Here is a 211,983-nt window from a genome sequence, read left to right as displayed (position 1 = left end):
ACCCCGAGACCGGTGAGCCCATTCCTGGTGAGTGGACTGACAACGGCGACGGTAACTGGACGTTTGTTCCGGAGACCCCGCTGACCGAGGGTGACAAGGCTGAGGTCGTTGTCACCGACCCGGCCGGGAACGAGTCCGACCCGGTGGGCGTGGTGGTGGATACCACTGCTCCGGACGCTCCGGTGGTTCCGCCGACGCAGGGTGAGAAGGTCGAGGTTGAGGGTGTTGAGGAGGGCGCGACGCCGTCCATCGTTGACCCCGAGACCGGTGAGCCCATTCCTGGTGAGTGGACTGACAACGGTGGTGGTTCCTGGACGTTCACTCCGGAGACCCCGCTGACCGAGGGTGACAAGGCTGAGGTCGTTGTCACCGACCCGGCCGGGAACGAGTCCGACCCGGTGGGCGTGGAGATTGACACCACCGCTCCGGACGCACCGGTCCTCAACCCGTCCAACGGGTCGAGTGTCAGTGGTACTGCCGAGCCGGGCTCGACGGTCACCCTGACCGACCCGACGGGGACGGTGCTCTGCACCGTGACCGCGGATCGGATCTCGGGTGTGTTCGGTTGCGAGTTCGAGCCCGCCCTGGCGGACGGTCTCGTCGTGACCGGCGTGGCCACCGACGCGGCCGGGAACGTCTCCGACCCTGCCTCCGTCGTCGTGGACACCTCCCGTCCGGCCCCGCCGGCACTGAACCCGTCCAACGGGTCGACCATCTCCGGCACCACGGTGCCGGGTGCCACGGTCGAACTCACCCGGGTCGTCACCGGCGAGAAGCTGGGCACTGTGGTTGCCGATGAGAAGGGTGCGTTCAGTGTGCCGTTCGATCCGGCGCTGGTGGATGGCACCGTGGTCGGCGCGATCGCGATCGTGGCGACCGGCAACATGAGTGACCAGTCGATGGTGGTGGTGGACCGGGTTGCCCCGGACGCCCCGGTGCTCAAGCCGAGCAACGGCACCCATGTGTCGGGTTCGGCCGAGCCGGCCTCGACGGTGACCCTCACCGGACCGGACGGTGCGGTGCTCGGGACGGTCGTGGCGGACGCGACGACCGGTGAGTTCCGGGTGCCGTTCGACCCGGCGCTGCCGGACGGTCTGGTGGTCACCGCGGTGGCGACCGACGCTGCGGGCAATGTGTCCGACCCGGCTTCGGTGACGGTGGACGCGGTGGCTCCCGAGCCGCCCGTGGTCGATGAGACCGAGGGCGACAAGGTCACCGGGTGTGCCGAGCCGGGCTCCACGGTCAACGTGTACGACTCCGAGGGCAACCTGATCGGCACGGGTACCGCTGGTGAGGATTGCCGGTTCGAGATCGTGCTGGACCCGCCCCAGGGTCCGGGCTCGGAGATCGAGGTCGAGGTGGTCGACGAGTCCGGCAATGTCTCCGAGCGGGTCCGGGTGACGGTCAAGCGCCAGGTCGTGGTGACGCTGTCCAAGGACGAGGTCACCGCCGGCGACGACCTGGTCGTCACCGCGACCGGCCTGGCCGGGAACGAGGCCGCCGAGATCTGGCTGCACTCCACCCCGGTCCGGGTCGCTGAGGTGACCACGAGCGCCGACGGCACGGTTCAGGCCACGATCACCATTCCGGTGAACGCGGCGGCCGGTGACCACCAGGTCGTGGTCAACGGGTTGGAGTCGAAGGCCGAAGGATCAGCTCCGCTCCGGGTCGTCGCGCCGGTGGTTCCGCCGGTCGTGGTCGGTTCGCTCGCCATCACCGGTAGCGAGCTGGTCATGGGCCTTGCCGGGGTGACGGCACTGCTGCTGACCGGTGGACTCCTGCTCGCGCTCCGCCGGCGCCAGCAGAAGGAGGAGCAGGCATGACCGAGGTTCACTCGGTGGGGGCGTCGGCTGAGGCCGGCGCCCCCGGGGCGGGGGACGTGACGCGCCCCCGGGCCGACTCCCCCGAGACAACAGCGCGACGTCGCGGTTCGGGCGCCGACACACCCGGAACGGGCAGCACGTCCCGTCGGCCCCGCTGGGTGCTCTGGCTGGTCGGCGTCGTGGTGCTCATCGCCGCGGGTGTCCTGGCTTGGCTCGTCTTCGGTGGGGCGGATACCGCGACCGAGGAGCGGGATACCGTCTCCGTGGCATCCGGGTTCCCGACCGAGATCCCACTGGCAGAGGGGACACTCGTCGAGTCCCGGCAGTTGGGTGACCGGGCGTACACCGCGATGGTCGAGGTCTCCGGATCCGACCAGCAGGAAGCCGCCCTGACCATCCTGGAGGAAGCCGGGTTCGTCCGGTCGGGAGAGGTGCAGCGGGATGGGGTGCGTTCCTACTCGCTCATCTCGGGCCAGTACGGCGTCACCCTGGTGATGAAGGAGTCGGGAGGCAAGCCGGTGGTGGCCTACACCATCGCTCCGCGCTGACCGATCTCACACGCGAGACCCCCGGGCCGTCAGGGTCCGGGGGTCTTGTGTCCGCCCGGCGGTCGTCCGCTGCCCTGAGTAGTCCACCCAGGCGGGCGCGCCTGGTCACCGGTGGCTGGCCGGGCGCGCCTACTGTCGGGAGACGTGAGTACGCTGCAGCGCCTGACCGTCTTCACCGGTGCCGCCCCGGGCCTCGACCCCCGGTACGTGGCGGTCGCCGCCGAACTGGGTGGCTGGCTGGCCGAGTCCGGGATCGAGCTGGTGTACGGCGGTGGCACGGTGGGCATGATGGGCGCGCTCGCCGACGCCGTGCTCGCTGGCGGCGGGCGGGTGACCGGGGTGATGCCGGAGGCCCTGATGGAACGGGAGCTCGCGCACCGCGGGATCACCACCCTGGAGGTGGTGCCGGACATGCACGCCCGCAAGTCGCGGATGGCGGAGCTCGCCGACGGCTTCGTGGCACTCCCCGGCGGTGCGGGCACCCTGGAGGAGTTCTTCGAGGTGTGGACGTGGCAGCGGCTCGGCTTCCACGACAAGCCGGTCGCGCTCTACGACGTGGCGGGCTTCTGGCAGCCGCTGCTCGGTGCCGTCGAGTCGATGGCGACCGCCGGGTTCCTGTCGCCGGGCTACCAGGAATCGTTGGTGGTGGCGCAGGGCCCGGCGGAGTTGACCTCGGTGCTGGCGTCCTGGCGGACGCCGGCCACGACCTGGCGCGCCTGAGCGTTCCGGGCCGCCCCGGCTCAGACCCCCGCCAGCTCGCGCGCCCGGTCCAGCACCGCGCCGATCATCGCCGGGGTCAGCCGTCCGGTGAAGGTGTTCTGCTGGCTCACGTGGAAGCAGCCCAGCAGGGTGAGCGACGCCTCGCCCCGCCGGAGCGTGACCTCCGCCCCGTGCCCGAACCGGGGGCGAGGCCGGGGGACCGCCCAGCCCTGCTCCGCCAGCGTGCGCAGCAGGGCGTCCCAGCCGAACCCGCCCAGCACCACTGCGACCCGCGGCCGGACCAGCTCCAGCTCGCGCGACAGCCACGGCCCGCAGCGCCGGCGCTCGTCCGGGGTGGGCTTGTTCTCCGGCGGGGCGCAGTGCACCGGGGCGGTGATCCGCACCCCGGTCAGCCGCAGCCCGTCGTCGATGTGCGTGCTGGTCGGCTGGTTGGCCAGGCCCGCGGCGTGCAGCGCGGCGAACAGGAAGTCGCCGGACCGGTCGCCGGTGAACATCCGGCCGGTGCGGTTGGCACCGTGCGCGGCCGGGGCCAGACCGACGATCAGGATCCCGGCGGTGGGGTCGCCGAAGCCGGGCGCCGGGCGGCCCCAGTAGGTCTGGTCCCGGAACGCGGCGCGCTTGTCGGTGGCGACCTGTTCGCGCCAGGCGACCAGCCGCGGGCAGGCCCGGCACTCCGCGATCGAGCCGTCCAGCTCCAGCAGGTCGAGGGCGGCGGGGGCGGTGACGGCGGGCCAGTCCGGGTCGTCGGGGGAGCGCTCGGCGGTCATCGCCCGGCTCAGGCGAAGCGGTCGGGATCGCCGGCGCCGACCCGGACCACCTCGGGGAAGCCCTCCGACCAATCGATCACCGTGGTCGGCTCGGTGCCGCACTCGCCGGTGTCGATCACCACGTCCACCTGGTGGTCCAGCTCCTCCTTGACCGTCCAGCCGTCGGTCATCGGGGCGTCCTCGCCGGGCAGGATCAGGGTGCTGGACAGCAGGGGTTCGCCGAGCTCGCGCAGCAGCGCCTGCACCAGCCGGTCGTCCGGGATGCGCACGCCGACGGTCTTCTTCTTCGGGTGCGCCAGCCGCCGGGGCACCTCCTTGGTGGCCGGCAGGATGAAGGTGTACGGACCGGGGGTCGCGGCCTTGATCGCACGGAACGGCCCGTTGTCCAGGTGCACCAGCTGGCCGAGCTGGGCGAAGTCGCTGCAGATCAACGTGAAGTGGTGCCGGTCGCCCAGGTGCCGCAGGGTGCGGATCCGGTCCGGGCCGGTGCGGGAGTCGATCCGGCAGCCCAGCGCGTACCCGGAGTCGGTCGGGTAGGCGATCAGGGCGTCGTCGTCCCGCAGGGCGGCCACCGTCTGGGCCAGCGCGCGGGGCTGCGGGTTCTGCGGGTGCACGTCCAGGTAGCGGGCCATCCCCCGAGCGTAGGCCGGACCGCCGGCCCGGGCACGGCACTCAGGCCCGGGACAGCACCGCCACCAGGAAGTCCGACTCCGGTCCGAACGGCCGCAGGTCCCAGGTGCCGAACCGGTGATCGATCAGCAGTCCGGCCGCCTCGGCGTCCACGGTGAGCTGCTCGAAGGCGTAACCGCGCCCGGCGCCGAAGCCGGTCACCAGCCGCCCGTCCGGCTCCAGGTGCTGCCCGATCCGGCGCAACACCTCGACCTCGGTGCCCTCCGCGATAAAGGTCAGCACGTTCCCGGCCATCACCGCGATGTCGAACCTCTGGTCCAGCTCCAGCTCGGCGAGGTCGCCGACCAGCCAGGTCGAGCCGGGCTCGTCCGCCCGGGCGGTCTCGATCAGCAGCGGGTCCACGTCGACGCCGACCACGGTGTGCCCGCGCCGGGCCAGCTCGCCACCGACCCGGCCCGGGCCGCAACCGGCGTCCAGGATCCGCGAGCCGCGCGGCACCATCGCGTCGATCATCCGGGCCTCACCGGCCAGGTCGGCACCCTCGGCCGCCATCGCGCGGAACCGTTCGACGTACCAGACCGAACGGTCCGGGTTGCTGAGTCCGATCTGCTCCCAGCGGGTGGGCCGGCGCATGGGTGTCCTCCGAGGGTCGGGTGGGGTGAGGCCGAGCGTAGCCCCGCCCCACCGGCCCTCAGTGGTGCAGGACCTTGCCGGTCTGCTTCGACACCTTCTTGGAGGCCTTCTTGCCGGCCTTCTTGGCCTTCGAGCCCAGGGTGTCCAGCAGGAAGCCGGCGGCGGCCCCGAGCATGATCACGTCCTTGGCCACCCCGATGCCGTCCGGGTTCGGCCGGATGTCACCCGGACCGCGGTGCAGCGCCGGGGTGCGCAGGTACAGGCCGACCAGCCCGGCCGAGAACGCGGTGAATCCCGCGGCGACCCAGGTCTTGGGCAGCACCGGGACCAGCAGTGCGGCGCCCAGCGTCACCTCGGTGCCGGCGAGCACCGTGGTGAAGGTCTTGGGGTCGACGTTCTTGAGCACCGGATAGGCGTTCGCCGCCATGCCGTGATAGTTCGCGGCGGCGTCGTCGGAGGCGGACAGCTTGTCCAGGCCGGAGTTGAGGATGTAGGCGCCGGCTCCCAGTCGGAGCGGCAGATGGCGGAGCTTCACGTGCTCTCCCTCGTCGGAGCGGATGGGGTACGAGGAGGTCGTCCCCGTACCCCGACGCTACGGCGATCGCCGCGTCCGCGCCCGTCAGCTACCGGCCAGGATGTCGACCACGAAGATCAGCGTCGACCCGCCCGGGATCGAGTCCTGGTCCTCGTCGCCGTAGCCCAGGTCCGGCGGGATGATCAGCAGCACCTGGCTGCCGACGGTCTGCCCGGCCAGGCCCTGGGTCCAGCCCGCGATCACCTGGTTCAGGCCGAAGGCGGTCGGGGCGCCGCGCGACCAGGAGGAGTCGAAGGAGGTGCCGTCCCACAGCCAGCCGCTGTAGTTGGCCACCACGGTGCCGGTGGAGGTGACCTCCGGGCCGGTGCCCTTGATCAGCGGCTGCACGATCAGCTCGGTCGGGGCGTCGCCGTCCACCGGGGTGATCGACGGCTCGCCGTCCTCGGCCAGGGTCACGGTCGGCAGGCCCTCGGCCGGGGCGACCGCCTCACCCTCGGGGGCGTCCAGCACGTCCTGGGTGGCCGTCACGTCCACGACCCAGATCAGCGCGCTCTCCTCGCCGGAGTCCAGGGTGCGCGGGCCGGCGTACAGCACCCGGACCCCGACCTGCTGGCCGGTCAGCGCGTCGCTCAGGACCTCGGGCAGGCCGCTGGTGCCGGCCTCGGCGCTCATCCAGTAGCTCTGCGGGGTGCCGGAGTAGGTGCCGCCCTGGTCCGAGCCGTCCTGGCCGCTGACCGCGCGCAGGTGCAGGCTGACCAGCTGACCGTCGGCGATCTCCGCTCCGTCGCCCTCGTCCAGCACCGTGGCGGCGTCGGTGTCGATGGTGAACGGCCAGTCGGCGGTGATCTCCGGCTCGGTGCCCGGATCGCCGGTGACGGTCACCTCGTCCAGCGCGGCCAGGGCGTCGGCCGAGGCGGACGGGTCCGCGGTGCTGGTGCTGCTGGTCGGGTCCGGCTCGTCACCGCCGGAGGCGCATCCGGCGAGCAACAGGGTGGCGGCGATGATGGCGGCAGCCGTACGGCGCACGAGAGGTCCTCACGTCGGGGGCAGGGCGGTCGGCGGATGGCACCGAGGCCCGGGCGGGATCGATGGTAGACCGGGTGTCTGTGACGAACGGGCCGGGCGGGACGGGGCGCGGTCGCCGGCCCAGACAGAGTTGATCGGTGGCCCAGGGGACCGTTCCGGTCGTCAGCCCAGGCGGGCCAGGCCCAGCGAGGCCAGCACGCAGGCCAGCTCCTGGGAGATCTCGCCACCACGGGCGGCGATCATCTCGACCATCAGCAGCGCGGCCTGGGTCCGGCACTCCTGGTCGACGTCCACCGGGGCGCCGTCCCGGGCACTGGCCCGTTGCCACTGGTCGAGCTGGCGCAGGGCCTGGTAGAGCTGGGCGGCCTGGTCAGCGGACAGCGGGACCACGCCACGGTGCGCGGCAGGCAGGTCGACCCGGATCGTGGTCTGGGGACCCCTGGGCATCGTCCACCTCCGCGGCTCGGGACGCGGCCGGGTGCCGCGACAACCCCCAGTCTTCGGGCCGTGGCGGCCGGCGATGCGGGACAGGCGGCGACTTGGGTGGTGATCGGAGCGCACTCCTGGCGATCTGCGTAGACCTGAGTGGTGCGTCACCGCGGACTGAGTACCACCCTCAGCCGGCCACGATCCGCGGCGCGTTCCGGGCCACCCAGCCGACCAGGGGCAGCAGGACCCCGGCCAGCTCCTCGCCCAGCGGGGTCAGCGAGTAGTCCACCCGCGGCGGGATCGTCGGCTGCGCCTCCCGGTGCACCAGGCCGTCCTGTTCCAGGGTGCGCAGCGTGGAGGCGAGCATCTTCTCGCTGATCCCCTCCACCGTGCGGCGCAGCTCGCCCCAGCGCTGACCCCGCTCGGCCAGGGCGACCAGCACCAGCACCCCCCACCGGCTGGAGATGTGGTCCAGCACCACCCGGCTCGGACAGCTCGCCGGCAGCACGCCGTCCACCATCAGTTCGGCCAGCAGGGTCCGCGGGGAGTCGGTCACGGTCATGTCCGCGACTCTACGCCGCGCTGGCCTCGATGCTTACCGGTGGGGCAGTACCTGACCGCAAAGTGGGTACCGGCGATTCGGAAGGGAACGGGTGCGGGCGCGCGTTGTCGCTGGTCGCCGGGATCGACCGGCCCGATCACCAGGAGGAACACCCATGTCCATCGTCGTCACCGGGGCCACCGGCCAGCTCGGCCGCCTCATCGTCCAGCACCTGATCGCCGACGGGGTGCCCGCCGGGCAGATCACCGCCACCGGCCGCCGGGTCGAGCGGATCGCGGACCTCGCCGAGCAGGGCGTCCGGGTGGTCGAGTCGGACTACACCCGCCCCGAGACCCTGGTCGCCGCGTTCGCCGGGGCCGACACCCTGATGCTGGTCTCCGGCTCCGAGGTCGGCCGGCGCACCGCCCAGCACCGCAACGCCATCGACGCCGCGGTCACCGCCGGGGTGCGCCGGATCGTCTACACCTCCGTGCTGCACGCCGACCGCACCACCCTCCCGGTCGCCCCCGAGCACGTCGAGACCGAACAGCTGCTGCGCGACTCCGGTCTGGCGATCACCCTGCTCCGCAACGGCTGGTACACCGAGAACTACCTCGGCGACCTGGCCCAGGCCGCCGAGACCGGCACCATCGTCGCCGCGGTCGGGGACGGCCGGGTCGCCTCCGCCACCCGGGACGACTACGCCGCAGCGGCCGCCGTCGTGCTGCGCACCGAGGGTCACGAGGGTGCGGTCTACGAGCTCTCCGGCGACCAGGCCTGGACCTTCGACGACCTGGCCGCCGCCGCCACCGAGGTGCTCGGCCGCCCGGTCGAGTACCGCCGGGTCACCGTCGACGAGCACCGCGAGCTGCTGGCCGCCGCCGGACTCGACGAGGGCACGATCGGGTTCCTGCTCGCGATGGACCAGAACACCGCCGCCGGGGAGCTGGCCGACACCACGGGGCAGCTGGCGGCGCTGATCGGGCGGCCCACGACGCCCCTGGCCGACGCCCTGCGTGCGGCGCGAGCCGAGGGCTGACCGGCTGCGGGTGGCCGGCGCCACGGCCTGACCGGCTGCGCGCACCCCGCGCCTCGGCCTGACTGGCTGCGCGGCGCGGCGCTGGGCGGGCCCTGGACTCGCCCGGCGCGGGCTGGCCTGGACTCGCCCGGCGCGGGCTGGCCTGGACTCGCCCCGCGCGGGCTGGCCTGCACCCGGGTGCCCGGGGCACGCGGGCTCCCGGCCGCCCGGGCGTCGGCCCGACCCGCTACGCACCGAGGGCGCAGTTCCCGTCGCCCGAATCGCTCCGGGCCCAACGCGAACTGCGCCCTCGGCGCGACGAGTGCGGAGAAGCTGCGGGACATATCGCCCGAAGGGCCGCAGGTTCTCCGCATTCGTGGCCGCGCGAGGGTCGCGCGCGTGTGGCCTTGCCCGCACTGGGACCCGCGCGTCTGTGCGCGTGCCACCTGGTCGAGGGCGCAGTTCGCGTCGCCCGAATCGCCCCGGGCCCAACGCGAACTGCGCCCTCGGCGCGACGAGTGCGGAGAAGCTGCGGGGCAAACCGCCCGAAGGGTCGCAGTTTCTCCGCATTCGTGGCCGCGCTCGGCCGCGCAGAGCCGCGCTGGGCCGCGCTGGGCCGGTGGGCCGGTGGGCCGCGCAGAGCCGCGCGGGCGTGAGGCGGTCGGCCTCCGTGGCCGCGCAAGGGCCGTGCAGCCCGGCCGGGCCTGGGCTGACCGGCTGCGCATCGTCGAGGGCGCAGTTCGCGTTGCCCGAAGCGTCCCGGCGCCACCGCGTACTGCGCCCTCGGCACAGGCCGCCCCCGGGCAAAACGCCCGAACCGCCAGAACCAGCCCGTGCCGAGGTGCGGGAGTCGGGGTGCGGCGTGAGGCTCGGGGTATGACGCGATTCGGGTACACGCTGATGACCGAGCAGTCCGGGCCGAAGGAGCTGGTGGGCTACGCCGCCGCGGCCGAGCGGGTGGGATTCGACTTCGAGGTGAGCTCCGACCACTACTTCCCGTGGATCGACGAGCAGGGGCACGCGCCCTACGCCTGGTCGCTGCTGGGCGCGGTGACCCAGGTGACCTCCCGGGTCGACCTGATGACCTACGTGACCTGCCCGATCATGCGGTACCACCCGGCGGTGGTGGCCCAGAAGGCGGCGACCCTCGGCGTGCTGTCCGACGGGCGGTTCACCCTGGGACTCGGGGCGGGGGAGAACCTGAACGAGCACGTGGTGGGCGAGCGCTGGCCGGCGGTCGGAGAGCGGCACGACATGCTGGCGGAGGCGATCGAGATCATCCGGTCGCTGCTGGACGGGGAGCGGCTGACCTTCGACGGGGTGCACTTCCGCACCGACTCGGCGAAGCTCTGGGACCTCCCGGACGGTGGCGTCCCGCTGGCGGTCGCGGTGTCCGGTGCGCAGTCGATCTCCCGGTTCGCCCCGCTGGCCGATCACCTGGTGGCCACGGACCCGGAGGCCGGGATCATCCAGAAGTGGGACGAGGTGCACCCCGGCCCGTCGCGGAAGATCGGCCAGATCCCGATCTCCTGGGACCCGGATGCCGAGGTCGCTCGGCAGCGGGCGCACGAGCAGTTCCGCTGGTTCGCCGGCGGCTGGCACGTGAACGCCGACCTGCCGACCACCGAGGCCTTCGACGCGGCGACCCAGTTCGTCCGGCCCGAGGACGTGGCGCAGACCATCCCGTGCGGCCCGGATCTGGACGCGATCGTCGAGGCGGTGTCCGCGTACTGGCAGGCCGGGTTCACCGACATCGCCCTGGTGCAGATCGGGGATGCCGCGCAGCAGCGGTTCCTGGACGAGGCCGCCGGGCCGCTGCTGGACAAGTTGCGCTCCGCCGCGCCGTCGAACTGATCACCCGAGGAGGACGAGATCATGGCCGTCACCGCATTCCAGGACCTGCCGCTCGCCGACCGCGACTGCGACTGGGACGGTGCCGCCGCCGAGGAGCGGGTCCGGCGCTGGGCGAAGGCCGAGGACGGGCCGAACCAGCGGTACCGGGACGCGCACGTCTGGTATGACGCCGACGCCAAGGACAACTTCACCGGGTACAAGCTGCTGATCGCGGACGTGATCGACGGCCGGCTGTACGCGGTGCCGCGCGGGGTGTTCGCCGCCGCCGCGGTGATGCAGGGCTCGCGTGGTGGCGTGAAGCTGCCGGAGAAGGACCGCGACCGGGTGCGCAGCCACCTGGCGAAGTACTACGCGAAACTCGACGAGGCGCCGCCCTGGGAAGATTGACCCATGACGCCGACCGCCCCCACTGCCCGACAGGTCCGCCGGTGGCGGCGGTACCTGGCCGACGAGCGCGCCGAGGCCGCCGTCTACCGCGACCTGGCCTCCCGCCGGACCGGTGAGGAGCGGGACATCCTGCTGGCGCTCGCGGAGGCCGAGGGCCGGCACGAGGCGCACTGGGAGGCGCTGCTCGGCGACCGGGCCGGGCGGCCGCTGGCCGGCGACATCCGCTCGCGGGTGCTGGCCTGGCTGGCGCGGCGGTTCGGCGGGGTGTTCGTGCTGGCGCTGGCGCAGCGGGCCGAGGCGCGCAGCGAGTACGAGCAGGATGCCGACGCCACCGCCTCGATGGCTGCGGACGAGCGGATCCACGGCGAGGTGGTCCGGGCGCTGGCGATCCGCGGTCGCAGCCGGATCTCCGGCACGTTCCGCGCGGCGGTCTTCGGCGCCAACGACGGTCTGGTGTCGAACCTGGCGCTGGTGCTCGGCATCGGCGCGTCCGGGGTGGGCGCCTCGACCGTCCTGTTCACCGGACTGGCCGGGCTGCTGGCCGGTGCGCTGTCGATGGGTGCCGGTGAGTACGTGTCGGTCCGGTCGCAGCGCGAACTGCTGGACGCCGCCCGCCCCAGCCCGGAGGCCCGCGCCGCCCTCGGCCGGCTGGACATCGACGCCAACGAGCTCGCCCTGGTCTACCGCGCCCGCGGGATGGAGCCGGAGGCGGCCAGTGCCCGGGCGGCCGTGGTGCTGAACGACATCGCGCACGAGCTCCCGGCCGAGCGCGCGCTCACCACCGCGGAGACCGACCTCCCCGAGCCGGACCAGCACGAGACGGTCGGCAGCGCGGTCGCCGCCGCGGTGTCCAGCTTCTGCTTCTTCGCCTCCGGCGCGCTGATCCCGGTGCTGCCCTACCTGTTCGGCATGTCCGGCCTGCCCGCGGTCGCGCTCGCCAGCGGCCTGGTCGGCGTGGCCCTGCTCGGCACCGGCGCGACCGTCGGGGTGCTGTCCGGCGCCTCACCCGGCAAGCGGGCGCTGCGTCAGCTCGCGATCGGCTTCGGCGCCGCCGCGGCGACCTACCTGCTCGGCCTGGCATTCGGCACCACCGTCGCGTGATCTGGGTCACACTGCTTCCAGATAGGTATGCCTGCCCTTACCGTTGAGCCCATGACCGCAGTTGCCGCCGAGGTCACCCAGTCGACCGCCCTGCCGTTCCGGACCTTCGACGTCCGGGTCTCGCGCATCCAGGACATGTGCCCGTCGTTCCGCCGGATCACCTTCACCGGGGACGACCTGCACCTGTTCGCCGACAACGGCTTCGACCAGCGGATCAAACTCTTCCTCCCGCTACCCTGCGGCTACGACACCCTGCCAAGCGGTGCCGACTGGTACACCGAGTGGCGCGAGCTGCCCGAGGAGGTCCGGCACCCGATCCGGACCTACACCGTGCGCGCCGTCCGCCAGCACCTCGGTGAGATCGACGTCGACCTGGTGCTGCACGGCTCCACCGGCCCCGCCTCGCGCTGGGCCACCGAGGCCCGGGTCGGCGACCCGCTCGCCATCCTCGGGCCGAACGCCGAGCACGACGGCACCGCCGGTGGCATCGACTTCGTCCCGCCCGCGCACACCGATCGGCTGCTGCTGGCCGGTGACGAGACCGCGGTCCCGGCGATCGCCGCGATCCTGGAGCGCCTGCCCGCCGACGCCCGCGGCGAGGTTGTGCTCGAGGTCCCGCTGTCCGGCGACTTCCTCGACCTGCGGACGCCCGAGGGCATCGCGGTGACCTGGCTGCCCCGCGACGGCGCACCGCACGGCTCCCGCCTGGTGCCCGCCGTCCAGGCCGCCTGCGTCCGCCTGATGCCGCTGGAGGCCCCGCGCCCCGAGGGCATCGAGCTGGAGGACGTCGACATCGAGAACGGACTGCTCTGGGAGCTCCCGGTCGACGCCGAGGGTCGCCCGCTGCGCCAGAACGCCGCGCTGTACGCCTGGCTGGCCGGCGAGGCCGGGGCGATCAAGGCGCTGCGCCGGCACCTGGTCAGCGAGTGCGGCGTCGACCGCAAGGCGGTCGCGTTCATGGGGTACTGGCGCGAGGGGCGCGCGGAGAACTGAGCCGCGGCCACACCACCACAACGACATGACGAGGGGCCTCACCGGATCACGGTGGGGCCCCTCGCCGTGTGCGCGTGCAGCCGGTCGGCGGCACCGCGACCCGGTGGGTGGGTGTGTGTGCCCACCCACCGGGATGTTCAGCCGCGTCGCCGTCGTGCGGCGACCGCTGCGGTGCCGGCGCCGATCAGCAGCACCGCGCCCAGGGCGATCCCGGCCACCGCGGCCGGACCGGTAACGGCCAGTCCGGGCTTGATCACCGTGGTGCTGGGCGGGTCCGGCGTGACCGGGGTCGGCGGGACGGTCGGGTCCGGGGTCGGATCGGGAGTCGGTTCCGGGTCGGGTTCCGGCTCCGGGTCGACCGGCGGCACCGGGGTCCAGGACGCCACCAGCGTGAAGTCCTGCGTCACCGGGCTGCTGAAGTCGTAGGGCGCCCCGTCGAGCAGCCACCCGTTGAAGGTGTGGCCCGGGTAGGTCGGGTCGGCGGGCTCGGTGACCGGGTCGCCGGGGGTGATGCCGGTGACCGGGTCGACCGCGCTGCCACCGGCGGAGTCGAAGGTGACGGTGTAGGTCAGCGGGGCGAACTGGGCGTAGAGCGTCTGGCCCGCGGCGGTGGCGTCGGTGACCTGGGTGCCGCCGGTGGGCTCGGTGAACCAGCCGGTGAAGGAGTGCAGCGCCGGCGGGGTGGGGTCGGGCGGGAAGGTGACCGTGGTGCCGGGGTTGGCGACCTCGTACCACCCGGTGGCCGCGTCGGTGCCGGTGAAGTAGCTGTCACCCTGCGGGAAGGTCGGCGTCTGGCCGGACCAGCTGCCGCCGTTCGTCGCCTGGTCGAACTTCACGTACTCCATCTCCAGGCTGCCGGAGTCGGGGAGGGCCTTGAAGCCGACGCCGCGACCGTCCGAGACCAGGCTGGTCGCGGTGGTGCCGGCCTGGTACGCGGTCAGGGCCGTCGAGGTCAGCGGCGGGGCGATCCGGACCGTGGTCACCGGGTGCGTGGTGCGCCCCGGCCGTGCATCGCCGGCGATCGCGGTGGTGCCGTTCGCGGTGGCGGTCGGGGTGGCGGTGCCGAAGACGTCCAGCAGCAGCTGGGCCTCATCCGCCGCGGCGATGGTGACCGCGTTGTTCGTGCAGCCGACGTTGGTGGTGCAGGAGACGTAGGTGGTGTGCACCGACGTGGCCCGGGTGAAGATGTTGTTGGTCGCGGTGAGCTTCGGCGACTGGATGCCGCCGCTGTCGAACCCGAGGTGACCGCCGACGTCGACGCCGGAGTTGATGGCCTTGGTGTTCCCGACGAAGGTGTTGTGCTCCAGGGTGACCTGGGACCGCAGCGACGCCTGGATGACGCCACCGGAGTCCGAGGTGTAGTTCCCGGAGCGGTTGTTGATGAAGGTCGAGTTCTGCACCACGATCTGGCTGGCGTAGGGGCCGGCCGAGGTGGCGGAGCGGCCCTCGATGAACAGCGCGGCGCCGTCGTCCTCTGCCTCGTTCTCCTCGAAGGTGCTGCTGTCGACGAAGATCGACCCGTTGGTGTACGCCGACGAGTTGAAGGCGGAGACCGCGCCGCCGTCGGCGTTGGCCGGCGTGCTCGTCGAGGCGGTGGTGTTGCGCGCGAAGTAGTCGTTGATCAGGTGCAGCTGCACGCTGGAGTTGTGCATCGCGATCGCGCCGCCGCGGGGCTGGGTGCCGCCCTCGGTGAACTGGTTGCCGATGAAGGCGGAGTCCTCGAACACCAGCGTCCCGAGGGTGTTGGCGTTCACCCGGACCGCGCCACCGGAGTAGCCCGACCCGCTGGTGCCGGTGTTGTCCTCGAAGGTGGTCCGCTGGAACAGGCTGGTCGCCGTGGCGGAGTAGCGGCCGAACAGCAGGGCGGCCGCGCTGGAGGCGGTGTTGCCGGTGAACGAGGAGTCGGTGACGGTCAGGTCGCCGCTGCTGCCCCCGCTGACCACCAGGGCGGTGGTGCGCAGCCCGGTCAGGTCCAGGCCGGACAGCGTGACCTCGGCGGAGTCGTTCTGGGTGATCTGCACCCCGCCGTTGCCCGCGGAGGACCCGCCCGGCAGGGTGAAAACGAGGTTCCTCAGCGTGAAGGATCCGGTGCCGGAGACCGTGGCGGTCAGGTGCGGGCCGCTGGCGGCGGGGTAGAGCGTGCGCCCGCCGCCGTCGATCTCGATGGCGACACCCGACGCGGCGGTCAGCGTGATGGTGGACGGCAGCGTCTCCGGGAACGTGGCGGCCAGGGTGATGGTGGTGTCCACCGCGGCCGAGGCGACCACGGTCTGGAGTTCCGCCACCGTTGCGACCGTGACCGGGTCGGCGGCGTGCGCGGTCTGGGGGACCGCGGCGACACCGCCGAGTCCCAGGGTGACGGCGCCGATGACAGCGCCCAGGGTGGTGAGTCGACGTCCCACGGTGCAGCTCCTGCTCGGTGGTCTGAGGCCGGGGCAGACGGCTGTTCGCCCCGGAATGCCAGTAACGCCCGGCCGCGCGGGGCACTCATGGGGACAGGCCTGAGGGGCGAGGGTGTCGTAGGTGGCACTCCCCGGTTTCCTGGGTGGCCGCAGCGGCGTGAGTGGGTGTCGACCGCCACCCACGAGCTCGCCGGGGTGCGCCATGCTGTCCGGTGAACCCACCCGTGGAGGTCCGCCGTGCCCGCTCTGACCGTGACCGTGCCCGATGCCGATCTGCTGGACCGCCTGGGTCCGCCGCCGTCCGGGATCCGCTACGCCGTCTGGGACCTGGCCGAGCGGTCCGGCGCACCGGCGGGCCCGCTCGACCTGGTGGTGATGCCGTACATGGCCCCGGCACCGGTGCTGGACGCGCTGGCCGGGCTGGAGGTGCGTGCGGTCCAGAGCCTGGCGCTGGGCTACGACCGGGTCGCCGACCACCTGGTGCCGGAGGTGGTGTTCTGCAACGCCGCCGGGGTGCACGAGGGGGCGACCGCGGAGCACGCGGTGGCGCTGGTGCTGGCGGCGCAGCGGGAGCTCCCGGCGTTCGGCGACCAGCAGCGGGCCGGGCAGTGGCGGCAGGACCTGGCGCCCGGGCTGATCGGCCGCCGGGTGCTGATCGTCGGCACCGGCGGCGTGGGCGAGGCGGTCCGCAGCCGGCTGGCGCCGTTCGAGGTGGAGATCGTGCGCTGTGCCACCCGGGCCCGGGAGGACGAGCACGGCCGGGTGCACGCGGCGGCTGAGCTGCCGGAGCTGCTGCCGGCCGCGGACGTCGTGGTGCTGGCGGTGCCGTTGACCCCGGCGACCCGGCACCTGGTGGACGCCCGATTCCTGGCGGCACTACCCGCCGGGGCGCTGGTGGTGAACGTCGCCCGGGGACCGGTGGTGGACACCGAGGCGCTGCTGGCGGCGCTGACCGCGGGCCGGGTGCGGGCGGCGCTGGACGTCACCGACCCGGAGCCGCTGCCCGCCGACCACCCGCTGCGCACCGCGCCCGGGCTGATCCTCACCCCGCACGTGGCGGGACGGACGACGACGATGGCCGGCCGGCTGGCCCGGTTGGTGCGCGACCAGGCGACCCGGCTGGCCGAGGGGCGTCCCCTGGCGAACCGGGTGACCCTGCACTGACCGGTATCCGGGCCCACCACCCGATCGCCGCGGCGGCCAGCCCGACGACCCCGGCGGCGGCGAACGCGGGCCCACCCCCGGACAGCGCCCCGGCCGCGGCCGCCCCGATCGCCTGGCCGAGCACCAGGGTCACGAACAGCGCGGCGGTCCCGGTCGCCGCCCGGCCCGGGTCGATCCGCGCGGTCCAGCTGATCAGCACGCCGGTGGCTGCGGTGTATCCCCAGCCGAACAGGGCGCAGACGCCCACCGCCACCACCAGGCGGTCCGCCGCGCCGGGCAGGGCGAGGGTGGCGATCGCGACCGCGCCGCCGGTCAGCCACCAGGCGGTCCGCACCGGCAACCGCACCGTCCACCGGCTGGTGAGCAGCACCGCCGCACCGCCGGCGCCGAGCGCGATCCAGGCCACGGTGGACCCGTTGCCCGGCGACCCGGCACCCGCCAGCAGGCTGCGCCCGTAGGACCAGACCGCGGCCGACCCGGCGCCGAGCAGCAGCGCAGCGGCCAGCGGGGCGCGGTGGCCGGCGAACCAGCCGGCCGGCGGGAGGGCGCGCGCGGGCGCCCCGGTGCCGCGCCGCCGGTCCCCGGCCAGCACCAGGACGGCGGCCACGGCGGTGACGATCCCGGCGACCAGCCACCCGGCCCGCCACAGCGGGAGCAGCGCCAGGGCCAGCAGCCCGGCGACCACCAGCCCCGGTCCGGTGCCCGCGTTCGCCGTGTTCTGGGCCCGGTCCCGGGCCGTCGCCGGAGTGTTGCGCTCCACCAGGGCGACCACGGCCGGGGAGGCGAACCCGGCAGCCGCCGAGCTGAGCACGGCACCGGCGGCCAGCATCCCGGGCCCGGGCGCCAGCGCCATCGCGGCGCAGCCGACCGCGGCGGTGATCCCGGCGGCGACCACCAGGGCGCGCGGGTGCCGGGCGCCGGCCAGGAACCCGATCGCTGCGGCCAGGCAGTAGACCAGGGACGCCCCGGCGGAGATCAGCCCGGCCGTCCCGGCGTCGAAGCCCAGCTCACGCTGCATGTCGGGCAGGTAGAGGCCATACGCCAGCCGGACCAGGCCATAGCTGGCGGCGATCAGGGCGGTGGCGGAGGCGATCAAGAACGACAACGAGCGTTTCACTTCTCGACCTTAGGATGACGTCATGCCTATCCGCATCCGCACCGAGGCGAAGCTGCTCGACGCCGCCGAGGAGCTGTTCTTCACCCGGGGCATCGCCGCCACTCCGGTGGACCAGGTGCTGGCCCGGGCCGGGGTGTCCACCGCCACCCTGTACCGGGGCTTCGGGTCCAAGGAGGCGCTGGTGGCGGCCGCCCTGGACCGGCGGCATCAGGACTGGCAGGCGAGCTGGGACCGGGCGATCGCGGCGCAGGACACCGACCGCGGGCGGCTGCTCGCGGTCTTCGACGCGCTGGACGAGTTCCGGAGCCGGACCGGTGCCGCCCGGTGGTGCGCGTTCCTGGGCTCGGCCGCCGAGTACGCCGACGCCCCGCCCGAGGTCGCCGCCGCCGTCCGGCTGGACACCGACACCCTGCGCGACCGGCTGACCGAGCTGGCCGCACCCCTGACCGGCGACCCGGCCGTCCTGGCCGAACGGCTGCTGCTGGTGGTGACCGGCGCGCTGGCGATGCGGCTGCGCGAACCCGGCACCGGGACCGCCACCGCCCGGGCGGTCGCCGCGGCCGTGATCGACGCCGCGCGCCCGTAGCATCGGCCCGTGCCGCCCCGCTCCCCGCTCCCGCCCCGTCACGGCCTGAGCGCCGCCTGGCTGCGCACCCCCGACCGCGACCGCTCCCGCCCGGAGGCCACGCCCTGGCCGACGATGGCGGACTGGTTGCACCACCGGCTGCCGGAGCACGTGGAGGTCGACGCGATGCTGGCCGAGGGCCGGTTCGTCGCCGAGGACGGCCGGGTGGTCCGGGCCGGCGACCCGTTCCGGCCGCACGTCTTCGTGTTCTTCCACCGCGACCTGCGCGAGGAACCCGAGGTGCCCGGGACGATCCACGTCGTGCACCGGGACGAGCGCCTGGTGGTGGTGGACAAGCCGCCGTTCCTGTCCACCATCCCGCGCGGGCGGCACGTCACCCAGAGCGTGGTGGTCAGGCTGCGCGCCGAGCTCGGGCTGCCGGAGCTGTCCCCACTGCACCGGTTGGACCGGGTCACCTCAGGGCTGGTGATGCTGGCCACCGAGCGGCGCTGGCGGGGCGCCTACCAGTCGGCCTTCGAGCACCGGGCGATGACCAAGACCTACTGGGCACTGGCGCCGATCCGGCCGGAGCTGGCGTTCCCGCTGATCGTCCGCGACCACCTGGACAAGGAGCGCGGCCGGCTGCAGGCCCGGGTGGTGCCCGGCGCGCCGGTGAACGCCGAGACGCTGATCGAGTGGGAGGGCGAGGTGGACGGGGCCGGGCTGTACCGGCTCTCGCCCCGCACCGGGCGGACCCACCAGCTCCGGATGCACCTGAACGGGCTGGGCATCCCGATCCTCGGCGACCCGCTGTACCCGGTGGTGCAGGACGTTCCGGTGGACGACTTCAGCCGGCCGCTGCAGCTGCTCGCCGGGCGGCTGCGGTTCACCGACCCGGTGGACGGTGCGGAGCGGGAGTTCCGCAGCGCGCGGCGATTGCCGATCGCGCCGCAGGGGTGATCCGTCTCAGGGCGTAGCCGGAGATACGCCCGTGGGCCGATGTGGCCGGGCCGCCAGGCGCGCGAGCATGGGGGACAGTAGCCAACAACGGAGGAGTCGTCGTGTCCTGGCAGGTGCTGATCGTGCTGGCGGAGTTCGCCGTGGTGTGCGCCGTGATCGGTGCGGGCACCCTGGTGCAGCGGGTGCGCCGGCGCGGGAAGCTGCCGGCGGTCCGGCGCTGAGTCAGCGCCCCTCGGAGGTCTCCAGCCGTTTGCGCTGCATCGGCCGGGCGGGTTGGTCCGGGCCGTTCCACACCTGCACCGCACCCCACAGCGACGCCGCCACCGGCACGGCCAGCACGGCGCCGGTGATCCCGGCCAGCACGGTGCCGACGGTGACCGCGACCAGGATGACCAGCGGGTGCAGGGCCAGCGACCGTGCCATCACCACCGGCTGCAGCAGGTTCCCCTCCAACTGGTTCACCGCGATCACGATCGCCACCACGATCAGCGCGTCCACCCAGCCGTTGGCCACCAGGGTCACCAGCGCGGCCAGCACCCCGGCCAGCGTGGCGCCGACCAGCGGGATGAACGCCAGCAGGAAGACCAGCACCGCCAGCGGGATCGCGAGCGGCACGCCCATGATCACCAGGCCGACCCCGATCCCGATTGCGTCCACCGCGGCGACGATGGCGGTGCCGCGCACGTAACCGCCCATCGTGCTGACCGTGCGGCCCCCGATCCGCTTGCCGCGGGCGTAGGCCTCACCCTCGAACGGCCGGAGCAGGAACTCCCAGATCCGCGGCCCGTCCTTGAGGAAGAAGAACAGCACCACGAAGGTCAGCACCGCGCCGGTGACGAAGTTCGCCCCGGCCGAGAACCCGGCGATCGCCCCCGCGCCGAAGCTGCTGGAGGTCAAGAAGCCGGTGACCGTGTCCTGGGCGTCCTGGATCTGCTGCTCGGAGATCTCGAACGGCAGGTGGCGCAGCGACTCCTGGAGTTCGCCGAGCCCGGCGACCGCCTGGTCGGCGAGGTCCTGCCACTGGTCCACCACCGCGTAGACCACGGCGGTCATCACCCCGGCGAACACCGCGACGATCGCGAGCAGCGCCGCCCAGGTGGCCAGGATCGACGGGAAGCGGTGCCGGCGCAGCCAGGACACCAGCGGGTGGATCGCACTGGCCAGCACCAGGGCGATCAGCACCGGGATCACCACCAGCGTGAGCCGGGTCAGGGCGAACACCGCCACGGTGACCAGTGCGATCAGGGCCAGCGCCTGCACCGACCGGGTGGCGATCCGGCCGAAGTCGTCCGCCCACAGCGCGCCCGCGCGGGGTGCGGCAGGGTCGACCGGTCCGCCGCTCGGTCGCTCCGGTTCGGTCCTGGGTCGTCTCGCCCACCACATCCGCGCGCTCACTCTCCTCGCCTCGGGCCCGTGAGCAGCGAGATTACGGGGACGGGACCGAGCTCGCCCGGTGGGCAGCCGGATCGGGGAGTTCGGCGATCCGATGAATGACGGCCGGACAGCCGTTCCAGAAAATGCGGGGATCGGGATTGTTGCTCATTTCTGGAAATGCCCTCTAGTGTGGCGCCCGCGAAGGGGAGTAGCCCGGCCGGTCAGGCGCTGACCGGCAGCGATGGTCGACACACTGGTGCCGCAGCACCCGGTCATCGCGCCGATCCGGTGGGCGAGACCTTCGGCCGAACCGTCATTGTTCGCGGTCGGCCGGAGCCCCGGTGCTTCGGCTGGTTGCCGCCAGTCCGGAAGGTCCCGACACCACCATGTCCGCCAGGTCCCTCGCCGTCCCGCCGCTGCGGGTACTGGTCAGATCGCTGACCATCGCCGTGCTGATCGCCGCCCCGGCGCTCGTGCTGCGGCTGTCCGGCAGCCACCCCGACCCGCTGATCCAGCTCGTCCTGTACGGCGCCGCCGTGGTGGCCGCCTCCTTCGTGCTGGCCTGGGCCGCGGAGGCCGCCCAGGTCGACGTCTCCGGCGGCTTCGCGATCGCGGTGCTCGCCCTGATCGCCGTGCTGCCCGAGTACGCCGTCGACCTGTTCTACGCCTACACCGCCGGCCACGACCCGGCCTACGTGCAGTACGCCGCTGCGAACATGACCGGCTCGAACCGGTTGCTGCTCGGCCTGGGCTGGCCGCTGGTGGTGCTGGTCTCGCTGTACGTCGCGGGCCGGGTCAGCCGCAAGCCCACCCGGCAGCTGGCGCTGGAACCGGGCAACCGGCTGGAGCTCGGCTTCCTGCTGATCGCCGGGGTCGCCGCCTTCGTCATCCCGGCCACCGGGCACATCCACCTGGTGTTCGGCCTGGCGATGATCGGCTGGTTCGGCTTCTACCTGTACCGGCTGACCCGCGGCGAGGCGGAGGAGCCGGACCTGATCGGCACCGCCGCGGTGATCGGCGCGCTGCCCCGCAATCGGCGCCGGCCGCTGGTGGTCGCGCTGTTCGTGCTCGCCGCACTGGTGATCCTGGCCAGCGCGGAGCCGTTCGCCGAGTCGCTGGTGGCCTCGGGCACCCAGCTGGGCATCGACGAGTTCCTGCTGGTGCAGTGGCTGGCCCCGCTCGCCTCCGAGGCGCCGGAGTTCATCGTCGCGATCCTGTTCGCCTGGCGCGGCAAGGGCACCGCGGCGATCGCCACCCTGATCTCCTCCAAGATCAACCAGTGGACCCTGCTGGTCGGCTCGCTGCCGATCGCCTACCTGGCCGGTGGCGGGTCGGCGAGCCTGGTGCTGGACACCCGGCAGACCGAGGAGATGCTGCTGACCGCGGCCCAGACCCTGATGGGCGTGGCGATCCTGATCTCGCTGCGGTTCGCCCGCTGGTCGGCCTGGACGCTGCTCGGATTGTTCGCGGTGCAGTTCGTGGTCACCGGCACCACCGGGCGGTTCGTGCTCTCCGTGGTGTACCTGGTGATCGCGGCGGTGGTGCTGGCCCGGCACCGGCGGCAGATCCTGCCCACCCTGACCGCCCCGTTCCGGCGAGCCGGGGCCGAGCGGGCCGAGCCGGAGTTGCTCGGCGTCTGACCTGCGGGCCGTGCCGCCCCGTGCTCTGATGGGCCCTCGGATCGACGGGGAGGACCCACCACGATGGCCCAGACACGAGGCGACCAGTGACGGTGCGCGCGGCGGCCGGCCGCGCCGGCGACCACCCGCTGCTGGAACGCGGCGCCCGGCTCGGCTATGCGGCCAGCGGTGTGCTGCACCTGCTGCTGGCCTGGGTGACCGTCCGGCTGGCCTTCGGGTCCGGCGGGCAGGAGGCCGATCAGCAGGGTGCGCTGGCCCAGCTCGGCTCCGAGGGCGCCGGCCGGGTACTGCTGGTGGTGCTGCTGGCCGGCTTCGTGCTGCTCGCGCTGTGGCAGGCGGTGGACGCGATCGCGCACGGTGACGCGGCGGACCGGGCCAAGGCCGGCGGCAAGGCCGTGGTCTACGCCGTGCTGGCCGCCACCACGGTGCAGGTGCTCGCCGGCGCCGGTTCGGGTGGCACGCCGACCGCCGGGCTGCTCGGCTCGGTGCCCGGTCGGGTGCTGGTCGGGCTGGTCGGCGCCGGCATCGTCGGGGTCGGCGGATACCACGTGGTCAAGGGCTGGCGGCGGACGTTCCTGGACGACCTGCGCCGGCACCCGGGTACCGCGGTGGAGCGCGCCGGGCAGGCCGGGTACATCGGCAAGGGGGTCGCCCTGGTCGTGGTCGGGGTGCTGGTGATCGTCGCGGCGATCCAGGCCGACCCGGAGCGGGCCCAGGGGATGGACGTGGCGCTGCACACGCTGGCCGGGCTGCCGTTCGGGGCGGTGCTGCTGTGCCTGATCGCGCTCGGCTTCGCCTGCTACGGGGTGTACGCCTTCGCCCGGGCCCGGTTCGCGGAGGTCTGAGCCGCCGCGTCCGGGTCAGCCGCCGGCCACCCGGGCGGCGTGATCGGGCACGGTGGTGAACTGCTCGCGCGGCGGTCGCCGGTAGGTGCCGGTCCGCACCGGGCGCGACGGCAGCTCCACCGGGGGGTGCGGCACGTCGGAGTACGGGATGCTGGCCAGCAGGTGGTGGATCATGTTCAGCCGCGCGGCCTTCTTGGAGTCCGACTCCACCACGAACCACGGGCTGTCCGCGGTGTCGGTGTGCGCGAACATCTCGTCCTTGGCCCGGGAGTAGTCCTCCCACCGGCGGATCGACTCCAGGTCCATCGGGCTCAGCTTCCACTGCCGCAGCGGGTCGTCCAGCCGGGACCGGAACCGCTTGAGCTGCACCTTGTCCGACACCGAGAACCAGTACTTGCGCAGCAGGATGCCGTCCTCGATCAGCATCTGCTCGAAGCCGGGCGCCTGGTGCAGGAACCGGGCGTGCTCCTCGTCGGTGCAGAAGCCCATCACCTTCTCCACCCCGGCGCGGTTGTACCACGACCGGTCGAAGAGCACGACCTCCCCGGCCGACGGCAGGTGCGCGACGTAGCGCTGGAAGTACCACTGCCCGCGCTCGCGGCCGGTGGGGGCGGGCAGTGCCGCGATCCGGACCACCCGGGGGCTGAGGTACTCGGTGATCCGCTTGATCGTGCCGCCCTTGCCCGCGGCGTCCCGGCCCTCGAAGATCACCACCACCCGCGCGCCGGTGGCCTGCACCCAGCGTTGCAGCGTGACCAGCTCCGACTGCAGCCGGTACAACTCGGCCTCGTACTCCTGCCGGGACAGCTTCGTCATGTCCGGACCGTAGCCCGGCGGCGCGGCGAGGTCGAGGGCAGCGGCGGGAGTCTGCGACCCTGGACCGGACGCGCGTGCCGTTCCCGCCGACCACCCGGTCGTCAGCCGTCGGGCCGGCCGCCGGAGCTGGAAGGCGTTCGCCATGACGACCACCCCCGTCCTGTCCCCGCCGGTGAATCTGCGTGACCTGGCCGGTACCCCGGTCGCCGGCGGCACCGTCCGTCCCGGGATGCTGTGGCGGGCCGACGACATGTCCTGTGTCACCGAGGAATGGGCCACCCAGGCGGTGTCGGACGGCCTGAGCCACGTGGTGGACCTGCGCTCGGCCGCCGAGGCGGAGGCCACCGGGCGCGGGCCGCTGGGTCGGCTGCCGGTCAGCTACCACCACGTGCCGATCTTCGACACGGTCGGGGGCGGCGGTGGCGCGGACCAGGACGTCCTGGCGCAGCTGGCCCGGGTGGACGTGACCGCGGTCGGCCGGGCCTACCTGACCATGCTGCGGGAGAACGCCCCGGCGATCGTCGCCCTGCTCGGGATGATCGCGGCGGCCTCCGGGGTGACCGTGGTGCACTGCGCGGCCGGCAAGGACCGGACCGGGGTGCTGGTCGCCTCGGTGCTGACCGCCCTCGGCGCCGAGCAGGACACCATCGTGGCCGACTACGGCCGCACCGCCGACAACCTGCACGCGATCTACAGCCGGATCATGTCGGTGCACGGGATGTCCGCGGAGATGCTGGACGGACCGCAGGCGGCCGCCCTCGCCGCGCTGAGCCGGGTCCCGGTGACCGATCTGCCGCCGATGATGGGTGCCGACCCGCGCTCGATGGCCGCCATGCTCGACCTCGCCCGGGAGGAGGACGGTGGTCTGGAGCAGGTGCTGCGCGCCGGTGGGCTGACCGACGGCCTGGTCACGGCCCTGCGGCACCGCCTGGTCGACCCCCGCGGCTGAGCGGGCGGGACCGGCCGGGCTCGCCTAGCGTGGAACCCCAGCAACGAGGGAGGAATCCGCGATGAAGGCGAAGAGCGCGTTCGTGGTCGGTGCCGCACTGGGCTACGTGCTCGGCACCCGCGCCGGCCGGGCCCGGTACGAGCAGATCAAGGGCTGGACCTCCAGCCTGTGGCACGACCCCCGGGTGCAGTCCAGGGTCGACGACCTGGAGACCGGCGCCGCGCAGTTCGCCAAGGAGCAGGCCGGTGCGCTGAAGGACAAGGCGGTCGACGCGGTCAAGAGCACCCTCTCCCGCACGCCCGAGCCGGAGGTGCGCAGCACGCCGCCGGATGGCACGACGCGGTCCGGGTCGCTCGGCGGCTGACCGCCACTCCCGTCAGCGGCCCGCCACGGCGGGACTCACCGGCCGGCCATTCCGCTCAGCGGAGTTGGTCGGCCGGTGCCGCGTAGTGCATCGGCCGCGGGTGCGCCCGGGCGACCTGGGCCACGCAGTCGGACAGGTGGTCGTAGACGTCGTCGTGGACGTAGGCGGGCAGGCCCTGCGCCAGGTCTTCGGTCAACGGCTCCGGCACCGCGGGGTCCGGGTAGTCCTCGTCCCGGGCCCAGTCCGGCTTCATCGCATAGGCGACCCGGCCGTAGCGGCGCAGCACGTCCAGGTCACGATCGGCGGCGGCCCACTCCTCGGCGGGCAGTGCCGCGTCGTGCAGGTGGGTGTGCAGCAGGTCGCAGAACCGCTCGAAGTCGCGGTCCCAGTTGATGTTGCCGTTGTGCTGCGCCTCCTCCGCCAGGGACTGCACCGCACGGAGCAGTTCGCCCTGCAGGACGGTGCAGCGGCCGTGCTCCGGCACCAGCTCGGTCCAGATGCTCTGGCACTCGGTGCTGAACCGGGGGCGGTAGCCGGGGTGGACCTGGTCGCCGGGGGCGGGGAGCGGCTGCGGTTCCTGACGACGCAGACGATCGAGGAAGGACATGCGGGCCAGCGTGCCTCACCGATGGGCCCGGACGCGAGTCCGGGCGGCTCCGGCGGGTCGGGTCGAGTACCCCGCCGGTGCCGCCCGGGTGGTCTAGATGACCAGACTGAGCAACAGGATCACGATCAGTGCGGTCACCGACAGCACACACTCCATCAGCGACCAGGTCTTGAACGTCTGGCCGACGGTCATCTTGAAGTACTCCTTGACCAGCCAGAATCCCGCGTCGTTCACGTGGCTGAGGAACACCGACCCGGCGCCGATCGCCAGCACCATCAGGGCGACGTGGCTCGGGGACAGGCCCTCGGCGAGCGGCGCCACGATCCCGGCGGCGGTGACGGTCGCCACGGTTGCCGACCCGGTGGCGACCCGGATCAGCACCGCGACCAGCCAGGCGGCCAGCAGCGGGGAGATCGGCGCGTCGGCCAGGCCGTTGGCGATCACGTCGCCGACGCCGGTGTCCACCAGGGTCTGCTTGAAGCCACCACCGGCACCGACGATCAGCAGGATCCCGGCGATCGGCGCGAAGGAGGAGTCGACCAGCTTGCTGACCTGGCTACGGGTCCGGCCCTGCAGCGTGCCGAACAGCACCAGCGCGACCAGCGAGGTGATCAGCAGCGCCTCGAGCGGGGTGCCGATGAAGTCCAGCACCTGACCCACGGCGGTGTCCTCAAAGCCGATCGTCTCCGCCAGGGTCTTGGCGAGCATCAGCACCACCGGCAGCAGCACCACGGTGATCGCGATGCCGAACGAGGGGCGCTTGGCGTCCTCGTCCCGGTCGCCGGCGCCGAGGATCTCGGTCGGCGGGTCCAGTGGCACCCAGCGGCTCATCGGCTTGGCCAGGAGCGGGCCGGCCACCGCGACGGTCGGCACGGCGACCAGCAGGCCGAGGCCCAGGGTCAGGCCCAGATTGGCCTGCAGCGCGTCGATGGCGATCAGCGGTCCGGGGTGCGGCGGCACCAGGCCGTGCAGCGCGGACAGACCGGCCAGCGCCGGGATGCCGACCGCGATCATCGACAGCTTGGACCGCCGGGCGACCAGCATCACCACCGGGATCAGCAGCACCACGCCGACCTCGAAGAACAGCGGGATGCCGATGATGAACGCGGCGAAGGCCAGCGCCCACGGCAGTCGCTTGGCCGGAGTCTTGGCCAGGATGGTGTCGACGATCTGGTCGGCACCGCCGGAGTCGATCAGGAGTTTGCCGATGATCGCGCCCAGGGCGATCAGGATGCCGACCCCGGCGACTGTCGTGCCGAGCCCGGTGGTGAAGGAGGTGAAGGCGTCGGTGTAGGGCAGGCCGGCGATCACGGCCAGCACCGCGGCGCCGATCATCAGCGACAGGAACGGGTGCAGCTTCAGCCAGACGATCAGCGCCACCAGCACGGCGATGCCGATCACGGCGGCGGTGACCAGGCGGCCGGTGGAGGCGACCGGGCCGGCCTCGACGGCGGCGACCAGGAGTGCGGTGCTCATCAGGCGGTCCTCCGGGCCTCGATGCCGAGCTCACGCAGGGCGGCGTCCGCCACGGACTGCGGGGAGATCGCGATCGGGATCACCACGCCGTCCTCGTCGTCGCCGAGTCGCTGCAGGGTCTCGAACTGGGAGGGCAGCAGCGAGGGCGGCATGAAGTGGCCCTTGCGACCGGACATCCGCTCGCCGATCTGCTCGATCGTGCCGTCCAGGTGCACGAACCGCACCCGGCCCTCGGCCTCGCGCAGCACGTCCCGGTAGGCGACCTTGAGCGCGGAGCAGGTGACGATCGCGCTACGGCCGGCCCGGGTCTGCTCGGTCAGCCAGTCCCGGATGGCCTGCAACCAGGGCCAGCGGTCATCGTCGGTCAGCGGGGTGCCCGCCGACATCTTGTCGATGTTCGCCTGCGGGTGGAACTCGTCGGCCTCGGCGTACGGCCAGCCGAGCCGGTCGGCGAGGATCTGCGCGACGGTGGTCTTGCCTGACCCCGCGACCCCCATCACCACCAGGTGTTGGACGTCGGACATGGGTGACCTCCTCAGAACGTCATTGTCCGGGCGCTGTGTCCGGTGCCGGCCACTGTGGCACAAAAATACGATCTTTGGAACCCCATGGTCATACCAGAACCGAGGCCCGGTTGGTCGGCACCGAGGTGACCCTGGCATGCTCGGCGGAGCCCCGCGCGGCGGGGTGCGACCGTGCAGGTGGGCCCGCAGGCCCGGAACAGGAGTCAGCCGTGCCTGAGGTGTTGCACAGCCGTGTGACCGACACTCTCGGTGCCGAGATCGCCTCCGGGCAGCCGGCCGCGGGCCAGGTGCTCACCCTGGAGGGCATCCAGCAGCGGTTCGGCATCTCGCGCACCGTCGCGCGGGAGGCGATGCGCTCGCTGGAGCACCTGGGACTGGTCACCTCCCGGCGCCGGGTCGGCCTGGTGGTCCGGCCCGCGCGGGACTGGGCGGTCTTCGACCCGCAGGTGATCCGGTGGCGGCTGGCCGGCCCGCACCGGGTGGCGCAGCTCCGCTCGCTGACCGAACTGCGCGCCGCGATCGAACCGGTCGCCGCCGCCTCGGCCGCCTGGAACGCCGACGGTGCACAGGCCGACCGCCTGGTGGACCTGGCCGCCCGGCTCCGGCACCTCGGTGAGGCCGGCGTGACGGAAGAGTTCCTGGAGGCGGACATCATGTTCCACCACCTCGTGCTCGCCGCCAGCGGGAACGAGATGTTCCAGGCGCTCACCGAGGTGGTCGCCGAGGTGCTGGCCGGCCGCACCCGGCACGGCCTGATGCCGCACCACCCCCGCGAGGAGGCGCTGGCCGCACACGAGGCGGTGGCGGCGGCGATCCGGGCCCGCGACCCGGAGGCCGCGGAGCAGGCGATGGGCCGGATCACCCGGGAGATCCGCGCGGCACTGAACGAACTCGCCTGACCGCGCCCGGCGCCGCGGGGCCCGCGCCCGCGGCTGAACCCGACCTCCCTGGCCGTCGCCGGCCGGGGCTCCGGAACCGGCGCCGGACCTGACCTCGCCGCGCCCTGACCTGCCGGGCCGGCCCCTGCCGGACCTTGTGGCGCTCGTCCGCCGCGCCGAACTCGCCCGAATACTCGAAACCGACCCCGCTCCCCGTCCCCGTCTCACCGAGGTTGCACGAATGCACGCCTCCCGGCCCCGGAAGCGTGCATTCGTGCAACCTCGATGAGGAAGCCGGGCCCGAGGGAGGGTCGGGGAGCAGGGAGCGAGGGCTGGGCGGGCGGTGCGCGTCAGGGGCGCGGCACGTTGCGCAGGTTCGACCGGGCCATCGACATCACCTCGGCCATGCCGCCGCCCAGGATCTCCTTGCTCATCGCGGCGGTGAAACCGGTGACCTGCTGGCGGGTGATCTTCGGCGGCAGGGACAGCGCCCGCGGGTCGGTGACCAGGTCGACCAGCGCCGGGCCGTCGTGGCTGAACGCCTGGCGCAGCGCGGACCGGATCTGGGTCGGGTCCTCGACCCGCACCGCCGGGATGCCGACCGCCTGGGCAACCGCCGCGTAGTCGATCGCGGGTGAATCGGTGCCGAAGCTCGGCAGCCCGTCCACCAGCATCTCCAGCCGGACCATCCCGAGCGTCGCGTTGTCGAACAGGATGATCTTCACCGGCAGGTTGTAGTGCACCAGGGTGATCAGCTCGCCGAGCAGCATCGACAGGCCACCGTCGCCGGCGATCGCCACCACGTGCTTCTGCGGTGCGTCCCGGTCGTCCCGGGCGGCGAAGGCGGCGCCGATCGCGTGCGGCACCGCATTGGCCATCGACCCGTGCAGGAAGGAGCCGATCACCCGGCGCTTACCGTTGGGGGTCAGGTAGCGGGCCGCCCAGACGTTGCCCATCCCGGTGTCGACGGTGAACACCGCGTCCTCGGCGGCCTCCTCGTCCAGCAGCACCGCGGCGTACTCCGGGTGGATCGGGGTGTGGTGCTCGACGTCCTTGGTGTACGCGCCGACCACACCGGACATCGCCTTGTGGTGCTTCTTCAGCATCGAGTCCAGGAACCGGCGCGAGGTCTTGCGCTGCACCTGGGGCAACAGCAGCCGCAGCGTCTCCGCCACGTCGCCGACCACCGCCAGGTCCATCCGGGTGCGGCGGCCCAGCCGGGTCGGCTCGATGTCGACCTGGGCGGTGCGGACGTCGGCGGGCAGGAACTGGTCGTAGGGGAAGTCGGTGCCGAGCAGCAGCAGCAGATCCGCCTCGTCCATCGACGACTGCAGTGCGCCGTAGCCCAGCAGCCCGGTCATCCCGACGTCGTAGGGGTTGTCGTACTGGATGTGCTCCTTGCCGCGCAGGCTGTGGCCGACCGGCGCGCCGATCAGCTCGGCCAGCGCGATCACCTCGTCGTGCGCGTCCCTCACCCCGGCGCCGGCCAGGATCGTGACCTTCTTCGCCCCGTCGATCGCCTCGGCCAGCGCGGCGACCTCGGCGGCGTCCGGCACCACCCGCGGCGGCACCGGGCGGGTCAGCACGTCGGTGGCCGGCACCGGCGACTCCATGTCGGCGACGTCACCGGGCAGGGTGAGCACTGCAACCCCGGGCGCCCCGTAAGCGTGGTGGATCGCCGAGCGGATCACCCGGCCGGCCTGCACCGGGCTGGAGATCATCTCGGAGTACACCGAGCACTCCACGAACAGCCGGTCTGGGTGCGTCTCCTGGAAGAACTGGGTGCCGATCTGGGCGCTCGGGATGTGCGAGGCGATCGCCAGCACCGGGACCCGGTTGCGGTTCGCGTCGTAGAGGCCGTTGATCAGGTGCAGGTTGCCCGGCCCGCAGGAGCCCGCACACACCGCGAGCGTCCCGGTCAGCTCGGCCTCCGCGGCGGCGGCGAAGGCGGCGGCCTCCTCGTGCCGGACATGGACCCAGCTGATGTCCACCCCGTCCTTCTGCGCGCGGCGGACCGCGTCCACCACCGGGTTCAGGCTGTCGCCCACGATGCCGTAGATGTGCCGGGCTCCCGCCGCGACGATCTGCGCCACGAGTTGGTCGGCGATGCTGATGGTCCGTGCCACGGTCTGCTCCCTCGGTCTGCGGATGGTGGGCCCTGTTCCGATAGTCATCCCATGTTTGGCGCGCTGCCAGTCGGCTGGGTGTCTGGTCGGTCACGCCGAGGTGCCTCCACCCTGCCCCGCCCGGACGACCCCCGCCCGGCGAGCCGGTCCCGGACGGCGGAAACCATGGAGAAGAACGCCCGAACCGTCCGACCCTGAGCAGAAACTGTGTGCAGCGCCACATCGCGGGTTCGATAGTGGGACGCTCCGGGACGTGCGTGAGAACTCCTGGCAGAACGCCCTGCGCCACCGGCTGCTCGACTACACCCGGTGCCCCGACTGCGCCGCGCCCCTGACCGGCCCCGCCTGCACCCGGTGCGGCCTGCGACTCGACGGCGACGACGGCATCCAGCTCGCCGAGGTCGCCGACGCGGTCGCCGCCGCCCTCGGCCGGCACGACCACACGGTGGTCGAGGTGCGCGAGCGGCAGGGCCTGGTCCGGGCCGGCGAGGACGGGTCGGGCTGGCGGGTGGCGGATCTGCTGCCGGCCGCGGGGGAGCGCGGGGCGGAGCGGTCCGATGCGGGCACGGGCGGGCGGGGAGACGCGGTGCCGGATGGGCAGGGGCGCCCGGACGGCTGGGTCAGGTATCCGGGTGCGGGGGTCGCGCCGGGCGCGGGGGGCACCGGAACCCCGGGTGCGACTGGCGGGCCGGATCGCGCGCCCGGGGTGTCCGGCGGGCCGAGTGCGGAGGGTGCACCCGCTCACCCGGGCGGTGCGTCGGGAGGGTACGGCCACCCGGGCGCGGCTCCGGGTGCGGCGGGAGGTCCGGGGGCGGGTTCTGACCCGGGTGCGGCGGGAGGTCCAGGTGCTGCCGCGTCCTATCCGGGCGCGACGGCTGGTCCCGGTGCGGCGGCTGGTCCGAGCGCGGCCGCGTCCTTCCCCGGTGGGCCGGGAGCCCCGGGTGTAGCGGCGTCCTACCCGGGTGGGCCGGCAGCCCCGGGTGCGCCTGGTGGCCCTGGCCCGGCACCCCGCCCCGGCGCCGCGCCCTACTGGGCTCCGTACCCGCCGGGCCGCCCCGGGGCCCCGCCCCAGGCGGGCCCCTACCCGCCGGCCGGCCGCCCCGGCTACCCCGGCGGCCCGGTCCCGCCGCCCCCCGGTGTACCTGTCCCCGCCCCGGTCGACGTGAGCGCGATCTTCGCGCTGGCCGGATCGGCCATGTTCGCCGTCGCCGCCCTGGTGTTCGGCTTCTTCCTGGTGGCGGACAGCCCGTTCCTGCGCGCCGGGGTGCTGGTGCTGTCCACCGGGATGTCCGCGGCCGGGACCTGGCTGCTGCTGCGCCGCGGTCTGCGGTCGTCGGCGCAGGCGGTGGCGTGGCTGACGGCGGCGCTGGCGCTGGTGGACTGCTGGGTGCTGGCGTTGCTGGTGCACGGGCATGCGCGCCCGGTGGTGGCGGCGCTGGGGGTCGCCGCGGTGGTGGCCGGCGGGGTGCTGGCGGGCCGCCGGACCGGTCTGCGGGCGTGGGCGTCGCTGGTGGTGGTGCTGCCGGTGGTGCCGCTGCTGCTCGGCGCGGCGACCGGCGACGTGACCGGGTTGGTGGTCGGCATCGCGCTGGCCGCCGCGACGACGCTGGTGCGCCGGCCGTTCCGCGAGCGGGTGGCGTCTTCGGTGGGGGTGCGGACCCAGGCCGAGTCGATGGTGCTGGTCGCCTGGACGGTGCCGCTGCTGGGTCTGCTGCCGCTGTTCGTCACCGGGGCGGTGTCCCGGTTCGACCCGGGCAGCACGGTGTCGGACGGGGTGCCGGTGCTGGTGTTCGTGGGTCTGGGGCTCGGGTTGGCGGTGACCGCGGTGCTGACCGCCGTCCAGGCGTGGTCGGAGGGTGGCCGGTTCTGGCTCGGCATGGGCGGGTTCCTGCTGGTCGGTGCGGCGGCTGCGTTCGCCGCGGCGGCGCCGACCGGGGCGCTGGTGCCGGTGGCGGCCTCGGTGGTCTGGCTGGCGCTGGTGTCGGCGGGCGGGCGGTGGCGGAACGGTCCGCTGCACCGGGCCGCGGTGCTGGGCGGGGCGGTCGCCGTGCTGGTCAGTGCGGTGTCGGTGCTGGAGTCGACCGTCGCGGTGGCGGTGCTGGTCGAGCAGACCGCAGCGGCGCGGGTGCCGGAGCTGCTGCCGATCGGCGTGTTCGACGGTGATCAGGCGGGGCCGTGGCGGGCGCTGGTCGCGGCGGGCTGTCTGCTCGGGCTGTCCCTGCTGACCGAACGGCTGCGGCTGCCCGACCGGGTGGCGCGGGTGGTCATGCCCCCGGCGACCCCGATGTCGCCGCCGCAGTTCCGGCGCGAACCGCGCCCGGCGTGGGAGCGCACGGTGGGCCGGGTGCTGGCACCGGTGTCCGTCCTGGTGGTGGCCGGGATGCTGCCGGTGCTGCTGCGGCCGTGGTCCGGCGCCCTGCTGGCCGGCGAGCTGCTGGTCGCGGTGGCGCTGGTCGAGGCCGCCCGGCGGGTCCCGCGGCCCGGTCCGTGGTTCTCGATCCTGCTCACCGGTGCGGTCGGGCAGCTTGCGCTGCTGGCGATCCTCGGCTGGGTGTCGCGGCCGACGGCGCTGATCGCCGGTCTGGTGATCCCGGTGCTGGCGCTGCGCCTGCGCCGACTGACCAGCCCGGACCTGCGATGGGTGCCGGTGCTGGTGGCCGTGATCTGGCCGTCGCTGGTCGCGGCGGTGGCGCTGACCTGGCTGGAGTGGTCCGCTCCGACGATCGCCGGGGTGCTGGCCGTCGTGCTGGTCGCCCTCATGCTCGCGCTGACTCCGGCGCGCCGGGTGGACACCGGATCCTGGCTCGCCGTGCTGGTGGTCGCGGCGGTGCCGGTGACGGTGGCGTGCGCGACCACGCTGGCCGACCGGAGCTGGGCCGCCGGGTGGACCGCCGCCGCGCTCGCGATCGCCGAGGCCGTGCTGCTCGCGACCCGGACCCGGCCGGTCCCGGGGGAGCTGCGGGTGCTGACCGCGGCGGCGCTGCTGCCCACCCTGGTGGTCGCGGCGGTCAATGCCGGGGCGATGCTGCTGCCCGGATCGGCCTCCCCGGTGCTGCTGCCGGTGCTGGCCGTGCTGTCGGCGGTCGTCGCGGTCGGGGCGCCCGGGATGGGTGGCCTGCTGGCGCGCCGCGGCATCGCCTCCGCCCGGATCGCGTTGGAGTGGTCGGCGCTGGGCACCGGCGCGGCGATCCTGGTCGTCGCGTGGGCGTGGCCGACCACGGGTGCGGACACCGTGCTGGTGGTCACCGCCGTGCTGGCCGCCGGGGCGAGTGCGGTGGCGGCCCGCTCCGACCGCCGGCCGGTGTGGTGGGTGGCGGCGGCCCTTTGGAGTGGGGTGCTGTGGACCGCGCTGGCCTGGGGCGGGATCGGCCTGGTCGAGGCGTACACCGTGCCGCCCGCGCTGGCCGCGGTGCTGGTCGGCGGCTGGCTGACCCGCCGCCGCCCGGAGCGCTGGTGGCCGCTGGCCGCGTCCGGGCTCGCGCTGCTGGTGGTCCCGACCCTGGTCCTGCTGTTGGCCGGCCGGGAGATCGACATCCGGGCGACCGTCCTGCTCGCCGGTGCCGCAGTGCTGGCCGGGCTCGCGTTCTGGCTTGGCCGTCCTCGGCTGCGCCCGGTGTTCGGCGCGCTGACCGACCCGCTCGCCTGGGCCGCGGGGGCCGCCGCGCTGGCCGGTCCGGTCCGGGCGGTGTGGCTGGCGGTCGACACCCCGTGGGCGACCGAGGCCCGCAACGCCGCGGTCTTCGGTGCGGCCCTGGGCTGGGCGGTGATCGGCGCGGCACTGCTGGCCCTGGCCGGGCTGCTGCTCACCGCGCGCCGCGCGGCCGCCTGGCGTCCGTGGTCGTCGGCACCGGCGCTCGCGGCGTTCACCATCGCCGGCCTGAGCGCGGTCCGGCCGACCTGGACCGTGGTCTGGGTGGCGCTGGCGCTGGAGTTGGCCGCCCTCGCGCTGACCGTGCTCGCGGTCCGGCCCGGCGGGCGGCTGGTGCTGCCACCGGCCTGGTTCGGCTGGCTGATCGCGGTGGCCTGGGCGATCGGTGGCTGGAGCCTGCGCGAGCTGCGGGTCGAGGTCTACGCGCTGCCGCTCGGGCTCGGACTGACCCTGGCCGGTCTGCTGGCCCTGCGCGCCGGGGACGACCGCCCGGGACCGCGCGCCTGGCCGGTCGGGTTCCGCGGCTCGATGGCCACCCTGGCACCCGGTGTCGCCGCCACGCTCGGCCCGTCGCTGCTGGCGATCTGGACCGACCCGGTCACCTGGCGGGCGATCCTGGTCGTCGCGCTGTCCCTGGTGTTCATGGTCGCCGGTGCCCGCGAGCTGCTGCGCGCACCCCTGGTGATCGGGTCGGTCACCCTGGGCCTGGCGGTGCTCAGCGTCTTCGGCACCCAGCTCGGCAGTGCGATCTCGGCCGGTCCGTGGCTGCTGACCCTGCTGTCCGCGGGCGGGCTGCTGCTGGTGCTCGGGATCTACGCCGAACGCCGCAAGCCCGCCGAGGGGGAGGCGCGACCGGTGCTGCGCTGACCGGGTTCAGTCCAGGTCGTCGAGCCCTGCCCTCAGCATGTCCTCGATCTGCACCAGGTACCCCGGCAGCCAGTCGCCCTGGTACCGGCGCGGCCGCACCTCGACCCGCATGATCAGCGCCAGGTAGACCCGGCAGAACGCCAGTCGGCGCCGGATCTCGGGCCGGTCGAGCGGCAGGTCGCCGCCGGCCTCCCGGTACCCGGCGGCCAGGTTCGGGTCGACGTCGGGCCGGAACGGGTCGCAGCCGATCAGGTCGAACAGCGGGTCGCCCCAGAACGCCCGCTCCGGGTCGATCACGGCGGTCAGCGCGCCGGTGTGTGGGTCGATGAACTGGTTGCCCGGCCACAGGTCGGCGTGCACCAGCGCGGGGCGCTCGACGGTGGCCAGGTCCTCCCGGTACCGGGCGAGGGCGGCGCGCACCCGGTCGGCGGGGACCGGCACCGACCAGTCGGCGGCGTCGGCGAGCACGGCCTCGATCATCGCGGTCAGGGTGTCCGGCCAGGTGTCGCCGCGCAGGGAGTCGGGCCCGGAGGGGTAGCCGTGGTACTCGCCGGTGTGCCGGTGCAGAGCGGCCATCAGCCGGCCGACCCCGGGGTTGCGGACCGCCGCGGTCGCCCGGGCCAGGTCGGGCTCGGAGTCGGCGCGCACCCCCTCGGCCCAGGTCGCCACCACCAGATCACCGGGCAGGTGCTCCCGGCTGAAGTCGGTGAGCAGCGGGCGGGGCATCAGCAGGGCCGGGTCGTCGACCGCCTCGGCGTACACCAATGCCTCGGTGCGGATCAGATCGTGCTCGTAGCGCAGCAGGCTGTCCTCCTGCGCGGGGGCGGTCTTGGCGACCACCCGTCGGCCATCGGCCAGGTCGACCCGGACGCTGGTGGCGAACATGCCACCGGCGAGCTGGGTCAGCCCGGTCACCGGTCCGAGCGGCTCCAGGGCGCGCAGCAGGCCGGTGCGGGTGTCGGCGTCGATCGGTGGGGTGCGCAGGTCGTCGGGCACGCCGGTCACGGTATCGGCCCGGCGCAGGGTCAGTGCGGGGCGACGGTCCCGGTCTCCATCGGGGTGGCGCCGGCGCGCAGCGTGCGCAGGGCGGCCAGCACCGCGACCACGGCCAGCACCCCGGAGCCGAGCACCACCAGGTACCCGCCGTGGGACCCGTGCGCGTCGATCACCGGACCGGCGATCGCCGACCCCGCGGACACCCCGACCCCGAGCGAGGTGCCGACCCAGGTCAGGCCCTCGGTGAGCCGGGCCCGCGGCACGAAGCTCTGCACCAGGGCGTTGCCGTTCACCAGGGTGGGGGCGATCGAGAACCCGGTGACGAACATGACCACGGCCAGCGCCACCATGGTGTGCGCGAGCACGAACAGTGCGGTGCCGAGCACCAGGGCGACGGTGCCGATCGCGAACCGGATCCACAGCGGGCTGGCCCAGTGCCGGGCGCCGTACAGCAGGCCGGAGATCAGCGACCCGCAGGCGAAGATGGCCAGCAGCACGCCGGCCAGTCCCTCCCGGCCGTGCTCGGTGGCGAAGGCGACGGTGGAGACGTCGGTGGCGCCGAAGATCGAGCCGATCGCGATGAAGACGATCGCGAGCACGATCATGCCGGGGTTGCGCATCACGGAGCGGCGGGGCGCGGCGTCGGCGCCGGTCGGTCGCGGGGTGGCGGGCGGTTCGGTGCCGCGCTGGGACAGGAACCAGTAGCCGCCGACCACCATGCCGATCACCGGCACCACCAGTCCGGCGGCCGGCGCGACGCTGGTGGCCAGGGTGGTGGCGAGCACCGGCCCGACCACGAACACCAGCTCGTCGGCGGCGGACTCCAGGGAGTAGGCGGTGTGCAGCTCGCGGCCGTCCTGCACCAGGTGCGACCAGCGGGCCCGGACCAGCGCTCCGAAGGACCCGATGGTGGCGCCGACGATCACCGCGAAGACGAACAGGATCCACGACGGTGCCCCGGCCAGTGCGGAGAGGATCAGCGCGATCAGGCCGGTGGCCGAGATCGCGACCGCCGGCCGCATGATCCGGGCCTGGCCGTGCAGGTCGACGAACCGGGCGATCTGCGGCGAGCACACCGCCTGGGCCAGCACGTACACCGCCGAGACGCCGCCCGCCAGCGAGTAGGAGCCGTACAGCGCCCGGATCATCAGCACGATGCCGATGCCGACCATGGACATCGGCAGTCGCGCCACCAGCCCGGCGGCGGAGAAGTTCAGTGCGCCAGGACGGGACAGGACGACGCGATAGGGACCCACGGTCCCAGTCTGGGGTACGGCGCCGACACCGGCCGAATCGTTTCGGGGGCGCGGTCGTCGCCGCCACGCGCCTCCCTCGCTCGACTCGGCGCCCGCGCGCGAACCGGCCCGCCCGGCGCGTTCCAGCGTGGCCTCGCCCCGGTGTCCGTCATCCCGCGACGTGGGCTCCGTACTTCTGCGGAGGTGGGCTCCTTCGCCGGTGCCGGCCGTCCCTAGCGTGAAGCCGCCGGTCCTGACGACCGGCCGCCGGCCCGCAGGGGGCACGGCTGACGACAAGGGGGAACGACATGCTCACGACCACACGACGGGCCGGGCTCGTCCTGGGCCTGGTCACCGCGCTCGGAGCCACTGGGCTGCCGAGCGCCACCGCCGCCACGGCGGCCACCGACCGGATCGACTACGGCCTCGCAGCGGAGATCATCACCGCCGCCTGGGAGGCGAATGAGGCGCTCGACCGGATCGGGCTGACTGCCGCGGACCTGGAGCTGCCCGAGCGCGATGACGACTTCTACCAGCAGGTCGCCGCCGGCCTGGACACCTGGCTCGAGGACCAGGGGGCGGACCGTGACGTCGCACCGCGGACGGCGGCCGCGCCGACGGCGTCGAGGTCGAGCGAGGAGGAGCAGCTCACCGCCGCACGACTGGCCTACGCCGGCTACATCGCCGAGGTCAACTCCGCCCGAGACCGCCAGGCCAGGTCGCTCAATGACGAGATCGTCTACATGTACCTGTCGCACTACGTCGACGTCCCACGTGGCCTGCTGCCGGGCCTGGCGGACGCCTCGAACGACTACCAGTACCTGTCGGCGTGGATCACCGACGACGACCGGCTGGTCTACGACCGATTCCTGTCGACCAGCTCCACACTGGAGCACGCGGACGCGCTGAAGCAGGCAGCCAACGCACTGATCGACCTCAAGGGTGCGGTCACGCATCCGGTGTTCGAGGCGGTGAACCTCATCACCGTCACGTCGGCGGCGCTCGATGGGGCGACGGGTGTGGAGGATGTGAAGGGGACGATCAACTCGTGGAGTCGCTACCTCGGATCGACTTCGGACAGCCCGGAACGTGTGGTGGAGAACCTGGTCGATGGGTCGCTCTCCGTTGAGTCGCTCAACAAGCAGGTCGTCCAGGACACTGTCGGCCTGTTCGCTGCTGGGGTGGGTGCGGCAGCGGTCGGCTCCGGGCCGATCGGGTGGCTCGCGACGGGCGCTGTGCAGCTGGCGAACATGGCGTACTTCGGCACCCGGACCCTTGCGCAGCAGGCGAACTACGCCGCGATGATCGCGAGCAACCAGGGGCGGTACTCGGAGCGGCTGTGGCGATACCTGATGGGCGGGTGACGCGCTGCGACACGGCCACACCGCACAGGATCCGCTGAGGGCGGGCGGAGATGCCGACCAGCGCAGCACCCGGTCGCTCCGGGGCATGCCCGCGGTGTGGCCGGTGGTCGTTGGACCGCAACGACGGGCCGTGTCTGTGGTGCGGGCTCGGTGCGAGCGGTTCGCGGCGTTCCTCCCGCGCTCGAGCGGAGCGCCGCTACCGGGTGCTCCTGCTGCTCGTCATCTTCGGTGTCATCGCCGCTGCCTCTCTCGCGGTGAGTTTCCCCGAGGGCACCGAGGTCAGGCACTCGCTGTTGCCTCCACTCAGCCCGACGCGCCACAGGCCCCATCTCGACAGCTACCCGCTCGGGCCTGTCGTTCTGTGTGTCACTCTCCCGCTGGAGTTCGCCCTGTGGCTGCGCAGGAGAGCGCTGGCCCGTGGGTGGGCGCCATGGCTCGCCGCGGCGGTGCTCGTGCCGATCTGTGCGGGGTCGGCCGCCGTCCTCGCGGGTCCGGTCCGCGCTCGGCTCATCGAGCGGTTGGTCGCGGAGGCGGTCGCCGGGCGCCGGGAGCTGATCCGGCCGGGGGAACTCGCGGACTTCGAGGCCTGGGCCGGTGGCATCGCGGGGGCCTACATCGACAAGGCGCTGGTCTGCTTCACCGCCATGGTGCTGGTGGTGCGGGTGATCGCGGCGGTGGCACTGCGATGGCAGGCCCGAGTCGATGCCGACCGTCGTCGCCGCGACAGCGCCTGGCCCTAGCCCAGCGCACACCTCACCCGCGCAGCCTCAGCCGCCGAGCGCGTCCCCCACCACCGAGCGCGCCGCCTCCTGCACCTGCGCCAGGTGATCCGGCCCGACGAAGGACTCGGCGTAGATCTTGTACACGTTCTCGGTCCCGGACGGCCGGGCCGCGAACCAGGCGTTCTCCGTGGTGACCTTGAGCCCGCCGATCGCCGCACCGTTGCCCGGGGCCTCGGTGAGCTTGGCGGTGATCTGCTCCCCGGCGAGTGTGGTGGCGGTGACCTGCTCCGGGGACAGCTTGGCCAGTGCGGCCTTCTGCTCCAGGGTGGCCGGGGCGTCGACCCGGGCGTACCAGGACTCGCCGAACTCGCCGACCAGTTCCGCGTGGTGGGCGGACGGGCTGCGCCCGGTGGTCGCCAGGATCTCCGAGGCGAGCAGCGCCAGGATGATGCCGTCCTTGTCCGTGGTCCACACCGAGCCGTCGGTCCGCAGCAGCGACGCCCCTGCGGACTCCTCGCCGCCGAAGCCCACCGACCCGTCGAGCAGGCCGGGCACGAACCACTTGAAGCCGACCGGGACCTCCAGCAGCGACCGCCCGGTGCTGCGCACCACCCGGTCGATCAGCGAGGAGGACACCAGGGTCTTGCCGACCGCGGCGCTGTCCGGCCAGCCCGGGCGTGCGCCGGAGAACAGGTACCGGATCGCCACCGCGAGGTAGTGGTTGGGGTTCATCAGCCCGGCGTCCGGGGTGACGATGCCGTGCCGGTCGGAGTCGGCGTCGTTGCCGGTGGCGATGTCGTAGGGCGCGTCCCCGTCCATCGCCTTGACCAGCGAGGCCATCGCGGAGGGGGAGGAGCAGTCCATCCGGATCTTGCCATCCCAGTCCAGGGTCATGAAGGACCAGCGCGGGTCGACCTGCGGGTTCACCACGGTCAGGTCCAGGCCGTAGCGCTCGGCGACCGCCGCCCAGTACTCCACCGACGCGCCACCGAGCGGGTCGGCGCCGATCCGGATCCCGGCGGAGCGGATCGCGTCCAGGTCGATCACAGAGGACAGGTCGTCGACGTAGGCACCCAGGAAGTCGTGCCGGCGGGTGGTGTCGGCGGCCAGCGCGGCGTCGATCTGCACCCGCGGCACCCGGTCCACCCCCTCGGCCAGGATCTGGTTCGCCCGGTCCGCGATCCACCCGGTCGCCTCGGAACCGGCCGGACCGCCGTGCGGCGGGTTGTACTTGAAGCCGCCGTCCCGCGGCGGGTTGTGCGAGGGCGTGACCACGATGCCGTCCGCGAGCCCGGGGCCGGTGGCGCGCACGCCCTCGGCGGTGGCGGCGCCGTTGTGCAGCAGGATCGCGTGCGACACGGCGGGGGTCGGGGTCCAGGAGTCCCGGGCGTCGATCCGGACCTCCACCCCGGCGGCGGCCAGCACCTCCAGCGCGGTGCGCCAGGCGGGCTCGGACAGCCCGTGGGTGTCGCGGCCGATGAACAGCGGCCCGTCGGTGCCCTGCCCGCGGCGGTACTCCACGATCGCGGCGGTGATCGCGATGATGTGCGCCTCGTTGAAGGCGCCGTCCAGCGACGATCCGCGGTGGCCACTGGTGCCGAAGACCACCCGCTGTGCCGGGTCGTCGAGGTCGGGCCGCCGGTCGTAGTAGGCCGACAGCAGGGCGTCGACGTCGATCAGGTCGGCAGGCTGGGCGGGAGTTCCGGCGCGGGGGTCCATACCCGGTGATCCTGCCACTCGAACGCGCTCCGAGCAGGGCGGAAGGTCCATCTGGGGACGACCTGAGTACGACCGCGCCTGTGGACAGCCGACCGCCCCGGTAATCTGGCCCGCATGGCCACCGCATCCTCCATCGACTTCGTGCTGCGCCCCTTCGAGGGCCTCCCCGGCGAGCCGGACTGGGTCGCCCTGCGCGAACTGGTGCCCGCCGCCACCGCCACCGCCCGGACCACCGCCGACCACGGCGCGCGGGACATCACCGTCACCACCGTGCTGCCGGACGGCTGGGCCGCCCTGCACCGGGCCGACGGGGTGGTGCTGCTCGCGCTGCAGACCGTCGGTGGTTCCGGCGACCCCAGCCGTGACCTGGCCGCCGCGCTGCTGGAGGCGCTCGACTCCGAGCCCGGCACCGCGATCGAGACCGTCGGCCTGCCCGAGCCCGGCCCCCGGCTGCAGGACGTGCTGGACCCGACCGTGCCGTTCGAGGTGACCGTGCTGGACACCTTCGGCTACTGGATCGCCCCGGACACCGAGATGACCGACGACCTGAAGCACGCGGTGGAGGAGGCGGACGCCGGCATCATCGACACCAAGAAGCTGCCCGGCGTCGAGGCCGCCTACTGGGTGCGGATGGGCGCCAAGGAGTTCCTGCGCTGGGCGCAGCCGCACGAGGAGCAGCAGGTGCTGGACGCCCTGGCCCGGCTGCACGCCAAGCGCGCGTCCGGCTTCGACGGCTCCAAGTTCATCGGCTACTTCCGGTCCACCGGCCTGGTCGTCCCGGTCTGGGAGCTGGCCCGCGGCTCCGAGGCGGAGGACATCGAGGCCGCCCTGCGGGAGTTCGCCCCGTCCTTCACCGCCGCGCTGGAGAACACCGAGCCGCTGGACGCCAACGAGCGCCGCGCCCGGGCCGGCATCGTCGCCCGCCAGGTGACGCTGCGCTGAGCCCCGCGCCCCGTCACGCCGCGGCCCCCACCTCCGGGGGTCGCGGCGTCGTCGTGAAGGAACCGGTCCGGTCCCGCGTGTGACGAGGCCCCGGACCTCGGCGGATCGCTAGGCTGAGTCCGTGACGGGCGAGGCTGAGCAGCGGACCGGATCCGACCCGGTGGCGGAGCAGGACGACGACGGCGTGCCCGGATCCGCCCCCCGCACCGGCAAGCGCCGCCGCGGCCAGTCCGCCGAGCCGGCTGCCGCCGTGGCACCCCGGACCGGTCGCAGCCGCCAGCGGGTCGCCGTGGTGATCCCGGCCAAGGACGAGTCGCGCCGGATCGCCGCCACCGTCCGCTCCGCCCGCGCCATCCCGCACGTCGACCTGGTGCTGGTCGTCGACGACGGCTCCGAGGACAACACCCAGCACGTGGCCCGGGAGGCCGGCGCGGTGGTCGTCCGGCACTCGCACAACCGGGGCAAGGCCGCCGCGATGGAGACCGGCGCCGCCGTGGTCGCGATGCGCGACGCCCCGGACCGTCCGCCCCGCCTGCTGTTGTTCATCGACGGCGACCTGGGCGACACCGCGGTCAACACCGCCCCGCTGGTCCCGCCGGTCCTGGAGGGCACCGCCGACCTGTCGATCGCCCTGCTCCCGCCGCAGCCGGGCGCCGGTGGCCGCGGGATCGTGGTGGGCGCCGCCCGCCGGGCGATCCAGTCGCTGACCGGGTGGACGCCGACCCAGCCGCTGTCCGGGATGCGCTGCCTGACCCGGGAGGCCTTCGAGGCCGCCACCCCGCTGGCCCGTGGCTGGGGGGTGGAGACCGGCATGACCATCGACCTGCTGCGCAAGGGGTTCGTCGCGGTCGAGGTGCCCTGCGATCTGCGGCACCGACCGTCCGGCACCGACCTGCGCGGTCAGCTGCACCGCGCGGCGCAGTACCGGGACGTGCAGCTCGCCGTGGCCGCGCGCCGGGTGCGCGCGGTCGGCCGGGGCGGCAAGGCCCGCCAGGCCTGACGGCTTCGCTGTCGACCGGCGAGGCCGGGCCGGTACTCAGGACCGGTCCGCGGCGACCGTGCCCTTCGGCTGCAGCGTCAGCATCCAGGTCGCACTGGCCGCCACCAGCAGCGGCACCGCCAGCCCGATCCCGGTGGCCGGCACGACCACCCCCGAGTCGTTCAGCGCAAAGCCCAGGAACAGGGTCACGCTGAGCCCGATCAGCCCGGGCATCAGCACCGGGGCATCGGTGGACAGCCGGCGCAGCGGGGCACCGGCGGACAGCCAGGCGTAGGGCCCGCCGTCGGGGGCGCCGACCGCGTTGCGGGCCGGGCGGCCGAGCAGCAGGACCACCAGCAGCACGCCGCCGATCGCCAGCAGGGTCTGCTCGCTGCCGAACAGGATGCCCAGATTGGCCTGGCCCTTGCGCAGCAGCACGGTCCACAGCCCGCCGTCCAGCACGGTCTCGATGAACCGGCCCAGGTGGGTGCGGTCGTCCGCCGGGCGCGCGTAGTCGATCAGGGCCAGGCCGATCACCACGACCGCGCCGGCCAGCAGCACCCCGAGCACCCGGCGCCAGTTGAGCTTGATCCCGGCGACCAGCAGCGCCATGATCGCGAAGCCCGGCACCAGGGCCGGCGGTCCGCCGAAGTCCGCGCCGATCGAGGGCATGCCGTCCACCACGGTGGCGACGATCCCGACCACGGCGACCACCCCGGCGGCGGCCCAGCGCCGGCCCCGTCGAACCAGCGGGTTGGCCAGGGCGAGGGCGACCAGCACCATCGCGGTGGCGAACAGCGCGAACGCCGGGTTGCCGAAGCCGTAGAACCGGCCGGCGACCAGGGAGCTCGGGCCCATCATCGAATCCAAGGCCAGCCGTGCGCCGGTGGCCACGTCCCAGGTCAGCACCAGGGCGGTGATCCCGGCGACCGTGCCGAGCGGGCCGAGGAAGCTGCTGCGCCACGGCGGGAGCAGGGCGACCAGGGCGATCGCCAGCGAGAACAGCGCGACCACTCCGGCGAGCGCCCAGCCGGCGGAGGTGGCCCGCCACCAGGGCAGCAGGTTCGCCAGGAAGGTGGACACCGGCACCGCGGCGACCACGACGGCGGCGATCCGCAGCCCGCGCAGCACCCGCTGCGGGGTGACGCGCGTCCGGCCGCGCACCCGGTTCGGCCGCCACCGATCGAGCAACCGGACGAACCACTGCCGGACCCGGCTGTTCAGACCGACGGTGACCAGCGCGTACAGCGCCAGATTCATCGCCACCCAGATCACGTAGAAGGTGCTGACCAGTGGCTTGGCGGCCTGCGCGTGCCGGTTCTGGTCGATCAGGTAGGCGACCCGGGCGGTGGCGGTGTCGTCGTCGATCCGCTGGGAGATCACGCTGCCGACCATCGCGCCGCTGGGCGCCTGGTCCCGGATGCCGAGCGCGGTGAGCAGCGTCGGGGTGACGTCGGTGACCTGGAGGTAGCCGTCCTGCCGGGTGGATCCGGAGCGCAGCATCCCGCCGGTGTACTCGCCGCCGCCGATCGCCGGTCCGGTCGCCGCGGCCAGTTGTAGGTGCGGTCGCCGGGAGGAGTCGGCGAGCGAGACCAGGTAGACGGTCGCGTCGGTGCCGGCCCGGTCGATGCCCTCCAGCACGGCGGCGATCTGCGCGTCGATCGCCTGCACCTGCTCGGCCCGGGTCGGCTCGATCACCACGTCGGTGCCCGAGACGTCCGGCGTGGTGCCCTCGTCCTCGGCCGGTTCGCCGTCCACGCCCGAGCGGCCCCGGGTCTGGTAGCCGGGGTCGCGCACGGTGCCGGCGTCCACCACCAGCAGCTGGGAGCCGGCCATCGCGGCCTCGACCTCGTCCTGCAGCTCCTCGGCGGTGGCGGGGCGGCGGATGTGGGTGCCGACCGGCCGGCCCTCGGTGTCGGCCAGCGCGATCGCGGCGCCGGGCCCGATGCCGGTGGCGGACAGGCCCGCGGCGGCCACCGTGTCGCCGAGCAGGCCGAGCCGGGAGTCGTAGCCGGAGGCCTTGGTCGCGGTCAGGTAGTCGTCCCACCCGGGCACGTCGCCGTCCGGCAGTGGGTCGCGCAGGGTGCGGCAGGTGCCGTCCGCCACGGTGAGATCGTCGGAGCGGCCACCGGAGGAGACCGCCAACCAGCCCGCGGACGGACAGGTGAAGGAGCGCTTGGACCGGACCACGCTGGTGCCGACCGAGCCCTCCCGGGACAACGACCAGAGCGCCGGGGTGGTCAGCGAGCCGATGTCGTCCCAGCGCAGGCCGGTGACACCGATCAGCACCACCGGGGCGTCGGTGTCCTCCTCGGCGGCACCGGCGGGGGCGGCCAGCCCGACCCCGGTCAGCAGCACCAGCAGCGCCAGCGCGGCGGACAGCAGGGTCCGGATGCGGCGGGGCATGGCGGCGGGCGGGATGGACGTCGGCACCGCTCCAGCCTACGGGCGCACTACGCTCGGCACGGTCGCCCGGCGGCGGTGTGGACGGCATGTGCACGCCCAGGCCACAGGGCGCTCACCGCCCGCACACGCTCGACCACAGGAGCCCGTGATGACCGCGCCCGCCGCCCGTCCCCGGTACGCCTACCTCGGCCCCGCCGGGACGTTCACCGAGGCCGCGCTGCGCCAGGTCGTCTCCGACACCGAGGCCGAGTACCTGCCGCAGACCGATGTCACCTCCGCGATCGAGGCGGTGCGGGAGGGCCGGGCCGAGCACGCGGTGGTGGCGATCGAGAGCACCGGCGAGGGCGGGGTCACCGCCACCCTGGACGCGCTGGCGGTCGGCAGCCCGCTGGTGTTGCAGCGCGAGATCCTGGTGCCGGTGGACTTCGCGCTGGTCGGACGCCCGGGAGTCGAACTCGCCGACGTCCGGCGGATCAGTGCCCACCCGCACGCCTGGGTCCAGTGCCGCCGCTGGTTGGCCGCCCACCTGCCGCAGGCCACCCACGTCCCGGCCAGCTCCAACACTGCCCCGGCCGCGCTGCTGGCTGCGGAACCGGCACAGGAGCTGGGCTTCGACGCCGCGCTGGTCCCGCCGCCGGCCGTCACCCACTACGGCCTGCGGGTGCTCGCCGACCAGGTCGCGGACAACACCGAGGCGGTCACCCGGTTCGTCCTGGTCGGTCGCCCGGGCCAGGTCCCGCCGCCCACCGGTGCGGACAAGACCACGCTGGTCGTCCACCTGCCCAGCAACGAGGCCGGTGCCCTGCTGTCGATGCTGGAGCAACTCGGCACCCGCGGGGTGAACATGTCCCGGATCGAGTCCCGTCCGATCGGCGACGCGCTCGGCCGGTACTCGTTCTCGATCGACATCGAGGGACACATCGCCGAACCCCGGGTCGGCGAGGCGCTGATGGGCCTGCACCGGACCTGCCCGCAGGTGCGTTACCTGGGGTCGTACCCGAAGGCGGACGGCAAGGCCACCGACGTGCGGCGCGGCACCGGGGACGCGGAGTACCAGCGGGCGCTGGCCTGGGTGGAGGCGGTGCGCTCGGGGGAGGCGTTCTAGCCCGGGAGTGACCGGAGAACCAGGTGCGGATGCCGGGTCAGCGACGCGCTCGGACCCCGCGCGGTTCGTGTGGCCCGAAGGCGCCCGAACGGCCTCGGGACACCGCCCGGACGCCGAGGAGATACCCGACGCCGATGATCACCCAGGTCGGGTCGACACCGCCCACGGCGGACAGGCCAGGGGGCGACCCCGCAGCAGCGAGCACCGCGTTGGCAGCCGCGTCGGCGGCGAACCCGGGCACGACGCCCAGAGCCACGACGCTCCAGCCCAACGCCGTCGAGTATCTCGTGTGGGTCAGGAGCCACAGGGACCCGTGAGGGGCGCCGGCACGGGCCTGACCGGCGAGGGCGAACCCGATCGCCGCCAGGACAAGGCACAGCGCGACGAGGCTGAGGTGGTTGGCGGCACGCCCCCCGCCCTGCATGTCGTTGAAGAAGAACTTTGCCGTTGCTCCGACCGACGACACGTCCCCGACGCGGTCGTCTGAGAGGGAGATCGCCGGATCGCTGAGGGCGACCACGACCGTCGCGGTCGGCCTGGTGAACCCGCTCACGAAGACGACCACCGCCGTCAGGCTCCCCACGACTACCGCGATCACACCCAGGACTCTCGCCCAGACGGTGAAGCCCGTGTTCATCTCAACCCCCCCTGACACGTCACGAGATGACGTCATGCCCGCGGCGGCTTGGGGCGCCTCGACGTCTGCTGGTGCCAGCGCGCGGAGGACTGCACGCACCAGAGCGCGTACGACACGCCGATCAGGGGGAATCCAACCCGGACCACGGGGTCCTCACTCAGGGCCATCCCTAGTGTTCCGACCGCCAGAGAGACAACGCCGGCGATCAGGTCTGACCTCTTGCTCGGATACCAACCGCGGATAGCGGCTGCCACGGCGAAGGCGAAACCCAGAAAGGGAACGAGATGGGCGGTCATCGGCAGTTGCACGCATTCCCTGGGTCGGCTCGGCGCGGCCTGCGCCGGTTGTGGGCTGAGTTCCATGAGCAATGTAGCGCGGCCTGGTGGAGGCGGTGCGCTCGGGGGAGGCGTTCTAGTCCACGGGTGACCGGCGGACGAGTTCGACCGCCAGCGCGCCCACGATCATCGCCGGACCGAGCACAGTGCACAGGGTGACCAGGCCGTTGACGACGGACATCGCCATCTGGGGAGTCGGGACCTGGCCGTCGAGTAGGACGGCCGTGAGCGCGGCATTGGCGGCCAGGACGACCGCGCAGAGCGTCACCCCGGCCCAGAACAGTCTGGCCGGGGTGCGGATCCAGGTCAGGACCGTCGTCATGAGGAGCCTTCCGTCGCGGGCGGACCGGGTGTGCCGCCCACGCTAGGAGGCGCCCCCGGCTCGGTGGAAGGGGGGTTACCGCAGGGCGCTCACCACGGCCGCTCGACCCCGCCGCCGCTGCCCTCGTCCTCGCCCTCCGGATCGGAGCCGCCGCCGTCGCCGCCCCCGTTGCGCTCCTGCAGCTCCTGCTGGCGCTGCTGCTCCTGCTCCTCGGGGGTCGGGCCGCCCTCGCCGCCCTCGCCCTCGCCGGAGTTGGGGTTCATCTGGTCGCCCATCTCGCCCGCCTCGCCGGCCTGCTCCTCCAGCTGCTGGGCCTGGTCCTCGGCCTGCTGCTGCTCCTCGTCGGAACGCTGGTCCTCGCAGGCGGGGTCCATCAGCGCCTCGGCGGCGGCCAGGTAGTCGGCCTGGGCGCTCTCGGTCAGCCGCTGGCCGGCGTCGACCAGTTCGGCCAGGGTGCGGTCGCCCCACTCCGCGTCCTCCGGCACCGGCTCCCCGGCGCCGCGGAGCCGGGACAGTTCGGTGATCCAGCGCACGTGGTCGGCGGCCTCGGCCATCGACCCGTCGGCCACCGCGGACAGGACCACCGCACGGTTGGTCTGCACGTCGCAGCGGGCGTCCTCCGGGACCAGGCGCAGCGCGCGGTCCAGGGAGAACAGTGCCAGGCGGGGCGACTGTCCGTCGGCCATCCGGGCGGTGCCCTCGTCGAAGGGTGCCTTCCACTGTTCCATCGGGGCCCACTGGCCCAGCCAGGCGAAGGTGGTCGCGCCGCGGCCCTCGTCCTGGTCGCGGTAGGCGGAGACCGCGGCCTGGGCGGACAGGGTCATACCGAGCAGCACGCCGGCGACGGCCAGCGCGGGCACCCAGAGGAAGGCGGACCAGCCGATCAGGCCCCAGCGGGCCGGGCGGCGCTCGCGCGGGGGCAGCAGCGGTCGGCGGGTGCGGCGGGGGCTGCCCTCCGGACGGGAGCGGCGGCGCAGGCGGCTCATCGGTCCTCCTTCGCGGGCGTCGGTGCGGTGCCCGGTCCGGGCGAGGTGACGGGCTCCGGCGCCGGGGTGGGTGCCCAGGACGACACCGGGGTGGTCGCGGTGGCCGGTGCGGACGGTGCGGCCGGTTCGGTGGCGGAGTGCGGTGCGGAGCTGGATCCGGTGCTGCGGGTCCCGCGGCGCAGCGGCACCCAGCCTCGCACCAGCAGCCAGGCCTCGACCAGCAGGATGAGTGCCAAGGCGATGGCAGCGGGCCAGACCACCGGGTTCCAGATCAGGATCTGGCGGCCCTCCGCGCGCAGTTCGCTCTCGGCCTGCACGTCGCCGACCAGGCCGGTCAGCTGGGCTTCGTCCGGGCCGACCCGGTGCACGTAGGGGATGCCGAGCTGGTCGGCCACCGCCTGCAACGCGGCCTCGTCGAGGATGGACACCGCCTCCTGGCCGGCGGCGTCAGTGATGTACCCGCTGCCGTCGTCCTTCAGCATCCGGCCGCCCTCGGAGGTGCCGTAGCCCAGGACCGCGCCACCGTCGACCAGGTCGGCCATCGACTCGTAGGACGGCACCTCCTCATCGTCGGTGGACTCGCCGTCGGAGAGGAAGAACACCAGCCGGACGTGGTTCGGCTGGGCCTCGGCCGCGTTCTGCAGCGCCTCGGCCAGCAGGTCCACCGGGCGGCCGACATTCGACCCCCGGGACTGGGCGGTGGGCTCCTGGCGCAGGGTGTCCGCCCAGCTGGTGACCGCGTGGCCGTCGCTGCTCAGCGGGAGCTGGCGGCTCGCGGTGGAGTCCCAGGACAGGATGGAGTACCGGGCACCCGGCACGGCGGCGACCAGGGCGGGCAGGTCCTGCTTCACCCCGGACAGCCGGGTGCTGCCGTCCACATAGTCCTCGGCGGCCATCGACCCGGTGCGGTCCACCACCAGGAACACGTCGACGCCCACGCCGACCTCCTGGCTGCTCGGCCGGCTCACCGACGGCCCGGCGCCGATCACGGCCAGCGCCAGCACCGCGACCGCACGCAGCACCCAGTGCCCGGTCCCGCCGGTGGCCAGACCACGACCGGACCGCTCGCCGGCCACGGCACGGCGCTGGGCGACGGCCTGCCAGACGCAGAAGCCGAGCATCGGCAGCAGCAGGACGAGCAGCAGGGCGAGCGGGATCAGCGGGCGCAGGGTCATGACCTCACCCGCCACTGCAGCACCCAGAACGCGGCCAGCGCGAACACCAGGCCGAGGAACCAGTTCCGCGGGGTGTCGGTGATCCGGATCTCCGGGTCGGTCTCCAGCACGGCGGTCTGCTGGCTGACCACCTCGTCCATGATGCCGTCCACCGCCTCGGCGTCGTCGGCGAACCAGGTGTGCCCGCCGGCCTCGGTGATCAGCGAGGTGAACTCGATCTCCAGCGCACTGCCGCGCAGCGCCGCCGGTCCGCCGTACAGGCCGAATAGGGTGACGTCGCGCTCGGTGGTCAGGTCGATCGCCTGGGACAGGGTGTAGACCGGGTCGCCCATCAGCTCGTTGTCGGTGACCAGGATGATCGAGCGGGACCGGGTGTCATCCTCCTGGTCGAACAGCAGGCCGCAGGACGCCAGCCCGTCGCCGATCAGGGAGGACTGGCCCTCGCCCAGGTTGATCGTCCCGGCGGTCCAGCGCTCGTAGGCGGACAGTTGATCCGCCGAGTACCAGCCGGACACCCCGTCCAACACCTCGGCGCCCTTCTCGATCTCGTCCAGGGCGATCGGGTAGTCGTCGGTGAGCGGGAAGACCGTCCGGCTGGTGGAGTTGAAGATCGACAGCCCGACCCGCTCGCCGCGGAAGTTCTCGATCAGCTGGGTGAAGGTGTCCAGCACGGCGGCGTCGTAGTCGACCATCGACCCGGACACGTCCAGGCAGAGCACGATGTCCCGGGTGCCGAGTCGCTCGGAGATGGTCTGCTGGTGCATCGGCCGGGCGATCAGCACCGCGGCGCAGGCCAGGCTCAGCGCCAGCAGCGCGGCACCGGCGGCGCGCAGCCACTGGTAGCGGCGCAGCACCGAGCGCACGGCGGGGATCGCGTCCAGGTCGGCGGTGGCCGCCACCCAGCGGGTCCGGCCGGCCCGGCGCCGGCTCCGTCGCAGCCACGCGATCCCGCCCACGGCGAGCGCGAGCACGGCGACGATCGCCAGCGCCCAGGGCCAGACGAGTCCGGAGGTCACCATCGGCTGATCACCTCCCGTGCGCGGCCGATCGCCTGCCGTGCCGAGGCCGGGGTGGCACCGGGGGCGGAGAACGCCGGGTCCAGCAGGGCGGCGACCAGTTCACCGGTGCCGCCGGTCCAGCCCAGTCGTCGCAGCTCGGTCGCGGTCAGCGGTTCGGCCTTCACCCCGCGGCGGACCGTGGCGAACTCCCGCAGCACGGCGGCCACCTCCAGTGCGGCGACCCGGGGCTCGACCTGGTCGGCGGCCAGCCGGGTCCCGATCTCGTCCAGGTCGGCCAGCCGCCGTGCCCGGGCGCCGGCGTATGGGTCGGCAGGGGTGCCGCCGGCCAGCGGGTCGTCCGACACCGGCTGCTCCGGGCGTCCGTCCGACCGGCGCCGGCCCAGCCGCCAGGCGGCGACCAGCCAGGCGATCACCAGCACCAGCAGGCCGATCGCGAGCCACATCCAGCCCGCGCCGTACGCCCGCGGCTCGACCAGATCAGCGGGTCCCACGTCGCCTCCGATCCAGCGCCGCGGCCAGGGCCGTGATCGCGTGCTCGGAGGACGCGACGGTCGCCTGGGGAACGCCCAGCCGGCGCAGCATCCCGTCCCGCAGCAGGGTCTGCTCGGCCCGGTGCCGGGCCAGGGCCTCGCGGACCTTGCGGTTGCCGCGCAGCACGCCGGGCACCGGCCAGCCGTCCAGCACATCGCGGGAGGGCGCGCTCTGCGGGTCCAGCGGATCCGCGTCGGCGACCACCAGCGCGATCACCCGGTGCTTGCCACCCAGCAGGCGGGTGATCGCCGGGGCCTGGGCCGGGGTGAGCGAGGCGGCGTCGGTGACCAGCACCACCAGCGCCGGGGTCCGGCTCAGTGCCCGCACCCGGTTCAGCACCCGGGTGAAGTCCGGCGCCGGGCCCTCGGTGGTCAGCACCTCGTCCACCCGGCGCAGCATGAGCTCCAGATTCGCCCGGCCGCTGCGCGGGGGGACCCGGACCAGGCGCTCGGCGTCTCCGGCGATCAGGCCGACCGGGTCGCCGCGGTCCAGGGCCAGGGTGCCGACGATCGCGGCGAGCTGCCGGGCGATGTCGGTCTTGGTCTCCCCGGAGGCGGCGGTGGCGGCCATCGTCCGGCCGGAGTCCACCACCAGCAGCACCGGGGCGGCCGCATCCCGCTGGAACCGCTTGATCACCGGCACACCGGTCCGCGCCGAGGACTTCCAGTCGATGTCCCCGACGTCGTCGCCCGGGGTGTACAGCGCCAGGTCGTCGAAGTCCTGGCCGTGGCCCTGCAGCGTCGAGGAGTGCAGGCCGTCGCGCAGGCTGGTGGCACGCCGCAACGTGGGCAGTGCCAGGACGGCCCTGGCCTGCTCCACCCGTGCGGCCGTCGCATCCAGCGACGACCCCGCCTGCTCGGTCATCTCCGCCCTCAGGGAGTGGGCACCGCGGCGAACACGGCGTCGATCAGGCTCTCCGACGTGACGCCGTCCACCAGGGCGTCCAGGGTGCGGACCAGCCGGTGCCGCAACACCGAGTGCCGCAACGCCTTGACGTCCTCCGGGATCACGTAGGCCCGGCCGGCCAGCACCGCCAGCGACTGGGCGATCTGCATCAGGGCGATCGAGCCACGCGGGCTCGCGCCCACCCGGACATGCCGCTGCAGGCCGGGGATCGGTGCCGGGCCACCGCCGCGGGTGGTCGCGACCAGGGCGACGATGTAGCGCCGGATCGCGTCGTCCACGTACACCCGGCGGGTCAGGTCCTGCAGGAAGCGCACGTCGTCCAGCGCGACCGGGTTCCCGGTCATCGGCGCGGTCTGTGCCCCCGAGGAGATCCGGCCGAGCACCTCGATCTCCTCCGGCGGTGCCGGGTAGTCCAGCACCTCCTTGAGCAGGAACCGGTCCATCTGGGCCTCGGGCAGCACGTAGGTGCCCTCCTCCTCGATGGGGTTCTGGGTCGCCAGCACCACGAACGGCGTGGGCAGCGGGTGCACCTCGCCGCCGATCGAGGTCTGCCGCTCCTGCATCGCCTCCAGCATCGCGGACTGGGTCTTGGCGCTGGACCGGTTGATCTCGTCCAGCAGGACCACGTTCGCGTGCACCGGGCCGAGCTGGGTGCTGAACGTGCCGGTGGCGTAGTTCAGGATCTGGGTGCCGACGATGTCGTTCGGCATCAGGTCGGGCGTGCACTGGATCCGGTGGAAACTCCCCGAGATCGACGCGGCGAGCGCCTGGGCGGCGGTGGTCTTGGCCAGGCCCGGCACCGACTCCAGCAGGATGTGCCCACCGGCCATCACCGTGCACAACAGGGCGGTGCGCAGGTTGCGCTGCCCGACGACCCGCTGGTCGAAGAAGCTGCCGATCTGCCCCACCAGCACCTGGGCATGCTGCAGTTCCCGCTCGCTGATCCGGGTGTCGCCGTCCGTCATGGGTGGCCTTCCTGTGTGCGTGCTCGGTGCGTCGCCGCGGGCCAGTATGTCGTGCCGCGGTGACGGTCGCGTGGGCGGTGGGTGGCCCGGATGGGTGGAATCCGCCCCGCGGAGGGGTACTGGTGCGACGGTCAGGGTGACCCGGCGGACGGCGCCTCGGGGTGGTCGCGCACGGCGGCACCGTGCTGCCACGGGGCGGGCTGAGTAGCCGGTGGGGCGCCGGTGGGGGCCGTGCGAGCGGTCAGCGCGCCCCGACCCGGACCACCAAGGCCCCGGGGTCGACCCGGGCGGACAGCTCGGTGACCTGGCCGATCACGTCCCCGTCGACCTGGACGTACTCGCCGCCGGCGACCGTGACGTGCACCGTGCGGGCGCGGGCGTGGTCGATCCGGCCGATCTTGGCCGGCAGCTGCGGGGTGACGCCGACGCCCTGCAGCACGACCTCGCCGAACAGCTGGGCCCAGCCGGCCACCCCGCCCCGGGTGTCGATCGCGGCGATGTCCAGCCAGCCGTCGTCGAGTTCGGCGTCCGGCAGCAGGGTGATGCCGCCGGGCAGCCGGCCACAGTTGCCGATCAGCAGGCTGCGGACCCGGGCGGGCTCCTCGGTGCGGTCGTCCAGGGTGACCGTGGTGCGCAGCCGGCGGCCGTGCAGGTGCTTGATCCCGGCGACGAAGTAGGCGATCCAGCCGACCTTCGCCTTGAGGTCGTCGTCGGCGTCGGCCACCATCGCCGCGTCGAAGCCCACCCCGGCGATCACCAGGAAGATGTGGTCGCGCGGCACGTCGGCATCGTCCGGCAGGTCGTCGGCGGCCTCGGCGATGTCGTCGGAGACGTTCGACTCGAACTTCAGCACCCGCAGCCAGCCGACGTCGATGGTGCGGTCCACCCCGTCCAGGGCGAGCTGGAACGCCGCCAGCGGGTCGCCGATCGGGATGTCCAGGTTGCGGGCCAGCAGGTTGCCGGTGCCGACCGGGACTAGGCCCATCGGGACGCCGGTGCCGACCAGGCCCTCGGCGACCGCGCGGACGGTGCCGTCGCCGCCGAGCGCCACCACCAGGTCGGCGCCCCGCTCGATCGCCTGCTTGGCCTGGCCGATGCCCGGGTCCTCCGGGGTGGTCTCCAGCCAGAGCGGCTCGGGCAGGTACTGCTGCGAGCACAGCCGGCGCAGTTCCGGGCGCAGGTCCGCGACGCCGGTCTTGGACGGGTTGGCCACGAAGGCGACCAGCGGCCGGGACGGCTCCTGGTCCGCTGCGGCGGCCGGCGACTCCACGGTGGCGCGGAACGGCGCGCGGGCCGGCAGCGCCGATCGGCGGGTGGTCAGTGCCAGCGCCAGGGCGGCGACCGCCACGATGAGTGCGGCGACGGCCAGCCATCCCTCCCAGGTCATGGCCCGAATGTACGCACTTCCACCGACTTCCGCCCGGCGCCTGTGGACAACGGGTGGTGCGGGCCGGTGCGTCAGTAGGATCGACGGGTGATCGATCTCAAGCTGCTGCGCCAGGACCCCGACCTCGTCCGTGCGAGCCAGGTGGCCCGCGGCGACGATCCCGGGCTGGTCGATCAGGTGCTGGACGCGGACGCCCGTCGTCGTGCCGCCCTGACCGACTTCGAGAACCGGCGCGCCGAGCAGAAGGCCCTCGGCAAGCAGGTCGCCTCCGCCCAGGGCGAGGAGAAGCAGCAGTTGCTGGCCCGGGCCAAGTCCCTGGCCGAGCAGGTCAAGGCGCTGCAGTCGGATGCCGACGCGGCCGAGGCGGAGGCCACCGAGCTGTCCCGCCGGATCGGCAACATCGTGGCCGAGGGCGTGCCGGCCGGCGGCGAGGACGACTACGTGGTGCTGCGGCACGAGGGCACCCCGCGCGACTTCGCCGCCGAGTACGGCAGCGACTTCCGGGTCCGCGACCACCTGGAACTGGGCGAGGGCCTGGCCGCGATCGACACCGAGCGCGGCGCCAAGGTCTCCGGTGCCCGGTTCTACTACCTCACCGGGATCGGTGCCCGGCTGGAGCTCGCGCTGCTGAACGCGGCGGTGGATCGCGCGCTGGCCGCCGGTTTCACCCCGGTGATCACCCCGACCCTGGTCAAGCCGGAGATCATGGCCGGCACCGGGTTCCTCGGCGCGCACGCGGACGAGATCTACCGGCTGGAGGCCGACGACCTCTACCTGGTCGGCACCAGCGAGGTGGCGCTCGCGGGCTACCACTCGGGGGAGATCCTCGACCTGTCCGCCGGGCCCAAGCGCTACGCCGGCTGGTCGGCCTGCTACCGCCGGGAGGCCGGTTCCTACGGCAAGGACACCCGCGGCATCATCCGGGTGCACCAGTTCCACAAGGTCGAGGCGTTCAGCTACACCACCGTCGAGGACGCCGCCGACGAGCACCAGCGCATCCTCGGCTGGGAGGAGCAGATGCTCGCCCTGGTCGACCTGCCCTACCGGGTGATCGACACCGCCGCCGGCGACCTGGGGTCGAGCGCCGCCCGCAAGTTCGACTGCGAGGCGTGGCTGCCCAGCCAGAAGCGGTACCTCGAGCTGACCAGCACCTCCAACTGCACCACCTTCCAGGCCCGCCGCCTCGGCGTCCGTGAGCGCACCGCCGACGGCGAGGTCCGCCCGGTCGCCACCCTGAACGGCACCCTGGCCACCACCCGCTGGATCGTCGCCATCCTGGAGAACCACCAGCAGGCCGACGGCTCGGTGCGGGTCCCCGAGGGCCTGCGCCCCTACCTGGGCGGCCTGGAGCTGCTCGAACCCACCGGAGGAGCATCGCGATGACCCACCCGCGCACCGTGGCCGGGACCCTGATCGCCCTGGACGTCGACGGCACCCTGATGACCTACGACGGGGTGATCTCCGACGCGGTGCGCGAGGCGGTGGACGCCCTGCAGGCCGGCGGTGCGCACGTGGTGCTGGCCACCGGCCGCGGCGTGCGGGCCACGGTGCCGGTGGCGCTCGACCTGGGCATCACCTCCGGCTGGGCGGTCTCCTCCAACGGTGCCGTCACCTCCCGGCTCGACCCCGCACTGCCCGGCGGCTACGAGGTGGTCCGGGAGATCACCTTCGACCCCGAGCCCGCACTGCGGGTGCTGCAGATGGAACTGCCCGACGCCCTGTTCGCGGTGGAGGACGTCGGCCGCGGCTTCCAGGTCACCCGGCCGTTCCCGGACGGCGAGCTCACCGGCGACCAGCGGGTGTGCAGCTTCGACGAGCTGGTGTCCCGCCCCGCCACCCGCGTGGTGGTCCGCGACCCCGGCAGCACCCCGGACGAGTTCCGCGAGCTGGTGCACCGGGTCGGCCTGCACCGGGTGTCCTACGCCGTCGGCTGGTCCGCCTGGCTCGACCTGACCCCGGGCGGGGTGAACAAGGCCTCCGCGCTGGAGGACCTGCGCCAGGACCTCGGCGTCGAGCCCTTCGCCACCGTCGCGGTCGGTGACGGGTCGAACGACCGGGAGATGCTGGCCTGGGCGGCCCGCGGGGTGGCGATGGGCCACGCCGAGGACGACGTGCGCGCCGCGGCGGACGAGGTCACCGGGACGATCGAGGACGACGGGCTGGTCGACGTGCTGAGGTCGGTGCTGGCCGAGGGCTAACGGCCGTACATTTGTCCGTACAGACGGAGGTGAGGGCATGGCTGCAACCGCTCGCCTGGAGTTCCGGGTGACCCCGGAGGACCGGGCGTTGATCGAACGCGCAGCCCGGTTGACGGGCGAACCGGTCACTGCGTTCGCGCGCACTGCGGCCGAGGAGCGGGCGGAGCGGGTGCTGCGCGCCCACGAGTCGGCCACGACCGTGCCGGCGGAGTTCTTCGACGACCTGATCGCCGCGTTCGACCAGCCCTCGCAGGTGAACCCCGGCCTCGCCGGCGCGGCCGCGCGTCTGCGCGAGACCGTCGTCCGTGACTGAGTTCCGGTCCCAGCCCTTCGACCCGGCGCAGCACGACGCCGATGGCTTCAGTTGTGGCGAGTCTGTACTGGATGCCTGGCTGCGGGAGCACGCCGCCGTGAGTTCCCACCGAGGGACCGCCCGGACGTGGGTCTGGGTGGACTCCGGCGGAAGGGTGGTCGGCTACTACGCGCTGACCGCGCACAAGATCGCCCGGGAGCAGGTCCCGTCCCGGATCGGGCGCGGCGGCCCGGCTGAGATCCCGGCCGTCCTGCTGGCTCGCCTCGCGCTAGCCGAGCATCTGCGCGGGCAGGGGTGGGGAGCGGTGCTGGTCGCCGACGCACTGGGACGCGTGGTGGCGGCGACGCGGACGGTCGCCGCGCGGGTGGTCGTCGTGGACGCACTCGCCGAACCGGTTGCGCGGTTCTACGAAGGGCTGGGGTTCCGGCGGGTCCCGGGCAGCCTGCGCCTGGTCCAGAAGATCGCCGACATCGAGGCGGCACTCGATGCCGAGGGGCACTGATGCGGCCCCATCCCGCACCGACAGGTCCATGCCACAGCCCTACCGGATCCGGCAGAGAAGTGGTCGCCGCCGGGAGGGTCTGACACGACCTCCCACGGACCGGGCCGGGCTCCTAGTGTCGAGAGGACGAACCGACCGAGCGAGGAGCAGTGCTGTGCGTGGAGTGGTGATGTACGCCCCCGGGGACGTCCGGGTGGAGGAGCGGCCGGACCCGCGGATCGAGGAGCCCACCGACGCGATCATCCGGCTGACCGCGACCTGCATCTGCGGGTCGGACCTGTGGCCGTACCGTGGTGCCGAGCCGGTGGACCATGCGCCGATGGGGCACGAGTACGTCGGGGTGGTCGAGCAGATCGGGCCGGAGGTGCGGACCCTGAAGGTCGGCGACTTCGTGGTGGGGTCGTTCTGGTCGTCGGACAACACCTGCGAGATCTGCCGGGACGGGTACCAGGCGTACTGCGTGCACCGCACGCTGATGGGGCTGATCGGGACCCAGGCGGAGAAGGCGCGGATCCCGCTCGCGGACGGCACGCTGGTCGCCACGCCGGGGATGCCGGAGCCGGACCTGATCCCGTCGTTCCTGGCCGCCTCGGACGTGCTGGGCACCGGCTGGTTCGCCGCGGTCGCCGCGGAGGCCGGGCCGGGCAAGACGGTCGCGGTGGTCGGCGACGGCGCGGTCGGCCTGTGCGGGGTACTGGCCGCCCGGGAGCTGGGCGCGGAGCGGATCATCGCGTTCAGCCGGCACGCCGACCGGCAGGCGCTGGCCCGGGAGTTCGGCGCCACCGACATCGTGACCGAGCGCGGCGAGGCGGGCGCGGCGCGGATCAAGGAGCTGACCGGCGGGCTGGGCGCGCACTCGGTGATCGAGGCGGTCGGTACCCAGGAGGCGATGATGCAGGCGATCGCGTCCACCCGGCCCGGTGGTCATGTCGGCTTCGTGGGGGTGTCGCACGACGTGGCGATCCCGGGCGACGTGCTGTTCGGTGCCGGCATCCACCTGCACGGCGGTCCGGCGCCGGTGCGGCGGTTCCTGCCGGAGCTGGTGCGGCTGATCTGGGACCGGGCGATCGATCCGGGGAAGGTCTTCGACCTGGTGCTGCCGCTGGACGAGGCCGCCGAGGGCTACCGGGCGATGGACGAGCGCCGGGCCACCAAGGTCATGCTGTCCCTGTGAGCCACAAGGACGACGTCCGCGAGTTCCTGATCTCCCGGCGGGCGCAGGTGACCCCGGAGCAGGCCGGGCTGACGGTCTACGGCGACGACCGCCGGGTGCCCGGTCTGCGCCGGGAGGAGGTCGCGGAGCTGGCCGGGGTGAGCCTGGACTACTACGTCCGGCTGGAACGCGGGAACATCGCCGGGGCCTCGGACGAGGTGCTGCACGCGATCGCGGGTGCGCTGCGGTTGGACGAGGTGGAGCGCCGCCACCTGTTCGACCTGGCCCGCCGGGCGCCGGCCCGGGTGGCGCGCGAGGGCCGGACGGCCGGGCGGCTGCGGCCGTCGGTGCGCCGGATGCTGGACGCGCTGAGCGTGCCCGCGCTGGTGACCAACGCCTGCCAGGACATCCTGGGTGCCAACCCGGCGGGCGCGGCGCTGTTCGCCCCGCACCTGGAGTCGGAGCGGCCGAATCTGGCCCGGTTCATCTTCCTGGACTCGCGGGCGCCGGAGTTCTACGCCGACTGGCCGCTGGCCTGCCGGCTGACCGCGGCGATGCTGCGGTACCGGGCCGGACGGGACCCGCTGAACGAGGACCTGACCGCGCTGATCGGTGAGCTGTCCACCCGCAGTCCGCGGTTCCGGCAGGACTGGGCCGACCACGACGTGCACGAGCACCGCACCGGTCGCAAGCTCTACCGGCACCCGGTGGTAGGGGAGATCGACCTGACCTACGACGTGCTGGAACTGCCCGGCGAGCCCGGGCTGTCGATCACCACGTACACCGTGGACCCGGGCTCGGAGTCCGAGCGCCGCCTGGCCCGGTTGCCGGTCTAGCGGTCCGCCGGTGGACCCCGTGCCGCCCGGAGAGGCAGAATCGCCGCCATGGCGCACGGCATCGTCGACGTGGCCCGGGCGGCTGGGGTCTCCACCGCGACCGTGTCCCGTGCGCTGCGCGGACTGCCGAATGTCACCGAGTCCACCCGGCAGCGGGTGCTGCGCGCGGCGGACGACCTGGGCTACGTGCCCTCGCCGTCGGCGGCGTCGCTGGCCACCGGCCGGACCCGGACGATCGGGCTGATCTCCCCGTGGGTGTCGCACTGGTTCTTCGCCAATGTGATCGAGGGTGCGGAGCGGGCGCTGCGCGCGGAGGGCTTCGACGCGCTGCTGTACACCTTCGAGGTGGAGCGGGGCGCGCGGCGGCTGGACCTGGACCCGGGGGTGCTGCGCCGCCGGGTGGACGGGGTGCTGGTGGTCGGGCTGCCGTTGGAGCCGCCGGAGATCGCCACGCTGGACGAGCTGGGCTACCCGCTGGTCTTCGTCGGGCCGGGCGCCCCGGACCATGTCACGGTCGGGCTGGACGACGTGGACACCGCGCGGCGGGCGGTGGCCCATCTGGCCGGCCTGGGTCACCGGGTGATCGCGCACCTGTCCGGGGAGCCCGACGACGTGCTGGCCTGGTCGCCGGCGGTGCGGCGGGCGCACGGCTGGCGCACCGAGATGGCCGCGCGCGGGCTGGCGGTGTCGGCCGGGCTGGAGGTGCACGGGCACTTCGACGTGGCCGGCGGGCGGGCGTCGATGCACCGGTTGCTGGACGCCCGGCCGGATGTCACCGCGGTGTTCGCCGCCTCGGACGAGATGGCGATGGGCGCGATCCTGGCGATCCGGGACCGTGGGCTGCGGGTGCCGGAGGACGTGTCGGTGATCGGGGTGGACGGGCACCAGATGGCCGAGGTGCTCGGGTTGACCACCCTGGCACAGGACGCCTGGGACCAGGGGGCGACCGCCGCGACCATGCTGCTGGAACTCCTGACCGGGGCTCCGGTGCCCCGCGATGTGGTCTTCCCGACCACGCTGATCGAGCGGACCTCCACCGCGCCGCCGGGCGGTATCGGGTGATTCAACCCCTGTGACCCAATTGTGACCCCGCTGATGGGCGAACTGGCTTGCGCTGGGCAGATGTAAACGCTTGCATGAGTCGGACGCGCCGGGGCAACGAGGCACCGGTGTCACCACGACGATGTGGAGGCATGGCAGATGACCACCATCCGTCGGCACCGAGCGGGTGCCGTCATCGCTGGCGGCCTCGGAGTCGCCCTCGCCCTCGCCGCCTGTTCCTCGGGCGGCGACTCGGACGGCGGCAGCACCGAGGCGGGCGGTTCGACCGGCCTGGAGATCGATTGCGCGCCCTATGAGGAGTTCGGCGACCTCGAGGGCACCGAGGTGTCGGTGTACACCTCGATCGTCGAGCCCGAGCAGAAGACGCAGGAGGACTCCTACGACCCGTTCGAGGAGTGCACCGGCGTCACCGTGAACTACGAGGGCTCGCGCGAGTTCGAGGCGCAGCTGCTGGTGCGGATCCAGGCTGGCAACGCGCCGGACATCGCGTACCTGCCGCAGCCCGGCCTGCTGCGCACGATCGTCGGGGACTTCCCGGACGCGATCGTGCCCGCGCCGGAGGCGACCGAGGCGAATGTCGACGAGTTCTTCAACGAGGCGTGGAAGGAGTACGGCACCGTCGACGGCACGTTCTACGCCGCGCCGCTCGGGTCGAACGCCAAGTCCTACGTCTGGTACTCGCCGAGCATGTTCGAGGACGCCGACTACGAGGTCCCGGAGACCTGGGACGACCTGATCGCGCTCTCCGACCAGATCGTCGAGGACGGCGCGATGCCGTGGTGCGCGGGTGTGGAGTCCGGTGACGCCACCGGCTGGCCGGGCACCGACTGGATCGAGGACATGGTGCTGCGCACCGCCGGCCCGGACGTCTACGACCAGTGGGTCAACCACGAGATCCCGTTCAACGACCCGCAGATCCTCGAGGCCTGGGACGCGGCCGGCGACATCCTGAAGAACGACGAGTACGTGAACGCCGGTCTGGGCGGGGTCGACTCGATCGCCACCACCCCGTGGACCGACGCCGGGTACCCGATCCTGGACGGCACCTGCTGGATGCACCGGGCGGCGAACTTCTACGCCACCCAGTGGCCGGAGGGCACCGAGGTCGCCCCGGACGGTGACGTCTACGCGTTCTACCTGCCGAACATGGACACCGACACCAAGCCGGTGCTGGTGGGTGGCGAGTTCGTGGCCGCCTTCGACGACCGTCCCGAGGTGCAGGCGTTCCAGACCTACCTGGCCAGCGCGGACTGGGCGAACGTCAAGGCCCAGACCACCCCGGCCGGCGGCTGGGTCAGCGCCAACAACGGTCTCGACCCGGAGAACCTGGCCACCGAGTTCGACCGGCTCTCCGCGGAGATCCTCTCGGACGAGAACGCCGTGATCCGGTTCGACGGATCGGACCTGATGCCGGGTGAGGTCGGCGCCGGGACGTTCTGGACCGCGATCGTCAACTGGCTCACCGGGTCCTCCACCGAGGAGGTCACCGAGCAGGTGGAGTCGAGCTGGCCGTCGTCCTGAGCGCACACCGCTCACGCCGGCCCTGATCGGTACACCGGACCCGGCCGGGCAGGAATCCCCTGCCCGGCCGGGCCGGTCCACCCAGCTCGGAGAGACAGATGGACTGGTTGACGAATGCGAACACCACAGGTGGCAAGTTCCTGCTGATGTTCCTGGCGATCGCGCTGTTCGTGATCGTGATGGGCGCGATCCTGCTGCTGGTCGATCGCCCCAAGCGGGTCCCGCGCTGGGCGGTGGCGACCGCCTTCGCCGGGCCCGCGCTGCTCCTGCTCGCCTGGGGCCTGGTGCGCCCGGCGCTGATCACGGTCTGGAATTCGTTCTTCGACCGGCGCGGGCAGGAGTTCGTCGGGGTGGACAACTACACCCAGGCGCTGACCACCGGCCAGTTCCAGGGGGTGCTGGTCACCACCGCGGTCTGGGTGATCCTGGTGCCGGTGGCCTCCACCCTGATCGGCCTGCTGTACGCGGTGCTGGTCGACCGCACCCGGTTCGAGAAGCTGGCCAAGGCGCTGGTGTTCATCCCGATGGCGATCTCCATGGTCGGCGCCTCGATCATCTGGAAGTTCGTCTATGAGTTCCGGCCGAACCAGCCGGGGGTCAGCCAGACCGGCCTGCTGAATCAGGTGCTGGTCTGGATCGGGCTCGAACCGCAGCAGTTCCTGATCAACTCGCCGTGGAACACCGTGTTCCTGATCGTGGTGATGGTCTGGATCCAGACCGGTTTCGCGATGACGGTGCTGTCCGCGGCGATCAAGGCGATCCCGGACGACATCGTGGAGGCGGCCCGGCTGGACGGTCTGGGCGGGACCAAGATGTTCCGCTACATCACGGTGCCGTCGATCCGGCCGGCGCTGGTCGTGGTGCTCACCACGATCGCGATCGGCACGCTGAAGGTCTTCGACATCGTCCGGACCATGACCGGTGGGCAGTTCGGCACCCAGGTGATCGCGAACGAGTTCTACACGCAGGCGTTCCGGCAGAACAACCAGGGGCTGAGCGCCGCGCTCGCGGTGATCCTGTTCATCCTGGTGATCCCGATCGTCGTCTACAACGTGCGCCAGCTGCGCCGGTCGGAGGAGATCCGATGACAACCACCCCCTTGCCTCCCACGGGTGCGGTGCCGGAGGAGCTCGCGCCGGACACCGGCAACCCGGAGCGCCCCCGGCGGCTGTCCCGGCTGGAGAAGCGGGCCATCGCCACCAAGGGCCGGCTGACCTCGCCCTGGGCCTCCCTGATCGCGATCGTGATCGCGGTGTTGTGGACCATCCCGTCGATCGGCCTGCTGGTCACGTCCTTCCGGCCGGCGCTGGACATCCGGCGCTCCGGCTGGTGGACGGTGTTCGGCGGACTGTTCTCCGGCGACGCCGAGTTCACCCTGGACAACTACGACCAGGCACTGTTCGGCTCCGGGGCGAACCTGTCGACGTTCTTCGTCAACTCGTTCGTCATCACGATCCCGGCGGTGATCATCCCGATCACCATCGCGCTGCTGGCGGCCTACGCCTTCGCCTGGATCGACTTCCGCGGCCGGGAGTTCCTGTTCGTGGCGGTGTTCGCGCTGCAGATCGTGCCGCTGCAAGTCACGCTGGTGCCGCTGCTGCGGGACTACGTGAACCTGGGGATCAACGGCACGTTCTGGACCGTCTGGCTGTCGCACTCGATCTTCGCGCTGCCACTGGCGATCTTCCTGCTGCACAACTTCATGAAGGACATCCCGTCCTCCCTGGTCGAGGCGGCCCGGGTGGACGGCGCCGGGCACGTGAAGATCTTCATGCGGGTGCTGCTGCCGCTGCTGGTCCCGGCGATCGCGTCCTTCGGGATCTTCCAGTTCCTCTGGGTGTGGAACGACCTGCTGGTCGGCCTGACCTTCACCAGCACCGGATCACGCCCGCTGACCGTCGCGGTGGCCGAGATGGCCGGCAGCCGGGGCGGGGAGTGGCACGTCCTGACCGCCGGGGCGTTCATCTCGATGATCGTGCCGCTGGTGGTCTTCCTCGCCCTGCAGCGCTACTTCGTCCGCGGGCTGCTGGCGGGGTCGGTCAAGGGCTGATCCCGCGAGCACTCAGGGAACCCCCGGCCGCGCGGGCCGGGGGTTCCCTGCTGCGTAGGCTGGTGCGGTGCCCGCGCCCCACCGTGTCCCCGCGCCGGTGCTGTTCGTCTTCTCCGGGCTGACCCAGTACGCCGGGGCCGCGCTGGCGGTGGGACTGTTCGCGGTGATCGCCTCGCCGACGGTGGCCTGGCTGCGGATCGCGGTGGCCGCGGTGGTGCTGATCGCCTGGCGGCGGCCCTGGCGGGCGCGCTGGACCCGGCGCTCGCTGCTGACCGCAGCCCTGTTCGGCGTGGTGCTGGCCGCGATGAACGTGACCTTCTACCTGGCGATCGACGTGCTGCCGCTGGGCACCGCGGTGGCGATCGAGTTCCTCGGGCCGGTGGCGGTGGCCGCGGTCACCGGGCGCGGCTGGCGGGAACGGCTCGGCATCGTGGTCGCCGCCGCCGGGGTGGTGGCGCTAGCCGGCGTGCAGCTCGGCGCCGGGGACGACCCCCGGGTGACGCACGGGCTGATCGCGATCGGGGCCGCCGCCGCGTGCTGGGCTGGGTACATCCTGCTCGGCCGGCGGGTGGCCACCGGGACCGATGCCGGGCCGGACGCGCCGGACGGCTTCGCCTCGCTCGCGGTCGGGATGGCGGCCGGGGCGATCGTGTTCGCGCCCTTCCTGGCGGGCGGCTCCGGACCGGTGTGGCACGACCCGGCGCTGGCCGCCGCGGTGGTCGGCATCGCGGTGCTGTCCTCGGTGGTGCCCTATGCCGTGGAACAGGTCGTGCTGCGCCGGGTCACCGCCGCCACCTTCGCGGTGCTGCTGGCGCTGCTGCCGGCCACCGCGGCGGTGGTGGGCGCGGTGGCGCTGCGCCAGTGGCCGCACGGCTGGGAGATCGCCGGGCTGGCCTGCGTCTCGGCGGCGATCCTGCTGACCGCGGTGCCGAGCCGCCGGCCGCGAGTCGTCGGCTAGAGGTACTGCCCAGGACCGTGCTCGCCGGGACGCCCGGCCGGCGGGGGAGTCCCCGGCAGGGCGCGGCGCATCTGGCTGAGCTGGGACTGTGCGGCCATCTGCTGGGCGACCAGGGCGGTCTGGATGCCGTGGAACAGGCCCTCCAGCCAGCCGACCAGCTGGGCCTGGGCGATCCGCAGTTCGGCATCGGAGGGTGCGGCGTCCTCGGTGAACGGCAACGTGATCCGGTGCAGCTCCTCGACCAGCTCCGGCGACAGGCCGTCCTCCAGCTCGGTGAGCGAGCGCTCGTGCACCTCGGCCAGCCGGGTGCGGGCGGCGTCGTCCAGCGGGGCGGACCGCACCTCGTCCAGCAGCTGCTTGATCATGGTGCCGATCCGCATCACCTTGGCCGGCTGGTCGATCTGCGGTGCGAGGTCGCCGCCGGACTCCTCCTCGCCGGGCTGCGCGCCGTCGCCCAGGACGACGATCCGCGGACGGTCGGGCTTCGCGTCATCGGTGGTCATACCCCGATGCTGCCGCTCGCCGGGCCGTCGCGCGACCGCCCGGGTCAGGGCAGCAGCAGCACCTTGCCGAAGACCTCGCCGGAGTCCATCAGCCGGTGGGCGTCGGCGGCCCGGTCCAGCGGGAGCCGGGCGTGCACCACCGGGCGGACCCGGCCGTCGGCGACCAGCGGCAGGACGTGCTCGGTCACCGCGGCGACCACCGCGGTCTTCTCCGGCACGCTCCGCGGGCGCAGGGTGGTGCCGGTGACCACGGCGCGCTTGGCCATCAGCGCGGCCAGGTCCAGCGTGCCGCGGGTGCCGCGCTGGGTGCCGATCACCACCAGCCGGCCGCCGGTGGCCAGGCAGGCCAGGTTCTGGTCCAGCCCGCCGGCGCCCAGCACGTCCAGGATCACGTCCACCCCGCGGCCGCCGGTGGCCGCCAGCACCGCGGCCGGCACGTCCTCGCTGCGGTGGTCGATCACCAGGTCGGCGCCCAGTTCCCGGCAGCGCGCCGCCCGCTCCGAGCCACCGGCCGTGGTCAGCACCCGGACGCCCAGCGCCGCCGCCAGCTGCACCGCGAACGAGCCGACCCCGCCCGATCCGCCCTGCACCAGCAGGGTCTGGCCCGGCGCCAGCCCACCGGTGTCGACCAGGTTGGTCCACGCCGTGCAGGCGGCCTCCGGCAGGCCACCGGCGGTCACCAGGTCCAGGCCCGCCGGCACCCGCAGCACCTGCCCGGCCGGCACCAGCACGTACTCGGCGTAGCCACCGCCGGCCAGCAGCGCGGCCACCGGCAGATCGTCCGGCCAGGCCGCCGGGTCCACCCCGGCCCCGCGTGCGGCCACCGTGCCGGAGACCTCCAGCCCGGGCCAGTCCGGGGCGCCCGGCGGCGGTGGGTAGTGACCCTCGCGCTGCAGCAGGTCCGCACGGTTCACCCCGGCGGCGGCCACCCGGATCACCAGCTCACCCGGTCCCGGCACCGGATCGGGTCGCTGCGCCACGACCAGGCACTCCGGTCCACCGGGTTGTTCCACCTGCACGACTCGCATCCGTCGAGGGTACGTCCGGATGAATCCGCGCCGAGCGCTCATGTCGCCGGGTGAATCGGCCGATGGGCTGTGAACGGGCGCTCTCCGCGAGTGTGCCCGCCGACGGCCGACCGGTCGCGGGAGACTCAGGAGGCAGGTCGACATGCTGCGCAGGCTCGGCATCCGCGCCAAGGTGCTGGCGGTGCTCGCGCTGCCGGTGCTGGTGCTGCTGGTGGCCAGTGCCTACATCGCGGTGCAGTCGGCCGCGCAGGCCCGGACCGCCGCCGCGGTGAGCCAGGTCGTGCAGGTGCTCCCGGACTACGCCATCGCGGTCGAGGCGCTGCAGCAGGAACGCACCATCTCCATGCAGAAGGCCGGCGACGAGCCGCTGTCCGGCAACCTGAACTCCTCGCGCGGGTCCACCGACCGGGCGCTCGCGGCGCTGGCCGAGTCGATCGCGGGCCTCGACCTGTCCGACCTGGACTTCCGGGTCGGCGAGGCGATCGAGACCGCGACCACCAAGGCCGACCTGAGCAGCATCCGCAGCCAGGTCGACAACGAGACGCTGCCGCAGTCCCTGGTGGTCTCCAACTACACCGACGTGATCGCGGCACAGAACAACGTGCCCGCCCTGGTGGCCGAGACACTGTCCGACCGGTCGCTCGGTTCCCGGCTGACCGCCTACGGCCAGGTCGCCACCACCATCGAGCGGGTGCTGCGCGCCCAGCCGACCTCGGTGGAGGTGCTGCTGGACGACGGGGCCGACCCCGAGCAGGTGCGTGAACTCGCCGGGCTGTTCGCGGTGGCCGACGACGCCCGGACCCAGGCCCGCACCACCACCAACAACCTGCGGCTCGCCGGCATCCAGCTGCCCTCCCGGGATGCCGACCTGGCCGCGATGCAGCTGGCGATCGAGTCCGGCAACCCCGAGACCATCGCCTCGGTGAACAGTGCCCGATGGAACGCCCTGGTCAACGCCGAGCTCGCCACCCTGCGACCGGTCGGTGACGACCTGCTGGCCTCCGCGAGCGACCAGGCCGACCGCCTGGCCGCCGAGGCCCAGCGCGAGGCACTGATCACCGTGGGCATCACGGTGGCCGCGACCGCGCTGTCCATCGTGATCGCCTTCCTGGTGTCCCGCGGCATCGTCATCCCGCTGCGCCGCCTGACCACGGCCGCCGGTGAGGTCCGCGAGGAGCTGCCGCGCCTGGTCGAGCAGGTCGCCGAGCCGGGCAAGGCCCCCGACCTGTCGCTGGCCGAGATCCCGGTGACCTCCCGGGACGAGGTCGGGCGACTGGCCGCGGCCTTCAACTCGGTGAACGCCACCACCATCCAGGTCGCCCGGGACCAGGCGGCGCTGCGCGGCTCGATCGCGGAGATGTTCGTCAACGTGGCCCGCCGCGACCAGGTGCTGCTCGGCCGCCAGCTCGCCTTCATCGACTCCCTGGAACGCTCCGAGGAGGACCCGGCGACCCTGGCGAACCTGTTCCGCCTGGACCACCTGGCCACCCGGATGCGCCGCAACGCCGAGTCGCTGCTGGTGCTGGCCGGCATCGACTCCGGCCGCCGGCTGCGCGAGGCGATGCCGCTGTCCGACGTGGTCCGCACCGCGTCCTCCGAGATCGAGCAGTACGACCGGGTGCAGCTCGACCTGGGCGCCGACCCGCTGATGCACGGCTTCAACGCCCTGGCCGCCGCACACCTGATGGCCGAGCTGCTGGAGAACGCCACCCTGTTCTCCGAGCCCGGCACCCCGGTGCAGGTCCGCACCGCCGAGCGTGCCGGTGAGCGCAGCGGCGACCGCCAGGTGCTGGTCACCATCACCGACCAGGGCCTGGGCATGAGCGACGACGAGCTCGCCGAGGCCAACGCCACCATCGCCTCCGCTGCCGCCACCGACGCCATCGGCGCCCAGCGTCTGGGCCTGTACGTGGTCGCCCGGCTGGCCGCCCGGCTCGGCGCGCAGGTCTCGCTGGCCCGGGTCTCCGACGGCGGCTCCGGCACGGTCGCCACCGTCACCTTCCCCGGCGCGCTGTTCACCGCCGAGCCCGGGACCGCCGGGCCGCTGGAGAGCGCCGCCACCGGTGCTATGCCGGCCATCGACCCCGCCGGGCAGCCCGAACCGCCCACCGCGGTGCCGGTCGACCTGGCCGCCCTCACCGACGGCGCCACCGGCACCGGCCTGCCCCGGCGGCGGACCAGCGGTACCGAGCGGACCGCCGAGCCGGTCGCGCAGCCGGATGTCGTGCTGCCCGCCCCCGCCGAGACCACCCTCGCCCCGGAGATCGCCACCGCCTCCGCCGGTTGGGCGCCCGCCATCGCGCCGGATGCCGCACCGCTGCCCTCCCGTGGCGCCGGGCTGCCGAGCCGTGGCGCGTCGGGGCTGCCGACCCGCACCCCGGGGACCGCCGCCGACCCGGCGGCGACCGAGTCCGTGCCGGAGGGCCCTGCCGGGCCGCGGGCCGGGCTGTTCGCCGGGTTCCGCGGTCGTGGTGCCGTGCCGGAGGAGTCGGCCGCGACCGCTGCTGCGCCGGTGCCGGACGAGCCCGCCGAGCCCGTTGCTGCCCCGGTGCCGGAGCCGGACGATGCCGCCGGGTTCAGCAGCCGTGGTGACCTGCCGGAGGAGTTCGCCGCGACCGTTGCGGAGAACCACGCCGCCGGGTTCGTGGTGCCCGCGCTGATGCCGGACGAGGACGAGCCGCTGGTCGCCGGATGGGGCGGGCCGGTGCCGGTCGAGTCCTTCGGCGCCGTGGTCGACGAGGGGCCTGCCGCGGAGCAGGACTGGCTGGCGGCGGAGCCGTATCCGGTGCCGGAGACCTCGGGCGCCGGGACCGACGGATCGGCGGCGGGGGCTGTGCCGGGTCTGGTCGCGGACGGGCCGGGCAACGATGTGCCGGGCGTGGACGCGACCTGGGACCTGCCGGGTGTGGATGCGGGCTCGACCGCCGACCCGGAGTGGGGCGCGACCGAGTCCGGTGCGCGCGCCCAGGACGTCGGCCCCACCGCCGGATCGCCCGCGCCGGAGCCGGCGCCCGGCCCGCAGGCCGCCGTGCCCGCCGAGGCCACCCGCTCCGAGCCGCCGTTCCACGTGCCCGAGCCCTTCGCCCCGATCGACGCGGCGGACGCGCCCGCCCCGGCCCGGGAGCGACGGGTCGAGGTCCCGGACTTCGCCAGCGTGGTGCGCGGCGACGGCACCGACGAGCCCCCTGCTCCGCCCCGCCGCGAGCGTGGCGCGAAGGCCCGGCGGCCGTTCTTCTCCTTCGGTCGTCGCCGTCGCCCCACCGAGCCGCGCGCGGTGACCGGTGCGCACAAGCTGGTCACCCCCACCGGCACGGCGACCCCGGCCACCCCGGCGGCCACCCCGGCCCCTGCCACCGCCCCCGCCGTCGAGCGGGTGCCGGTGCCGACCTGGGCGCCGCAGGACACCGCGCCGACCACCGTGCAGGACTGGACCCCGGCCGGACCGGCCGCGCAGGACCCGGCGGCCGGGTCGCCCGAGTGGGCCTCGGCCGGGACACCGGACTGGGCCGCCGAGCCGGGCCTGGCGGGCGGTGGGCAGTGGACCGCGACCCCGCCGGTCGGCCAGGCCGGCGCGCCGGCTGCCGAGGAGTCGTGGACTCCGACCCCGCCGGTCGGCCCGGGTGCCGGGGCGTGGGCCTCGACCGCTCGCTCCGACGCGGAACCAGGGTCCTGGTCGCCGGCGGCTCCTGTCGACGGTGGTGTCGCCGCGTCTGCTGGTGGCACTCCGGCCGCGCCGGCGTCCTGGGCTACCGACCCGGCTGCCCCCGCGTCCCCGGCCACCGACCCGGCAGCCCCCGGCCCCTGGGCCACCAGCCCGGCCACGCCCGGCTCCTGGGCCGCCGATCCGGCAGTCCCCGGCTCCTGGGCACCTGGCCAGGAGCAGGCCCCCGCGCCCGAGCAGCCCGCCCCCGGCGCCGCACCGGCCTGGTCCCCGGCAGGCGCCTGGGCCCCGGCCGAGCACGACGCGGCGGACGGCACCCCCTCGTCGGCGCTGCCCACCCGGGTCCGCGGCGAGGTGCCGCCCCCGGTGGAGGACACCCCGTCGGCGCCCACCACCGGTCAGCGTCGTGACCTCGGCGCCTGGGCCTCGGCGCGGGCCGCCCGCACCGATGCCGAACCGCAGGACGGTGCCGCACCGGTCACCCCGACCGGCTGGGCGCCGGAGCAGGCCGAATCCGACCTCGGCGCGGGTGCCTTCGGCGCTCAGGGCGCCGCCACCCTCGCGATGCGAGCCGACATCCAGGAGCAGGCGTTGAGCGAGCTGAGCCAGCTGTCCGCCTACCGGCCGAAGACGGTCGACCGGCCTGCCGGATCACTGGCCCGCCGGGTGCCCAACCAGGTGCCCGCGGCCCCGGAGATCGCCCCGGCGACCGGTGCCGCACCCCGGGACGCCGACGCCGTGCGCGATCGGCTGTCCAGCTTCCAGTCCGGATCCCGCCGTGGCCGCCGCGCGCTGTCCGACGGCCGGTCCGGTCCCACCGACGCCCAGCCCACCCCGATCCCGTGACGGCAGCCCCGGCGCCGTCGTCCGCCACCCCGATCCCGCAGCCGCCGGCTGCCATCCCCCAGGAGGATGAGTGACCACCCTCAGCACCGAGGCAGCCAACTTCGGCTGGCTGCTGGACAACTTCGTCCGGACCGTGCCCGGCACCCGGCACACGCTGGTGGTGTCCGCCGACGGTCTGCTGATGGCGATGTCCGAGCAGCTCGACCGGACCAGCGGCGACCAGCTCGCGGCGATCGTCTCCGGCATGTCCAGCCTGACCCGCGGCGCCGCCCGCCAGTTGCGCGCCGGTGACGTCCGGCAGGCCATCGTCGAGATGGACAACCTGTTCCTGTTCCTGATGAGCGTGTCGAACGGGTCGGTGCTCGCCGTGGTGGCGGACGCCACCTGTGACGTCGGCCTGATCGGCTACGAGATGGCGATGCTGGTCTCCCGCACGGAGGCCACGCTCACCCCTCAGCTGATCACCGAGATGCGTTCCTCCCTCCCCGTCGACGGCGCGACCCGCCCGGTGTGAGGCTGCGATGAGCGAGAGCGAGTTCGAGACCCGGACGGTCCGGCCGTACGCCGTGACCGGTGGCCGGGTGCGCTCCGAGCGGTCGGACTACCCGCTGGAGGCGCTGGTCGAGCTGCTGCCCGGCGGTGTCGTCGGCCAGGGACTCACCCCGGAGAAGCGCGCCATCCTGCAGCACGCCTCGCACGGCTACATCTCGGTGGCCGAGCTGTCCGCGTTGCTGCACCTGCCCCTCGGCGTCGTCCGGGTCGTGGTGTCGGATCTGGTCGAGGCGGGGTACGTGCGGGTGCACGGCTCCGACCCGGTCGAGGTCAGCACCGGCCAGTCGCCCGCCCTGTCCCTCAGCGTGCTGGAGAGTGTTCTCAATGGCATTTCCGCCCTCTGACCCCGGCCTGAGCACGGTGGACGCCGCGGCGACCACGGTGCCCGCCGCCCGCACCGCAGGACCCGGCGAGCAGCCCGGCGCCGCTCCCACGGTGGTCAAGATCGTCGTCGCCGGTGGCTTCGCGGTCGGCAAGACCACCTTCATCGGGTCGATCTCCGACATCGAGCCGCTGAACACCGAGGCCGCGATGACCGAGCACTCGGTGGGCGTCGACGACGCCGGCGGGGTCTCGGACCGGAAGACCTCGACCACGGTGGCGATGGACTTCGGCCGGATCGCGCTGCCCGGGTCGCTGTGGCTGTACCTGTTCGGCACCCCGGGCCAGGACCGGTTCCTGTTCATGTGGGACGACCTGGTGCGCGGGGCGATCGGGGCCGTGGTGCTGGTCGACACCGACCGGTTGGACCAGTGCTTCCCCGCAGTGGACTACTTCGAGTCGCGCGGCATCCCGTTCGTCGTCGGCGTGAACTGCTTCGACGGGGTGGCCAAGCACCGCCTGGAGGACGTGCGCGAGGCGCTGGCCATCCCGGATCACGTGCCGGTGCTGTACACCGACGCGCGGTCCCGCGACGCCACCAAGCAGAGCCTGATCCAGCTCGTCCAGCTCGCCATGCAGCGCCTGCGCGCGGCCTGACACCACCTATCGGCCCGCCGTCGCACCCCTGCGTACGGCGGGCTGAGCCACACCCAGGAACCTGGACACCACCTACCCGGATACCCTTCCGACATGCGGGTCTACGCCGACGGGTCGGCGCTCGTCCGCTACCTGACAGGCGTCCCGCAGTCCGACGAGTGGAGCCGATGGGCAGCGGACCGGGAGCCGGACCTCCTGGTCACGTCGTTGTCCCTGAGCGAGCTGCGTGCAGCGGCCGCCGGGCAGACGGCGTCCGTCCGCATGCGCGCACTCGATGTCGCGGACCGGTTGGAGGAGGTGCGCTACTTCGATCAGGCCCTCCGGCTCGCATCGATGGTCACCGGCGTGCTGTCCCCCTTCGGTGCCCTCCACCTAGGAGTGGCGGCTGCACACCCGGAGGTGGGTGCCATCGCCACCTATGACGCCCGGCTGGCCCAAGTGGCGCGGATGTACCACCTGGTGGTGGTCAGTCCCGGACTGCCCGAGGACTGGTTCGCGGCGCGCTGAGCACAGGCCTACCGTCGGGACATGGCCCTCGCACTCGACCTGTCCGGACGCACCGCCCTCGTCACCGGTTCCACCCAGGGGATCGGCCGCGCCATCGCCGCCACCCTCGCCGCCGCGGGCGCCCGGGTCGCGATCAACGGCCGCCGCCCCGAGGTGGTCGACTCCGTGATCGCCGAGCTGGACGGCGACCTGATCGCCGCCCCCGGGGACGTCACCACCGCCGAGGGCACCGCCGCGGTGCTGGACGCCGTCGGCCAGGTCGACATCCTGGTGAACAACCTCGGCATCTTCGGCGCCACCCCCGCACTGGAGATCACCGACGAGGAATGGCAGCGCTACTTCGACGTCAACGTGCTGTCCGCCGTGCGCCTGATCCGTGCCACCCTGCCCGGCATGACCGCCGCCGGCTGGGGCCGGGTGCTCACCATCGCCAGCGACTCCGCCGTGGTGATCCCGGCCGAGATGATCCACTACGGCACCACCAAGACCGCTCTGCTCGCCGTCACCCGCGGCTTCGCCAAGGAGGCCGCCGGCACCGGTGTCACCGTCAACTCCGTGATCGCCGGCCCCACCCACACCGGCGGCGTCGAGGACTTCGTCTACCAGCTGGTCGACCGGTCGCTGCCCTGGGACGAGGCGCAGCGCGAGTTCATGCGGCTGCACCGCCCCCAGTCCCTGCTGCAGCGCCTGATCGAACCGGAGGAGATCGCCCAGATGGTCGCCTACCTCGCCTCACCCCTGGCGTCGGCCACCACCGGCGGCGCGCTGCGGGTCGACGGCGGGTATGTGGACGCGATCCTGCCCTGACGATCGCTGAGGTAGTCTCGCCGCGCACGCCAGGAGGGCTGGCTGAGCGGCCGAAAGCGACGGTCTTGAAAACCGTTAGTGCGGTGACCCCGTACTCAAGGGTTCGAATCCCTTGCCCTCCGCAGGAGCAGTGTTTGTGTTGGTCAGAGCGGCAATCCACAGCACCTAGGCTGCCGCTCTGGCCGCGCCTGCCGCATCGGTCTGTGCAGCGTTCCGCACGGTCGTGGCTGTCAGGAGTCACGTGCGTGCTCGAGGAGCGGACGGGGCTGACGACGGACGTCGTGTACGACGGTATGGCACCAGCCTCATCAGGAGGCGTCGGCGCGAAGTCATGGACGCCGGTCCCGCACCTCGTAACCCGTGATCGGCTGCGGCTCGTGACGACCATGGCAACTGGATGACGGCGCGTCTTCACGACGCGGATTGCACGGGCGTCGGTAGGTTCTGGACATGTCGCTCGCTCGTGTCAGCGCAGTCAGGATCAACAGCATCCTGCGCAACCGGCGCATCACGCCGGGCGATCTCGACGTACGGCTCGGTCGCAACATCCGTGTCGCGGACCTCGTCGTTGAGGACCAGGACATCGATCTTGACGACCTCGAGGCGCTCGCTTCTCTCCTGAAGCGGCCGTGGCCCTACCTGCTGATCGACGACCCTGAGCCGCCGCCCGCAACGGGCCAAGACCACCGCACCGTTGCCAACCAGGCCGCGGGCATCTCCCCTGAGCTCGTCACGGAACTCGAGGCGGCAGCGGAGATGCTCGACGCCGCCATCGAGCTATTCCCCGATGATGTGGTTCAACTTCCCGCCGTTCGTATCGACGTCGATGTCCCGGTCGAGACCGCGGGTGAGCGCGTTCGAGCAGCGCTCTGTGTGAGCATCGACGAACAACGCGCCGCGAAGGACGAGTACGCGGCGCTTCGACTGTGGGTCGAGGCCCTCCACCGTCAGTGCATCTACGTCGCGCAACGCCGCCTGGAAGACCCGACTGTCAGGGCGTTCAGCTTGCGACGCGAACAGCACTGCATCGTGGTCGTAGACACCCAGGACACCCCGTACGCGCGCCTGTTCTCAGTGGTTCACGAGTACGTGCACGTCGTCATGCGCGCCACCGGCCTGTGCGACCTCGACGACCACGCGACGATTGAACGGTTCTGCAACGCCGTCGCGGGCGCAGCCCTACTCCCATCTGAGTTGCTCGTTGACGCGCGCAGTCATCCGTGGGGCCGCGACGACACCGAGGACGATGCGACGCTTCGGCTGCTCAGCCGGCACGTGCATGTCAGCCAGGCGGCGCTCCTCATCCGCATGAAGGACCTTGGGTACATCACCCAGACGCGGTTCGACATGCTCGACGGACGCCGCCAGACACGCAGGGTCGAGTCAAAGGACGGAGGTTCGTACTACCCGTCGCAGATCAACAAGGTCGGTCGGCGCTTCGCCGGCGAGGTCCTCACGAGCCTTGACTCGGGCAGGCTGGCACGTCAGGACGCTGCGGCCCTGCTCGGTGTCGCGGAGCACAACGTGGCTCGATACCGCGAGGAGTACGCGGCCCGGAGCGGCCGGTGACCGTTCAGCCCGCACTGTTCGACGTCGAACCGAGGTACTGCATCGACACGAACGTGATCGTGTCCTTCCTGCACCAGGCTGACGACGAGTTCTACGGCGCTGACGTGTTCGCCCCACAGTGGGCGCTCTTCGAACGACTGATCACCAACGGCGAGATCATCGCCCCCGACGCGGTGAAGACCGAGCTCGGAAAGTGGGCGCTCAAGGACCAGAACATCCACGACTGGGTGCGTGCACGCCCGGGCATGTTCCGAGGTCCGACCACCGACCAGCTCACGAAAGCGAAGGAGATCGTGAACCGACTCCCCGGCTACGGGCGGGACCTGCACTACCTCGGTGACCTCATGGTTATCTCACTCGCCGCCGTCGAAAACCTGACGGTGATCACGCTCGAGACTGCGGACGGCCCGGCACCGTCCCGCATGCGACCGAAGATCCCGTACACGTGTGGCGAGTTCGGCATCAATTGCACGAGCGTCGCCGGCTTCCTGCGTCGGGAGCAGCCCCGCACCGTTCCCGGCCCGTAGTTCTGCTCAGGCACACGGCGGGAACTCCAGGAGCTCCCCTGCCCACCTGACCGACCTGGTCGAAATCAGGCGGCTGCTCTAACACTGGACTGGGGCCCCACGCGTGGAGCCGACGGGACTCGAACCCGCGACCAAACGCTTACCTTCGAGGTTCGCGACTTCGGTGGGCGTACGCACGCGGTGGTGACTTCCGTCGGCGTGCCATTTCGCTGATCCTCGAGGTCATCGACGTCTGACGCCGGACATACGTAAGGCGCGAGCGCCACGACCGTTTGGACGGGTCTAGAGCCTTCGACTTCCCTCGGCTTCTGCCTCGGGCACGTACCACGATACGCGAGCACGAACACGCGGTCCCGCGCCCATCTGCGCGATCTGACATGGCGGGCCGCTGGGCTCAGCCCAGTGCAGCCGCTGCCACGCCAGTCGCGATCGAGCCGGCAACGACGGTGACCACGCGAGTGAGATCAACCCAGATGCGCCTGACCATAGGCACCACCCCCGATTCCTTGCTCCTCTGCCGGTCCGAGCGGACCTCTTGGTGGGGGAGCCGGGCTTCGAGCAGGTTGCAGATGATCGCGATGACTACGGCAGCCGCTGCCATGGACCCGGAGACCGGGCTCAGCCAAGCGACGGCGACCATTCTGGCATCACGTTCGACCCGCGGATAGCGCCAGGTGGGCGAGTCAAGCTGCTATGAACATGAGCCATGAGCGCTCTGAATGACCTCGACCCCCTAGTTCGCCCACTGCTGGAACCGATCGGGCTCATCGCGCTCTCCGCGACGCGCGTCGAGTTCGCGCTCGCTGTCGTCCGCGCGCTCGCCACAGGCGGGAACGTCGACTACCGGGGCAGCGCCAAGGACAAGGTGAGCGCGATCAAACGGAGCCCCGCACTTGCCGAGATGGCCGGGACCGAGGCAGCACGAACCATCGAGGGGTGGGCCGCGGCCGCCGAAACCGCGCTGAACGAGCGAGGGGAACTGATGCACAGCTTCGCGTCCGTGACGTCAGACATCCTCGACGAGGACTGGATCCGTATGGGCGAGGAGCCGCCGATCAGCCGCGTCGTGTCGCTCACGAGGCTCAAGGGCGGGGCCCGCGTGCGGAGCAAGGAAGACCTCTTCGAACTCGCTGATCGACTGTCCGGACTGGCCGACCGGCTGCCGTCGATGCACGACACACTTAGGGAGTCCACCGACAAGTATTGACCCGACGCGCGTGAGCATGTATCAGAACCCGTGGTTGTTAAGCGGTTGTCAATCGGCAGCGCGGGACGCCTTGCCAGGCCCTCGACCAGCATCAACGCGTTCTGTCGTCGCCCTTGAAAACCGTTAGTGCGGTGACCCCGTGCTCAAGGGTTCGAATCCCTTTGCCCTCCGCCAATGCAGTGTTCATGCATCGCGGGAGCGCAAGCGGCCGTCCGAGGAGCAGTCGAGCGTTGAGACCGGACGGCCCGCGCGCCGGCTCAGATCCGAAGACGAGCCTTGAACATCGCGGTCACGCGCTGGGCGCTGGTCAGCCACGAACGCATCTCCGGATCGATCCATCCGGCCACGTCGTACGCAGCGTCGATCTGACTCCTCACCTTCCGCACCTCCAGGAGTGGCTCAAGGTGCGCGACGCGGTTGCGCAACTGGTAGACGAGGTCGACCGCGCGGGTGACGTCCCCGCCGTTCTTGTCTGCCGGGAGGTGTGGGAAGGCGTCGACGACGGCATCGCGCCACAGAAGCTGTCGCCCGGCATCGCGATCGGGGAGCAGGTAGCGCCACGTGCCGAATGACGTCTGGGCGAGCACGTCAGCGTGGAGTGGGGTGGTGTTCGGACGGTTGGCGACCGCCTGAGCTGCGCGGGGCACAGCCTGCTCGAGCGCGCGATGCGCGAGCCGTTCCAAGAGAGGTGCTGGGTCCAGGAGCCAGTCAGCCGCGTGCGGCTCTCCAGTCGTCCGGGAGACCTCGGTCGTGTTCCAGGCGCACAAGCAGGGGTCGATCGCGTTGCGCAGTAGAACCTCGAAGCGGTGCAGTACCTCGTAGGCGGCACCCGACATCTCGATGTTCCACGAATAGAGGCGCAGAGCCCGGCCGGTGTCACCGTTCGACTCGCGAAGGAACGGAGCGAGTCGCAGGTCCGTGATGTACCGCACGCGTGCTGCCTCCATCGGGCGCAGGCGTTGAGTACCGCTCGTCACCTCGCGTACACTCCTTCTCGAAAGCGGAGACAGGTTCTTCGTTACAGCTCGTCCGATGGTCCGTCCGGCTCGACCGGCGGGCCATTGGCATTTCCTGGGCTCGACTCCGCCACCTTTCAGCCCCACGCTGTGGGCAGGAGCCTACGTTGTCACTGGTGGCGGTTCTGCGGCCCTCGCCAGCCGAGCTGGCGTGGGCTCACGAGCCGTCCCGGTCGTCGCGGATCATGAGGGAAGCGCCGAGGGCATCGAGCACGCGGAGCGCTCGTGCGAGCTCCGCCCCGGTGCGGGTACCGGCCTCGACCTCCCCGACCCAACGACGGGAGACGTCGGCGGCGCGCGCGAGCTCGGCCTGGGTCAGGCCCTGTTCCCGGCGCAGTGTCTTGATCGCCTCCCCCAGCAGGGGTAGCGACCGGGCCGGCAGCAGGCGGGCGTGGGTCATGGATGCCACGGTACTGTGGCATTGCTGCGATGCGACACAGATGTAGCACGGCACCCGCCACCGCCCCCCGTGCGGACGTACCCTGATCCGACCGGTGCCGCATCGGCAGCGGGACGCACAGGCGAACGGCGGGATCCGCGCGGCCCGTCGCGCCCATCACGGCGAGATGCCGTCACCGCGGGGCCGAGTTCCCCGTTGGTCACACCCGGATCGCGGGGCACGGCCGGTGCCGGTCCCGGGTCCGCCATCGAACGACGGTGCCTGTCGCCGGACCCCCCTCCTGGCGACGGGCATCGTCATGTCTGGCACGGTGGGCGGATGCGGATCGAGGCAGTCCTGGGGGACATCACCACACAGCGGGTCGACGCGATCGTGAACGCCGCCAACTCCTCGCTGCTCGGCGGCGGTGGGGTGGACGGGGCGATCCACGCGGCGGCGGGCCCGCAGTTGCTGGCCGAGTGCCGGGAGCTGCGCCGGAGCGCGCTGCCGGACGGGCTGCCGGTGGGGGAAGCGGTGGCGACCGGGGCCGGGGAACTGCCGTGCCGGTGGGTGATCCATACCGTCGGGCCGAACGCGCACCGGGGCCAGACCGACCCGGCACTGCTGCGCAGCTGCTTCAGCCGCAGCCTGGATGAGGCGGCGCGGGTCGGGGCGCGCACCGTGGCGATGCCGGCGGTGTCGGCGGGGGTGTACGGCTGGGCGGCGGGCGACGTGGCCCGGGAGGCGGTGGCCGCGGTGCGCGGGTGGGACGGTGACGGGGTGGAGCTGGTGCGGTTCGTGCTGTTCTCGGCCGCGGTGCTGGACGAGTTCCGCGCCGCGCTGGACCCCGTCGGCTGATCGGGCCCGGGGTCAGCGCCGCGCCGGCAGCCGCCCCAGACCCTCCCGCAGGTCCGCCGCCGAGGCGGTCAGCGACACCCGGATCCACCCCTCGCCGCGCGCGCCGAAGGCCGATCCGGGCGCGACGGCCACCCCGCGCGTCAGCACCAGGTCCTCGCAGAATGCGGCCACGTCGCCGCCGGTGGCGTGGGACAGGTCGGCCCACAGGTAGAGCCCGCCGGCCGCGGCCAGGTACGGGATGCCCAGGCGGTCGAGCACGGCGGTGGCCAGCTCGCGGTGGGCGGCGTAGGTGGCGCGTGCGGTGTGCACGTCGTCCTGCGGGCCGGTGAGGGCGGCCAGGGCGGCGTACTGGGCCGGGCTGTTCACGCAGGAGACGATCGCCTCCTGGACGGTGGGCATCAGCGGGGCCAGCTGGTCCGGCACGATCAGGGCGCCGACCCGCATCCCGGTCATGGCGTGGTCCTTGCTGAAGGTGTGCAGGGTGAGCACCCGGCCGTCGGTGTCGTGGGCGCCCGGCGGGACGTGCGGGCCGTCGGCGAAGGCGGCGTAGCACTCGTCGGAGAGCAGCCACAGGTCGTGGGCGCGGGCCAGCGCGACCAGCTCGGCGACCAGGGGGTCCGGCAAGGTGGTGCCCAGCGGGTTGGACGGGGAGTTCAGCACCAGCAGCCGGGTGCGGTCGGTGATCGCAGCGGCGACGTCGGCCGGGCCGGGCAGGAAGCCGCGCTCCGGGTGCAGCGGGTACGGCCGGGGTGTGGCCTGGAGCAGGTGGGCGGCCATGCTGAACGGCGGGTACCCGGGGTCCGGCACCAGCACCTCGTCCCCGGCGCCGACGGTGAGGCTGAGCGCCAGGTGCAGGGCCTGGGCGCCACCGGCGGTGACCCAGACGTTGTCCCGCCGCACCGGCAGCGCGTGCACCGGGCCCAGCCCGGCGGCGACCGCGTCCCGCAGTGCGGGGATGCCGCCGTTGGGGGTGTACCGGGTGTCGTCCCGGTCGAGCGCGTCCCGGGCCGCGGCCAGGATGTGCGGCGCGGTCGGCAGGTCCGGTTCGCCGACGCTGAGCACGATCGCGCCGGGGGTGGACCAGGCGAGTTCGGTCACCCGGCGGATGCCGGAGGCGGGGACGGTGGCGGCATGGCTGGCGATCCGGGGCACCCGGGCACGGTATCGCCGGTGGATGTCGGCCAGATGTCGGATCATGATCCAGATCACACTCGGGAACCCGTCCAAGCGGATGGTCGTTATCAACATCGGCACGTAAGCTGCCGAATCGGATACCCGGCATCCCCTTGCCGGACCGCACCGGTGCGGACGGTCCCGCACCGCACGCGCCGCGGGTCCGCCCCCTCACACGAACGAAGGACGTTATGGCAGAGCTGCTCTACCGGCTGGGCCGGTTCTCCGCCCGGCGGGCCTGGGTCGTGATCGTCGGGTGGCTGCTCGCCCTGGCGGTCGCGGCAGGGTCCTATCTGACCTGGGGCGGGACGCTCAGTTCCACGGTGGACATCCCCAACACCCCGACCTCCGAGGTCACCGACAAGCTGTCGGCGGACTTCGCGGCGGCCAGCGGTGGTTCCGGCACCCTGGTGTTCAGCACCGAGGACGGCTCCGCCTTCACCGCCGAGCAGCAGCAGGCGATCAGCGACACCCTGACCGAGATCGGCCAGATCGACGGGGTCTCCGCCGCGGTCGATCCGTTCGCCACCGAGGCCCAGCGCCAGGAGCAGGCCGACCAGCTTGCCCAGGGGCAGCAGCAGATCGACCAGGGCCGGGAGCAGATCGAGCAGGGCCAGGCGCAGATCGACGCCGGCCAGGCCCAGATCGCCGCCGGTCAGGAGCAGCTGGACCAGGCCCGGGCCGCCGCCGAGGCAGCCGGTGCGGACGCCGCCACCCTGGCGCAGTTGGACGCCCAGCAGGCGCAGCTCGACGCGCAGCAGGCCGAGCTGAACACCCAGCAGGAGGCGCTGACCGCCGCCGGCTCCGAGATCGAGGCCGGTGCGCCGCAGGTCGAGGACGGCCAGGCGCTGCTGGACATGGCCGCCGGGTACCGCACGGTCTCCGAGGACGGCTCCGCGGCGGTCGCGACCGTCTCCTTCGAGAAGCCGCTGATGGAGGTCCCGACCGAGATCAAGGAGCAGGTCGAGGACACCGCGAGCGGCGCCGACATCGCGGGCGTGAACGTGGACATGTCCTCCGATCTGGCCGCCGGGGTGCCCAGCATCGGCGGCATCGCCGAGGTGATCGGTGTCGCGGTCGCCGCGATCGTGCTGTTCATCATGCTCGGCACCCTGATCGCCGCCGGTCTGCCGCTGATCACCGCGCTGATCGGCGTCGGGGTGAGCGCGCTCGGCGCCCTGGCGCTGTCCGGCACGGTCGAGATGATGTCGGTCACCCCGATCCTGGGCGTGATGCTCGGGCTGGCGGTCGGCATCGACTACTCGCTGTTCATCCTGAACCGGCACCGCCGTCAGCTCCGGGAGGGCGCCGAGATCCACGAGTCGATCGGGCTGGCGAACGGCACCTCCGGCAACGCGGTGGTCTTCGCCGGGGCGACCGTGCTGATCGCGCTGCTGGCGCTCAACGTCACCGGCATCCCGTTCCTGGGCCTGATGGGCTCGGTCGCCGCCGCGTCGGTGGCGATCGCGGTGCTGGTCGCCATCACCCTGACCCCGGCGCTGCTCGGCCTGGCCGGCAAGCGGGTGCTGCCCAAGAAGCACCGTGACGCCGAGCCGGTGCCGGTCCGCTCCGGCCTGAAGCCGATGTCCACCGGGTCCGCGGTGCTCCGGGTGGTCGGCGGACTGGCCGCGCTGGCGATCATCGCGCTGCCGGCGCTGGGCATGCGGCTCGGCCTGCCGGACGGGTCGCAGGAGACCCCGGACAGCACCCAGTACCGGGCGTACACCATCACCGCGGAGAAGTTCGGCGCCGGGATCAACGGCCCGCTGCTGGTGGTCGCCGACGTCGAGCCCGGCCAGGACGAGGCCGCACTGACCCACCTGCAGGCGAGCATCGGCGGCCAGATCATGGCCGAGGACGACGTCGCCGCGGTGGTCCCGGTCGGGGCGTCCGACTCCGGCACCATGCTGGCGTTCCAGGTGATCCCGGTGGACGGCGGCACCTCCGAGTCCACCGAGAGTCTGGTGCACGCCCTGCGGGACCTGACGCCGACCGGCGCCACCGACTCGCTCGGGGTGGCCGGTGTGGCCTCCGGCAGCATCGACATCTCGGAGAAGCTGGCCGATGTGCTGCCGCTCTACCTGACGGTGGTGATCGGGCTGTCCCTGATCATCCTGATCCTGGTGTTCCGGTCGATCGTGGTGCCGCTGATCGCGACCCTCGGCTTCGTGCTGTCGGTGTTCGCGGCCTTCGGCGGCGTGACCGCGATCTACCAGTGGGGCTGGCTGGGCTCGGTGTTCTCGGTGCACGAACCGGGGCCGGTGCTGAGCTTCCTACCGACCATCCTGATCGGCGTGCTGTTCGGGCTGGCGATGGACTACCAGCTGTTCCTGACCTCCGGGATGCGCGAGGCCTACGCCCACGGCTCCTCGGCACGGCTGGCGGTCACCGAGGGTGTCCGGGCCGGTCGCGCGGTGGTCACCGCGGCCGCGATCATCATGATCAGCGTCTTCGGCGGATTCATCTTCTCGCACACCGCGATGATCCGGCCGATGGGCTTCGGCCTGGCGTTCGGGGTGCTGGTGGACGCCTTCGTGATCCGGATGCTGGTGATGCCGGCCCTGATGCACCTGTTCGGGGAGAAGGCCTGGTGGCTGCCGAAGTGGCTGGACCGGATCCTGCCGAACGTCGACGTCGAGGGCGCCAAGCTGGAGCGGGCGCACCACGCCGGTCCGGCCGAGGTCGCCGGGGCGCACGCGACCGCGGCACCGGTGGACGCGCCGTCGCCCGCCGACCACCCCGGTGAGGGACCGTCGCACAAGGCCTGAGTCAGGCACGACGGAGGCCGGTGACCGCAATGGTCACCGGCCTCCGTCGTGTCTCAGCCCGCGATCGGTGCGGCCAGTGTCGGTGCCGGTCAGTGGGCCCGGCGGCGGCCGAGCACCAGCAGCGTCCCGGCGGCGGTCAGCAGGGCGGCGATCCCGGCGATCCCGGCGGCCTCGCCACCGGTGATCGCCAGCGTCCGCACGCCGGTCGAGCCCGGGTCGGCGGGCGTCGTGCCAGCCGGTCCTGCCGGTCCTGCCGGGGTGGCGGGGGTCGGCGTGGGGGTCGGGGTGCCCGGCCCGGCGGCGACCGTGAGCGTCGCGGCGTCGCTGGTCACGCTGCCGAGGCAGTTGGTCACCACGGCCCGGACGTCCTCGGTGGCGGCCGGGGTCACGGTCAGGCTGTCCGCGGTCTCGCCGGCCAGGTCGGTCCACGGGCCGGTGCCGGTGCGGGACTGCCACTGGATGGTGGGCGCGTCGTCACCGGTGACCGTGACGCTCACGGTGGCCGAGCCCCTGGCGCCGACCTGCACCGATTCGGGCTGGTCGACGATTGCCGGCAGCGTGCCGTAGCTGAAGCCGTCCGGGGTGGTCTGCTGCTGCACCGGGCCACCGAATACCCGGTAGCCGACGGTGACGTCCACCGGTCCGCACCCGCCCGGGGTGGTGGCGGTCCAGCCGCCGGCGGTCGGGGCAACCGCGGTGCCGGGCACGCCGCCGAAGGTCACCTGGTCGACGGTGAGGTCCACCGGCTGCACGGTGGGCGTCGGGGCGCGATCGGTGACCGCGCCGCCGAGGCCGAGGCCGGGGCCGGTGCCCCAGGAGTAGAACGTGCCGTCGTCGGCGATCGCGTTGACCTGCACGCCGCCCTGGCGTAGCGCGGTGATCCGGGTCCCGGCCGGCAACTGTGCGGGGGTCGGGACGCGCACGTCAGGGCTGGTCTGCCCGGAGCCGTCACCGATCACGCCGTAGAACGGGTTCCCCCAGCTGTACACCACTCCGTCGGTGCTGAGCGCGGCGGAGGTGTCGATGCTGGAGGTGATCGTGGTGAACCGGAGGGCGGGGTCGGCGGAGACCGGGCCGGGGGCGTAGCGGGTGAGAACGGTGCCGGTGCCGAGCTGGCCGTCCGCGTTGGCGCCCCAGGACCACAGGGTGCCGTCGTCGGCGATCGCCAGGGAGTGCCACCACCCGGCTGTGACCTGGACGAATCGCACCCCGGCCGGCGCCTGCACCAGCACCGGCAGGTACTCCACCCCGCCCAGAGACCCGGTGCCGACCTGCCCGCTGCCGTTGCTGCCCCAGCCGTAGGTCTGGCCGTCGGTGCCGATCACCAGCATGTGGCTCCCCTGGCTGCTGCCCGCCGTGAGGGTGGTCACGCCCACGCCCGGGGGCATCGACACCGGCAGCGGCGTGCTGGACCGGATGAAGGTGCCCGAACCGAGCTGCCCGCTCGCGTTGGCGCCCCACATCAGCAGGGTGCCGTCGGACAGCAGGGCGGCGGAGTGCCGGTAGCCGGCCGCCAGTGCGGTGACCGTGCTTCCCGGGGGCAACAAGACCGGAGTGGGCGACGGGGAGTCGGTCAGGGTGCCATTGCCGAGCTGTCCGTCGACGTTGTCGCCCCAGGCGTAGAGCACCCCGTCCGACCCGAGCGCGAGTGCGTGTTCGTTCCCGGCGACCACCTGGGTGAAGGTGACTCCGCTCGGGGTGTCCACCGGAGCGGGGACGGTGTGGGCGGCAGTGTCGGCCGCACCGTTGCCGAGCTGTCCCTGGGCGTCCTGCCCCCAGCTGTACAGCAGTCCGTCCTGGCCGAGGGCGACCGAGAATGCCCCGCCGGCCGAGACTTCGGTGAAGGCGAAGCCGGGCAGCACGTCACCGACCACGGTGCCCCCGGCAGTGGGGCCGCCGTCCGGGGTCGGGGCAGCGTGGGCCAGACCGGCACCGGCCGCAGTCAGGCCGAGGGCGATCGCCGCGACGGTGGCACGGCGGAACAGTGACGGGGCAGGCATGTGCGGTGAGTCCTTCCAGACGACGGGGACCGGGTCCCCTGTCCGGAGGCGGTCACGCGGCGTCCACTGTGAACGTCGCCCGACGCGCCCTTAGCACCGAAGTGAGTGTGGATGAGTATGTGGTCCGGCGTCGTCGGCCGGAGTTGAGTGGTCTGCCGTGATCCGGGCCACTCGGGTTGAGCGGGCTACCCAGTTCCTGAGTGCTCCCGCTCAGTGTGTGGCCCAGTGTTGCGCGATCGCGCCGATCTCCTCGGAGGTCAGCGCCGGTTCCAGCATGCCGGTGCCGGGGGTGTTGCGCAGCCCGTCGATCAGCAGTCGCAGGTAGCGGCGGTAGGCGTCGGGGCGGGTGTCCTGGGAGTGGGTGGCGAGTTCGGTGACCATCCACAGGATCAGGCCCAGGTCGTCGTTGGTCGCGCCCGGTCGCAGATCGCCCTCGGCCCGGGCCCGGTCCATCAGCTCGCAGCCGATCCGGGCGAAGTCCTCCAACCGGTCGCCGAGGTCCAGCCGGGTCTCGTCCATGGTGAGGGCGACATCCCGCAGTCCGATGTTCGCGGTCAGCAGGTCCGCGCCACGTTCGATCAGCATGATCACCCCGTCCCAGGCGCGCTCGGCCCGCATCGCCTGGGCGGCGACCTCGGTCATCTCGCGCAGCGGTTCGGCCAGCGCGGCCTCGACCAGGTCCTTCTTGTCCGGGAACCGGCGGTAGACGGTGCCGACACCGAGGCCCGCGTGGTGGGCGATCTCGTTCAGCCCGACGCCGAGCCCACGGGTGGCGTACAGCTCCCGGGCCGCGGCGACGATCCGCTCCCGGTTCCGGACCGCGTCGGCACGCAGCGGACGGGGGTCGTCCTGCGTCGGTTCCGGGTCGGTGGGCACCCGCCGAGCCTAGCAACCTGATACCGGTCATCCATTTCGGGCCGGGCGGGCACAATGGCGACATGTCCTCCTCCGATCCGCTGCGCTCCGCCACTCCGGTGTCCACCGTGCTGGGCCTCGGCCTGGCGGGCACCGGTGCCTGGCTGGAGTACCTCGGTGCCCGGGACGCCTCGCTGGTCGAGTGGGAGTGCGCGGTGAGCACCTGCGGCACGAACGACCTCGCCGGCGCCGCCCCGATCCTGGGCATCCTGGCGCTGGTGCTGTCCGGAGTGCTGCTCACCCGCTCGCTGCGCACCGCCGCCGCGCCGCTGCTGGTGCTGCTCGGCGCGGGATCCGCCCTGCTCGGCTGGCGGTCGGCGATCGACCAGCGGCTGGTCACCGCCGACTCGGTGCAGGGGTGGCTGATCGCGGTCGGTGCAGTTGCCGCGGTGGCGCTGGTGGTGGCCGTCGTCGCCGTGATCCGCGAACTGCGCCGGTCCTCCTGGTACTGGGTGCTGCTCGGTCGCACCGGGACCTGGGGCCGGGTGACCGACTACCGGAACGACCAGGACGGACCGACCGCGACCCTGCACTTCGCCGACGCGGCCGGCAACCGGTACCGCGTGCAGACCCGGGTGCCGCGGGATGCCTTCCGGCGACCGCCCCGGGTGTACTACGACCCGGTCAGCCCCACCGACCCGGACCGGCTGCGGGTGACCATGCCGGTGGCGCCGCTGCTGGCGAAGCAGCGGGACGCCCAGTCGGCCGCCGTGCGCCGGATGCTCCCGCTGCCCGGAGACGACGACCGCAGCGACCGCACCACCATGAGCGTCGGTCCGGACGGCACCCGGACCACCACCAGCACCGGGCCGGCGGGCTCGCGGATCGCCACGGTGACCCCGGACGGCACTCGCACCGTGACCACGGTGGACGCGGACGGCACCCGGACGGTCCGCACCACCAGCAGCACGACCAGCACGACCAGCACCGGCAGCACCGAGACGATCACCGACGTCACGGCCGCCCTGGAGCGACTGGCCGAGCTGCACCGCACCGGCGCCCTGTCCGACGCGGAGTTCAGCGCGGCCAAGTCGGCGGTGCTGCGCCGGTGATCGAGCCGGCGGAGGTGCGCGCCCTGCTGGCCGAGCGCCGGCGGGAGGCCGAGCACCGCCTGGCCGGGACCTCCGCCGAGCGGGCCGCCGTGGTCTCCGCGGCCCGGGAGTCCGCCACCGACGACGAGCACGACCCGGAGGGCTCGACCATCGCCTACGAGCGCGGGATGCTCGATGTGCTGGCCGGACGGCTGCGCCAGACCCTGGCCGACGTGGACCTGGCCGAGCGGCGACTGGAGCGCGGCGAGTACCAGGTGTGCGAGCGCTGCGGCGGCCCGATCGCCGACGACCGGCTGCGCGCGCTGCCCACGGTGCGGACCTGCCGGGAGTGCGCGGGGCGGTCGCCGGGCCGGTCCTAGACTCGCTGCCGTGCCTGCCCCCGCGGCCCGTCCGCTGCGTGTGACCGTGCTGGGCCAGGTGACCGCCTGTGCGCAGAGCGGGGACACGCTGCTGCCGGTGCCCGGCCGGGGCGCCGATCTGGTTGCCGCCCTGGTGCTGGCATCGGGCTCGCCGGCGTCGGCGGAGCGGCTGATCGACGAGGTGTGGCCGGACGGCCCGCCCGCCTCCGGCCGCGCGGCATTGCAGACCCTGGTCTCCCGGCTGCGGGCCGGGCACGGCGCCGATCTGGTCCGCTCCACCGCGGCCGGCTACGCGCTGGGGGTGCCGGTCGCGGAGGTCGACCTGTTGCGCGCCGAGGCCGCCGCCACCGCCGCCCGGGCCGCCCTGGACGCCGGCGATCCGCAGCGCGCCACCGACCTGACCGGCGCCGCGCTGGCCGAGCTGGGCGCACCGGAGTCCGGCGTGCCGGAACCGGAGCTGCGGGCCGCGGTGACCGCCCGGGCCGAGCGTGCCCGCACCGACCTGTTGCGCAGCCGGGTGGCCGCCCTGCTCGCCGGCGACGCCCCGGCCGCCGCCCTACCGGCTGCCGAGGAGCTGGCCGCGCTCGCGCCGCTGGACGATGCCGCCCAGCCCGCCCTGATGCGCGCGCTGGACGCGGCCGGTCGCAGCTCGGAGGCGCTGGCCTCGTTCGCCGCCTACCGGGAGCGCCTGGCCGACCAGCTCGGCACCGACCCCGCCGGGCCGGTCACCGACTTCCATCTCCAGCTGCTGACCGCCCAGGTGCCCGCCACCCGGCCCCGGGTGCTCGGCGTGCGCGCGGTGCCCGGCGACCTGCTCGGCCGGGACCAGGACCTGGCCGCGGTGCAGCGGGCGCTCGCGACCGCCACGGTGGTCACGGTGCTCGGCACCGGCGGGCTGGGCAAGACCCGGCTGGTGCAGGAGGTGGCCCGGCGCACCGCCGATCGCGGGGAGGCCGTCGCGGTGGTCGAACTGGCGTCGGTCCGCAGCCCGGCGGACCTGCTGCCCGCCCTGGCCGATGCGCTCCGGGTGCCCGATCCGGTCCGCACCCCCGGCGTGCCGGCCGACCAGCGGGGTATCCAGGACCGGGTCGCCGACCGGCTGGCCGACCACCCGACCCTGCTGGTGCTGGACAACTGCGAACAGGTGCTCGCCGCGGTCGCCGAGGTGGTCACCGAGCTGTGTGCCACCGTGCCCGGTCTGCGGGTGCTCACCACCAGCCGGGCGCCGCTCGGCGTCCCCGGCGAGCAGGTGCACCCGCTGCTGCCGCTGCCCGCCACCGCTCCCGATGGCGGGCCCGGACCGGCGGTGGCGCTGTTCACCGCCCGGGCCACCGCGGTCCGGCCGGGGGTGGCGCTGCCGCCGGAGGTGCTGGACCGGCTGTGCCGGAAGCTGGACGGCCTGCCGCTGGCGATCGAGCTGGCCGCGGCCCGCACCCGCTCGATGACCGTGGAGGAGATCGACCGGAGGCTGTCCGACCGGTTCGGGCTGCTCACCGGTGGTGGCGCCGGGCTGCCGGAGCGGCACCGCACCCTGCACGCGGTGATCGCCTGGAGCTGGGACCTGCTCACCGCCGCGCAGCGGGTGCTGGCCCGCCGGGTCGCCGCACTGCCGGACGGCTTCCCGGCCGAGGCCGCCGTCGCGCTGGCCGGACCGGACGCCGACGAGGTCGCGGTGCTGGACGACCTGGACGCGCTGGTGGCGCAGTCGCTGCTGCGGGCCGAGGAGCACCGGCCGACCCGGTCGATGCGCTACCGGATGCTGGAGCTGGTCCGCGAGTTCGGCGAGCGGGAGGCCCGGGCCGCCGGGGACGAGGAGCTGATCCGGCACGCCATCGGCGACTGGGCGCGCGACCTGGCGGCCGACCGGATCGGACCCGACGGGCCGGACCGGGTGCAGCTGGACCCGGTGATCGAGCGGGAGCAGGACAACCTGGTCGCCGTGCTGCGCGCCGAACTGGCCCGCGGGGAGGACGCCCGGGTGGACGTGGCGGTGGCGGTGTTCGGCGTCGTGGCGATGCGCTGGCTGCTCCAGGGCGCCCACGACGAGCTGGTCCAGGTGCAGCGCCGGCTGCTCGGCCTGGCCCGGGACTGGACCTCACCGCCCGGGCTGGCCGATGCCGCGGTGCTCGGCTTCGGCATCGCCACGCTGACCGAGGTGATGTGGGGCGACCTGCGCCACGGTGCACTCGCCCGGCGGCTGGTCGGCCGGGCCCGAGCCGCCGGACCGGTCAGCCCGGTGAACGAGCTGCTGGCCGACCTGGTCCGGGAGGTCGCCGACCCGGCCGCCCTGAACCGGGTGCTGACCGCGGCCCGGGTGGCCGAGGACCCCGCCGCCCGCCGGTTCGGCCTGCTCGCGTCGTGGAGCATCGCGGAGAACGACGGCCGGATCGACGACGCGATCGGCCACGCGGAGGGCGCGCACCGGATGGGCCGGGAGCAGGACGACCCGTGGACCATCGCGCTGTCGGCGGTGCAGCTCGCCGGGGCGTACACCCAGAGCGGCCGGCCGGCGGAGGCAGTGCCCTGGATCGACGAGGCCGAGGGAGCCCTGGACCGGCTGCACGCGCTGGAGGCCGGCCCGGCGATCGTGGCGATCGAGGAGGGGCTGTGGCAGGTCCGCGGCCTGACCCTGCTGGCCCTGGGGGAGTTCGACGCCGCCGCCCACCTGTTCGGCCGGATGGCCGAGGAGGCGCAGGACCAGCGTGAGGCGGCGATGCTGACCCGGCTCGGTGCCGCGGAGACCGCCTTCGGCCGGGGCGATCTGACCACCGCGCTGGCGCACTACCGCGACCTGCTCGCCGCCACCGACGGCGACGAGTGGCGGCAGAACCCCTGGCGGCTGATCGCCACCGGCACCTGCCTGGCCGCCCACGCACTCGCCGGAGAGACGGACCCGCCCGAGGTCGCCGCGGCGGCGGAGTCGGCGCGGTCGATCCCGATCCGGGCCGGCAGCCGCGCGGTGCCCTACGCCGACCGGCCGGTGCTCGGCGTGCTGCTGCTCGGCACCGCGGCCTGGCGGATGGCGGTCGGCGAGGCGGAGCACACCGTGCTGCCGCTGATGGCCCTGGCCGAGCGGATGCGGTCCCGGCAGGACTACCGGCCGCTGCACCGGCACCTGCACTGGGAGCGGGCCACCGCCCGCTACGGCGAGCAGGCGGTGGCCGGCGCCCGGGCCGCCGAGCTGGCGGCCGGGCGGGCCGGCGAGCTGGACCGGGCGATCGCCCTGCTCGCCGGCTGACGCCGGACCGGCTGACCCCGGCCCGAGACGCCCGGACCGCGTGCTCAGGCGCGGCGCATGTACGCCCGCACCGTCAGCGGCGCGAAGACCGCCATCACCACTGCCGCACCCAGCAGCGCCCAGCCGGCATCCGCGGTCCACGAGCCGTCGATGGTCAGCGCCCGCACCCCGCTGACCAGGTACGACACCGGGTTCACGTTCACGAACGACTGCAACCAGCCCGGCAGGGTGTCCGCCGGGACGAAGGCGTTGGACGCGAAGCACAGCGGGAAGATCACGATCATCGAGATGCCCTGCACCGAGGACGCCGAGCGGGCGGTCACGCCGAAGAACGCGAAGATCCAGCTCATCGACCAGCAGCACACGATCACCAGCAGCCCGGCGGCCAGTACCCCCGGCACCCCGCCGCCCGGTCGCCAGCCGATCAGCAGGCCCATGGCGAAGGTGAGCGAGGTGGCGATCGCGTACCGCACGGTGTCGGCCAGCAGCGCGCCGGACAGCGGGGCGATCCGGGCGATCGGCAGCGACCGGAACCGGTCGAAGATCCCCTTGTCCATGTCCTCGCGCAGCTGGATGCCGGTGACGATCGAGGTCGTGATCACGGTCTGCGCCAGGATGCCGGGAATGAAGAACGGCAGGTAGCTCTGCACGTCCCCGGCGATCGCCCCGCCGAAGACGTAGGTGAACAGCAGGGTGAAGATGATCGGCTGGGCCGTCACGTCGAACAGCTGCTCCGGGGTGCGCTGCATCTTCAGCACCCCGCGCCAGGCCAGCGCGAAGGTCTGCCGCACGGTGGTCAGCAGCGGTACCCGGTTGGTGGCCTGTGTGGCCAGCTCGGCCGGGTTCAGGATCGCGGTGCTCATGCCAGGACCTCCTCGGGAAGGGTGGTGGTGTCGTCGTCGGCGCTCGCGGGCCGGCCGGTCAGGGTGAGGAAGACCTCGTCCAGGGTGGGCTGTTGCACCGCCACGTCGGACAGGTGGATGCCGGCCGCCCGCAGTGCGACCAGCACCTCGCCCGCGGAGTCGGCGGCCGGGACCGGGGCGGTCAGCCGGCCGTCCGGGCTCAGCACCGGGGCGACCCCCAGCACGGCCTCGGCCAGCCGGCTCGCCTCGGCCAGATCGGCGTCGTCCGCCAGGCCCAGGTGCAGCCGGGCGGTGCCCACCGAGGACTTCAGCTCGGCACCGGTGCCCTCGGCCACCACGGTGCCGCGGTCGATCACGGCGATCCGGTCGGCCAACTGGTCCGCCTCGTCCAGGTACTGGGTGGTCAGCAGTACGGTGGAGCCGCCGTCGATCAGCGAGCGCACGGTGTCCCACATCTGCAGCCGGGTGCGCGGGTCGAGGCCGGTGGTCGGCTCGTCCAGGAAGATCAGCGGCGGCCGGGCGATCAGCGAGGCGGCCAGGTCCAGCCGGCGGCGCATCCCACCGGAGAAGTGCTTCAGCGCGCGGTTGCCGGTGTCGGCGAGCCCGAACTCCTCCAGCAGCCGGGCGGACACCCGGTGGGCGTCCCGCCGGGACAGTCCGTGCAGCCGGGCGAACAGCACCAGGTTCTGGGTGGCGGACAGCCCCTCGTCCACCGAGGCGTACTGCCCGGTCACGCCGATCAGCCGCCGGACGGCCTGCGGCTCGGTGCGCAGGTCGCGGCCGAAGACGGTCGCGGTGCCGGCGTCCGGGCGCAGCAGGGTGGCGAGCATCCGGATCGTGGTGGTCTTGCCGGCGCCGTTCGGACCGAGCACGCCGTACACCGATCCGGTGCGGATGTTCAGGTCGATGCCGTCCACCGCCCGGTTCTCGCCGAAGGTCTTCACCAGGCCGCGGGCCTGCACGGCCCAGGGCAGGTCGGTCGTCGTCATGGGTTCTCCTCCTCGGGACTCGACTGAGGCCGATCCTGCGCGGGGGCACTTGCACCGCACTGTCATCGCGCTGACAGGCACTGACAGCGGCCGGCATGCGGCGGCGAGCGGGGTGACCCACACTCGGAGGCGTTCCGCGCACCGTCGCCCGGGGGAGCCCGCCATGTCCCGCATCACGCCGTTCCTGTGGTTCCACGATCGCGCCGAGCAGGCGGCGGAGTTCTACGTCTCGCTGTTCCCGGACTCCCGGATCCTGCACACCGTGCACGCCGCGAGCGAGCTGCCCGACGTCGAGCCCGGCCAGGTGCTGGTGGTCGAGTTCGAGCTGGACGGCCAGCGGATCCGGGCACTGAACGGCGGGCCGTCCTTCACCCTGGACGAGGCGTTCTCCCTGGTGGTGGACGCCCCGACCCAGGAGGAGATCGACCGGCTCTGGGACGCCCTGATCGCCGACGGCGGCCGGCCCAGCCAATGCGGCTGGCTGCGGGACAGGTTCGGGCTGTCCTGGCAGATCGTCCCGCCGGTGCTGAACGAGCTGCTGGCCGATCCGGACCCGGAGCGGGCGGCCCGGGTCACCGCCGCGATGCTGACCATGGGCAAGCTCGACATCGCCGCACTGCTCGCCGCCGCCGAGGGCTGACCGGCCGGCCACTTACCCTGGTCCGGTGAGCACCACCTCCGGCCGCGGCAGTGTGACCATGCAGGTCCGCTGGTCCGACGTCGACCTCTTCGCCCATGTGAACAACGCCGCCTACCTGCGGTTCCTGGACGACGCCCGGTTCGCCCTGTTCCCGAGCATGGGGGTGGACCCGGCCGGGCGGCCCACCGACTCGATGCTGGTCGTGGTCAAGCACGAGATCGACTACCTGGCGCCGCTGACCTTCCGCCCCGAGCCGGTGTCGGTCGAGGTCTGGGTGCCGCGGATCGGCCGGTCGTCGGTGGACTTCGCCTACGAGATCGTGGACCAGGACGCCGGCCGGACCGTGTACCTGCGGGCCCGGTCGCGGATGGTGCAGCTGGACCGGGTCGACCTGGCGCCGCGGGCGTTCACCGCCGACGAGCGGGCGGTGTTCGAGCGGTACCCGGGCGACGGCCCCGCACTGCACCCCTGGTGAACCGGCTCAGCCCGGCAGTCCCAGCGCCGCCGCGATCGTGCTGACCACCCCGCCGCGGGTGTTCGACGGCACCACGTAGCGGGCCGCGGCGCGCACGTCCGGGTGCGCGTTGTCCATCGCGCACGACCAGCGGGCCGCGGCGAGCATCCCGAGGTCGTTGCGGTAGTCGCCGAACGCCATCGTGTGCTCCGGCCCGATCCCGAGCTCGTCCTGCACCCGGCGCAGGGCGTGGCCCTTGTCCGCCTCCGGGCTCATCAGGTCCAGCCAGTGCTGCCCGGACACCAGCACCCGGACCGGGCCGTCCAGATCGGCGAACGCGGGTGCGGTGCGCTCCTCCACCGACCCGGCGTCGTGCACGGCCACCTTGAGCAGCACGTCGTCCACCCGGGTCAGGTCCGCCACCTCGGTGACCACCGAGTAGTGCTTGCGGACCTGCGCGGCGAACTCACCCTCGAAGTACTCGACATACGCCGAGCGCGCTCCGGAGACCACCACCCCGACCGGCAGTCCGGCGGCGGCCAGTTCCCGGGTGTGCTGCACCGCCCGCGGGACGATCCCCTCCGGCAGCGGAGTCGTGGACAGGACCCGGTCGGCCCGTCCGACGAACGCCCCGTTCTCGCCGATGCAGGTGTAGTCGTCGCCCCTGCTGCCCAGCTGCTCCCGGATGTTCGCGAACTGCCGCCCACTCGCCGGGCAGAAGGCGATGCCACGCCGGTCCAGCTCAGTCAGCAGCGGCCAGATCCCGTCCGGCATCCGGCCCTCGTCGGTCAGCAGCGACCCGTCCATGTCGGTCGCGATCAGCCGGATCTGGTCGGTGTCGGGCAGTGCGGGCGGGACCAAGACCGGATCGGGTGTCGACATGCTGGACATCCTCGCAGCACCCGGCGGCCCGTCCGCCGTCGACGGAGACGCTGTGCGCATCCGCTCCCGGTGCCGGCGGTGCCACGGTCTCGTGCGGTTTCGCCCATCTCTGAACGGTGATCCACCCGTCGGCGCTGGGAGCGCGGGGCAGAGTCCAAGGCCACGACGGTCCTGTGCCGCCGCCCAACAGCATCGAAGGAGACCCTGTGCGCATCCACCGCGGCCTCGCGGCCCTGACTCTCGGCGTCGCCGCCGCCACCGTCCTGAGCGGCTGCGGCAACGGCGATGAGCCGGCCACCGCCACCGGCGCCAGCACCGCCGCCGCCGACCCGACCCCGGTGGTCGCCGAACAGGAGACGGACGGGCTCGGTCCGGACAACTTCGCCCAGCGCACCGTCGCCGCGCTGGTGACCGCCCAGACCATGCAGATGTCGATGGAGATGAGCGGCCAGGGTCAGACGGTCAGCATCAGCGGCCCGGTCCGGATGACCAAGACCTCGATGGACATGCACGTCGACTACGACATGATGGGCATGACCTTCGACATGATCCTGGTGGACGGCCAGATCTTCATGGGCACCGAGGGCCAGTACCAGGAGATGACCGCCGCCGACATGGGCGCCGAGTCGGTCGAGGAACTGATGGCCCAGACCGACGCCCGGGCCCAGATCGAGGGCATGCAGGCCGCGATCGTCGCCGTCGAGGCCCAGGGCGAGGAGGACGTCGAGGGCGTCACTACCACGCACTACCTGGTCACCGTCGACCCCACCCTGCTCAGCGACGTGGACCCGGAGGCGGTCGCCGCGATGGGCGACTCCTTCACCTACGACTACTGGGTCGACGACCAGGACCGCCCGGTCCGGATGGGCTACAGCGTGCAGGGCGTGGACGCGGTGATCACGTACACCGGCTTCGGTGAGCCGGTGGAGATCGCCGCACCGGACCCGAGCCAGCTGGTCACGGGCCTGTTCTGATCCCTCGGTGCTGAGCTGCTCGCCCGGGATCAGCCCCGGGCGAGCAGCTCGGACACCAGTTGCGGCACCGCGACCTCGATCGGCTCCCGGATCACCCGGTGCGCGACGTGGTCGTAGGGCGTCGGCTCGGCGTTGACGATGATGACCTCCGCCCCGGACTCCGCCGCGATCCCGGTCAGGCTCGCCACCGGCTGCACGCTCAGCGTGCTCCCGATCGCCAGGAACACGTCCGCGTCCTGCGCCGCCGCGATCGCCCGGCCCAGCGCGTCCTCGGGCAGCCGCTCGCCGAAGTAGACGACATCCGGCTTCAGGATCCCGCCACACTCCAGGCAGGCAGGTTCCCGGTCCCGGTCCAGCCGTTCCAGCACCGCGGTGGTCGCCTGCCGTGCCCCGCAGCGCAGGCAGCTGGTGGTGCGCAGCCCGCCGTGCAGCTCCACCACCTGCTCCCGGGAGTGCCCGGCCGCCTGGTGCAGCCCGTCGAAGTTCTGGGTCAACAGCGCTTCCAGCAGCTCCGCCCGCTCCAGCTCCACCAGGGCCCGGTGCGCCGCCGACGGCGTCGCGCTCCACGCCGGGTGCTCGCGCCACATCCGCCACCCCGCCTGCCGGATCGCCGGGTCGCTGGCGTACCGGTCGATCTCCAGCAGCTCGGCCTGGTCCGGGTGCCGGGTCCAGGTGCCCTCCGGTCCCCGGAAGTCCGGGATCCCCGCGCCGGTGGAGATACCGGCACCGGTCAGGACGGTGATGTGCGAGCCGGGGCGACGCTGGTGCATGAGACGACCTTGCCCCCTCCACCGTCCGCGATGCCAGTCCGCCGGCCGCGGCCGCGCTCGCATGCCCGTGCGGACACCCCCGGTCTCGCCTGCCTGGCCCGGGCCGCCGAGGGCGCAGTTGCGGGTGGTGCCAGAGCCGTTCGGCCAACGCCAACTGCGCCCTCGGTGCCATCCGGATGGGCGGTCGGGCACGAATGCGGAGAAGGTGCCGCGGTTCGGGCGATTCGGGCGGCAGGTTCTCCGCACTCGTGGGCGCGCGGTCCGGTGCGTTCGTCGCTCGGTGCGGGGAACGGTCTCGTGGGACGAGGGTCTCTTGTCCCGGGCGGGATGGCATCCGCGCGGCTGTTGTGCCCATTGTGGTCGGCATGGGGATGAACCGGTGGCCCGGATGGGCGGGGGCTAGGTTTCGTGAGCGGATGTCGTTGCCCTAGGGCTCGCTCGGTTCAGAGAGGGATGCACCTGATGAGGAAGTTCATCATTGATGTCGCCATTGTCGCTGCGGTCGTCCTCGTGGGGTTTGCCGTCACGGGTCACCTCGACAGTCCTGGCGGGTTTGTCTTCAGTGTGATATTCGGTGTCGCTTACGCTGCGTGCCGGTGGGGATACCGTCGACGGATGAACAATTCGACTGCGCGGTGATGTGTGGCGCTCAGCGTCCGCGCTTGCGCCGGGACGCAGGCTTCGCGGCGCCCCGGGCCCGCCGCCCCGGAGTCTTCGGCTCCGGGGTGCGGGCGGGTGGGGTCGCCGCGCGGCCGCGGGAGCTGTTGGCGGTGCGGCCGCGGACGATGCCGATCAGCTCCTCGATCAGTGGGTCGTCCTCGCGGTCGCGGGTCCAGGCGAGGGCGGCCTGGGTGGCGGGGGCGCCGGTGAGCGGGCGGTAGGTGAGGTCCTTGCGGTGGTGCAGCCGGGCGAGGGACATCGGGGTGGCCAGCAGCCCGACCCCGGCGGCCACCAGTTCGACCGCGTCGGCGGTGGTCGGTGGGGTGGGCAGCAGGGATGTCTCGCCCGGGGGATCGGTCCAGCGCAGCACGTCGTCGGCGGGGACCAGCAGGGTCTCCTCGGCCAGGTCGTCGGGGGCGACCTCGTCCAGGGCGGTCAGCAGGTGGTCCTTGGGCAGGACCAGCACGGTCACCTCGGTGAACAGCGGGATGGCGTGCAGCCGGTCGCGGTCCACCGGGAGCCGGAGCAGGGCGGCGTCGACGGTGCCGTCCAACAGGGCGCCGGCGGCCTCGGCGTCGGTGAGCTGGACCAGCTCCAGTGGGTGACCGGGCAGGCGCTGGGACCAGGTGCGGGTCCAGGAGGTCGGCGCCATGCCCGGGGTCAGGCCGAGCCGCAGCCGCGGATCGGGGGTGGGGGCGGTCATGGCGGTCCTTCCGGTGGTGGGCCGGACCAGGGTAGTCGGACGGCCGCGGCGCTACCCGGTTCCGTCGCGCGACGGCCCCGGCACCACTCACTCGGTACCCGATTGCCCCCTTCCGGCACCGGAGATCCTCAGCGCGCTCGTAGCGTGGCGGACGCACCCGTACACCGACCGTGGAGGTACCCCCGATGAGCCAGCGCCAGTCGATGCTGTTCGGCGGCGCGATCGCGGTGGCGGTGATGGCGGTGATCGCCCTGGTGGTCGTGCTGGTCGTGCTGCCCGGGTCGGGTAGTGCCGACGTGGCCGACCCGGTGTCGGTGGACCCGGGCACCGCGGGGGCGACCATGGCGGTCGAGACGCCGACCGCGGCCGACTTCGCGCGGAACGACCCGGACGACCCGATGGCGATCGGCGACATCGACGCCCCGGTGCTGATGATCGAGTGGGCGGACCTGCGCTGCCACTACTGCGGGCAGTTCGCGAACGAGACGCTGCCCGGGTTGCTGAGCGACTACGTCGAGGACGGCACGCTGCGGATCGAGTGGCACAGCGCGGTGGTGCTCGGCGGCACGTCCGGCGATGCTGCGGTCGCCGCCCGGGCCGCGGGGCAGCAGGGACTGTTCTGGGAGTTCGTCGAGGCGCTGTACGCCACCGAGCCCACCGGGGAGACGGTCTGGGACCGGGCCGCCCTGACCGCGCTGGCCGCCGGCGTCCCCGGCCTGGACGCCGAGCAGTTCGCCGCGGACCTGGACGACCCGGACCTGATCGCCGCCGCCGAGGAGGAGGCCGATGCCTCCCGCCGGATCGGCGTGGAGAGCACTCCTACCTTCGTCGTCGGCGATCAGGTGCTCCGGGGCGCCCAGCCGCTGGAGAACTTCGCCACCGTGATCCAGGACCAGATGGCCTGAGTCAGTCCTCCGACGGGCCGGCCGGGGTGGCCAGACCCTGCTGGATCAGCTCCATCACCGAGGCGTCCGCCAGGGTGGTGGCGTCCCCGACCTGCCGGTGTTCGGCCACGTCCCGCAGCAGCCGGCGCATGATCTTGCCGGAGCGGGTCTTGGGCAGTTCGGGCACCACGAGCACCGTGCGCGGCTTGGCGATCGGGCCGATCAGCTTGGCCACGTGCCGGCGCAGTTCCTCGCCGATGGTCTCCGGGTCGGTGCCGGCGTCCCCGCGCAGGATCACGAAGGCGACCACGGCCTGACCGGTGGTGTCGTCCGCGGCGCCGACCACGGCCGCCTCGGCGACCGCCGGGTGCGCGACCAGGGCGGACTCGATCTCGGTGGTGGACAGCCGGTGCCCGGACACGTTCATCACGTCGTCGACCCGGCCGAGCAGCCAGATGTCGCCGTCGTCGTCCTTCTTCGCCCCGTCCCCGGCGAAGTAGATCCCCGGGAATCGCGACCAATAGGTGTCCTTGAACCGCTGTTCGTCGCCCCACACGCCGCGCAGCATCGCCGGCCAGGGCTCGGTGATCACCAGGTAACCGCCGGCGCCGTTCGGGACCGGGTAGGCCTCGTCGTCGACCACCGTGGCGGCGATGCCGGGCAGCGGCACCTGGGCCGAACCGGGCTTGGCGGTGGTGATCCCGGGCAGCGGGCTGATCATGATCGCGCCGGTCTCGGTCTGCCACCAGGTGTCCACCACCGGGGTGCGGTCGCCGCCGATCACCCGCCGGTACCAGGTCCAGGCCTCCGGGTTGATCGGCTCGCCGACCGACCCGAGCACCCGCAGGCTGGACAGGTCGCGGGCGGCCGGGATGTCCTCGCCCCACTTCATGCAGGTCCGGATCGCGGTCGGGGCGGTGTACAGGATCGACACCCGGTACTTCTGCACGATGTCCCACCAGCGGCCCTTGTCCGGGGTGTCCGGGGTGCCCTCGTAGATCACCTGGGTCGCGCCGTTCACCAGCGGGCCGTAGACCACGTAGCTGTGGCCGGTGATCCAGCCGACGTCGGCGGTGCACCAGTAGACGTCGGTCTCCGGCTTGAGGTCGAAGACGTTCCGGTGGGTCCACGCGGTCTGGGTCAGGTAGCCGCCGGTGGTGTGGAAGATGCCCTTCGGCTTCCCGGTGGTGCCCGAGGTGTAGAGGATGAACAACGGGTGCTCGGCCTCGACCTCGACCGGGGTGTGCTCCTCGCTCGCCGCGTCCACCGCGTCGTGCCACCAGACGTCCCGGCCCTCGGTCCAGTCGACCTCCTGCCCGGTGCGCCGGACCACCAGCACGGAGCGGACGATCTCCCCGCTGCCGGCCGCCAGTGCCTCGTCCACGGTGGCCTTGAGCGCGCTCGGGGCGCCGCGGCGGAAGCCACCGTCGGCGGTGATCACCACCCGGGCGTCGGCGTCCACGATCCGGGAGTGCAGCGCCTGCGCGGAGAACCCGCCGAAGACCACCGAGTGCGGCGCGCCGATCCGGGCGCAGGCCAGCATCGCGATCACGGCCTCGGGGATCAGCGGCAGGTAGATCGCCACCCGGTCCCCGGTCCGGACGCCCAGCTCGGTGAGGGCGTTCGCCGCCTTGGACACCTCGCGCAGCAGGTCGGCGTAGGTCAGCGTGCGGGTGTCGCCGGGTTCGCCCTCGAAGTGCAGCGCGACCCGGTCGCCCCGGCCGGCCGCCACGTGCCGGTCCACCGCGTTGTAGGCGGCGTTCAACCGCCCGTCGGCGAACCAGCGGGCCACCGGGGCGCCGGACCAGTCCAGCGTCTCGGTGAACGGGGTGGACCAGTCCAGCAGCGAGCGGGCCTGGTCCGCCCAGAACCCGAGCTGGTCGGCGTTGGCCCAGGAGTAGAGCTCGGCGTGGGCGTTCGCCTGGGCGGTGAAGGCGGGATCGGGGGCGAAGCGGCGCTCCTCGGACAGCAGGTTCTCCAGCCCGGGGCGGGCCGGCGACGTCTGTCCGGTGGAGTCGTCGGTGTTGTGCAGGACCACGGTGTCCTCCCAGCGTGCGGCAGCGCGGCCGTCGTCATCGACCGCCGTCCTGCACCTTAGTAGGACTTACGTCCTATGCACGGGGAAATGGACTCAGATGCGCGGAATGCGACGACGGTGCAGCGCGGCGAGGGTGATCCCGGTCGCCAGCAGGAGGGCACCGACCACGAACAGCGTGCCCGAGGTCGCCGCCACGACGGTCCGTTCCACCGACCCGCGGGTGTAGTCGGTCGCCAGCCAGGACACCGTGTCCGCATGCGTGGTCGCCGGGACGTACAGGTAGACCACGCCGATCACGGTGGTGAGCAGCCCGGCCGTCAGCGGTGCCGCGGTCGACCAGGCGCCGACCCCGATCAGTGCCGCCAGGACCAGCACGCCGACGGTCACCAGCACCACGCCCAGCGGGTCGTAGGACGCATCCCAGCCGGGCGCCTGCACCCCGAGGATCCGGGACTGCCCGAACACCACCAGCCAGCACCCGGCGGCGCCGGCGAGCAGGCCGATCAGCATCCCGGCCAGCAGTCGGCCGACCCCGCCCCGGCGCTCCTGGCGCGCGGGGCCCGGCGCGGCTGCCGAGGGCACCGGGGCCACCGGCAGCACCGGTGCGGCCTGCGGCGCGGCGACCGTGGCATCACCGGGCGGGACCTGGTCATCCGACGGGCCGGTGCCCGGCAGATCCGTGCCGTACGGCGCCGGGGCCGGCGCGGGCGGCGGGGTGACCGAGAACGGGTCCGGCGCCGCGGCGGAGTTCGGGTCCAGGTCGGAGCGGAAGCTGGTGCGCCGGACCGCGGTCGCCGGGCCGCCGGCCGGGGTGAGCGGGTCGGCGGGGGCGGTCAGCGGGTCGTCCAGCGCGGAGGGGCCGGACAGCGCCGGGAGCGCGGCCGTCGGGGCGGTGTCCGCCGGGGTGGCCAGCCGGGGCAGGTCGCGGTCGAGTTCCGGGTCGGGCTCCGGGGGCACGGGGGCGGGGCGGCCGCGCAGGTGGGCGCCCCGGCCGGGGGTGGTGGCGGGCTCCTCGGGGGCGCGGGTTGCGGCGGCGGGCGTGGGGGTACCGGTCCCCGCGACGGACTCGGGGGCGCGGGTCGCGCCGGCCGTGGAGGTGCTGGGGCGGGCCGGGGAGTCGGTCGCTCCGGGCTCGGCCCCGGCCGTGGGGGTGCCGGCTGCGCTGCGCTCGCTCGGGCCTGCGGCCGTGGGGGCCCCGGCCGTGTCGCGCTCGCGGGGGTCGGCTGCCGTGGGGGTGCCGGCCGTGCCCCGCTCGCCCGGGCCCGCGGCGGTGGGGGACTCGGCGGGCCGGGGCTCGTCGTCGGGAGTCGCCCGGTCGTCCCGGACGGCCTCCCCGGGCGCGGGCACCGGTTCCGTCACGGGCGCAGCCGGGGGCGTGGTCGCGTCGTCGTCGGTGGGCTGCTGCTCCGGGGTGCTGCTCATCTCGGGCTCCTCGCGGTCGCCACCGGGCGGCCCCGGGGCTGATCTCGACCCGTCACTGCCTGGTCGGGTGGGGTCTGTGGTGCCTCGACGGTAGGCGGCGGGACGGGATGACGCGCGGCGGCACGCCCGGGAGCGGCCGGATCGCTCAGGCGCCGATGCGCTCGACCCGGTCCACGGCGTCCAGCGGGGCAGGCGGCAGCACCGGGTCGGCGGCGGGCGCCGGGGAGGCGGCGACCACGTTCGCGGCACCGACCAGCAGCCCGCCACCGGCCAGGTTCCCCAGCCCGACGAACAGCACGTTCCGGGCGAACTCGCCGATCCCGGCGTGCGGCACCCCGTCCAGGATGCCCAGGCTGAAGGTGGTCATGTTCGCCACCACGTGGTCGAAGCCCGAGGTGATGAACACCATGACGCACGCGAAGATCACGATGATCTTGGCGACCTCGTTCTGCAGCCGCCCGGCGCACCAGATCGCCAGGCAGACCATCAGGTTGCACAGCACGCCGCTGAAGAACAGCTGCACGTTGCTCTCCGCGGCCTTGTGTTCGATCATCCCGGCGATCGCCCGGCCGGCCGGGGTGTCCGGGCCGAGGGTGCCGGACAGGTGCAGGATCACCGCCAGCAGGATCGCGCCCAACAGGTTCCCGGCCAGGCAGGCGAGCAGGGTCGCCCCGGCGCGGCCCCAGCTGATCGTCCGGCGGAGCGCGCCCTGGGTGAAGATCATCATCGCGCTGGTGGCCAGCTCACCACCGGCGACCACCACGATGGTCAGCGCCACCCCGAAGACCATGCCCTGCACCAGTGGCGCCAGGCCGGAACCGGCGTCCTTCAGCGGGCCGCCGGCGGTCACCATGATCACGACGCCGATGCCGATGTACATCCCGGCGAGCATGGTGTTGACCAGGTACACCCAGGGTCGACGGGCGAGGTCGGTCTTGGTCCGCGCGGCGCCGGTCTGGTAGTCGAGCGCCTGGGTCACGGTGAGCACGACGTCCATGCTCCGGCATTCACAAGCGGTAGTCATGGGACGAAAAGCCCGATTCGTCAGTCCCGGCGCAGCATCACCGCGACCTCGAAGTGCCCGGTCTGCGGGAACATGTCCAGCAGCCGGCCGGTGGTCGGCCGCAGCGACGGCATCGCCGCCAGGTCCGACGCCAGCGAGACGGCGTTGCAGGACGAGTACAGGACGTGCCGGACGCCGGAGCCCTCCAGCCACTGCGCCAGCCGGGAGCCGATCCCCCGGCGCGGGGGGTTCACGATCACCAGGTCCGGCGGGGCCGTCGCCGTCAGGGCGAAGTCGGTGGCGTCCCCGGCCGCGAACCGCAGACCCGGCAGCCCGGACTCCGCCGCGGTCTGCTCGGCCGACGCGATCGCCTCGGCGCTCAACTCGATCCCGGTCACCGCACGGCCGGGCGCGGCGACGTGCAGCGCGAAGCCGCCCACCCCGCAGTACAGGTCCCACACGGTGCGCGGGTCCACCGCGTCCACCCAGTCCCGGCCGGTGCGGTACAACGCGGCGGCGACCTCGGTGTTGGTCTGGAAGAAGCTCTGCGGGCGCAGGTGCAGATCGAGGCCGTTCAGCCGCATCCGCAGGGTGTCCGAGCCGGTCAGCACGATCTCCCGCGCGCCCTCCAGCACCGCCCGGTGCTCGGGCAGGACGTTCACCGTCGCCACCGCCAGGGTGGGCAGTTCGGCCTGGAGGGTGGGCAGGTGCTTGCGGATCCGGGCCAGCGCCTCGGTGCTGCGCAGCACGAAGCGCACCATCAGCTCGCCGTCGGGGGAGACGGTGACCAGCAGGTTCTTCAGTTCGCCGCGCCGGGCCGGGACGTCGTAGGGCTCCAGCCGGGCCAGCGTGATGAACCGGGCCAGCGGTCCGAAGGCGGCCTGCAACTGCGGGGGGTAGAGCAGACAGTCGCGCAGGTCGATGCCGGCGCCCTCCGGGTCCAGGATGCCGAGCGTCGGGGCCGCCGCGGTGCCGCCGACCACCAGCTTCGCCTTGTTCCGGAACCCCGCCGGCGCGCTGAGCACCGGGTCGAGCCAGGCGATCCCCGGGCCGAGCAGTTCCTCGCAGCGGGCCTGCTTGCCGCGCACCTGGTCGTCGTAGTCGCGCTCGATCAGCGTGCAGCTACGGCACCGGAAGGCGTCGTAGTGGGGGCAGAGCAGGCGCGGCACCGGCCCATCGTACGGAGCCGGTGCCCGGCGCTCAGAACCCCGGCAGGGCGGCGATCGCGCCGGTGTCCGCCCGGGGTTCGCTGCCCGCCAGCGCTACCTCGGTCACCGCCGCCGCCACGATCGCCGCGACGTCCGGGTGGAAGACGCTCGGGATGATGTACGCCGGGTTCAGCTCCTCCGGCGTGACCACCGAGGCCAGCGCCCGGGCGGCGGCCAGCAGCATGTCGTCGGTGATCGCGTGCGACTGGGCGTCCAGCAGGCCGCGGAACACCCCGGGGAAGGCCAGCACGTTGTTGATCTGGTTCGCGACGTCCGAGCGGCCGGTGCCCACCACGGCGGCGTGCTCGGCGGCCACCACCGGGTCGACCTCCGGCCGCGGGTTCGCCAGCGCGAAGACGATCGCGTCCGGGTTCATCGTCGCCAGGTCCTCGCCGGTGAGGATGTCCGGGGCGCTGACCCCGATGAACACATCCGCCCCGGCGACCGCACCCGCCAGCTTCCCGGACTGCCGCCGCGGGTTCGTCTGCTCGGCGATCCAGCGCAGCTCCGGCGAGGCCAGCTCCCGGTCCGGGTGCACGATGCCGTCCACATCCGCCACCACCACGTCCCGCGCACCGGCCGCCAGCAGCAACTTCAGCACCGCGGTGCCCGCCGCGCCCGCGCCGGACAGCACGATCCGGACGTCCTCGATCCGCTTGCCGACCACCCGCAGGGCGTTGGTCAGCGCCGCGGTCACCACGATCGCGGTGCCGTGCTGGTCGTCGTGGAACACCGGGATGTCCAGCCGCTCGCGCAGCCGCCGCTCCACCTCGAAGCAGCGGGGCGCGGAGATGTCCTCCAGGTTGATCCCGGCGAACACCGGCGCCACCCGCACCACCGTCTCGACGATCTCGTCCACGTCCTGGGTGTCCAGTGCCAGCGGGAAGGCGTCGATCCCGGCGAACCGCTTGAACAGCGCCGCCTTGCCCTCCATCACCGGCAGCGACGCCAGCGGCCCGATGTCCCCGAGCCCGAGCACCGCGCTGCCGTCGGTGACCACCGCGATGGTGTTCCGCTTGATGGTCAGCCGGCGGGCGTCGTCCGGCCGGGCCGCGATCGCCTCGCACACCCGTGCCACCCCGGGGGTGTAGGCCATCGACAGGTCGTCGCGGTTGCGCAGCGGCACCTTCGGCTCGATCGAGAGCTTGCCGCCCAGGTGCATCAGGAACGTCCGGTCGGACACCCGCTCGATCTCCACGCCGGGCAGGGCGCGCACCGCCTCGACGATCCGGGTCGCGTGCTCCTGGCCGCTGGTGGCGCAGGTGACGTCCACGGTCAGGCCCTGTTGGCCGGAGGCCGTCACGTCCAGCGCGGTCACGATCCCGCCGGTCCGTTCGATCGCCCCGGTGAGTTCGCTCACCGCCGTGGGTCGGGCCTGGATGTGCAGGCGGGCAGTGATGGACGAGGACACGGTCGGCGTCGACATCCGGCCATTGTGGCCTGGATCACGCGCGTCGCACCCGGAACTAGGGTGTGCGCGTGGCGGAACGAGGAGGGTCCGGGCCCGGTCGCGGGTCGGTGCGGAGTTCCGTGGACCCCCTGGCCGGACTGCTCGGGCTCGACGGGGTGGCGGAGGCGGTGGACGCCGCGCGGAGCGGATGCGAGGACCTGCGGTGGCACGAGGGGTTTCGGCGCCGCTGGCGGGAGATCCGGGCCGAGGCCGACCTGCGGGCGGTGCGAGGCAGCGCGGCGGTCGAGGGTGCCCGGGTCCCGCTCACCGCCGTGCGGCGATTGGCGGTGGGGTCGGCCGCCGACGACCCCGATCTGGCCGTGGCCGCCGGAGCGCTGCGGGCGACCGCATTGGCAGCACGCTGGCGGCCGGACCTGGGCGCTCGCAGCGGACCGCCGGTGCCGCCACTCGCCGAACTGCTCGCCCGGCTGCACACCGCCGCGATGCGCGACCTGCTGCCGGACGAGGAACTGGGCCGGCTGCGCACCGGCGACCAGCCCCGCGATCTGACCGGCCTCGGACCGGCACCGGACGGCGACGCGCTGGCCGGCCGGATGACGCTGCTGAGCCGGACTCTCGCCGCGACCGGCGTCCCGGCGCTGGTGGCCGGCTCGGTGCTGCACGGCGAACTATTGGCGCTGCGGCCGTTCGCCGCCGGGAACGGGGTGGTGGCGCGGGCGGCCGCCCGGTTGGTCCTGGTCCGGCGTGGGCTCGACCCCACCGGGGCGGTGGTCGCGGAGAGCGGCTGGGCCCAGGCGCCGAACCCGTACCTGGGCGCCGCGGCGGGATTCTCCACCGGCACCGCGCAGGGGGTGGCCGGGTGGATCACGTTCTGCGCGCGCTCGGTGCTGGCCGGGGCGCAGGTGGGCCGAGAGGTGGCGGACGCGGTGCTGGCGGGCCGGCTGGGCGAGTCGCCGGTCGGTCTGCCGCCGGAACACACAGACGACGGCGCCCACGAGGAGCGCCGTCGCTGAACATATGGTCTCGAGGGTGATCAGGCGTGCAGTGAAGACGTCGCTACGGGACCAGCCCGGTCGACGCGCCCTATGCGTGGGCGGATCGCGCGTGGGTGCCTTCGAGACCATTCTGTTGTGAGACCGATCACAGCACGGACCAGGCCTCAGTGGAAGGGTTCGCGATAAACCCGCAGGTCACAGACTCGGCTTGTCCGTTTGGTGGGATCGCGTCTCACCCATCGATCCGCGCCGCACGCCGGCGGCGATCCCCGCCGCGACCACCGTGACCGCAGCCGCCACCAGAGCCACCGCCCGCAGTCGCCGCCGTGCCTGCACCTCGACCCGCGCGCCCCGGAACCGCAGCGTCTGCCAGCCCTCGGCCGCCGCCAGCCGGCGCAGCCCCCGGTCCGGGTTCACCACGTACCCGTGACCCACCGCCGCCAGCATCGGAGCATCGGTGACCGAGTCGGTGTACGCCGAACTCGCCGCCAGGTCGTAGCCCTCCTGCTCGGCGAGCCGCCGCATCGCCACCGCCTTCGCCTGCCCGTAGGCGTAGAAGTCGATCTCGCCGGTGTACCGCCCGTCCTCCACCGCCATCGCGGTCGCGATCACCCGGTCCACCCCGAGCAGCCGGGCGATCGGCCGCACCAGCTCGGTGGCCGAGGCGGACACGATCACCACGTCCTCACCCGCCGCGTGGTGCTCTGCGATCAACCGCTCGGCCTCGGGCTGCAGCACCGGCCGGATCGCACGGTCCACATGCGCCTCGACCAGCTCCTCCACCCGGGCCACCCGCCACCCCGTGACCGTCCGGGACAGCGCGAGCCGCAGCCGCTCGGTCCGCCCCTCGTCCGCGGTGCCCAGCAGGAACGTCACCTGCGCGTAGGCCGAGCGCAGCACCGCCCGCCGGGTCAGCAGGCCGCCGGACAGGAACGGGCGAGCGAAGGCGGAGGCGCTGGACGTGGCGATCACGGTCTTGTCCAGGTCGAAGAACGCGGCGGCGCGCCGGTGGGTGGGGTCCGGGGCGGGCGACTGCGGGGAGGTCATGCGGGCTCCTGTCGGTCCCGGGCTGGGCGGGGCGGGGTGGCGAGGGCGCGGGGGGGTGCGAAGGGCGGGAAGCGCGTGCGATCGGGCCGTGCGGTGTGCGGTCGAGCCGTGCGGTGTGCTGGATCGGAGCTGTGCTGTGGGGGTGCGCGGGCGGTGCTGGGTCGGGCGTCTGCCGGGAGGTTGTGGGCCGGCCGTGTGCTGCGGGGCGGGTGAGGTGGCTCGGCTCCCTGTGGCTGGGGTGCGGATCGGGATGGCGGGGGTTGAGGGCGAACGGGGTGTCGCGAAAGCCGAGCGTATCCGCGCGAAACCGGGCCGACGACCTGTCCACACCCGTGTGCGCGCCGCGGTGGTCCCCAGGCAGCCGGACGAGGGCTGGGCTCGGGGCATCGGTACGGCAGACGGTAGCCACCGGCCGGAGGGAGCGACGGATGGTGGCAGAGCCCGCGGGGGCGATCGGCGTGCTCGGTGCGCGGGGTGGGGCGGGCGCCTCCACCCTCGCGGCCCTGCTGGCGCATGCCCTCGCCCGGGACGGCCGGACCGTGCTGGTCCAGGTCGGTCCGTGCGCGGCGCTGGACGTGGTGCTGGGCACCGAACACGACGACGGCGTGCGCTGGCCGGATCTGGCGGAGGCCCGGGGTGACGTCGACCCCGGACAGCTCGCCGCGGCCCTGCGGCGCTGGCGCCGGTGCGGATTGCTCGCCCCGGATGACCGGCGACCGGGACCCATCCCCGACCGGGTGGAGACCGATGTGCTGGCTGCCCTGCGCCGCGGTCATCACAGCGTGGTGGTCGACCTGGATCGGGTGGCGTTGGCCCGCGACGGCACCACCCCGGCGACGGAGCACTGCGACCGGATCGTGCTGGTCGTACCCCGGGACATGCCCGCGGTCGCCGGGGCGCGACACCTGCTGCCGCACCTGCCGGCCTGGGCCCGGACCGGGATTGTCACCCGGCGACCGTCCCCCGGCGGGCTGGGCGGCCCCGAGATCGCCGCCGCCCTCGGCCTGCCCTGGTGGGGCGAGCTGCCGGGCGGGCGGACGATCGCCCGGTCGGTCGACGCCGGGGTGGGTCCGGTCGCGGCCCGCCGCACGGTCGCTGCCCTGCGCCGACTCACCGGGGAACTGGCATGAACCCGGCCGCCGACGACGGTCTGGTCGACGCGGTCCGTGCCCGATTGGCCCACGAGCCGGGACCGGTCACGCCCGAGCGCCTGGACGCCGCGCTCCGGGACACCGGTGCCGTGGTGGGCAGTGCCGCCGTCGACCAGGTCGCCCGCCTGCTCCGCGCCGAACTCGTCGGTGCCGGGCCGCTGCAAGCGCTGCTCGACGACCCCCAGGTCACGGACGTGGTGGTCAACGGCCCGCAGGACGTCTGGGCCGAACGCGCCGGTGCCCTGCGACCGGTCCCGATCGACCTGGGTGACCCGGCCGCCGTACGGATGCTCGCCGTGCGGCTGGCCGCGACCGGGGGACAGCGGCTCGACGACGCCCGGCCCACGGCGGACGCTCGGTTGCCGGACGGCACCCGGCTGCACGCCGTGCTGCCCCCGGTCGCCGACGGCTGCACCCTGCTGTCGCTGCGTGTCGTGCGGCACCGCCCGTTCACGCTCGCCGACCTGGTCGACGGCGGGACGCTCGCCTCCGGCGTCGATGCGGTGCTGGCTGCCCTGGTCGCCGCGCGGGCGAACCTGCTGATCTCCGGCGCCACCGGCACCGGCAAGACCACCCTGCTGTCCACCCTGCTCTCCCTGGTCGACCCCGCCGAACGGATCGTGTGCATCGAGGAGTCCGGCGAACTGGCCCCGCAGCACCCGCACGTGATCCGGTTGCTGGTCCGGCGCGCGAACGTCGAGGGCGCCGGGGAGATCACCCTGACCGACCTGGTGCGCGAGTCGCTGCGGATGCGACCCGACCGGGTGGTGCTCGGCGAGTGTCGCGGGCCGGAGGTGCGTGAAGTGCTCGGCGCCCTCAACACCGGGCACGACGGCGGCGCCACCACCGTGCACGCGAACGCCGCCCAGGACATCCCGGCCCGGCTGGAGGCACTCGGGGCCCTCGCCGGCATGACCCGCGAGGCGGTTGCCGCCCAGGCGGTCAGCGCCCTGCACGCCGTGATCCACCTCCGCCGGGTCGGCGGTCGCCGCCGGGTCACCGAGGTCGCCGTGGTCGGCCGGGACCCGGGCAGCGGGACGCTCACCGTCGAACCGGCGGTGCTGTCGCCCCCGGGCGGTGCTGCCACCGCCGGCCCGGGGTGGTCGCGGCTGGCCGATCGGATCGGCTGGCGCACGAGGTGACCGGCGCCGCGCTGGTGGGAGGGCTGTGTGGGCTCGCCGTGCTGTGGTTCGCCGGGCCCGCACCCGCCGCCGCACGGGTCCGGCCGGGTCGGGCTCGCCGTCTGCGGGTGCCGGGGCGACGCCGATCGGTGTCGCCGACCGCGGAGTTGATCCGGTTGCTGGGGGCGGTCGCGGCGGGGCTGCGGGCTGGCGGGTCGCCCGCGGTGGTGTGGGAGGCGCACCTCGGCGTGGGGGTGGGGCCGGACGGGGTGCCAGAGCTGGACGTGCTGCTGCGCGCGGTGGGGATCGCGAGGGGCGCCGCCTCCGCCGTCGGCACGCGCGCTGCTGCCTCCGCCCGTGCCGCATCTCCGGCTGGCCCCGTCGCTGCCGTCTCCGCCACCCCCACGACCTCTGCCGTTCGCGTCGCTGCTGCTCCTGCTGCTCCGGCGATCGTGGCTGCCCGCCATGCCGGGTCGGTCCTCGCCGCGTGCCGGGTCGCCGCAGAACTCGGCGCCCCGCTGGCACCGGTGCTGGAGCGGGCGATCCGCACCGTCGAGGCCGAGCACGAGGCCGAGGCCGAGACCGCCGCCGCCCTCGCCGCGCCACGCCAGACCGTGCGGCTGCTGAGCTGGCTCCCGCTCTGGGGTGTCCTGCTCGGGGTGGTCGTCGGGGCGGCCCCGCTGGCCGTGCTCCTGGACGGCGGTGTCGGGTCGCTCTGCCTGCTGCTCGGCGGCACCTGCGCGCTGCTCGGGCGGTGGTGGATCGGGCGACTGGTGGCCCGGGCTCGCGCGGCGGGGAGCGTCGATGCCGGCCGGCGCTGAGCTCGTCGCGGCGCTCGCGGGGTGCGCCGTGTTCCTGCTGTTCCCCGTATCCGGTCGGCCGGTCCGCACCCGCGTGGCGCCTCGTGCGGCCGAGCCAGTGGACCCCGCGCTCGTCCTCGACCTGCTCGCCACCGCCGTGGAGGCCGGTGCCGATCTGCCCCGCGCGCTGGCCACGGTCGGTGCGGCGCTCGGCCCCGGAGGTGAGCCGCTGCGCCGGGTTGCCGCCGCCCTGTTGCTCGGCGCGGAGTGGGCCGCCGCCTGGTCCGACGTGCCACCCACGATGAGCCCGGCGCGGACCGCTCTCGAACCGGCCTGGACCACCGGTGCCTCGGCTGCCCCGGCACTGCGGTCCGCCGCGGTCGAGGAGCGACAGGCCAGGCGGAGACGGGCCCGCGAGGCGACCTCGAAGCTGGGGGTGCGCCTCGTGCTGCCACTGGGGCTCTGCTTCCTGCCCGCGTTCGTGCTGATCGGCGTGGTGCCGGTGTTGATCTCCCTGGCCGGCCGCCTCGCCGGATGACGGGCCGCACCCCTGTCCACAGGGGGTGTTGTGGCGCCGTGGTCCCCAGGCGGCCGCCCACCCCCTGGGAGCGAGGGCGCCGGGCGGCGAGGGTCGTGCTGACCGGCAAAGGGCCGGAGTTGGGGAGCAGGACAGATGACAGTCGAGCACATGACCCGGACCCAGGCGGACGGACCGCGGACCCCGGAGCAACACGGCCCGTCGCTCCAGGAGCAGCACGACCCGGTCCCTCCGGAGCCGCGCAGTCCGTCGATCCAGGAGTCGCGCAGCCCGTCGGTCCAGGAGCAGCGCAGCCCGTCGGTCCAGGAGCCGCGCGGGCCGTGGTTCCCGGAGGAGTGCGGCACCCAGATCCCGCAGCAGCGCGGTCCGGCGGAGGAACGGAGCACCCGTGCCGATGTCGCCGCTGCGACGATCACCGCGCACCAGACCCTGCTCGGCGGCGCCCGCCGGCCCGGTCAGGTCGAGTCCGCCGACGAGGCTCCGCTGGCGGAGGTCGTCCAGCTCCGCACGCCCGCGGCTCCCACGCGGCCCCGGCGCCGGTGGCGGCGTGGGTTGCCCGACGCGGGCATGGCCACCGCCGAGTACGCGGTGGTGCTGCTCGCGGCGGTCGGCTTCGCGGGCCTGCTGATCGTCATCCTCACCTCCGCCGAGGTGCGGGAGGCACTCACCGGCCTCGTCCGCGGTGCGCTGTCGGTGTGAGCGACGCGGACCGTCGGTGGACGACCGCGAGCGCGGGGCCGTCACCGCCGAGTTCGCCGTCGTGCTCCCGGTGGTGACCCTGCTGATCGCGGCGCTCCTGGTGATCGCGTCCTGTGCGGTGGCGCAGATGCGGTGCGCCGACGCCGCGCGGGCCGGAGCCAGGAGCGCCGCCATCGGCGAGCCGGATCAGGTCGTCGCCGAGGTGGCCGAGCGGGTCGGGGGTGGTGGGGTCCGGGTCGCGGTGCATCGCACGGACGGCTGGGTCGAGGTGGTGGTGCACCGCGACCTCGGCCCCAGCCTCCCGGTCGTCGGCGCGATCACCGTGAGTGCTGCGGCGACCGCATGGGCCGAACCGTGATCGCGGCGGTGATGGCCGGATCGGGTCGTACGTGGCACGGCGGACGGTGCGGGCCGGACCATGACCGCCGCAGCGACTGCGTGGGTCGAAGCATCACCGCCGAGGCAACTCGACGGGCCCGGGCCGGGACACCGCACACCGGCGCGGGACCGCGACCTCGGCGTGGACCAGCGGAGCGCGACCACCGCGCGGACCGTGACCGGGGGTCGGGGTCGGTGCTGGCGCTCGCGGTGATCGCCTCGGTGCTGGTCCTGATCGGCTGGCTCGCTCTCCTGGGTCAGGCGGAGCAGGCGCGCGGCCGGGCGCAGAGTGCTGCGGACCTGGCGGCGATCGCCGGGGCGACCGCGCTGCGTGGCACCGGTGACGGCTGCGCGCTGGCGGAGGAGGTGGTCCGGCGAAACGGAGCCGTCCCGCACAGCTGCGCGCTGATCGAGGGCGGCGTGGTCCGGATCGAGGTGGTGGTGTCGGTGCCGTTCGGTACGGCGACCGCTGCGGCCCGGGCTGGTCCCGCCTCCGCCCGGGGCGGCGGTCGCTGACGGGTCCGAGGGCTATGCCCCGGTCAGCCGGTGTGCGACAGCACCGCGTCCAGCAGCCGGACCGCCGCCGCCTTCTCCAGGGGGTTGTTGCCGTTCCCGCACTTCGGGGACTGCACACAGGCCGGGCAGCCGGTCCGGCACGGGCAGGTGGCGACCGCGTCGCGGGTGGCGCGCAGCCAGGTGGTCCCGAGGTCGAAGCCGCGCTCGGCGAAGCCCGCCCCACCGGGGTAGGCGTCGTGGACGAACACGGTGGCCTGTTCGGTGTCGGCGTGCATCGCGGTCGAGACGCCGCCGAGGTCCCAGCGATCGCAGGTGGCCAGCAGGGGAAGGAGGCCGATCGAGGCGTGTTCGGCGGCGTGCAGCGCACCGGGCGCGAGCTCCTGGGTGACCCCGGCCTGTTCCAGCACCTCGGCGGGCGCGGTCCACCAGACCGCGGTGGTGCGCAGCGTGCGGGCGGGCAGGTCCAGGGTCTCGGCGCCGAGCACCTGCAGGTCGGGGATGCGCTTGCGCTGGTAGCTCATCACCTGGGTCGTCACGTCGACCACGCCGAAGCCCCAGGTGATCGGACCCCAGTGCTGCTCCTGCGTCGTCTCCTGGATCTCGACCGTGGTGAGCCAGCGGGACCAGGTGCCGTAGTCGACGTCCCGCCGCTCGGCGAGTGCCACTCCGTCGGCCAGGTTCAGCTCGGAGACCACGTAGCCGGCTCCCTGGTGCACGTAGACCGCCCCGTCGTGCACGGTCGAGTCGGCCGAGGCGGCGTCGACGGTGCCGAGCAACCGGCCGGTCGAGGACTCCACCACCCGGACCGGGTCGCCCCCGGTACCGCGCAGGTCCGTGAGCCGGGTCGCCTGCTCGGGATGGGTCCAGTACCAGCCGGAGGGTCGGCGGCGCAGGGCACCCTGGGCGACCAGGACGTCCAGCAGCTCGCGGGTGTGCGGCCCGAACAGGTCGAGTTCCTCGGCGCGCAACGGGGTCTCGGCGGCGGCGGCGCACAGGTGCGGGGCGAGGACGTACGGGTTGCCCGGGTCGAAGACCGTTGCCTCCACCGGTGCGTCGAGCACGGCCTCCGGGTGGTGCACGACGTAGGTGTCCAGCGGGTCCTCCCGCGCGACCAGGATCACCAGACCGTCGGCCCCGGCCCGTCCGGCCCGGCCGGCCTGTTGCCACAGCGACACCCGGGTGCCCGGCCAGCCGGCGATCACCACCGCGTCCAGGCCGGAGATGTCCACCCCGAGCTCCAGCGCATTGGTGGTGGCCAGCGCCCGCAACCGACCGGTGCGGATCGCCTCCTCCAGCTCGCGCCGCTCCTCGGGCAGGTAGCCACCGCGGTAGGCGGCGACCGCGGCGGCCAGACCGGGGTCGATCGGCCGGAGGTGCTCGCGGGTCACGGTGGCGACCGACTCGGCGGCGCGGCGGGAGCGGGTGAAGGCGAGTGACCGGGCGCCGGCGGCGGTGAGGTCGGCGAGGAGTTCGGCGGTCTCGGCGGTGGCGGATCGGCGCGGTCGTTCGGTGTCCTCGGCCACCACGTCCTCGCCGGTGCCCACCGGGCCGTGGCCTTCCGCGTCGCCCACCGCGCCGCGACTCTCGGTGCCACCCGCCGCGCCGCGACTCTCGGTGCCACCCGCCGCGCTGGGCTCGTCGACACCCGGGACGCCTCCACCGGCCGCGGCACCCCCGACCGCCCCGGTCGCGGCACCCGTCCGCCCGTGCACGTCACCCTCGACCGTCCCGTCGGCGGCGGTCTCCTGCGGCGGAGCACCCCCGCCCGCCCCGGCGTCCGACTCCCGGTCGACGTCCACCGGCACCTCCGGCAGCGGTAGCGCCCACGGGTCCTCCTCCGGCACCAGCTCCGACCACGGTCCGGTGACGCCGGGCAGCTCCGGCGGCTGCCACAGCGCGATCGTCTTGCGACCGGCCGGGGAGGCGTCCTGGTGCACGGAGTGGATCAGCTCGGGGTCCGCGCCGATCAGGCGGCCGGCACTCGCGGCGGGGTCGGCGGTGGTGGCCGAGGCGAGCAGGAACACCGGGTCGGCGCCGTACAGCCCGGCCAGTCGCCGCAGCCGGCGCAGCACCGCGGCGACGTGGGCACCGAACACGCCCCGGAAGGCGTGGCACTCGTCGAGCACCACGTACCGCAGGGAACCGAGCAGCCGGGACCAGCGGCGGTGCTGCGGCAGCAGGGCGAAGTGCAGGAAGTCGGGGTTGGTCAGCACCACGTCGGCGTGGTCGGCGATCCAGCGCCGTTCCTCCCGGGCGGTGTCGCCGTCGCAGGTGGTGACCCGGATGTCGCGGATCCCGCCGGCGGTCAGCACCCGGTCCACCGCACTGAGCTGGTCGGCGGCCAGCGCCTTGGTGGGGCACAGGTAGAGCACCGAGCCGCGCCGGGTGACGGTCTCGATCCGTCCGCGGTCGGCGGCGGGGACGTGCTGCCCGGCCCGGACGGCGGTGAGCGCGGGCAGCCAGAACGCCAGCGACTTCCCGGACCCGGTGGAGGTGGACAGCACGGTGTGCTGCCCGGACCAGGCGGCCTGCGCGGCGTCGGCCTGGTGCTGCCACGGCTCCGCCACGCCGAGCATGCGGTACCCGGCGACCAGGGCGGGGTCGGCCCAGTCCGGCCAGGGGGCGGTCCGGCCCTCGCGCTGGGGGAGCTCCCGCAGGTGGGTCAGCCGGCCGTCGCGCCGGCCGTCGGCGAGCAGCCGGTCCAGGAGGGAGTCCACGGTGAACATCCTCACCCCTGCGGGGCGACGCGGTGGTCGCCACCGACGGCGCACACTCCGCAGAGTGGGCTCGCCTACCCAAAATCACGGGCCCGCGACCGGATATCCCGTGTACCCGACAACGTTTTGCGTGGCAGAACACACCCTGTGGTGGGTGATTGCACCGCTGACTGCGTGCGTGTCGGTCTGTTTGAATGCTCTCAGCAGGGAGGGAGTCAGCTCGTGGACGTGACTGTGTCGAGCACCACCAGGAACGGCCGGACGGTCGTCGACGTCACCGGAGAGGTCGACGTCTACACCGCACCTGCCCTGCGCGAGCGGCTGACCGCCCTGGTCGATGCCGGCCGGACCGACCTGGTCGTCGATCTGACCGCGGTGCGGTTCATGGACTCCACCGGGCTCGGACTCCTGGTCGGCGTGCTGAAGCGGGTCCGCGGGCTGGACGGGCAGCTCCAGCTGGTGATCGACGCCGAACGGCTGCTGAAGGTCTTCCGGATCACCTCGCTGGACCAGGTGTTCACGGTCCGGGCCACCCGGGACGAGGCGCTGAACGCGCCGGGGGTCGCCGAGGACTGAACGAGGCCGGGTGGGTGATCCCATTCACCCGGATGCAAGCGAAAAATCCCCCTTCGTCCTACAGTGTCGCTCTGCTCGGCAACGGGGCCGGGCTCGATCCGCCGCGGCCGCCGCCACCCGGTGCGCCGTGGGCGAGGGGGAACGATGGTCGATCTCGGCTCGGGCAGTCTGGTCATCGTCGCGGTGGTCGCCGTGGTGGCGGTCGCCGCGCTGGTGATCGCGCTGGTGCTGCGGCGGCAGGTGCTGGCCGCGGACGAGGGCAGCGCGTCCATGCGGGAGATCGCGCTGGCGGTCCAGGAGGGCGCGCAGGCGTATCTGTCCCGGCAGTTGCGAACGCTGAGCGTGTTTGCGGTAGTGGTGCTGCTCCTGCTGGTGCTGCTGCCCGGGGACGCCGGCGTCAAGATCGGCCGCTGCGTGTTCTTCCTGCTGGGGGCGGCGTTCTCCGCGTCGATCGGCTACCTGGGGATGTGGCTGGCCACCCGGGCGAACGTCCGGGTCGCTGCCGCGGCGTCCCGGCCCGGCGGCCGCGCGGAGGGTGCGCGGATCGCGCTGCGGACCGGCGGGGTGGTCGGGATGAGCGTGGTCGGGCTGGGCCTGCTGGGTGCGGCGGCGGTGGTGCTGCTGTACCGCGGCCAGGCGCCGGCGGTGCTGGAGGGCTTCGGTTTCGGGGCGGCGCTGCTGGCGATGTTCATGCGGGTCGGCGGCGGGATCTTCACCAAGGCGGCCGATGTCGGCGCGGACCTGGTCGGGAAGGTCGAGCAGCACATCCCGGAGGACGACCCGCGCAATGCGGCGACCATCGCGGACAACGTGGGCGACAACGTCGGCGACTGTGCCGGGATGGCGGCCGACCTGTTCGAGTCCTACGCGGTGACGCTGGTGGCGGCGCTGATCCTCGGCCGGGCGGCCTATGGCGAGCACGGGCTGGTGTTCCCGCTGCTGGTGACCGCGATCGGTGCGGTGGTGGCGGCGCTGGGCGTGCTGGTGACCCGGGTGCGCGGGTCGGAGAGCGGGCTGACCGCGATCAACCGCGGGTTCGCGATCGCGGCGGTGGCCGGGGCGCTGCTGGCCGGGCTGGCGGCGCTGGTCTACCTGCCGTCCAGCTTCGGGGCGCTGGACGGCACCGCCGGCCTGGCGGACCACCCGGGCGATCCGCGCTGGGTGGCGGCGGGGGCGGTGCTGATCGGGGTGCTGCTGGCCGGACTGATCCTGTGGGTGACCGGTTACTTCACCGGCACCGACTCCAAGCCGACCATTCACGTGGCGCGGACCACCCGCACCGGGGCGGCGACCGTGGTGCTCTCCGGCATCGGGGTGGGCTTCGAGTCGGCGGTCTACACCGCGGGCATCATCGCCGCCGCGATCTGCGGGGTGTTCCTGCTGGCCGGCGGGTCGATCGCGCTGTCGCTGTTCCTGGTCGCGCTGGCCGGCTGCGGGCTGCTCACCACGGTGGGCGTGATCGTGGCGATGGACACCTTCGGCCCGGTGAGCGACAACGCGCAGGGGATCGCGGAGATGTCCGGCGACGTCACCGAGGAGGGCGCGCAGATCCTGACCGACCTGGACGCGGTGGGCAACACCACCAAGGCGGTCACCAAGGGGATCGCGATCGCCACCGCCGTGCTGGCCGCGACCGCGCTGTTCGGTTCCTATGCCGATGCGGTCAGCACCGCGATCGCCGACCTCGACCTGACGGCGGTGCCGGGCGACATCGTGCTGGCGATGACCGACTACCAGATCATCAGCCCGATCACCCTGGTCGGCGTGATCCTCGGGGCGGCGACCGTGTTCCTGTTCAGCGGCCTGGCCATCGACGCGGTGACCCGGGCGGCGGGGGCGATCGTGCTGGAGGTGCGCCGCCAGTTCCGGGAGCTGCCCGGGATCATGACCGGTCAGCAGCGGCCCGAGTACGGCCGGGTGGTGGACATCTGCACCCGGGACTCGCTGCGGGAACTGGCCACCCCGGGGCTGCTGGCGGCGTCCGCCCCGATCGCGGTCGGCTTCGGGCTCGGGGTCGGGCCACTGGCCGGGTTCCTGGCCGGGGCGATCGGCGCGGGGGTGTTGATGGCGGTGTTCCTGGCGAATGCCGGCGGCACCTGGGACAACGCGAAGAAGCTGGTCGAGGACGGACGGTTCGGCGGCAAGGGGTCGCCGGAGCACGAGGCGGCGGTGATCGGCGACACCGTGGGCGACCCGTTCAAGGACACCGCGGGCCCGGCGATCAACCCGCTGATCAAGGTGATGAACCTGGTGGCGTTGCTGATCGCCCCGGCGGTGGTGGCGGTCAGTGTCGGCGACGACGCGAACCAGCCGCTGCGGCTGGGCATCGCGCTGATCGCGGCCGGGGTCGCCTTCGGGGCGGTGATCATGTCCCGGCTGCGGGCCGCCCGGGTGGACACCGCGGCGGAGGTGACGGCGGACGCGGTGGACTCGCGGGTATGAGGTTCGACCGTTCCGCCCGGGTGAGGCAGGCTGGCGGCATGCGCCTCGCACCTGCCCTGACCGGTCTGGCCCTCCTGATCCCGCTCGCCGCCTGTACCGGTGGCGGGGACGACGAGGCCGCCACGTTCTGCGACCAGAGCGAGTCGTCGCTGGCCGAGATCGACGCCATCGGCGCGCTCGGCGACGACGCGGGCGGGTTCGCCGACGCGGTGTCCCAGATCAGCACCGGCTTCGCCGAGGCCGACCCGCCGGCGGAGATCGCCGACGACTGGGCGACGCTGGGCGGACTGTTCTCCGACCTGTCCGACCGGTTGGAGGGCGTGGACACCGACGACCAGGAGGCCGTCGCAGCCGCCGTCGGCGAGTTCTCCGAGCAGGTGAGCTCCACCGAGCTGGGTGACGCCTCGGACCGGGTGTCGGCCTACGTCGCCGAGCACTGCGCCGAGTGACCAGCCGAGTGACCAGCCGAGTGACCATGCGCCTGCACCTGATCCGGCACGGGCAGACCCCGTCCAACCTCACCCACGCCCTGGACACCGACGAGCCGGGCGCCCCGCTGACCCCGGAGGGCGAGCGGCAGGCCCGGGCGGTCGGCCGGGTGTTCGCGAACCGGCCGCTTGCCGCCGTGTACGCCTCGCATCTGACCCGGGCCCGGCAGACCGCCGCACAGGTCGCCCGCCCGCACGGGCTGGAGGTGCAGCTCCGGCAAGGGCTGCGCGAGATCCTGGCCGGTGACCTGGAGATGCGCACCGACCCGGCCTCCGTGCAGCAGTACCTCGGCACGATGATCGCCTGGGCCGCCGGCGACCTGGACCGGGTGATGCCCGGCGGCGAGGACGGTCACCGGACGCTGGAGCGCTACGACCGGGTGGTGGCCGAGGTCGCCGGGACCGGGGTGCCGGAGGCTGCGCTGGTCAGCCACGGCGCGATCATCCGGTTGTGGGCGGTCACCCGCGGGGCGAACCTGGACCCGGCCGAGGCCGCCGAGCGCTGGCTGGACAACACCGGGGTGGTCACCCTGGAGGGCACCCCGGGCGACTGGCAGGTCACCGCCTGGCAGGACGAGGTCGTGCCGCACGCCTCCGCGGTCCCCGGCGACGGCCCGGGTGGCCGCCCGGTCCCGCTGACCTGACGCCGAACCCGGCCCCCCCACCCAGCCCCGCCCGGGCAGCGCACCCGTTGAATGCGGAGAAGTTGCCGCCCGAATCGCCGGAATCGCAGCAGGTTCTCCGCATTCAACGCCGACCCCCAGGGGACGTGAGGCGATGCGGGCGGACCGCGGCTCAGGGGGGTGGCCCGGGACGCCCGGGCCCGGATCGGGGAGGATGACCCCGTGCACTCCGACCCCGCCGCCCCGACCGCCGACCGTGAGCTGATCGCCGCGCTGCGCGCCGATCTGGCGGGGGCGGACTTCACCGTCGACGGGGTGGAGGACCTGCTGGGCCCGATGGCCGCCGCCGCGCTGCACCGCGAGGAGCCGCTGCCCGCCCTGCGCGCCACCGGCGACCGCACCGACCCCCGCGCGGCCCTGATCCGCGCCTTCGTGCTGGGTGCCGAGGTGACCCGCGCCGCCCTGGACGCCGCGCTGCCCACCCTGGGATCGTCCGGCGCGGAGCGGCTCGGGCTGGTCGAGGGTGACGGCGATGCGGTCCGGGCGCGGGTGGATCTGCGGCCGTACCAGGCGGCGGACGGTGCCGGCCAGGTGGACTGGTGGATCGCCTCCGACCTGGGCGAACTGGCCACCGGCGGGGCGTTGCGCGCCGATCACGTGCTCGGGGTCGGTGGCGCGTCGACCACGCTGGCGCAGGTGACCGTGCGGGACCCGCGCGCCCGGACCCTGGACCTCGGCACCGGCTGCGGCATCCAGGCGCTGCACGCCACCCGGCACAGCGCGCACGTCACCGCCACCGACATCTCCGCCCGGGCACTGGACTTCACCCGGTTCAACGCCGCCCTGGCCGGGGTGGAGCTGGACCTGCGGGCCGGGTCGATGCTGGAGCCGGTCGCCGGTGAGCGCTTCGACCTGGTGGTGTCGAACCCGCCGTTCGTGATCACCCCGCGCGGCCGGGAGGACGTACCGCAGTACGAGTACCGGGACGGCGGCCGGACCGGCGACGCGATCGTGCGCGAGCTGATCACCGGGGTCGGCGACGTGCTGGCCCCGGGCGGGGTGGCCCAGCTGCTGGGCAACTGGGAGATCCGGCGCGGCGAGGACTGGCACGAGCGGGTCGGCGCCTGGCTGGACGAGTCGGGGCTGGACGGCTGGGTGATCCAGCGGGAGAGCCAGGACCCGGCGCAGTACGCGGAGACCTGGATCCGGGACGGCGGCACCTCCCCGGACCGGGACCCGGCGGGCTGGCGGGAGCGGTACGGCGCCTGGCTGGACGACTTCGCGCAGCGGGACGTCGAGGCGATCGGCTTCGGCATCGTGGTGCTGCACCGGCCCCGGGACGGCCGGACCACCAGCCTGCGGCGGCTGGAGGAGGTGACCGGCACCGTGCGCCAGCCGCTCGGCCCGGTGATCTCGGCGGCACTGGCCGCGCACGACCGGCAAACCGCGCTGACCGACGCCGAGCTGTCCGGGCTGCACCTGCGGGTGGCGCCGGACGTGACCGAGGAGCGCTACCTGCGGCCCGGCGACACCGACCCGCAGATCGTGCTGCTGCGCCAGGGCGGTGGCTTCGGCCGGACCGTGCAGGTGGGCACCGCGCTGGCCGGCTTCGTCGGGGCGTGCGACGGGGACCTGTCGGTGGGCCAGATCGTCGGGGCACTGGGCGCGCTGCTCGGCGTGGGTGCCGAGGCGGTGGCGGCCGACGTGCTGCCCGAGGTCCGTGGCCTGCTGACGGACGGTCTGCTGCTGACCTGACTCCTGCACAGCCTGGCCACAGCCTCGTGCTACGGCCGCCCCAGGACCGCTCCTTAGCGTCGGGTCAGCGGCGCGGGTCGAGTGTGCGACTCCCCGCGTCATCGGACCGTCGTGAGGGAGAACATGCTGTCGCTGTGGAGGCGGACCCGCCCATGGGTGCGGATCGTGGGCCTGGTGGTGCTGCTCGGGGTCGCCGGGACGGGGGTGTACTGGTTCGGCTTCCGCAGCGACCCGGCCACCGCCGCCTCGGGTGAGACGACCTCCGCGGTCGCCGCCAGCACCACGACCTTCGAACAGTCGGTGTCGGCGTCCGGGACCCTGACCCCGGCGGTGCAGGAGAGCGTGAGCTTCGAGGTGCCCGGCACCGTCGCCTCGGTGGACGTCTCCGCCGGGGACACCGTGACCGCGGGCCAGCAGCTGGCCACCGTGGACACCCTGCAGCTGAACGCGGACCTGCTCGCCGCCAAGAGCGAGCTGGTCAGCGCCCAGGCCAACCTGTCCAACGCCCAGGACGAGGCGGACGGCTCGGACAGCTCCGACGCCCAGATCGCCTCGCTCGGCGCCCAGGTCGAGGTCGCCCAGGCCGCCTACGACCAGGCGGAGGAGGACATGGCGGGGGCGACCCTGACCGCCCCGGTCGACGGCCTGCTCACCGAGGTCAACGTCGAGGTCGGCGACTCGGTCGGCAGCAGCAGCAGCTCCACCGGCGGTTCGGCGGACGCCTCCACCGGGATGACCGGCATGACCGGCACCACGACGTCCTCCAGTTCGAGCTCCAGCTCCACCGCGCAGTTCGTGATCATCGGCACCGAGTCGTGGTCCGCGAGCGTCACGGTGGACGAGACCGACGTCGCGCTGATCTCGGTCGACGACCAGGTCGAACTGACCGGCGACTCGCTGGACGACACCGTCTACGGCACCGTCTCCGAGATCGGCCTGGTGTCCACCAGTTCCGGCGGGGTGGCGTCGTACCCGGTGACGATCCAGGTCACCGGTTCCCCCGAAGGCCTGCACGACGGCGCATCCGTCACCGCCGAGATCATCTACCAGCGGCGGACGGATGTGCTGGCCGTGCCGAGTGCCGCGGTGACCACGGAGGACGGCCAGACCGTCGTCAAGCAGGAGGGTGCTGACGGCGAGCAGGTCACCACCGTGGTCACCGTCGGCGAGACCTCGGGCACGATGACCGAGATCACCGAGGGCCTGTCCGAGGGCGACGAGGTGCTGGTCACGACGTTCACCCCCGGCAGCGGCAACTCCGAACAGTCCGGGGACCGCCAGCAGCAGGGCCAGATGCCCGACTTCGGTTCGGGTGAGATGCCGGAGATGCCGAGCGGCGGCCAGATGCCGCAGATGCCGCAGATGGGCGGTGGCAGCAATGGCTGAGCTGCTGCTGGACCGTGAGCCCGCCGGCTCGGGCACCCCCGGCGACCCGGTGATCGAGCTGGCCGGCGCCCGCAAGACCTACCGCTCCGGGACGATCGAGTTCGAGGCGCTGCGCGGCATCGACCTGCGGATCGGCACCGGGGAGTACGTGGCGATCATGGGCCCGTCCGGCTCCGGCAAGTCCACCCTGATGAACATCATCGGCTGCCTGGACGTGCTGACCGAGGGCGAGTACCGGCTGGCCGGTGAGGACGTCGGCGAACTCGACGAGGTCGACCTGGCCGAGGTCCGCAATCGCCGGCTCGGCTTCGTGTTCCAGCAGTTCCACCTGCTGCCCTCCCTGGCGGCCTGGCGGAACGTCGAACTCCCGCTGGTCTACCGCGGCGTTCCCGGCACCGAGCGGCGCGAACGGGCGGTGGCGTCGCTGGAGCGGGTCGGTCTGGGCGACCGGCTGGACAACCGGCCGGGCGAACTGTCCGGTGGCCAGCAGCAGCGGGTCGCCGTGGCCCGGGCCCTGGTCGGGGAGCCGGCGCTGATCCTGGCCGACGAGCCGACCGGCAACCTGGACTCGGTCTCCACCGAGGACGTGCTGGCGCTGTTCGACGAGCTGCACGCCGCCGGTCGCACCATCGTGCTGATCACCCACGAACTCGAGGTCGCCCAGCGCGCCCGCCGCATCGTGTTCGTCAAGGACGGCCTGGTGCAGTCGGACGAGGTGAATGCCCGATGAGCTGGGCCGAGACCTTCCGCACCAGCTGGTCGGCGGTGCGGGGGCACAAACTGCGCTCGCTGCTGACCGTCCTGGGCATCCTGATCGGGATCGCCGCGGTGATCCTCACCGTCGGCCTCGGACTGGGCACGCAGAAGGACGTCAGCGAGCAGATCAGCTCGCTGGGGTCGAACCTGCTGATCGTCACCCCGGGGTCCAGCACCGACTCGGACGGCATGCGCGGCGGCTTCGGCACCGCGGCGACCTTGACCCGGTCGGACGCCGAGGCGCTGGACTCGTCGGTGAACGCCCCGGACGTCGGCGCGGTCGCCCCGGAGAAGGAGACCTCCACCTCGGTCGAGGCGAATGACACCAACTGGACCACCTCCGTGGTCGGCACCACCGTCGACTGGCTGGACGTCCGGTCCCGCTCGGTGGTCTCCGGGGAGTTCTTCGAGACCGAGGACGACGACGCGGGCGCCCTGGTCGCGGTGATCGGCCAGACCACGGCGACCGAGCTGTTCGGCACCACCAACGTGGTCGGCCAGTCGCTGACCATCGCCGACACCACGTTCCAGATCGTCGGCGTGCTGAACTCCGCGGGGTCCAGCACCGACGCCGACCTGGACGACATCGTGGTGGTGCCGCTGACCACCGCCGCGAACACCATCTCCGGCGGGCTGGACCGCAACTCGCTGAGCACGATCTACGTCCAGGCCGCGTCCTCGGACCAGCTGTCCGCCGCGTACCAGGAGGCGCAAACCCTGCTGCTCAACCTGCACGGGATCACCGACGCCGACGCGGCCGACTTCACGATCGACTCGCAGGACTCGCTGGTCAGCACCGCCACGTCGGTCTACCAGACCCTGACCGTGCTGCTCACCGGCATCGCCGCCCTGTCCCTGCTGGTCGGCGGGATCGGGGTGATGAACATCATGCTGGTCTCGGTCACCGAGCGGACCCGAGAGATCGGCCTGCGCAAGGCGCTCGGCGCCCCACCGTGGGCGATCCGCCGGCAGTTCCTGGTCGAGGCCGCGGTGCTCGGCCTGGCCGGCGGATTGCTGGGCGCGGTGCTCGGCGTCGTCGGCGCCGTGACCCTGCCCTCCGCACTGGACACCTCGATCGTCGTCTCCGGGCTGGCGGTCGGCGGCTCGGTCGCCATCGCCATTGCGATCGGCATCGTCTTCGGGGTCTACCCCGCCACCCGCGCGGCGAAGCTCGCGCCCATCGACGCCCTGCGGTCGGAGTGACCGTGCCATCCCTGAGGAGAACCATGTTGACCACTCGTTCGCGTGCCCTGACCGTCCTGCCCGCCGCAGCCTCCGTCCTGGTGCTGCTCGCCGCCTGTTCCTCCGGCTCCGACGACGCCGGTGCGGCCGAGACCCAGGACACCGGCACCAGCAACGCCCAGCCGGCCGGCGGCGACCAGATGCCCGGAGGTGGCGGGGTCTCCGGTGAGATCGCCGCGGTCTCGGACGCCCTGATGCAGGTGCAGGGCGACGACGGCCAGACCGCCGTGGCCTGGGACGACGACACCACCGTCACCCAGACCGTGTCCGCCGCCCTGGCCGATGTCACCGCCGGGGTGTGCGTGACCGCGGTGATCGGCGACGACGACCTGGCCACCAGCATCGCGATCAGCCAGCCGGTGGACGGCGAGTGCACCGGCGGGTTCGGCGGCGGGATGTTCGGCGGTGGTGGCGGTGACCGGGAGATGCCCAGTGACATGCCCACCGAAATGCCGGACGACATGCCCTCCGGCATGCCGGACGACCTGCCGGAGGGCGGCGGCGGCTTCGGCCAGGCCACCTCCGGGCTGGTCACGGCCGTCGACGGCAGCACGATCACGGTGGACGTGGTGTCGATGACCCCGCCCGGCGACTCCGGCTCCGACTCCGCCGAACCGACCACCGAGTCCACCGCGGTCACCGTCTCCGACGCCACCACCTACACCACCAGCGTGACCACCGACACCAGCGCCATCGCCGTCGGGCTGTGCGTGCTGGCCCAGGGCGAGCAGGACGACTCGGGCCGGATGACCGCCACCAGCCTGGCGCTGTCCGACGCCGGCGACGACGGGTGCTCCACCGGCTTCGGTGGCCGCCCGCAGGGGATGGGGGACTCCGATGCGTGATCTGCTCCGCCGGCACCGCGCCGCCCCCACCACCGGCCGCCCCGGATCGGCCGCCGCCCGCCGCCGCGCCCAGCGCCGCCGCCGGCTGCTGACCGGCGGCGTGGCAGGTGCCCTGGTGCTCTGCCTGCTCGGTGGCGGAGTGGCGATCGCCAGCCGTTCCGGCTCCACCGGCCTGCGCACCGCCACAGCGAGCATCGACGGCGTCGACCAGACCATCGACACCACCGGCACGGTCGCCTCGACCACCCGGCTCGACCGGTCGTTCTCGGTCGCCGGCACCGTGGGCAGTGTCGACGTCGCGGTCGGCGACACGGTCACCGCCGGGCAGGTGCTGGCGTCGCTGGACGTCAGCTCGCTGCAGGAGGCGGTGGAGGACGCCGAGCAGGCGGTCGCCGACGCGGAGCAGAAGCTCGCCGACGACAAGGCCTCGCAGACCGGGTCCAGCTCGTCCACCAGCTCGGGGTCGTCCGGGACGTCGGGGTCGACGGGGTCCACCGGGTCGACGGGGTACAGCGGGTCGACGGGGTCGACGGGGTCCACCGCGTCGGCGGGGGTGCCGACCGGGAGCGGCTCCAGCACCGGCACCACTCCGGAGGGCTCCGGTTCCGGTTCGGGCTCGGGGGGCTCGGGGGGCTCGGGCGGTTCCTCGGCCGACACCGCCGCGGTCACCGAGGCCGTCGCCGCCGTGCAGCAGGCTCAGGAGGCGCTGCTCGCCCAGTACCGCACCGCGCAGGACGCCCTGGCCGCGTCCAGCACCGCGGTGACCGACTCCTCGACCATCTGCGAGCCGTTCCTGTCGGCGACGGACTCCGGGTCGGACTCCGGCTCCGGGTCGGACGACGGGTCCGAGGGTGGCTCCGACGAGGGCACCACGGACACCGGTACCACGGAGGAGTCGACCGCCCCAGCCGACTCCACCCCGGCCGACTCCGGCTCGACCGACCCGGACCCCGCGGCGACCGACACCGCCGAGACCGTCGCCCCGGCCGCCTACGTCAACGGCTCCGGCGAGACCGTCACGCTGGCCGCGGCCACCACCTCCACCGACGACACCGCCGCCGACCTGGTCGCCTGCCAGGAGGCGATCACCGCGGTGCTGACCGCCCAGACCACGGTGGACGAGGCCCAGCAGGCGCTGACCACCGCCGCGGACACCCTGAACGCCGCGGTCTCCGCCGCGCAGCAGGCGATCGCCGCCGCGTCCTCCGGCTCCGGTTCCGGTGGTTCCACCTCCGCCCCGGATGCCACGCCGGACACCACCACCAGCGCCCCGACCACCACCGACTCGGGTGCGGCGGTCAGCGGCGGGACCGGCTCCACCGACACCACCACCGGCTCCACCGGGTCGATGGACGCCTCGGCCTCGCTCGGCTCGCTGTCCTCCGGCACGGTCTCCGGCTCCGGCGGCTCGACCACGGCCACCGCCGCCGACCTGCTCGCCGACCAGGCGGCGATCGACCAGGCGAATGCCGACCTCGCGGTCGCCCAGGGCAACCTCGACCTGGTCGACCTCACCAGCCCGGTGGACGGCACCGTCGCGTCGGTCGCCATCGCCGCCGGCGACCAGGTCGAGGCCTCCTCCACCAGCGCGGTGATCACGATCATCGGCACCGACGGCTACCTGGTCTCCACCACCGTCTCGTTCAGCCAGGTCGATCTGGTCGAGGTCGGGCAGACCGCGAGCCTGTCGGTCACCTCGGTCGACGACGACGTCACCGGCACGGTCAGCTCGGTCGGGGTGCTGAACTCCTCCAGCACCTCCGAGCCGGCCTACACGGTGGAGATCGCGGTCGACGACCCGGACCTGACCCTGTTCAACGGGTCCTCGGCGCAGGTGTCGATCGCGGTCGCCGCGGCGGAGGAGACGCTTACCGTGCCGTCGTCCGCGGTCCACCTGGACGGCAGCACCGCCACCGTGCAGGTGCTGCGGGACGGCGAGGTCGAGGAGGTCGAGGTCGGGCGCGGCGCGGTCGGCTCCGAGCTGACCGAGATCACCGAGGGCCTGTCCGAGGGCGATGAGGTCGTGCTGGCCGACCCGAGCCAGGCCCTGTCCACCGGCGATGACGAGGAGTCGACCGGGCTGACCGGCCTGGGCGGCTCGTCCTCCGACTCGTCCGGCACCGGCGGCTTCACCCCGCCGGACGGGGGCTCCTTCCCCAGCGGCGGCCAGTTCCCGGGCGGCTTCACCGGCTGACCGGCCCACCCCGGCCCCGGCCCACCTCGCCGAGGGCGCAGTTCGCGTCGTTCCGCAGCCCGCGGAGCCGACCGGAACTGCGCCCTCGGCGTCGGCGACTAGGCTCCGGCAGGTCGGACCGCAGCGACCGGAAGGCCCCGCCATGACCCAGACCACCACCGGACAGCCCCGTGCCGCCGTGCTCGGCGGGGGCGTGATGGGCGAGGCGCTGGTCTCCGCCCTGCTCACCGCGGGGTGGGACATGGACGACGTGGCCGTGACCGAGCGCAGCGCGATCCGTGCCAACGAGCTGTCCACCCGCTACGGCGTCCGCTCCGCCGACCCGAACCCGAAGGCCGTCCGCTCGGCCGGCCTGGTGCTGATCTCGGTCAAGCCGCAGGTCGTGCCCGAGGTGCTGGCCGAGATCGCCGGCGCGCTCGCCCCGGGCGCCCTGGTGGTGTCGGTCGCCGCCGGTGTGCCGTTGGCGGTGTACGAGCGGGCGCTGCCGGAGGGCACCCCGGTGGTCCGGGTGATGCCGAACACCCCGGCGCTGGTCGGCAAGGGGGCCTCCGCGATCGCGCCCGGCCGGCACGCCACGGACGAGCACCTGGCGCTGGTTGAGCGGGCGCTGGCGGCCACCGGCCTGGTGGTCCGGGTGCAGGAGAAGGAACTGGACGCGGTCACCGCGATCTCCGGTTCCGGCCCGGCGTACGCGTTCTACCTGATCGATGCGATGGCCGAGGCCGGTGTGCTGCTGGGCCTGACCCGCGACCTGGCCACCCGGCTCGCGGTCGCCACCGTCGAGGGCTCTGCCGCCCTGGCCGCCCAGACCGGCGACCACCCGGTGGTGCTGCGCGAGCGAGTGTCCTCCCCGGGCGGCACCACCGTCGCCGGGGTGGCCGAGCTCGACGCCCACGGGGTCCGGGCCGGGGTGGTCGCCGCCGCCCGTGCCGCCCACGACCGGTCCCGCGAGCTGGGCGAGGCCGCCCGCGCCCGGGACTGAGACCGCCATGAACGCCCATCCCCGGCCGCCGGCGATGAGTGACGTCGCCGCCCTGGCCGGGGTGTCGCACCAGACGGTGTCCCGGGTGCTGAACGCCCACCCGAGCGTGCGCCCGCAGACCCGCGAGCGGGTGCTCGCCGCGATCGCCGAGCTCGGCTACCGGCGCAACAGTGCCGCCCGGGCACTGGTCACCCGCCGGTCCGGTGCTCTGGGCGTCCTGACCTCGGCGACCGGTCACCACGGCCCCGCCTCCACCCTGCTCGGCGTGGAGCGTGCCGCCCGCGAGGTGGGCTACTACGTCAGCGTCGCCGCCGTCGACCACTTCGAGCCGGACACCCTGCGCGCCGCCCTCGACCACTTCATGGACCAGGGCGTCGAGGGCGTGGCGATCATCGCGCCGCAGGTGGACGTCGCGGAGGCCGTGAACGCCTTCGCCGCCCCGGTGCCCACGGTGATGGTGACCTCCGGCGCCGGGCTGGACGACACCCGCAGCCACGACCCCGCGCACCGGCTGGTGAGCGTCGGTGTGGACCAGCGGGCCGGTGCCCGTGACCTGGTCCGCCACCTGGTCGGGCTCGGTCACCGGGAGATCGTGCACCTGGCCGGCCCGCAGGACTGGTTCGACGCCCGCGACCGGCTCACCGGCTGGCGGGAGGAGTCCTCGGCCGCCGGGCTCACCGTCCCGGAGCCGGTGCTCTGCGACTGGTCCGCCGACTCCGGTTACCGCGCCGCCCTGCGCCTGATCGCCGACGGCCTGCCCACCGCGATCCTGGCGGCGAACGACCAGCTGGCGCTCGGGGTGCTGCGCGCCTGCTGGGAACAGGGCATCGACGTGCCCGGGCGGCTGTCGGTCACCGGCTTCGACGACGAGGTCGGCGCCGGGTTCTACACCCCGCCGCTGACGACCGTGCGCCAGGATTTCGCCGCCCTCGGCCGCGCGGCGGTGGCGGCGCTGGTCGACTCGCTCGCCGGCACCCCGGTCGCCGACCTCACGCTCCCTGCCACCGTCGTCCTGCGCGCCAGCACCGCCCCACCCCACCCCTGACCCGCGCAGCGTCATACCTGACCCGCGCTGCGCCGCCCCGGGCGCGCCCCTGACCCGCGTTGTGTCGATCACCACCGACCCGCGCCGCGCCAGCCCCCACCCGCTGCCGAGGGCGCAGTTCGCGTTGGTCGCGCGCCCCTTGGGCCAACGCCAAGTGCGCCCTCGGCGCACGAGTGCGGAGAACCTGCTGCGGTTCAGGCGATTCGGGCGACAGGTTCTCCGCATTCGTGGCGTGCCCAGGAAGTCGCGAGCGGTGCCCGGGAGTCGCGAGTGGTGCCCGGGGCGGGCCTCGGCGCCCCGGCCCTGCGCGCCGCCCCCTCGACGGCGGCCCCATGTGAGCGTTAACATGAACCCCAGGCCATCGGCGTCCGCCGGTGGTCGCTGCCCGGCGCCGCACCCGGCACCGGCCCCGACCCGATGGAGGAACCCGCGATGGCGCAGGACACCACCTGGCTGGGCATCGAGCTCGGCTCCACCCGGATCAAGGCCTGTCTGATCGGCGCCGACCACACCCCGCTGGCCACCGGCTCGCACGCCTGGGAGAACCAGTTCGTCGACCGGCTGTGGACCTACGCCCTGGACGACGTGTGGGCCGGGCTGCGCGCCGCGATCGCCGACCTGTTCGCCGACGCCGCACGCAAGGGCGTCCCGGTCACCGGCATCTCCGGCCTGGGCATCTCCGCGATGATGCACGGCTACCTGGCCTTCGACGCCGACGACCGGCTGCTGGTGCCGTTCCGGACCTGGCGCAACACCAACACCGGCCCGGCCGCCGCGGAGCTGACCGAGCTGTTCGGCACCAACATTCCGCTGCGCTGGTCGGTCGCCCACCTGCACCAGGCGATCCTGGATGCCGAGCCGCACGTGCCGCAGCTGGACTTCGTCACCACGCTGGCCGGCTACGTGCACTGGCAGCTGACCGGTCGCAAGGTGCTCGGGGTCGGCGACGCCTCCGGCATGTTCCCGATCGACCCGGCTACCCACGACTACGACGCCACGATGGCCGCCGCGTATACCCAGGCCGACATCACCACTCTGTTCCCCCGGGTGCTGGTCGCCGGGCAGGACGCGGGCACCCTGACCGCCGAGGGCGCGGCACTGCTGGACCCCAGCGGCACGCTGTCCGCCGGCATCCCGCTCGCCCCGCCGGAGGGTGACGCCGGCACCGGCATGGTCGCCACCAACTCGGTCGCCCCGCGCACCGGCAACGTGAGCGCCGGGACCTCGATCTTCGCGATGGTGGTGCTGGAGCAGCCGCTGTCCGAGGTGCACCACGAGCTGGACCTGGTGACCACCCCGGCCGGCGACCTGGTGGCGATGGTGCACTGCAACAACGGCGCCTCCGAGCTGGGCGCCTGGGCGGAGGTCTTCGGGCAGTTCGCCGCGTCGGCGGGTCACCCGATGGACCCGGACGATGTCTACGGCGTGCTGTTCCGCGCCGCGCTGGACGGGGAGCCGGACGGTGGCGGCCTGATCGCCTACAACCACCTGTCCGGTGAGCCGATCGCCGGGCTGACCGAGGGCCGCCCGATGGTGGTCCGCACCCCGGACAGCACGCTGAACCTGGCGAACTTCGCCCGGACCCAGATCGCCGGGGTGTTCGGCACCCTGAGCCTGGGCATGCAGGTGCTGGCTGGGGAGGGCGTGGCGATCGACAGCATGTTCGCCCACGGTGGCCTGTTCCGGACCGCCGGGGTGGCCCAGCGCCTGCTCGCCGCCGCGATCGGTGCCCCGGTGGCGGTGGGGGAGACCGCCGCGGAGGGTGGCGCGTGGGGCATCGCCGTGCTGGCCGCCTACCAGGGCCAGGGCGAGGGTGCCTCGTTGCAGGACTACCTGACCGACCGGGTGTTCGGCGCCGCCCGGCTGGACGTCACCGACCCGGACCCCGTCGACGTTGCGGGCTACGCCACCTACCTCGACCGCTACCGCGCCGGGCTCGCCGCCGAGCGGGCCGCCGCCGACGCCCTCTGACCAGCCGCCGACCGACCCCACCGCAGCACCTGGAGATCCCATGCCGCTGACCGACTATCCCGAGCACGTCCGCGAGGCCGTCGCCGCCACCCGTGAGGTGGTCGCCCGCCTGCACGCCGAACTGCCCCGGTGGGGCCTGATCGTCTGGACCGCGGGGAACGTCTCCCAGCGGGTGCAGGTGGATCCGGCCGGGCCGTCGGAGGCCGATCTGCTGGTGATCAAGCCGTCCGGGGTGACCTACGACGAGCTGACCCCGGAGTCGATGGTGGTCTGCGACCTGGACGGCACCCTGGTGGACGGTGACCGTTCGCCGTCCAGCGACACCGCCGCGCACGCCTACGTGTACCGGCACATGCCGGAGGTCGGCGGGGTCGTGCACACCCACTCGACCTACGCCACCGCCTGGGCCGCCCGCGCCGAGCCGGTGCCGTGCGTGCTGACGATGATGGCGGACGAGTTCGGCGGCCCGATCCCGATCGGACCGTTCGCGCTGATCGGCGACGACTCGATCGGCCGCGGCATCGTCGAGACCCTGCGCGGGTCGCGCAGCCCGGCGGTGCTGATGCAGAACCACGGCCCGTTCACCATCGGCCCGGACGCCAAGGCCGCGGTGAAGGCCGCCGTGATGGTGGAGGAGGTCGCCCGCACCGTGCACATCTCCCGGCAGCTCGGCGACCCGCTGCCGATCCCCCAGGACAAGGTCGACTCCCTGTTCGACCGCTACCAGAACGTCTACGGCCGCTAAGGAGCCCCACCCATGACCAAGCCCTACTCGGACCGCGAGGTCTGGTTCTTCACCGGCTCGCAGGACCTCTACGGCGAGGACACCCTGCGCCAGGTCGCCGACCAGTCCCAGGCGGTCGCCCGCACCCTGGACGAGTCCGCCGACGTGCCGGTGCGGATCGTCTGGAAGCCGGTGCTCAAGGATGCCGGGAGCATCCGCCGCGCGATGCTGGACGCGAACTCCGACGACCGGGTGCTCGGCGTGATCACCTGGATGCACACCTTCAGCCCGGCGAAGATGTGGATCGCCGGCCTGGACGCGCTGCGCAAGCCGCTGCTGCACCTGCACACCCAGGCCGGGGTCGAGCTGCCCTGGGACAGCATCGACATGGACTTCATGAACCTGAACCAGGCGGCGCACGGCGACCGGGAGTACGCCTACATCGCCACCCGGCTGGGCGCCCAGCGCACCACCGTGGTCGGTCACGCCACCAACCCGGCGGTGACCAAGCGGGTCGGCACCTGGGTCCGCGCGGCCGCCGGGTGGGCCGCCACCCACGAGCTGAAGCTGGCCCGGTTCGGCGACAACATGCGCAATGTCGCGGTGACCGAGGGTGACAAGACCGAGGCCGAGCTGCGGTTCGGCGTCTCGGTGAACACCTGGGGCGTGAACGACCTGGTCGCCGCGGTGGACGCGGTGGCCGACGCCGACATCGACCGGGTGGTCGCCGAGTACGAGGACCTGTACGACGTGGTGCCCGAGCTGCGCCGCGGCGGCGACCGGCACGACTCGCTGCGCTACGCCGCCCGCCAGGAGGTGGCGCTGGAGTCGCTGCTGACCTCGCTGGGCGCGAAGGCGTTCACCACGAACTTCGAGGACCTGGGTGCGTTGCGCCAGCTGCCGGGGATCGCGGTGCAGCGGCTGATGTCCAAGGGCTACGGCTTCGGCGCCGAGGGCGACTGGAAGACCGCCGTGCTGGTCCGCGCGGCGAAGGTGATGGGTGAGGGCCTGCCGGGTGGCGCCTCGCTGATGGAGGACTACACCTACGACCTCACGCCGGGCGAGGAGAAGATCCTCGGCGCGCACATGCTGGAGGTCTGCCCGTCGCTGACCACCAGCACCCCGAAGGTCGAGATCCACCCGCTGGGCATCGGCGGCAAGGAGGACCCGGTGCGGATGGTCTTCGACGCCGACCCCGGTGAGGGTGTGGTGGTGTCGATGGCGGACATGCGCGACCGGTTCCGGCTGACCGCCAACGTGGTCGACCTCGTGCCGCCGTCGCAGCCGCTGCCGAACCTGCCGGTGGCCCGTGCGGTGTGGGAGCCGCGGCCGGACTTCGCCACCTCCGCCGAGGCCTGGCTGACCGCCGGCGGTGCGCACCACACCGTGATGTCCACCGCCGCCGGGATCGACGCGTTCGAGATCTTCGCCGACATCGCGGGCACCGAGCTGCTGGTGATCGACGAGCACACCACCCGGCGTGGTTTCCGGGACCAGGTGCGCTGGAACCAGGTGTACTACCGCGTGGCGCAGGGGCTCTGACCGCTCCCCGCACCGACCGCCGACGGGCCGGTTCCCTCCGGGGAGCCGGCCCGTCGTGCTGTGCGGGCCGAACTGAGGGAACCCTGACCACCGCTTCGTTATCGAATCGTGACAAGAGGGGTGTCCGGACATTGTGCTGTGTCAATGCCGGCCCGCCCGGTGTTCGCGGCGTCGGCGGCGACCGGTTCCGCTGAGCCAACCCGTCGGGGCCCTGGCGGCGTTCCGGGCGATTCCTCCGGGCGTGGCACGGGGTCCCGGGCGCGGTGGGACTTGGGGCGCACGAGTCGGCGAGGGGCCGTTCCTACCGTGACGGCGACGCCCCCCACCAGCGAGGAACACCCCTGATGACCGCCGACACCTCCCCCGACAACGCCGTCCGGGTCACCGCCGACAGTCGGCGCGACCTGATCGACTGGGACCCGAACGACCCGGCCCGCTGGAACTCCAAGGTCGCCTGGTCGACGCTCTGGGTCACCACCCTGAACCTGACCCTCGCCTTCGTGATCTGGTACCTGCCCGGTGCGCTGATCCCCTCGCTCGGCACCCTGACCGGCTGGGAGCTGTCCGACAGCCAGTCCTACTGGCTGCTCGCGATGCCCGGCCTGACCGGTGGCGCTCTGCGCCTGGTCTGGATGACCCTGCCGCCGATCATGGGCACCCGGCGGATGCTGATCCTGTCCAGCCTGCTGATGCTGATCCCGTTCGCCGGCTGGGCCTGGGTCGTGACGCTGCCGACCCAGCCGTCCTACCTGCTGCTGATCGGGCTGACCCTGGCGGCCGGGCTCGGCGGTGGCGTGTTCTCCGGCTACATGCCGTCCACCTCGTACTTCTTCCCCAAGTCCAAGCAGGGCACCGCGCTCGGGCTGCAGGCCGGGCTGGGCAACTTCGGGGTGTCGATCGTCCAGTTCGTGGTGCCGTGGGCGATCGGCTTCTCGATGTTCGGGATGGCCGGCCAGATCTCGGTCACCGACGACGGCACGCAGAAGACCCTCTGGCTGCAGAACCCGGGCCTGATCTTCCTGCCGATCGCCGTGGTCGGCGTGCTGCTGGCCTGGACGATGCTCACGTCGGTGCCGGTCAAGAGCAACCTGCGCCAGCAGTTCGACATCTTCGGCAACAAGCACACCTGGCTGATGACCCTGCAGTACGTGATGACCTTCGGGATGTTCTCCGGGCTGGCGGGCACCTTCGGCATGTTGCTGAAGACCCAGTTCGGCGCCGGGAAGCTGACCTGGGTGTTCCTGGGCGCGTTCGTCGGGTCGTTGGCCCGGATCTGCTGGGGCCCGCTGTGCGACCGGTTCGGCGGCGGGATCTGGACCGTGGTGTCCGGCGTCGGCATGGCGCTGAGCTCGCTGCTGGTGCTGTGGGGTCAGGTCACCGGCGGCGACGACCCGAGCTTCGCGGTGTTCATGTCCGGCATGGTGCTGATCTTCCTGTTCGCCGGGATCGGCAACGCCTCCACCTTCAAGCAGATGCCGATGATCTTCCCGGCGCGGCAGGCCGGTGGCGTGATCGGCTGGACCGCCGCGATCGCCGCCTTCGGGCCGTTCCTGTTCTCGGTGGCCTTCAACTACGTCTCGCGCCCGGTGGTGTTCGGCGTGGTCGCCGGGTATGCGCTGATGTGTGCCGCCATCGCCTGGCACTTCTACGCCCGGCCCGGCGCGGAGGCGCGCAGTTGAGTGCCTCAGGCGCGCAGCTCGACGGCGCAGCGGTCGGCGCCGGTGTCGAACTGCACCTCCGTCACCCGCAGCGGGCTGCCCTGGGCGGTCACGATGCCGTCGACCACCGCCGCCACCAGGGTCCGGACCGCCTCCGGGGCGACCTGCTGCACCTCGATCAGCGGGCAGTGGTGCAGCACCAGCCGGGCGGAGCCCTCCCGGGCCTCGACCAGCTCCGGGGCGAACCACAGCGCGTCCAGCTTCGCGACCAGCCGGCGCAGCGGCCCCTCGGTGGGCTCGGCCTGCCCGACCGCGCCGAGCACCTCGCCCCAGGACCGGCCGACCCGGGTCAGCCGCTCGGTGCCGTCCGGCAGCTCGGCCAGCGCGCCGACCAGTTGCTCGGCCAGCAGCCGGTAGCCCTGGGCCCGCTCGTGGGTCTGGTTCGGCAGCACGCCGCGGTAGAGCACCCGCGGGCGTCCGGGGGTGCCCGCCGAGTCCCGGGTCCGGACCGCCAGACCCGCGTCGGCCAGGGCCTCCAGGTGCACCCGGATCGTGCTGAGCGGCGCCCCCAACCGCTCGGCGACCTCCGACACCGACAGCGGTGCGGGGGAGTCGCGCAGCAGCTGGATCAGGTAGGTCCGGCGGCCGCCGTGGTCGCTGCGGCCGGTGGTGCCGTCGAAGCCCGCCAGGCTGCCCGGCCCCGCCTCGTCGTCGCTTCCCGTGCTCCGCACCGTCACCCCGTCCTCGTGCGCCCCTCCGGCGCCTCCGCTCGTCCCTGAGGAGCAGCGTTGACCACCGAACCGCTCTCGCCGCTGGTGCACACCCTGCTCCAGGCCCGCGGCCGCCTGCCCGGCACCGAGGTGCTGGCCGACGACCACGCCGTCATCCGCACCGACGCTAGCGACTGGGACACCTTCTATCGCGGGCGTTGGTCCCACGACAAGGTGGTCCGCTCCACACACGGAGTCAACTGCACCGGGTCGTGCGCCTGGGACGTCTACGTCAAGGACGGGCTGATCACCTGGGAGCACCAGGGGACCGACTACCCGACCACCGGCCCGGACTCCCCGGAGTACGAACCCCGGGGCTGCCCGCGCGGCGCCTCGTTCAGCTGGTACACCTACTCGCCGGGCCGGGTGCGCTACCCGTACATCCGCGGCGTGCTGCTGGAGCTGTACCTGGACGCCCGCTGCCGCACCGGCGACCCGGTCCTGGCCTGGGCCGAGATCGTCGAGTCCCCGCTCAAGGCCACGATGTACAAGCGGGCCCGCGGCACCGGTGGCTTCGTCCGGGCGGACTGGGACCTGGCGGTGGAGATCCAGGCCGCCGCGCACGTCTACACGATCAAGACCTACGGCCCGGACCGCTGTGTCGGCTTCACCCCGATCCCGGCGATGTCGATGGCGTCCTTCGCCGCGGGCACCCGGTTCCTGTCCCTGATCGGCGGCACGTTGCTGTCGTTCTACGACTGGTACGCCGACCTGCCGCCGGCCAGTCCCCAGGTGTGGGGCGACCAGACCGACGTGCCGGAGTCCGCCGACTGGTGGAACGCCGGCTACCTGATCATGTGGGGCTCCAACGTCCCGGTGACCCGCACCCCGGACGCGCACTTCCTGACCGAGGTCCGGTACAAGGGCACCAAGGTGGTGGCGGTCAGCCCGGACTACGCCGAGAACGTGAAGTTCGCCGACGACTGGCTGGCCCCGGCCCCCGGCACCGACGGTGCGCTGGCGCAGGCGATGGGCCACGTGCTGCTGTCCGAGTTCTTCCGTGACCGGCAGGTGCCGTACTTCGAGTCCTACGTCCGCCGGTTCACCGATGCGCCGTTCCTGGTGGAGTTGGACGGGTCCGGCGCCGACGGCGTGCTGCGACCGGGCAAGTTCCTCACCGCGGAGAGCGTCCCGGAGGCGGAGGGCGCGCTCGGCGACCACCCGGAGTTCCGCCCGGTGCTGCTCGATGCCGCCACCGGCAGGGTGGTCGTCCCGGCCGGCACCCTGGCGGATCGCTGGACCCCGGAGGGCCTGGGCCGGTGGAACCTCGACCTGGGGGACACCGACCCGCGCACCACCCTGTACGACGCCGAGCACGAGGGGGTCGCGGTCCGGCTGCCCCGGTTCGACGTGGGCGACACCGAGGGTGGTGCGGAGATCACCCGCGGCGTCCCGGCGGTCAGGGTCGGCGGCCGGCTGGTCACCACGGTGCTCGACCTGCTGATGGCCCAGTACGGCGTGGCCCGGGACGGCCTGCCCGGCCAGTGGCCCACCGGCTACGACGACGCCGAGGACCCGAGCACCCCGGGCTGGCAGGCCGCCATCACCGGTGTGCCGGTCGAACAGTGCGTCCGGATCGCCCGGGAGTTCACCCGCAATGCGGAGGTCACCGAGGGTCGATCGATGATCCTGATGGGCGCGGGCACCAACCACTGGTTCCACTCCGACACGATCTACCGCACCTTCATCACCCTGCTCACCCTGACCGGCTGCCAGGGCGTCAACGGCGGCGGCTGGGCGCACTACGTCGGTCAGGAGAAGGCCCGGCCGGTCACCGGCCAGCAGCACATGTCCTTCGCCCTGGACTGGCAGCGCCCGACCCGGCACATGACCAGCACCTCGTTCTGGTACGTGGCCACCGACCAGTGGCGGTACGAGGGCTTCGGCGCCGACGAGCTGACCAGCCCGGTGGGCCGGGGCACCGCGGGCTCCGCCCTGCCGCGCACGATGATGGACTGCCTGGTGCAGGCCGGCCGGCTGGGCTGGACCCCGTCGCATCCGGGCTTCGACCGCAACCCGCTGGACCTGTGCGACGAGGCCACCGCGGCCGGGCGCACGGTGCCCGAGCACATCGTCGACGAACTGTCGTCGGGCCGGCTGAAGTTCGCCATCCAGGACCCGGACGCCCCGCACAACGTGCCCCGGGTGCTCACCACCTGGCGGGCGAACCTGATCGGCAACTCGGCCAAGGGCAACGAGTACTTCATCAAGCACCTGCTGGGCGCCGCCAGTGCGCTCCGGGCGCAGGAGATGCCGGAGGATCGCCGGCCCACCGAGGTGGTCTGGCGGGACGAGGCCCCCGAGGGCAAGCTCGACCTGCTGACCAACATCGACTTCCGGATGACGTCCTCGTCGTTGTTCTCGGACATCGTGCTCCCGGCGGCCACCTGGTACGAGAAGCAGGACATCTCGACCACGGACATGCACCCCTACGTGCACGCCCTGAACGCCGCGATCGCCCCGCCGTGGCAGGCCCGCACCGACCACGAGGCGTTCTGCCTGCTGGCCGACAAGGTCGCCGAGCTGGCCGAGCAGCACCTGGGCACCCGCACCGACGTGATCGCCGCCCCGCTGACCACCGACACCCCGGACGAGCTGGCCCAGCCGCACGGCGTGGTCCGGGACTGGTCGAAGGGCGAGTGCGCGCCGACCCCCGGGCTGACCATGCCCAAGCTCGCCGTGATCGAGCGGGACTACACCGCGATCGGCCAGAAGATGCGGGCGGTCGGCCCGCTGATCAGCACCGCCGGCACCTCGGTCAAGGGCATCACGCTCGTCCCGGAACAGGCGGTCGAGGAACTGAAGACGCTGAACGGTGTGGTGACCGAGGGTGTCGCCGCCGGCCGGCCCCGGATGGACACCGCCGCGCAGCTCTGCGAGGCGATCCTGGCGCTGTCCGGCACCACCAACGGGTCGGTGTCGGCGGCCGGATTCGCCACCCTGGAGCAGCGGGTCGGCAAGCCGCTGGCCGACCTGGCGGAGGAGAACGCCGAGCGCCGGGTCACCTTCGCCGACACCCTGACCGGCCCGCAGCCGGTGTTCACCAGCCACGAGTGGTCCGGCTCGGAGAAGGGCGGTCGCCGGTACTCGCCGTTCGTGATCAACGTGGAGCGGGACAAGCCCTGGCACACCCTGACCGGTCGCCAGCACTTCTACCTGGACCACGACTGGATCGCCGAGCTCGGCGAACAGTTGCCGGTGTACCGGCCGCCGCTGGACATGGCCCGGCACTTCGGTGACCCCGCGGTCGCGGCCGGGCGGCACGAGGCGCAGGTCACCGTGCGGTACCTGACCCCGCACTCCAAGTGGTCGATGCACTCCCAGTTCCAGGACAACCCGTACATGCTCGCGCTGTCCCGCGGCGGCCCGACGATCTGGTTGTCGGTGGCGGACGCCGAGGCGGCGGGCATCGCGGACAACGACTGGATCGAGGGCGTGAACCGCAACGGGGTGGTGGTGGCCCGGGCGGTGGTCAGCCACCGGATGCCCACCGGCACCGCGTACATGTACCACTCCAAGGACCGGAACATCGACGTGCCGAAGGCCGAGGCGTCCGGGATCCGGGGCGGCATCCACAACGCGCTCACCGCGATCCTGATCAAGCCGACCCACCTGCTGGGCGGCTACGCGCAGCTGACCTACGCCTTCAACTACTACGGCCCGACCGGCAACCAGCGCGACGAGCTCACCGTGATCCGGCGTCGCTCCCAGGAGGTGCAGTACTGATGCGTGTGTTTGAGCGGCGCAGCCCGGAGCGAGGAACGAGCGAAGGGCAAGCGCGATGAAGGTCATGGCGCAGGTCGCGATGGTGATGAACCTGGACAAGTGCATCGGGTGCCACACCTGTTCGGTCACCTGCAAGCAGACCTGGACCAACCGGGACGGCGTGGAGTACGTCTGGTTCAACAACGTCGAGACCCGGCCCGGCGTCGGCTACCCCCGGGGCTACCAGGACCAGGACCGCTGGCACGGCGGCTGGGAGCTGGACCGCAAGGGCCGGCTGCGACTGCGCTCCGGCGGGCGGCTGCGGCGGCTGGCGCACCTGTTCGCCAATCCGGACCTGCCGACCCTGGACGACTACTACGAGCCGGCCACCTACGACTTCGACACCCTGGTCACCGCCCCGGCGGACGAGTCCCGGATCCCGGTGGCCCGGCCGAAGTCGGCACTGACCGGCGAGCCGATGACGATCAGCGCGGGCCCGAACTGGGACGACGACCTGGGCGGCTCGCAGGTGCACGCCGCCGCCGACCCGGTGCTGGCCGCGATGACCGAGCAGGTGAAGCTGTCCTTCGAGGACACCTTCATGTTCCACCTGCCGCGGATCTGCGAGCACTGCCTGAACCCGGCCTGTGTCTCCGCCTGCCCGTCCTCCGCGATGTACAAGCGGGTGGAGGACGGCATCGTGCTGGTCGACCAGGACGCCTGCCGCGGCTGGCGGATGTGCGTGTCGGCCTGCCCGTACAAGAAGGTCTACCTCAACCACCGCACCGGCAAGGCCGAGAAGTGCACGTTCTGCTTCCCCCGGATCGAGGCCGGGCTGCCGACGGTGTGCGCGGAGACCTGCGTCGGCCGGCTGCGCTACCTCGGCCTGGTGCTCTACGACGCGGACCGGGTCGCCGAGGCCGCTGCGGTGACCGATCCGGCCGACCTGCTCGCCGCGCAGCGTTCGGTGTTCCTGGACCCGGAGGACCCGCAGGTGCGCGCCGCTGCCCGGGAGGCCGGGATCGCCGAGGACTGGATCGACGCCGCCCGCCGATCGCCGGTGTGGGCGCTGATCTCCAGGTACCAGGTGGCCCTTCCCCTGCACCCGGAGTACCGGACGCTGCCGATGGTCTGGTACGTCCCGCCGCTGTCGCCGGTGCTGGAGGCGACCGGGGCCCGGGGCGGTGACGAGACCAGCGCCGACGACGTCTTCCACACCATCACCGACCTGCGGATCCCGATGGAGTACCTGGCCGGGCTGTTCACCGCCGGGGACACCGACACCGTCGCCGGGGTGCTGATGCGACTCGCGGCGATGCGGACCCACATGCGGAACCGGTCGGTGGACGGCTCGGTCGACACCGGCCTGCTGGACCGGATCGGGATGACCGCCGACGAGGTCGAGGCGATGTACCGCCTGCTGGCCATCGCCAAGATGGACGACCGCTACGTCGTCCCGGCCGCGCACACCGAACAGGCCGCCGAACTGGCCTCCTGGACCTCGGGCTGCTCGCTGGACGGACCCGGTGGTCCGGGCATGACGGCGACCGCCACCCGCGGCGGCGTCGTCCCGCTGACCCTGCAACGGCGGCGACCGCGATGAGCACCGCCGTCACCCGCCGACCGCGGTTCCCGCTGCGCCGCTCGCGCCGCCGGGACCTGCCGGAAGTGCCCGGACGGGCGGATGTGCTGGCGCTGTCCGCCCTGGTGCTGGCCTACCCGGACGACGACTTCCTGGCCGCCGCCGGTGACCTCGGCACCGCCATCCACGCCCTGCCCGCGTCCCCGGCCGCCGACCGGCTGCGGGCGTTCTGGGCCGAGACCGCCGAGTGGGACCCCGAGCAGTGGCGGGAGCACTACGTGCAGACCTTCGACCTGCGCCGGTCGACCGCGCCGTACCTGACCTACTACCTGCACGGCGACACCCGGCGGCGGGGTGCCGCACTCCTGGCGCTCAAGCAGACCTACCGGGCGTGCGGGTTCGTGCCGCCGGAGGACGAGCTGCCCGATCACCTGCCGGTGGTGCTGGAGTTCGCCGCCCGGGCGGGCACCGGGGCCGGGGAGTCCGCGCTGCGCGCCCACCGGGCCGGGTTCGAGGTGCTGCGCCAGGAACTCACCCGCCGCGAGTCGCCGTATCACCGGGTGCTGGACGCGGTCGCCGTGGTGCTCGGGCCGGTCGCCGATGCGGTGCGCCGGCGGGCGGACGCGATCGCGCTGGCCGGGCCCCCCGCCGACGACGCCGGACTCGGGGCGCCGCTGCCCGGCTACGGCGAGGGCATGCCCTACCCGCCGAGTGCTGCCTGCGCGCCCGCCCGCACCGCCGCCGTGCCGCTGGAGTTCCCCACCACCCGGCCCGCCCCCCGACCGGAAGGACCCTGACCGTGCGCGACACCCTGCTGTTCGTCGTCCTGCCCTACGTCTGCCTGGCGGTGTTCGTGGTCGGGCACATCTGGCGGTACCGCGCGGACCAGTTCGGCTGGACCACCCGGACCAGCCAGATCTTCGAGAAGCGCTGGCTGGCCTGGGGGTCGCCGCTGTTCCACTTCGGGGCGCTGCTGGTGATCCTCGGCCACGTCGGCGGGCTGCTGATCCCGTCGTCCTGGACCCGGGCGCTCGGCATCTCCGACCACACGTACCACGTGGTGGCGGTCGCGGGCGGCACGGTCGCCGGGATCATCCTGTGCGCCGGGCTGGTCATCCTGCTGCTGCGCCGGTTCGTGTTCTCCCGCCGGGTCACCCTGGTCACCACCCCGATGGACCGGGTGCTGTACCTGCTGCTCGGCGCGGAGGTGCTGATCGGCATGTGGCAGACGGTCGCGATCAACGTCTTCGGCTCCGGCTACGAGTACCGGGGGACCATCTCGGTGTGGTTCCGCGGCCTGTTCGTCCTCGACCCGGACGCCGCGCTGATCGCCTCCGCCCCGGCGGTCTACCAGTGGCACGCGGTGCTGGCCTGCCTGCTGATGGCGGTGTGGCCCTTCACCCGGCTGGTGCACGTCTGGTCGGTGCCGATCGGCTACCTGACCCGCCCGTTCGTGGTCTACCGTCGCCGCAACGCCCCGGATCGCTCGCCGGTGGCGACGACCTCCGGGAGCCCCCGATGAACGACCTGCAGCGCTGGACCCAGACCGCGATCGCCGAGCTCGGCATCCCGCCGGAGGTGCTGGCCGAGGCGACCACCCCGGTGCTGGACCTGGTGCGGGACATCGCACACGGGGTGAACCGGCCGTCCGCCCCGCTGACCGCCTTCCTGGTCGGACTCTCCGCCGGCGCCGCCACCCCCGGCGCCACCCCGGAGCAGACCGTGGCGGAGGTGCGCGCCCGGATCGAGCGGGTCCAGGCGCTGATCGCCCAGTGGGAGCCCACCGCGGACTGACCCCGCGCGCCCGCCGGGCTGAGCACGCACCCCGTTCCTCGCGAGTTCGACCCTCCCGACGTGAGCGCGGCGGCGCGGCACCCGCAGTCGGTGCCGGTGTGCCGATCTCGGTGCCGGAAGCGGGCGTGGTCAGTCGGCGGAGACCGCCCGGGCCCGGGCCAGGTCGCCGGCGTCGTCGACGTCCAGCCCCTCGTCGGCGGACACCGGCACCGGCACCGTGACCAGTCCGTCGGTGATCGCGATTCAGACTGCTTGCCCGGCGTTGCCGTTCGCGAGTTCGGTACTTCCGCTGTGAGTGCGGCAGCGCCGCTCCCGCACTCGGCGCGGATGTGCCGATCTCGGTGCCGGACGCGGGCGTGGTCAGTCGGCGGAGACCGCCCGGGCCCGGGCCAGGTCGCCGGCGTCGTCGACGTCCAGCCCCTCGTCGGCGGACACCGGCACCGGGACCGTGACCAGTCCGTCGGTGATCGCGCGCACCCGGTCGCCGGAGCGCACCCGGTCCAGCCGGTCGCCGATCGCACTGCGCCGGTAGGCGGCCAACAAGGGCTGCGACCGGCCGTCCGGGGTGCGGGCCTGGGCGGCCTCGGCCTCCGGGTCGGCGGCCAGCGCGGCGATCAACCGGGGCACCGCGGCGGCGGCGAACGGCTGGTCGCCGGCCAGCACCACCAGCACCCGAGCCTCCGGCACGGCCCGCGCGCCCGCCGCCAGCGCCGCGGCCGGTCCTCCGCCGACCGGGTCCTCGCGCACCCACACCGGACCGGTATCGCCGGCGCCCGCTACGCCCTCGACACCAGGGGCGCCCGCGATGCTCCGGACACCCGTGGCGCCTGCGACATCCCCGACACCCGCGAGACCCTCAACACCAGGGGCGCCTGTGATGCCCGCGGCACTTGCGATGCCCGTAGCGACCGCGAGACCCCCGACACCCGCGCGGCCCGGCTCCATGCCGCCGGGCCGGTCGCCGACCACCACCACCGGCATCCCGGCGGGCAGCCCGTGCAGCAGCCGGTCGAGGATTGCCCGGCCCCCGATGTCCAACCCGGTCTTGTCCACCCCGCCCAGCCGTCGGGCCGTGCCGCCGGTCAACACCACCGCGGCAATGGCGGTGCTGCCCGCCTGCTCACGATCTCGTCGCGTCCGGACCCGGCCGTCGCCGTCCACCGGTCGCCCGTCCGCCAGGGTCAGCACGTCGTCGGCCAGGTCGAGGGCGTCCGCGCGGTCGTGGGTGACCAGCAGCACCGGACGGGGCCGACGGTCCAACTCCTCACGCAGTACGGCACGCACCCGGCAGCGCATCGTGGTGTCCAGGGCGGCGAAGGGCTCATCCAGCAGCAGCAGGTCCGGGTCGGCGGCCAGTGCCCGGGCCAGCGCCACCCGCTGCGCCTGTCCGCCGGAGAGCCGGTCGGCGCGCACCCCGGCGTACTCCGCCAGATCCAGCCGGGTCAGCCACTCGTCCGCCACGGACCGGGCCTGCCCGGCGGGGGTGCCGGTGGCCCGCAGTCCGAACGCGACATTCTCCCGGGCGCTCAGGTGGCCGAACAGCCGGTGGTCCTGGAACACCAGGCCGCACCGCCGGGCGGGCGCGGGTACGTGCACCCCGGGGCCGTCCAACACCCGGGTGCCGAGTCGCACGGTCGCCCCGGCGGCCATCGGGACCAGCCCGGCCAGAGCGCCGAGCGCGGTCGACTTCCCGGAGCCGTTCGGGCCGACCAGCGCAGTCACCTGCGCCGGGCCCACCGACAGCGGCAGATCGAGCCGGAACCCGTCCCGCTGCACCACCACCCGGGCACGCAGCCCGGCGCTCGGGTCCCGGTGCGGCGGCGGCCCGCTCGGGTGCCGGTCCGTCCGCAGCCCGGCACCCGGCTCCCGGTGCGGTGACAGCCCGCTCGAGTGCCGGTCCGGCGCCAGCCCGGCGTTCGGCTCGCGGTCCGGCGACAGTCCGCTCGGGTCGTGGCGCGGCGGCAGCCCGCTGGGGTCCCGATCCGGCCGCAGCACGGCGCTCGGCTCGCGGTGCGGTGCTCGCCCGCCGGGGCTCCCGTCCGACGACAGCCCATCCCGATCCACCCGCGTCCGCATGGGTGGGCCGCTCTCCCGTTCCGGTCGTGACCCGTCCCACCCCATCGGCGCCGGGTCGTGCAGTCTGCTCACCGGGTCACCTGCCCGGTCCACCGGCCGCGCAGCCCGATCAGGACCGCCAGCGACACCGCGATCAGTACCAGGGACAGCGCCACCGCGGCGTCGGGGTCGCGCTCCATCGCCAGGTAGATCGCCAGTGGCATGGTCCGGGTCGTACCGGGGAAGTTCCCGGCGAAGGTGATCGTCGCGCCGAACTCGCCCAACGCCCGGGCAAAGCACAGCACCGCACCGGCGGTCACTCCGGGCAGGATCTGCGGCAGGGTGACCCGGCGGAAGGTGTACCAGCGCCCGGCGCCCAGCACGGCGGCGGCGTCCTCGGTCCGGCGGGGCAGCCCGCGCAGCGTGCCCTCCACCGACACCACCAGGAACGGCATCGCAACGAACGCCTCGGCGATGATGACCGCGGCGGTGGTGAACGGGATCGTCACCCCGAACCAGGCGTCCAGCTGGGCGCCGAGCAGCCCGCGCCGCCCGAGCAGCATCAGCAGCGCCACCCCGCCGACCACCGGCGGCAGCACCAGCGGCATGGTGACCAGGGCGCGCAGCACCCCGGCGCCGGGCAGGTCACCGCGGGCCAGCACCCAGGCCAGGGGGATGCCGAGCAGCAGGCAGATCACCGTGGCGGCGCCCGCGCAGCGCAACGACAGCCACAGTGCCTGCCCGACCTCCGGGGAGCCGACCAGCGAGCCCATCGACCCCCACGGCGCCCGGATCAGCAGCGCCAGGAACGGCAGCAGCAGGAACGCGATCGCGGCCACCGCGGGCACGGCCAGCGCCGCAGGGACCGATCGCCCGCGCGCCGTGCCCTGCCGCCGCGTGGTCATGGGCCGTCGAAGCCCGCGTCGGCGAGCACCTGCTGCCCGGTCTCGGACAGCACCAGGTCGACGAACGCCCGGGCGGCCTCGGGCTGCGGGGCGTCGGCGAGCACGGCGATCGGGTAGTCGTTCCGGGCGGCACCGGCCTCCGGGAAGTCGATCCCCTGCACGGCGTCCCCGGCGGAGAGCACGTCGGTGCGGTACACCAGGGCCGCGTCGACCTCGCCCAGCACCGCCTTGGTCAGGGTGGCGGTGACGTCCTTCTCGTAGGTGTCCGGCACCGGGGTGATCCCGGCGGCCTCGAAGGCGGCGATCGCCGCGGACCCGCACGGCACGTCCTCGGCGCACAGCGCGAGGGTCAGCTCGGGGTCGGCGAAGTCGGCGAGTCCGGTGACGCCGCCGGGGTTACCGGCCGGGACGACGATCTGCAACGAGTTCCGGGCGAAGACCTCCGGCGACTCGGTGAGCCCGGACACCGACTCCATGGTTGAGGTGTTCGCAGTGGCCAGGACGTCCACCGGGGCGCCGGCGTCGATCTGCTGCGCCAGGGTGGACGAGGCACCGAAGTTGAACGTCACCGTCACCCCCGGGTGCTCCTGCTCGAACAGCTCGCCCAGTTCCTCGAAGGTGTCCTGCAGCGAGGCCGCCGCGTACACGGTGAGCGTCCCGGTGAGGTCGTCGGCGGAGGTGGAGGGCGCGGACGGATCACCGGAACACCCGGTCAGCACGGCGACGATGCCGAGGACGGCCAGGGTGCTGCGCGCGGGGTGCATCAGTGCCTCTCGATCATCAGGTTCGTGGCCTTGACCCCGGCGGTGACCACCACGCCGGGCTCCAGGCCGAGGTCGTCGGCGGCCTCACGGCTGATCAGGGACACCAGCCGGTACGGCCCGGCCTGCACGTCGACCTGCGCCATCACGGTGTCCCGCAGCACCCGGGTGACGATCCCGCGCAGCTGGTTGCGGGCACTGACCGCGGTGCGCCGGTCGTCGCCGGGGGACTCGGCCAGCTCCTGCGCAATCCGGGCCAGGTCGGTGCCGGCCACCGTCCAGCGGCCACCGGTCCGGGTGGCGGGCAGGCGCCCGGCGTCCACCCAGCGGCGCACGGTGTCGTCGCTCACGCCGAGCAGGTCGGCCGCCTCGGAGATCCGGAACTCGGGCACCTCACGACCGTAGGAGGACGACACTCCGCGCGTGCGGGTACTTGGTCCTGAGCAGACCGCGAGTGCGGCGGCGTGGGCGACTCTGCGACGCAGGCGCGGCTGACGATGACTGCGGCCGGGCGGATCGCGGGTGGCCCAGCGGCCCGGATCGGCACCTACCCTCGTGCCATGTCCCCCGACGCGACCGCCGGACGGCCCGAGACCGGCGGCCGGCACCCGGCCCTGGACGGCGAGCTCGCTCCGCCGCCCGACCGCAGCCGCCCCGGCCCGGCGCCCCGGGAGGTGGTGTGGGCGGTGGTCACCACCGACCCGCTGGACACCGCCGACCTGGCCCGCCGGGTCGAACGCCCGGCCGCCGGCGCCGTGGTCACGTTCTCCGGGCTGGTGCGCGACCACGACCACGGACGCGCGGTGCAGCGGATCGAGTATGTCGCCCACCCGAGCGCCGCCGAGGTGATCGCCCGGGTCGCTGCGGATGTCGCGGGCCGGTCCGAGGTGGACGCGGTGGCGGTGGCGCACCGGATCGGCGACCTGGCGGTGGGGGAGAACGCCTTCGCGGTGGCGGTGTCCGCCGCGCACCGGGCCGAGGCCTTCGCAGCGGCGGCACTGCTGGTGGACGAGGTGAAGGCCCGGCTGCCGGTGTGGAAGCGCCAGGTGTTCGCCGACGGCACCGACGAGTGGGTCGCCTGCCCCTGAGCCGGGTCGTCCCCTGAACCGGCCCGACCCCTCATCCAGCCCGCGCTTGGACCGGCCCGGCCCGCGATCGGGCCCGGCGCGTGAACCGGCCCGGCCCTTGATCAGAAACGGTCAGCCGCCGGCGAACGGCGGCAGCAGATCCACCGTCGCGCCATCCGCCGGGACCGTGCCCCGCTCGGCGTCCAACTCACCGTCGACCAGCACGCTGCACGCCGGGGCCACCCGGGCCAGACCCGGTCCGAGCCGGTCGCAGGCGTCGGCGATCAGGTCGGCCACGGTGCTGCCCTCCGGCGCGCTGACCCGTTCCTCCGGCACCCCGGCGGCGGCGCCCGCCCCGGCGAAGTAGCGCAGCGTCACAGTCGGCACGTCAGCCTCCGATCGCACTCATGGGTCGTCCGGGCTGCAGGAATCCCGGGTCGTTGATGCCGTGACCGGCGGCCTTGCGAGTCATCGCGGCGGTCCACGCCTGGGCGATCTCCTGGTCGTCGGCGCCGCCGCGCAGCATGCCCCGCAGGTCGGTCTCCCGGCGGGCGAACAGGCAGTCGCGCAGCTGCCCGTCCGAAGTCAGCCGCACCCGGTCGCAGTCGCCGCAGAACGGCCGGGTCACCGAGGCGATCACACCCACGGTGTCCTGACCCGACGCCCCGCCGCCGTCCACCAACCACAGCTGCGCGGGGTCGGCACCCCGGCCGGTCACCGGGGTCAGGGTGAACGCCTCGGACAGTGCGGCCAGGATCTCCTGGCCGGTGATCATCGAGTCGGCGTCCCAGGTCTCGCGCGGGCCGAGCGGCATCTGCTCGATGAACCGCAACCGGTAGCCCTCGGCCAGCGCCCAGCGCAGCAGCGGCACCGCCTCGTCGTCGTTCAGCCCGCGCATCAGGACGGAGTTCACCTTGACCGGGGTCAGCCCGGCGTCCCGGGCGGCGGCCAGCCCGGCCAGCACCCCGGGCAGCCGGTCGCGGCGGGCCAGTTTGGCGTAGCGCTCCGGGTCGAGGGTGTCCAGGGAGACGTTCACCCGGCCCAGTCCGGCGCGGACCAGCCCGGCCACCCGGCGGTCCAGGCCCAGGCCGTTGGTGGTCAGCGAGGTCGCCGGGGGCTGTCCGTCGGTCCGGCGCAGGGCGGTGGTGGCGGCGACGATCCGTTCCAGTCCGCGGCGCAGCAGGGGCTCGCCGCCGGTGAAGCGGACCTCCTGCACACCGAGCCGCTGCACCGCGATCGTGATCAGCCGGATCAGTTCCTCGTCGGTGAGGACGTCCTCGGTGGGCAGCCAGGGCAGCCCTTCGGCGGGCATGCAGTAGGTGCACCGCAGGTTGCAGCGGTCGGTCACCGACACGCGCAGGTCCCGGGCGACGCGACCGTACCGGTCCACCAGTCGCCCGGCGGTCACCGCTGCTCGCCCCGGCATGCCCCGACACTAAGCTCCGCGCGCGCGCCCGTGGCGTGACCTTGGGCCGGGGTGCCCCGCGACGGCCTCTGGGTAGCCTCGGACCCGTGGCGGGCTTCGATCGGACGGTGGCCGAGCACCGGGCCGCGGTGCTCGCCGACCTGCATGCCGTGGCGCCGGTGTCGCTGCCGATCGCCGAGGCGCGGGGGCTGGTCGCGGCCACACCGGTCCGGGCCGCGGTGGCACTGCCCGGCTTCGACAACGCCGCGATGGACGGCTACGCGATCCGGCTCGCCGACGTCACCGCACCGGGCGCGGCCCTGCCGGTGAGCGGCGACATCCCCGCGGGCAGCGTCCCGGCCGGACCGCTGGCCCCGGGCACCGCCTGCCGGATCATGACCGGGGCGCCGGTCCCGGACGGCACCGAGGCGATCGTCCCGGTGGAGGACACCGACCGCGGCACGGACCGGGTGCGGATCGACCGGCTGCCACGGCCGGGCGCCCACCTGCGACGTCGCGGCGAGGACGTGGCCGAGGGCGCGACCGTGCTGGACGCCGGGCAGCTGCTCACCCCGCCGCGGATCGGCCTGCTCGCCGCGGTCGGCCGCCCGGAGGTGCTGGTGCATCCCCGGCCCCGGGTGCTGGTGCTGTCCACCGGTGCCGAACTCGTCCCGGCCGGCCGGCCGCTGCCGCCGGGGACGATCCACGACGCGAACGGCCCGATGCTGGCCGCCGAACTCGACCGGCTCGGCGCCCAGGTGCTGCGGGCACCGATCGCCGGCGACCGGCCCGGCGACCTGCTGGCCGCCCTGGCCCCGGCGCTGGACGGCGGGGTGGACCTGGTGGTGACCTCCGCCGGGGTGAGCGCCGGTGCCTACGACGTGGTCAAGCAGGACCTGGCCGGACAGGTCGAGTTCGTGCGGGTGGCGATGCAGCCCGGCAAACCGCAGGGCTTCGGCCTGGTCGGACCGCATCACACGCCGGTGCTGACCCTGCCCGGCAATCCGGTCTCCGCCTGGGTGTCGTTGCAGGTCTTCGTCCGCCCGGCGCTCGATCTGCTGGCCGGCCGGCCGGTGATCGGCTGCCCGGGCACCACCGGCGTGCTCACCGCGCCGCTGGAGTCGCCGGCCGGCCGGGAGCAGTTCCTGCGCGCCCGCACCGGCACCGGCGACCCCCTGCCGGTCACCCCGCTCGGCGGCCCGGGCTCGCACCTGCTCGGATCGCTGGCGCACGCCGACGCGCTGGTCGTCGTGCCCGCCGACCGCATCACCCTGGCCGCCGGTGACTCGGTGGACGTGCTGCTGCCCCTGACCCCGACCGGGAGTGACCGATGAGCGAGCGACTCACCCACGTGGACGACCGCGGCGCCGCCCGCATGGTCGACGTCAGTGCCAAGGAGGTGACCGTCCGCACCGCCACCGCCTCGGGCTTCGTCCGGGTCAGCGGGCAGGTGGTCGCGCTGCTGCGCGGCGAGGGGGTGCCGAAGGGCGACGCGCTCGCGGTGGCCCGGATCGCCGGGATCCAGGCGGCCAAGCGGACCCCGGACCTGGTGCCGCTGTGCCACCCGATCGCGATCCACGGCGTCACGGTGGACCTCGAGGTGGTGGACGAGGGCGTGCGGATCACCGCCACCGTCCGGACCGCCGACCGGACCGGGGTGGAGATGGAGGCGTTGACCTGTGTGGCCGCCGCCGGGCTCACCATGGTGGACATGGTCAAGGCGGTCGACCGCGGGGCGGAGATCACCGACATCCGAGTGGAGGAGAAGTCCGGTGGACGATCAGGGACGTGGCGTCGTGGCTGAGCCGGGCACCCCGGTGCCGAGTGCGGTGGTGGTGACCGTCTCCACCCGGGCGGCGGCCGGGGTGTACCCGGACGGGTCCGGGCCGGTGCTGGCCGAGGAGCTGCGGGCGCTGGGCTTCGCGGTGACCGGGCCGTGGGTGGTGGCCGACGGCGAACCGGTGGGCGAGGCGATCCGGTCGGCGGTGGACCAGGGCCACGACCTGGTGGTCACCACCGGCGGCACCGGGCTGACCGCCGATGACGTGACGCCGGAGCAGACCCTCGCACTGCTGGACCGCCTGGTGCCGGGCCTGCCGGAGGCGATCCGGGCCGCCGGCATCCGTGCGGGCGCCCCGGCCTCGCTGCTCAGTCGTGGCGTGGCGGGCACTGCCGGGCGGACGCTGGTGGTGAACCTGCCCGGGTCGATCCGGGCGGTGCGCGAGGCGGTCGCGGCGATCGGTCCGGCGCTGCTGCACGCCGCCGACCAGCTCGGCGGCGGCGACCACCCGCGCACGCACTGACCATCCGCGCGCACACCGCCCGTCCGCCCGCGCACTAGCCCGCCCGGTCCCCGCGCCGAGAGTGCACGAATGCACGCCTCCACGGCCGGGAGAGCTGCATTCGTGCACTCTCGATGCTCTGCGGCGCCGGGGCGGGTCAGTACCGGGGCAGGCTCGGGTCGATCTGGTCCACCCAGCCGAGGACGCCGCCGGTGAGCTGCACGGCGCGGTAGCCCCGGTCCAGTGCGATCGCCTGGGCCTGCGCGGACCGGCCGCCCAGCTTGCAGTGCAGCACCACGGTCCGCTCCGGGTCGAGCCGGTCGAAGGCGGTGCCGTCCAGGAACGCGGCCAGCGGGATCGACCGGGCACCGGGGATGGTCACCAGCTCGCGCTCGGCGGGCTTGCGCACGTCGACCAGGTCGAAGTCGTCCTCGCCGCGCTCGCGGGCCGCCAGCCGCCGGGCCAGGGTCACCGCGTCGATCGCCTCGGGCGGGGAAGTCGCGCTAGACACCTCGCCGGGGACAGCGCACGCCACGGCCTCGTCGGTGAGTGCCGTGACCGGCAGGCGACCGGGTGCCGGGCGCAACGGGATCTCCCGCCACCGGGCGGTCAGCGCGTCCAGCACCAGCATCCGGCCGAGCAGGGGCTCACCGACCCCGCAGATCAGTTTGACCGCCTCGGTGGCCATCGCCGATCCGATCGACCCGCAGACCACGCCGAACACCCCGGCCTCGGCGCAGGACGGCACCGTGCCGGGTGCGGGTGGCTCGGGGAACACGTCGCGGTAGTGCACGCCCTGGTACCCGGCGGGCGGATCGGCCCAGAACACCGACACCTGGCCGTCCCAGCGCAGGATCGACCCCCAGACCAGCGGCTTGCCGGCCAGCACGCAGGCGTCGTTGACCAGGTACCGGGTGGGGAAGTTGTCCGTGCCGTCGATCACCAGGTCGTAGCCGGCGATCACGTCCAGGGCGTTGGCCGCGGTGAGGCGTTCCCGGTGCTCGATCACGGTGACCAGCGGCTGGATCCCGCGCACGGACTCGGCGGCGCTGGTGGTCTTGGGTCGTCCGAGGTCGGCCGAGCCGTGCACGATCTGACGCTGCAGGTTCGAGGTGTCGACCAGGTCGTCGTCGACGATGCCCAAGGTGCCGACCCCGGCGGCCGCCAGGTAGAGCAGCACCGGGGAGCCGAGCCCGCCGGCACCGACCACCAGCACCCGGGCAGCCCGTAGCCGCCGCTGGCCCTCGGTGCCGATCGTCGGCACCAGCACGTGCCGGGAGAACCGGGTGACCTCCTCCGGGTTGAGCGGGGGACCGGGCTCGACGAGCGGGGGCAGGGCCATGGCGTGCTCCGGGTCGGTGGCGGGGGGCAGCACGACCGTAACCGGGCCCACGAGGCCGGCATCAGGGCACAATGTCCCGCGATTGACTTCGCCAGCCAAACTCAAAACGAGAGTCGAATCGGTCCGAACGGGTGACCTGCCCGGGTGAACCACCCGCCCCTGACCTGCACTGTGGCCCGTGATTCCGGGCATGTGAGCGTCGTTACCCACTTGCAATCTCCGGCCGCTCCGCTTTGGCTTGACTTCCTGAAGTCAAGCCTCAAGAGTGTGGGCGTGCCCGGCACCGACGCCTGGAGGTGCACCGGAGATCGCCCCGAGGACGGGGTCGGTCCCGGCTCAGGGGGAGAAGCGAGCAGGACGCGGTGACCGTGCGGTCACCGGTGACGACGAGGTCAGCACCCCTCTCAAGGAGGAGAAGGACATGAAGAGCATCAGGTTCGCGGCCGTCGCGGGCGTTCTCGCCCTCGGCCTGGCGGCGTGCTCCGGCGGTGGCGCCGGCAGTGGCGGTTCCGGCGACGGCGAGAGCGCCGACCCCAGCGACCAGACGATCGGCGTCGCGATGCCGACCGAGACCTCCGAGCGCTGGATCGCCGACGGCAACGCGGTGAAGAGCCAGCTCGAGGAGGCCGGGTACTCGGTCGACCTGCAGTACGCGGCCGACGACATCCCGACCCAGTCCCAGCAGATCGACCAGATGATCACCAAGGGCGTCGACCTGCTGATCGTCGCCTCGATCGACGGCACCGCGCTCGCCAACCAGCTGCAGGCCGCCGCGGACGCCGGCATCCCGGTCATCGCCTACGACCGGCTGATCAACGGCACCGAGAACGTCGACTTCTACGTCACCTTCGACAACTACAACGTGGGTGTGCAGCAGGCGACCTCGCTGCTGGTGGGCCTCGGCCTGCTCAACCAGGACGGCTCCGAGGGTGACGCCACCGGCCCGTTCAACGTCGAGCTGTTCGCCGGGTCGCTGGACGACAACAACGCGCACTTCTTCTTCGACGGCGCGATGGACACCCTCAAGCCGTTCATCGACGACGGCACGATCGTGATCAAGTCCGGCCAGACCGACATCGAGCAGGTCGCCACCCTGCGCTGGCTGCAGGAGACCGCCCAGAAGCGGATGGAGGACCTGCTGACCTCCACCTACTCGGACGGCAGCAAGGTCGACGGCGTGCTCTCGCCCTACGACGGCATCTCCCGCGGCATCATCACCGCGCTGCAGAACGCCGGCTACGGCGACTCCATCGAGGCCGGCCTGCCGATCGTGACCGGTCAGGACGCCGAGATCGCCTCGGTCAAGCTGATCAACGACGGCGTGCAGTTCTCCACCATCTTCAAGGACACCCGCAAGCTCGCCGAGCAGGCGGTCACCTCCGCGAAGGCGTTCCTGGAGGGCAACGAGCCCGAGGCGAACGACACCGAGACCTACGACAACGGCGTGAAGGTCGTCCCGTCGTACCTGCTCGAGTCGGACATCGTCTACCAGGACAACATCCAGTCGCTGCTCATCGACTCGGGGTACTGGACCGAGGACCAGGTCGCCAGCGGCCAGGCCTGATCGCCCTTCTTCACCCTCCGCTGCCGGGGCCACCCCATCGTGGCCCCGGCAGCGGGCCCCCATCGCATGAGGAACGAGGACGGCTGCATGAGCGACCACATCCTTCAGATGCAGTCCATCACCAAGACCTTCCCGGGCGTCAAGGCGCTCCAGGACGTGAACCTGAGCGTCCGCCGCGGCGAGATCCACGCCATCTGCGGCGAGAACGGTGCCGGGAAGTCGACGCTGATGAAGGTGCTCTCCGGGGTGTACCCGCACGGCACCTACGACGGCGAGATCCTGTTCGACGGAGAGAAGGTCGAGTTCGGCTCGATCAACGACTCTGAGGACAAGGGCATCGTGATCATCCACCAGGAGCTCGCCCTGGTGCCCTACCTGTCGGTGGCCGAGAACATCTTCCTCGGCAACGAGCGCCAGTCCGGCGGGATCATCGACTGGAACAAGGCCAACTCCGAGGCCGCCCAGCTGCTCGCCCGGGTCGGCCTGGACGAGAACCCCACCACCCCAATCGGCCAGCTCGGCGTCGGCAAGCAGCAGCTGGTGGAGATCGCCAAGGCACTGTCCAAGAAGGTCAAGCTGCTGATCCTGGACGAGCCGACGTCCGCGCTGAACGACTCGGACTCCGACCACCTGCTCGACCTGCTGCGACACCTGCGCGGCCAGGGCATCACCTCGATCATGATCTCGCACAAGCTGAACGAGATCGCCGAGATCGCGGACTCCACCACGATCATCCGTGACGGCCGCACGATCGAGACCCTGGACATGGAGGCCGACCAGGTCACCCAGGAGCGGATCATCCGCGGGATGGTCGGCCGCGACCTGGACAGCCGGTTCCCGGACCACACCCCGACCATCGGCGAGGAGGTGTTCCGGGTCGAGGACTGGCACGTCGAGCACCCCACCCAGCCGGGCCGGGTCGTGGTCGACGGCGCCAACTTCGCCGTGCGGGCCGGGGAGATCGTCGGCATCGCCGGCCTGATGGGCGCGGGCCGCACCGAACTCGCAATGAGCGTCTTCGGGCGGTCCTACGGCCGGAACATCTCCGGGAAGGTCTTCCTGCACGGCCGGGAGATCAAGACCCGCACCGTGACCGAGGCGATCGGGCACGGGCTGGCCTACGCCACCGAGGACCGCAAGACCTACGGCCTGAACCTGATCGAGGACATCCGGCGGAACATCTCCGCGGCGGCGCTGAACAAGCTGTCCACTGGTGGCTGGGTGAACGGCAACGAGGAGATCAAGGTCGCCGAGGACTACCGGCGGTCGATGAACATCAAGGCGCCGACCGTGATGGCCCTGACCGGGAAGCTCTCCGGCGGTAACCAGCAGAAGGTCGTGCTGTCCAAGTGGATCTACACCGATCCCGAGGTGCTGATCCTGGACGAGCCCACCCGCGGCATCGACGTCGGGGCCAAGTACGAGATCTACACGATCATCAACAAGCTCGCGGATGCCGGGAAGGCGGTCGTGGTCATCTCCTCGGAGCTGCCCGAGCTGCTCGGCATCTGTGACCGCATCTACACCCTCGCATTCGGCCGGATCACCGGCGTGACGGACCGGCGCGACGCGACACAGGAAGGGCTGATGGAGCTCATGACGCAGGAACGGGACCAGACGACGGGGGCTGTCCAGTGACGGCGGTGACCGGGCTGCGGGACATCTTCACCAAGAACCTGCGCCAGTCCGGCATCTACATCGCGTTCGTGGCGATCATCGTCCTGTTCGCGATCCTGACCGGCGGCACGCTGCTGCAGCCGGGCAACATCACCAACATCGTCCTGCAGTACTCCTACATCCTGATCCTGGCGATCGGCATGGTGATCGTCATCATCGGCGGTCACATCGACCTGTCGGTCGGATCGGTGGTCGCCCTCACCGGCGCGGTCTCCGCGGTGCTGGTGATCAAGAACGGCGCACCGTGGTGGGTCGGCATCCTGGCCGCGCTCGCGGTCGGCCTGGTGGTCGGCGCCTGGCAGGGCTTCTGGGTGGCCTACGTCGGGATCCCGGCGTTCATCGTGACCCTGGCCGGCATGCTGCTGTTCCGCGGCCTGACCCTGCAGGTGCTGCAGAACATCTCGCTGTCGCCGTTCCCGAGCTCGTACCAGAAGGTGGCCGGTGGCTTCCTGAACGGACTGTTCGGCGGTGACGGGTACGACGTCTTCACCCTGGTGATCGCCGCGGTCGCGGTGGTCGGGTACGCGGTGGCGTCCTACCGGTCGCGGATGGGCCGGGTGCGCTACCAGCAGTCGGTCGAGGCGATGCCGTTGTTCGTGCTCAAGATCGTCGCGGTCGCCGTGGTGGTCATGCTGTTCGCCTGGCAGCTCGCGCACTCCCGTGGCCTGCCGATCGTGCTGATCATCCTCGCGGTGCTGATCCTGGCCTACAACCTGGTCACCAACCGCACGGTGTTCGGCCGGCACGTGTACGCGATCGGTGGCAACCTCAACGCTGCGCAGCTGTCCGGCGTGAAGGTCAAGCAGGTCAACTTCTGGATCTTCGTCAACATGGGCTTCCTGTCCGCGGTCGCGGGGGTCATCTACTCCTCGCGGGCCAACGGCGCCCAGCCGGCGGCGGGCAACATGTTCGAGCTGGACGCGATCGCCGCCTGCTTCATCGGTGGCGCGTCGACCACCGGTGGTGTCGGCCGGGTCACCGGCGCGATGGTCGGTGGCCTGATCATGGCCGTGATGTCCAACGGCATGCAGCTGATGGGTGTCCCGCAGTCGACCCAGCAGATCGTCAAGGGCCTGGTGCTGCTGCTGGCCGTGGCCTTCGACATCTACAACAAGCGCCGGGCGGGCACCGCGCGCTGATCCGGACCCGGGCGGCCGTCCGGCGGGGAAACCCGGACGGCCACCCGCCCCACCCGATCGGGCCGGGACCCCACCGCACAGGGGGTCCCGGCCCGGCCGCGTTCCGGCTTCGCTTCGCCTGCCCCGGCGGCCCGCCCGCCCTCGCCTCGCCCGCCTGCCGTCCGCCCTCGCTTCGCCCGCCCGCCTTGCCCTCGCCCGGCCCCGTCCTGGCGCCGAGAGTGCACGAATGCAGGTCTCACGGCGCCGGAAGCGTGCATTCGTGCACTCTCGACGACCGGTGCCGCCCGGGCCCGGAGTGCGGACCGGGTCAGGACCGGACCAGAACCGGCTCAGGCGCGGTGCAGGGCGGCGGGGGCGTCGGCTCGGGCGCGGAGCAGGGCGGCGGGGGCGTCGGCTCGGGCGCGGAGCAGGGCGGCGGAGGCGTCGGCTCACGCGCGGAGCAGCGCGGGCGAGCGTGCGGGCTCAGGCCCGCAGCAGCGCGGCCAGGGCGTGGTCGCGGGCGAGGAGCAGCGCGCCGTGCGCGGGTGCGGCGGGGCCGAGCTGCCCAGCGACCACATCGACCACCGCCCCGGAAGTCACCGCCGTCCGCTCGGCCAGCACCTCGCGCAGTGGGTCGAGCAGCAGGTCGCCGGCCCGGGAGAGCGCGCCACCGACCACCAGCACGTCCGGGTCGAGCACCGCGCAGACCGAGGCCATCGCGGTGCCGAGGTGCCGGCCGACGTCGGACAGCACTCGGCGGCACCCGGGATCGCCGTCGGTGGCCAGGTCGAGCACCTCGGCGATGGTCAGCGGGCCGTGGCTGGCCGCGAGCAGCCCGGTGATCGCCTGCGACCCGGCGTAGACCTGCAGGCAGCCCCGGTTGCCGCAGGAGCAGATCGGGCCGAGCGGGTCGATGGTGAGGTGGCCGAGTTCCCCGGCGGTGCCGGTGCGGCCGTGCACCAACTCGCCGCCGTGCACGATGCCGCCGGAGACCCCCTGGGAGACCGACACCTGGACCACGGTGTCCCGGCCCCGTCCGGCGCCCAGCCGGGCCTCGGCCAGCGCGGACAGGTTGCCCTCGTTGTCGAAGATCACCGGCACACCGGGTGCGGGGGCCAGCAGCGCGGGCTGCGCGACCACCGGCACCCAGCCGTCCCGCACCCCGGCGCCGGCCACCCGCCCGGTCCGGACCTCGACCGGGGCGGGCACCCCCACGGCGACCGCGAGCACCGCGGCCGGGTCGATGCCCTCGCGGGCCAGCAGGTCGCCGGACAGTGCGCGGGCGGCGTCGACGGCCAGGTCGGCGCGGTGACCGTCGGGCAGCGGGGCCAGGGCCTCCACCGCCGGGCGGCCGTCGCCGGGATCGAGCAACACCCGGGCCTCGTCCAGGTAGCAGTGCACGCCGATCAGCGGCCCGCCGGGTCCGGCCAGCGAGACCGCGCGGGCCCGGCGACCGGTGCGGATCACGTCCCGGACCCGGACCAGCCCGTCGTCGAGCAGCCCGGCGACCACGGTGGACACGGTGCCGGCGGTCAGTCCGGTGGCAGCACCGATCTCGACCTGGGTGAGCTCCCCGGCGTGCCGCAGCGCGGTCAGGACGGACACCCGGCTGCGGGGGGCGTGTCCGGCGCTCACGGCCGGGCCGCGAACCTCTCCAGCAGGTCGGCGTGCCCGGAGACCACCAGCAGGTCGTTGGCCGAGATCCGGGTTTCCGGGGTGGCGTAGACGAAGTCGATCCCCGGGCTCTTCACCCCGATGATCGTGACGCCGTACCGCTCCCGGATCCGGGACTGCGCGATGGTGAAGCCCTGGGTCTCGCGCGGCGGGCGCATCTTGACCACGGTGAAGCCGTCCTCGACCTCGATGTAGTCGAGCATCTTCCCGGACACCAGGTGCGCGACCCGGGAGCCGGCATCCGCCTCGGGCAGCACGACGTGGTGGGCGCCGATCCGCTGCAGGATGCGGGCGTGCTCGGCGCTGATCGCCTTGGACCAGATCTGCGGGGTGCCGATGTCCACCAGGTTGCCGGTGATCAGCACCGACGCCTCCAGGTAGGACCCGACCCCGACCACGGCGACCGCGAAGTCCCTCGCGCCGAGCTGGTCCAGCGCCTCCGGATTGGTCGCGTCTGCCTCCACCAGCGGGATGCGGCCGGACCACTGGGCGACCAACTCGGGGTCGCGCTCGACCGCGAGCACGTCCTGGCCCAGCCGGTCCAGGGTGGCGGCGATCGCGCTGCCGAACCGGCCCAGGCCGATCACCAGCACACCGGCGTCGCGGCGGGTCTCCTTGCGCTTGTCCTTGCGCGTCCACGGGCGGGCGTGCTGCGCGGACTCCTCGGCCGGGCCGTGGCCGCCCAGCCCACCGTCGCGGCCCCGGGCGTCCCGCGGCTCGCGTCCCCGGTGCGGCTCCTGCGAGTCCCGGGCGTCGCGGGGGTCGGGCGTGGCACCGGTCCCGCGGGGGTCCGGCATACCGCGCCCACCGGCCGCCACCTCGTCCGCGCTGTACGGGTATCCGTCGTGTGCCTCGGACCGGGGCCGGGCGTCCCGGGGCTCGCGGGCCGAGCGCGCCTCGCCGGCGGAACGCGCGTCCGCCGGGCCGCGCTCGCCGGACGCCGCCCGGGCCTCCTCGGCGCTGTACGGGTAGCCGTCGCGGTCGTCGCGGCGGCCCCGGGTGCTGTCATCCAATGATCGGCCTCTCCTCCGGCAGCCGGATGACCCGACGACGGCTGCGCAGCGCCAGGGCGGCGGCGAGCGTCATCGTGCCGGTCCGGCCGATGAACATCAGGACGGTGAGCACGTACTTGCCCGCGTCCGGCAGTGTCGGGGTCAACCCCGTCGACAGTCCACAGGTGGCGAACGCCGAGATCACCTCGAACAACACCACGTCCAGTGTCTCCTCCGGCACGATCGCCAGCAGCAGCAGCGAGGCGGTCAGCACGATGGTCGCGGACACCAGGGAGACCGCGATCGCCACCTGCAACGCCTCGCGCGGGATCCGCCGGCCGTAGGCCTCCACGTCCTTGTCGCCGCGCGCCTCGGCCCGGATCGCCAGCAGCATCACCGCCAGGGTGGTGACCTTGATCCCGCCCGCGGTGGACGCCGACCCGCCGCCGACGAACATCAGCGCGTCGTTCAGCAGCCAGGTGCCCTCGTGCATGTGCGCGATGTCGACGGTGGAGAACCCGCCCGAGCGCGGCATCACCCCGGCGAACAGCGACGCGAGCAGGGTTTCGTTCCAGTCCCGTCCGCCCAGGGTCGCCGGGTTGGTCCACTCGAAGGCGGCGACCATCACGGTGCCGAAGACCACGAGCGCGGCACTGGTCACGATGGTGAGCTTGGCGTGCAGGCTCCACCGACGCGGCCGGCGCAGCTTGCGGGCGACGTTGAGGATCACCGGGAAGCCGAGCGAGCCGATGAACACGCCGATGATGATCGGCATCAGCATCCACCAGTCGCCGGCGAAGTCGGTCAGGCCGTCGGCGGTGGGGACGAAGCCCGCGTTGTTGAAGGCCGACACGGCGTAGAAGAGGCCGTGCCACGCCGCCTCGCCCCAGGAGTCGCCGACGATCCGCAGCCGGGGGACCAGTACCAGGGCGATCATCACCTCCAGGGCGGTGGAGGTGACGATGACGGTGCGCAGCAGGGAGCCGACCTCGCCCAGCCGGGTGGTCTTGGTCTCCGAGGTCACCAGCAGCCGCTGGGTCAGCCCGATCCGCCGGGACACCGCCAGGCCGAGGATCGAGGCCAGCGTCATCACGCCGAGGCCACCGATCTTGATCCCGACCAGGATCACCACCTGCCCGGCGGTGGACCAGTACGTGCCGGTGTCGACGGTGACCAGGCCGGTGACGCAGACCGCGGAGGTGGCGGTGAACAGCGCGTCGACGAAGGGTGCCCGCTGGCCGGAGGCGGTGGCCCACGGCATGGACAGCAACACCGTGACCAGGGCGATCACCCCGGCGAACACACCGAGCGCGAGCCTGGCCGGAGACTGTCGTGCCAGCCGGTCGACGAGTTCGCGGCCCGACCAGAGCACACCGGGCAGACCCCGTGCCATCGACCCTCCGTCCCCTGCTCGTCCTGCGGTGCCGGTGCCGGCCACCGACCGGAGCCCACTCTCCCACGTGGGCGCGCGCGAGGCGCTGCGCGCGCCCGGCTACGGTGTGGGGCATGTCGCAGCGGGTGCGCGTGGTGTGGACCCCCGAGCTGCTGGATTACGACTTCGGCCCCGGGCACCCCATGGCTCCCCTGCGGCTGGACCTGACGATCCGGCTGGCCCGGGCCCTCGGCCTGCTCCAGCACCCCGATGTCGAGGTGGTCGGGGCCGAGCCCGCCGCCGACCGGGTGCTGGAGCTCGCACACGAGCCGGAGTACGTGGCCGCCGTGCGCCGCGCGTCCAGCGAGGGGATCGGCGACCCGGCGCGCGGGCTGGGCACCGAGGACGATCCGGTGTTCCCCGGCATGCACGAGGCCGCCGCCCGGGTGGTGACCGGGAGCCGGGACGCGGCGCTCGCGGTCTGGCGGGGCGAGGTGGCGCACGCGGTGAACCTGACCGGCGGGATGCACCACGCCATGCCCGGAGCGGCCTCCGGCTTCTGCGTCTACAACGACGCCGCGGTGGCGATCCGGGCGCTGCTGGCCGAGGGGGCGCAGCGGGTGGCCTACGTCGACATCGACGCCCATCACGGCGATGGGGTGCAGGCGGCGTTCTGGGACGACCCGCGGGTGCTGACCGTCTCGGTGCACGAGAGCGGGCGCACGCTGTTCCCGGGCACCGGCGACCCGGTGGACATCGGGGGTGCCGGGGCGCACGGCACGGCGGTGAACGTGGCGCTGCCGTCGCACACCGGCGATGCGGGCTGGTTGCGGGCGGTCGATGCCGTGGTGCCGGAGGTGCTGCGGGAGTTCCGGCCGCAGTTCCTGGTCAGCCAGCACGGCTGCGACGCTCATGTCGAGGACCCGATCGCGAATCTGGATCTCAGCCTGGATGCCGGGCGGCTGGCGTCGGCCTGGTTGCACCAGCTGGCGCACGAGGTCTGCGACGGCCGCTGGCTGGCGCTGGGTGGTGGCGGGTACGCGGTGGTCGACGTGGTGCCGCGGGCCTGGACCCATCTGCTGGCCGAGGCGACCCATCGCCCGGTGGACCCGGCGACCCGGGTGCCGCGGAGCTGGCTGGACCAGGTGGTCGCGTTGTACGGCCGGGAGGCGCCGGGGTCGATGACCGACGGGGCGGCGCTGCGGTGGCGGCCGTGGTCGGCCGGATTCGACCCGGACGAGGCCGTCGACCGGGCGGTCACGGCGACCCGGCGGGCGGTGTTTCCGGCCCTGGGACTGGACCCCGCGGTCGAGTAGCCCGAAACACCCGAACCGCCACGACACGTCTCACCTTTCACAGGAGCCTCACCTCCCACTACAGTTGCGCCGAACGGCCGGAGCAGGTCGTTCCCGACACCCACGCACCGGTGGTGCGACGACGAAAGAGCGGCCAGATGAGCGAGCAACCCCGGCGGGTCCGGTTCCTCACCGTGGCCGAGGTCGCGGAGGCCATGCGGGTGTCGAAGATGACCGTGTACCGGCTGCTGCACTCGGGTGAGATGCCCGCCGTGCGGGTCGGCCGCTCGTTCCGGGTCCCGCAGGACGCGCTCGACCAGTACCTGGCCACCGCGCAGTTCGACGTCGACCAGGCCGAGGAGGACGGTGGCGCCGGTGCGACGGGTTCGCGCCGGATGTCGTCCTGAATCCCGCCCTGAGCCCGGCCGTGGCGCGGCCACTGCGCCGGATCGACTAAGGTGGGGGCGGACTTTCCCGTGCGTGGGGGTCCCGCGAGGGTTCGCGACCGGAGGCCATGACCTCCGGCCGTGGCTCACGGGGGACGCGCTGCGCGTCGATCGACCACAACCGGCGGACGCCTGACGCGCTCGCCACCGGAAGCGAGTGAGGACCCATGGGCTCCGTCATCAAGAAGCGCCGCAAGCGCATGGCGAAGAAGAAGCACCGCAAGCTGCTGCGCAAGACGCGCCACCAGCGCCGCAACAAGAAGTGACCGCCGCCGCCCGCTGAGGGCGGTGCGGGACGAGGGGCGCCCCGCCGACTCCGGTCGGTGCGGGCGCCTTCGTGCGTCCGGGGCCGGATGGGTGCGCAGTCTCCAACGATGTAGTCGGACTATTCGTACCTCTTGACGCAGATCGCCGGCCGCTGATTCACTCACCTCGGCGGCTCTTCAACGTTGAAGAGCCAGGCGCTTCGGTGCGCCAGCCCGGGGTGGAGGAGGTCGACGGTGATCTCACCGGACGGTCAGGGCATCAGCAGGCGGGGACTGCTCCGCGGCGCGATGCTCGGAGCCGGCGCACTGGCCGGCTCGTGGGCGCTCAGCGGATGTGGCGGATCGGCCGCCGCGTCCGGGGCGACCCGGATTCAGATGTGGCACCTGTTCACCGGCGGTGACGGGGGCATCTTCCAGCAGATGCTCTCCGAGGTGCAGAACGAGGACCCCCAGCTGGCCATCGATCCGGTGGTCCTGACCTGGGGGGCGCCGTACTACACGAAGTTGATCATGGCCTCGGTCGGCGGCCGGTCGCCCGACCTGGCGGTGATGCACCTGACCCGGGTGGCGGGCTGGGTGCCGGGCGGGGTGCTCGACCCGTGGGACCTGGACCTGCTCGCCGAACACGGGGTGGCCAAGGAGTCCTTCCCGCCGGCGCTCTGGGACCGGGCCACCATCGACGGGCAGCTCTGGGCGGTGCCACTCGACTTCCACGCCTTCCTGCTGTTCTTCGACCGGGGGCTGGCCGACCAGGCCGGGATCCTCGGCACCGACGGCAAGCTGACCGGCATCGACTCGCCGGAGGGCTTCCTGGAAGCCGGTCGCGCGATGGCCGACGTCACCGGCTACGCCGGGATCGGCTACGGCTACACCGGCGACGGCGCCCAGATGTCCCGGATGCTGTGGGGCCTGTACGGCCAGACCGGCGGCGAGGTCACGCTCACCCCAGGCCAGGACGCGCAGCTCGACCGGGACAAGCTGATCGAGGTGGTCAGCTACGTGCAGTCGATGCTGGACGACACCGTGGCGATCGCGAACAGCGACTACAACGCCGCGGTCGCCTCGTTCAGTACCGGCCGGGTCGGGATGTGCTTCAACGGGAACTGGGAGCTGCCGACCTTCCAGAACGCCGGGGTGGACGTGGACGCGATGCCGATGCCGACCCTGTTCGGCAGCCCCGGCACCTACGGCGACTCGCACTGCTTCGTGCTGCCGCACCAGGTGAACGCCGACCCCGCCCGCCGGGAGGCCGCCTACCGCACGGTCGCCGCGATGCTGAACAAGTCGCTGCTGTGGAGCCAGGGCGGCCACATCCCGGCCAACCGCGCGGTCACCGAGTCCGCGGAGTACCGGGCCCTGGAGCCGCAGGCGCACTACGCGCAGGCGAGCGAGGAGGCCATCTTCGACCCGCAGGCCTGGTTCACCGGGTCCGGGTCCGACTTCCAGGCCCGGGTCGGCGAGGTGCTGCAGACCGCGTGGCTGGACAAGGGATCGCCCGAGTCGGCGGTGGACGGCCTGATCGACCGGCTGAACACCGCCCTCCAGACCAAGCCGCCGGCGTGAGGAGACCGTGATGACCACGCAGATCGATCCCGCACCCGTCGCCAGTGGCCCGGCCGTGACCACCGCACCTCGTTCGGCCAAGCAGCGTCGTGGCCGCGAGGGCCGGGGCTGGCCGTTCGTGGTGCCGTTCCTGGTGATCGCCACCCTGTTCCTGATCGTGCCCACCCTGTACGGCCTCGGGCTGAGCTTCACCGAGCAGTCGCTGATGGGCAACGGCGGCTGGGTGGGCCTGGACAACTACGCCGAGGCGCTGAGCGACAGCACCATGTGGGCCACCCTCGGCCACACCATCGCCTTCACCGTGATGAGCACCGTGCCGCTGGTGCTGGTCGCCCTGGTGATGGCACTGCTGGTCTACACCGGACTGCCCGGGCAGTGGCTGTGGCGGCTCGCGTTCTTCGCGCCGTACATGTTGCCGGTGGCGGTCGTGGTGCAGATCTGGGTCTGGCTGTTCCAGCCGGAGATCGGCTTCCTGAACTACTGGCTGGACCGGTTCGGGCTGGACAAGGTCGGCTGGCTGACCGACACCAACGTGGCGATGTGGTCGATGGTGCTGCTCACCCTGTGGTGGACGGTCGGCTTCAACTTCCTGCTGTATCTGTCGGCGCTGCAGGCGATCCCGGACCAGATGTACGAGGCGGCCGCCCTGGACGGGGCCGGGTCGTGGCGGCGGCTGTTCTCGATCACGCTGCCGCAGCTCAAGGGCACCACCGTGCTGATCACCGTGCTGCAGCTGCTGGCCTCGCTGAAGGTCTTCGACCAGATGTTCATCGCCTTCAACGGCGGCTCCGGACCGGGCGGCGTGACCCGGCCGATCCTGCAGTACATCTACGACACCGGCTTCACCGGCTACCGGATGGGCTACGCCTCGGCGATGTCGTACATCTTCTTCGCCCTCATCATCGTGGTGACCGTGGTCTTCCAGGCGTTCACCACCCGTCGTCGGGAGGCCGGCCGTGGCCGTTGAGACCCTGAGTCCGCTCAGCCCGGGACAGCGCGCACGCCGGGCCTGGACCGAGCGCCGGGACGACAACCGGCGCACCCGGGCGCTGGTGCTCGGCCGCTCCAAGGTCGCCACCGTGCTCGCCGTGGTGATCCTGGTGGTGATGGCGGCCAGCTGGCTGCTGCCGATGCTGTGGGCGATCAGCACCAGCTTCAAGACCGAGGCCCAGGCGCAGTCGACGCCGTTGCAGTGGATCCCGGACGGCGGCTTCACGCTGGAGAACTACGCCACCGTGTTCTCCCGCGGCGAGGTGATGCGCTGGATGGGCAACACCCTGCTGATCGCGGGGGCGGTCACCATCCTGACCGTGGCGCTGTGCGCGCTGGCCGGTTACGGCTTCTCCCGCACCCGGTTCCGCGGCCGGCGACTGCTGTTCGCCGGGACGATCGCCCTGATCGCCATCCCGGGCCAGATCCTGATCGTGCCGCTGTTCCGCCAGATGCAGGCGATCAACGCCGTCGACACCTACTGGGGCGTGATCCTGCCCCAGCTGGTCGCCCCGGTGATGGTCTACATCTTCGCCAAGTTCTTCTCCGAGATCCCGCAGGAGCTGGAGGACGCGGCCCGGGTGGACGGCGCCGGGCACTGGCGGACGTTCTGGTCGATCGTGCTGCCGATCTCCCGGCCGATCGTGTCCGCGGTGGGCATCTTCGTGTTCATCGGGGCGTGGAACAACTTCCTGTGGCCGTTCATCGTCACCAACAACCCGGACCTGATGACCCTGCCGGTCGGTCTGTCCACGGTGAAGAACGCCTACGGCACGATCTACGCCCAGACGATGGCCTCGGCGATGATCGCCGCCGCACCGCTGATCATCCTGTTCATGCTGTTCCAGCGGCAGATCGTCAAGGCGGTCGCCACGACCGGGCTGGGTGGGCGCTGAGTGACGCGGGTGACCCCGTGCCGTGTGCTAGAACCACGGGGTCACCCGGCGTGAGGAGGTCATGGTGAGCGCAGCCCGGCGGTCGAGCGGGGCCACCATGCACGATGTCGCGCTGGTGGCCGGGGTCTCGGTCAAGACCGTGTCCAACGTGATCAACGGCTATCCGCACATCCGTCCCGGCACCAAGCAGCGGGTGGAGGAGGCGATCGACCAGCTCGGCTACCGGGTGAACATCACCGCCCGCAGCCTGCGCCAGGGCCGGACCGGGATGATCGGCCTGGCGGTGCCGGAGCTGAGCCTGCCGTACTTCGCCGAGCTGGCCGAGACGATCATCCGGGTGGCCGAGGAGACCGGCACCCTGGTGCTGATCGAGCAGACCAACGCCAACCGGGCCCGGGAGATCGAGGCGCTGGGCTCGCGGATGCGGCACCTGACCGACGGCCTGATCTTCTCCCCGCTGGCGCTCGGCCAGGAGGACGTCGACCTGTTCGCGGTGGACTTCCCGCTGGTGCTGCTCGGCGAGCGGGTGTTCGGCGGGCCGGCCGACCACGTCACGATGGACAACGTCGCCGCCGCCCGCGCCGCGACCGAGCACCTGATCGCGCGGGGCCGGCGCCGGATCGCGGTGATCGGCGCCCACCCGGGCGAGCGGGTCGGCACCGCCGCACTCCGGGTGCGCGGATACCGGGACGCGATGGCGGCCGCGGGCATCCCGGTCGACGAGCGCCTGGTCGCCGAGGCCGGCGCCTGGCACCGCTCCACCGGCGACGCCGCGATGACCGCCCTGCTGGACCTGGGGGTGGAGATCGACGCGGTGTTCGGGCTGAACGACGCGGTGGCGCTGGGTGCGATGCACGCCCTGCGGCTGCGCGGGCTGCGGGTCCCGGAGGATGTCGCGGTGATCGGCTTCGACGACATCGAGGAGGCCGCCTACTCCGCGCCGACCCTGACCTCGGTCGCCCCCGGGCTCGAACAGATCGCCCGCACCGCGGTCGCCTACCTCCGCGAGCGCATCGACGGCACCGCCCCCGACGCCGCCCGCCAGATGGTCACCGACTTCTCGATCGTCACCCGCCAGTCCACCGGCGCCTGACCCCCGCGCACGCCGCCCGACCCCCGCGCCCCCGCAGCCTGACCCCCGGGCGCGCCGCCTGCGCGCGGACCTCCGCGCGCGCCGCCCTGCGGGCTGACCCCCAGGTCGCCCTAGCCGACCCCCCGCGCGCCGAGAGTGCACGAATGCAGCTCTCCCGGCCTCGGAGGCGTGCATTCGTGCACTCTCGGTGGCACGCGAGCCGGTGCGGGTGCGGGCGGGCGAGGGTGCAGGGGCGAGGGGGGTGCGGAGATCAGAGCGCCCGCCGAAAGTGCACGAATGCAGCTCTCCCGGCCTCGGAGACGTGCATTCGTGCACTCTCGGCTGCGCACGGGCCGGGCGCCGTGCGTGCGGGGCGAGGGCGGAGTGCGAGCGCGAGGGAGGTGCGGGGGTCAGCGCGCGCGCCGAGAGTGCACGAATACAGCTCTCCCGGCCCAGGAGGCGTGCGTTTGTGCACTCTCGGTGGCGCACGGGCCGGGCACGGTGCGCGCGAAGTGAGGTGCGGGGCGGGGGCGCGGGGGCGGCGCGGGCGCCGAGAGTGCACGAATGCAGTCCTCCCGGCCTCGGAGGCGTGCGTTTGTGCACTCTCGATGGCGCACCGGCCAGGCGGGGGTGCGCGAGGCGGGGGTGCGGGGAGCGGGCGAGGGCGGAGCGCGGGCGCGAAGCGGGTGCGGGGGCAGAGCGGGGGCCGCGAGAGTGCACGAATGCAGCCTTCCCGGCCCCGGAGGCGTGCATTCGTGCACTCTCGGTGGCACACGGGCGGGGCGCGCGAGGCGGGGATGCGGCGGCAGGGGGCAGGGGGCGCGAGGCGGGGGTGCGGAGCAAGGGCAGAGCGCCCAGGGCTGGCGCGGCGCGAGCGGCGCTACAGCGCCCGGGACAGAACCAGGTCGTGCTCGGTGCGCTCCCCGACCACGAACCGGCGCTCGCCCGCCACCGCGAAGCCGGCCCGGCGGTAGAAAGCCTGCGCCCGGCCGTTGCGGCCGTTGACGCCCAGCACCACCGCCGTGGCCCCGGCCTCCCGGGCGGCGTCCAGGGTGGCGGTCATCAGCCGCCCGGCCAGTCCGCTGCCCTGCGCGGCGGGCAGCAGGTAGCACTTGGACAGGTACGCGGTGTGGTCCGGGTCGGCCAGCACCGCCGCGAGTTCGGCGTCCAGCGGCTCGCCGACCAGGGTCAGCGTGTACCCGACCAGCGCGCCCGCGTCCTCGGCGACCAGCACCAGGTGGCCCGGGGTGGCCAGGTGCCGGGTGAAGTGGCCGGCGGTGAGGTTCCCGGCGATGAACGCCTGCTGGTCCGCGGCCGGCATGTCCGGCGGGCAAGCGAGCGGGAAGGTAACGGCGGCCAGCTCGGCCAGTGCCGCGGCGTCCGCCGGGTGGGCCGGACGGAGCAGGGCGGTGCCGGTCATCGCCCCCACCGGGAGCGCAGTTGCCGCTGCACCGCGCGGGCGACGAGCGCCAGCGCCCAGATCGACCCGGCGGCGGTGGCGGCATCCACCCCGCGCCGGGTGCGGGCCCGGCGGTTGCGGAACTCGCGCATCGGCCAGCCGACCTCCGCCGCGTGCCGCCGCAGCCGCCCGTCCGGGTTGATCGCGCACGGGAAGCCGACCTCGGACAGCAGCGGCACGTCGTTAGCGGAGTCGCCGTAGGCGAAGGACTGGCTCAGGTCCAACCCGTTCTTTTCCGCCAGGGTTCGTACGCCCTCGGCCTTGGCCTGGCCGTGCATCATGTCGCCGACCAGGCGTCCGGTGTAGAACCCGTCGGTGTGCTCGGCGATCGTGCCCAGTGCCCCGTTCGCCCCGAGCCGGCGGGCGATCAGGTCGCCGATCTCCACCGGGGTGGCCGTGACCAGCCAGACCTGGTGCCCGGCGCGCAGGTGCTGGTCGAGCAGTCGCTGGGTGCCGGGGAAGATCCGCAGCGACAGCACCTCGTCGTAGACGTCCTCGGCCAGGGTCAGCACCTCGGCCACCGACCGGCCGCGCATGATGCTCAGCGCCCGGTCCCGGACCTCGCTGATCTGCTGCTTGCTCTCCCCGAACATCAGGTAGCGCGCCTGGTGCAGGCCGAACCGGATGATGTCCCCGGTGCGGAAGAACCCGCGGCGGTACAGCCCGACCCCCAGGTGGAAGGCGCTGGCGCCGCGGATGATCGTGTTGTCCACGTCGAAGAAGGCCGCCACGGCGGAGGCCACCGGCGGATCGGCGGTCTCCGCGACCACCTCGCCCACCACCCGGCCGCTGTCCGCCGGCTGCGGGCGGCCGCCGTCGGGGCTCTCGGTGGGATCGGGCACCCGGCCACTGTAACCAAGCCGTCTACGCTCGTCCTGTGGCCATCCAGAACTCTCGCGTCGTGCTCTACACCCGTCCGGACTGCCACCTGTGCCGGGCCGCCCGGGAGGCGGTCCAGGAGATCTGCGGCGACGACTGGCTGGAACTGGACGTCGACCAACCGGGCGTGCACACCGGTGACGGGCGGCCGGCCGCGCGTGCCTACGGTGAGCTGGTGCCGGTGCTGGAGGTCGACGGGCGGCGTGCAGGTTATTGGTACATCGATGCGGATCTGCTCGTCGGGGCACTGAATCGCCCGATCACGCCCTAACCTGTGACCGTGCGCCCGCTGCCGTCCACCACCGTCGCCCGACTGCCGGGATACCTGCGTTCGCTGGGCGGCCTCGCGTCGGAGGGCGCACACACCGTGTCCTCCGACCAGCTCGCCGATCTGGTGGGGGTGTCGCCGGCCCAGCTGCGCAAGGACCTGTCCTACCTGGGCGCCGGCGGTCGCCGCGGTGTCGGCTACGAGGTCGACGGGCTGCGCCGCCAGATCGCCCAGGTGCTCGGCATGACCGAGGAGCGCCGCCTGGTGATCGTCGGGATCGGTAACCTCGGCCACGCGCTGGCCACCTACTCCGGCTTCGCCGATCGCAGCTTCGAGCTGGTCGGACTGGTCGACACCGACCCCGCGGTGGTCGGCACCACCGTCGCCGGCCACGTGGTCCGGCACGCGAGCGAGCTGGAACAGGTGGTCGCCGAGGGCGCGGCCACGATCGCGATCCTCACCACCCCGGCCTCCGCCGCCCAGCAGACCGCCGACCGGCTGGTCGCCGCCGGTGTCTCCGGCATCCTCAACTTCGCCCCGCGCACGGTCCGGGTGCCGGACGACGTCGAGGTGCGCGAGGTGGACCTGGGGTCGGAGCTGCAGATCGTGGCCTTCCACGCGCGGCGGTTGAGCGCGGAGAACTGAGCCCGGACACGGCACGAGGGCCCGGCCACGGCAGGGGGATGCGTGGCCGGGCCCTCGTGGGTCCGTGGGGTGCGCGGGGTGTCAGGCCTTGATGGCGGAGACCTCGAGCGCGATGTTGACCTTGTCGCTGACCAGCACGCCGCCGGTCTCGAGCGCGGCGTTCCAGGTCAGGTCGAAGTCCTTGCGGGAGATCGGCAGGGTGGCGGAGAAGCCGGCGCGCTGGTTGCCGAACGGGTCGGTGGCGGCGCCGCCGAACTCGACGGCCAGGTTCACGTTGCGGGTCACGCCGTGGATGGTCAGGTCGCCGCTGACGATGTAGTCGTCGCCCTCGGCCTTGACGCCGGTGGAGGTGAAGGTCCACTCGCCGAACTTCTCCACGTCGAAGAAGTCGCCGCTCTTGAGGTGGCCGTCGCGGCCGGCGTCACCGGTGGTGATGGTGGACGGGTCCAGGGTGGCGGTGACGGCGGAGAGCTCCAGCTCGTCGTTGACGGTGAGGGTGCCGCCGGTCACGGCGACGGTGCCGCGCACCTTGGAGATGCCGGCGTGGCGCACGGTGAAGGACGCCTCGGTGTGCGACGGGTCGATGTTCCAGGTGCCGGCGACCAGGCCGGTGGGCAGAGCAGTCATGGGGTCCATCCCTCGATAGTTGAAGCGTCAATCGCTGATAGTTGAGATTTCTACTACAGTGGGGCGCAGGATGCAAGAGGTGCGACGATGCGGGTCGCCAGAAGGGAGCACCGGTGGACGACGTGCGATGGCTCAGCGATGAGGAACAGCACTGGTGGCGGGCCTACCGCGACGGGACTGCACGACTGCTCGACGTGCTCGCCCACGACCTCGAACGGGACACCGGGCTGTCGCTGGGCGAGTACGAGGTGCTGGTCAGGCTGTCCGAGGCGCCGGAGCGCACGCTGCGGATGTCCGAGCTGGCCGGTGAGCTCGCTCACTCCCGCAGCCGCCTGACCCACACCATCCGCCGGATGGAGAGCGCCGGGCTGGTGGAGCGCACCCCCTGCCTGCAGGACGCCCGCGGGGTGAACTGCACCATGACCGAGACCGGCTACCAGCAGCTGGTTCGTGCCGCCCCCTCCCATGTCACCTCGGTGCGCGAGCGGCTGGTGGACGTGCTCACCCCGGAGCAGATGCGGGCGCTCGGCGAGGCGATGGCCACCGTGGGCGCCGCGTTGCAGCACGCTCCGGTGCAGGACTGAGCACGAGCACCCAGAGTCGTTTGCGAGACTGACGCCATGGTCACCACCACCGTCCACCTGATGCGGCACGGCGAAGTGCACAATCCTCAGGGCCTGCTCTACGGCCGGCTGCCCGGCTACCACCTGTCCGAGCGCGGGGTCGCGATGGCGGAGCGGGTGGCCGCACACCTGGCGGGGCAGGCCGGTGGGCCGCGCCGGGACGTGACCGTGCTCTACGCCTCCCCGTTGCAGCGCGCGCAGGAGACTGCCGCGCCGATCGCCGCCGCGCTGGGCCTGGACATCCGGACCGACGAGCGGCTGATCGAGGCCGGGAACCACTTCGAGGGGCTGACCTTCGGCGTCGGCGACGGCTCGCTGCGCCACCCGCGGCACTGGCCGAAGCTGATCAACCCGTTCCGGCCGTCCTGGGGTGAGCCCTACACCGAGCAGGTCGCCCGGATGGTCGCCGTGGTCGAGCAGGCCCGGGACGAGGCCCGCGGGCACGAGGCCGTGCTGGTCAGCCACCAGCTGCCGGTGTGGATCACCCGGCTCGCCCTGGAGGACCGGCACCTGTGGCACGACCCGCGGCGACGGCAGTGCTCGCTGGCCTCCCTGACCAGCATCACCTACGACGACGACCGGCTGGTCGGGATCGGCTACAGCGAACCCGCCGCCGACCTGCTGCCCGGGGCCTCGGCGGTGGCAGGGGCATGACCTCCCGGATCAGCCGCCGGGTGGCCGCCGCCCTCCTCGCCGCCGGGATGCTCGCCCTGACCGCCTGCGGCAGCAGCTCGCCCTCCGGCAGCGCCTCGACCGACGCCGGGTACCAGTCGCAGGACGGCTCCTTCACCTCCTGGCCGGCCGGTGAGCGCCAGGGGCCGGTCACGGTCGCCGGCACCGACTACGCCGGCACCGCACAGGACACCGCCGACTGGCTCGGCGACGTGGTGGTGCTGAACACCTGGTACGCCGCCTGCCCGCCCTGCCGGGAGGAGGCCCCGGACCTGGTGGAGCTCGCCAGCGAGTACGCCGACCAGGGGCTGCACGTCCTCGGGATCAACGGCGTGGACGACGCCGGCGCCGCCGAGTCCTTCCAGCGCACCTTCGACGTGCCGTACCCGAGCATCGACGACCGGGACAAGGGTGCGATCGCCGCACTGCAGGGCGTGGTGCCGATCCAGGCCACCCCCACCACCGTGGTGCTGGACCGCGAGGGCAAGGTCTTCGCCCGGATCGTCGGGATGGCGGAGGGCTCCACCCTGCGCGCCCTGGTCGAGGAGGCCCTGGCCGAGGACCCGGCCTGATGTTCGGGTCGGTCGGCGACAGCTTCGCCCAGACCGCCGCCACCGGCTCGCTGCTGATCGCGGTCCCGGTGGCCGTGCTGGCCGGGCTGGTGTCCTTCGCCTCGCCGTGTGTGCTGCCGCTGGTGCCGGGCTACCTGGGCTACCTCGGCGGGATGTCCGCGGCGGTCGCGCCCAGCGGCACGCTGCCCGCCCAGCCCGGCCGGCTCGGGGTCGCGACCCAGGCGCCCGCGCGCGGCCGGCTGGTCGCCGGGGTGCTGCTGTTCGTCGCCGGGTTCACCGCGGTCTTCCTGGCCTACGGATCGCTGGCCGGATCGCTCGGCCGGTTGCTGCTGCAGTGGCAGGACCCGGTCACCCGGGTGCTGGGCGCGGTGACCATCGTGATGGGCCTGGCGTTCTGCGGGCTGTTGCCGTTCTGGCAGCAGGACCGGCGCCGGCTGATCGCCCCGCGTGCCGGGCTGTGGGGGGCGCCGGTGCTCGGCATCACCTTCGGCATCGGCTGGACGCCGTGCATCGGCCCGACCCTGGCGGCGATCCTGGCGATGTCGCTGGACGGCGGCTCGGCCGGCCGGGGTGCGCTGTTGGCGCTGGCGTTCTGCGTCGGCCTCGGGGTGCCGTTCGTGCTGGTCTCGCTCGGCGTGCAGCGCAGCCGCCGGGTGTTGGACTGGCTGGGCCGGCACCGGCTGACCGTGATGCGGATCGGCGGCGGGCTGCTGATCGTGCTCGGCCTGGCGATGGTCACCGGGGTGTGGGGCCACCTCGCGACCTGGCTGCAGGGCCTGCTGACCGACTCCCAGCCGTTCGTCCCGGCGGTCTGAGATGACCCGCGACACCGAGGAGCATGCGATGGCCGAGCGGCCGACCTACCGGCCGGAGGGTCTGGAGGACGCGTTCACCGAACCCGGCGGCGCCCCCACCCCGCCGGTGCTGCCTACGCTGGGCGTGACCGGCTGGCTGCGCTGGATCTGGCGGCAGCTGACCAGCATGCGGGTGGCGCTGTTGCTGCTCATGCTGCTGGCGGTCGCCGCGGTGCCCGGCACGGTGTGGCCGCAGCGCGCGCAGGACGCGGACAAGGTCGCCACCTACCTGGCCGACCACCCGACGCTCGGCCCGATCCTGGACCGGTTGCAGTTCTTCGACGTGTACTCGTCGGTCTGGTTCTCCGCGATCTACCTGCTGCTGTTCATCTCCCTGGTCGGCTGCATCCTGCCCCGGTCCCGGACGCACTGGCGGGCGATGCGCGGTCGTCCGCCCCGGGCCCCGCGCCGGTTCGACCGGTTCCCGGCCAAGGCCGAGGGCGAGCTGGACGGCAGCCCCGAGCAGGTGGCCCGCCGCGCCGCCGCCGTGCTGGGCGCCGGCCGGCGGTTCCGGGTCGACGTCAAGGACGAGGGCCAGGGCGTGTGGAGCGTCGCCGCCGAGCGCGGGTACCTGCGCGAGACCGGCAATCTGGTGTTCCACCTGGCGCTGGTCGGCCTGCTGATCGCGGTGGCCGCCGGGCAGCTGCTGCACTACCGCGGGCAGGCGATCATCGTCGAGGGCCGGGCGTTCGCCAACACCCAGAGCGACTACGACACCTTCGAGTCCGGCACCGCCTTCGACCCGGGCTCGCTGTCCCCGTTCAGCCTGCGGCTCGACTCCTTCGAAAGCCGGTTCGACCCGGACACCCTGCAGTCCCGGGACTTCACCGCCCACGTCACCCTGACCGAGCCGGGCCAGGAGCCGCGGGCCGAGACGATCAAGGTCAATCACCCGTTGGAGACCGGCGGCGCGAAGGTCTACCTGCAGGGCAACGGCTACGCCCCCCAGGTGACCGTGCGCGACGCCGACGGGGAGGTGACCTTCTCCGGGGCGGTGCCGTTCCTGCCGCAGGACACCGTGTACACCTCGCAGGGCGTGATCAAGGTCCCCGACGTCACCTCCGGCCCGCAGATCGGCCTGCAGGGCGTGTTGCTGCCCACCGCGCAGGAGATCGGCGCGGGCGTCTACCGCTCTACCTACCCGCAGCCGAACGACCCGCTGCTGGCGCTGGCGGTCTGGACCGGTGACCTCGGCCTGGACGACGGCATCCCGCAGAACGTGTACCAGCTGGACGAGACCGGGCTGACCCAGGTCACCCAGGAGGACGGCAGTGCCCTCACCCTCTACCTGCGCCCGGGGGAGACGGTCGACCTGCCGGACGGGCTGGGCACGATCACCTTCGAGTCGCTGCCCCGGTTCGTGGCGCTGGACCTGCGGCACGACCCCTCGCTGACCTGGGTGCTGGTGTTCGCCCTGCTGGCGTTCGCCGGGCTGGCGGCCTCGCTGTTCGTGCCCCGGCGGCGGATCTGGCTCCGGCTACGCCCGGCCGGACGTGATCAAGCACCCACGGTTTCCCAGGACGAAGGTCCCGGCGATGGCCGTACAGTGGTGACGGCCGCGGCACTGGCGCGCGGCGACGACGTGGGGCTGCAGGCAGAGCTGGACCGGGCGATGGACCGGCTGCTCGGCAGCACCGGGGAACGACGCGCGGGCTGAGCCCGGACGAGGACGGCAGGACATGGCAATCGGCGACATCAGCACGCTGTTCGTCTGGGGTGCCGCGACGGCGTTCACCATCGCGCTGATCGCGTACGCCGTGGCGCTGGCCCGGGTGGCCGACGCCGCGACCGCCGAGCACCGCGCCGAGCGGGCCCGCAAGGTGGCCGCCGCGAAGGCGGAGCAGTCGGCGGTCCGGGAGGCGGTCGGCTCCGGCGGGCTGGTCGTCCCGGTCGAGGACGGCGGTCCGGCCGGGGAGCAACCGGTCACCGACGTGGTCGGTCCGTCCCGCGCCGCCAACGGCATCGCCCGCAGCACCTCCTGGCTCGGCCTGCTGCTGCTCGGCGTCGGCATCGTGCTGCGCGGGGTGGCCGCCGGCCGCTGGCCCACCGCCAACATGTACGAGTTCACCCTGGTCGGCACCTTCGTCGCCGCGGTGGTCCTGGTGCTGGTGCAGCGCCGTCGGGTGATCCCGTTCCTCGGCGTGGTGGTGATGGGGATCGCGGTGCTGGCGCTGGTGCTCGGCCTGAACGCGTTCTACGTGCAGGCGGACGAGGTGCAGCCCGCGCTGCAGAACTACTGGCTGGTGATCCACGTCGGCGTCGCCATCGCCGCCACCGGGGTGTTCACGGTCGCCTTCGCCACCTCGGTGCTCCAGCTGTTGCAGGACGGCCGGGAGAACGACCGCTCGCACGTCGCCAAGAACCGTGGCCTGGCACGCTGGCGGGTCACCGGACCGGCCTGGGCCTGGCTGCGCACCGTGCCGTCCGCCCGCCAGCTGGAGGCGCTGTCCTTCCGGCTGAACGCGATCGGCTTCGTGCTGTGGACGCTCACCCTGATCGGCGGCTCGATCTGGGCCGAGCAGGCCTGGGGCCGGTACTGGGGCTGGGACCCCAAGGAGGTCGGCACCTTCGTCGCCTGGGTGATCTACGCCGCGTACCTGCACGCCCGCACCACCCGCGGCTGGGCCGGTCGCCGGGCGGCGTACTTCGTCTTCGTCGGTTACGCCGTGGTGCTGGCGAACTTCACCGTGGTGAACCTGTTCGTCACCGGCAAGCACTCCTACTCCGGGATCTGACTGGATCCGACCCCGGAGCGGGCCGGCTCATTCCGGCCGCTGGCCGTCCGGGTCGGTCTCGCCCTGCTCCCGCCGGCGCCGGCGCTGCTCCTGCTCCAACCGCCACAGGAAGTCCGGGTCGTCGTCCGGTGCGATCGGTCCGCGCTTGGGCCGGGCGGGTCCGGAGGGCGCCGGGCCACCACCGGTCCCGGCCGGGCCGCCGGCGCGGGCGGCGCGCTGCGAACGGCTGACCGCGAACCAGAGCACCGGGCCCAGGATCGGGAAGATCACCACGATCACCAGCCACAGGCCGGCGGGCAGTCCGCGGCGGTCGTCCTGGTCGCTGTTCGTCACGTCGACGGCCGCATAGACGGCGAGGGCGATGATGATCAGGAACAGCAGGACGCGGGCCATGCGCCCCAGGGTAGACGGCGGTGGTGTGGACGGCCGGGTGATCCTGCGCAGGACCCGGTTAGGCTGAGCCGGTGCCTGTGGTGATCTACTCCCTGCTCCGTTTGGCCCTGTTCGTGGTCTGCACGGTGGCGCTCGCCTTCGCGGGGATGGGCTGGCTGTTCGCCGTGATCGGCGGTGCGCTGCTGGCGGGTCTGCTGTCCTACCTGGTGCTGTCCGGCCCGCGGGACCGTGCGGCGCTGTGGATGCAGGCCCGGGCCGAGCGCCGCGGCGACCGGCCGAAGCTGTCCCGGCGGGCGACCGAGGACGCGGCCGCCGAGGACGCGGAGGCCGACCGGGCTCAGAGCGCCAGGCCCAACCCCAACAGCACCCCGTAGCCGAGCTCGTACATCCCGGTGCCGGCCAGCACCGGGACCAGGGCGATGCCGCGCGCACCGAGCAGCACGGTGACCGACAGCAGCACGGCGGGCAGCGCGAGCACCATCACGATCAGCGCCCACGGGTTCGCCAGCGCGCAGACCAGGCCGAGCACCACGGGCAGGGTGACCATCAGCGTGTACGCCCAGCGCGCCCGCCGGTCGCCGAGCCGCACCGCCAGGGTCCGCTTGCCGACCAGGGCGTCGGTGGGCACGTCGCGCAGGTTGTTCACCATCAGCAGCGCGCAGGCGATCAGGCCGACCGCGACCGCACCGACCACGGACGGCCAGGTGATCCGGCCGGCCTGGGTGTACGTGGTGCCGAGCACGGCGACCAGGCCGAAGAACACGAACACCCCGACCTCGCCGAGCCCGAGGTAGCCGTAGGGCCGCTTGCCCCCGGTGTAGAACCAGGCGGCCAGCACGCACAGCACGCCGATCGCCAGCAGCCACCACTGCCCGGACAGCGCCACCAGTCCCAGGCCGAACAGCCCGGCTACCCCGAAGCTCGCGAAGGCGGCGCCCTTGACCGCCCGGGGGGTGGCGGCACCGGAGGCGGTCAGCCGCATCGGCCCGACCCGCTCGGTGTCGGTGCCGCGGATGCCGTCGGAGTAGTCGTTGGCGAAGTTGACCCCGACCTGGAGGGCGAGGGCGACCCCGGCGGCGAGCAGTGCCCGGCCGGGGTGGGCCGAGTCGATCTGCGCGGCGGCCCCGGTGCCGACCAGGACGGGTGCGGCCGCGGCGGGCAGCGTGCGGGGCCGGGACCCGGCGATCCACTCGGACAGGGTGGCCATGCGTCTCTCCAGTCAGTGCGTGAGGCGGTCGGCGGCCAGCGCGGCCACTCCCCGGCGGTCGATCTTGCCCGGTCCGCGCAGCGGCAGCGCGTCCAGCACCAGCAGGTGCCGGGGTGCGGCGGCCGGTCCGAGCAGGCCGGCGACGGTGGATCGTACGTCGGCGAGCGCGGGCGGCTCGGCGCCCGGGTGCAGCACCAGCACGGCGGTGACCGCCTGCCCCCACTGCGGGTCCGGTACCCCGACCACGCAGACCTCGGCCACCCCGGGCAGGTCGGCGACCACCCGTTCCACCGCGGCCGGCGGGACCTTCTCGCCCCCGGTGATCAGCACGTCGTCGGCGCGGCCGAGCACGGTGAGCCGCCCGTCGGCCCACCGGCCCAGGTCGCTGGTGTGCAGCCGGCGGGTGCCGTCCGGGCCGGTGCGGAAGGTCCGGGCGGTCAGGTCGGGGTCGCCGCGGTACCCGGCGGCCAGCATCGGGCCGGCCAGCGCGATCCGGCCGTCGTCGTCGATCCGCACGTCCACCCCGTCCAGCGGGACGCCGTCGTAGACGCAGCCGCCGCAGGTCTCGGACATGCCGTAGGTGGTGACGACCCGGATCCCGGCGCGGCGGGCGTCCTCGACCAGGGAGCCCGGGGCGGCGGCACCGCCGAGCAGCACCGCGTCGAAGCCGGCCAGCGTGGCGGTGGCGGCGGGGTCGGCGAGCACCCGGACCAGCTGGGTCGGCACCAGGGAGACGTAGCGCGGCAGGTCGGTGGGGACCCGCTCGGCGGCGGCCCGGAAGGTGTCGGCGCGGAACGGTCCGGTCAGCTCCACCGGCTCGGTGCCGGCCGCCACCGAGCGCAGCACCACCTGCAGCCCGGCGATGTGCCCGGTGGGCAGCGCCAGCAGCCAGTGCCCGGGGCCGGACAGCCGGCGGTGGGTGGCCGCGGCCGAGGCGCGCAGGGCGTCGGCGGTGAGCATCACGTCCCGCGGGGCGCCGGTGGAACCGGAGGTCCGCACCAGCAGCGCCACCTCCGCCGGGACGTCGGGCCCGGGCGGGGCGTCATCGTCCCCCGCGGGCACCGGGAGCACCGCCCGTCCGGTGCCGTCCAGGGCGTCGCGCAGGGCGTCGGTGAGGTCCGCGACCGGGACGGAGGGGACGACTCGGACGCGGCGGTTCACCAGCCCAGGGTAGGTCCGCCCGTACAGTGGGCGCGGATTCGCCGAGCCGGAGGAAGTCCCGATGTCGTTCCTGACAGCGCGCCACCGTCCCCGCCGCACCGCCGGTGCCGTGCTGGGGGTGTGCGTCGCCGTACTGCTGGCCGCCTGCGGCACCGGGTCCCCGGAACCGGCGACCAGCACCGCCGCCCCGACCCTGGACCCGGACAAGTCGGCGGTCGCCGCACCGGAGCTGCCGGCGGTGTGGCCGCTGACCGGCGAGCAGGGCGAGATCGTGAACCGCCCGGCGCTCGCGGTCAAGATCGAGAACACCGCGGCGGCCCGGCCGCAGAGCGGGCTGAACCAGGCGGATGTGGTCTGGGAGACCATCGTCGAGTTCGAGGTGTCCCGCCTGGTGGCGGTGTTCCACTCCCAGGTGCCGGAGGAGATCGGCCCGATCCGGTCGGTCCGGCCGATGGACACCGCGATCACCGCGCCGATGAACGGCCTGCTGGCGTTCTCCGGCGGGCAGGCCGGCATCCTGCAGATGGTGGCCGACAGCCCGGTGCAGGCCCTGAGTCACGACGCCGGGGTGGACGGGATGTACCGGCTGCGCGGCCGGTCGGCGCCGCACAACGTCTACGCCACCCCGGAGACCCTGTGGTCGCAGGCGGACGGCACGCACCAGGACAGCCCGGAGCAGCAGTTCGCGGTGGCCCGTTCGGCCGACACCGCCAGCGCCGTCCAGCACGGCGCCCCGGCCACCCGGCTGGACTTCAGCCTGTCCGGTCAGTCCAGCCCGGCCTGGGTCTGGAACGGCGAGGTGTGGCAGCGCTGGGAGGGCAGCAAGGAGGCGATGGACGCCGCCGACGACACCCAGGTGCACGCCGACAACGTGATCTCGATCGTCGCCGAGCACCCGAACACCCAGTTCGCGGCCCAGGGCGGCGCCCCGGTGCCGACCTACACCCTGGTCGGCTCCGGCACCGGGACGCTGGCCTCCGGCGGGAAGACCGTCGACGTGACCTGGCAGAAGGACTCCGAGTCGGCGCCGATGCGGCTGTTCCTGGCCGACGGCACCGAGGCGACGCTGGTGCCGGGCAACACCTGGGTGGAGCTGGTCCCGGCGCAGACCGGGTCGCTGACCACCTCCTGACCTGACCTGACCGGGCCTGACGTGACCTGACCGGGCCGCGCCTGACCGGGCCGGGCCTGACCGGGCCGGCCGCCGCCGCGCTCGGGGGAACGGCGGCCGACGACCGGCCAGCGGCCCCAGTCTCAGGGCCGGGCGTGACCCAGCCAGGCGGCCAGCCGCTCGGTGGGCCCGGCGGTGTCCGGCACCGGCACCGGCGGGCCGAAGGGCACCCCCTCGCCCCGGCGGTCGGCGGGCAGGAACCGGGCCATGTCGGCGACCGCCGCCTCGGCGACCGCGGTGGGCGCCTCGCTGGGCAGGCCGAGGGCGACCGCGACATCCCAGCCATGCACCAGCGGTTCCTTGACCCAGACGCTCAGGGCGGCCCGGCCGGGCACAGTGCCCCAGGGCGCGGTCACCGGGCGGTCCAGCACGGCGGGGTCGGACCAGACGTCCAGCGTCTCGCGCACCGCCTCCCGGTGCCGCGCGGCCAGGTCGTCGTCGGCGATGCCCTCGATGATCAGCGGCACGTCGAAGGGCTTGCCGCCGAGCGCGACCACCCGGGGCCGGCGGGCGGCGCCGATCACGTGCGCGATCACGGTGCGCACCGGCCACTCGGTGCACGGGGTGGGGGCGTCCAGGTCGGCACCGTCCAGGTCGGCGATCAGCCCGGCGAACCAGGCGTGGGCGTGCTCGAACAGGGGGCGGGGGTCGGTCATGACTCTCCTCGATCGGTGAACTGTCCCGCCGAGCCTGACCGTCAATGACGACACCCTGTGTCAGGTATTGCGCGCACACTGATCCGATGCGAGCCGACCGCCTGCTGTCCATGCTCTGGCTGCTGATGGCGCACGAGTCCCTGTCCGCCGCCGAACTGGCCCGGCGGCTGGAGGTCTCCGCCCGGACGGTGCTGCGCGATGTCGAGGCACTGTCCGCCTCCGGGGTGCCGGTGTACTGCGAGCGCGGGCGGGCCGGTGGGGTCCGGCTGCTGCCGGGCTTCCGCACCCGGGTGACCGGGCTGAGCGAGGCGGAGGTGCGCAGCGTGTTCCTGGCGATGGCGGCCCCGGTCGCCGACTCGCTGAACTGGGGCCCGGCCATGGTCTCCGGGCTGCGGAAGCTGGACGCCGCGCTGCCGCTGGACCAGCGCGGGGCGATCGACGGCCTGGCCCGGCGCCTGGTGATCGACCCGGAGGGCTGGCTGCCGCGGCACGGGACGCCGCCGCTGGAACCGCTGCTGGAGGCGGCGCTCGGCGACCGGCGGCTGCGGGTGGACTACCGCTCGCGCAGCGCCGGCGGGACCTGGTCGGAGCCGGTGGACGCCTATGGTCTGCTGTCCGCGGCGGGGTCCTGGTACCTGGCGGTGGGCCGGGCCGGTGCGCCCCGGTTCCTGCGGGTGGAGCGGATCGAGCGGTGCGAGGTGCTGGACCAGACCTTCACCCGGCCGCTCGGGCTCGACCTGCGCGCGCTGTGGGAGTCGGAACGGGCGGCCTACCGGCGGCAGCACGACGAGCCGGTGCACGCCCTGGTCGAGCTGGACCCGGCCCGCCGGGACGACCTGGCCGAGGCCGCGGCCGGTGTGACCGACCGGGGGGTGGCCGCCGACGGCCGGCTGGTGGTGCTGGCGACCTTCGGCGACCGGCGGCACGCACGGTCCGTGCTGGAGCGCTTCGGGTCGCAGGTGGCGGTGCGCGAACCGGACTGGCTGCGCGAGGGGCTGATCGAGCGCGCCCGGGCGGTGCTGGCTCAGTACATGTAGCCGAACCGGCCCCAGTCCGGGTCCCGGCGCTCCAGGAACGCGTCCCGGCCCTCCACCGCCTCGTCGGTCATGTACGCCAGCCGGGTGGCCTCCCCGGCGAAGACCTGCTGCCCGGCCAGCCCGTCGTCGGCCAGGTTGAACGCGAACTTCAGCATCCGGATCGCCTGCGGGGACTTGGTGGCGATGATCCGGGCGTACTCCAGCGCCGCGTTCTCCAGTTCGGCGTGGTCGACCACGTCGTTGACCGCACCCCAGTCGTAGGCGTCCTGCGCCGAGTACTCCCGGGCCAGGAAGAAGATCTCCCGGGCCCGCTTCTGCCCGACCTGGCGGGCCAGCAGCGCCGAGCCGTAGCCGCCGTCGAAGGAGCCGACATTCGCGTCGGTCTGCATGAACCGGGCGTGCTCGCGGGAGGCGATGGTCAGGTCGGCGACCACGTGCAGCGAGTGCCCGCCGCCGGCCGCCCAGCCGTTGACCACCGCGACCACGACCTTGGGCATGGTCCGGATCAGGCGCTGCACCTCCAGGATGTGCAGCCGTCCGGCCCGGGCCGGGTCGATGTGGTCGGCGGTCTGGGCGTCCGTGGTGTCGGTGTACCGGTAACCGTCCCGGCCGCGGATCCGCTGGTCGCCGCCGGAGCAGAACGCGTAGCCGCCGTCCTTGGGTGAGGGACCGTTGCCGGTCAGCAGCACGGTGCCCACGTCCGAGCTCATCCGGGCGTGGTCCAGCACCCGGTACAGCTCGTCGACGGTGTGCGGGCGGAAGGCGTTGCGGACCTCGGGCCGGTCGAAGGCCACCCGGACCACCGGCAGGTCGCGCGGCTCGGCACCGCTGCGGTCCACCCCGCGGTGGTAGGTCAGGTCGGTCAGGTCCTCGAAGCCGGTGACCGTGCGCCAGCGGGTCGGGTCGAAGGTGTCGGACACGGGGGCGGGCAGGCTGTCGGTCACGTCCGCCAGCGTAGGCCAGTGCAGAAAGTGGTACGGTCGTGCCATTACGGGGTGCGTGACGGCGGACGAGGCCACCCGGCGCACCCACCGGTGGGGCGTCCCACCAGGAGTGTGCGAGATGGCCTGGGTCGTGCTGATCCTGTCCGGTCTGCTGGAGGCGGGCTGGGCCCTGAGCCTCAAGGCGTCCGAGGGGTTCACCAAGCTGTGGCCGAGCGTGTCCTTCGTGGCGCTGCTGGGCCTGTCGATGTTCGGGCTCAGCTGGGCGCTGCGGACCCTGCCGGTCGGGCTGGCCTATGCGGTCTGGGTCGGCATCGGCGCGGCGACCACCGCGGTGCTGGCGATCCTCTGGCTGGGCGAGGGGGTGTCGGTGGGCAAGGTGATCTCGCTGGCGCTGATCGTGGCCGGGGTGGTCGGGCTCAACCTGACCTCCGGTGGGCACTGAACGATGACCGGCACCGAACGATGACCGGCGGCGGCACGGCCAAGGGTGCCCGGCGGCGGGACCTGATCGCCGCTGCCGCCGCCGCGGTCGTGCTGGAACAGGGGCCGGCCGGGCTGAGCCACCGGGCGGTGGCCGCCCGTGCCGGGGTGCCGCTGGCGGCGACCACCTACTACTTCCGCGACCTGGACGAGCTGGCGGCCCAGGCGGGCACCGCCCTGGTGGACCGGTGGGCCGAGCACGCCCGGCAGGTGCAGGACCGGGTGCGCGCGGACCCGGGCGCCCCCGACCCGGCCGAGGCGCTGGCCGCGGCCCTGCTCCCGCCCGGTGGCGACGCGGCGGTCCGTGCCCACCACGAGCAACTGCTGGCGCTCGGCCGCAACCCGGTGCTGGCCGCCGCCGTGGGGGCCGCCCGGGCCCGGCTGGACGCGGTCCTGGCCGAGCTGGTCACGGTGCTGCTCGCCGGAGTCACCGCACGGCCGGCCGACCCGGCGCTGGTGCTCGCGGTGGTGGACGGGGCGGTGGTGGCGGCGGCCAGCGAGGGACGACCGGTCCGGGCACACACCCGGGAGCTGCTGGCCGTGCTGATCGATGCGCTGCGCCCGCCGGGACCGCACCCTCTACCCTGACCGGGTGCATGTCTATGCGATCGGCCTGCGGACCCGGTTCCGGCGGATCACCGTCCGCGAGGGAATGCTGATCGAGGGCCCGGCCGGCTGGGGCGAGTTCAGCCCGTTCTGGGACTACGACCCGGTCGAGTCCGCCGCCTGGTGGCGGGCCACCCGGGAGATCACCGAGCAGGGACTGCCCGAGCCGGTGCGTGACCGGGTGCCGGTCAACGTCACCGTCCCCGCCGTCGGCCCGGAGCAGGCGGCCCGGATCGTGCGCGACTCCGGCGGCTGCCGCACCGCCAAGGTCAAGGTCGCCGAACCCGGTCAGACCGCCGCCGAGGAGGCCGACCGGCTCGCCGCGGTCCGGGAGGCGATCGGCCCGCAGGGCGCGATCCGGGTGGACGCGAACGGCGGCTGGGACGTGGACACCGCGGTGGACCGGATCACCGTGCTGGACCGGGCCGCCGGTGGCCTGGAGTACGTGGAACAGCCGGTGGCCAGCGTGCCGGACCTGGCGCGGGTGCGCCGGGCGGTGCGGGTGCCGATCGCCGCCGACGAGTCGATCCGCCGCGCCGAGGACCCGTTCGCGGTGGTCCGGGCGCAGGCCGCGGACATCGTGGTGCTCAAGGTGCAGCCGATCGGCGGGGTGCGGGCCTGCCTGGACCTCGCCGAGCGGATCGGCCTGCCGGTGGTGGTGTCCTCGGCGATCGAGACCTCGGTGGGGCTGGCCGCCGGGGTGGCGCTGGCTGCCGCGCTGCCTGAGCTGCCCTACGCCTGTGGCCTGGCGACCGCGCAACTGCTCACCGCCGACGTCACCGGCCACCCGCTGCTGCCGGTGGACGGTGCCCTGGATGTCGCCGCGGCCCGTGGGCTGCGACCCGACCCGGACCGGCTCGCGGCCACCGCCGCCGATCCGGAGACCACCGCCCGCTGGACCGCCCGGCTGGACGCGGTGCGGGCGGTGGCCGGATGACCGCCCCCGCCCCGCACGCGGCCCGGGTGCTGGTCCAGGCGCTCGCGGCCCTCGGTGTCCGGGACGTGGTGCTGGCCCCCGGCTCCCGGTCGGCGCCGCTGGCCTACGCCCTGGCCGACGCCGCCGCTGCCCACCGGCCCGAGCACGCCCCCGCGCTGCGGCTGCACGTGCGGGTGGACGAGCGGGTGGCGGGCTTCCTCGCCCTCGGACTGGCCCGGGCCGCACGCGAGTCCGGTCGGCCGCGTCCGGTGGCCGTGGTCACCACCTCCGGCACCGCGGTGGCGAATCTGCACCCGGCGGTGCTGGAGGCGCACCACGCCGGGCTGCCGCTGCTGCTGCTCACCGCCGACCGCCCGCACGAGCTGCGCGGCACCGGGGCGAACCAGACCACCGTCCAGGCCGGCCTATTCGGCGCCGCGGTCCGGCTGGCGCTGGACGTGCCCGCCCCCACCGGGCGGCCCGGCGAGGACCGCGACCTGCGGCACCTGGCCGGCCGGGCGGTCGCCGCGGCGCTCGGCACCCGGACCGCCGACCCGGGGCCGGTGCAGCTCGACCTCGCCTACCGCGAACCACTCACCCCGGACACCGCTGCCTGGCCCGAGCCCGGCACGACCGCCCTGGCCGAGGTGGTGCCCGCCACGACCGCGGTGCCCGACCGGCCGGTGCCGCCCGGACCGGTGGTGGTGGTCGCCGGTGACGGCGCGGGGGAGCAGGCCCGTCGGCTGGCCGAGGTGGCCAGCTGGCCGCTGCTGGCCGAACCGTCCTCCGGGGCGCGCTCCGGGCCGCACGCGATCAGCGCCTACCGCCTGCTGCTCGGCCGGCCGGAGCTGGGCGGGCGGATCCGGTCGGTGGTGCTGTTCGGTCGGCCCACCCTGTCCCGCCCGGTGTCGGCGCTGCTGGCCCGCGAGGACGTGCAGCTCACCGTGATCGCCCCCACCGGAGCCGACTGGCCGGATGCCGGCCGCGCCGCCGACCTGGTGCTGCCCGCGGTGCCGCCGACCTGGTGGCAGCCGGCCGGTGACCCGCACTGGACCGCCGACTGGCAGCAGGCGGATGCCCGGGCGGTGGCCGCGCTGGACACCGAGCTGGCCCTGCTGGACGCGGTCGACGAGCTGGCCGCCGAGGCCGTCGGCACCACCTCGGGCGCCGGTCTGCCCGGCCCGGTGGTGGCCGCCGCGGTGACCGCCGCGACCCGGCCCGGCGACGTGCTGGTGCTCGGGTCGTCCAACCCGATCCGGGATGCCGATCTGATGGCCCGCTGGTCCGAGCCGGTCACCGTGTTGGCCAACCGCGGCCTGGCCGGGATCGACGGCACGATCTCGACCGCCTCCGGGGTGGCGCTCGGGCTGCCGGGCCGGCGGGTGCGGGCGCTGATGGGCGACCTGACCTTCCTGCACGACGCCGGTGGCCTGCTGCACCTGGACGCCGAGCAGCGCCCGGACCTGCAGGTGGTGGTGATGAACGACGGCGGCGGCTCGATCTTCGCCACCCTGGAGCACGGGGCGGCCGAGCGGGCGGCGGTGTTCGAGCGGATCTTCGGCACCGCCCACCGCGCCGACCTGGCCGGGCTGTGTGCCGGGTACCGGGTGCCGCACCGCCTGGTCCGCACCCGGGCGGAGCTGACCGCCGCGCTGGACCAGCCGGTCACCGGCACCAGCGTGGTCGAGGTGGTGGTGGACCGGGCGGATCGGCGGGCACTGATGGAGCGGCTTTCGGCTGCGGTGGCGGCCGCTGTCGGGGGACAATCGGGCTGAGCCGTCCCGGGTTCGCCGGGCTGCCACGGATTCGCAGCAGACTCCCAGGAATCATCGAGTCATGCTTCAGCACGATGGGGTCAGATAGTCCCCGAGGAGGAGGTAGACCCCATGAGCAACACACCCGAGGACCGCTTCGACGGCACCCCCCGGCAGGACGGGGAGGCGCCCGAGCGCGACCAGGCAGCCGCACAGCCGCAGGCGCCGGACGCCGCCGTCACCCAGCCGATCGAGCCCGCCACGACCGAGGCCACCGCATCCGCCGAGGCCGCCCCCGCGGCGCACGAGACCACACCGGCGACCGAGCCGGTGCCGCAGCACCCGCAGGAGGCCCCGACCCAGCGGATCGCCCCGGCTCCCACCCAGGCGTTCCCGGCCGCCCCGGCCGCGCAGGCGCCGACCCAGCCGGTGCCGACCCCGGCCGGTTCCCCGCAGGGCACCCCGCCCGCGACCTGGAGCCGTCCGGCGGAGTCGCACTGGAGCGGTCAGCCCGGCCCGCAGCAGCCGGCCGCCGGCACCCCGAGCACCCCGGCGCCGGGCACCCCGGCCCGGCCGTCGGACCCGTTCGCGGTCGCGTCCGGCCCGGCGGGCGCCCACACCCAGCAGCCCGCCGGCCAGCCCGGCACCCCGGAGCGCCCCGCCGCGTTCGGCCACCCGCACCCGGCCGCCGCTGCCCCGCAGCACGGCACCCCGCAGGCGGCTCAGCAGCACGGCGCCCCGCAGGCGGCCCCGCAGCACGGCGCCCCGCAGCACGGCGCGACCTCGTACCCCGCGCCGCAGCAGAGCGCCCGCCCGACCGTGTCCTGGGGCACCCCGGCACCCGCCGCGCAGCAGCAGCCGACCCCCGGGCCGGCCGCGCCGCAGGGTCCGTACGCGGGCCCTTACGCCGCGACCCCCGAGGCGGAGGCCGCCAACGGTGGCCCGGAGTACCCGGCCGCCTTCGGCGCGCCCGCCCCGGAGGGCCAGCAGCCCCCGGCGGAGAAGAAGAAGCGCAACCCGGTGCTGATCCCGCTGGTCGCGGTCGCCGTGGCGGCTGCCCTGCTGTCCAGCGGCGGCACCGCGGTCGTGATGAGCCTGATGGACCGGGGTGGCAACACCGGTGCGGCGAACATCGCGACCCTGGGCCAGAGCAGCGCCGCCGGTGTGCCGGTGGCCGGGTCCTCGGTGGAGAACCCGGACTGGCAGGCGGTGGCCTCGGCGGTGAAGAACTCCGTGGTGGCGATCCAGGTGGTGACCAGCGCCGGTGAGGCCGAGGGCTCCGGCGTGATCGCCGACGCCGACGGCAACATCATCACCAACAACCACGTGGTCTCCGGTGCGCAGGACGACCAGGTGCAGGTGACGCTGTCCGACGGCCGGATCTACACCGCCGACGTGGTGGGCACCGACCCGACCACCGACCTGGCCGTGATCCGGCTGCAGGACCCGCCGGACGACCTGTCCCCGGCTGCCATGGCCGAGGAGTCGCCGACCGTCGGTGACCCGGTGATGGCCGTGGGCAACCCGCTGGGGCTCGCCAACACGGTGACCACCGGCATCGTCTCCGCGCTGGACCGCCCGGTGTCGACCACCGAGTCCGGTTCCTCGGAGACGGTGGTGACCAACGCGATCCAGATCGACGCCGCGGTGAACCCGGGCAACTCCGGCGGTCCGTTGTTCAACGCCGCCGGTCAGGTGATCGGCATCACCTCGTCGATCGCGACCACGTCCAGCGCCTCCGGGTCGATCGGCCTCGGCTTCGCCATCCCGATCAGCCTGGCGCAGTCGGTCGCCGGCCAGCTGGTCGAGGACGGGGTGGCCGAGCACGCCTACCTCGGTGTCGGGCTGACCGACGGCACCGCCACCGCGGACGGGGTGACCCGGGCCGGTGCGCAGGTGCAGTCGGTGTCCGACGGCTCCCCGGCCGCCAAGGCGGGGCTGCAGGTCGGTGACGTGATCGTGGCGATCGACGACCGGGTGGTCGGCGGCGCCGAGTCGCTGACCGGCTACGTCCGCACCCACGCCTCCGGCGACCAGGTCACGCTCACCGTGGTCCGGGACGGCAAGTCGATGACCGTCGACGTCACGATGGCGGTGCGCGAGGAGGACGGCGCGAGCTCCGGTTCCGGCCAGCAGGGTCAGGGTGGCCAGCAGGGCCAGGGCGGCCAGCAGGGCCAGGGCGGCCAGGGCGGCTCCGGCGACGGCTCGGGCGACCTGGAGAACATGACCCCGGAGCAGCTGTGGGAGTGGTTCCAGCAGCAGCAGGGTGGCGACCAGGGCTGACGCCCGCCACCTGCCCACCGACCGGCCCGGGCGGCGTCCCCCCTGCCCCGCCCGGACCGTCGACGGCCCCCGCACCGATCAGGTGCGGGGGCCGTCGTGCGTGGGGGGGTGCGCTCAGTCCGAGCCGAGCGCGTCCCGCATCGGCACCAGCTTGGCCCGGGACTCGGCCAGCTCGGACTCCGGGTCGGAGGCGGCGACGATCCCGCAGCCGGCGAACAGCCGCAGCCGGTGCGGGTCGGCCGGGTCCAGTTCGGCCGAGCGCAGCCCGATGCCCCACTCGCCGTCGCCGTCGGCGCCCAGCCAGCCCACCGGCCCGGCGTAGCGCCCGCGGTCCATCCCCTCGATCGCGCGGATCAGCTCCCGTGCGGCCTCGGTCGGGGTGCCGCAGACCGCGGCGGTGGGGTGCAACGCGGCGGCCAGGCTCAGCGAGGTGCTGTCGCCGTCCGGGGCGAGCACCCCGGTCACGTCGGAGGCCAGGTGCAGCACATTCGGCAGGTGCAGCACGAAGGGCACGTCCGGCACGTTGGTGGACGAGCAGAACGGCGCCAGCGCGTGGGCGACCGAGGACACCGCGTACTCGTGTTCCTCCAGGTCCTTGGAGGAGTGGGCGAGGATCGCGGCCCGGGCCAGGTCGGCGTCGTCGTCGCCGGTGCGCCGGATCGTGCCGGCCAGCACCCGGGAGGTGACCAGGCCCTTCTCCGAGCGGACCAGCAGCTCCGGGGTGGCGCCGATCAGGCCGTCGACGCTGAAGGTCCAGCAGGTCGGGTAGCGCTCGGACAGCCGGCTCAGTGCGTGCCGGACGTCCAGCGGCGCGCTGGTCCGGGCCACCTCGTCCCGGGCCAGCACCACCTTGTCCAGCTCGCCGGCCTTGATCGCGGCGATCCCGCGCGCGACCACACCGGTCCAGTCCTCGGCGGCGACCGAGCCGGGGTGGTACGTCACGTGTCCGGGCGGGGTGACCGGCGGCAGCGCGGCCCGGTGCCGGGCCAGCAGTCCGGCGTCCGGGGCGGGGCCGAGATTTCCGGCGGTCTCGATCACGGTCAGCCAGGCGCGGTCCTCCCGGCGGCCGACCACCACCCGCGGCACCACCAGTGCGCCGCCGGCCGGGGAGAGGTCGTCGAAGGCGAAGGAGCCGAAGGCGACCGGTCCGGTGCCGGGCAGCTGCACCTCGTCCCGGACCACCGCGTGCCCGATCAGCCGCTGCCAGGCCTGCTCGGCGTCGGCGAACCGCTCCGGCCCGTGCACGTCGATCCGGACCGCCTCGCCCCAGCCGACCAGGCCGTCGCCGCGGCGCACCCAGGCCAGCGGGGCGTCCGCGGGCAGCAGGGCGAGTAGGTCGTCGGGGGTGTCGAGGGCGACGGTGCGGACCACCAGCGGGGTGGGGTGCGGTGCGGCGGTGGGCGACCCGGGGTCGCCGAGGGGCGTGGTCATCGCCGACCAGGGTACGACCGGAGCGGCGGGCGTTCGCCCCGGAGTGACGCAGCAGTCCCTGCGACCTGACACGATGGCCCCATGTCTCGCGCCTCCCTCGACAAGGACCCCCGCGACGTCGCCGCGATGTTCGACGGTGTCGCCCGTCGGTACGACCTGACCAACGACGTGCTCTCCCTGGGACAGGACCGCGCCTGGCGCCGGGCCACCCTGACCGCCCTGCGCGCGGTGCCGGGGGAGAAGGTGCTGGATCTGGCCGCGGGCACCGGGACCTCCAGCGAGCCGCTGGCGGACGCCGGGGTGCGGGTGGTGCCCTGCGACATCTCGACCGGGATGCTGGCGGTGGGCAAGCAACGCCGCCCCGACCTGCCGTTCACCGCCGGGGACGCGACCGCGCTGCCGTTCGCCGACGACGCCTTCGACGCGGTGACCATCTCCTTCGGTCTGCGCAACGTGGTGGACACGGTCGCGGCGCTGTCCGAGATGCGCCGGGTGGTGCGCCCCGGTGGCCGGCTGGTGATCTGTGAGTTCTCCACCCCGTCCTGGAAGCCGTTCCGCGCGGTGTACGACGGGTACCTGACCAAGGCGCTGCCGGCGGTGGCCCGGGTGGTGGCCAAGCAGTCGGCGGCCTACGCCTACCTGGCCGAGTCGATCCAGGACTGGCCGGACCAGGTCGGGCTGGCCGGGCTGATGAAGCAGGCGGGCTGGACCTCGGTGGCGTACCGGAACCTCACCGGCGGCATCGTGGCGCTGCACCGGGCGACCAAGGGCTGACCACAGGGTGACCGGCGTCACCCCGGCGCCGGGCCCGGATCGGGTCCGGTTCGGGACATTGGTCCTGAGGGTCGACGGGGTGTCAGCATGAGGCTGAGCAGGCCCGTTTCGCCCGCAGGACCTAGGTCCGGGTTAGACTCGGCCGAGGCGAGTGTGACGGCATTCACATAGGTGAGGGAACTGTGACCGGAGCAGTGAACGATGACGCGGACGTCATCGTCGTGGGGGCTGGGCCTGGGGGCTCCAGCGCCGCGTACCACTGTGCTGCCGCGGGTCTGCAGGTCCTGCTGCTCGACAAGGCGTCCTTCCCCCGGGACAAGATCTGCGGCGACGGGCTGACCCCGCGCGCGGTGGCCGAACTGGTCCGGATGGGCGTGCCGATCCGCGAGCAGGACGGCTGGATCCGGAACACCGGTCTGCGGGTGCTCGGCGGCGGTCACGTGATCGAACTGCCCTGGCCCGAGCTGTCCAGCTACCCGTCCTTCGGCCTGGCCCGGTCGCGGATGTCGCTGGACCACCTGCTGGTCGAGCACGCCCGCGCCGCCGGCGCCAAGGTCGCCGAGCGCACCAACGTCACCGGCCCGCTGATCGACGAGCGCACCGGCCGGGTGATCGGGGTCCAGGCCCGCCCGGTCGACGACAACGGCCGCCGCGCCGGCGAGCCGGTCACCTACCGCGCCCCGGTGGTGATCGCCGCCGACGGCGTCTCCGCGCGGCTGGCCACCGGCATGGGCCTGGAGAAGCGCCAGGACCGCCCGATGGGGGTGGCCGTGCGCACCTACTTCCGGACTCCGCGGCACGACGACCCGATGATGGAGAGCCACCTCGAGCTCTGGGACGGCAAGCCCGGCGAGTCCGACCTGATGCCCGGCTACGGCTGGATCTTCTCTCTCGGCGACGGCACCGCGAACGTCGGCCTCGGCTCGGTCAGCTCCACCGCCGCGGCCACCAAGGTCGACTACAAGGACCTGTTCGCGAAGTGGATGGCGAACGCCCCCGCCGAGTGGGAGTTCACCGAGGAGCACCAGGTCGGCCCGGTCCGCGGCGCCGCCCTGCCGATGGGCTTCAACCGCGGCCCGCTGTACGGCAAGGGCCTGATGCTGGTCGGCGACGCCGCCGGGATGGTCAGCCCGTTCAACGGCGAGGGCATCGCCTACGCCCTGCAGGCCGGCCGGGTCGCCGCCGACGCGATCACCCAGTCCCTGGCGCGGAACACCGCCGCCGGCCGCGAGCGGGCGCTGGCCACCTACGGCACCCGGATGAAGGACGACCTTGGCGGGTACTACACCCTGGGCCGGGTCTTCGTGAAGCTGATCGAACACCCCCAGGTCATGCATCTGTGCACGCGCTACGGGTTGCCTCGCCCGCTGCTCATGAAGTTCGTGCACAAGCTGCTGGCCGACTGCTACGAACCGCACGGTGGCGACTGGGCCGACCGCGTGATCGCCGGACTCGCACGGATGGCGCCCGCCGCATGAGACCGCCACCCCCACCCGACGGCTGCGTCGCGCCGGTTCCCACTCGCCCCCCCGCCGGAGCCGGAGCACGCTGAGATGACTCTGACGCCCCCGGAAGCACTCCATCCCCCACTGGGAGAGCCCCGATGAACAACCCGTACATCCCGCTGCTCGTCATGATGGGCGTGGCCGCGCTGCTCGCCCTCGGCGGGCTCGGCGCCAGCGCCGTGATCGGGCCGAAGCGGTACAACCGCGCCAAGCTCGAGGCCTACGAGTGCGGCATCCAGCCGACCCCGCACGCCATGGGCGGTGGCCGGTTCCCGGTGAAGTACTACCTGGTCGCGATGACCTTCATCATCTTCGACATCGAGGTGGTGTTCCTCTACCCCTGGGCGGTCAGCTTCTCCGAGCTCGCCGTGTTCGGCCTGATCGCGATGCTCGGGTTCCTGGCGCTGATCACGGTGCCGTTCATGTACGAGTGGCGCCGCGGCGGCCTGGAATGGGACGAGGACTGACATGGGTATCGAAGAAGCACCGTCCGGCTTCGTCCTGACCTCGGTCGAGAAGTTCGCCGGCCTGGCCCGCAAGGCGTCGGTCTGGCCGGTCACGTTCGGCCTGGCCTGCTGCGCGATCGAGATGATGGCCACCGGTGGGTCCCGGTTCGACATCTCCCGGTTCGGCATGGAGGTGTTCCGCGCCTCGCCGCGCCAGTCCGACCTGATGATCGTCGCCGGCCGGGTGAGCCAGAAGATGGCCCCGGTGGTGCGCCAGGTCTACGACCAGATGGCCGGGCCGAAGTGGGTGCTGTCGATGGGCGTGTGCGCCAGCTCCGGCGGCATGTTCAACAACTACGCGATCGTCCAGGGCGTGGACCACATCGTGCCGGTGGACATCTACCTGCCGGGCTGCCCGCCGCGCCCGGAGATGCTGATCAACGCGATCCTCGAGCTGCACGAGCAGATCCGGAACGAGCCGCTGGGCAAGAACCGCAAGGAGATCGCCGAGGCGGTGGAGGCGGCCGCGCTGCGCGCCGAGCCCACCTCGCACATGACGGGACTGCTGCGATGACCGACGAGAAGAAGGACGCCGCCGACGCCGTGAACACCCAGGTGCAGGCGACCGCGGAGACCGCGCTGGAGGCCGCCTCCCAGGGGCATCGGGTGCCGCTGGACGTGGTCTCGGTCCGCGAGGGCATGTTCGGGGTCACCGGCTCCGGCGACACCTCCGGCTTCGGCGGGCTGGTCAGCACCGTGGCGATGCCCGGCCCGAGCGAGCGGCCCTACGGCGGCTGGTTCGACCAGGTGGTCGACGTGCTGATCGAGCTGCTGGACGGCTCCGGCACCGGGTATGCCAACGCGGTGGAGTCGGTGATCGTCGACCGCGGCGAGCTGACCCTGAACATCGCCCGCGAGCACCTGGTGGAGGTCTGCCGCCACCTGCGCGACGACCAGGACCTGCGGTTCGAGCTGTCGCTGGGTGTCTCCGGCGCGCACTACCCGCACGACACCGGCCGGGAGCTGCACGCCGTCTACCACCTGACCTCGATCACCCACGGCCGCCGGCTGCGGCTGGAGGTCGCGGTGCCGGACGGCGATCCGACCATCCCGACCACGGTCGACGTGTACCCGGCCAACGACTGGCACGAGCGCGAGACCTGGGACTTCTTCGGCATCGTCTTCACCGGGCGCGACGACCTGGCCCGGATCGAGATGCCGGACGACTGGCCCGGGCACCCGCAGCGCAAGGACTACCCGCTCGGAGGCATCCCGGTGGAGTACAAGGGCGCCACCGTGCCCCCGGCCGATCAGCGGAGGCAGTACAAGTGACCGCTCAGACCCAGACCCACGCGACCGGGCACCTGTTCGACGCGGAGACCGACGGGGTCAAGACCTACGAGGCGACCGGCGGCGACTGGTCGGACATCGCCGAGGAGGCGGCCCGGCTCGGCGAGCAGCGGATCGTCGTCAACATGGGCCCGCAGCACCCGTCCACCCACGGCGTGCTCCGGCTCATGCTCGAGATCGACGGTGAGACGGTCACCGAGGCCCGCGCGGGCATCGGCTACCTGCACACCGGCATCGAGAAGAACATGGAGTTCCGCACCTGGACCCAGGGCGTGACCTTCTGCACCCGGATGGACTACCTGGCGCCGCTGTTCCAGGAGGCCGCCTATTGTCTGGGCACCGAGCGGCTGCTCGGCATCACCGACGACATCCCGGAGCGGGCCACCCAGATCCGGGTGCTGATGATGGAGCTGAACCGGGTGGGCTCCCACCTGGTCGCCCTGGCCACCGGCGGCAACGAGCTCGGCGCCACCACGCTGATGACGATCGGCTTCACCGCCCGCGAGGAGATCCTGCGGGTGTTCGAGCTGATCACCGGCCTGCGGATGAACCACGCGTACATCCGGCCGGGTGGCGTGGCCCAGGACATCCCGCCGGGCGCGCTGGACCAGATCCGTGAGGCGATCGTCGGGGTCAAGCGCTACCTGCGCCAGCTCGAGGACCTGATGCTCGGCCAGCCGATCCTCAAGGGCCGGCTGCAGAACGTGGGCGTGCTGAACCTGGCGTCCTGCATGGCGCTGGGCATCACCGGCCCGATGCTGCGGTCCACCGGCCTGCCCTACGACGTGCGCAAGGCCGCGCCGTACTGCGGCTACGAGACCTACGACTTCGACGTCCCGGTGTCCGACAACGCGGACTGCTGGGACCGGATGGTGCTCCGGATCGAGGAGTGCTACCAGTCGATGAAGATCGTCGACCAGGTGCTCGAGCGCCTGCAGGCCTCCACCGGCAAGCCGGTGATGGTCGACGACAAGAAGATCGCCTGGCCCGCACAGCTCGCCATCGGCTCCGACGGCATGGGCAACTCGCTGGACCACATCCGGGAGATCATGGGCACCTCGATGGAGGCCCTGATCCACCACTTCAAGCTGGTGACCGAGGGCTTCCGGGTCCCGGCCGGCCAGGTGTGGCAGACCGTCGAGCACCCGCGCGGCGAGCTGGGCGTGCACCTAGTCTCCGACGGGGGCACCAAGCCGTACCGGGCGCACTTCCGCGACCCGTCCTTCAACAACCTGCAGGCCGTGTCGATGCTGTGCGAGGGCGGGCAGGTGGCCGACGTGGTCTGCGCCGTCGCCTCGATCGACCCGGTGCTCGGAGGGGTGGACCGATGACCGTCGTCAACACGGGCCGTCGGTACGACGACGAGACCCACGCCCGGCTGGCCGCCGACGCCGCCCAGGTGCTCAGCCGCTACCCGGACACCCGCTCCGCACTGCTGCCGCTGCTGCACCTGGTGCAGTCCGAGGACGGCTTCGTCAGCCCGTCCGGGATCGCGTTCTGCGCCGAGACCCTGGGGCTGAGCACCGCCCAGGTCTCCGCGGTGGCCACGTTCTACACCCAGTACAAGCGCCGCCCGAACGGCGAGTACACGGTGGGGATCTGCACCAACACGCTGTGCGCCATCATGGGCGGCGACGCGATCTGGGAGGACCTGACCGAGCGCCTGGGCGTCGGCCACGACGAGACCACCGCCGACGGGAAGATCACCCTGGAGCGGATCGAGTGCAACGCCGCCTGCGACTACGCACCGGTGATGATGATCAACTGGGAGTTCTTCGACAACCAGACCCCGGAGTCCGCCGCCGAGGTGGTGGGCAAGCTGATCGCCGGTGAGCCGGTCGCGCCGAGCCGCGGCCCGGACCGGGTGGGCACCTTCAAGGAGGTCTCCCGGGTGCTGGCCGGCTTCGGCGACGGGCACGCGAACGAGGGGGTGGGCGCCGGCGCCCCGACCCTGCGCGGTCTGGAACTGGCCCGCGAGCACGGCTGGACCGCACCCGAGTACCCGAGCGGCACCCCGGACTCCGGCTCGGCCCCGCTGGGTGGCGGCGACACCACCCCCGAGGTCGGCGCACCGCAGTCCTCCACCGACCGGCCCGCCGCGGGTGCGCAGGAGCGTTCCGGCGCCCAGGAGAAGACCGAGCACCGCACCGACGACAGCGCGAAGGAGTCGTGATGTCCGAGACGCCGACCCTGACCCCGGTGCTCAGCGAGCGCTGGGACGCCGACCGGTCCTGGACCCTGAGCAGCTACGAGGCGCACGGCGGTTACCGCGGCCTGCGCAAGGCGCTGGGCATGGAGGCCGCCGACCTGGTCGCCCTGGTCAAGGACTCCGGGCTGCGCGGCCGTGGCGGTGCCGGCTTCCCGACCGGCCTCAAGTGGTCCTTCCTGCCCGCCCCGGACGGCGGCCCGCGCTACCTGGTGGTCAACGCCGACGAGTCCGAGCCGGGTACCTGCAAGGACATCCCGCTGATGCTGGCGGACCCGCAGGTGCTGGTGGAGGGCGTGGCGATCACCTCCTACGCGATCGGCTGCCACCACGCCTTCATCTACCTGCGCGGCGAGGTGGTGCACGTCTACCGCCGGCTGCTGCAGGCGGTGGAGGAGGCCTACGCCAAGGGCTACCTGGGCAAGAACATCCTCGGGTCGGGCTACGACCTGGACGTCACGGTGCACGCCGGCGCCGGTGCCTACATCTGTGGCGAGGAGACCGCGCTGCTCGACTCGCTGGAGGGCCGTCGTGGCCAGCCGCGGCTCAAGCCGCCGTTCCCGGCGGTCGCGGGGCTGTACGCCCGGCCGACCGTGGTGAACAACGTCGAGTCGATCGCCTCGGTGCCCGGCATCGTGCTGGGCGGCTCGGACTGGTTCCGGGCGATGGGCACCGACAAGTCGCCGGGCCACGGCATCTTCTCCCTGTCCGGCCACGTCAAGCGGCCCGGGCAGTACGAGGCGCCGTTCGGCATCACCATGCGCGAGCTGCTGGAGATGGCCGGGGGCGTGCGCGAGGGCCACGAGCTGAAGTTCTGGACCCCGGGCGGTTCCTCGACGCCGATCTTCACCGCCGAGCACCTGGACGTGCCGCTGACCTACGACGACGTGGCCGCGGCCGGGTCGATGCTGGGCACCCGCGCGCTGCAGGTCTTCGACGAGACGGTGTCGGTGGTCAAGGCGGTCTCGCGCTGGACCCAGTTCTACAAGCACGAGTCCTGCGGCAAGTGCACCCCCTGCCGGGAGGGCACGTTCTGGCTGGCCCAGGTGCTGGGCCGCCTGGAGGCCGGGCAGGGCCAGCCCGGCGACATCGAGCTGCTGCTGGACCTGTGCGACAACATCCTGGGCAAGGCGTTCTGCGCCCTGGGCGACGGGGCGACCAGCCCGATCACCTCCGCGGTGCAGTACTTCCGCGAGGAGTTCGAGGCCGGGATGCACACCGCCGCCGACGAGCTGTTCCCGCCGGAGCGCTCGACCCTGTTCCCCTACACGCCCCGCCGGAAGTCGGGTCAGCTCGCGGGAGTGCACGCATGACCGTCACCGCCAACAAGCCCGGCGTTCCTGAGGTCCAGGACGGGGTCACCTTCACCATCGACGGCATCGAGACCACCGTGCCGAAGGGCACCCTGGTGATCCGGGCCGCCGAGCAGCTCGGCATCCAGATCCCGCGGTTCTGCGACCACCCGCTGCTCGCCCCGGCCGGCGCCTGCCGCCAGTGCCTGGTCGAGGTCTGGGCCCCGGGCCGGGACGGCAACCTGGCGAAGATGCCCAAGCCGCAGGCCTCCTGCACCCTGACCGCCACCCCCGGCATGGAGGTGCGCACCCAGCGGACCTCGGCCGAGGCGGACAAGGCGCAGCACGGCGTGATGGAGCTCCTGCTGATCAACCACCCGCTGGACTGCCCGGTCTGCGACAAGGGCGGCGAGTGCCCGCTGCAGAACCAGGCGATGTCCAACGGCCGGGCGAGCACCCGGTTCGTGGACATCAAGCGGACCTTCCCCAAGCCGATCGCGGTGTCCACCCAGATCCTGCTGGACCGGGAGCGCTGCATCCTGTGCCAGCGCTGCACCCGGTTCTCCCGGGAGATCGCCGGCGACCCGTTCATCGACCTGCAGAAGCGCGGCGCGATGCAGCAGATCGGCCGGTTCGACGCCGAGGTGCTGGGCTTCGCGGAGGGTGCCGGTGACCAGGGCACCGGTGACGACACCGCCCCCGGCCAGGACCGCCTGACCACCGACGGCACCGTGCTGCTCGGCACCGAGATCCCGGTCGGCCCGGCTGAACTGGACGAAGAGGGGCAGACCTTCGCCTCCTACTTCTCCGGCAACACCGTGCAGATCTGCCCGGTCGGCGCGCTGACCAGCGCGGCCTACCGGTTCCGGGCCCGGCCGTTCGACCTGGTCTCCACCCCGGGTGTCTCCGAGCACGACTCGAACGGCTCCGCGCTCCGGATCGACCACCGCCGCGGCGTGGTGCTGCGCCGGCTGTCCGGTGAGGACGCCGAGGTCAACGAGGAGTGGATCAGCGACAAGGACCGCTTCGCCTTCGCCTGGCAGTCCGCCGCCGACCGGATCACCACCCCGCTGGTGCGCGAGGACGGCGAGCTGCGGCCGGCGTCCTGGGCCGAGGCACTGGAGGTCGCGGCGCACGGACTGGAGCAGGCGACCGGGGTGGGCGTGCTGCCCGGCGGCCGCCTGACCCTGGAGGACGCCTACGCCTACGCCAAGTTCGCCCGGGTCGCGCTCGGCACCAACGACGTCGACCTGCGCGCCCGGCCGCACTCGGACGAGGAGTCGGCGTTCCTGGCGCACGCGGTCGCCGGAACCGGGCTGGGCGTGACCTTCACCGACCTGGAGCACGCCCCCGCGGTGCTGCTCGCCGGCCTGGAGGCCGAGGAGGAGGCCGGGATCCTGTTCCTGCGGCTGCGCAAGGCCGCCACCACCGGCCGCACCCGCGTGCTGTCGGTGGCGCCCTTCGCCAGCCGCGGGCTGAACCGGATGAACGGCACCCTGATCGCCGCCGCCCCGGGCACCGAGCCCGAGGTGCTGGACGCGATCACCAAGGGGAAGCTGTCCGACCCGAAGCAGGCACTGTCCGCCGAGGGCGCGGTGATCCTGGTCGGCGAGCGGCTGGCCGCGATCCCCGGTGCACTGTCCGCGGTGCTCCGGCTCGCCGACCGCACCGGCGCCCGGCTGGCCTGGGTGCCGCGCCGGGCCGGTGAGCGCGGCGGCGTGGACGCCGGTGCGCTGCCCGGTCTGCTGCCCGGCGGCCGCCCGGTCGCCGACGCCGCCGCCCGGGTGGACGTCGCCGCGGCCTGGGAGGTCGAGCACCTGCCGGCCGAGCCCGGTCGCAGCGCCGACCGGATCCTGGCCGCGGCCGCCGCCGGTGAGCTGGGCGCCCTGCTGGTCGGCGGTGTCGACCTGCGGGACCTGGCCGACCCGGCCGCTGCCCGGGCCGCCCTGGACGCGGTGGGCTTCCTGGTCTCCCTGGAGGTCCGCGCCTCCGAGGTCACCGAGCGGGCCGACGTGGTGCTGCCGGTCGCCCCGCCGGTGGAGAAGCCCGGCACCTTCGTCAGCTGGGAGGGCCGTCGCCGGCCGTTCCCGCAGGCGCTGACCTCCACCGCGATGTCCGACCACCGGGTGCTGGACGCGCTGGCCGACGAGCTGGGCGTCACCCTGGGCACCAAGACGGTCGCCGCCGTGCACGCCGAGCTGGACGCGCTGGGCAGCTGGGACGGTGCCCGGACCGGTGCCCCGGCGGTCGCCGCCGGCCCGGCCCCGGTGATCGAGGCCGGACAGGCGGTGCTGGCCGGCTGGCACCTGCTGCTGGACGCCGGCCGGCTCCAGGACGGTGAGCCCTTCCTGGCCGGCACCGCCAAGCGCCCGGTCGCCCGGGCGTCCGCCGCCACCGCCGCCGCGATCGGCCTCGCCGAGGGCGGGTCGGTCGAGGTGAGCACCGAGGCGGGGGCGATCGTGCTGCCGCTTGTCATCGACGAGCTGCCGGACCACGTGATCTGGCTGCCGACCGCGGCCCCCGGCTGCCAGGTGCGGGACACCCTGCACGCGGTGCCGGGCGACGTGGTGCGGATCGCCGCTGCGACCACCAAGGAGGTGACGGCGTGACCGTCCTCGCCACTGCTGCGGGCACCGCGGCGACCGGCGCCGACTTCAGCAACGACGTGTTCTGGGTCTGGCTGCTCAAGGCGGTCGGGATCATCGTGTTCCTGCTGCTGTCGGTGCTGATCGCGATCTGGTTCGAGCGGCGCGTGGTCGGCCGGATGCAGCTGCGTCCCGGCCCGAACGTGCACGGCCCGTTCGGCCTGTTCCAGTCGCTCGGCGACGCGATGAAGCTCCTGCTCAAGGAGGACATCACCGTCAAGGCCGCCGACAAGGTGATCTACATCGTCGCGCCGGTGATCGCGGTGTTCTGCTCGCTGCTCACCTACGCGGTGATCCCGTTCGGGCCGGAGGTCAGCATCTTCGGGGTGGTCACCCCGCTGCAGCTGACCGACTTCCCGGTGGCGGTGCTGTACATCCTGGCCTGTGCCTCGGTGGGCGTGTACGGCATCGTGCTCGGCGGCTGGTCGTCCAACTCGACCTACCCGCTGCTGGGTGCGGTGCGGTCCACCGCCCAGGTGATCAGCTACGAACTGTCGATGGGCCTGTCCCTGGTCAGCGTGTTCATCGTGGCCGGGTCGATGTCGACCTCGCAGATCGTGGACTCCCAGACCCGGGTGTGGTGGCTGATCCCGCTGCTGCCCGCGTTCATCATCTACGTGATCTCGATGGTCGGTGAGACCAACCGGCTGCCCTTCGACCTGCCCGAGGCCGAGGGCGAGCTGGTCGGCGGGTACACCACCGAGTACTCGTCGATGAAGTTCGCCTGGTTCTTCCTGGCCGAGTACATCAACATGCTCAACGTCTCCGCGGTCGCCACCACGCTGTTCTTCGGTGGCTGGCGGGCGCCGTGGCCGCTGTCCGCGATCAACGACGGCATGTTCAACACCGGCTGGTGGCCGCTGCTGTGGTTCGTGGTCAAGATCTGGCTGTTCATGTTCCTGTTCGTCTGGATCCGCGGCACGCTGCTGCGCTTCCGCTACGACCAGTTCATGAAGTTCGGCTGGAAGGTGCTGATCCCGTCCGCGCTGATCTGGCTGGTGTGCGTGGCCGTGGTGCAGGGCGTGCAGCAGTTCTCCGACCTGGACGTGCGGACCTGGGCGATCGGCGCGGCCGTCGTGCTGGTGGCGGTGGTCGTGATCACCTTCCTGATCCCGGAGAAGAAGCAGCCGGAGGAGGAGGGTGCCGCGCCGGACGAGCCCTTCGACGCCTTCGCCGACGGCTTCCCGGTCCCGCCGCTGCCCGGCCAGCAGCTCCCGCCGTCCCCCCGCGCCGCCCGGCTCGCCACCGTGTCGAGCGGTCCGGCCCTGACCGGCGGCGACGACTCCACCCCCACCGAGGAGGCGCCCCGTGGCTGACACCACCGGCAAGGACGTCCAGAAGAACGGCCAGGGCGGCGAGGTGCAGCGCTCCGGCCGCGAGGTCGCGGCGCCCCGGCCTTACCAGTCGCTGATCCCGAAGCGGAACGCGGTGGAGGACCTGCTCGGCCCGGCCGCCGGCTTCGGCGTGACGATCAAGAACTTCTTCAGCCGGACCGTGACCGAGCAGTACCCGCGCGAACCCGCCCGGGTGAAGCCGCGGTTCCACGGCCGACACCAGCTCAACCGGTACCCGGACGGGCTGGAGAAGTGCATCGGCTGCGAACTGTGCGCCTGGGCCTGCCCGGCGGACGCGATCTACGTCGAGGCCGCCGACAACACCGCCGACGAGCAGTTCTCCCCCGGCGAGCGGTACGGCCGCGTCTACCAGATCAACTATCTGCGCTGCATCTTCTGCGGTCTGTGCATCGAGGCCTGCCCGACCCGGGCGCTCACCATGACCAACGAGTTCGAGCTCGCCGGTCCGACCCGTGAGGGCCTGATCTTCGAGAAGCAGGATCTGCTCGCGCCGCTGGCCGACGGGATGCTCGCCGCGCCGCACCCGATGGTGGAGGGCACCACCGACACCGAGTACTACCGGGGTGAGGTCACCGCACCGACCCCGGCCCAGGTGGAGTGGGTCGGCGAGCACCGGCCCGAGGACCCGTCGCTGCCCGCCGCCCGCACCCGGGCCGGCGCCGCGACTCACCAGGGGCAGGAGGCCCGATGAACAACCCGTCCACCGCCGAGGCAGTGCTGTTCTGGGTGCTGGCCGTCGTCATGGTGGCCGCCGCCTGTGGACTGCTCTTCGCGCGCAAGGCCGTGCACGCCGCGATGAGCATCGTGCTGGTGATGATCTGCCTCGCCTTCCTGTACGTCGCCCAGGACGCGCCCTTCCTCGGCGTGGTCCAGGTGGTCGTGTACACCGGCGCCGTGATGATGCTGTTCCTGTTCGTGCTGATGCTGGTCGGCGTCGACGCCTCGGACTCCCTGGTGGAGACGATCAAGGCGCAGCGCTGGGTCGGCTGGATCGCCGGGATCGGCCTGGCCGTGATCCTGATCGGCGTGCTGGTCCGGGCCACCTACCCCGAGGTCGCCGGGCTGGACGAGGCGAACGCCCCGGGCAACCCGACCGGCGTCGCCCGGATCATCTTCGGCGAGCACGTCTTCGGGCTGGAGGTGGTCGGCGCCCTGCTGGTGATCGCCGCGCTCGGTGCCCTGGTGCTCACCCACCGCACCCGGCTGAAGAAGCTGGTCAAGCAGCCGGAGCGCCAGGCGCTGCGGATGAAGGCCGGCACCCGGATCACCCCGCTGCCCGCCCCCGGCGTCTACGCCCGGCACAACGCGATGGACGTGCCGGCCCTCGACCCGCAGGGCAACCCGATCGAGGACTCGGTGCCCCGGGTGCTGCGGATCCGCGGCCAGGAGGCCGGCACCACCAGCTACCACGCCGACACCTACCGGCGTGCGGTGACCGCGGTCGCCGACCCGCCCGAGGCGACCGGCGGTGACCCCGCCGCGCTGCTGGGCACCGAGGAGTCCGAAGCCAGGCCCCCGGCCGCCGCGCCAGGGCACACCAGCGGACCCACCACCGACGTGGACCTGGGCGCCGCCTCCACCAAGACGGAGACCGAGCCGTGAGCCTGACCCACTACCTGGTGCTGTCCGCCATCCTGTTCTCGATCGGCGCGGCCACCGTGCTGCTCCGGCGGAACGCGATCATCGTGTTCATGGGCGTCGAGCTCATGCTGAACGCCTCGAACCTGGCGCTGGTGACCTTCTCCCGGCTGCACGGCAACCTGACCGGCCAGGTGATGGCCTTCTTCGTCATGGTGGTCGCCGCGGCGGAGGTCGTGGTCGGGCTCGCGATCATCGTGTCGATCTTCCGCACCCGGAAGTCGGCGTCGGTCGACGACATCAACCTGCTGAAGAGCTGAGGGGAACGTGAACCTGACATCCCTCGCCCCCTTGTTGGTGGCGGTGCCGCTGGCGAGCGCGGCGGTGCTGCTGCTGCTCGGACGAGCGGCCGACCGCTGGGGCCACTGGCTCGGTGTGCTGGCCTCGGCCGCCTCCTTCGTGATCGGCGCGCTGCTGCTGATCGAGCTGCTCGGCCGCGATGCCGCCGACCGCGGGATCGGCGTGCACCTGTTCGACTGGATCTCGGTGGGCCGGTTCAGCCTGGCCGCCGGGCTGCAGATCGACCCGCTGTCGCTGACCTTCGTGCTGCTGGTGACCTTCGTCGGCACGCTGATCCACATCTACTCGGTGGCCTACATGGCCCACGACGACTCCCGCCGCCGGTTCTTCGCCTACCTGAACCTGTTCATCGCGGCGATGCTGATCCTGGTGCTGGCGGACTCCTACCTGCTGCTGTTCGTCGGCTGGGAGGGCGTCGGCCTGGCGTCCTACCTGCTGATCGGGTTCTGGAACCAGCGCCCGGAGTACGCGGCGGCCGCCAAGAAGGCCTTCGTGGCCAACCGGATCGGCGACATCGGCCTGCTGGTCGCGATGGGGCTGCTGTTCAGCCAGCTCGGCTCGCTGGACTTCCACACCGTGAACGCCGGCGTCGGCTCCGGTGCGGTCTCCACCGGGATGCTCACCGCGATCGGCCTGATGCTGCTGCTGGCCGCCTGCGGCAAGTCCGCGCAGTTCCCGCTGCAGTCCTGGCTGGGTGACGCGATGGCCGGCCCGACGCCGGTGTCCGCGCTGATCCACGCCGCCACCATGGTCACCGCCGGTGTGTACCTGATCGTGCGCTCGGCGCCGGTGTTCGAGGGTGCGCCCACCGCGCAGCTGATCGTCACCATCATCGGGGCGATCACGCTGGTGCTCGGGGCGATCATCGGTTGCGCCAAGGACGACATCAAGAAGGCGCTGGCCGCGTCGACCATGTCCCAGATCGGCTACATGGTGCTGGCCGCGGGCCTGGGCCCGATCGGCTACGCGTTCGCGATCTTCCACCTGGTGACGCACGGCTTCTTCAAGGCCGGGATGTTCCTGGGCGCCGGGTCGGTGATGCACGGCATGGACGACACCACCGACATGCGGCACTTCGGTGCGCTGCGCACGTCGATGGTGATCACCTGGGCCACCTTCGGCCTGGGCTGGCTGGCGATCCTGGGCGTGCCGCCGTTCTCCGGCTTCTGGTCCAAGGACAAGATCATCGAGTCCGCCTTCGTGGTGCCGGAGGGTGCCGGCGAGTGGCGGGCCTGGGTGTTCGGCATCGTCGCCCTGGTCGGCGCCGGGATCACCGCGTTCTACATGTCGCGGATGTTCTTCATGACCTTCCACGGCAAGGCGCGCTGGACCGACAACAAGGCCCAGGCGAGCGCCGAGCGGCCGCTGCGGCACCCGCACGAGTCGCCCTGGCTGATGACCGTCCCGATGATCATCCTGGCGATCGGCTCGCTCGGACTCGGCTTCGTGCTCCAGCTCGGCGGCGGCTTCACCACCTGGCTGGAGCCGGTCACCGGGCACGTGGAACACCACGAGCCGGTGCTGTCGGTGCCGGTGATCCAGATCGCCACCCTGGTCGCGGTCGCGATCGGCCTGGTGCTCGCCTGGCGGCAGTACGGCGCCCTGCCGGTGCCGACCACCGCCCCGAAGGGCTCGGTGCTCACCCGGGCCGCCCGGGTGGACATGTACCAGGACACCGTCAACGATGCCCTGCTGGTCCAGCCCGGCCAGTACCTGACCCGGTCGCTGGTCTACGGCGACCGCTCGGTGGTGGACGGCGCGTTCACCGGCCTGGGCAAGCTCACGGTCGGGATCGGCCAGGTGCTACGCAAGCTGCAGTCCGGTTACGCCCGGCAGTACGCCGCGACCATGCTGATCGGTCTCGTCGTGCTGGCCGTCGTCGTCCTGGCTCCGCGGATCTGAGGGAGAAGAACCGTGCTCACGCTCACCCCCGCCGCGACGGTCGCCGCCGACGTGCCCTGGCTGACCATGCTGATCGTGTGGCCGCTGATCGGCGCCGCACTGCTCTGGCTGCTGCCCAAGCCCGCCGGATCGGCCACCGCCGGTCCGCGCCGGGTCCGGGAGATCGCCCTCGGCTTCGCCCTGGTCGAGGTGGTGCTGGCGGTCGTCGCCGGGATCACCGCCTTCGGTGGCGGCGCCTCGTCCGACAGCTACCAGCTCTACGAGCAGCACCAGTGGATCCCGCAGTTCGGGGTCTCCTACGCCCTCGGCGTCAACGGCGTCGGCATGCTGCTGATCGGCATGGCCGTGGTCCTGGTGCCGCTGGTCGTGCTGGCCGCCTGGAAGGAGCAGGGTTCCCAGGACGGCGCCAGCAACCGGCTCCGGCACTACCTGGCGCTGGTCCTGGTGCTCACCTCGTTCATGGTCGCGGTCTTCGCCGCCCGGGACCTGTTCCTGTTCTACGTGCTGTTCGAGGCGATGCTGATCCCGGTCTACTTCATGATCGGGGCCTTCGGCGGACCGCAGCGGCGCTACGCCGCGGTGAAGTTCCTGCTGTTCTCCCTGGCCGGTGGCCTGGTGATGCTGGTCGGCGTCATCGTGCTCTACCTGAACGGCCCCGGCGGCAGCGAGGGCTTCCTGATCACCAGCCTCACCGGCCTGGACCTGCCCACCGGGACCGGCCGCTGGCTGTTCCTGGCGTTCTTCCTGGCGTTCGCGATCAAGGCGCCGATGTTCCCGGTGCACTCCTGGCTGCCGGACGCCGCCGAGCAGGCCCCGGCCGGCACCTCGACGCTGCTGGTCGGCGTGCTGGACAAGGTCGGCACCTTCGGGATGCTGACCCTGTGCCTGCCGCTGTTCCCGGAGGCGTCCCGCTGGGCGGCCCCGGTGATCATCGCGCTGGCCCTGGTGTCGATCTTCTACGGCGCCCTGTTGGCCCTCGGACAGCAGGACATGTTCCGGCTGGTCGCCTACACCTCGGTGTCGCACTTCGGGTTCATCGTGCTGGGCATCTTCGCCTTCACCAGCACCTCGATCGGCGGCTCGTCGTTCTACATGGTCAACCACGGCCTGAGCACCGGCGGGCTGTTCCTGCTGGTCGGCTTCCTGGTCGCCCGCAAGGGGTCGGCGCGGATCGCGGACTTCGGCGGGCTGCAGCGGATCACCCCGGTGCTGGCCGGGACCTTCCTGGTGATCGGGCTGTCCGCGCTGTCGCTGCCGGGCCTGTCGACCTTCGTCAGCGAGTTCCTGGTGATCGTCGGCACCTTCGGCACCCACCGTCCGGCCGCGATCATCGCCGCGGTGGCCGTGGTGCTCGCCGCGCTCTACGTGCTGTGGACCTACCAGCGGGTGTTCACCGGTCCGGTCCGCGACGACCTGGCCGGCACCCGTGACCTGTCCGGCCGGGAACGCTGGGTGGTCGGGCCGCTGATCGCGCTGATGCTGGTGCTGGGCTTCTACCCGGCCCCGGCGCTGCACCTGGTGGACGAGCCCGCCACCAGCACCATCACGCAGGTGGGCGTCACCGACGCCCCGGATCTGGTCACCGCTGGTGACGAGGGGAGCGAGCAGTGACCTTCAACGCTCCGGACATCGCGTGGGCCCAGCTCACGCCGGTGCTGTTCCCGCTCGGCGCGGCGGTGATCGGGGTGCTGGTCGAGGCCTTCGCGCCCCGGGCCACCCGCCGGCCGATCCAGCTCGCCCTCACCCTGCTCGCCCTGCTGGGCAGCATCGTGTCGGTCGGCCTGCTCTGGAACGACGTCAAGGACACCGGCGGCACCGACGTGCTCGGCGGCTCGCTCCTGGTCGACGGGCCGACGCTGGTGATGCAGGCCGTGATCGCGCTGCTCGCCCTGCTGGCCGTGCTGATCGCCGCGGACCGCACCTCCACCGGCGAGGACGCCTTCGCCCCGCAGGCCGCCTCGGTGCCGGGATCCGGCTACGAGGAGTCCGCCCGCCGGGCCGGGCTGCAGCAGACCGAGATCTACCCGCTGATGCTGTTCGCCACCGGCGGCATGATGATCTTCCCGGCCACCGGCGACCTGCTGACCCTGTTCATCGCGCTCGAGGTGCTGTCGCTGCCGCTGTACCTGCTGACCGGGATGGCCCGCCGCCGTCGCCTGCTCAGCCAGGAGGCGTCGATGAAGTACTTCCTGCTCGGCGCGTTCGCCTCCGCACTGCTGCTGTTCGGCATCGTGCTGCTCTACGGCTACTCCGGCTCGATCCGGTACAGCGACATCGCCGCCGCGGTGCCCGCCGTCACCGGGATGGACGGGCTGCTGCTGGTCGGCTCGCTGCTGGTGCTGATCGGCCTGCTGTTCAAGGTCGGCGCGGTGCCGTTCCACTCCTGGACCCCGGACGTCTACCAGGGCGCCCCGACCCCGATCACCGGCTTCATGGCCGCCTGCACCAAGGTCGCCGCCTTCGGCGCCCTGCTGCGGGTGTTCTACACCGTGGTGCCCGGCATGCGCTGGGACCTGGAACCGATGATGTGGACCGTCGCGATCGCCACCATGGTGGTCGGCACCGTGATCGCCCTGGTGCAGACCGACGTCAAGCGGATCCTGGCCTACTCCTCGATCGCGCACGCCGGCTTCGTGCTCACCGGCGTGATCGCCCTGGCCCAGAGCGGCATCACCGCGGTGCTGTTCTACCTGCTGGCCTACGGCGCGGCCACCGTCGGCGCCTTCGGCATCGTCTCCCTGGTCCGGGAGCGGGGCACCGCCTCCGCCGCGGTCCCGGAGAACGCCGCCGCCACCCTCGGTGCCGCGGTCGCCGCCGGTGTCCTGCCCGCCGGCTCGGACACCCCCGGCGTCACCGGCCCGGCCGCCGATGACCAGGACGAGGCCGACGCCCCGGTGCTCGGCGAGGCCACCGACATCTCGCAGTGGGCCGGCCTCGGTCGCACCCACCCCGTGCTGGCCGGCACCTTCGCCCTGTTCCTGCTGTCCTTCGCCGGGATCCCGCTCACCGCGGGCTTCACCGGCAAGTTCGCCGTGTTCGCCGCGGCGGTGGACGGCGGCGCGTGGCCGCTGGCCCTGATCGGCGTCCTGGCCTCCGCCGCGGCCGCGTTCTTCTACGTGCGCCTGATCGTGCTGATGTTCTTCACCAGCCCGCACGGCGGCCCGCTGTCCGACACCGACGACGAGGCCGGCGGTCGCCCCCGCACCGTCGTGGTCACCTCCCAGGGCTTCGCGGTCGCCGCCATCGCGATCTGCGCGGTGCTGACCGTCCTGCTGGGCGTGCTGCCCGGGCCGGTGCTGGAGGCGATCTCCCAGGTGGCGGTCTTCCTGCCCTGAGCCGCGTACCCTCGATCACTGACCGCCGCCCCGTGCCACCCGCGCGGGGCGGCGGTCGCGCGTCAGTTCTGCCCTCAGCCGTCCGGCCAGATAGGTTCGTCCCGTGACATCCCCGACCGCCCTGCCGCTCGCCGACCCGGCCCTCGCCGAGCGGATCGCGGGTCGACTCGACCTGGTCGAGAGCCGCCTGCACGACGCCGCCGCCTATGCCGATCAGCTGGTGGACGATGCCGCACACCACCTGGCCGACGCCGGGGGCAAGCGGCTGCGCCCGATGCTGACCCTGCTGGCGGCCGAACTGGGCGACGGTTCCCGGGACGAGGTGCTGGACGCGGCCGTGGTGGTGGAGCTGACCCACCTGGCTTCGCTGTACCACGACGACGTGATGGACTCCGCCCCGCTGCGGCGCGGCGCCCCGGCCGCGCACGAGGTGTGGGGCAACTCGGTGGCGATCCTGGTCGGGGACCTGCTGTTCTCCCGGGCGTCCACCACGGTGGCCGGGCTCGGGCCGGAGGCGGTCAAGATCCAGGCCGGGACGTTCGAGCGGCTGTGCCTGGGCCAGCTGCACGAGTCGATGGGCCC

General features: G+C 73.2%; 194 protein-coding genes, 1 tRNA gene and 1 pseudogene (1 of these 196 running past the window's edge). 128 read left to right on the top strand and 68 right to left on the bottom strand.

The features are described from left to right. The 3 genes from HGA03_RS03810 to HGA03_RS03800 all read left to right on the top strand — a co-directional run. Positions 1-1,823 (top strand): Ig-like domain-containing protein (locus tag HGA03_RS03810; RefSeq protein ID WP_247601781.1); only part of this gene is annotated, 1,823 nt, incomplete at its 5' end. Next, the gene (locus tag HGA03_RS03805; RefSeq protein WP_168628837.1) at positions 1,820-2,371 is read left to right on the top strand and encodes a hypothetical protein; all 552 of its coding nucleotides are present in this window, start codon (positions 1,820-1,822) and stop codon (positions 2,369-2,371) included. The genes HGA03_RS03810 and HGA03_RS03805, both read left to right, overlap by 4 nt. Positions 2,372-2,515: 144 nt before the next feature. Then, positions 2,516-3,091, top strand: a complete 576-nt coding sequence (locus HGA03_RS03800; RefSeq protein WP_239073583.1) for an LOG family protein — start codon at positions 2,516-2,518, stop codon at positions 3,089-3,091. 20 nt (positions 3,092-3,111) lie between these two features. Here HGA03_RS03800 and HGA03_RS03795 read toward each other — a convergent pair whose 3' ends face one another. The 7 genes from HGA03_RS03795 to HGA03_RS03765 all read right to left on the bottom strand — a co-directional run bounded on the left by HGA03_RS03795 (position 3,112) and on the right by HGA03_RS03765 (position 7,673). Further along, positions 3,112-3,858: a uracil-DNA glycosylase gene (locus HGA03_RS03795; protein ID WP_168628836.1), complete on the bottom strand. Its 747-nt coding sequence runs from the start codon at positions 3,856-3,858 to the stop codon at positions 3,112-3,114. A gap of 8 nt (positions 3,859-3,866) precedes the next feature. Next, the gene (locus HGA03_RS03790; protein ID WP_168628835.1) at positions 3,867-4,490 is read right to left on the bottom strand and encodes an L-threonylcarbamoyladenylate synthase; all 624 of its coding nucleotides are present in this window, start codon (positions 4,488-4,490) and stop codon (positions 3,867-3,869) included. A 40-nt stretch (positions 4,491-4,530) separates the two neighbouring features. Further along, on the bottom strand, positions 4,531-5,121 hold the full coding sequence (locus tag HGA03_RS03785) for a class I SAM-dependent methyltransferase (protein ID WP_168628834.1): 591 nt from the start codon (positions 5,119-5,121) through the stop codon (positions 4,531-4,533). A 58-nt stretch (positions 5,122-5,179) separates the two neighbouring features. Further along, positions 5,180-5,656 (bottom strand): DoxX family membrane protein, encoded by a 477-nt coding sequence (locus tag HGA03_RS03780; RefSeq protein ID WP_168628833.1) that lies wholly within the window; start codon positions 5,654-5,656, stop codon positions 5,180-5,182. An 84-nt stretch (positions 5,657-5,740) separates the two neighbouring features. Then, positions 5,741-6,682: an FKBP-type peptidyl-prolyl cis-trans isomerase gene (locus tag HGA03_RS03775; protein ID WP_168628831.1), complete on the bottom strand. Its 942-nt coding sequence runs from the start codon at positions 6,680-6,682 to the stop codon at positions 5,741-5,743. Positions 6,683-6,844: 162 nt separating this feature from the next. Continuing rightward, positions 6,845-7,129 (bottom strand): hypothetical protein, encoded by a 285-nt coding sequence (locus tag HGA03_RS03770; protein ID WP_168628830.1) that lies wholly within the window; start codon positions 7,127-7,129, stop codon positions 6,845-6,847. Positions 7,130-7,298: 169 nt separating this feature from the next. After that, positions 7,299-7,673: a winged helix-turn-helix transcriptional regulator gene (locus HGA03_RS03765; RefSeq protein ID WP_168628829.1), complete on the bottom strand. Its 375-nt coding sequence runs from the start codon at positions 7,671-7,673 to the stop codon at positions 7,299-7,301. Positions 7,674-7,827: 154 nt separating this feature from the next. Between HGA03_RS03765 and HGA03_RS03760 the strand changes: the two genes are divergently transcribed. From HGA03_RS03760 to HGA03_RS03740, 5 genes are all read left to right on the top strand, one after another. Continuing rightward, positions 7,828-8,691 carry an SDR family oxidoreductase gene (locus HGA03_RS03760; RefSeq protein WP_168628827.1) on the top strand — a complete coding sequence of 288 codons (864 nt, stop codon included), beginning with the start codon at positions 7,828-7,830 and terminating at the stop codon, positions 8,689-8,691. Between the two features lie 855 nt (positions 8,692-9,546). Next, positions 9,547-10,524 carry a TIGR03557 family F420-dependent LLM class oxidoreductase gene (locus HGA03_RS03755; protein ID WP_168628826.1) on the top strand — a complete coding sequence of 326 codons (978 nt, stop codon included), beginning with the start codon at positions 9,547-9,549 and terminating at the stop codon, positions 10,522-10,524. 21 nt (positions 10,525-10,545) lie between these two features. Next, the gene (locus HGA03_RS03750; RefSeq protein WP_168628825.1) at positions 10,546-10,911 is read left to right on the top strand and encodes a hypothetical protein; all 366 of its coding nucleotides are present in this window, start codon (positions 10,546-10,548) and stop codon (positions 10,909-10,911) included. Positions 10,912-10,914: 3 nt separating this feature from the next. After that, the gene (locus HGA03_RS03745; protein WP_168628823.1) at positions 10,915-12,012 is read left to right on the top strand and encodes a VIT1/CCC1 transporter family protein; all 1,098 of its coding nucleotides are present in this window, start codon (positions 10,915-10,917) and stop codon (positions 12,010-12,012) included. A gap of 51 nt (positions 12,013-12,063) precedes the next feature. Continuing rightward, positions 12,064-13,005, top strand: coding sequence for a siderophore-interacting protein (locus HGA03_RS03740; protein ID WP_168628822.1), 942 nt, complete (start codon positions 12,064-12,066; stop codon positions 13,003-13,005). 137 nt (positions 13,006-13,142) lie between these two features. Here the strand turns inward: HGA03_RS03740 and HGA03_RS19540 are convergent, their stop codons facing one another. Beyond that, positions 13,143-15,407 (bottom strand): InlB B-repeat-containing protein, encoded by a 2,265-nt coding sequence (locus HGA03_RS19540; protein WP_168628821.1) that lies wholly within the window; start codon positions 15,405-15,407, stop codon positions 13,143-13,145. 237 nt (positions 15,408-15,644) lie between these two features. Here HGA03_RS19540 and HGA03_RS03730 point away from each other — a divergent pair, with 237 nt between their 5' ends. Continuing rightward, a complete protein-coding gene (locus HGA03_RS03730) occupies positions 15,645-16,571 on the top strand; it encodes a 2-hydroxyacid dehydrogenase (protein WP_168628820.1) in 927 nt (308 codons plus the stop codon). Positions 16,572-16,683: 112 nt separating this feature from the next. On the opposite strand, the pseudogene HGA03_RS18705 reads toward HGA03_RS03730, so the two are convergent. Then, positions 16,684-17,688, bottom strand: a pseudogene (locus HGA03_RS18705) (MFS transporter); the annotation flags it as partial. A 22-nt stretch (positions 17,689-17,710) separates the two neighbouring features. Between HGA03_RS18705 and HGA03_RS03725 the strand changes: the two are divergent. Together HGA03_RS03725 and HGA03_RS03720 are read left to right on the top strand one after the other, a co-directional pair. Next, on the top strand, positions 17,711-18,274 hold the full coding sequence (locus HGA03_RS03725) for a TetR/AcrR family transcriptional regulator (protein ID WP_168628818.1): 564 nt from the start codon (positions 17,711-17,713) through the stop codon (positions 18,272-18,274). 9 nt (positions 18,275-18,283) lie between these two features. After that, on the top strand, positions 18,284-19,213 hold the full coding sequence (locus HGA03_RS03720) for a pseudouridine synthase (RefSeq protein WP_168628816.1): 930 nt from the start codon (positions 18,284-18,286) through the stop codon (positions 19,211-19,213). A 222-nt stretch (positions 19,214-19,435) separates the two neighbouring features. Here HGA03_RS03720 and HGA03_RS03715 read toward each other — a convergent pair whose 3' ends face one another. Then, complete coding sequence (locus HGA03_RS03715) at positions 19,436-20,596, bottom strand: AI-2E family transporter (RefSeq protein WP_168628927.1); 1,161 nt, start codon at positions 20,594-20,596, stop codon at positions 19,436-19,438. A gap of 377 nt (positions 20,597-20,973) precedes the next feature. Here HGA03_RS03715 and HGA03_RS03710 point away from each other — a divergent pair, with 377 nt between their 5' ends. Both HGA03_RS03710 and HGA03_RS03705 read left to right on the top strand, forming a co-directional pair. After that, entirely contained in the window at positions 20,974-22,227 is a 1,254-nt protein-coding gene (locus HGA03_RS03710; RefSeq protein WP_168628815.1) for a sodium:proton exchanger, read from the top strand. 86 nt (positions 22,228-22,313) lie between these two features. Next, positions 22,314-23,072, top strand: coding sequence for a DUF1206 domain-containing protein (locus HGA03_RS03705; protein WP_239073585.1), 759 nt, complete (start codon positions 22,314-22,316; stop codon positions 23,070-23,072). Positions 23,073-23,087: 15 nt separating this feature from the next. Here HGA03_RS03705 and ppk2 read toward each other — a convergent pair whose 3' ends face one another. Continuing rightward, the gene (ppk2, locus tag HGA03_RS03700; protein ID WP_203767430.1) at positions 23,088-23,888 is read right to left on the bottom strand and encodes a polyphosphate kinase 2; all 801 of its coding nucleotides are present in this window, start codon (positions 23,886-23,888) and stop codon (positions 23,088-23,090) included. A gap of 142 nt (positions 23,889-24,030) precedes the next feature. On the opposite strand from ppk2, the gene HGA03_RS03695 reads away from it, so the two are divergent. After that, complete coding sequence (locus tag HGA03_RS03695) at positions 24,031-24,837, top strand: tyrosine-protein phosphatase (protein WP_168628813.1); 807 nt, start codon at positions 24,031-24,033, stop codon at positions 24,835-24,837. Positions 24,838-24,898: 61 nt separating this feature from the next. Further along, positions 24,899-25,201, top strand: a complete 303-nt coding sequence (locus tag HGA03_RS03690) for a YtxH domain-containing protein (protein ID WP_168628812.1) — start codon at positions 24,899-24,901, stop codon at positions 25,199-25,201. A 55-nt stretch (positions 25,202-25,256) separates the two neighbouring features. On the opposite strand, the gene HGA03_RS03685 is transcribed toward HGA03_RS03690, so the two are convergent. From HGA03_RS03685 to HGA03_RS03675, 3 genes are all read right to left on the bottom strand, one after another. After that, complete coding sequence (locus HGA03_RS03685; RefSeq protein ID WP_168628810.1) at positions 25,257-25,808, bottom strand: hypothetical protein; 552 nt, start codon at positions 25,806-25,808, stop codon at positions 25,257-25,259. Positions 25,809-25,901: 93 nt separating this feature from the next. Beyond that, positions 25,902-27,284, bottom strand: coding sequence for a GntP family permease (locus tag HGA03_RS03680; RefSeq protein ID WP_168628809.1), 1,383 nt, complete (start codon positions 27,282-27,284; stop codon positions 25,902-25,904). After that, positions 27,284-27,808 (bottom strand): gluconokinase, encoded by a 525-nt coding sequence (locus HGA03_RS03675; RefSeq protein WP_168628808.1) that lies wholly within the window; start codon positions 27,806-27,808, stop codon positions 27,284-27,286. The genes HGA03_RS03680 and HGA03_RS03675 overlap by 1 nt, the downstream gene beginning before the upstream one ends. A gap of 233 nt (positions 27,809-28,041) precedes the next feature. On the opposite strand from HGA03_RS03675, the gene HGA03_RS03670 reads away from it, so the two are divergent. Next, a complete protein-coding gene (locus HGA03_RS03670) occupies positions 28,042-28,707 on the top strand; it encodes a FadR/GntR family transcriptional regulator (RefSeq protein WP_239073586.1) in 666 nt (221 codons plus the stop codon). 329 nt (positions 28,708-29,036) lie between these two features. On the opposite strand, the gene HGA03_RS03665 is transcribed toward HGA03_RS03670, so the two are convergent. Further along, complete coding sequence (locus HGA03_RS03665) at positions 29,037-30,812, bottom strand: pyruvate dehydrogenase (RefSeq protein WP_239073587.1); 1,776 nt, start codon at positions 30,810-30,812, stop codon at positions 29,037-29,039. Between the two features lie 1,162 nt (positions 30,813-31,974). On the opposite strand from HGA03_RS03665, the gene HGA03_RS03660 reads away from it, so the two are divergent. Continuing rightward, positions 31,975-35,328, top strand: a complete 3,354-nt coding sequence (locus HGA03_RS03660) for an SCO7613 C-terminal domain-containing membrane protein (RefSeq protein WP_168628805.1) — start codon at positions 31,975-31,977, stop codon at positions 35,326-35,328. Positions 35,329-35,334: 6 nt separating this feature from the next. Here HGA03_RS03660 and HGA03_RS03655 read toward each other — a convergent pair whose 3' ends face one another. Beyond that, positions 35,335-36,324: a phosphotransferase family protein gene (locus tag HGA03_RS03655; protein WP_168628804.1), complete on the bottom strand. Its 990-nt coding sequence runs from the start codon at positions 36,322-36,324 to the stop codon at positions 35,335-35,337. A gap of 29 nt (positions 36,325-36,353) precedes the next feature. Continuing rightward, a complete protein-coding gene (locus HGA03_RS03650; protein WP_239073588.1) occupies positions 36,354-37,580 on the bottom strand; it encodes an MFS transporter in 1,227 nt (408 codons plus the stop codon). A 287-nt stretch (positions 37,581-37,867) separates the two neighbouring features. On the opposite strand from HGA03_RS03650, the gene HGA03_RS03645 reads away from it, so the two are divergent. Together HGA03_RS03645 and HGA03_RS03640 are read left to right on the top strand one after the other, a co-directional pair. Then, a complete protein-coding gene (locus HGA03_RS03645; protein ID WP_168628803.1) occupies positions 37,868-38,923 on the top strand; it encodes a hypothetical protein in 1,056 nt (351 codons plus the stop codon). Positions 38,924-39,126: 203 nt separating this feature from the next. Continuing rightward, positions 39,127-39,663, top strand: coding sequence for a hypothetical protein (locus tag HGA03_RS03640; RefSeq protein WP_168628802.1), 537 nt, complete (start codon positions 39,127-39,129; stop codon positions 39,661-39,663). Between the two features lie 27 nt (positions 39,664-39,690). Here HGA03_RS03640 and pgm read toward each other — a convergent pair whose 3' ends face one another. Then, positions 39,691-41,364: a phosphoglucomutase (alpha-D-glucose-1,6-bisphosphate-dependent) gene (gene pgm / locus HGA03_RS03635; protein WP_168628801.1), complete on the bottom strand. Its 1,674-nt coding sequence runs from the start codon at positions 41,362-41,364 to the stop codon at positions 39,691-39,693. A 114-nt stretch (positions 41,365-41,478) separates the two neighbouring features. Here pgm and HGA03_RS03630 point away from each other — a divergent pair, with 114 nt between their 5' ends. Both HGA03_RS03630 and HGA03_RS03625 read left to right on the top strand, forming a co-directional pair. After that, positions 41,479-42,306, top strand: a complete 828-nt coding sequence (locus HGA03_RS03630; RefSeq protein ID WP_168628800.1) for a DUF5926 family protein — start codon at positions 41,479-41,481, stop codon at positions 42,304-42,306. A gap of 250 nt (positions 42,307-42,556) precedes the next feature. Further along, the gene (locus HGA03_RS03625) at positions 42,557-43,306 is read left to right on the top strand and encodes a glycosyltransferase family 2 protein (protein WP_168628924.1); all 750 of its coding nucleotides are present in this window, start codon (positions 42,557-42,559) and stop codon (positions 43,304-43,306) included. 36 nt (positions 43,307-43,342) lie between these two features. Here HGA03_RS03625 and HGA03_RS03620 read toward each other — a convergent pair whose 3' ends face one another. Further along, positions 43,343-45,718, bottom strand: coding sequence for a hypothetical protein (locus HGA03_RS03620; protein WP_168628799.1), 2,376 nt, complete (start codon positions 45,716-45,718; stop codon positions 43,343-43,345). A 121-nt stretch (positions 45,719-45,839) separates the two neighbouring features. Here HGA03_RS03620 and pheA point away from each other — a divergent pair, with 121 nt between their 5' ends. Next, the gene (pheA, locus tag HGA03_RS03615; protein ID WP_168628798.1) at positions 45,840-46,796 is read left to right on the top strand and encodes a prephenate dehydratase; all 957 of its coding nucleotides are present in this window, start codon (positions 45,840-45,842) and stop codon (positions 46,794-46,796) included. Positions 46,797-46,833: 37 nt separating this feature from the next. On the opposite strand, the gene HGA03_RS03610 is transcribed toward pheA, so the two are convergent. The 9 genes from HGA03_RS03610 to HGA03_RS03570 form a co-directional block, all read right to left on the bottom strand. Beyond that, positions 46,834-47,433: a hypothetical protein gene (locus tag HGA03_RS03610; protein WP_168628797.1), complete on the bottom strand. Its 600-nt coding sequence runs from the start codon at positions 47,431-47,433 to the stop codon at positions 46,834-46,836. Positions 47,434-47,844: 411 nt separating this feature from the next. Beyond that, positions 47,845-48,090: a hypothetical protein gene (locus HGA03_RS03605; protein ID WP_168628796.1), complete on the bottom strand. Its 246-nt coding sequence runs from the start codon at positions 48,088-48,090 to the stop codon at positions 47,845-47,847. Positions 48,091-48,179: 89 nt separating this feature from the next. Further along, a complete protein-coding gene (locus HGA03_RS03600) occupies positions 48,180-49,076 on the bottom strand; it encodes a hypothetical protein (RefSeq protein ID WP_168628795.1) in 897 nt (298 codons plus the stop codon). Next, positions 49,073-50,251 carry a VWA domain-containing protein gene (locus HGA03_RS03595; RefSeq protein ID WP_168628794.1) on the bottom strand — a complete coding sequence of 393 codons (1,179 nt, stop codon included), beginning with the start codon at positions 50,249-50,251 and terminating at the stop codon, positions 49,073-49,075. The genes HGA03_RS03600 and HGA03_RS03595 overlap by 4 nt, the downstream gene beginning before the upstream one ends. Continuing rightward, a complete protein-coding gene (locus tag HGA03_RS03590) occupies positions 50,248-51,267 on the bottom strand; it encodes a vWA domain-containing protein (RefSeq protein ID WP_168628793.1) in 1,020 nt (339 codons plus the stop codon). Before HGA03_RS03590 ends, HGA03_RS03595 begins: the two co-directional genes overlap by 4 nt. Continuing rightward, a complete protein-coding gene (locus HGA03_RS03585; RefSeq protein ID WP_168628792.1) occupies positions 51,264-51,761 on the bottom strand; it encodes a hypothetical protein in 498 nt (165 codons plus the stop codon). The genes HGA03_RS03590 and HGA03_RS03585 overlap by 4 nt, the downstream gene beginning before the upstream one ends. Continuing rightward, positions 51,748-52,665, bottom strand: coding sequence for a DUF58 domain-containing protein (locus tag HGA03_RS03580; RefSeq protein ID WP_168628791.1), 918 nt, complete (start codon positions 52,663-52,665; stop codon positions 51,748-51,750). Before HGA03_RS03580 ends, HGA03_RS03585 begins: the two co-directional genes overlap by 14 nt. Before the next feature lie 8 nt (positions 52,666-52,673). Next, positions 52,674-53,672: an AAA family ATPase gene (locus HGA03_RS03575; protein ID WP_168628790.1), complete on the bottom strand. Its 999-nt coding sequence runs from the start codon at positions 53,670-53,672 to the stop codon at positions 52,674-52,676. Positions 53,673-53,913: 241 nt separating this feature from the next. Then, on the bottom strand, positions 53,914-55,059 hold the full coding sequence (locus tag HGA03_RS03570) for a diacylglycerol/lipid kinase family protein (protein WP_168628789.1): 1,146 nt from the start codon (positions 55,057-55,059) through the stop codon (positions 53,914-53,916). 87 nt (positions 55,060-55,146) lie between these two features. Here HGA03_RS03570 and serS point away from each other — a divergent pair, with 87 nt between their 5' ends. The 11 genes from serS to HGA03_RS03515 all read left to right on the top strand — a co-directional run bounded on the left by serS (position 55,147) and on the right by HGA03_RS03515 (position 65,652). Continuing rightward, the gene (gene serS / locus HGA03_RS03565; protein ID WP_168628788.1) at positions 55,147-56,442 is read left to right on the top strand and encodes a serine--tRNA ligase; all 1,296 of its coding nucleotides are present in this window, start codon (positions 55,147-55,149) and stop codon (positions 56,440-56,442) included. Continuing rightward, the gene (locus HGA03_RS03560) at positions 56,439-57,257 is read left to right on the top strand and encodes an HAD family hydrolase (protein ID WP_168628787.1); all 819 of its coding nucleotides are present in this window, start codon (positions 56,439-56,441) and stop codon (positions 57,255-57,257) included. The genes serS and HGA03_RS03560 overlap by 4 nt, the downstream gene beginning before the upstream one ends. Before the next feature lie 37 nt (positions 57,258-57,294). Beyond that, positions 57,295-57,570 (top strand): type II toxin-antitoxin system TacA family antitoxin, encoded by a 276-nt coding sequence (locus HGA03_RS03555; RefSeq protein WP_168628786.1) that lies wholly within the window; start codon positions 57,295-57,297, stop codon positions 57,568-57,570. Further along, positions 57,563-58,072, top strand: a complete 510-nt coding sequence (locus HGA03_RS18700) for a GNAT family N-acetyltransferase (RefSeq protein ID WP_168628785.1) — start codon at positions 57,563-57,565, stop codon at positions 58,070-58,072. The genes HGA03_RS03555 and HGA03_RS18700 overlap by 8 nt, the downstream gene beginning before the upstream one ends. Before the next feature lie 154 nt (positions 58,073-58,226). Next, positions 58,227-59,246: a zinc-dependent alcohol dehydrogenase family protein gene (locus HGA03_RS03545; RefSeq protein WP_168628784.1), complete on the top strand. Its 1,020-nt coding sequence runs from the start codon at positions 58,227-58,229 to the stop codon at positions 59,244-59,246. Then, complete coding sequence (locus HGA03_RS03540; protein WP_168628783.1) at positions 59,243-60,061, top strand: helix-turn-helix domain-containing protein; 819 nt, start codon at positions 59,243-59,245, stop codon at positions 60,059-60,061. Before HGA03_RS03545 ends, HGA03_RS03540 begins: the two co-directional genes overlap by 4 nt. 48 nt (positions 60,062-60,109) lie before the next feature. Then, complete coding sequence (locus HGA03_RS03535; protein WP_168628782.1) at positions 60,110-61,123, top strand: LacI family DNA-binding transcriptional regulator; 1,014 nt, start codon at positions 60,110-60,112, stop codon at positions 61,121-61,123. Positions 61,124-61,261: 138 nt separating this feature from the next. Next, positions 61,262-62,644, top strand: a complete 1,383-nt coding sequence (locus HGA03_RS03530) for an ABC transporter substrate-binding protein (RefSeq protein WP_168628781.1) — start codon at positions 61,262-61,264, stop codon at positions 62,642-62,644. A 98-nt stretch (positions 62,645-62,742) separates the two neighbouring features. Next, complete coding sequence (locus HGA03_RS03525; RefSeq protein ID WP_168628780.1) at positions 62,743-63,732, top strand: carbohydrate ABC transporter permease; 990 nt, start codon at positions 62,743-62,745, stop codon at positions 63,730-63,732. Beyond that, positions 63,729-64,694 (top strand): carbohydrate ABC transporter permease, encoded by a 966-nt coding sequence (locus HGA03_RS03520; protein ID WP_168628779.1) that lies wholly within the window; start codon positions 63,729-63,731, stop codon positions 64,692-64,694. The genes HGA03_RS03525 and HGA03_RS03520 overlap by 4 nt, the downstream gene beginning before the upstream one ends. A 67-nt stretch (positions 64,695-64,761) precedes the next feature. Then, the gene (locus HGA03_RS03515) at positions 64,762-65,652 is read left to right on the top strand and encodes an EamA family transporter (protein WP_168628778.1); all 891 of its coding nucleotides are present in this window, start codon (positions 64,762-64,764) and stop codon (positions 65,650-65,652) included. On the opposite strand, the gene HGA03_RS03510 is transcribed toward HGA03_RS03515, so the two are convergent. Together HGA03_RS03510 and HGA03_RS03505 are read right to left on the bottom strand one after the other, a co-directional pair. Next, positions 65,649-66,155 (bottom strand): bacterial proteasome activator family protein, encoded by a 507-nt coding sequence (locus HGA03_RS03510; protein WP_168628777.1) that lies wholly within the window; start codon positions 66,153-66,155, stop codon positions 65,649-65,651. The genes HGA03_RS03515 and HGA03_RS03510 overlap by 4 nt on opposite strands. A 44-nt stretch (positions 66,156-66,199) precedes the next feature. Then, the gene (locus HGA03_RS03505) at positions 66,200-67,183 is read right to left on the bottom strand and encodes an NAD(P)H-quinone oxidoreductase (RefSeq protein WP_168628776.1); all 984 of its coding nucleotides are present in this window, start codon (positions 67,181-67,183) and stop codon (positions 66,200-66,202) included. A gap of 142 nt (positions 67,184-67,325) precedes the next feature. Between HGA03_RS03505 and HGA03_RS19265 the strand changes: the two genes are divergently transcribed. The 9 genes from HGA03_RS19265 (at position 67,326) to HGA03_RS03460 (ending at position 76,630) form a co-directional block, all read left to right on the top strand. After that, positions 67,326-71,690 carry a sensor histidine kinase gene (locus HGA03_RS19265; RefSeq protein ID WP_168628775.1) on the top strand — a complete coding sequence of 1,455 codons (4,365 nt, stop codon included), beginning with the start codon at positions 67,326-67,328 and terminating at the stop codon, positions 71,688-71,690. A 70-nt stretch (positions 71,691-71,760) separates the two neighbouring features. After that, positions 71,761-72,204 (top strand): roadblock/LC7 domain-containing protein, encoded by a 444-nt coding sequence (locus tag HGA03_RS03495; protein WP_168628774.1) that lies wholly within the window; start codon positions 71,761-71,763, stop codon positions 72,202-72,204. Positions 72,205-72,211: 7 nt separating this feature from the next. Next, complete coding sequence (locus HGA03_RS03490) at positions 72,212-72,586, top strand: DUF742 domain-containing protein (protein WP_168628773.1); 375 nt, start codon at positions 72,212-72,214, stop codon at positions 72,584-72,586. Then, complete coding sequence (locus HGA03_RS03485) at positions 72,567-73,220, top strand: GTP-binding protein (protein ID WP_239073589.1); 654 nt, start codon at positions 72,567-72,569, stop codon at positions 73,218-73,220. Before HGA03_RS03490 ends, HGA03_RS03485 begins: the two co-directional genes overlap by 20 nt. Positions 73,221-73,313: 93 nt before the next feature. Beyond that, on the top strand, positions 73,314-73,727 hold the full coding sequence (locus HGA03_RS03480) for a PIN domain-containing protein (RefSeq protein ID WP_168628772.1): 414 nt from the start codon (positions 73,314-73,316) through the stop codon (positions 73,725-73,727). Between the two features lie 21 nt (positions 73,728-73,748). Further along, complete coding sequence (locus HGA03_RS03475; protein ID WP_168628771.1) at positions 73,749-74,534, top strand: SDR family NAD(P)-dependent oxidoreductase; 786 nt, start codon at positions 73,749-73,751, stop codon at positions 74,532-74,534. A 32-nt stretch (positions 74,535-74,566) separates the two neighbouring features. Next, a tRNA-Ser gene (locus tag HGA03_RS03470) sits at positions 74,567-74,656 on the top strand. A 328-nt stretch (positions 74,657-74,984) separates the two neighbouring features. Further along, entirely contained in the window at positions 74,985-76,103 is a 1,119-nt protein-coding gene (locus HGA03_RS03465; RefSeq protein ID WP_168628770.1) for an ImmA/IrrE family metallo-endopeptidase, read from the top strand. Continuing rightward, on the top strand, positions 76,100-76,630 hold the full coding sequence (locus HGA03_RS03460) for a DUF4411 family protein (protein WP_168628769.1): 531 nt from the start codon (positions 76,100-76,102) through the stop codon (positions 76,628-76,630). Before HGA03_RS03465 ends, HGA03_RS03460 begins: the two co-directional genes overlap by 4 nt. Positions 76,631-77,024: 394 nt before the next feature. Here the strand turns inward: HGA03_RS03460 and HGA03_RS03455 are convergent, their stop codons facing one another. Then, positions 77,025-77,270, bottom strand: a complete 246-nt coding sequence (locus HGA03_RS03455) for a hypothetical protein (RefSeq protein WP_168628768.1) — start codon at positions 77,268-77,270, stop codon at positions 77,025-77,027. Between the two features lie 66 nt (positions 77,271-77,336). Between HGA03_RS03455 and HGA03_RS03450 the strand changes: the two genes are divergently transcribed. Continuing rightward, positions 77,337-77,837, top strand: coding sequence for a hypothetical protein (locus HGA03_RS03450; protein ID WP_168628767.1), 501 nt, complete (start codon positions 77,337-77,339; stop codon positions 77,835-77,837). A gap of 257 nt (positions 77,838-78,094) precedes the next feature. Here the strand turns inward: HGA03_RS03450 and HGA03_RS03445 are convergent, their stop codons facing one another. Both HGA03_RS03445 and HGA03_RS03440 read right to left on the bottom strand, forming a co-directional pair. Then, entirely contained in the window at positions 78,095-78,769 is a 675-nt protein-coding gene (locus HGA03_RS03445) for a hypothetical protein (RefSeq protein ID WP_168628766.1), read from the bottom strand. Between the two features lie 241 nt (positions 78,770-79,010). Continuing rightward, a complete protein-coding gene (locus HGA03_RS03440) occupies positions 79,011-79,253 on the bottom strand; it encodes a helix-turn-helix domain-containing protein (RefSeq protein WP_168628765.1) in 243 nt (80 codons plus the stop codon). Between the two features lie 318 nt (positions 79,254-79,571). Between HGA03_RS03440 and HGA03_RS03435 the strand changes: the two genes are divergently transcribed. Beyond that, complete coding sequence (locus HGA03_RS03435; protein ID WP_168628764.1) at positions 79,572-80,090, top strand: O-acetyl-ADP-ribose deacetylase; 519 nt, start codon at positions 79,572-79,574, stop codon at positions 80,088-80,090. 12 nt (positions 80,091-80,102) lie between these two features. Here HGA03_RS03435 and HGA03_RS03430 read toward each other — a convergent pair whose 3' ends face one another. After that, positions 80,103-81,287, bottom strand: coding sequence for a pyridoxal phosphate-dependent aminotransferase (locus tag HGA03_RS03430; RefSeq protein WP_168628763.1), 1,185 nt, complete (start codon positions 81,285-81,287; stop codon positions 80,103-80,105). 167 nt (positions 81,288-81,454) lie between these two features. On the opposite strand from HGA03_RS03430, the gene HGA03_RS03425 reads away from it, so the two are divergent. Continuing rightward, positions 81,455-84,031 (top strand): MMPL family transporter, encoded by a 2,577-nt coding sequence (locus HGA03_RS03425; RefSeq protein ID WP_168628762.1) that lies wholly within the window; start codon positions 81,455-81,457, stop codon positions 84,029-84,031. Positions 84,032-84,120: 89 nt separating this feature from the next. On the opposite strand, the gene HGA03_RS03420 is transcribed toward HGA03_RS03425, so the two are convergent. Together HGA03_RS03420 and HGA03_RS03415 are read right to left on the bottom strand one after the other, a co-directional pair. Further along, entirely contained in the window at positions 84,121-86,031 is a 1,911-nt protein-coding gene (locus HGA03_RS03420; protein ID WP_168628761.1) for an RCC1 domain-containing protein, read from the bottom strand. Between the two features lie 210 nt (positions 86,032-86,241). Then, positions 86,242-86,907: a TetR/AcrR family transcriptional regulator gene (locus HGA03_RS03415; RefSeq protein ID WP_168628760.1), complete on the bottom strand. Its 666-nt coding sequence runs from the start codon at positions 86,905-86,907 to the stop codon at positions 86,242-86,244. A gap of 62 nt (positions 86,908-86,969) precedes the next feature. Between HGA03_RS03415 and HGA03_RS03410 the strand changes: the two genes are divergently transcribed. Genes HGA03_RS03410 through HGA03_RS03400 form a run of 3 tightly spaced genes read left to right on the top strand, consistent with a single transcriptional unit; the run spans position 86,970 to position 91,595 of the window. Beyond that, a complete protein-coding gene (locus HGA03_RS03410; RefSeq protein ID WP_168628759.1) occupies positions 86,970-87,998 on the top strand; it encodes an SHOCT domain-containing protein in 1,029 nt (342 codons plus the stop codon). Beyond that, positions 87,995-88,357 carry a TraR/DksA family transcriptional regulator gene (locus tag HGA03_RS03405; RefSeq protein WP_239073590.1) on the top strand — a complete coding sequence of 121 codons (363 nt, stop codon included), beginning with the start codon at positions 87,995-87,997 and terminating at the stop codon, positions 88,355-88,357. Before HGA03_RS03410 ends, HGA03_RS03405 begins: the two co-directional genes overlap by 4 nt. Before the next feature lie 10 nt (positions 88,358-88,367). Then, positions 88,368-91,595: an ATP-binding protein gene (locus HGA03_RS03400; RefSeq protein ID WP_168628758.1), complete on the top strand. Its 3,228-nt coding sequence runs from the start codon at positions 88,368-88,370 to the stop codon at positions 91,593-91,595. 44 nt (positions 91,596-91,639) lie between these two features. On the opposite strand, the gene HGA03_RS03395 is transcribed toward HGA03_RS03400, so the two are convergent. Together HGA03_RS03395 and HGA03_RS03390 are read right to left on the bottom strand one after the other, a co-directional pair. Continuing rightward, on the bottom strand, positions 91,640-92,458 hold the full coding sequence (locus HGA03_RS03395) for an ABC transporter permease (RefSeq protein WP_168628757.1): 819 nt from the start codon (positions 92,456-92,458) through the stop codon (positions 91,640-91,642). Next, positions 92,455-93,447, bottom strand: coding sequence for an ATP-binding cassette domain-containing protein (locus tag HGA03_RS03390; protein ID WP_168628756.1), 993 nt, complete (start codon positions 93,445-93,447; stop codon positions 92,455-92,457). Before HGA03_RS03390 ends, HGA03_RS03395 begins: the two co-directional genes overlap by 4 nt. 163 nt (positions 93,448-93,610) lie before the next feature. On the opposite strand from HGA03_RS03390, the gene HGA03_RS03385 reads away from it, so the two are divergent. Beyond that, positions 93,611-94,087 carry a VOC family protein gene (locus tag HGA03_RS03385; RefSeq protein ID WP_168628755.1) on the top strand — a complete coding sequence of 159 codons (477 nt, stop codon included), beginning with the start codon at positions 93,611-93,613 and terminating at the stop codon, positions 94,085-94,087. A 25-nt stretch (positions 94,088-94,112) separates the two neighbouring features. Then, complete coding sequence (locus tag HGA03_RS03380) at positions 94,113-94,562, top strand: acyl-CoA thioesterase (protein WP_239073591.1); 450 nt, start codon at positions 94,113-94,115, stop codon at positions 94,560-94,562. 6 nt (positions 94,563-94,568) lie between these two features. Here HGA03_RS03380 and HGA03_RS03375 read toward each other — a convergent pair whose 3' ends face one another. Beyond that, a complete protein-coding gene (locus tag HGA03_RS03375) occupies positions 94,569-95,423 on the bottom strand; it encodes an HAD family hydrolase (protein WP_168628754.1) in 855 nt (284 codons plus the stop codon). Between the two features lie 206 nt (positions 95,424-95,629). On the opposite strand from HGA03_RS03375, the gene HGA03_RS03370 reads away from it, so the two are divergent. Continuing rightward, positions 95,630-96,397, top strand: a complete 768-nt coding sequence (locus HGA03_RS03370; protein WP_168628753.1) for an SCO4651 family lipoprotein — start codon at positions 95,630-95,632, stop codon at positions 96,395-96,397. A gap of 29 nt (positions 96,398-96,426) precedes the next feature. On the opposite strand, the gene HGA03_RS03365 is transcribed toward HGA03_RS03370, so the two are convergent. Together HGA03_RS03365 and HGA03_RS03360 are read right to left on the bottom strand one after the other, a co-directional pair. Then, entirely contained in the window at positions 96,427-97,167 is a 741-nt protein-coding gene (locus HGA03_RS03365) for an SIR2 family NAD-dependent protein deacylase (RefSeq protein ID WP_168628752.1), read from the bottom strand. Between the two features lie 649 nt (positions 97,168-97,816). Further along, positions 97,817-98,530: a LysR family transcriptional regulator substrate-binding protein gene (locus HGA03_RS03360; protein WP_168628751.1), complete on the bottom strand. Its 714-nt coding sequence runs from the start codon at positions 98,528-98,530 to the stop codon at positions 97,817-97,819. A gap of 185 nt (positions 98,531-98,715) precedes the next feature. On the opposite strand from HGA03_RS03360, the gene HGA03_RS03355 reads away from it, so the two are divergent. Continuing rightward, positions 98,716-99,435 (top strand): DsbA family protein, encoded by a 720-nt coding sequence (locus tag HGA03_RS03355; RefSeq protein ID WP_168628750.1) that lies wholly within the window; start codon positions 98,716-98,718, stop codon positions 99,433-99,435. Position 99,436: 1 nt separating this feature from the next. On the opposite strand, the gene acs is transcribed toward HGA03_RS03355, so the two are convergent. From acs to HGA03_RS03330, 5 genes are all read right to left on the bottom strand, one after another. Then, positions 99,437-101,452, bottom strand: a complete 2,016-nt coding sequence (gene acs / locus HGA03_RS03350; RefSeq protein ID WP_373307685.1) for an acetate--CoA ligase — start codon at positions 101,450-101,452, stop codon at positions 99,437-99,439. Positions 101,453-101,545: 93 nt separating this feature from the next. Then, positions 101,546-102,874, bottom strand: coding sequence for a hypothetical protein (locus HGA03_RS03345; RefSeq protein WP_168628749.1), 1,329 nt, complete (start codon positions 102,872-102,874; stop codon positions 101,546-101,548). Positions 102,875-103,019: 145 nt separating this feature from the next. Then, positions 103,020-103,862, bottom strand: a complete 843-nt coding sequence (locus tag HGA03_RS03340; protein ID WP_239073592.1) for a formate/nitrite transporter family protein — start codon at positions 103,860-103,862, stop codon at positions 103,020-103,022. A 56-nt stretch (positions 103,863-103,918) separates the two neighbouring features. Next, positions 103,919-105,037, bottom strand: coding sequence for a 23S rRNA (uracil(747)-C(5))-methyltransferase RlmC (gene rlmC, locus HGA03_RS03335; protein ID WP_168628919.1), 1,119 nt, complete (start codon positions 105,035-105,037; stop codon positions 103,919-103,921). 40 nt (positions 105,038-105,077) lie between these two features. Beyond that, positions 105,078-106,511 (bottom strand): NAD-dependent malic enzyme, encoded by a 1,434-nt coding sequence (locus tag HGA03_RS03330; protein WP_168628747.1) that lies wholly within the window; start codon positions 106,509-106,511, stop codon positions 105,078-105,080. Between the two features lie 104 nt (positions 106,512-106,615). On the opposite strand from HGA03_RS03330, the gene HGA03_RS19260 reads away from it, so the two are divergent. Continuing rightward, the gene (locus tag HGA03_RS19260; RefSeq protein WP_168628746.1) at positions 106,616-107,509 is read left to right on the top strand and encodes a Fic family protein; all 894 of its coding nucleotides are present in this window, start codon (positions 106,616-106,618) and stop codon (positions 107,507-107,509) included. A gap of 177 nt (positions 107,510-107,686) precedes the next feature. Here HGA03_RS19260 and HGA03_RS03320 read toward each other — a convergent pair whose 3' ends face one another. Beyond that, positions 107,687-108,538, bottom strand: coding sequence for an HAD family hydrolase (locus tag HGA03_RS03320; protein ID WP_168628745.1), 852 nt, complete (start codon positions 108,536-108,538; stop codon positions 107,687-107,689). A gap of 428 nt (positions 108,539-108,966) precedes the next feature. Here HGA03_RS03320 and HGA03_RS03315 point away from each other — a divergent pair, with 428 nt between their 5' ends. The 7 genes from HGA03_RS03315 (at position 108,967) to HGA03_RS19255 (ending at position 113,741) form a co-directional block, all read left to right on the top strand. After that, the gene (locus tag HGA03_RS03315) at positions 108,967-109,668 is read left to right on the top strand and encodes a CpaE-like family protein (RefSeq protein WP_168628744.1); all 702 of its coding nucleotides are present in this window, start codon (positions 108,967-108,969) and stop codon (positions 109,666-109,668) included. Continuing rightward, positions 109,665-110,831 carry a TadA family conjugal transfer-associated ATPase gene (locus tag HGA03_RS03310; RefSeq protein ID WP_168628743.1) on the top strand — a complete coding sequence of 389 codons (1,167 nt, stop codon included), beginning with the start codon at positions 109,665-109,667 and terminating at the stop codon, positions 110,829-110,831. The genes HGA03_RS03315 and HGA03_RS03310 overlap by 4 nt, the downstream gene beginning before the upstream one ends. Positions 110,832-110,959: 128 nt before the next feature. Beyond that, a complete protein-coding gene (locus HGA03_RS03305; protein WP_168628742.1) occupies positions 110,960-111,631 on the top strand; it encodes a hypothetical protein in 672 nt (223 codons plus the stop codon). A 97-nt stretch (positions 111,632-111,728) separates the two neighbouring features. Beyond that, entirely contained in the window at positions 111,729-112,148 is a 420-nt protein-coding gene (locus tag HGA03_RS03300) for a type II secretion system F family protein (protein WP_168628741.1), read from the top strand. 135 nt (positions 112,149-112,283) lie between these two features. Then, entirely contained in the window at positions 112,284-112,847 is a 564-nt protein-coding gene (locus HGA03_RS03295) for a DUF4244 domain-containing protein (RefSeq protein WP_239073593.1), read from the top strand. Between the two features lie 16 nt (positions 112,848-112,863). After that, positions 112,864-113,205 (top strand): TadE family type IV pilus minor pilin, encoded by a 342-nt coding sequence (locus HGA03_RS03290; RefSeq protein WP_168628740.1) that lies wholly within the window; start codon positions 112,864-112,866, stop codon positions 113,203-113,205. Continuing rightward, positions 113,190-113,741, top strand: a complete 552-nt coding sequence (locus HGA03_RS19255) for an Rv3654c family TadE-like protein (RefSeq protein ID WP_345719329.1) — start codon at positions 113,190-113,192, stop codon at positions 113,739-113,741. The genes HGA03_RS03290 and HGA03_RS19255 overlap by 16 nt, the downstream gene beginning before the upstream one ends. Before the next feature lie 23 nt (positions 113,742-113,764). Here HGA03_RS19255 and HGA03_RS03280 read toward each other — a convergent pair whose 3' ends face one another. After that, entirely contained in the window at positions 113,765-116,467 is a 2,703-nt protein-coding gene (locus tag HGA03_RS03280) for a DEAD/DEAH box helicase (RefSeq protein WP_168628739.1), read from the bottom strand. Positions 116,468-116,680: 213 nt separating this feature from the next. Between HGA03_RS03280 and HGA03_RS03275 the strand changes: the two genes are divergently transcribed. The 16 genes from HGA03_RS03275 (at position 116,681) to HGA03_RS03200 (ending at position 136,708) form a co-directional block, all read left to right on the top strand. Next, positions 116,681-117,034, top strand: coding sequence for an STAS domain-containing protein (locus HGA03_RS03275; protein WP_168628738.1), 354 nt, complete (start codon positions 116,681-116,683; stop codon positions 117,032-117,034). Positions 117,035-117,178: 144 nt separating this feature from the next. Continuing rightward, positions 117,179-119,476, top strand: coding sequence for a sodium-translocating pyrophosphatase (locus HGA03_RS03270; protein WP_168628737.1), 2,298 nt, complete (start codon positions 117,179-117,181; stop codon positions 119,474-119,476). Positions 119,477-119,514: 38 nt separating this feature from the next. Further along, entirely contained in the window at positions 119,515-119,925 is a 411-nt protein-coding gene (locus HGA03_RS03265) for a hypothetical protein (protein WP_168628736.1), read from the top strand. 26 nt (positions 119,926-119,951) lie between these two features. After that, positions 119,952-120,608, top strand: coding sequence for a histidine phosphatase family protein (locus HGA03_RS03260; RefSeq protein ID WP_168628735.1), 657 nt, complete (start codon positions 119,952-119,954; stop codon positions 120,606-120,608). Between the two features lie 201 nt (positions 120,609-120,809). Continuing rightward, positions 120,810-122,342, top strand: a complete 1,533-nt coding sequence (locus HGA03_RS03255; RefSeq protein WP_239073595.1) for a DUF7059 domain-containing protein — start codon at positions 120,810-120,812, stop codon at positions 122,340-122,342. A 156-nt stretch (positions 122,343-122,498) separates the two neighbouring features. Further along, a complete protein-coding gene (locus tag HGA03_RS03250) occupies positions 122,499-123,728 on the top strand; it encodes an efflux RND transporter periplasmic adaptor subunit (RefSeq protein WP_168628734.1) in 1,230 nt (409 codons plus the stop codon). Then, the gene (locus tag HGA03_RS03245; protein WP_210732091.1) at positions 123,721-124,458 is read left to right on the top strand and encodes an ABC transporter ATP-binding protein; all 738 of its coding nucleotides are present in this window, start codon (positions 123,721-123,723) and stop codon (positions 124,456-124,458) included. Before HGA03_RS03250 ends, HGA03_RS03245 begins: the two co-directional genes overlap by 8 nt. Beyond that, the gene (locus HGA03_RS03240; protein ID WP_168628733.1) at positions 124,455-125,687 is read left to right on the top strand and encodes an ABC transporter permease; all 1,233 of its coding nucleotides are present in this window, start codon (positions 124,455-124,457) and stop codon (positions 125,685-125,687) included. Before HGA03_RS03245 ends, HGA03_RS03240 begins: the two co-directional genes overlap by 4 nt. A 23-nt stretch (positions 125,688-125,710) precedes the next feature. Beyond that, a complete protein-coding gene (locus HGA03_RS03235) occupies positions 125,711-126,571 on the top strand; it encodes a hypothetical protein (RefSeq protein ID WP_168628732.1) in 861 nt (286 codons plus the stop codon). Continuing rightward, positions 126,564-128,765, top strand: a complete 2,202-nt coding sequence (locus HGA03_RS19250) for a permuted SH3 domain-containing protein (protein WP_168628731.1) — start codon at positions 126,564-126,566, stop codon at positions 128,763-128,765. Before HGA03_RS03235 ends, HGA03_RS19250 begins: the two co-directional genes overlap by 8 nt. A gap of 142 nt (positions 128,766-128,907) precedes the next feature. Next, positions 128,908-129,747 carry a pyrroline-5-carboxylate reductase gene (proC, locus tag HGA03_RS03225; RefSeq protein WP_168628730.1) on the top strand — a complete coding sequence of 280 codons (840 nt, stop codon included), beginning with the start codon at positions 128,908-128,910 and terminating at the stop codon, positions 129,745-129,747. A gap of 7 nt (positions 129,748-129,754) precedes the next feature. Beyond that, on the top strand, positions 129,755-130,792 hold the full coding sequence (locus HGA03_RS03220) for a LacI family DNA-binding transcriptional regulator (RefSeq protein WP_239073596.1): 1,038 nt from the start codon (positions 129,755-129,757) through the stop codon (positions 130,790-130,792). A 432-nt stretch (positions 130,793-131,224) separates the two neighbouring features. Further along, entirely contained in the window at positions 131,225-132,763 is a 1,539-nt protein-coding gene (locus HGA03_RS03215) for a xylulokinase (protein WP_239073597.1), read from the top strand. 40 nt (positions 132,764-132,803) lie between these two features. Next, complete coding sequence (locus tag HGA03_RS03210) at positions 132,804-133,508, top strand: L-ribulose-5-phosphate 4-epimerase (protein WP_168628728.1); 705 nt, start codon at positions 132,804-132,806, stop codon at positions 133,506-133,508. 12 nt (positions 133,509-133,520) lie between these two features. Next, complete coding sequence (araA, locus tag HGA03_RS03205; RefSeq protein ID WP_168628727.1) at positions 133,521-135,029, top strand: L-arabinose isomerase; 1,509 nt, start codon at positions 133,521-133,523, stop codon at positions 135,027-135,029. Positions 135,030-135,373: 344 nt separating this feature from the next. After that, on the top strand, positions 135,374-136,708 hold the full coding sequence (locus HGA03_RS03200) for an MFS transporter (protein WP_168628726.1): 1,335 nt from the start codon (positions 135,374-135,376) through the stop codon (positions 136,706-136,708). Between the two features lie 5 nt (positions 136,709-136,713). Here the strand turns inward: HGA03_RS03200 and HGA03_RS19245 are convergent, their stop codons facing one another. Further along, the gene (locus tag HGA03_RS19245; RefSeq protein WP_168628725.1) at positions 136,714-137,418 is read right to left on the bottom strand and encodes a helix-turn-helix transcriptional regulator; all 705 of its coding nucleotides are present in this window, start codon (positions 137,416-137,418) and stop codon (positions 136,714-136,716) included. A gap of 57 nt (positions 137,419-137,475) precedes the next feature. On the opposite strand from HGA03_RS19245, the gene HGA03_RS03190 reads away from it, so the two are divergent. Genes HGA03_RS03190 through HGA03_RS03170 form a run of 5 tightly spaced genes read left to right on the top strand, consistent with a single transcriptional unit; the run spans position 137,476 to position 144,538 of the window. Further along, positions 137,476-141,183, top strand: coding sequence for a nitrate reductase subunit alpha (locus HGA03_RS03190; RefSeq protein WP_168628724.1), 3,708 nt, complete (start codon positions 137,476-137,478; stop codon positions 141,181-141,183). 55 nt (positions 141,184-141,238) lie between these two features. Next, positions 141,239-142,765, top strand: coding sequence for a nitrate reductase subunit beta (narH, locus tag HGA03_RS03185; protein WP_168628723.1), 1,527 nt, complete (start codon positions 141,239-141,241; stop codon positions 142,763-142,765). Next, entirely contained in the window at positions 142,762-143,541 is a 780-nt protein-coding gene (narJ, locus tag HGA03_RS03180; protein WP_168628722.1) for a nitrate reductase molybdenum cofactor assembly chaperone, read from the top strand. Before narH ends, narJ begins: the two co-directional genes overlap by 4 nt. A 2-nt stretch (positions 143,542-143,543) precedes the next feature. Further along, on the top strand, positions 143,544-144,266 hold the full coding sequence (gene narI, locus HGA03_RS03175) for a respiratory nitrate reductase subunit gamma (protein ID WP_203767437.1): 723 nt from the start codon (positions 143,544-143,546) through the stop codon (positions 144,264-144,266). Next, positions 144,263-144,538, top strand: coding sequence for a DUF6457 domain-containing protein (locus tag HGA03_RS03170; RefSeq protein WP_168628721.1), 276 nt, complete (start codon positions 144,263-144,265; stop codon positions 144,536-144,538). The genes narI and HGA03_RS03170 overlap by 4 nt, the downstream gene beginning before the upstream one ends. Before the next feature lie 360 nt (positions 144,539-144,898). Here HGA03_RS03170 and HGA03_RS03165 read toward each other — a convergent pair whose 3' ends face one another. The 4 genes from HGA03_RS03165 to HGA03_RS03150 all read right to left on the bottom strand — a co-directional run bounded on the left by HGA03_RS03165 (position 144,899) and on the right by HGA03_RS03150 (position 148,651). Continuing rightward, positions 144,899-146,533, bottom strand: coding sequence for an ATP-binding cassette domain-containing protein (locus HGA03_RS03165; protein ID WP_168628720.1), 1,635 nt, complete (start codon positions 146,531-146,533; stop codon positions 144,899-144,901). Positions 146,534-146,682: 149 nt separating this feature from the next. Beyond that, positions 146,683-147,498, bottom strand: coding sequence for a molybdate ABC transporter permease subunit (gene modB / locus HGA03_RS03160; protein WP_168628719.1), 816 nt, complete (start codon positions 147,496-147,498; stop codon positions 146,683-146,685). Then, positions 147,495-148,262, bottom strand: coding sequence for a molybdate ABC transporter substrate-binding protein (gene modA, locus HGA03_RS03155; RefSeq protein ID WP_168628718.1), 768 nt, complete (start codon positions 148,260-148,262; stop codon positions 147,495-147,497). The genes modB and modA overlap by 4 nt, the downstream gene beginning before the upstream one ends. Beyond that, complete coding sequence (locus tag HGA03_RS03150) at positions 148,262-148,651, bottom strand: TOBE domain-containing protein (RefSeq protein ID WP_168628717.1); 390 nt, start codon at positions 148,649-148,651, stop codon at positions 148,262-148,264. Before HGA03_RS03150 ends, modA begins: the two co-directional genes overlap by 1 nt. Before the next feature lie 168 nt (positions 148,652-148,819). On the opposite strand from HGA03_RS03150, the gene HGA03_RS03145 reads away from it, so the two are divergent. After that, entirely contained in the window at positions 148,820-149,347 is a 528-nt protein-coding gene (locus HGA03_RS03145) for a molybdenum cofactor biosynthesis protein MoaE (RefSeq protein ID WP_203767418.1), read from the top strand. A gap of 111 nt (positions 149,348-149,458) precedes the next feature. On the opposite strand, the gene HGA03_RS03140 is transcribed toward HGA03_RS03145, so the two are convergent. Continuing rightward, complete coding sequence (locus HGA03_RS03140) at positions 149,459-149,713, bottom strand: MoaD/ThiS family protein (RefSeq protein WP_239073580.1); 255 nt, start codon at positions 149,711-149,713, stop codon at positions 149,459-149,461. 1 nt (position 149,714) lies between these two features. Next, positions 149,715-150,752 carry a GTP 3',8-cyclase MoaA gene (gene moaA / locus HGA03_RS03135; RefSeq protein WP_168628715.1) on the bottom strand — a complete coding sequence of 346 codons (1,038 nt, stop codon included), beginning with the start codon at positions 150,750-150,752 and terminating at the stop codon, positions 149,715-149,717. A gap of 86 nt (positions 150,753-150,838) precedes the next feature. Between moaA and HGA03_RS03130 the strand changes: the two genes are divergently transcribed. Genes HGA03_RS03130 through HGA03_RS03120 form a run of 3 tightly spaced genes read left to right on the top strand, consistent with a single transcriptional unit; the run spans position 150,839 to position 153,034 of the window. Further along, entirely contained in the window at positions 150,839-152,065 is a 1,227-nt protein-coding gene (locus HGA03_RS03130) for a molybdopterin molybdotransferase MoeA (RefSeq protein ID WP_168628714.1), read from the top strand. Beyond that, positions 152,062-152,535: a cyclic pyranopterin monophosphate synthase MoaC gene (moaC, locus tag HGA03_RS03125; protein WP_168628713.1), complete on the top strand. Its 474-nt coding sequence runs from the start codon at positions 152,062-152,064 to the stop codon at positions 152,533-152,535. The genes HGA03_RS03130 and moaC overlap by 4 nt, the downstream gene beginning before the upstream one ends. Then, the gene (locus HGA03_RS03120) at positions 152,528-153,034 is read left to right on the top strand and encodes a MogA/MoaB family molybdenum cofactor biosynthesis protein (RefSeq protein ID WP_203767415.1); all 507 of its coding nucleotides are present in this window, start codon (positions 152,528-152,530) and stop codon (positions 153,032-153,034) included. The genes moaC and HGA03_RS03120 overlap by 8 nt, the downstream gene beginning before the upstream one ends. 136 nt (positions 153,035-153,170) lie before the next feature. On the opposite strand, the gene moeB is transcribed toward HGA03_RS03120, so the two are convergent. Beyond that, positions 153,171-154,355, bottom strand: coding sequence for a molybdopterin-synthase adenylyltransferase MoeB (gene moeB / locus HGA03_RS03115; protein WP_168628712.1), 1,185 nt, complete (start codon positions 154,353-154,355; stop codon positions 153,171-153,173). A gap of 421 nt (positions 154,356-154,776) precedes the next feature. Here moeB and chvE point away from each other — a divergent pair, with 421 nt between their 5' ends. The 3 genes from chvE to mmsB all read left to right on the top strand — a co-directional run bounded on the left by chvE (position 154,777) and on the right by mmsB (position 158,735). Then, positions 154,777-155,919, top strand: a complete 1,143-nt coding sequence (chvE, locus tag HGA03_RS03110) for a multiple monosaccharide ABC transporter substrate-binding protein (protein WP_168628711.1) — start codon at positions 154,777-154,779, stop codon at positions 155,917-155,919. A gap of 87 nt (positions 155,920-156,006) precedes the next feature. Continuing rightward, positions 156,007-157,557 (top strand): multiple monosaccharide ABC transporter ATP-binding protein, encoded by a 1,551-nt coding sequence (mmsA, locus tag HGA03_RS03105; RefSeq protein WP_168628710.1) that lies wholly within the window; start codon positions 156,007-156,009, stop codon positions 157,555-157,557. Next, the gene (gene mmsB, locus HGA03_RS03100) at positions 157,554-158,735 is read left to right on the top strand and encodes a multiple monosaccharide ABC transporter permease (RefSeq protein WP_168628709.1); all 1,182 of its coding nucleotides are present in this window, start codon (positions 157,554-157,556) and stop codon (positions 158,733-158,735) included. Before mmsA ends, mmsB begins: the two co-directional genes overlap by 4 nt. Before the next feature lie 462 nt (positions 158,736-159,197). Here the strand turns inward: mmsB and HGA03_RS03095 are convergent, their stop codons facing one another. From HGA03_RS03095 to HGA03_RS03085, 3 genes are all read right to left on the bottom strand, one after another. Then, the gene (locus HGA03_RS03095; RefSeq protein WP_168628708.1) at positions 159,198-160,349 is read right to left on the bottom strand and encodes an ROK family transcriptional regulator; all 1,152 of its coding nucleotides are present in this window, start codon (positions 160,347-160,349) and stop codon (positions 159,198-159,200) included. Further along, a complete protein-coding gene (locus HGA03_RS03090; RefSeq protein ID WP_239073581.1) occupies positions 160,346-160,981 on the bottom strand; it encodes a potassium channel family protein in 636 nt (211 codons plus the stop codon). Before HGA03_RS03090 ends, HGA03_RS03095 begins: the two co-directional genes overlap by 4 nt. Before the next feature lie 412 nt (positions 160,982-161,393). Then, a complete protein-coding gene (locus HGA03_RS03085) occupies positions 161,394-162,773 on the bottom strand; it encodes a TrkH family potassium uptake protein (RefSeq protein ID WP_168628707.1) in 1,380 nt (459 codons plus the stop codon). 113 nt (positions 162,774-162,886) lie between these two features. Between HGA03_RS03085 and HGA03_RS03080 the strand changes: the two genes are divergently transcribed. From HGA03_RS03080 to HGA03_RS03050, 7 genes are all read left to right on the top strand, one after another. Continuing rightward, entirely contained in the window at positions 162,887-164,068 is a 1,182-nt protein-coding gene (locus HGA03_RS03080) for an acetoin utilization protein AcuC (RefSeq protein ID WP_168628706.1), read from the top strand. 137 nt (positions 164,069-164,205) lie between these two features. Beyond that, entirely contained in the window at positions 164,206-164,454 is a 249-nt protein-coding gene (locus tag HGA03_RS03075; protein ID WP_168628705.1) for a helix-turn-helix domain-containing protein, read from the top strand. 206 nt (positions 164,455-164,660) lie between these two features. After that, positions 164,661-164,759, top strand: a complete 99-nt coding sequence (locus HGA03_RS03070; RefSeq protein ID WP_003792170.1) for a 30S ribosomal protein bS22 — start codon at positions 164,661-164,663, stop codon at positions 164,757-164,759. Between the two features lie 234 nt (positions 164,760-164,993). Further along, complete coding sequence (locus tag HGA03_RS03065) at positions 164,994-166,322, top strand: extracellular solute-binding protein (RefSeq protein ID WP_168628704.1); 1,329 nt, start codon at positions 164,994-164,996, stop codon at positions 166,320-166,322. Positions 166,323-166,332: 10 nt separating this feature from the next. Beyond that, positions 166,333-167,289 carry a carbohydrate ABC transporter permease gene (locus HGA03_RS03060; protein WP_168628703.1) on the top strand — a complete coding sequence of 319 codons (957 nt, stop codon included), beginning with the start codon at positions 166,333-166,335 and terminating at the stop codon, positions 167,287-167,289. Next, positions 167,279-168,208 carry a carbohydrate ABC transporter permease gene (locus HGA03_RS03055; protein ID WP_239073579.1) on the top strand — a complete coding sequence of 310 codons (930 nt, stop codon included), beginning with the start codon at positions 167,279-167,281 and terminating at the stop codon, positions 168,206-168,208. Before HGA03_RS03060 ends, HGA03_RS03055 begins: the two co-directional genes overlap by 11 nt. A gap of 61 nt (positions 168,209-168,269) precedes the next feature. After that, positions 168,270-169,301 (top strand): LacI family DNA-binding transcriptional regulator, encoded by a 1,032-nt coding sequence (locus HGA03_RS03050; protein ID WP_373307682.1) that lies wholly within the window; start codon positions 168,270-168,272, stop codon positions 169,299-169,301. Positions 169,302-170,160: 859 nt separating this feature from the next. Here HGA03_RS03050 and HGA03_RS03045 read toward each other — a convergent pair. Further along, entirely contained in the window at positions 170,161-170,700 is a 540-nt protein-coding gene (locus HGA03_RS03045; RefSeq protein WP_168628702.1) for a GNAT family N-acetyltransferase, read from the bottom strand. Beyond that, complete coding sequence (locus HGA03_RS03040; RefSeq protein WP_168628907.1) at positions 170,697-171,521, bottom strand: HAD family hydrolase; 825 nt, start codon at positions 171,519-171,521, stop codon at positions 170,697-170,699. Before HGA03_RS03040 ends, HGA03_RS03045 begins: the two co-directional genes overlap by 4 nt. Positions 171,522-171,616: 95 nt before the next feature. Here HGA03_RS03040 and HGA03_RS03035 point away from each other — a divergent pair, with 95 nt between their 5' ends. Both HGA03_RS03035 and HGA03_RS03030 read left to right on the top strand, forming a co-directional pair. After that, entirely contained in the window at positions 171,617-171,889 is a 273-nt protein-coding gene (locus HGA03_RS03035) for a glutaredoxin family protein (RefSeq protein WP_239073578.1), read from the top strand. 9 nt (positions 171,890-171,898) lie between these two features. Continuing rightward, positions 171,899-172,531, top strand: a complete 633-nt coding sequence (locus HGA03_RS03030; RefSeq protein ID WP_239073577.1) for a redox-sensing transcriptional repressor Rex — start codon at positions 171,899-171,901, stop codon at positions 172,529-172,531. 81 nt (positions 172,532-172,612) lie between these two features. Here HGA03_RS03030 and HGA03_RS03025 read toward each other — a convergent pair whose 3' ends face one another. After that, positions 172,613-173,158, bottom strand: a complete 546-nt coding sequence (locus tag HGA03_RS03025; protein ID WP_168628700.1) for a YceI family protein — start codon at positions 173,156-173,158, stop codon at positions 172,613-172,615. Between the two features lie 113 nt (positions 173,159-173,271). Here HGA03_RS03025 and HGA03_RS03020 point away from each other — a divergent pair, with 113 nt between their 5' ends. Genes HGA03_RS03020 through ccsB form a run of 6 tightly spaced genes read left to right on the top strand, consistent with a single transcriptional unit; the run spans position 173,272 to position 178,614 of the window. Continuing rightward, entirely contained in the window at positions 173,272-173,742 is a 471-nt protein-coding gene (locus tag HGA03_RS03020) for a MarR family winged helix-turn-helix transcriptional regulator (RefSeq protein WP_168628699.1), read from the top strand. A gap of 36 nt (positions 173,743-173,778) precedes the next feature. Continuing rightward, on the top strand, positions 173,779-174,435 hold the full coding sequence (locus tag HGA03_RS03015) for a histidine phosphatase family protein (protein ID WP_168628698.1): 657 nt from the start codon (positions 173,779-173,781) through the stop codon (positions 174,433-174,435). Continuing rightward, the gene (locus tag HGA03_RS03010) at positions 174,432-175,025 is read left to right on the top strand and encodes a TlpA family protein disulfide reductase (protein WP_168628697.1); all 594 of its coding nucleotides are present in this window, start codon (positions 174,432-174,434) and stop codon (positions 175,023-175,025) included. The genes HGA03_RS03015 and HGA03_RS03010 overlap by 4 nt, the downstream gene beginning before the upstream one ends. Next, a complete protein-coding gene (locus HGA03_RS03005) occupies positions 175,025-175,840 on the top strand; it encodes a cytochrome c biogenesis CcdA family protein (protein ID WP_168628696.1) in 816 nt (271 codons plus the stop codon). Before HGA03_RS03010 ends, HGA03_RS03005 begins: the two co-directional genes overlap by 1 nt. A gap of 1 nt (position 175,841) precedes the next feature. Continuing rightward, positions 175,842-177,536 (top strand): cytochrome c biogenesis protein ResB, encoded by a 1,695-nt coding sequence (gene resB, locus HGA03_RS03000; protein ID WP_239073576.1) that lies wholly within the window; start codon positions 175,842-175,844, stop codon positions 177,534-177,536. A gap of 22 nt (positions 177,537-177,558) precedes the next feature. Beyond that, positions 177,559-178,614, top strand: coding sequence for a c-type cytochrome biogenesis protein CcsB (gene ccsB, locus HGA03_RS02995; RefSeq protein ID WP_168628695.1), 1,056 nt, complete (start codon positions 177,559-177,561; stop codon positions 178,612-178,614). A 27-nt stretch (positions 178,615-178,641) separates the two neighbouring features. Here ccsB and HGA03_RS02990 read toward each other — a convergent pair whose 3' ends face one another. Then, positions 178,642-179,007, bottom strand: coding sequence for a PLD nuclease N-terminal domain-containing protein (locus HGA03_RS02990; RefSeq protein WP_168628694.1), 366 nt, complete (start codon positions 179,005-179,007; stop codon positions 178,642-178,644). A gap of 71 nt (positions 179,008-179,078) precedes the next feature. On the opposite strand from HGA03_RS02990, the gene HGA03_RS02985 reads away from it, so the two are divergent. After that, entirely contained in the window at positions 179,079-179,381 is a 303-nt protein-coding gene (locus HGA03_RS02985; RefSeq protein ID WP_168628693.1) for a DUF4229 domain-containing protein, read from the top strand. Here HGA03_RS02985 and HGA03_RS02980 read toward each other — a convergent pair. Both HGA03_RS02980 and menE read right to left on the bottom strand, forming a co-directional pair. Continuing rightward, the gene (locus HGA03_RS02980; RefSeq protein WP_168628692.1) at positions 179,345-180,214 is read right to left on the bottom strand and encodes a 1,4-dihydroxy-2-naphthoate polyprenyltransferase; all 870 of its coding nucleotides are present in this window, start codon (positions 180,212-180,214) and stop codon (positions 179,345-179,347) included. The two genes, HGA03_RS02985 and HGA03_RS02980, sit on opposite strands and share 37 nt — an antisense overlap. Before the next feature lie 12 nt (positions 180,215-180,226). Continuing rightward, positions 180,227-181,375, bottom strand: coding sequence for an o-succinylbenzoate--CoA ligase (gene menE, locus HGA03_RS02975; RefSeq protein ID WP_168628691.1), 1,149 nt, complete (start codon positions 181,373-181,375; stop codon positions 180,227-180,229). A gap of 61 nt (positions 181,376-181,436) precedes the next feature. Here menE and HGA03_RS02970 point away from each other — a divergent pair, with 61 nt between their 5' ends. After that, positions 181,437-182,507: a DUF3048 domain-containing protein gene (locus HGA03_RS02970; RefSeq protein ID WP_168628690.1), complete on the top strand. Its 1,071-nt coding sequence runs from the start codon at positions 181,437-181,439 to the stop codon at positions 182,505-182,507. 122 nt (positions 182,508-182,629) lie between these two features. Here HGA03_RS02970 and HGA03_RS02965 read toward each other — a convergent pair whose 3' ends face one another. Beyond that, positions 182,630-183,202 carry a TIGR03086 family metal-binding protein gene (locus HGA03_RS02965; RefSeq protein WP_168628689.1) on the bottom strand — a complete coding sequence of 191 codons (573 nt, stop codon included), beginning with the start codon at positions 183,200-183,202 and terminating at the stop codon, positions 182,630-182,632. Positions 183,203-183,288: 86 nt separating this feature from the next. Here HGA03_RS02965 and HGA03_RS02960 point away from each other — a divergent pair, with 86 nt between their 5' ends. Next, entirely contained in the window at positions 183,289-184,239 is a 951-nt protein-coding gene (locus HGA03_RS02960; protein WP_168628688.1) for a helix-turn-helix transcriptional regulator, read from the top strand. Here the strand turns inward: HGA03_RS02960 and HGA03_RS02955 are convergent. Beyond that, entirely contained in the window at positions 184,227-185,228 is a 1,002-nt protein-coding gene (locus HGA03_RS02955; RefSeq protein ID WP_168628687.1) for a 1,4-dihydroxy-2-naphthoyl-CoA synthase, read from the bottom strand. The genes HGA03_RS02960 and HGA03_RS02955 overlap by 13 nt on opposite strands. 73 nt (positions 185,229-185,301) lie before the next feature. Between HGA03_RS02955 and HGA03_RS02950 the strand changes: the two genes are divergently transcribed. The 5 genes from HGA03_RS02950 to HGA03_RS18665 all read left to right on the top strand — a co-directional run bounded on the left by HGA03_RS02950 (position 185,302) and on the right by HGA03_RS18665 (position 191,222). After that, the gene (locus HGA03_RS02950) at positions 185,302-185,625 is read left to right on the top strand and encodes a DMT family transporter (protein ID WP_168628686.1); all 324 of its coding nucleotides are present in this window, start codon (positions 185,302-185,304) and stop codon (positions 185,623-185,625) included. A 20-nt stretch (positions 185,626-185,645) separates the two neighbouring features. Then, entirely contained in the window at positions 185,646-186,251 is a 606-nt protein-coding gene (locus HGA03_RS02945; protein WP_168628685.1) for a TetR/AcrR family transcriptional regulator, read from the top strand. Further along, positions 186,214-187,206: an o-succinylbenzoate synthase gene (locus HGA03_RS02940; protein ID WP_168628684.1), complete on the top strand. Its 993-nt coding sequence runs from the start codon at positions 186,214-186,216 to the stop codon at positions 187,204-187,206. The genes HGA03_RS02945 and HGA03_RS02940 overlap by 38 nt, the downstream gene beginning before the upstream one ends. Beyond that, positions 187,203-188,960, top strand: coding sequence for a 2-succinyl-5-enolpyruvyl-6-hydroxy-3-cyclohexene-1-carboxylic-acid synthase (menD, locus tag HGA03_RS02935; protein ID WP_168628683.1), 1,758 nt, complete (start codon positions 187,203-187,205; stop codon positions 188,958-188,960). The genes HGA03_RS02940 and menD overlap by 4 nt, the downstream gene beginning before the upstream one ends. Positions 188,961-189,071: 111 nt before the next feature. Then, on the top strand, positions 189,072-191,222 hold the full coding sequence (locus HGA03_RS18665) for a trypsin-like peptidase domain-containing protein (protein ID WP_168628682.1): 2,151 nt from the start codon (positions 189,072-189,074) through the stop codon (positions 191,220-191,222). A gap of 114 nt (positions 191,223-191,336) precedes the next feature. Here HGA03_RS18665 and HGA03_RS02925 read toward each other — a convergent pair whose 3' ends face one another. Then, positions 191,337-192,653, bottom strand: coding sequence for an isochorismate synthase (locus tag HGA03_RS02925; protein WP_168628681.1), 1,317 nt, complete (start codon positions 192,651-192,653; stop codon positions 191,337-191,339). A gap of 81 nt (positions 192,654-192,734) precedes the next feature. Between HGA03_RS02925 and HGA03_RS02920 the strand changes: the two genes are divergently transcribed. The 17 genes from HGA03_RS02920 to HGA03_RS02840 form a co-directional block, all read left to right on the top strand. Next, positions 192,735-193,427, top strand: a complete 693-nt coding sequence (locus HGA03_RS02920; protein ID WP_168628680.1) for a demethylmenaquinone methyltransferase — start codon at positions 192,735-192,737, stop codon at positions 193,425-193,427. A gap of 182 nt (positions 193,428-193,609) precedes the next feature. After that, positions 193,610-194,905, top strand: coding sequence for a geranylgeranyl reductase family protein (locus HGA03_RS02915; protein WP_239073575.1), 1,296 nt, complete (start codon positions 193,610-193,612; stop codon positions 194,903-194,905). Positions 194,906-195,030: 125 nt separating this feature from the next. Beyond that, a complete protein-coding gene (locus HGA03_RS02910; protein WP_168628679.1) occupies positions 195,031-195,399 on the top strand; it encodes an NADH-quinone oxidoreductase subunit A in 369 nt (122 codons plus the stop codon). A gap of 1 nt (position 195,400) precedes the next feature. Then, a complete protein-coding gene (locus HGA03_RS02905) occupies positions 195,401-195,952 on the top strand; it encodes an NADH-quinone oxidoreductase subunit B (protein WP_168628678.1) in 552 nt (183 codons plus the stop codon). Then, a complete protein-coding gene (locus HGA03_RS02900; protein WP_168628677.1) occupies positions 195,949-196,710 on the top strand; it encodes an NADH-quinone oxidoreductase subunit C in 762 nt (253 codons plus the stop codon). Before HGA03_RS02905 ends, HGA03_RS02900 begins: the two co-directional genes overlap by 4 nt. Beyond that, positions 196,707-198,059, top strand: a complete 1,353-nt coding sequence (locus tag HGA03_RS02895) for an NADH-quinone oxidoreductase subunit D (protein WP_168628676.1) — start codon at positions 196,707-196,709, stop codon at positions 198,057-198,059. Before HGA03_RS02900 ends, HGA03_RS02895 begins: the two co-directional genes overlap by 4 nt. Beyond that, on the top strand, positions 198,056-198,901 hold the full coding sequence (nuoE, locus tag HGA03_RS02890; RefSeq protein ID WP_168628675.1) for an NADH-quinone oxidoreductase subunit NuoE: 846 nt from the start codon (positions 198,056-198,058) through the stop codon (positions 198,899-198,901). Before HGA03_RS02895 ends, nuoE begins: the two co-directional genes overlap by 4 nt. Then, positions 198,901-200,247, top strand: coding sequence for an NADH-quinone oxidoreductase subunit NuoF (nuoF, locus tag HGA03_RS02885; protein WP_168628674.1), 1,347 nt, complete (start codon positions 198,901-198,903; stop codon positions 200,245-200,247). The genes nuoE and nuoF overlap by 1 nt, the downstream gene beginning before the upstream one ends. After that, positions 200,244-202,835, top strand: coding sequence for an NADH-quinone oxidoreductase subunit G (locus HGA03_RS02880; protein WP_168628673.1), 2,592 nt, complete (start codon positions 200,244-200,246; stop codon positions 202,833-202,835). Before nuoF ends, HGA03_RS02880 begins: the two co-directional genes overlap by 4 nt. Further along, positions 202,832-204,187, top strand: coding sequence for an NADH-quinone oxidoreductase subunit NuoH (nuoH, locus tag HGA03_RS02875; RefSeq protein WP_168628672.1), 1,356 nt, complete (start codon positions 202,832-202,834; stop codon positions 204,185-204,187). Before HGA03_RS02880 ends, nuoH begins: the two co-directional genes overlap by 4 nt. Beyond that, positions 204,180-204,917: an NADH-quinone oxidoreductase subunit NuoI gene (gene nuoI, locus HGA03_RS02870; RefSeq protein ID WP_168628671.1), complete on the top strand. Its 738-nt coding sequence runs from the start codon at positions 204,180-204,182 to the stop codon at positions 204,915-204,917. The genes nuoH and nuoI overlap by 8 nt, the downstream gene beginning before the upstream one ends. Next, entirely contained in the window at positions 204,914-205,828 is a 915-nt protein-coding gene (locus tag HGA03_RS02865; protein ID WP_168628670.1) for an NADH-quinone oxidoreductase subunit J, read from the top strand. The genes nuoI and HGA03_RS02865 overlap by 4 nt, the downstream gene beginning before the upstream one ends. Next, positions 205,825-206,124 (top strand): NADH-quinone oxidoreductase subunit NuoK, encoded by a 300-nt coding sequence (gene nuoK, locus HGA03_RS02860; protein ID WP_168628669.1) that lies wholly within the window; start codon positions 205,825-205,827, stop codon positions 206,122-206,124. The genes HGA03_RS02865 and nuoK overlap by 4 nt, the downstream gene beginning before the upstream one ends. A 7-nt stretch (positions 206,125-206,131) precedes the next feature. Continuing rightward, positions 206,132-208,066 (top strand): NADH-quinone oxidoreductase subunit L, encoded by a 1,935-nt coding sequence (gene nuoL / locus HGA03_RS02855; protein WP_373307680.1) that lies wholly within the window; start codon positions 206,132-206,134, stop codon positions 208,064-208,066. Between the two features lie 12 nt (positions 208,067-208,078). After that, positions 208,079-209,677 (top strand): NADH-quinone oxidoreductase subunit M, encoded by a 1,599-nt coding sequence (locus HGA03_RS02850; RefSeq protein ID WP_275407593.1) that lies wholly within the window; start codon positions 208,079-208,081, stop codon positions 209,675-209,677. Beyond that, positions 209,674-211,401, top strand: coding sequence for an NADH-quinone oxidoreductase subunit NuoN (nuoN, locus tag HGA03_RS02845; protein ID WP_168628668.1), 1,728 nt, complete (start codon positions 209,674-209,676; stop codon positions 211,399-211,401). The genes HGA03_RS02850 and nuoN overlap by 4 nt, the downstream gene beginning before the upstream one ends. Positions 211,402-211,504: 103 nt before the next feature. Next, positions 211,505-211,983, top strand: the start of a protein-coding gene (locus HGA03_RS02840; protein WP_168628667.1) for a polyprenyl synthetase family protein. 526 nt of this gene lie beyond the right edge of the window; 479 of the gene's 1,005 nt are visible here — the first part of the coding sequence; its start codon is at positions 211,505-211,507; the stop codon falls past the right edge of the window.

Source organism: Cellulomonas denverensis (assembly GCF_012396125.1).
In the GTDB taxonomy this organism is placed as follows: Bacteria; Actinomycetota; Actinomycetes; order Actinomycetales; family Cellulomonadaceae; genus Cellulomonas; species Cellulomonas denverensis.
This window is presented reverse-complemented; position numbering and strand designations above follow the sequence as displayed.

Bases quoted from the DNA above. Each gene is read 5' to 3' on its own strand.
- HGA03_RS03575 (WP_168628790.1), bottom strand. From the start codon at position 53,672: ATGACGGACGGCGACACCCGGATCAGCGAGCGGGAACTGCAGCATGCC.
- HGA03_RS03520 (WP_168628779.1), top strand. From the start codon at position 63,729: ATGACAACCACCCCCTTGCCTCCCACGGGTGCGGTGCCGGAGGAGCTC.
- HGA03_RS03245 (WP_210732091.1), top strand. From the start codon at position 123,721: ATGGCTGAGCTGCTGCTGGACCGTGAGCCCGCCGGCTCGGGCACCCCC.
- HGA03_RS03270 (WP_168628737.1), top strand. From the start codon at position 117,179: ATGGTCGATCTCGGCTCGGGCAGTCTGGTCATCGTCGCGGTGGTCGCC.
- HGA03_RS03425 (WP_168628762.1), top strand. From the start codon at position 81,455: ATGGCAGAGCTGCTCTACCGGCTGGGCCGGTTCTCCGCCCGGCGGGCC.
- HGA03_RS03765 (WP_168628829.1), bottom strand. From the start codon at position 7,673: ATGACCGTGACCGACTCCCCGCGGACCCTGCTGGCCGAACTGATGGTG.
- HGA03_RS18665 (WP_168628682.1), top strand. From the start codon at position 189,072: ATGAGCAACACACCCGAGGACCGCTTCGACGGCACCCCCCGGCAGGAC.
- moaC (WP_168628713.1), top strand. From the start codon at position 152,062: ATGAGCGAGCGACTCACCCACGTGGACGACCGCGGCGCCGCCCGCATG.
- ppk2 (WP_203767430.1), bottom strand. From the start codon at position 23,888: ATGACGAAGCTGTCCCGGCAGGAGTACGAGGCCGAGTTGTACCGGCTG.
- HGA03_RS03710 (WP_168628815.1), top strand. From the start codon at position 20,974: ATGTCCGCCAGGTCCCTCGCCGTCCCGCCGCTGCGGGTACTGGTCAGA.
- HGA03_RS03330 (WP_168628747.1), bottom strand. From the start codon at position 106,511: ATGTCGACGCCGACCGTGTCCTCGTCCATCACTGCCCGCCTGCACATC.
- HGA03_RS03465 (WP_168628770.1), top strand. From the start codon at position 74,985: ATGTCGCTCGCTCGTGTCAGCGCAGTCAGGATCAACAGCATCCTGCGC.
- HGA03_RS03310 (WP_168628743.1), top strand. From the start codon at position 109,665: ATGAACCCGGCCGCCGACGACGGTCTGGTCGACGCGGTCCGTGCCCGA.
- HGA03_RS02980 (WP_168628692.1), bottom strand. From the start codon at position 180,214: ATGGCCACCCTGTCCGAGTGGATCGCCGGGTCCCGGCCCCGCACGCTG.
- menD (WP_168628683.1), top strand. From the start codon at position 187,203: ATGACCGCCCCCGCCCCGCACGCGGCCCGGGTGCTGGTCCAGGCGCTC.
- resB (WP_239073576.1), top strand. From the start codon at position 175,842: ATGACCCGCGACACCGAGGAGCATGCGATGGCCGAGCGGCCGACCTAC.
- HGA03_RS02940 (WP_168628684.1), top strand. From the start codon at position 186,214: ATGCGCTGCGCCCGCCGGGACCGCACCCTCTACCCTGACCGGGTGCAT.
- HGA03_RS03420 (WP_168628761.1), bottom strand. From the start codon at position 86,031: ATGCCTGCCCCGTCACTGTTCCGCCGTGCCACCGTCGCGGCGATCGCC.
- HGA03_RS03510 (WP_168628777.1), bottom strand. From the start codon at position 66,155: ATGACCACCGATGACGCGAAGCCCGACCGTCCGCGGATCGTCGTCCTG.
- HGA03_RS03395 (WP_168628757.1), bottom strand. From the start codon at position 92,458: ATGAGCACCGCGATCCTGAACCCGGCCGAGCTGGCCACACAGGCCACC.
- HGA03_RS03200 (WP_168628726.1), top strand. From the start codon at position 135,374: ATGACCGCCGACACCTCCCCCGACAACGCCGTCCGGGTCACCGCCGAC.
- HGA03_RS03535 (WP_168628782.1), top strand. From the start codon at position 60,110: ATGGCGCACGGCATCGTCGACGTGGCCCGGGCGGCTGGGGTCTCCACC.
- HGA03_RS03215 (WP_239073597.1), top strand. From the start codon at position 131,225: ATGGCGCAGGACACCACCTGGCTGGGCATCGAGCTCGGCTCCACCCGG.
- HGA03_RS03240 (WP_168628733.1), top strand. From the start codon at position 124,455: ATGAGCTGGGCCGAGACCTTCCGCACCAGCTGGTCGGCGGTGCGGGGG.
- HGA03_RS03480 (WP_168628772.1), top strand. From the start codon at position 73,314: ATGCGGGTCTACGCCGACGGGTCGGCGCTCGTCCGCTACCTGACAGGC.
- HGA03_RS19265 (WP_168628775.1), top strand. From the start codon at position 67,326: ATGCTGCGCAGGCTCGGCATCCGCGCCAAGGTGCTGGCGGTGCTCGCG.
- HGA03_RS03485 (WP_239073589.1), top strand. From the start codon at position 72,567: ATGGCATTTCCGCCCTCTGACCCCGGCCTGAGCACGGTGGACGCCGCG.
- HGA03_RS03320 (WP_168628745.1), bottom strand. From the start codon at position 108,538: ATGACCTCCCCGCAGTCGCCCGCCCCGGACCCCACCCACCGGCGCGCC.
- HGA03_RS02905 (WP_168628678.1), top strand. From the start codon at position 195,401: ATGGGTATCGAAGAAGCACCGTCCGGCTTCGTCCTGACCTCGGTCGAG.
- HGA03_RS03390 (WP_168628756.1), bottom strand. From the start codon at position 93,447: ATGACGACGACCGACCTGCCCTGGGCCGTGCAGGCCCGCGGCCTGGTG.
- HGA03_RS03005 (WP_168628696.1), top strand. From the start codon at position 175,025: ATGTTCGGGTCGGTCGGCGACAGCTTCGCCCAGACCGCCGCCACCGGC.
- HGA03_RS02945 (WP_168628685.1), top strand. From the start codon at position 185,646: ATGACCGGCGGCGGCACGGCCAAGGGTGCCCGGCGGCGGGACCTGATC.
- modB (WP_168628719.1), bottom strand. From the start codon at position 147,498: ATGACCACGCGGCGGCAGGGCACGGCGCGCGGGCGATCGGTCCCTGCG.
- araA (WP_168628727.1), top strand. From the start codon at position 133,521: ATGACCAAGCCCTACTCGGACCGCGAGGTCTGGTTCTTCACCGGCTCG.
- HGA03_RS03080 (WP_168628706.1), top strand. From the start codon at position 162,887: ATGTCGCAGCGGGTGCGCGTGGTGTGGACCCCCGAGCTGCTGGATTAC.
- HGA03_RS02960 (WP_168628688.1), top strand. From the start codon at position 183,289: ATGCGAGCCGACCGCCTGCTGTCCATGCTCTGGCTGCTGATGGCGCAC.
- HGA03_RS03170 (WP_168628721.1), top strand. From the start codon at position 144,263: ATGAACGACCTGCAGCGCTGGACCCAGACCGCGATCGCCGAGCTCGGC.
- nuoE (WP_168628675.1), top strand. From the start codon at position 198,056: ATGACCGTCGTCAACACGGGCCGTCGGTACGACGACGAGACCCACGCC.
- nuoF (WP_168628674.1), top strand. From the start codon at position 198,901: ATGTCCGAGACGCCGACCCTGACCCCGGTGCTCAGCGAGCGCTGGGAC.
- pheA (WP_168628798.1), top strand. From the start codon at position 45,840: ATGACCGCGCCCGCCGCCCGTCCCCGGTACGCCTACCTCGGCCCCGCC.
- HGA03_RS03525 (WP_168628780.1), top strand. From the start codon at position 62,743: ATGGACTGGTTGACGAATGCGAACACCACAGGTGGCAAGTTCCTGCTG.
- HGA03_RS03450 (WP_168628767.1), top strand. From the start codon at position 77,337: ATGAGCGCTCTGAATGACCTCGACCCCCTAGTTCGCCCACTGCTGGAA.
- narJ (WP_168628722.1), top strand. From the start codon at position 142,762: ATGAGCACCGCCGTCACCCGCCGACCGCGGTTCCCGCTGCGCCGCTCG.
- HGA03_RS02990 (WP_168628694.1), bottom strand. From the start codon at position 179,007: ATGGCCCGCGTCCTGCTGTTCCTGATCATCATCGCCCTCGCCGTCTAT.
- HGA03_RS03145 (WP_203767418.1), top strand. From the start codon at position 148,820: ATGTCCCCCGACGCGACCGCCGGACGGCCCGAGACCGGCGGCCGGCAC.
- HGA03_RS03605 (WP_168628796.1), bottom strand. From the start codon at position 48,090: ATGACGACGGTCCTGACCTGGATCCGCACCCCGGCCAGACTGTTCTGG.
- HGA03_RS03745 (WP_168628823.1), top strand. From the start codon at position 10,915: ATGACGCCGACCGCCCCCACTGCCCGACAGGTCCGCCGGTGGCGGCGG.
- HGA03_RS02910 (WP_168628679.1), top strand. From the start codon at position 195,031: ATGAACAACCCGTACATCCCGCTGCTCGTCATGATGGGCGTGGCCGCG.
- HGA03_RS03385 (WP_168628755.1), top strand. From the start codon at position 93,611: ATGTCCCGCATCACGCCGTTCCTGTGGTTCCACGATCGCGCCGAGCAG.
- HGA03_RS03315 (WP_168628744.1), top strand. From the start codon at position 108,967: ATGGTGGCAGAGCCCGCGGGGGCGATCGGCGTGCTCGGTGCGCGGGGT.
- HGA03_RS03015 (WP_168628698.1), top strand. From the start codon at position 173,779: ATGGTCACCACCACCGTCCACCTGATGCGGCACGGCGAAGTGCACAAT.
- HGA03_RS02920 (WP_168628680.1), top strand. From the start codon at position 192,735: ATGTCTCGCGCCTCCCTCGACAAGGACCCCCGCGACGTCGCCGCGATG.
- HGA03_RS03715 (WP_168628927.1), bottom strand. From the start codon at position 20,596: ATGTGGTGGGCGAGACGACCCAGGACCGAACCGGAGCGACCGAGCGGC.
- narH (WP_168628723.1), top strand. From the start codon at position 141,239: ATGAAGGTCATGGCGCAGGTCGCGATGGTGATGAACCTGGACAAGTGC.
- HGA03_RS03280 (WP_168628739.1), bottom strand. From the start codon at position 116,467: ATGTTCACCGTGGACTCCCTCCTGGACCGGCTGCTCGCCGACGGCCGG.
- HGA03_RS03755 (WP_168628826.1), top strand. From the start codon at position 9,547: ATGACGCGATTCGGGTACACGCTGATGACCGAGCAGTCCGGGCCGAAG.
- HGA03_RS03610 (WP_168628797.1), bottom strand. From the start codon at position 47,433: ATGAACACGGGCTTCACCGTCTGGGCGAGAGTCCTGGGTGTGATCGCG.
- HGA03_RS03645 (WP_168628803.1), top strand. From the start codon at position 37,868: ATGCTCACGACCACACGACGGGCCGGGCTCGTCCTGGGCCTGGTCACC.
- HGA03_RS03295 (WP_239073593.1), top strand. From the start codon at position 112,284: ATGACAGTCGAGCACATGACCCGGACCCAGGCGGACGGACCGCGGACC.
- HGA03_RS03210 (WP_168628728.1), top strand. From the start codon at position 132,804: ATGCCGCTGACCGACTATCCCGAGCACGTCCGCGAGGCCGTCGCCGCC.
- HGA03_RS03060 (WP_168628703.1), top strand. From the start codon at position 166,333: ATGACCACGCAGATCGATCCCGCACCCGTCGCCAGTGGCCCGGCCGTG.
- modA (WP_168628718.1), bottom strand. From the start codon at position 148,262: ATGCACCCCGCGCGCAGCACCCTGGCCGTCCTCGGCATCGTCGCCGTG.
- HGA03_RS03475 (WP_168628771.1), top strand. From the start codon at position 73,749: ATGGCCCTCGCACTCGACCTGTCCGGACGCACCGCCCTCGTCACCGGT.
- HGA03_RS03570 (WP_168628789.1), bottom strand. From the start codon at position 55,059: ATGACCTGGGAGGGATGGCTGGCCGTCGCCGCACTCATCGTGGCGGTC.
- HGA03_RS03075 (WP_168628705.1), top strand. From the start codon at position 164,206: ATGAGCGAGCAACCCCGGCGGGTCCGGTTCCTCACCGTGGCCGAGGTC.
- HGA03_RS03265 (WP_168628736.1), top strand. From the start codon at position 119,515: ATGCGCCTCGCACCTGCCCTGACCGGTCTGGCCCTCCTGATCCCGCTC.
- HGA03_RS03750 (WP_168628825.1), top strand. From the start codon at position 10,546: ATGGCCGTCACCGCATTCCAGGACCTGCCGCTCGCCGACCGCGACTGC.
- HGA03_RS03505 (WP_168628776.1), bottom strand. From the start codon at position 67,183: ATGCGAGTCGTGCAGGTGGAACAACCCGGTGGACCGGAGTGCCTGGTC.
- HGA03_RS03455 (WP_168628768.1), bottom strand. From the start codon at position 77,270: ATGGTCGCCGTCGCTTGGCTGAGCCCGGTCTCCGGGTCCATGGCAGCG.
- HGA03_RS03785 (WP_168628834.1), bottom strand. From the start codon at position 5,121: ATGCGCCGGCCCACCCGCTGGGAGCAGATCGGACTCAGCAACCCGGAC.
- HGA03_RS03365 (WP_168628752.1), bottom strand. From the start codon at position 97,167: ATGCACCAGCGTCGCCCCGGCTCGCACATCACCGTCCTGACCGGTGCC.
- HGA03_RS02950 (WP_168628686.1), top strand. From the start codon at position 185,302: ATGGCCTGGGTCGTGCTGATCCTGTCCGGTCTGCTGGAGGCGGGCTGG.
- HGA03_RS03680 (WP_168628809.1), bottom strand. From the start codon at position 27,284: ATGAGCACCGCACTCCTGGTCGCCGCCGTCGAGGCCGGCCCGGTCGCC.
- moeB (WP_168628712.1), bottom strand. From the start codon at position 154,355: ATGGCCCTGCCCCCGCTCGTCGAGCCCGGTCCCCCGCTCAACCCGGAG.
- HGA03_RS03260 (WP_168628735.1), top strand. From the start codon at position 119,952: ATGCGCCTGCACCTGATCCGGCACGGGCAGACCCCGTCCAACCTCACC.
- HGA03_RS03345 (WP_168628749.1), bottom strand. From the start codon at position 102,874: ATGAGCAGCACCCCGGAGCAGCAGCCCACCGACGACGACGCGACCACG.
- chvE (WP_168628711.1), top strand. From the start codon at position 154,777: ATGAAGAGCATCAGGTTCGCGGCCGTCGCGGGCGTTCTCGCCCTCGGC.
- HGA03_RS02955 (WP_168628687.1), bottom strand. From the start codon at position 185,228: ATGGCACGACCGTACCACTTTCTGCACTGGCCTACGCTGGCGGACGTG.
- HGA03_RS03630 (WP_168628800.1), top strand. From the start codon at position 41,479: ATGGCCACCGCATCCTCCATCGACTTCGTGCTGCGCCCCTTCGAGGGC.
- HGA03_RS03790 (WP_168628835.1), bottom strand. From the start codon at position 4,490: ATGGCCCGCTACCTGGACGTGCACCCGCAGAACCCGCAGCCCCGCGCG.
- mmsA (WP_168628710.1), top strand. From the start codon at position 156,007: ATGAGCGACCACATCCTTCAGATGCAGTCCATCACCAAGACCTTCCCG.
- HGA03_RS03675 (WP_168628808.1), bottom strand. From the start codon at position 27,808: ATGTCCGACGTCCAACACCTGGTGGTGATGGGGGTCGCGGGGTCAGGC.
- HGA03_RS03600 (WP_168628795.1), bottom strand. From the start codon at position 49,076: ATGAGCCGCCTGCGCCGCCGCTCCCGTCCGGAGGGCAGCCCCCGCCGC.
- HGA03_RS03360 (WP_168628751.1), bottom strand. From the start codon at position 98,530: ATGACCGCCCCCACCCCCGATCCGCGGCTGCGGCTCGGCCTGACCCCG.
- HGA03_RS03760 (WP_168628827.1), top strand. From the start codon at position 7,828: ATGTCCATCGTCGTCACCGGGGCCACCGGCCAGCTCGGCCGCCTCATC.
- moaA (WP_168628715.1), bottom strand. From the start codon at position 150,752: ATGCCGGGGCGAGCAGCGGTGACCGCCGGGCGACTGGTGGACCGGTAC.
- HGA03_RS03235 (WP_168628732.1), top strand. From the start codon at position 125,711: ATGTTGACCACTCGTTCGCGTGCCCTGACCGTCCTGCCCGCCGCAGCC.
- ccsB (WP_168628695.1), top strand. From the start codon at position 177,559: ATGGCAATCGGCGACATCAGCACGCTGTTCGTCTGGGGTGCCGCGACG.
- HGA03_RS03725 (WP_168628818.1), top strand. From the start codon at position 17,711: ATGCCTATCCGCATCCGCACCGAGGCGAAGCTGCTCGACGCCGCCGAG.
- HGA03_RS03410 (WP_168628759.1), top strand. From the start codon at position 86,970: ATGTCCTCCTCCGATCCGCTGCGCTCCGCCACTCCGGTGTCCACCGTG.
- HGA03_RS02965 (WP_168628689.1), bottom strand. From the start codon at position 183,202: ATGACCGACCCCCGCCCCCTGTTCGAGCACGCCCACGCCTGGTTCGCC.
- HGA03_RS02970 (WP_168628690.1), top strand. From the start codon at position 181,437: ATGTCGTTCCTGACAGCGCGCCACCGTCCCCGCCGCACCGCCGGTGCC.
- HGA03_RS03050 (WP_373307682.1), top strand. From the start codon at position 168,270: ATGGTGAGCGCAGCCCGGCGGTCGAGCGGGGCCACCATGCACGATGTC.
- HGA03_RS03695 (WP_168628813.1), top strand. From the start codon at position 24,031: ATGACGACCACCCCCGTCCTGTCCCCGCCGGTGAATCTGCGTGACCTG.
- HGA03_RS03795 (WP_168628836.1), bottom strand. From the start codon at position 3,858: ATGACCGCCGAGCGCTCCCCCGACGACCCGGACTGGCCCGCCGTCACC.
- HGA03_RS03010 (WP_168628697.1), top strand. From the start codon at position 174,432: ATGACCTCCCGGATCAGCCGCCGGGTGGCCGCCGCCCTCCTCGCCGCC.
- HGA03_RS03220 (WP_239073596.1), top strand. From the start codon at position 129,755: ATGAACGCCCATCCCCGGCCGCCGGCGATGAGTGACGTCGCCGCCCTG.
- HGA03_RS03045 (WP_168628702.1), bottom strand. From the start codon at position 170,700: ATGACCGGCACCGCCCTGCTCCGTCCGGCCCACCCGGCGGACGCCGCG.
- pgm (WP_168628801.1), bottom strand. From the start codon at position 41,364: ATGGACCCCCGCGCCGGAACTCCCGCCCAGCCTGCCGACCTGATCGAC.
- HGA03_RS03355 (WP_168628750.1), top strand. From the start codon at position 98,716: ATGAGCCAGCGCCAGTCGATGCTGTTCGGCGGCGCGATCGCGGTGGCG.
- HGA03_RS03595 (WP_168628794.1), bottom strand. From the start codon at position 50,251: ATGACCCTGCGCCCGCTGATCCCGCTCGCCCTGCTGCTCGTCCTGCTG.
- HGA03_RS02880 (WP_168628673.1), top strand. From the start codon at position 200,244: ATGACCGTCACCGCCAACAAGCCCGGCGTTCCTGAGGTCCAGGACGGG.
- HGA03_RS19250 (WP_168628731.1), top strand. From the start codon at position 126,564: ATGCGTGATCTGCTCCGCCGGCACCGCGCCGCCCCCACCACCGGCCGC.
- HGA03_RS03025 (WP_168628700.1), bottom strand. From the start codon at position 173,158: ATGACTGCTCTGCCCACCGGCCTGGTCGCCGGCACCTGGAACATCGAC.
- HGA03_RS03580 (WP_168628791.1), bottom strand. From the start codon at position 52,665: ATGACCGAGCAGGCGGGGTCGTCGCTGGATGCGACGGCCGCACGGGTG.
- HGA03_RS03805 (WP_168628837.1), top strand. From the start codon at position 1,820: ATGACCGAGGTTCACTCGGTGGGGGCGTCGGCTGAGGCCGGCGCCCCC.
- HGA03_RS03690 (WP_168628812.1), top strand. From the start codon at position 24,899: ATGAAGGCGAAGAGCGCGTTCGTGGTCGGTGCCGCACTGGGCTACGTG.
- HGA03_RS19255 (WP_345719329.1), top strand. From the start codon at position 113,190: ATGGGCCGAACCGTGATCGCGGCGGTGATGGCCGGATCGGGTCGTACG.
- HGA03_RS03430 (WP_168628763.1), bottom strand. From the start codon at position 81,287: ATGATCCGACATCTGGCCGACATCCACCGGCGATACCGTGCCCGGGTG.
- HGA03_RS03685 (WP_168628810.1), bottom strand. From the start codon at position 25,808: ATGTCCTTCCTCGATCGTCTGCGTCGTCAGGAACCGCAGCCGCTCCCC.
- HGA03_RS03375 (WP_168628754.1), bottom strand. From the start codon at position 95,423: ATGTCGACACCCGATCCGGTCTTGGTCCCGCCCGCACTGCCCGACACC.
- HGA03_RS02865 (WP_168628670.1), top strand. From the start codon at position 204,914: ATGAACAACCCGTCCACCGCCGAGGCAGTGCTGTTCTGGGTGCTGGCC.
- proC (WP_168628730.1), top strand. From the start codon at position 128,908: ATGACCCAGACCACCACCGGACAGCCCCGTGCCGCCGTGCTCGGCGGG.
- HGA03_RS02925 (WP_168628681.1), bottom strand. From the start codon at position 192,653: ATGACCACGCCCCTCGGCGACCCCGGGTCGCCCACCGCCGCACCGCAC.
- HGA03_RS03070 (WP_003792170.1), top strand. From the start codon at position 164,661: ATGGGCTCCGTCATCAAGAAGCGCCGCAAGCGCATGGCGAAGAAGAAG.
- HGA03_RS03555 (WP_168628786.1), top strand. From the start codon at position 57,295: ATGGCTGCAACCGCTCGCCTGGAGTTCCGGGTGACCCCGGAGGACCGG.
- HGA03_RS03435 (WP_168628764.1), top strand. From the start codon at position 79,572: ATGCGGATCGAGGCAGTCCTGGGGGACATCACCACACAGCGGGTCGAC.
- HGA03_RS03490 (WP_168628773.1), top strand. From the start codon at position 72,212: ATGAGCGAGAGCGAGTTCGAGACCCGGACGGTCCGGCCGTACGCCGTG.
- HGA03_RS03440 (WP_168628765.1), bottom strand. From the start codon at position 79,253: ATGACCCACGCCCGCCTGCTGCCGGCCCGGTCGCTACCCCTGCTGGGG.
- HGA03_RS03740 (WP_168628822.1), top strand. From the start codon at position 12,064: ATGACCGCAGTTGCCGCCGAGGTCACCCAGTCGACCGCCCTGCCGTTC.
- HGA03_RS02900 (WP_168628677.1), top strand. From the start codon at position 195,949: ATGACCGACGAGAAGAAGGACGCCGCCGACGCCGTGAACACCCAGGTG.
- HGA03_RS03560 (WP_168628787.1), top strand. From the start codon at position 56,439: ATGACCCACCCGCGCACCGTGGCCGGGACCCTGATCGCCCTGGACGTC.
- HGA03_RS03770 (WP_168628830.1), bottom strand. From the start codon at position 7,129: ATGCCCAGGGGTCCCCAGACCACGATCCGGGTCGACCTGCCTGCCGCG.
- HGA03_RS03530 (WP_168628781.1), top strand. From the start codon at position 61,262: ATGACCACCATCCGTCGGCACCGAGCGGGTGCCGTCATCGCTGGCGGC.
- HGA03_RS03085 (WP_168628707.1), bottom strand. From the start codon at position 162,773: ATGGCACGGGGTCTGCCCGGTGTGCTCTGGTCGGGCCGCGAACTCGTC.